Raw genomic sequence first — 230,686 nt, forward strand, 5'->3', positions numbered from 1 at the left:
CCGGGCGGTCGCTGTGTCCCACGTCACCATGACTCCTCCGTCATCGCCTGTCCATGTCGCTGCTCGCTCGGTCGGGTCACTCGCCGCGCCAGACGGGCGGGCGCTTCTCGGCGAAGGCGGTCGCGCCCTCGCGGGCATCGGCGGAGGCGAACACCGGCTGCATGATGCCGTCCTGGCGGCTCCATCCCTCCTCCTCCGTCCAGTCCCGCGAACCGACCAGGATCTCCTTGGTCGCCGCGACCGCCAGCGGTCCGTTCGCCGCGATACGAGCGGCCAGCTCCCAAGCACCGGCCAGCGCTCCGCCTGCCTCGGTCACCTTGTTCACCAGGCCGTGGGCCTTGGCCTCGGCCGCGTCCAGGAAGTCGCCGGTCAGGGCCAGTTCCATGGCGACGGCGCGCGGAATGCGGTGCGGCAGCCGCAGCAGACCGCCGGCGCCGGCGACCAGGCCGCGCTTGACCTCCGGAATGCCGAACTTCGCGTTCTCGGCCGCCACCACCAGATCACAGGCCAGGACCACCTCGCAGCCGCCGGCCAGCGCGTACCCCTCGACCGCGGCGATCACCGGCTTGCGCGGGGGACGTCGCGTGATGCCGGCCAGGCCCCGTTCCGGATGCAGCACGTCCTCCCCGGCGAGGAACGCCTTCAGATCCATCCCGGAGCAGAAGGTGCCCCCGGCTCCCGTGACGATGGCGACGCTCACGTCCTTGCGCGCCTCGAACTCCTCGAATGCCGCGGCCATGGCCGCGCTCACGGCGCCGTTCACGGCGTTACGCGCCCGCGGTCGGTTGATGGTGACGACGGTCACGCCGTCGCGGCTCTCGACCAGCACCTCGTCGGACATGGATGGCGTTCCCTTCTGCGGAGACGACGGCACAGCACAGGGGCTAATTAGTACATCTATTAAACTACATAAGCGCGACGGTCGCCATCAGCCGGCCGCAGGACCGGGCTTCCGCTCCGGGAACACCGGCGGACGGCGCTGCACGCGGGCGGCCAGCGCCTCCGCCAGGTCCGGCCCGTCGAAGGAGGCGTCCATCAGGGCGAGCGTGTCGCGCAGCGCCGCACCGCGCCCACGCTCCTGGTCCGCGTAGACCTGCGCCTTGATGGCCGCCATGGAGGCGGGCGAGCAGTTCGCGGCGAGTTCGCGGGCGTACTCCAGGGCACGGTCAAGGGTCTCGCCGGGTTCGGTCACGTGGTGGACGAGTCCGAGGCGGACCGCCTCCTCGGCGTCCACCGTGCGCCCCGAGAGCAGGAGTTCCAGGGCCCAGGGCATCCCGACGATCCGGGGAAGCAGCCAGGAGAGGCCGTACTCGGCGACCAGACCGAGGCGGGCGAAGGTCGTGGAGATCCGGGCGTCACGTGCGGCAAAACGGATGTCGCTGCCCAGCATGTAGGCGAAACCGATGCCCGCGACCGGCCCGTTGACCGCGGCCACGACCGGCGTGCCGAGTCTCAGCGCGAGGTCGGGCAGGTCCTCGGCGGGCGGCACGAAGGCTCTGATGGCCTCGGGTCCCTGCGCGAGCATCGACAGGTCGGCGCCTGCGCAGAAGCCCCGGCCCGCTCCGGTGACGACGATCGCCCGCACCGCGGGGTCGGCGTCAGCGGTCCGCAGGGCGTCGGCGTAGGCAGCGGCCATCTCGGCGGTCATGGCGTTCAGCACCTGCGGACGGTTGAGGGTGACCACGGCCACCGGGCCCTCGTACCGCATCAGTACAGGCCGTTCGCCGGCCTCCCGCTCGGCCGGCGTCCCTGCCGTGCTCGCCTTCTCCTCGGACATGGCTCTCTCCCAGCCCGATACACCGGTACCGGCTCGATGTTCAGTGCGTTTGCCCCGTACTGCCCCGGTGATCCGGCCCACGGACCGCCGGGGCCCCTGCGGAGGGCGTCCACCACCGCGCCCACCACCGTGTCCGGGTCCGCGTCCGGGTCCTCGGCAGACCCGGCGCGGACCCCGTGGCCGCCGACGGCGGATGGCTCTGCCGTCGGCGGCCACGGGAGATCGCTATGCGGTCACTGCACCACGGACTGGACCTTGAGCTCGACGATCCGGTCCCAGTCGAGGCCCAGCTCGTCCTGCAGGATCTCGTCCGTGTGCTCCCCCGCGTCCGGGGCACGGGTGAGGTCGGGCGGGGTCTCGTCGAACTGCACCGGATTGGCGACCAGGGTGTAGGACCCCGAGCCGTCGGCGGTCCGCACCGGCCGGAGGTAGCCATTGGCCAGCACCTGCGGGTCCTGGTGCAGTTCCCCCGGCGTCTGGACGGCGGCCCAGGCGCCCTCCAGGCTCTGCATGCGCTCCTTCCACTCGGCCAGCGGGCGCGCCTGGAACGCCTTGCGGAGCTCGCCGATGCACTCGACACGGTTCTGGAACCGGACAGCGGCGTCCTTGAACCTGGGGTCGTCGAGAAGGTCGGGGCGCTCGATGAGCGCGCACACCTCCGGCCAGAAGCGGTCGCCCTGCAGCATCATCAGCTGCACAAAGCGCCCGTCCGCCGTCGGGTAGTAGTTGACCAGCGGGTTGGGCATGTCGTCGGTCGTGAACCGGGGCAGATTCTCCTCACCGAGCAGCCCTGCGGCGACGACATCCGGGGCGATCTGCCAGGCCGCCAGCCCCAGCAGCGAGACGTCCACGACGGACGGCTCACCCGTGCGCTCCCGCTTGAAGAGGGCCCCCGCAATACCGGACGCGAGGGCGAAACCTCCGACGATGTCACCGAATCCGGGGCGCTGCATGGGCGGCCAGGGAGCCTCCGGCTCCTTGATCATGTGAGCCACGCCGCCACGGGAGAAGTACGAGGACCCGTCGAAGCCCGCCTTGTCGGCGTCGGGTCCGCGCACCCCCTGGCCGGTCCCCCGCGCATAGATGATCTTCGGGTTCACCGCGCGAAGGTCCTCGACCGTGATCCCCAGCCGCTTCAACCGGTGGGGCAGCAGATTGGTGACGAAGACATCGCACTTGGCCGCCAGTTGGAGCAGCAGCTCACGACCTTCGGGGGAGCCGATGTTGAGTCCGATGCTCCGCTTGCCCCGGTTGGGCTGCTCGATGATGAAGCTGACACCGCCGACGCCCTTGGCGCCGACATTGCCGACGGACAGTCCGCGCTGCGGGTCGCCGGACTCCGGATCCTCGACCTTGATGACGTCCGCACCCCAGTCCGACAGGACCGCCCCTGCGGAGGGGACGAACGTCCACGACGCTACTTCCATCACCTTGACGCCCTGCATCACGTTCGTCACTGTGGTCGCCTTCCTGCCAGGAACCCGCGTGTAGCCGATATCGATCTATTATCTATCTAATTACATGCATAGCAAGCTTCCGGCCGTGCCAAGTTCCTACGCGCTCACCCGGAAGCGGCCACCAGGGTGCGCTCAGGGCTGACCGGGGCGAAGGGCGATGAACAGGCCCTCCGCGTCGGCGGTGACATGGTCCCCGTCGTAGAGAGCGGCGGTGAGGACCCGCTTGCGGCCCTCGTCGCGCTCGAACGCGGCCTCCAGACGCAGTTCCACACCGACCGGCGTGATCCGGCGGAAGTTGACATGCAGATACGCCGTACGGCAGATGGTGCGCCCGCTGCTGGCCAGGCGGCCGAGGACCTCGTCGAACAGCAGCGGAATGGCACCGCCGTGGACCGCGCCGTTGCCGCCGAGGTAGTGGCGGCCGAAGGTGACCCGCCCGCTGACCCGGGAATCGTCCCACTCGACCGGGAGGAAGGCAGGCACCAGGGCCTGCCCGCGTCCCGGCAGGTCCATGCGGTGGCCGACGACCTGTTCCCGTTCCGGGACCGTGTGGGACGCCAGGACGGCCGACAGGTCGCGCAGGGTGCGCGTCGTCTCCTCGACGATCTCCGGTGGCGGCGCGGCCCCGGTGACCGTGTCCTGCAGTACCCGCAGGGCCTCGATCATGTCGCCGAACCCGGGCCCGCCGGGAGCCGAGCCGGGGTCGGCGTCCCGGGGCGCCTTCCAGGTGCCGCCCTGCTGGATCTTGCCGGCCAATGGGTGTCCTGTCACCGCGTTCCTTCCGTTCTTGCGCACCCGGCCCATCGGGTCGCGCGGACTCCACCGGCCCGGTGCGGATGGGGGCTCGGTGGAGTCCTTCGTCCCTGCTGGTCGCGGTGACTTGGCGCTGCTCGCAGGACGGGCGCAGCGGTAGGTGCCGATCGGCTCGCACGCCACGAGACCGGTCGGGCTGTCAGTCCTTCGCGAGCAGTTCGACGATGGTCGCGTTGGCCAGACCGCCGCCCTCGCACATCGTCTGGAGGCCGTAGCGGATGCCGTTGTCCCGCATGTGGTGGACGAGCGTGGTCATCAGCCGTGCACCGGAGCAGCCCAGCGGGTGGCCGATGGCGATGGCCCCGCCGTTGGGGTTGAGGCGCCCGGGGTCGGCTCCGGTCTCCACGAGCCACGCCATGGGAACGGGCGCGAAGGCCTCGTTGACCTCGAAGACGCCGATGTCGTCGATGGACAGGCCAGAGCGCTTGAGCGCCTTGGCCGTAGCGGGGATCGGTGCGCCCAGCATCATCACCGGGTCGTCGCCGGCGAGGACGGCCGTGTGGATGCGCGCGATGGGGGTCAGGCCTAGCTCGGCCGCCTTCTGCGAGGTCATCATCAGCAGCGCCGCGGCGCCGTCGCTGACCTGGGAGGAGTTCCCGGCGTGAATGGAGCCGTCCGCCGTGAAGGCGGGCTTGAGCCCGGCCAGCTTCTCCACGCTCGTACCGCGCCTGAGGCCCTCGTCCGCGGCGAGGACGGTGCCGTCGGCGAGGGTGACCGGGGCGAGCTGGCCCTCGAAGCGGCCCGCATCGGTCGCGTCCGCGAGCTTGGCGTGCGAGACGGCGGCGAACTCGTCCAGTGCGGTGCGGCTGAAGCCCCACTTGTCGACCATCATCTCGGCGCCGACGCCCTGGTTGAAGCGGACTCCGTAGCGCTCTGCCACCAGCGGACCGCCGGACTCGCCCAGCGTCGGATCCTTCACCGAGGACCCGATGGGCACCGCGCTCATCAGCTCCACGCCGCCGGCGACGGCCACGTCGTACTGCCCGGAGATCAGGCCCGCCGCGGCGAAGTGCACGGACTGCTGCGAGGAACCGCACTGGCGGTCGATGGTGGTCGCGGGTACCGACTCGGGCCAGCCGGCCGCGAGCACGCCCATGCGCCCCACGTTGTTGGCCTGCTGCCCGACCTGCTGGACACAGCCCCAGATGACGTCGTCGATCAGGGCGGGGTCGATCCCCTTGCGCTCGACCAGCGCCTTGAGCACATGCGCCGACAGATCCGCGGCGTGACGGTCCGCGAGGGATCCGTTCCGCTTGCCGACCGGGGTTCGTACCGCGTCGACGATGACAGCGTCGCGAGTGGACATAGAACGGCCTCCTTCGGGACTATACAGTTAGAGAATAACACTAGGTCATCTACCACAGCCAGACCCGCGTGCGGGTACGGCGACGGGCCGGACATGCCGCCGGGCCGGGTGCACATCACAGCTCGCCGACCTGTACCCACTCGTCGGGCGAGTAAGGGTTATAAGTCAGCTAAATTAACTTCTGTATCAGGCTCCTACCCAGAGGAGAGTTGACGTGAGCTTGAGGATCGTTGTCACCGTGAAGTACGTGCCCGACGCCACTGGCGACCGGCACTTCGCCGATGACCTGACCGTGGACCGGGACGATGTGGACGGTCTGCTCTCCGAGCTGGACGAGTACGCGGTCGAACAGGCGCTGCGGATCGCCGAAGACCGTCGGGACCATGGGGTCGATGCCGAGGTCACCGTGCTGACGGTGGGCCCGGAGGACGCCAGGGACGCGCTGCGCAAGGCCCTGTCGATGGGTGCCGACAAGGCGGTCCACATCGAGGACGAGGAGCTGCACGGCACGGACGCGATCGGCACCTCGCTGGTCCTGGCCAAGGCGGTCGAGAAGGCCGGCTACGACCTGGTGATCTCCGGTATGGCCTCCACCGACGGCACCATGGGCGTCGTACCCGCCCTGCTGGCCGAGCGCCTGGGCGTCCCGCAGGTCACCCTGCTGTCCGAGGTCTCGGTCGAGGACGGGGCCGTCACGGGGCGCCGCGACGGCGACGCCGCCTCCGAGCAGCTTCAGGCGCCGCTGCCTGCGGTCGTGTCGGTGACCGACCGCTCGGGCGAGGCGCGCTATCCGTCCTTCAAGGGCATCATGGCGGCCAAGAAGAAGCCGGTCGAGTCCTGGGACCTGTCGGACCTGGGCATCGACGCGGACGAGGTCGGTCTGGCCAACGCCTACACCAGCGTCGAGTCCGCCGCAGAGCGTCCGGCCCGCACTGCGGGCACCATCGTCAAGGACGAGGGCGAGGGCGGCAGGCAGCTCGCCGGGTTCCTCGCGAGCCAGAAGTTCGTCTGAGCCCGCCTCCGCCGACCGCCCCCGCACCCTTTGCAAGCAGGAGAGTAGAAGTCCCATGGCTGAAGTCCTCGTCTACGTCGACCACGTGGGCGGCGCCGTCCGCAAGCCCACCCTGGAGCTGCTGACCCTGGCCCGCCGCATCGGCGAGCCGGTCGCCGTCGCGCTTGGAACCGGCGCCGCCGACACCGCGCCCGCGCTGGCCGAGCATGGCGCGGTGAAGGTGCTGACCCATGACGCCCCCGAGTACGCCGAGTATCTGGTCGTGCCCAAGGTGGACGCCCTCCAGGCCGCCTACGGGGCCGTGTCCCCGGCCGCCGTTCTCGTCCCCTCCTCCGCTGAGGGCAAGGAGATCGCCGCCCGGCTGGCGCTGCGCATCGGCTCCGGCATCATCACGGACGCCATCGACCTGGAGGCCGGCGACTCCGGTCCGGTGGCCACCCAGTCGGTGTTCGCCGCCGCCTACAGCACCAGGTCCCGTGTCTCCCGGGGGACTCCGGTCATCACGGTCAAGCCGAACTCGGCCGCCGTGGAACCGGCCCCGGCCGCGGGTGCGGTCGAGCCGCTGTCCGTGTCGTTCTCCGCTCAGGCGACCGGTACGAAGATCACCGGCCGTACGCCGCGTGAGTCGAGCGGGCGTCCGGAGCTGACGGAGGCCGCGATCGTGGTCTCCGGCGGCCGTGGTGTGGGCGGCGCGGAGAACTTCGCGGTCGTCGAGGCGCTGGCCGACTCCCTCGGGGCGGCCGTGGGTGCCTCGCGTGCCGCGGTGGACGCGGGCTGGTACCCGCACACCAACCAGGTCGGCCAGACCGGCAAGCACGTCTCCCCGCAGCTCTACATCGCCAACGGCATCTCCGGCGCCATCCAGCACCGCGCCGGTATGCAGACCTCGAAGACGATCGTGGCGGTCAACAAGGACCCGGAGGCCCCGATCTTCGACCTGGTCGACTACGGCGTGGTCGGCGACCTGTTCGACGTCGTCCCGCAGCTCACCGAGGAGATCAGGACCCGCAAGGGCTGACCCCCCGCCCACGCGCAGCCGAGGCCCCGTGGCCCTCCCCCTTCGGGCGGGCCACGGGGCCTCGGCATGCCTCCCCTCGGTCGGGTCGGGAGACTCTGCCGGGCTCAGAAGTGGTGCCGTGTGATGCTCTCCGCGACACAGGCCGGCCGCTCGACGCCTTCGATCTCGATCGTCGTCCGCCACACGGACTGGACGGAGCCGTCCGCGGCGACCTCCGCCTTCAGCAGTTCGCTCCGGGCCCGGACCCGCGAACCGACCCGTACCGGGGTGATGAACCGTACCTTGTCGAGACCGTAGTTGATGCCCAGCCGCGCCCCCTCGACCCGGTAGTTCCGCGCCGCCAGAGTGGGCACGAGGGACAGGGTGAGGTAGCCGTGTGCGATGGTCGCGCCGAACGGGCCGTCCTTGGCGCGTTCGACATCGACATGGATCCACTGATGGTCGCCGGTGGCGTCGGCGAACCGGTCGATCCGGTCCTGTTCGATCAGCAGCCAATCGCCTGTCCCCAGGTTGCTCCCACTCGCCGCGACGAGCTCGTCGGCACCCTTGAACACCCGCATGAACGCTACACCTCGCTTGACTGGACATCTAAAACATTAGATTTATATATCTAATTATGCCTGGCGTCGCGAACTCCGCCACATCGACATGTGCACCAGGGGTGATCGTCGCGGCCGGCATCCCCTGCGGCCGGCTCCGCATACGTCAGGCGCGCGGGGCAGCGGACCCGCAGGGGGTGCGCAACCGCTGGACTCCCCTGATCATCGGGCTCGCATCACCGCGAACGCGGGGGCGGACAGAGCACCATCCTGGACGCGCCGACGGCACCCACCGGGCCCGGCTCCGCGAACGCCGCCCCGCGGACCCAGTCCATCGGAATGGGCGGCTGCGGCACCGGCTCACCCTCGCACACGGCGGCCCCGTACAGACGGGCGTACCGCACGACCCACTCCAGGTTGTCCGTGACCGACCAGTACTCGTAGCCGCGGATGTCCATCCCGTCCGCCAGGACATCCGCCAGCCACGAGAGCCGGGAACCGAACAGGGCGCGGCGCTTGCGCTCGACCTCCGGGAGCGGACCGGGAGTGTCCATGTCTCCCATGCCCACATCCGTGATGTGGAGCGGCGGCAGCAAGTCGCCGTAGATGTCGTGCACGGCACTCAGGACGTCCGCCAGCCCTTCGGGCATGATCGGCCAGCCGTACGCCGTGGTCGCCACCTCGTCGAAGGGGGTCAGGGCGAAGCCGAGCCTGACCAGCAGCCGGTTCACGTCGTTCAGTGCCCAGAAGCTGCTGCGCGGGGGCAGGACCACGGGGAGGTTCTCGGGAGTCGTGACACGACACGGCGCGAACCAGGACAGACCGAGGACGTCCTGAGGTGTCGCGATGATCTCCATGTCGCCGGGCCGCACGCAGCCGGTGGCGTCCACCGGCGAGACCCCGTCCTCCGGCACCATGTGCCTGCCGAGCAGCAGCGGATCGAGGAACAGCCGGTTGGTCCAGGACTCGAAGCGCTCCAGGGCTATCCGGTCCCACGGGTCCCCGGTGGCCGCGTATCCACCCATCAGCGGCAGCCCGCCGCCCACCTCACCGCGCACTCCCGCACCGCGCAGTGCCCGCAGGGCCAGCCCGTGCCCCAGCAGCATATGGTGCAGGGCCGGCAGCCCCGCCGCACCGAGCCCGCGGCCCGGAGGGCACATCCCCGCCACATAGTCGCTCACGGACACCGCGGCCATGTCGGCCACGGTGACCCACCGGGTCACCCGGTCGCCGAACCGCCGCCCCATCTCGTCCGCGAAATCAGCGAAACGGAACGCGGTGTCCCGGGCCAGCCATCCCCCCGCGTCCTCGATCCAGGACGGCAGATCCAGATGGACCAGGGACAGGGACGGACGCAGGCCCGCCGCGAGCACCGCGTCCAGCCACCGGTCGCAGCGGTCCAGGGCGGCGGCGTCCCAGGTGCCCGGACCCTCGGGCTGCACATGGGGCCACCCCAGGACGGCCCGGCGACCGGTGGGCGCCACGCCCACGACGGCACGCACATCACGACTCCACCGGTCGGCATACGCGGAGGGTTCGACCCCGCCGACCACCGCACCCATCCGCTCTCCGCCGGTCGGCGGCGCCGCGATGCTCGCAGCCACGGCGATTCCCCACTGCGCACGGCTCAGGCGGTGGGGCCGTTCGGACCCGCTCATCCTCACCATCCGAGGTCACGATATGCCGGACACCTGACGCAATGGCCCGGTCAGGTGATGTCCCGGACGCTAACACCGTCGTGAATTCCCCACAATGTTGCGTGCCTGCATCTCTCCGACCCGCCACACGGTCGGCCGAGCACGCGCGATCACCACTCCATTGCCATGGCTCCGTCCGCGATCTAGGGTGTGGGCACCGCCCGACGAGGCAAGATCCGCGAGTCCCGAACCGCTGGACGAACAGCCGTCGGAGCATGGCCAGGGGAAGGTTCCCGACATGTCTGAGGTAATCCGGCTTTCCCCTCGGGAGATCGCCGAGCTGTACGCGTCCGGCCTCGACACCGATGTGGTCACGGTGCCCGCCGCGACCGAGACCCCACGTGCCGCGGACGTGCTGACGATCGTGGATCTGGACGGTCCGCTGACCGCCCCGGAGCAGGTGGCGACCGCGCTGCGGAACTCCGCCCGCGTCCTGATCGGCATCGCCCGGCATCCTCTCCCTCCCGCCTGCGCCCCCGTCTGCGAGGCCCTGACGCTGACCGTGAGCGCCGTCCCGCAGCCGGGCCGCGCCCATGTCCTCGTGGACGATCCCGAGGCCGAACTCGACCGGCTGATCGCCGCGGTCGATGCCGCCCCGCGCGCCGCCCTCGCTCTGGCGGGACTGCTGCGTCTGACCGCCACGGCGTCCGTGCGCGACGGGTTGGTGGCCGAGTCACTGGCGTACTCGGCGCTGCTGGGCGGGCCGGAGTTCGCCGCGTGGCGGGCCGCGCGCCCTGCCCGCCGTGTGCCGCCGGTCCCGTCCGACGTCGTACTGCTGGAGCGTGCGGACGATGTGCTGCGGATGACGTTGAACCGCCCCGACCGGCGCAACGCGCTGGGGCACGGACTGCGCGACGGCCTCATCCGGGCTCTGGAACTCGTGCTCGCCGACACCTCCCTGAAAGTCGCGGAACTCCGAGGTGAAGGGGCGTCGTTCTGCAGCGGCGGCGATCTGGACGAGTTCGGCAGCGCCGTGGATCCCGCGTCCGCCCACGTGGTACGGCTGTCCCGCAGCGCGGGATGGCTGGTCCACCGCTGCGCGGACCGGGTACGGCCGTATCTGCACGGCGCCTGTGTCGGTGCGGGCATGGAGGTTCCCGCGTTCGCCGACATCGTGGTGGCCGATCCCGGCGCATGGTTCATGCTGCCGGAGCGGAGCCTCGGCCTGGTGCCGGGCGCGGGCGGGACGGTCAGCGTGACCCGGCGGATCGGTCCCTGGCGCACCGCGTGGATGACGCTGACCGGGGACAGGGTGACAGCCCGGCGGGCGCTGGAGTGGGGCCTGGTGGACCGGGTCGAGCCCTGTGTCCCATAGGCAGGGCTCCCCGGCCCCGGGACTGCCGCTTCCGCTCGCCGGCCTGCGGGTGAGCGCCCCGGAGGCGGTGGACGCGGCCGCGGCACCTGCCGTACGGCTGCTGACCGCGCTGGGTGCGGCCGGTCCCCTGGGCGCGGCCGGGTCCGGCGGCACCGGGACCCCGCAGGTGAGGGCATGCGGAGGGCGCGCGGAGGGCGCGCGCCCGGATTTCCCTGACGGCGACGACACCGGGCCCGGGGTGGCCGACGCCCTGGTGGTGTCCGGCCCGGCCGGGCAGACCTCCGGCACCGTTCCGATCCCCCGGTTCCACCCCGACGACGACTGGGCGGCGTGCGGGGCGATGGAGTTGACGGGAAGGGCCGGCGGGCCGCCGCTGCGGGCCCCCGGCGCACCGGCGTCCGCAGCCCGGGGAGCCCTGCTGGCGTACGAGCTGTTGCTGCGGCTCGCGGGTCGGCCCGCCACCGGGCTGCCCGGTGCCGGGATCCTCGCCGAGCGGGCCGCCCTCACGGGCATGCGCCGGCGGGGCCCGGTCTCGGTCGGGGGGTCGTTGCGGCTGCTGCCTCACCGCCGCCGCCCTGGACGCGGGCGGTACGCCGCCCCGTGGCGCCCCGCCCGCCGCGCCCGCCGCCCGCACCCCGTCCACGCCGGCCCCCACGTCGGGCGCCGACACCGACCGGGTGCTCGCGGAGTACGGGATCCGGTACGGAACGCGCTGATCGCTCCGGCGCCGTCGGCAACGCTGCCCGGCAGCGGGCGAAAGGGGACGGGCACAGGCGCGGAACTGAGTGGCAGTCAGACAGGCGTCCATGTCGAACCTGCTAAACTATTTGCCTCAAGTATTGGATCTGCCTGATCACAAATACCATGATGCATCGGGCTATGCGCCTCCCGGGTATCCACTCGGACCGGGGGCACCAGACGTAGGGAGAGTTTCGATGGCTCAGGCAGCCCGGGACGTCAGCACCGGAATGCTCATGCCACAGGCGGAGCGCATGCGCGTAGGCCGCCAGGTCCGCGTGCCCAAGACCGCTGAGCTCATCGCCGCTGCCCTGCGTCGCCAGATCGTCCACCGGGAGCTGGAGCCTGGAGACGCGCTGCCGTCCGAATCCTCCCTGATGGAGCAGTTCGGCGTCTCCCGGCCGACACTGCGGGAGGCCTACCGGGTCCTGGAGTCCGAGGGCCTGATCAACGTCAGGCGTGGAGCGCACGGCGGCGCACGGGTGACCGCGCCCGATGCCGAGGTCGCCGCCAGGTACGCCGGATTGATCCTGGAATACCGCGAGGCCACCCTGGCGGACGTCTACCGCGCCAGCGCCGTCCTGGAGCCGCCGTGCGCCCGGTCCCTGGCCAACAAGCACACGGCCACCGCCCTCAACCGGCTCCGTGCCGCGGTCGAGGCCGAGAAGGCCGTGCTGGACGACCCCATGGCACTGGTCGCCGCCCAGGACGCCTTTCACGCCCTGCTCGTCGAACTCGCCGGGAACCAGACGCTCAACCTGCTGAGCAGCATGCTGCGCTACATCGTTGACCGTGCCAATGCCGCTCACCTGGCCGACGCCCTCGATTCCGAGGTCCACAAGAGCCAGAGCCGCAAGGCGCACCGCACCCACGTCAAGCTCGTGGATCTCATCGCGGCGGGCAAGGCCGACGAAGCCGAGAAGCTCTGGGCACGCCACATCACCGCCGCGGACGACGCGGTCAACGCGGCGGGGTCCAAGACGCTGCTGGACCTCCTCAACTGACCCTTCCGCCGTACCGGCGCTCAGCCACGACCTGCCGCCCGTCGTTCACCGGACGCCGGGGCCGAGGTCGGCGCCCGCCGGTGCGGTGGAGCACACCGGCCACGGTGGCTTCCGGTCGGCGTCGGCGCCTACGCCTCGGCGTCGCGTCGTACGCCACCGCGCCACGGCGACGCGGTCCGGGTCGTCCAGCCCCAGCAGAGCGGCACCGGCACTGTTGAGGATCCACAGCGCTCCGCTGCGGTGCTGCACCCGCACCGGCCGATGGGCCACCAGGGCGTCGAGCCGGTCGCGGTCCAGCGGCCCGGCGACTGACTCGTGGTAGCCGACACCACGGACCCAGGTGCCGGGTGCGACGGCCGAGGCGCGCCCGGTGCCCTCGGCCCTCCGGTCACCGGCGGCTCCCTCCCATCCCCTCCCCCATCCCACCCATCGACAGGAACCTCGGCAAGGCCGGCCCTGCGCTGTCATCACCCTCGGTGCGGCAGGGTGACGACAGCGCAGGGAAGGGAAGCAGCATCGGCGCGCGGTGCGGGCATCACGGGCAGCGCGACGGCACCACCGGACGCGGCTCAGCCGACCGGGGCGAACCGCGTCAGCAACTGCGACTTGGCGACCTTCATCAACCCGGTGCGCGGCAGCACGTCCACGACCTCGACCTGCTCCGGGAGCTTCTGCCGCATCAGGCCGGCCTCCGTCAGCCACGCCCCGAGATCCGCGACGGCGGGTGCCGTGCGTCCGGGCCTCATCACCACGACCGCGCAGACCCGTTCGCCGCGGTCGGCGTCGGGCAGGCCGATGACGGCGGCCTCGGCCAGGTCGGGATGGTTCGCCAGCAGGGCCTCGATCTCCTGCGGGGCGATGTTCTCGCCCTTGCGGATGATGAGGTCCTTGAGCCGGCCCACGACCTCCAGGTGCCCGGTGTCGCGCAGGAGGCCGAGGTCCCCGGTGCGGAACCAGCCGTCCTGGGTGAACGCCGCCGCCGTCGCCTCCGGATCGGTGTAGCCGTGGCACACCCCGGGACCCTTGATCTGCACCTCACCCGCGGTTCCGGCCGCGCACTCCGCACCGTCCGCATCGACCAGCCGCAGGTGGTTGCCCGGCAACGGCCGCCCGTCAGTGGCGGCGAGGATTTCGGGGGCATCCGACGGGGACGCCACCGCGATCATCGGCACCTCGGTCATGCCGTAGTCGTGCGCGAGCACCGCACCAAGCGTGTCCGCGACCTCCCCCACCAGGTGGGGAGGACAGGGCGCCCCGCCGCCCTTCAAGGTACGCAGCGTCGGGATCAGCCGTGTCTCCGGGGCGCTGCGGGCCAGTTCGACGAGCGCCGTGTAGAACGGCGGCGCACCGCCGGTCGTGGTCACGCCGTGTCTGCGGAACAGACCCACCGCCTCGCTGGGATTGAACGCCTCCAGCAGCAGGACGGGATACCCGCCGGCCAGCGCCGCGGTCAGGTACTGGACACCGCCGACGTGTGCGATCGGAAACCCCATGGCGCCGAACTCGCCGGCCTCCTTGCCCAGTTCACCGAACCCGGCGAACGAGAGGCCCGGGACAAGCAGTGAGGTGTCGGTGTGCCGGGCGCCCTTCGGGGCGCCGGTGGCCCCCGAAGTGAAGTGGATCCACGCGACCTCGTCCGGGTCCGGGACGGGGAACGCCGCCGTGTCGGGGCCCGTGGCCGTCGCGTCTCCCGAGGCGGTCGCGTCGTCGAGTTCGGGAGCGTGGTGCCCGATGTCCAGCACCCGAGGCGGGGTTCGTCCGGCGGCGGACAGGGTCTTCGCGACGGTGCCGGCGAGGGCCACGTAGTCGACACCCCGCCAGATGCCCGGAACGAGGAGGCACTCGGCCTCCGAGGTCGCGAGCGCGGCAGTGAGCTCACGCTCCCGGTACAACGGGATCACCGGTGCTTGGACCGCACCGAGACGCCGCAGGGCCGCCATCACCAACGCCGTACTGATCCGGGTGGGCAGCTGCCATGCCACGCGCGTGCCGGGCCCGATGCCCCGGGCCGCCAGGGCTCGGGCCACCCCGGAGGTCCGGCGGTCGAAGTCGGCCCAGGTCAGCGAGACCCCCTCGGCGTCGATGAGCATCATGGCGTCCGGCGTGACGCTCGCCCTGCGCCGGACGAGCCCGTCGAACGTCGGTGCCGTCAACAACCACGGCCATCGCTGGGCCGCCGCCGCGATGGCGGGGGTGGCCTCCATCGACTCGCGCATCATCATGTAACTCCAAACACTTGGCCTGGCTCAGTCAGGTCCGGAGAGGTGGTTGGTCCGACTCTGCCAGAAGTATCTGTTTCTGCACTAGGCCTCAGGGAAGTGTAATCAGTTTAATTATTCTTTAGGTTGACCTGAAGCGTTCCCGGGGCAGCCGTCCGCCGCCCCGCCGGGAGCGGTGCGTCAGCGCGGAGCCATGCGCAGGCCGCCGTCCATCCGGATGACCTCGCCGTTGAGGTAGTCGTGGTCAATGATCGAGAGGGCCAGTTGCGCGTACTCCTCCGGTCGCGCCAGACGCCGCGGGAACGGCACACCTGCGCCGAGTGAGGCGCGGAACTCCTCGGAGACGGTCGCCAGCATCGGGGTCTCCACGATTCCGGGGGCGATGGCGCACACGCGGATGCCGTACTGGGCCAGGTCCCGGGCGGCCGGCAGGGTCAGGCCGACGATGCCCCCCTTGGAGGAGGAGTACGCGGCCTGGCCGATCTGCCCCTCGAACGCGGCGACCGACGCGGTGTTGACGATGACGCCGCGCTGCCCGTTGGCATCCGGCTCGGTCTCGGCGATGGCCTCCGAGGCGAGCGCCAGGACGTTGAAGGAGCCGATCAGGTTGATCTGGACGACCTTGGCGTACAGGTCGAGGTCGTGCACGCCCTTCTTGCCGAGGATCCGCATGGACGGGCCGATGCCGGCGCAGTTGACCACCGTGCGCAGCGGTGCGCCGCTGCCCGCAGCGGTCGCGACTGCGGCACGGACCTGCTCGGCGTCGGTGACATCCGCACCGACGTAGGTGACGCCTTCGACGTCCGGGGCCTTGTCGAGGCCGGCCGGGAGGTCGAGGGCGAAGACGGCCGCGCCCCGGGCGGCCAGGGCCTGCGCGGTCGCCGCGCCGAGGCCGGAGGCACCTCCGGTGACCAGGGCGGCAGTATTGTCGAGCAGCATCAGTTCTCCTGTTTCAGTGGGTTTTCAGCACGGTGACGGTGCCCTTCGCGGGCTCGTTCAGCGCGCGGCTGATGACCATGCGCTGAATCTGGTTGGTCCCCTCGAAGATCTGCATGACCTTGGCTTCGCGCATGTACCGCTCGACGGGGAAGTCACGGGTGTATCCGTACCCGCCGAGCACCTGCACGGCATCCGTGGTGACCTTCATGGCGTTGTCCGTGGCGACGAGCTTGGCGATCGACGCCTCCCGGGTGAAGGGCTGGCCGCAGTCCTTGAGCCGGGCGGCGGACAGGGTGGTGGCGCGGGCGGACTCGATCGCGGCGCCCATGTCGGCCAGTACGAACGCCAGCCCCTGGTGCTCGATGATCGGCTTGCCGAAGGTCTCCCGCTCCTGGGCGTAGCGCACCGCGTGATCGAAGGCGCCCTGGGACAGGCCGACGGCGACGGCCGCGATGCCGAGCCGGCCGGAGTCCAGAGCGGTGAGCGCGATCCGCAGCCCCTGGCCCTCCTCGCCGATGCGGCGATGGACGGGGACCCGCACGTCCTCGAAGCGCACGGTGGCGGTGGCCGAACCGGTCAGTCCCATCTTCCGCTCGGGCACGTCGGCGATCAGGCCGGGAGTGTCCGCGGGGACCAGGAAGCAGGAGATGCCCCGGGAGCGGTCTTCCGAGGTGCGCGCCATGACCGTGTAGAAGTCCGCGTGGCCGCCGTGTGTGGTCCATGCCTTGGTGCCATTGAGCACGTAGTGGTCGCCGTCCCTGACGGCCCGGGTGCGCATGGCCGCGGGATCCGATCCGGCGTGCGGCTCGGACAGGCAGTACGCGCCGAGGAGTTCGCCGCCGAGCATGTCCGGGAGCCACTCCTTCCGCTGCTCCTCGGTGCCGAAGGCGGCGAGGCCGAAGCAGGAGAGCGCGTGCACCGACACGCCGACGGCGACGCTGGACCACACGGCCGCGATCTCCTCCAGCACCTGGAGGTAGACCTCGTACGGCTGACCACCGCCGCCGTACTTCTCGGGATAGGGCAGCCCGAGCAGTCCGGCACGGCCGAGCGTCCGGAAGGCCTCGCGAGGGAACCTCGCCTCCGCCTCCGCCTCGGCCGCTTGGGGGGCGAGTTCCTTCACCGCGAGCGTACGGGTGAGCTCGATGAGGGCGGCGGCTTCGTCAGTCGCCAGGAATCGAGTGGCGGGCATCAGGGCTCCTCCACAAAATGATACTGATAGGAGTACGACAGTATCATTCAACGTACACCCTGAGGAGTCGTCACAGCCATCCACCGCTCTGGGCAGGTCAGCAGGAACGGAAAGGAGACCGGGGCCGGCCGGGCCGTCGGGTCAGGAAGAGACGGCGTGGACGATCAGCGACGCCAGCTCGGCGTACGCCTCGGAGTCGCTGAGACCGGTGCGCGCCGCCACCTCGCCCCGCTGGATCTGCTGCATGGTGGCCGCGGCGACCTCGCCCACGAATGCGGCGTGCACATTCCTGAAGGCTCCCGCTGCCACACCCTCGGTGATCAGCTGCCGGACCCGGTCGGCCGCGTGCCTCGTATTGGCCTCGTACACCTCGCGGGCGGGCCGGAAGTGCGCCATGTCGTCCAGGAACCGCCGGGAGAGCGGCCTGAGCTGCTCGGCCACGGTGTTCAGATAGACCTGTACGCGGTCGGACGGCGCCGTGGTCTCCGCCACCCGCTTCTCGACGGCCTCGGCGGCGGAGCGGAAGTAGTGCCTGACCGCTTCCCCGACCAGGTCCTGCTTGCTTCCGGCGAGCTGGTACAGCGTCGTCTTCGAACAGTGCAGCCGCTCGGCCAGGCCGTCGAGCGTGAACGAGGCGAACCCCTCCGCCGTCAGCAGAGCGACCAGACGCTCCAGCAGGTCGTTCTGGCGGGAGGTGCGGCGGGCGGACGGCATGATCCCAGCATATCCGCGCGCAGCGCCCCGTCGGGCGTCCTCTCCCCGCCCCCGGCCGCCCCGGCCCCTGCTCCGGGGCCCCGCCGCACCGCCGACGCAAGCCGAGGCCGGACCGACTACACCTCCGTGGTCCGCTCGCGGTGCAGGTCCTGGAGCTCCCGGCGGAGCAGCTTTCCGGCTCCCGAGTGAGGCAAGGACGCTTCCACGTACCAGTACTCCGGTACCTTGAAGCCCGCCAGCCGCTCGCGCACGTACCGGCGCAACTCCCCCGCGTCCGGCGGCCGGTCCGCACGGGCCGGAACGACGAAGGCTGCGACCGTCTGGCCCAGCCTCCGGTCCGGGACCCCGACCACTCCGGCGGCGGCAACCGCGTGGTGGCTTTCGAGCACCTGCTCCACCTCAAGGGGGAAGATGTTCTCGCCACCGCGGACGATACGGTCGTGCGTTCGTCCCACCAGGTAGACGTACCCGTCTTTGGTCCGGTGGCCGATGTCACCGGTGCGCAGCCAGCCGTCGGACCCGGTCAGGCTCAGGTGAGGGGCCTGTGCCAGCAGCTCGCCCGCACCCGCCGCGTCCGGGTTGTCGATGCGCAGTCGCAGACCCGGCACCGGACGCCCCACCGAGGTGAGCAGCTCCGGCCGCCCCTGCGCCGCCTCCAGATGGTCCTCCGGCGTGAGGCAGGTGAGCGGACTGCCCTCCGTCTGGCCGAACAGGTTCAGCAGGCGTGTCTCCGGCAGGACGGCCAGGACGCGGCGGAGCGTGTCCGGGTGGATGGGGGAGGCTCCGTAGATCAGCGTGCGCAGGGGCAGGGCGTGCAGGGCCTCGGCGGCGAGCAGCATCTCGATCATGCTCGGCACCAGCAGCGTGTGTGTCACGTTGGCGGGTCCCAGGCTCCGCCACCAGTCGAGGCTGAACGACCGGGTGGCCACAGCGGTCGCGCCGACCGACAGTGCGACCAGCAGCGTGCCCAGGCCGCCGATGTGGTGCACCGGTGAGCCGGTGGCGTAGACGGCCCCCGGGCCGAGGCCGGTCAGCCCGGCGAGCAGTCGGCGGCGCTCCCACAGCACGCCCTGGGTGATCGGCACCCTCTTGGGCAGGCCGGTGGTGCCGGCGGTGTGCAGGTTCACGCACACCGACTCCGGGTCGGTCACCGCCAGGCGTTCGACGCCCCCGCCCTCCGGCCAGGGGGTGATCGGCACGGGCCGGATTCCGGCCGTCCGGGCGATCTCGGCGGCCGTCGCGGCAAAGGCCGGTTCGTACAGCAGGACATCGCTGCCGAGTGCCCGCACGGGGTGGCCGAGTTCGGCCGCGGTGAGCCGCGGGCCGAGCGGTGAGAGCGGGTGGCCGGTGGCCGCACCGGCAAGCAGCAACGCGACCGTGTCGATGTTGGTGGTCACCAACGCGGGCAGCGGTGCTTCCGGTGGCAGTCCGAGGGACTCGATCCAGGACACCGCTCCTGCGGCGGCGGCCAGCAACCGTGCGCCGTCGATCGCACGGTCACCGTCGATCACCGCGAGCCGGCCGGAACCCCGGAGCACGGCGACCATCTCACTGGACCACGTGCGCATGGGCCACTCCTTCTGACGTATCGGCGCGCGGTGCGGCTTTGACCACCTCGTACGCATCCTCTCGCCGAAGCGCACTTCGTGGCCCTCTTCAGTTATATAAGTTGAATAACTATAGGGTTACTTGACGCCGGCCGGAGGCCGGTCCGTGCGCGGAGTCAGGCCCCGATCAGCTCGCGGGCCTCGTTCAGCAGCACCGGAAGGGCTGGGGCCATCCGCGCCATCTCCGGGACGAGCCGGCCCGACTTGCGACCACGCTTGATGAGCAGTGCGGTCGCTCCCGCCTCCTTGTAGCGGGTCAGCGCGTCGAACCAAGCGAGGTCGGGCAGGTCCGGACCGCCCGCGTCCGTGTAGGCGTCGAGCAGTTCCCGGGCGGTGGGCATCCCGGACGGCCCGTTGCCGGGTGCGCCGGGGTGGTGGGCCTCGTCGGTGAAGAAGGTCAGCCACGTGACATCGATGCGCGGATCACCGACCGACCAGATCTCCCAGTCGATGACCGACGTCACGCGGCCGTCCCGGCACAGGGTGTTGCCGAGCCGGTAGTCGCCGTGGTTGACCGTAGGCGCCATCGCCGACGGCATCGTGGCGAGCAGGGCTCGTGCGCATTCCTCGTAGTCGCCCTGGAGGTCGGCGGGGACGGTGGTGAACGCCCGGGTCCACCGGTCGATCTCGTCCTTCAGTCCCACGACCGGCTCGTCCCCCAGGCCGGCCCGCGCCGGGTCCACCCGGTGCAGAGCGGCGAGCACGGCGGCCGCGTCCAGCGCACGGGACCGGATCGCCGGAAACGCCGCCGGGTCACGCTCCTCGATCAGCATGGGCTCGACGCAGTCGCCGGGGACGAAGCCCATCGCGAGAAAAGGCGGTACGTCCGGCGGGTCGCCCGCGTCCTCGAAGAACACGGGGGGCACGGGAACACCGGGCTGATCGTGCAACGCCCGCATGAGCCGGGCCTGGCGCAGCACATCCCGGTTGCGTACCGGTGCCAGTCCCGGAGGGGCGACCTTGAGCACCACCTTGCGCTGCTCCTCCGGTACTCCGCGCAGCTCGGCGGTGAAGGTGAGGCTGGAGGAACCGCCCGTCAGGGGCTCGACACGGGTCACCTCGGCTCCGGGGTGCCAGGCCTGCGCCGCTCCGGTCGCCCGGCCTCGCAGGGTCTCCGCGAGTGCGGAGGTGTCTCCGGTGCTGTCCGTCGTCGCCATCAGTAGAGTCCTCCGTCCACCCGCAGCAGCGCACCGGTGGTGTAGCTGGAGGCCGGGCTCGCCAGGTACAGCGCGCTGGTGACGATCTCCTCCGGCCGCCCCGGGTGGCCGATCGCACTGCGGGTGCTGGTCCGGACCTCCTCGGGCCACGCCTGTGAGATGTCCGTCAGGAACGGCCCGGCCGACAGCGTGTTGACCCTGACCTTGGGCGCGTACTCCAGGGCCAGCACCTGGGTCAGCACGTTGAGAGCGGCCTTGGCGCCGGCGTAGGGACCGAACTTCGGTTGCGGCATCAGCGCGCCCGACGACGAGACGTTGATGATGGATCCGCCCTCGCCGTCGGCCATGCGCCGGCCGACCAGGGCGCCGAGCCGGAAGGGGCCTTTGAAGTTGACGCCGACGACCTTGTCGAACAGCTCCTCGGACGTCTCCTCCGAGGACGGTGCCAGTGGCGACATCCCGGCATTGTTGACCAAGATGTCGATCGTGCCGAAGCGCTGGTACGCGGTGTCCACCAGGTCGTCTATGTCGCTCCACCGCCCGACATGGCAGGCATGGGCGAGCGCCTGGCGGCCCAGGGCCTCGACCTCGGCCGCCACTGTCCGGCAGGTGTCCACCTTGCGGCTGGCGACGACGACGTCCGCGCCGGCCCGCGCGAAGGCGAGCACCATCTCCCGGCCGAGGCCACGGCTGCCCCCGGTCACCAGGGCCACCTTGCCGGTGAGGTCGAAGAGTTCAGTGGTCTTCACAGGCCGTACTCCTTCAGGACGTCGGCGTAACGGCGGCGGGCCGCCTCACGCTTCGGCGGAATGTGCTCGCTCGGGAAGAGGCCCGGAGCGGGCTCGACACCACGCAGCAGTTGCTTGGCCACCGTGGTCCTGTGCACCTCGGTCGGCCCATCGGCCAGGGCGAGAGAGGGCACGCTCATCCACATCTCCGCCAAGGGCATCTCATGGGTGGTGCCGAGTGAGCCGTGCAGGTGCAGCGCACGCCGGACGATGTCGTGGTGGACCTTCGCCATCGCCACCTTGCACATGGCGATCTGGGTGCGAGCCGCCCCGTGCGGCTGGGTGTCGATGACCCAGGCGGTGTGGAGCACCAGCAGGCGGTACTGCTGGAGCTCGATCCAGGAGTCGGCGATCATGGCTTGGACGGCCTGCTTGTCGGCCAGCCGCTCCCCCTGCGTACGGCGGGACACCGCGCGCTCCAGCATCATCTCCATGGCACGGGCGCACTGGCCGACGATGCGCATGGCGTGATGGACCCGGCCGCCGCCGAGGCGGGCCTGGGCCACCTTGAAGCCCTCGCCGGGGCCACCGAGCATGGCGTCGGCGGGAAGGCGCACATGGTCGTAGCGGATGTAGCCATGGATGCCCTCGTCCAGTTCGTCGCGCTCGGCCATGGTGGCGACATTGCGCTTGATCGTGACGCCGGGCGTCTGCGCGGGCACGATGAACATCGACATCCGCTCGTGCGGCCTGGCTTCGGAGTCGGTCACGGCCATGACGATGAGGAACGCCGCGTAGCGGGCGTTGGAGGAGAACCACTTCTCGCCGTCGATCACCCATGTGTCCCCCTCCTGCCAGGCGCGGCAGGTGAACTCCTTGGGGTCCGCGCCGGCCTGCGGTTCGGTCATGGAGAAGGTGGAGACGATGTCCCCGTCGAGCAGTGGTCGCAGATAGCGCTTCCGCTGCTCCTCGGTCCCGAACATCGCCAGGATCTCGGCGTTGCCGGTGTCGGGGGCGGCGGTGCCGAAGACGGTGGGCGCCCAGGAGGAGCGGCCGAGGATCTCGTTCATCAGGGCGAGCTTGAGCTGGCCGTAGCCCTGGCCGCCGAGCTCGGGGCCGAGGTGGCAGGCCCACAGGCCCTGCTCACGCACCTGCTGCTGCAGCGGCCGCAGGATGGCGCGAGCCGCCTCGTTGCCGGTGTCGTACGGGTCGCCGCCGGAGGGGAAGAGGAGGTCGAGCGGCTCCACCTCCTCGCGCACAAAGCGGTTCATCCAGTCCAGCTTCTGCTGGAACTCGGGGTCGGTGGAGAAGTCCCACATGGCTGACCTCCAGTGTCGGCGGTGGTGTTCACCGCGGTTCGGGGCCCGCGCCGCGGTCCGGGGTACGGCCGGCGCCCTCTGCTTCGAGCCGGGTCCGCAGGGTGCGGAGTGTCTCCGTGGCGGCAACGAGGTCGCCCGGGTCCATCCCCTCGGTGACCCGGTCCGCCCACACGCGACTGCGGTCCTGGACGTCCTCGTCCACGGCACGTCCGCGCTCGGTGGGCACCAGTCGGCGGGCCCGCTTGTGATCGGGATTGTCGACGAACTCGATCAGCCCCCGCTGCGCCAGTGCGTCGGCGGTCCGCTGCACGGCCTGCCGGGTGTGCCCGAGGCTACGTCCGATCTGAGGGACCGTCGGGGGCTGTACGGCACGGATGACGGCCGCGAGGACAAGACTCTGGGATCCGGTGAGACCTTCTTCCGCACCCAGCGCCGGGGTGGCGGTGACCAGCCGGCCGCGGGTACGCAGAATCTCGTCGATGAGCACGGACAGGGGATGCAGATCACCAGCAGACATGACGCGAGATTTCCACAATGACACCTTGTTGTCAATCACTGGACCGCGACGACCTGCCCCGGTCCGCCTCCTCGCCAGGTCCTCACCCGGGCGCACGCACGGGCCGGACCGGGACACTCGGGACACTCTGCGTGTCCGCGCCGCCGATGAGGCGTTCTCCCTGGGCGGGTTCGACAGCGGAACGCCCTGGTGGCACGGGCCCTCGGTGCGCCCGGGGGCCTGGCCCACGGCCGCCAGGCCCCCGGGGGTGGGGGTCGGGGGTGTCGAGAGCGGCCATGGGAGTGCGGTTGATGGCGGGGCTGTTCCAGGTTCAGTGAACGGCGTGCGAGGCCAGTCGTACGCGAACCTCCGGAACGTCGTCGGAAGACGTGCCGGGCAGGTCGGCGGGATGACTGTCGGGGAAGTCCAGCTCGCCGCGGTCGGCGAGGTGGCGGATGTGCGCCTCGGTCTCCGAGAGGGCGCCGATGCGCATCTGCCCGACCTCCGCCCAGGGCCTGGACCAGCTCAGCTGCTCGGCGACCTGCCACACGGTGGGCGAGCCCAGCCCGGCGATGACGGTGACCAGTTCGCGGCAGCGCTGCTCATGGTGGTCGCGCAACTGCCGGGTCCGGGCGGCCAGTCCTCGGAAGCGGTACTCGTGGGCGGGCAGCGCGTCGTGGTCGTCGAAGGCCGCGGTGCGCTCCAGCGACTCCAGGAACCGAGTCAGCGGGGCGTCGCCGTTCACACGGTTCAGGCCGATGTTGGGCGTGATACGAGGCAGCACGTGATCGCCGGTCAGGAGCAGTCCGGCGTCGGGTTCCTGGAGGCACAGGTGCCCGGGGGTGTGCCCGGGGGTCCACACCGCGCGCAGCCGCCGGCCGGGCAGCGGCACGGTATCGCCGTCCTCCAGCAGCACGTCGGGTTCCGCCATGGTGAACACGAAACGATCCGCTGAGCGCTCGCCGAAGGGGCGCAGCAGGTCCTTGATGTGCTCCTCGGGCGCGCCCCAGCGCCGCAGGCCGCGCCTGAGGAACTCCCTGCGCGCGCCGGGATGGGTCAGTGCGGTGCGCTGCGGGAGGGTGTCACGCTCGGCCGGGTGCATGGCGATCCAGGCGCCGGAGTGCTCCCGCAGCCGGCCGGAGAGGCCGTGGTGGTCGGGATGGACGTGCGTGGCGACGATGCCGGTGACGTCGGAGACTGCCGCGCCCGCCGCCCCCAGGCCCGCGAGCAGCGCCTCCCAGCCCTCGTCGGTGCCCCAGCCCGGATCCACCACGACCAGACCGCGATCGCCTGCTATCAGGTAACACAGGGTGTACCGCAGCGGATTGTCCGGGATCGGCACCGGGACGGACCACACGCCGCCGCTGAGGCGTTCCACCGGGGGCAGGGTGCGGTCCTGCCACGCGGCGTGTTGGGCGGTACCGAGGATGCTGATGCCCGTACCGCCACGACCTGTCGTCCCGACCGTCATGTGCCACCGTCTTCCGTTGTCCTGTGCTGTCGGCGCGTGTCCTGTGGTGCCGGCGCGGCCCGCTCCGGCTCCGGCTGTCCCCGGGCCGAGCAGGCCGTTTACTGACGAGAAGCGTTCAGTAAATGCAGCATAGGCCGTTCGTGTCCTCCGGCCGACAGCGGTCGGCCAGGCGGACCGTGGAGGGCGGACCGGCGCCCTCGACGGGGACGCCGGCGGCCTCGCCGGCCGTGCGGGGCAGGGTCCGCAGACCCGAGCCGGAAGTGATCGGCGCCGAGAAGCCCCACCTCACCACGAAGCCGTGGAGGAACATGGGCGTATGACGACCACGCCCCCCAGGGCGGCCCCCGGACGCCCACGCGACCAGCAGGTGGACCGCCGCGTCGCCGACGCCGCCGTCGAAGTGTTCGGCGAGCATGGCTGGACAGGCTTCACGATCGATGCGGTGGCCCGCCGCGCGGGGGTCGGCAAGGCCTCGGTCTACCTGCGCTGGAGCAGCAAGGAGGACCTGCTCACGGAGGCCCTCACCCTGCGGCTCTGCCCCGTCCGCGATGTCGACACCGGTACGGTGCGCGGCGACCTGGTCCAGCTCGTCGAGCAGATGGTCGGCCTCTATTCCGGCGAGCACGGCAGCGCGGCCCTGCGCCTGGGCCTGGAGGCACGGTTCATCCCGCAGCTCACCGCACGCTACGAGGAGATGACGAGCGCCCAGATACGGACCGCCCGCGACATGGTCCGCCGCGGCATCCACCGCGGTGAACTGCCCGAGACCATCTCGGTGACCTTCCTCCTGGAGGCGCTGTGCGGCGGGGCCATGAATCGCGCGCTGACGGCTCGGGCCTCAGGGCGTACGTCCCGGCCCCGGACGGACGCCGACTTCGCCAAGCGGTTCGTCGACTTCGTCCTGACCCCGGTACTGGTGGATCCGCGGGCGGACTGAATCCCGAGGCCCGCAGCCCGGACCGCAGCGGCATGGGGAAGCTCTGCGGCCACCGAAGTCACGCCCGGCCGCGCGGACCACGGCCCAGCCGGACAGCCGGCACCGCCGGTACGAGCGTCCACGGCCCGAGTCGGCCGGCGAGCCACTCCCGTGGCCGGCTCGGGCGGCGTCCGCTTCGCCCGGTCGGTGATCGCCACCGACGACGGCACCTACCGCCGCGCCAGCCGCCAGCTCCCGCGAACAGCGCGAACCACCGCGACCAGCGGGGACGAAGGCCTCCACCGTGCCCTCAGCCGCACCCGTAGCGCGGCCTGGACGACACCACGCGACAGCCGGAACGAACACCAAACCCCTCTACCTCCCAAAGAGAAAACTTAATAAGCTATGTCGCTATGCTGAGTCCCGACACCGGAGTGGTCTGCTCATCACGCCGGGTGGAGGCGGTGCAGAACGGCGAAGTCGTCTTCGAGCCCGCCGCCTCCTTCCAGCGGAGCCTCGACCACTCGGTCCGGTTCCATGTGCCGCACCGCCCCGACGACTGGTCTGCCGCACGAGCAGGAGGGCACCTGGGCGGCAGCGGACCTCCTACGGCACCACTCGGTGATCCACCCTTCCGATCGTTCCTTCAGGAGAGTCCATGACCGACAACGGCACTGCCCCCGTCCCCGAGCCCGCGGCCGACCGGGGCGCTGCGACAGGTCCCCTTGCCGGTATCCGCGTCGTGGAGCTCGCCGGGCTCGGCCCCGGGCCGATGGCCTCGATGATGCTCGCCGAAATGGGTGCGGATGTGGTGCGCGTCGACCGGCCGACACCCCCGGCCATCGCCGACGTACTCGACCGCGGCCGACGCTCGATCGTCGTCGACCTCAAACATCCGAGCGGCCCGGAGACGGTGCTGCGGCTCGCGGAGCGGGCGGACATCCTCCTGGAGGGCTACCGCCCTGGTGTCGCCGAGCGACTCGGCCTCGGCCCCGCCGAGGTGCGCCGGCGCAACCCGGCCCTGGTCTACGGCCGGATGACCGGCTGGGGTCAGCAGGGGCCGAGGGCGCACACGGCCGGCCACGACATCAACTACATCTCCCTCACCGGCTCCCTCGGCGCGATCGGCCGCGCCGGTGGCCCCCCGCAGATCCCGCTCAACCTGCTGGGCGACTTCGGCGGTGGTGCGCTGTACCTGGTGGTGGGCGTGCTGGCCGCGCTGCATCACGCGCGCGCCACCGGTCAGGGCCAGGTGGTCGATGCGGCCATCGTCGATGGTGTCAGCCACCTGTCGGCCATGATCTGGGCCGAGCGCCGCTACAAGGGCTGGACCGACGACCGCGGCAGCAATCTGCTGGACGGCGGGACGCCCTACTACGACGTCTACGAGACGGCAGACGGCGGCTGGTTCGCCGTGGGAGCCCTGGAGCCGCAGTTCTACGCTCGCCTGGTCGGACTGCTCGGTCTACCGGAGTGGGCGGACGCCCAGGACGACCGGTCGCGCTGGCCGCAGATGCGCGAGGCGTTCCGCTCAGTGTTCGCCTCGCGTACCCGGGCGGAGTGGGAGGAGGTCTTCGACGGCACCGACGCCTGTGCGTCGCCGGTGCTGTCCTGGTCGGAGGCGGTGCGCGACCCCCATCTGGCCGCGCGCGGGGTGCACACCGTCGTAGACGGTGGGGAGGCACCGGCTCCGGCGCCTCGGTTCTCCCTCACGCCTGGTCGGATCGCAGAGCCGCAGGGGGACATCGGCAGCCGCAGCAGGGAGGTGCTCGCCGACTGGGGAGTCGAGCGCTTCGACGAACTGCTGTCCGAAGGAGCGGTCGTCCAGCGGGGCACTCCGGCGGCGCGGTGACGCCCGCGCGAGGGCTGCGGCGCCCCTGGCCCGGCGGACTCCCGAGCTCCTTGGACCGCCCAGGGACCACCTGGTCCGAGGCCCCGGGGGAAGGTCGTCCCGTGTCCCCTCCCCCGCCCCACGCCGCTGCCCAGAACGGGGCCGGGGGCGGTTCCAGCGACCACCCGCCCGTCGTCGGCCACCGGCCGGCTGCCACGGCGAACAGGGCGACCAGGGCGAATGCCTCGGTGGTCTCCCACCGGTCCACCGGTCCCCGGGCCGGGCGCATCACGGGTACGTCGGGAGGCGCCCGCCTGTCGCGCGTGCCTCCCGACGCGCCCGTTCGCCGGCTCTTCGCCACCCGCCGAGCGAGGCGGACGGCTCTCGGGCGAGGGGCGGCGGTACTGCCCTCGCGGACGTCGCCGGAGCCGTACAGCGGTTCCGCCATCACCGCCGGCCCGTCGCACCATCCGGCTCTGCCGGCCGCGCAGAGCGCCCCGGCCCGGACCGCTCGCCCGATCACCCCGGATTCCGCATCCTCAAACCGGCAGATCGGTGATCCGCACACCGGCGTGGCACTTGTAACGGCGGTTCACCGCGATCAGGTTGGCGGTCAGCGCCTCTATCTGTGCGGCGTTGCGCAGACGGCCGCCGTACACACCGCGGACTCCCGGAATGGTCTCCGCCAGTGCCTGGACCGCGTCGGTCGCCGACCGGTCATCGCCCAGGACCAGGACGTCACTGTCGATCGACGCCACCTCCAGGTCACCGAGCAGCACCGCCGACAGGTGGTGGAAGGCCGCGGTCACCGTGGAGTCGGGCAGCAGCTCCCTGGCCTGCTCCGCGGCACTGCCCTCGGCCACCTTCAGCGGGTAAGGGCCCTGCTTGTCGAAGCCCAGGGGGTTCACACAGTCCACCACGACCTTTCCCGCGAGGGCCTCACCGAGCGAGGTGAGAAGGTCGGCATGCCCCTCGAACGGCACGACGACCAGCACGATGTCGGACCGCTGCGCGCACTCCTCGTTCGAGGCGCCCGTCACCCGTGACGAGCCGGCGACACGGGCGATGTCCGCGGCGGCCTCCTCCGCACGGTCGGCCTTGCGCGAGCCGATCACCACGGGCAGCCCGGCGGCGGCGAACCGGACCCCGAGCCCGCGCCCCTGTGGTCCACTGCCGCCGAGAATGCCGATGACCTGCTCCGGGGCAGGGGTCTGGACGTCCGCCGTCATCATCTCTCCCTCATCAACATAGGTGACCAAGTTAATCAATTAACCATATCAAGCAATCGGTGACAAGCCGGAGACCTGACCATGCCCGCAAGGTATCCTTGTGCAGGAAGTAAGCCAGGTTGACGCCGCACTCGAGTACGTGCGGCCGCGCGGCGAAGGAGCGGGTCGATGGCGCAGTCGGGTGTCCGAAAGCTTGGGGACTCCCTACAGTCCAGGACCCAGGGCGGAGGAGCCCCCGAGGCGGAAGCCGTACGGCCACCCAAGACCGGTGAGCTCGTCGCCCGACGCCTGCGCCGGATGATCGTCGAGGGCACGCTCAAGGACGGCGACTTCCTGCCACGCGAGGCCGAACTGCTGGAGCACTTCGGAGTCTCCCGGCCGACCCTGCGGGAGGCAGTGCGCGTGATGGAGTCCGAGGGCCTGGTGGAACTGCGCCGCGGCTCACGCACCGGCGCCCGGATCACCGTCCCGGGGCCGGAAGCCGTCGCCCGCCCCGCGGCACTCCAGCTCCAGCTCGGCGGCGCCACCCTCGCCGACGTCTACACCGCCCGCAGCGCCATCGAACCACCCGCCGCCCGTCTGCTCGCTCTCAGCGGCGACGAACAGCGCTACGCCGCCCTTGAGGAGGCCATCGAGGAGGAACGCTCCAACCTGGGCCATCCCGACCGCTTCGCAGTCGGCGCCGCCCAGCTCCACCTGCGACTGGTCGAACTCTCCGGCAACCAGACCCTCGCGATCATGGCCGGCCTGGTCCACGAGATCATCCTGCGGCAGACACGGAGCGCCGTGCACGCCCGCCACGAAGCCTCACCGGCGAGCAGCCACGAGGAGCACGAGCGGGCCCTGCGCGCCTACCAGAAGCTGCTGACGCTGGTCCGCTCGGGCCGCGGGGACGCCGCCGAGATCTACTGGCGCGAGCATCTCGACATCGCCGACAAGATGGTTCTCGCCGACCGCCAGACGGCCCGGATCATCGACATCCTGGACTGAGACATCCTGGACTGAGACATCCTGGACTGACCGTCCGCAGGACGCGCACCATCCGGAACCGCGCACCCTGCTCATCAGGTCGGCCGTTCACCACGGCTCCCGTGCCCGTGCGCCGGGGGAAAGCCGGGTCAGTCGCCTGCCCCGGAGACCAGACGGGCCACCACGTTACGGCGCAGCAGCTTCCCGGTGACGGTCCTGGGCAGTTCCTCCCAGTGCTCGATGCGGTCCGGGGTCTTGCTCCCGCGCAGCGCACCGCGGACGAATGCGCGCAGTTCCTCGGACTCGACACCGGCACCGGACCGCGTGACCACCGCGGCTTCGATCCGCTGTCCCCACTCCTCGTCCGGGACGCCCACCACCGCCGCGTCCAGGACTGCGGGATGGCGCAGCAGCACGTCTTCTATCTCGGCGGGCGCGATGTTCTCGGCCCCCCGGATGATCGTGTCGTCCACCCTGCCGCCGATGAAGAGGTAGCCCTCCTCGTCCAGGTAGCCCTGGTCCCGGGTGTCGAAGTACCCCTTCTCGTCCACGGCCCTGCCGACACCGGCGTACTCGGCCGCCACCTGTTCGCCCCGGACGCAGATGCGCCCCGTGACCCCCGGATCGACGGGCCGGTCCTCCATGTCGCGGATCTCCACCTCGACCGTGGGCAGCACCCGGCCGACCGAGCCCAGGCGGGCGCGCACTGCGGTATCGTCGCTGGCCAGCGCCGCCCGGTGATCCTCCGGTCCGAGCACCGCGATGGTGGAACTGGTCTCGGTGAGCCCGTAGGCGTTGACGAAGCCCACGTCGGGCCATGTCCTCAGCGCCCGCTCGATGACGGCCGTCGGCATCGGCGCGCCCCCGTAGGCGAGGGTGCGCAGGGTCGGCAGGGACTTGTCCGCGTCGGCCTCGTTGATCCGGGCGAGCATCGTGGGGACGACCATGGCGTTGGTGATGCCCTGGTCACGGACGAGTTGCAGCCACTCCGCGGGGGTGAATCGTTCCAGCACGACCGAGCGGCGGCCGGCATAGAGGTTGGTGAGGACATTCGCCACCGCTGCGATGTGGTACGGCGGGACGCTGACCAGCGCGGCGTCGTCCGCGTCGGCACCGGCGAACTCCACGGAGCCGAGGACGTAGGACACCAGGTTGTGGTGGCGCAGCAGCACGCCCTTCGGGGCGGAGGTGGTGCCGCTGGTGTAGATGACCACGGCCGGCACCTCGTCGTCTCCCGGCGGCAGGTCGTCCGGCACCTGCCCGTCGCAAGCGGCGTTCAGCCACGCCTCCGACGTCAGAGAGGAGATCCCGGCCCGGCGCAGCGCATCGGACTGGTCGTCGGGTGCGGCGATACCGAACGCCTTGGGGTGGTTGGCGAGCAGGGCGTCGAGTTGCTCGCTGCCGAGCCGGTAGTTCACCGGGACGAGGGGGACGCCGGCGCGGGCAGCCGCGAACAGTGCCACGGGGAAGGCGGGACCGTTGACGTCGAGGTAGACCACGGCGTCCGCGCCCGCCTCCCGGATGGCGGCCGCGCCCACGGCCGCGGCGTCGCGGAGCCGGGCGGCGGTCAGGCCGTCCTCCCGGCGGCCGATGGCCACACGGTCCCCGAAACCGTCGGCCGCCATGTCGAGCAGCATCGTCACATTCATGGGTGCAGTTCCTGTCCGGCGGCGGGTTCAGTCGGAGGCGGGCAGGGGCTTGGCCCCCTTGATCGGCAGCGGGCGGCCCTCGACCGCGAGCGTGCCCTGTCCGGCCTTGGTGCAGAGCAGCTCGATGCCGAGGTCGTCATCGGCGTAGCGCTTGCCGAGCTGGGTGCCGTCCATCTGGGCGGGGTCCGCCGTGCCGGGTGTGACCGGGCCGGCCTTGGAGTCCACCATGTCGGCACCGCCGCAGGTGATCGACACGTCTGTTTCGGGCGCACGCACCACGATCACGGCCGTCACATCGACGGTGCTGGCGAGGGTCTGTCCGACGCGTGGCTTCATCGGCGAGCTCCTTTGCTCTTTTCGCGGTGTCGGTCTCTGGGTTGTCGGCTCATGTGCGAGTTGGCTGCCAGCTGACTGCCGGTTCGTGGCCGGTCCCGTCCGCCGCCGTCGCGGCTGCCCGGTCCGAGGGAGGCTCCGTCCGGCACCCGGCCGAGTCCTCGCGCGACCGAGCGCTCGGCAGCCCGGCAAGGCGACTGGGAGCCCCATGGGCCACCTCCGGTCCTCAATGGAGAAAAGATTAAACTTAACGACCTGGGAGGTGACAACGGGTGATCCCGGTTCCGCCATGCGGGACCCGGATCACCCCTGGAGCGACACCGCCGGGAGTCCGGCCGCGCACCTGGCAGTGACGGTCATCCATGGAAGCTGAGTTAAAACAGTAATATGATAACACTCATAGCGGGAGAGAGGGAGAGCTCATGCGTATCGGGATGCCGATGAAGTACAGCGGAGGGTTCACCGAGACGGTGGACGAGCTGGCCGACTACGAACAGGCCGGACTGGACGTCGTGCACGTCCCCGAGGCATACAGCTTCGACTCCGTCAGCCAGCTGGGGTACCTGGCCGCCCGGACCACCAGGCTGGAGATCGCCGCAGGTATCCTCAACATCTACTCACGCACGCCATCCCTGCTCGCCATGACGGCCGCGGGGCTGGACTACGTCTCCGGCGGACGCTTCGTCCTCGGTCTGGGAGCCTCCGGTCCGCAGGTCGTGGAGGGCTTCCACGGACTGCCGTACCACGCCCCGCTGGCGCGTACCCGCGAGGTCGCGGAGATCTGCCGCAAGGTCTGGCGCCGCGAGCCGGTCGTCCACGAGGGCACGCACTACCGGCTGCCGCTGGACCGGGAGCACGGCGGCTCGGGCGTCGGCAAGCCCCTCAAGCTCATCAACCACCCGGTGCGCGAGCGCATCCCGATGATCCTCGCGGCGCTCGGCCCGAAGAACGTCTCCCTGGCCGCCGAGCTGTTCGAGGGCTGGGAGCCGATCTTCTACTTCCCCGAGAGGGCGCGCGCCTCCTTCGGCGAGGCGCTCGACGCGGGCCTGGCCCGCCGGGACGCGGCCCTCGGTCCCTTGCAGATCGTCGCCGACACCCATGTGGCGGTCGTGGACGACGACGAGGCGAAGGAGGAGGCGATGCAGCAGGTCCGCAACCACCTCGCCCTGTACGTCGGGGGGATGGGCGCGCGGGGGAAGAACTTCTACAACGACCTCGCCCGCCGGTACGGGTTCGAGGAGGCGGCCACGAGCATCCAGGACCACTTCCTGGCCGGCCGCAGGGCCGAGGCCGCCGCCGCGGTACCCGACGCGCTGGTGCACGGCGTATCCCTCATCGGTTCGGTGGACTGGATCAAGGAGCGGGTCGCCGCCTTCGCCGAGACCGGTGTGACCACGCTCAACGCGACGCCGCTGGCCGCCACCCACGAACAGCGCGTCCGTGACATCGCGACCCTCAAGGAAGCAGTCTCGTGACCGCACAGATCCCCCTCCCCCACACCCCGCCGCCCGACCCGGACGAACGCTCCATGGACCCGCTGCTCGACATGCTCGACCTGGAGCAGATCGACACGGACCTCTACCGGGGCACGTTCGTCTTCGCCGAGCCGTACTCGCTGTACGGCGGCCAGGTGGCGGCCCAGGCACTGCGCGCCGCAGGTCTGACCATCCCTGCGGACCGTCTGCCGCACTCGCTGCACGGCTACTTCCTGCGTCCCGGGGACGCTTCCCGCCCGACCGTGTTCCGTGTCGACCGGGACCGCGACGGCGGGTCCTTCTCCGCCCGCCGAGTGGTCGCCATCCAGAACGGCGCCGTCATCTTCAACATGTCAACGTCCTTCCACACCGCGAAGAGCGGTCAGGACAGACAGGTGACGGACCCGCCCCCCGCCCCTCGGCCCGAGGAGTGCCAGCCGTTCACCCTGCCCCGAGTGTTCTCCTTGGAGGGCCGGCGGCCGGAAGGTCCGGGACCGGACGAGTACTGCCCCATCCGGTTCTGGGCCCGCAGCACCCCTCAACTGGGTGAGGACCCGCTGCTGCACGCGTGCGTACTGACCTACCTGTCGGACATCACCTCCGGCCTGTTCGCCCTGGAGGACGGTCACAACCGGGCGGGGGCCAGCCTCGACCATGCGGTCTGGTTCCACCGGCCCGTACGGATGGACGACTGGGTGCTGATGGACAACACCCCGCACAGCGTCGCCGCAGGACGCGGCTGGTACACCGGCTCGGTCTTCGACGGGTCGGGCCGACTGGCGGCCAGCTTCGCCCAGGAGGCGCTCTTCCGGCCGATGCGGTGAACGTCCCGCCGGGTGACGACCGTCCGTCCGGGCCGGGCTCGGACGCTCCTCCGGCCGGGGCGGCCCGGTCTGCCGTCCGGTCGGTGCGGCGTCCGCGGCGGTGGGTCCGCCGTGGTCCCTTCCTCTCGGGGGAAGGCCGGGACCACGGCGGCCCGTCTCCCCTGCCACGCGCGGCGCGCGGACACCCGGCCCGCCGTCCGCTGGGCGTGCGGTGACGCGGCGATACCGCCCTGGCCGGCAGCCACACCACCACCAACGAGCAGGCGCCCGCTGCCGAACACCTACCCGACGCATCACTCCTGCTCAGCAGCAGTGCCAGCACTCCCATGTCCGGTAAAGCCGACGTCGACCACTTGTGCGCCTGAGCCGGATCGGCCCGCACGGTCGCCCCGTACGCAGGTACCCGTGCCAGGCAGTCGGCGGAGCACGGGATTCCGGCGAAGAGGGCACGGGTGGAGCGCGACACAGGGCGCTGCGGCGGTGGGAACCGACGGGACATTCCTGTGGGCACCTGCGGTGCTGTGCCCGCGCTTGTCTGCACCGGTCTCGGACCGCCCACCGGCGTCCGACCTTGCCAGGGGGCAACTGGCTGAGCCGTCCGTTCTCCCGCCGCGGATCGCAGACGGTGACGAGCAGGACCTGCCTCAGCAAACAGGTCGAGCACGGTCCCGGACGTCGTCGGGCGGTCCAGCGCCGCCATGAATTCGCGCAGGAACTGCGCTACGTCGCCTCGCAGACTGCCGGTGTCAGGAGAGCCCGTGGTCATCGCCTGCTTGGAAAGGCCAGCGTCGGTACAGGCGGCCCGGATCGGCATATCGCCATGGCGGTGGCGTCGATGCGACCGGACGGCCGAATGCCGGGTGGCGGCGCAGAAGGGCCTTCGTAGGCTTGGTGGCGTCGGCCTACGGGCCTCCTGTCGGGGGCTCGCCCTGTGGTGTGTTCAAAGGAGAGACGGGATGACGGCTTCCTCTGCCCCTGGGGGCTCCCGGCGTTCGCAGAGCGACATCGCGGGGTTCAGGGCGTCGCCGCAGCTCACCCAGGCCTTGCAGCAGATCGTGGTGGACCTGATCGAACTGCACTTGCAGGGGAAGCAGGCCCACTGGAATGTGGTCGGCCACAACTTCCGGGACCTGCACCTGCAACTGGACGAGGTCGTAGACGAGGCCAGGGAGGCGGCTGACACCATCGCCGAGCGGATGCGGGCTCTTGCCGCCTGCCCGGACGGCCGTTCCGACACCGTGACGGCAACCACTACGCTCCCGAGGTTCCCCGAGGGCGAGCAGAGTGTGGGCGCGGTTGTCGACCTGATCACCGCGCGTCTGCGTGCCACCGTCGATACGGTGCGCACTCACCATGACCAGGTCGACAGCGAGGACCCCTCCACCGCCGACCTGCTGCACGCGATCATCGACTCCCTGGAGAAGTACGCCTGGATGGTCAGCGCGGAGAACCGGACCGTCTGACGCGGGTTCCCTGGTGTGATCCGTGTGATCCGTGTGATCCCGCCACGGCTGAACGGCGGCAGGCCACCCTCGTCGCACCGGGTCTGTACGGGGGTGGCTCGCCGACGCAGCAGATGTGCGTGCCAGGTCGGCGGGCGCGGCACTACCGGGGTTGGCCGACCATCGCGGCCGGGTTGACGATGCGGTCGAACTCTTCGGCGTCGATGTAGCCGGAGGCCAGTGCGGCCTCGCGCAGGGTGGTGCCATCGTCGTCGGCTCTGTGCGCGATGGCGGAGGCCTTGTCGTAGCCGATCACCGGGGACAGCGCGGTGACCAGCATGAGTGACCGGTCGACGTAGGCGTCGAGTTGGTCGCGGTTGAGGTGGGTGCCCTCGATGCAGTACCGGCGCAGCTTGGCGCAGGCGTCGCCGAGGATGGTCGCGGCGTGCAGGAAGTTGTTGATGATGATCGGCCGCATGGCGTTGAGCTCGAAGTTGCCCTGTGAGCCGGCGAAGGCGATGGCCGCGTCCTCGGACAGCACCTGGATGCAGACCATGACCATCGCCTCGCACTGGGTGGGATTGACCTTGCCGGGCATGATCGAGGATCCGGGTTCGTTCGCCGGGAGGATCAGCTCACCGAGGCCGCAGCGGGGTCCTGAGGCCAGCCACCGGATGTCGTTGGCGATCTTCATCAGCGGCACGGCCAGCGCCCGGAGCCCTGCCGAGGCGCCGACCATCGCGTCCAGGCCGCCTTGGGCAGCGAACGTGTTGGCAGCGGCGGTGAACGGGTAGCCGGTCTCCTTGGCGATCTCAGCGGCGACCTGTTCGCCGAAGTCGGGTGGGGCGTTCAATCCCGTGCCGACCGCGGTGCCGCCCGCGGCGAGTTCGTACAGGCCCTGCGTGGCGGCGGTGACCCGGTCGATGGCCTGGGTCAGTTGGTGGGCGTAGCCGGACCATTCCTGACCGACGGTGAGCGGGACCGCGTCCTCAAGGTGGGTGCGGCCGATCTTCACCACGTCGCGCCACTGCTTCGCCTTGGCCTCGATGGCCTGCTGCAGATCCCGCACGCTGGGCAGCACCCGCTCGTGGATCGCCTTGACCGCGGCGAGGTGCATGGCGGTGGGGAAGGTGTCGTTCGAGGACTGCCCCATGTTGACGTCGTCGTTGGGGTGGATGGGCGACTTGCTGCCCAGTTCGCCGCCGACCAGTTGGATCGCGCGGTTGCTGATCACCTCGTTGGTGTTCATGTTGGACTGCGTCCCGGATCCGGTCTGCCACACGTACAGCGGGAAGTGCTCGTCGAGCTTGCCCGCGATGACCTCGTCGGCCACCTTCCGGATCAGGTCGGCCTTCCAGGCCGGCAGCCGTCCGGCCCGCCCATTGACGATCGCGGCGGCCTTCTTGACGTGGCCGTACGCGTGGTAGACCGCCTTGGGCATCCGGTCGTCCCCGATGGAGAAGTGGATCAGGGACCGCTGCGTCTGCGCGGCCCAGTACCGGTCCGCCGGGACGTCGATGGCACCCATCGAGTCGGTCTCCCGCCGAGTGCCGGTCGCGTGCAGACCGATGGGCACATCGAGGATCTTCGGGGCTTCGTCCCCGGCCGCGCCCGGTCTTCTCGCCGTCATGACGCCACTCCGTCGGCGTACACGGGGTTCCACATGGCCTGGCGGACGGCCTGACCGGGATCGGCTGGTTTGCTGGTGGCGACGCTCTCGCTGACCGCCGCGTCGACCACGGCAGCCGCGGTGATCGCCGACGACTCCCTAAGGTTCTCCACCGGCGGCAGCAAGGAGGCTCCCGGCGTGGAGACGTCGACCTGGTCTGCCACCGCCTGCGCGGCCGCCAGCAGCATCCCCGTGGTCACCCGCGACGCCCCGGAGACGATCGTGCCCAGACCCAGCCCCGGGTACAGCAGCGCGTTGTTGGCCTGCCCGATGTGATACGTCACGCCGCCGAAGTCGACGGGTGGGACGGGGATGCCGACGGCGACCAGCGCCTTCCCCTTCGACCAGACGATGACGTCGGCGGGCATGGCCTCGATCCGCGAGGTCGGGTTGGAGATCGGGAAGATGATCGGCCGCTCGGTGCCGGCGGCCATGGCCTCGACGACCTCGCGGGTGAACGCCCCGTGCACGGTGGAGGTGCCCAGGAGGATCGTCGGAGCGACCCGGCGCACGGTCTCCGGCAGCGAGATCCCGCCGTCATCGGCCGCCCAGTCGGCGACCTCCGCCGGGTCGCGCGCGTAGTGCTTCTGGAAGTCCCGCAGATCGGTCATGTCACGGGTGAGCAGTCCCTGCTTGTCGATCAGCCAGACCTGCTCCGTGGCCTGCTCGGGCCTCGCACCGTCGCGGACCATCGCATCGCGCAGCTGGTCGGCGATACCGACCCCGGCGGTACCGGCGCCGAAGATGACGAGCTTCTGCTCGCGCATCGGCACACCGCTCACCTTGACCGCCGCCAGCGCCGCGGCCAGGATGATCGCCCCGGTGCCCTGCATGTCGTCGTTGAAGATCCGGTACGTGCCGGCGTACTTCTCCAGGATCCGCCGGGCGTTGCTCGGGCCGAAGTCCTCGAAGTGCAGCAGCGCCTTCGGGAACATCGATGAGGCGGTCTGGAGGTATTTCTCGATGAACGCGTCGTACTCCGCCCCGCGGACCCGGGGATGCCGGTTGCCCAGGTAGAGCGGGTCCTCCAGCAGTGACTCACGGTCGGTGCCCACGTCCAGCGACACGGGCACCACGCGGCGCGGGTCGATGCCGGCAGCCGCCGTGTACACCGCCAGCTTCCCGACCGAGATCTGGATCCCGCCCACACCCCAGTCACCGATGCCCAGGATCTGCTCCGCGTCGGTGCACACGATCAGGTCGACGTCCTCCGGCCCCAGCTTGAGCGTGGCGAAGGCCTTCTCCATGTCGTCCGGCCGGTCGATGGACAGGTAGATGCCGCGTGGGCGGCGGTACTCGTGGGAGTACTTCTCGATCGCTTCGCCGACCGTGGGGTCGTAGACGATCGGCAGCAGTTCCACCAGGTGCTCGGTGAGCACCCTGTGGTACAGGGTCTCGTTGCGGTCGTGCAGTTGCTCCAGGTAGACGTTCTTGGCCAGGTCGCTGCCCTGGTCCTGCAACTGCCGGTACGCGCGCTGGGCCTGCCGCTCCAGCGTCAGCACCCCGGACGGCAGGCGACCGGTCAGGCCCAGCGCATCCCGCTCCGCCTGTGTGAACGACACCCCCCGGTTGAGAAGCGGGTCCACCAGGGCGTTCGGAGTGGCAGGGGTTCGCGCGCTGCCCTCGGCCATGATGCTCTCCCCTTGTGTGTATGGATGTACGAATGCCGCGCCCACCCGCCCCTGCTTCTACCGTGCGCCCACGGCCCCACCCCCGCTCGTTGATCTTGTGGTCCGGAGGCAGGGCGGATCGGTGCGGGGGCTGCGAGGACATGGCGTACGGGTTGGGCGGAGTCGGGCGCGGGTGGGGCGGGGAGAGTGCCCGCACAGGTCGGCCGAGGCGCCCGGCGTGATCACGCGGGATCGAAAGCTCGCCATGGTCAGGAGCACCTGCGGTCGCCTATGCTCCAGGACATGGTCATGCTCGTCAGCCGCCGCCATGTGGATCTGCTCCGCGTTGCCAGCGCCTCCTGTAGCCACGGAGTCTGACGACCGCCGCCGCTTGCCGAGCGGATACCCCCTCCCCCTAGGACACGGTCCCGTGGTGCGGCACCATCCGCAGCCACGGTGCGCCCGGCCACCGCCGGACACCGCCGCGTCCCCGGACACCGTTGGATACCACCATGCCCGAGCAGTCCCACCTGTCCGCCCTGCCCGTCATCGATCTCTCCGCTGCGGACCGCGGCCCGCGACACCGAGAGCGTCTGCACGAGGACTTGCACACCGCCGCCCACGAGGTCGGCTTCTTCCATCTGGTGGGCCATGGCGTCGACCCGGCCGAGACTGGCGCGCTGATGCGGGCCGTCCGAGCGTTCTTCGCCCTCCCTGAGGCGGACCGGCTCTCCATCGCCAACCTCCGGTCCCCGCATTTCCGCGGCTACACCCGGACCGGCGACGAGCGCACGGCCGGCCGGCGCGACTGGCGCGATCAGCTCGACATCGGCGCGGAGCGCCCCAGCCGCGCCCCGCAGCCCGGCGAACCGCCGTACTGGTGGCTGGAAGGTCCCAACCAGTGGCCCGCCGCCCTGCCGGAGCTGCGCACCGCGGCCCTGGGCTGGATCGACCGGCTGGCCGGTGTGGCCGGGCGGCTGCTGCACGAGCTGCTGGCGGCCATCGGCGCACCGTCCGACTTCTACGCCCCGATCTTCGCCGAACGGCCCCATCTGCATCTGAAGATGGTCCGCTATCCGGGGCGCGCTCCCGACGGCGCCGACCAGGGGGTGGGCGTCCACAAGGACTACGGCTTCCTCACTCTGCTGCTCCAGGACGAGGTGGGCGGTCTGCAGGTACAGCAGCCGGACGGCACCTTCCTTGACGTGCCGCCGATGCCCGGAGCGTTCGTCGTCAACCTGGGGGAACTGCTCGAAGTCGCCACCAACGGCTACCTCAAGGCCACCGAGCACAGGGTGGTGAGCCCGCCCGGCAGCCGCGAGCGCTTCTCCGTCCCGTTCTTCTACAACCCCCGCCTGGACGCGCGGATCGACCCGCTGCTCTTCGCGCACACCGACCGGGCTCCCGGCGTCACCCAGGATCCCGCGAACCCCTTGTTCACGGAGTACGGCCTCAACGAGCTCAAGGGCTGGCTCCGCGGGCACCCCGAGGTCGCCCGGCGGCACCATCCCGGACTGGTGGCTTCGGACCGGGCCTGAGGTCACCGCCGAGACCCTCCGGACGCGGGCATGAATCGTGCCGGTCTGGGCGGAGGTGGCCGGCGTCGGGTTGCCCCGGTCGGCCACCTCGGCGGGGGGCGCTTTCTGCGGGAACGCGTGGACGGGCCGGGGGTTGCACCCCGGCCGGGGCGGGCGCGGACTGTGGAGGACGAGCGGGTCGCCGAGGGTGATGGCGGCCGCTCCACCTGGTCACTCCGGCGGCTGCCTCCGGGTCGCGGGGATGCTCCGGGCGGGTTTGCCTGGGAGAGGCCGGAGGGGGCCCGGGAAGCCGCGAGACAGGGAACGACATGACGACCACCACCGCGCGTTCGACCATGACCATCGGCGACTTCCTGCTGCGCCGCCTGCGGGAGGCGGGCATCTCGCACCTGTTCGGGGTGGCCGGCGACTACAACCTCGAGTTCCTCCTGCAGATGGAGGACCGCGACGAGTTCACCTGGGTCGGCAACTGCAACGAGCTGAACGCCTCCTACGCGGCCGACGGGTACGCGCGGCTCAACGGCATCTCGGGACTGGTGGTGACCCACGGCGTCGGCGCCTGGAGCGCCATCAACGGTGTCGCCGGGGCCTACAGCGAGCACGTCCCCGTCGTCTGCGTCTGCGGGTCGCTTCCGCTGAAGGCGCTGGACCGGAAGCTGCTGATGCACCACACCTCGGGCGGCACCGAGTACGACGACGTCATGCGCGGCTACGCCCAGGTCACGGTGGCACAGGCCAGGCTGACGCCGCAGAACGCCGTGACGGAGATCGACCGGCTCATCCTCACCGCCTGGCAGCGCAAGCTCCCGGTCTACATGGAACTGCCCTCCGACATCGCCTACCTGGATGTCGAGGTACCGCCGGAGCCGCTGGAGCTCGCCATGCCGCCGAGCGATCCCGAACGGCTGAGCACATGCGCCGACGCGATCGTCGCCCGGCTCAGCAGCGCGCGCTCACCCGTGATCCTGGTCGACATCGACGCGGACCGCTTCGATGTGACCGGCGAGCTGATGGAGCTGGCGGGCAGGATGCAGCTGCCGATCGCCGCCGTCAACACCGTGAAGGGGCTCATCGACGAGACCAGCCCGTACTTCCTCGGCCTCTACGCGGGAGCGGGAAGCAAGCCCGAGATCCGCGAGATGGTGGAGAACAGCGACTGCCTGCTGGCGATCGGGGTACGGCGGGTGGACACGACGTCCGGAGGTTTCAGCGACGCGCTTCCCGCCGGACGGATCGATGCCCGCGGTGACGCCGTGGACATCGGCTCGGACAACTACCAGGCCGTCTATCTGAAGGAACTGCTCCGCCGGGTCGTCGACAAGGCCCCCGCCAGGACCTCGGGATACTCCCGGCGGGCCGAGATGCCGCAGGAGCCGAGCGCGGCCGTGATGTCCGGCCCGCTCACCCAGGCGGCGTACTGGAGCATGGTCCAGGACTTCATCCGCGAGGGCGACGTGCTCATCGCCGAGGACGGCACCTCCGAGGCGGGCTGCTGGGGGCTGCAGCTGCCGCCGAAGTGCTCCATCGTCACCCAGGCCGTCTGGGGCTCGATCGGCTACAGCGTGGGATCGGTCCTCGGCACGCTCCTGGCCGCGCCGAAGCGGCGGCATCTGCTCTTCGTGGGCGATGGGGCCTTCCAGCTCACGGCGCAGGAGGTGTCGACGGTCCTCCGGCATGACCTCAAGCCCGTCATCTTCCTGATCAACAACGGCGGCTACACGGTCGAGCGCACCATCTGCGGCAAGCAGGGGCACTTCAACGACATCGCCAACTGGGCCTACGCCGAGCTGCCGAAGGTCCTGCACCCGGGGACGACCGCCCGGACGTTCGTGGTGAGGACGCCTGCCGAACTGAAGGAGGCGCTGGCTGCCCCGCACGACAGCATGATCTTCATCGAGGCGGTCATGGACAAGTACGACGCCCCGCAGCTCATCATCGACTCCGGCCACGGAATGGCGGAGGTCGACTACGGCCCCCGCGGCCCACAGCACCGCCCCGGCGTCCAGCTCTGAGCGTCGCGAGGCCCGCTGCCCGCACCTCCTGGCCGCCGTGGGCTCCGCCGCATTCCGGTGAGTGCGGCAGAGCCCCTGGGCATGGGGGTCAGACCTCGTCGCCACTCGAATCGGAACGCCGTTCGACAATCCAGGCAATGGCGAGCATCAGTGCCGAGCACCCGAGGACGGGTGCCGCCTGGTATCTGCCGAGGAGGGCGCTGAGAAGTGCGCCGCCGACCAGGGCGACGAGTCCGAGCAGGAAGAAGGTGGAAGAGGTCTTCTTATCGCGGGTCATATATCCACTCATCTGACCTAGATTGCGGTTTGCGGTATTGCTGTGGTCGTGTCCGGCGGTTCACTGCCTCCGCCGGACACGACCACACTACTGCAACCGGGTGCCGCACGATCTCGCTACAGGTTCTCCCATCGATTCCGTGCGGCTATCCCGGAATACTTCCGAGAGTGCGCCGGGTTACGGCTTCCTGTGGCGGGTGGGCGTCTTCTTCGCATGCTTTGCAGCAGAGGGCAGGATTTTCTTGGCGGCAGCCGTCAGGCCCTTTTTGAGTGCGGCTCGGCCGAGACCTCCGATGATCACACCTCCGCCGCCGTATCCGAACATTCCCTTGACACCCGCGGTGGCGATATCGCGGCGGGATGCCTTGCGGTTCCCCGCCCACTTGGCGGCAGCACCGGCGACTCCGCCGGCGATGAACCCGCAGGCAGCCACCCCGAGACCGGCGGTACTGCTGATGACCAGGCCGCAGCCCACACCGGCACCGACGGACGCGATGATGACGCGGTTCTTCTTGACGAAACGCTTGGTGCTCTTCCAGGCGCAGCTCCAGCACCTCTTGCCGTCGAGGTCGTACTGGTTCAGGGGGTCGGCCTGGACGTACTCGTAGGCGTTGGCGTTGCCGCCGGGGACGGGGTCGATGGAGAGGAAGCGTCCGGTGGTGGGGTTGTAGAGGCGGACGCCCATGAGGCTGAGGCCGGTGAGCGTCTCACCGGAGCGCTGCTTGCCGCCGAGCCAGGCATAGCGGGCGTTCGGCTGGTCGGTGCGGGGATTTCCGTACTCGTCGTAGTCGAGGACGGTGGGGGCGATGGCGGTGTCGGCGGGGAGTTGCAGGGCGACGTCGCCGTGGAGGTTGGTGAGCTGGAGGACGGTGCCGCCGGTCTTGGTGGTGGTGGCGGCGAGGTTGCCGTCGATGCCGTCGACGTTGCGGGTGAGGGTGCCGGCGGCGGTGTCCTCGACGATCCAGCGCGGGTTGTCGGATTCGGCGTCGTAGTGGTTGAGCTTGGAGGCGGTCTGGGTCCAGGTGCCGGCGTTGCTCGTCTCGGTGGTGAAGCCCCGGAAGCGCAGGGCGGAGTCGAGGGTCCAGGTCTGGCGCTGGGTGCCGGCGGTCTGCTGGCGGACCAGGTCGTTGGTGTAGTAGGCGAGGGTGGTGCCCGGCAGGGCGGTGGTGCGGCCGAAGGCGTCGTAGGTGTAGCCGGTGTTCACCAGCCGGTCGGCGGAGTCGTAGGTGCTGGTGGTCGTGGTGGCGCCTGCGGTGGTGCAGTCCAGGCCGACCTGCGCGGTGGCGGTGGCGACGGTCTTGCGGTTGGTGTTCTTGTCGAAGGTGTAGGTGCGGGTGGTGCAGACCGCGTCGGGGGTGGTGTCCTGGGCCTGGGTCAGGCGGCCGGTCTTGTCATAGGTGTACGTCTGGGAGGCGGTGACACCGGGGGTGCCGGTGTGGGTGGCCCACTGGCCGTGCACGGTGGTGGTGATGCTGTCGGAGACCAGCACGGTGCCGTCGGAGGTGCGGGTGTAGGTGCGGCTGGTGGTGGTTCCGGCGGGGTTCTGCTGGTCGGTCATGGTGTAGCCGCCGGGCAGCGTCTGGGTGGTGAGGGTCCCGTCGGCGTCGTAGCGGGCGGTGAAGGTACCGGCGACCGAGTCGGTGATCGAGGTGCTCAGGCCGCGCGGGTCGATGGCGGTGTCGTAGGTGTAGGTGGTGGTGGAGGGGACGGTGTCGGTGGCCTTGGTGGGCCGGCCCAGCGTGTCGTACTGGGTGGTGGTGACCCCGCCGTCGGCGTCGGTGTAGGAGATCAGGCGGCCGAGCTTGTCGTACGCCTTGGTGATGGTGCCGCCGGCGGTGGAGGTCAGCTTGACCGCCTGGCCGTTGGCCGGGTCGTAGGAGGTGGTGACGGCGGGTACGGCGGTGCCGGTGCCGCCGCTGACGGTGACGGTGGTCAGGCGTCCCGCGCCGTCAAAGGCGTTGGTGGTGGTGCGGGTGGTGCTGTTGGCGGTCTCGGTGACCGTCGCGTCATTGCCCCACAGGTCGTACTGGGTCGTGGTGGTGGGCAGCTGGGTGGGGTTGGAGCCACCGCCGGTGATGGCTGCGGCCGGTCCGGTCTGGCAGATCATGTCGGCCCATTCGGGCCGTTGGGCGCAGGTGCCGGTGCCGTCACCGGTGTAGTAGGTGGTGAGGGTGGTTCCGGCGTCGGTGCCGGTGGAGGCGGGCAGGCTGGTCTTGGTGACCCGGCCCTGGCTGTCGTACGCGGTGGTGGTGGTCAGCGCCAGACCGCCGCTGTCCTTGACGGTCTTGGTCGGCATGCCCAGTACCCAGTCGAAGACGGTCTGGTTCTGGCGGGTCTCCACCAGCAGGTCCGGCCAGGAGCGCGGCTGGGCGCCCTCGGTGACCTGGGTGACCTGGTTCTTGACGGTGGCGGTGCCGTCGGTGGGACGGCCCTCGTCGTACTTCTTGACGGTGTGCTGACGGGCCATCACCTGGGTGCCGGCCACGGCCAGCGTGGTGGAGCCGGACTTCACTGCGGCTTCCAGGGTGATCTCGTGCAGCGGGCCGTAGGTGTCGGTCTCCCGCAGGCCGTCGTCGCTGTAGACGCTGGTGGAGGAGAGCAGCTGTGCCCGCTCGCCGCTGGAGAGGGCGTTGATGCCCAGGGCGGTGAGCTGGTCCTTCTGCGCCTGGGTGGTACCCAGGGCCAGTTCACGGTTGGCGGCGGTCAGGGTGCGGACGGAGTTGCCGAACCGGTCGTACTCGATCACCGAGATGCGGTGTCCGGGGGTGGCGGTGTTGACCTCGCGGCCGGAGGCGTTGAGGTAGTGCAGGGTGGCGCGGGTGTAGCTCCCGGCGGTCAGAGCGGTGCCGGTGTTGGAGGCGGGGACCTGGTCGGCGGGGAAGACGGCGGTGGCGTCGGTGGGCAGGTCGGTCTGGCCCCAGCCGGCCGTCTTGGCCGCGCTGAGGTCCTCGGGGGCGGTGGAGCCGGTGAGCGGGACTCCGTAGACGACGGTCGTGGTGGCGGTGCCGTTGGTCTGGTCGGCGCTGCCGGGGGTGAGGGTGGGGCGGGACGCCTTGAGCAGCATGCCGTCGCCTGCGGCGGGGCTGGATCCGGCCTGGCCGTAGCTGAAGGTCCACGGCAGTTCCCCGGGCGGGGTCAGCGTGGTGACGCGGCCTGCGCTGTCGTAGGCGTAGGCGGTCTTCAGCGCGGGGCTGATCCGCGGGTCCCACTGCTCGCGGAGGCGGCCCTGGTCGTCGTAGGCGTACTGGGCGACGACGGCGGAGGTGGCGGCGCCGGCACCGGGGGCGGTGGCCCACAGCCTGATCTGGGAGACCTGGCCGGCGTAGTCGCCGAAGACGGTGGCGGTGCCGGTGGTGGCGGTCGGGTAGCTGAACTCCAGCACCCGGCAGCCCTTGGTGGACGGGGTGGCCTCGCAGGTGGCCAGGGTGGTGGCGCTGGTGGAGGCGATGATCCGCTTGGGGCGGGCCACCGTCTTGCCGGCGACGGTGACGGACTCGGAGACCACCTTGGTGGTGGAGTTCGTCAGGCCGTCCAGGAGCGAGCTGGACACGGTCCAGGTGGTCGCGGCGGAGCCGATCTTGGAGAAGGTCGTCACCGTGCCGTCGGTGTCGGAGAGGGTGAAGTCACCGGAGGTGAAGGACCCCTTGAGGGTGAGGTCCTCCGAGCCCGGCTCAGGGACCCAGCCGGTCTTGGCGGCGTTGGAGGTGAAGGTGATGGTGTCGCCGTCGACCGTGGCGATGTCCAGCGAGGTGGCCGAGGTCTTGCGGATCTCGGTGTAGTCCGAGTCGGTGGTCTCGGCGACCGTGCCGGAGGTCCACTCCTTGCCGAAGATCGGCGCCTGCCCCTCCTGCTTTGCTCCCGCGTCGGGCGTGCGGGAGGAGGCGGTGCGGGTGACGGACATCTCGAAGAACGAGGCGTCGGTCGAGGAGACGGCGAAGTCGCCGGTGAGCAGGTTGACCGAGCCGGGGCCGACGTTCTCGCTGGCGGCGCCGGAGGCGGTGCGGTCCACGACGACGCTGATCGGCTCGGAGGAGACGGCGGCGTTGCTCGGGCCGGTGAAGTCTGCGCGGAGTTGGACGGTGCCGTCGGGGTCGACGGTGGAGGTGGCGTTCCAGGCGAGGGCGGGGCTCTTGCCGGAGGTGAGGGTGAGGGGCCAGGCGGTCAGGGCCTGTCCGGCGTTGGTGACGTGGCCGGGTGGGATGGTGGTCCAGGTGTCGGCGTCGCCGCGTCGCCAGGAGAAGGAGACGGCGTTGTACTTGGCGCCGTCGGCCTCTGCGGCCAGCGGGACGCGGGCGGCGGTGCGGGTGCCGTCGTCGGGCAGGGTGATGCCGCCCGGACCCACATGGAAGGTGTAGGTGACCGGCTCGGACTTGTTCTCGGCCTTGTCGGTCGCCCGCACCTGGAGGGTGTTGGTCCCCGCCTTGGCCGGGGTGACGGTGAAGGTGACCGGGGTGGTCGTGCCACCGGTGGCGACCTTGGTCCAGGTGGTGCCGTCCAGGGACCACTCGATGCCGTTCTGGTCACCGCTGGGCGGGGTGGCGGTGAACTTGCCCGCCTGCCCGGCGCCCTTGACCCAGCTGGCGCTGGGGTAGTCGGTGGAGGTCACCGAGGTCGGCGCGGACGGCGCGGTGGTGTCGACGGTGAAGACCGCGTAGGGCGACCAGCCGGTGTTGTAGCTGGTGCCGTCGTACGGGCTGGTACGGAACTTGTACGTCTTGCCGTTGGTCAGCAGCCCGGACGGCACGGTCACCGACGCGGGCTGCCCGGAGGGCACGAAGGGGGAGACCAGGACATTGCCGACCTGGGTGCCGGTGGCGTTGTCGAAGATCTGGAAGGTGCCGTCGACCTTGTCGTTGTTGGCGTCGGTGAAGGTGTCCCGCAGGGTCGGGGTGGTGGTGTTGACGTACCAGGTGCCGTCGGTGCCCTTGAAGAACGGCGGTCCGGCCTGCTGGTCCGTCCCGGTCTTGGGCCGGTAGTTGTAGGTGACGGTGAGCTTGGGCGGGTTCTTCGCGTTGTCGGCGGAGTTCACCCGCTTCCAGGAGAGGCTGTCGGCCTCGCTGGTGGCGCGCAGGCCCATGTGCGAGGTGGCGTTCTTCGCCGATGCCCAGGTCTGGACGAGGGTGGTGACGTCGGCGTTGATCCATCCGGCGGGGGCCGAGGTGCAGGCGGAGTTGCCCCGGGTCTCCGTGGAGGTGGCGTACTTGGCGTTCCAGGCGGGCTGCTGGGCGGCGGGCCAGCGGGAGGCGGTGGAGGGCTTGCCGGAGTCCCAGACCTCCCAGGAGTAGAGCTTGCAGTCGGTGTTGCCGGAGTGGAAGTCCCACAGCGACAGCTTCGCGTCCATCACCAGCGCGTCCGAGACCGGTGCGGTGTTCCAGGTGATGAAGGAGCGGGCGGTGCGGGGGGTGCCGTCGGCGTTCTTGGTGCCGGGGTTGCCCAGGTCCAGCTCGGTGTCGGCCGACCAGTCGACCGTCTCGCCCTGCTGCACATAGGTGTCGAAGACATTGCCCAGCGCGGCGGTGGAGGGGTCGACCGTGACCGGGTAGACCGTCGTCGGGTCGGCCAGGAAGGCGGCGTCCGGGGTGAAGACCAGGTCGACGTCCGAGCCGCGCTGGACGACCTCCATGGCGACCCGCGCCCGGTGGGTGTGCTCACCGGAGACCGGATCCACCGTCGCATCCCACATCACCGGAGCCGGCATCACCGCCCGCCGCTTGCCGGTCTTCTTGTCGGTGAAGGCGACGCTGCCGTCGGCCTGCTGTTCGGCCTTCAGCCCCCGGGCCTTGAGCGGCATGGTGTAGGTGTAGCCGTCGGTGTCGGGGCGCTGCTTGACGGTGACGTACTGCTCGAAGCCGGACCGGGTGGCTTCGACCACGACATCAGCGCCGGGGACCGCGTCCTGGTAGGTCGCCCTCGGCCCGTCCAGCACCGGCGCGGGCAGACCGCCCTTCCACTGCAGGGCCACCTGCTCCTGGCCCTGGCCGAGGGTCACCAGGGTGCGGGCCGTGGCCTTGCGCGCCTCCGCCAGCGACTTCGGCCGGGCCCCGCCCGCACCGCCCAGGACCAGGCCCTCCGGATGCGCCCTGGGCGCCACCGAACCGTCCGCCTGCGCGGCCAGGTCCAGATCGACATCCGTCCACTGCCCGTCACGCTGGAACCGCACCGGCCCCGCCGACAACTCCGTCGTCAGCGAACCGTCGCCGTTGACCCAGGTGGTTGACGTCTCGGTGCGCTCCGACAGCGCCTCCACCCGCTTGCCGGACAGCCGCGCCGCGACCCGCGCCGACGCCAGATCGGCCGCCTGCGTCGCCGCCGGCTTCACCGCCTCCGACACCGCCTCGGGTGCCGCCCCGGGGGTGGTCCCGGTGGCCCAGGCAGGCTCGCTGCCCGCCAGCAAGGAGACCGTCAACGCCACCGCGAGCGAACCCGCAACTGGCGTGAGCCCCCGCTGAAGTCCTCGTCGCTTGCGCGGCAAGGGTAGGTGCTGATGCATGCTCAACCTCCCCATTGTCATGAGCAGGTGGAGCGTACACGGACACACCACGCAAGATCACGATCCGCAAACGACCATCAGAGGGTCATTTCCTCCACAACCTTTACTAAAGGAAGTGGATCGTGATCATATCGTGATCAGGTTTATTTATTATTGATAGGGATTTACTAAAGATCCGCTTTTGGCATGGTGCGGGCGTCCCCACCCCGGGGCACCGGCCAGGATCGGCTTGACCCTGACGTGCGGGTCAGGGGTTAGCGTCACCGCACCCGGGCGGCGGACGCACGCCGTGCCGCTGCCCCGGACCTGCCCAGGAGGCCGAGCATGACCGCAGCCCTGCCCCGTACCGCCCGTGAAGTCCGGCTCGCCGCCATCCCCGGAGGACTGCCCACGCGGGAACACTTCGCCGTCGTCGACACGCCGCTGCCCGAGCCCGGGACCGGCCAAGTCCTCGTCAGGAACCGGCACTTCCTGGTCTTCCCCGGCCTGCGCACCTTGATCGGCGGAGAGGTCGACGGCCTGCCGCTGCCCCTGCTGCGCAGCGGGGATGTGCTGTTCGGTCCCGCCGTCGGCGAGGTCGTGGCCGCGCCGTCCGACAGCCCGTTGCGCACCGGCGACACCGTCGCCCATATGCTCGGCTGGCGGGAGTACGCGCTGGTGGCAGCCACCGAGTGCACCCCCTTGGACGACACGCTCCCCGATCCGGTCGCCTACCTCTCCCCGGGATCGGCCGCCTACGGCGCGCTGACCCGCCTCGCCGACGTCCGCGCGGGGGACATCGTCCTCGTCACCGGAGCGGCGGGAGCGGTGGGCTCGCTGGCCGGGCAGATCGCCCGGCTGCTGGGCGCCGCGAGGGTGATCGGCAGCACCGGCTCGCGGGAGAAGGCCGAGCGGCTGGTCTCCGAACTCGGCTATGACGCGATCGTGCTGCGAGGAGCCGGGCCCATCGCCGCCCAACTCGCGGAGGCGGCGCCCGAGGGCATCGACGTCCTGGTGGACACCGTCGCCGGCGAGCAACTGGCCGCAGCACTCGGCGCGGCGCGGCAGGGCGCTCGGTTCGCCCTGGTCGGAACGCTGTCGGGGCAGATGTCGGCGCAACGATCCGGCGGCAGCGCCCCGGTGGAGGTCGACGCCTTCCGCCTCCTGGTCAAGGGCGTCTCGCTGCGCGGTTACAGCGGCGCGGACCACCCCGATGTGGAGAAGGAGTGGACCGGTCGCTTCGGCGGCTGGCTGCGCTCCGGTGCGATCAGCTTCCCCCATACCCGGATCGCGGGCATCGATCGCGCACCGCAGGCGTTGCAGGACATGATCGAGGGCAGGCACTTCGGGGCCGTGGTCGTGGAGCTGTAGTGCGGACCGAGGACCCGGAGCCACCACAGCCAAACGGAAACGAGCAACCCCATGGGCGCATCCGGCTGCCCCGGAAGCCGGGCTCCCCGCGCGGCACCGCCGTCCTAACCTCGTCCGACCACGTCGGTGGATGGGCTGAGGCGGTCGGCTTGCGTGCCGAGCCAGGTCGGAGTCCAGGTCCCGGTGGCGTCGTGGTCGGGCCGGAAGGAGCCGAGGTGGTGGCGGAGTGCGGTGAGGGCGGGGTGGGGGTTGTCGCTGCGCCAGATCAGCGAGTGCGGGTAGACCGGTGTCGGGTCGTGCACGGCGATGCGCCGTAGGCCGTAGTCGGCGGGCCATACGAGCCGGGTCTGCTCGCCGACGAAGGTCGCCAGTGCCGAGGAGTCGGCGATCACGTCCAGAAGGGCCTCGGTGCCGAAGTTGGGGCCGGTCGCCTCGATGGTGAGCCCGAACGCGGCGGCGAGTTCGTCGTAGTAGGCGGCCCACTCGGTACCGGTGGCGTTGCCGGGCATCCAGATCCTGTGGCCGGCAAGCTCGGCGGGCGTGACCGCGCGGGCTTCGGCGAACCCGTGGGCCGGTCCGGTGAGGAGCTGGATGGGCTCATCGAGGACCCGGACGGCCTCGATGCCGTCGGGGAGCTGCCGTGCGGGCCGGGTGACAGCGCGGAAGGTGGCGTCGATCGTGCCGGACCGGACGGCCGCAATGGCCGCGTCGGCGTCGAAGAGGGTCACCACGTCGAGTTCGGTCTCGGGATGCGCGCGGTGGAAGTCGCGCAGCATGCCTGCCGGTGCGATCCGCCGATTGATCACGTCGACGCGCAGCGCGCGGCGGCCGGGCCGCACCGAGGCGGCGGCCCGTTCCTCGGCCTTGAGGAGATCACGGGCGTGGGGCAGGAACGCCTGCCCGTCGATGGTGAGCCTGGCTCCGCGCGCCGTGCGGGTGAACAGCCGCACACCGAGGTCCTTCTCCAGCGCGGCGATGCGCTTGGAGACGCCCTGCTGGGTGATCGACAGGTCGGCGGCGGCCTGCTGGAACTGGCCCGCGTCCGTGACCGCGACAAAGGTGCGTACGGCATCGAGATCCACGCCGAGCCACCTTAGAGCACAACGCATGGTTGTGACTCGCCAGCAGAGCGGTTGTTTGCCGGGTCGATCTGCTGCGCGCTTTGATCTCGCTGGTCAATCCGAGGTTGCTCGGGACGAGACAGCGAGGGGTGCGCCGGACATGGCGGGTAGGAGATCGCTGGGGCGGCAGTTCGGGTGGCTCTGGGCGGCGTACGGGGTCAGCACGTTCGGCACCTGGCTCGCGTTGGACGCGTTCCCCTTGATCGCGACGCTCAAGCTGCACGCCGGGCCGGCCGAGGTGTCGGCGCTGGCGGCTGCCGGGCTGGCGGTGGGGGCGGCGGTGGCGGTGCCGCTCGGCCCCTGGGTGGAGTTCCGCCGCAAGCGGCCGGTGATGGTCGCGATGGACCTGACCCGGTGCGCAGCACTGATGAGCGTCCCCGCCGCCTTCGCGCTCGGCCGCCTCACCTTCGTCCAGCTCCTGGTCGTGTCGGCCGTCGTCGGCGCGGCCGACATCGCCTTCAAGGCTGCCAGCGGCGCATGCCTGAAAGCGCTCGTGCGGCCGGAGGACCTGCTCGTCGCCAACGGGCGGTTCGAGTCCACGACCTGGACCGCCACCATGCTCGGACCACCGCTCGGCGGGGCTGCGATCGGGCTGTTCGGCCTGGTGATGACGGTGCTGGCCAATGCGGTCAGCTTCCTGCTCTCGGCGGTCGGCATCCGTGCGATCGGCGGGAGTGAGCCGCGTCCCGCGAGAAGCCATGCGCCTCGGCTGCGGGTCGGCGACCTGTTCGACGGATGGCGGTACATCCTGGCCCATCCGGCGCTGCGCCCGCTCTTCTTCAACACGGTCCTGGTCAGCGGTCTGATCATGGCGACCTCGCCGCTGCTCGTCGTCCTCATGATCGGCCGCCTCGGGTTCGCACCATGGCAGTACGGCCTCGCCTTCGGAGCACCCTGCGTCGGCGGACTCCTCGGCTCACGGCTGGCCCGCCGACTCGTCACGCGGTTCGGGCGGCACAGGGTCATGCTCGTCTCCGGGGTACTGCGCGCCTGCTGGTCACTCGGGCTGGCATTCGTCCGCCCCGGCACTGCCGGGCTGGTGCTGGTCATCGCCGTCCAGCTCGGGCTGGTGACCTGCATGGGCGTGTTCAACCCGGTGTTCGCCACCTACCGGCTCGACCAGACCGAGACGGAACGGGTCGCCCGCACCCTGTCGGCGTGGTCGGTCACCAGCAACGTCACCATCGCGGCCCTGACCGCCCTGTGGGGTCTGCTGGCCGGAATCACCAGCCCGCGCACCGCCATCGTGATCGCCGGTCTCCTCATCCTGACGACCCCGCTGCTGCTCCCCCGACACGACCGCACGCCGCAGCACAAACGGGAACCGGCCCGGAGCCGCACCTGACACACCTCCACTCCCCCGAGGCAGAGGAGTCAGGTCGGCGCAGCTCTTGAGGTACGCGGTGAACGGCCTGCGGACCCGGTCAAGGGCATCGGAGCGGCGGGCGCCGCAGCCCTCTCACTCCCGGACGTCCCGTCCACCGCCCTCTCGGGCATGCCGTCCACTCCCCTCCCAGGGAGATCCGCCCCGGTGTCCGTTGAGGAGGCGACCGTGTGAGTCTCTGGCTCCCGCCATGGCGGGACCACGCCGGATTCACACCGGCTTCCTCGGACTTCCTCGGGCCGCCGTCGCCTTGTCGGCAGTCATCATCCCATTCACGATGTGGACCCCGGCATCCGGTCGCTGCTCCGCTCCCACCGGATGCGGGGCGGGGCCACGTACGTGCGCCGTACGGTCAGATGGTGCGTATCCACCGTCCTGGCTTTCTTCGACGCCCTCGGCGAGACGGTCGCCGCCCTGAGCGCCGGCACCGTCAGCACCGCCGTGCCGGACCGTGGTTCCGTCGGTCGTACGCGGGGCGTGTGCGGTGCCCGGGCGCTCGGAGCGGGGGTCGGCCCGCCGTCGTGAACCACGGCGGCCATCAGGCGCGTTACCGGGGCGAGGGGCCTGTTCCTGGGTAGGCAGCAGCCGGGCGCGGACGGATTCCGTACCACCCGCACACTGGCGGGCGGAGAGTGACAGGATGGGCGGCATGGCGACGACCTGGGCACTGCCACGCGCGGTGCGTGCCGTCGTCTTCTCCGTGCTGTGCGTCGCCCTGGCCGCCGCCGCCCATGTGTGCATGGCGCCGGTGACCCTGCCCGCCACGGTGCTGGCCACGGCGTTCGCCGCCACGGCCGGGCTCACCTGGCTGCTGGTAGGCAGCCGTTGGGGCCCCCTGGCGAGCTGCGGCTGGATGACGGGGGCTCAGCTCGGGCTGCACACGCTCTTCGAGTACGCCGCTCCGATGGGGCATCACGGTGCCACGGGTACGGGCTGCCCATCCGCGCTCGGCGCAGGCCGAGCGGAGCACGCGATGCACGCGATGCACGGCATGGGAGCCATGCAGGGGATGTCCCCCATGGCAGGCATGCCGGGGGTACCGACGGGAGTCATGGCGGGAACGGCGGCCTGTCCGCTCGGCGCCGGCGCCGACGGCCCGGTCGGCCACGCCGCGACGTCCGGCGGCATGTCAGGCGGCATGTTCGTGGCCCACCTGGTCGCGGCCCTGTGCTGCGCGCTGCTGCTGCACCGGGGCGAGGCCGCCCTGACCGCCGTCGTCGGACTCCTGCACGCCCTGGCACTCGCGTTCGTCCTGCTGCTGCTCACACCGCCGCCCCGGCCCCTGGCGCGGGCGGTCGGCGGCGGCCGCATGCCTCGGACGGCGCGGCGACCGCAGTTGCTGCTGCTGACCCATGCCGTGGTGCGGCGCGGCCCCCCGGTGGTGCGGACCGTCTGACGAGCCCGTCTGCCGCATCGACACGCGGCGCGGGGCCCGGCACGCCTGCGAACGCCGCCCGGCAGGGCGGACCCGCCCACGGCCGGCCCCGGGTTCGGCCGCGCGTCCGAGTCACCGCTCCCTGCGAGCGGCTGCCGACGACCCCGGGTCGACCCGCAGGCGGGCAGGTCGGTCCTGCGCGGAAGCCACGGCGGTCCGGCCGGGCTCCGGACAGGACCACGTCCGAGCCCTGACGCCCCGTGCCACCCGCCCCATGCGGACGCCGCTACCGGCTGCGCCCCGCGCGGGCCGGGCATGCCTGAGGCGCGCGGTGACACGGCGGCCCGGACCCGACGCCCTCGCGGCGCCCCCTCGCGGGGCCCGCCCCCTGCGCACCCCAGGAAGCCCATCGACATGACAGAGCAGAAACGGAAACCGCCCCGGGGGATGCCCACCTCCGCTCAGCCGCAACGGTCCACGGGCGGCGCCTCCGGGCCGAGTACCCCGGCCAACAGGGCCCGCGTCCACTCCGGAGACGGGCCCGGCGCCGACCGGGCAAGCTCCCGCAACCGCTGTGCCACGGCAAGCCAGTCCCGGCAGTCCGCGCAGCCCGCCAGGTGCCGCCCGGCCCCGGTCTCCTCGGCGGAGGTGTGGGACGGCTCGCCGTCCAGTCGGGCGGAGAGCGCGGCACGGCATGCGGAGCAGGTCATGGCGCCATCGTCCCGCACACCCAACCCGGCCGCCCAACCGCGCCCACGCCCGCGCCCGCGCCCGCTCCGGGGGTGTACCCGTGGACGATGACGAGCTGACCGCACTGGCGCTGTTCGCGCGGGCGGGCGGCCCCGCCGAGGTGGAGGCGTTCATCCGGGCGACGCAGCGCGACGTGTGGCGTTTCGTCGCGCATCTCACCGATGTGGAGTCGGCGGACGACCTCGCCCAGGAGACCTTTCTGCGGGCGCTGCGCAGCCTGCCCGCCTTCGAGGGCCGTTCGTCGGCCCGTACCTGGCTGCTGGCCATCGCCCGGCGCACGGTGGTGGACCGTTTCCGTCATGACGCGGCCCGCCCGCGCAGCGCGGCGGTCAGGGACTGGCCCGAGGCGCTGGAGCGGCAGTGCGGCGCCGCCCCGGGCTTCGAGGAGGGCGTCGTACTCGCCGACCTGCTGGCGTATGTGCCCGGCCAGCGCCGGGAGGCGTTCGTCCTCACCCAGATAGCCGGGCTGAGCTATGCGGAGACGGCCGAGCTGTGCGGCTGCCGGATCGGCACCGTACGCTCCCGGGTCTCCCGTGCCAGGGACCAGTTGATCGCCCTGCTGCGGGCCGCAGAGGCCGAGCGGTCGGTCAACGAGCGAGCGACGGAGGCGCCGGGCGTGGCGTTCCTGAACGTCTGACGGTTCTCGGGGTCTCCGCAGGGGACGGCTTCGCCGCCGCTCCGGCGGAGACCCCGAGGGACGGCGCGGGGGTTCTCCCCCCAGGACGGTCGTGGGCGAGCGGGGCGCCCGGAGGCCGGGTCGATCCTCGACCCCGCAGTCCGGCAACGCCTCCTCGGGGCAACGGCGCGTCGGGAAGAGAGGCCGACAGGCACCATGGAGCGCGCGTCGCCTGCTGCGGGGGTCACCCGAGAGGAACGGTGCCGGTCGCGAGGTGGCGGGGGCGACGGCGGGCGGCGCTGCTCGGGGAGGGCTGCCAGACACGCAGCCGCAGGCTGTTGCCGACGACGAGGACCGAGCTGACGGACATCGCAGCCGCCGCGAGCATGGGGTTGAGCAGCCCCAGGGCGGCCAGGGGGATGAGCACGATGTTGTAGCCGAAGGCCCACACCAGGTTGGTGCGGATGGTGGCCATGGTGCGCCGGGAGAGCCGGATCGCGTCCACGACGGCCTCGATGTCACCGCGCACCAGGGTCAGACCGGCCGCGCCGATGGCCGCGTCGGTGCCGTTGCCCATCGCGATGCCCAGGCCGGCCGAGGCCAGGGCGACCGCGTCGTTGACGCCGTCGCCGACCACCGCGGTGCTGCGACCGGCCTCGGCGAGCTCCGTGATGATCTCCGCTTTGCGCTGCGGGGAGGCGTCGGCGTGGATCTCGCTGATGCCCAGGTGCTCGGCGACCGCGCGGGCTGCGGCATGCCGGTCACCGGTCAGCAGCACCGTCTCCAGGCCCATCCCCCGAAGCCGGTGTACGGCCCGGTAGCTGCCGGGGCGCAGGGTGTCGCCGATGGTGTACAGCGCCGCCGCCGTGCCGTCGATCTCGGCCACTACCACGGAGTGGCCGGTGGCCTCCGCCCGGCCGAGGGCCTCCCGTAGGGCGGTGGGGAGTTCGCGGGTACGGCTGTCGGGGCGGACCGCCCGCACGTTCCGGCCTTCGACGAGCCCCTCCACCCCGATCCCGGGGAGGGAGGTGAAGCCGGCGACCGGGGGCAGCGGGTCGCCGCACTGCCGGCGGGCCGCTTTGGCCAGGGCCCGGCCGATGGGGTGTTCGGAGGGGTGTTCGACCGCGCCGACCAGTCGCAGGGCCTCGTCCGCCGAGGTGCCCGGCACGGTGACCGCCTCCACCAGTCCCATCCGACCGCTGGTCAGGGTGCCGGTCTTGTCCAGGACGACGGTGTCGATGCGGCGCAGCCGTTCCAGCACCTCCGGTCCGCGGACCAGGATGCCGAGCTCCGCACCGCGCCCGGTGGCCGCGATGAGTGCGGTGGGGGTGGCCAGGCCCAGGGCGCACGGGCAGGCCACCACCAGGACGGCTACCGCCGCGGTCATGGCAGCCTGCGGACCGGCGCCGGCACCGAGCCAGAAGCCGAGTACGGCGGTCGCGATGGCCAGGACGCAGGGGACGAACACCCCGGCGACCGTGTCGGCCAGCCGCTGGGCCCGGGCCTTTCCCGCCTGGGCATCGGTGACCAGCGCAGTGATCCTGGCCAGTTGGGTGTCGGCACCGACCGCGGTCGCACGCACCAGCAGGACGCCGCCCACATTGAGGGTGGCGCCCACCACCGGGTCTCCCGGTCCTGCCTCCACCGGTGCGCTCTCGCCGGTGAGCAGGCTGAGGTCCAGCGCCGAACTGCCTTCGACGATGACGCCGTCGGTGGCGACCTTCTCGCCGGGCCGGACCACGAAGGTCCGGCCCGGCAGCAACTGCTCGATGGGGATGCGGTGCTCCAGGCCGTCCTCGCGCACGCAGACGTCCTTGGCGCCCAGTTCGATCAGGGCGCGCAGCGCCGAGCCGGTGCGACGACGTGCGCGCCGTTCCAGGTAGCGGCCGAACAGGACGAAGAGCGGCACGCCGACCGCCGCCTCCAGGTAGATGTGCGGGTGCGTGCCCCCGGCTTCGGCGGTGAGCGAGAAGGGCATCCGCATGCCGGGCGTCCCCGCTCCGCCCAGGAACAGGGCGTGGATGGACCAGCCGTAGGACGCGATGACCCCCAGGCTCACCAAGGTGTCCATGGTGGCCGTGGAGTGACGCAGGTTCCGCCAGGCCCGCTCGTGGATCTCCGTGGCGCCCCAGACGACCACCGGCCCGGTCAGCATGAAGCACAGCCACTGCCAGTTGCGGAACTGGAGGGACGGCACCATCGACAGCACGATCACCGGCAGCGCCAGCGCTGCCACGATGAGCAGCCGCCGGCGCTCGGCGGTGTCCTCCTCGTCGTCCTCCTCACCGGGCAGGGCGGGCGTGGTGCCGGCGACCGGCTCAGCCGTGTACCCGGCCCGCTCGACGGCGGCCACCAGGTCGGCGACCGGCACGCCGGGCGGGTGGAGCACCCTGGCCCGCCCGGTCGCCAGGTTGACGCCCGCGCTGACGCCGGGAATGCGTGCGAGGCGCTTCTCCACCCGGGACACGCAGGCTGCGCAGGTCATTCCGCCGACGGCCAGGTCGGTGGTGACCGGCGCGACGCCTTCGGCCTCCTGGTCCACGGGCGGCGGGTTCATCGCCGCACCTGGCGGGCAGGGGCCGGGGCGGTCCCGGCGGCGGCGGACGAGCTGCGGAGCGGGCCGAGGCCGCTCATGGTCATGCCGGGCATGTCCTCCATGCCAGGCATGTCATGGTCCATGCCCGGCATGTCGTGCCGCATACCGGGCATGTCGTGGTCGCCACCGGAAGGGCCGGGGTCGGTCGGACGGATGCCCGGCTGCAACGGCCCCGAGGCACGGCCCACCGCGAAGGCAGAGCCGAAGAGCACAAGCAGCAGCACAGCGAAGCCGCAGAGGCGGATTCCGGGCAGCGCAGGCAGGCTCCGCGCTGCCCACGCGCGGCCCGAGGAAGCGCTTGGGGGATCGATGGGCGACGCGGTCATCGTGTCGGCTCCGGGTCTTGTCGAGGAGTTGACGGACACGCGCCGAACGGGATTGGTCCGCGTTCGTGTCCGCTGCTCGTAGCGGGTGGGAAGACGACCTCGACAGGTGGTCGGCGGAGGGGCCACCGAAGTTCCCGTCGATTTTCCACCCGGAAGAGCTGCGGGCAGCCGCAGTTGCAGTGGCCGCAGATCCGGATACGCGGGGAGACCGCCGACCGGGAACCGCAGGCGCCGCTGCTACGACTGACTGGGCCGGTACCTTGCACCGGGCCCGGTACCGGGGAGGGAGCAGCCGTGCGCACCGACCGCAGCACGCCCACGGGCAGCGGCAGGCAGGACCACACCACGGCGGTGCCGCCGTCCGGCGGGACGGCGGTGGTGGCGTTGCTGACCTGCGCGATGGCGTTTTCGATGGTGCAGCTGTTCCTGTTGGGAGCGCTGGGCCCGCGACTGGTCGATGACCTGGGCATCTCCCGTACCGTGCTGGGGCTGACCACCACCGCCGGGTTCGGCGCGGCCGCCCTGCTGTCGCCGTTGGCGGGGCGCGCGGTGGACCGCGTCGGGCCGCGGCGCTGCGTGGTCGCCCTGCTGCTGCTGGCCGCCGCCGCGCTGGGCCTGATCGGGGCCGCGCCGGGGGCGGGCCTGCTGCTGTGCGCGGTCGCGCTCGGCGGCGTACCGCAGGCGCTGGCCAATCCGGCGACCAACAAGATCATCCTGGTCGCCTTTCCACCCGAGCGGCGCGGGGCGGTCACCGGGCTCAAGCAGTCCGGGGTGCAGCTGGGTGCCTTTGCCGCCGGGCTTCCGCTGTCGCTGCTGGCCGCCGGGGTGGGCTGGCGCGGGGCCGTCTGGGCGGCTGCGGTCACGGCGGTGGCGGCGGCGGTGTGGGCGGCCCGCGCGCTGCCGCAGGACACGCCTGGGACCGGCGCCGTCGCTGCGCGCAGGGGGTCGGCCCGGCCGCGCGGCACTGTGGGGCGGCTTGCGGTCTTCTCCCTCCTGCTGGGCTGCGGCATCGCTTCGGTCAACACCTACCTCGCGCTGTTCGGCTCCCAGCGGCTGGGCCTGAACCCCACCGCCGCAGCCTGCCTGGTGGCCGTGCTGGGGGTGGCGGGCATCGCCGGCCGGGTCGGCTGGTCGCGCTCGGCGGGCCGGCCGGGCCGGGCCGGTGCGCTGCCTGCGCTGCTGGCCGCAGGCGCGGTGGCCGCGGCACTGCTGCTGGCCGCTGCGATCACCGTGGGGCCGCTGGTGTGGCCGGCCGCGGTGGCGGTGGGGGCGTTCGCGGTCTCGGCCAATGCGGTCTCCATGGTGCTGGTGCTCCAGCAGGCCGGGCCGGGCCGGGCGGGCCAGGACTCGGCACTGGTGTCGGCCGGGTTCTTCGCCGGGTTCGCTGTCGGGCCGCCGCTGTTCGGCGCGATGGTGTCGGCGGTCGGCTATGCGCCGGGCTGGCTGCTGGTGGCGGCCGAGTTCCTGGCCGCGTCGGTGGCCGCGCTGCCCCTGGCCCGCTGTTCGGCCACGGCGGCGGAGGCCGGGCGGTCATGACCGGGCAGGGCGCGGCCTGGGCGGAACGAGCCCTGGAGAGCGTGCTGGAGCGGACCCGGCGCACCGCCGCCGAGGTCGGCTCGCGCTTCCCGCTGTACGCCGAGCCGGACACCGGCCGGTGGACCACGACTGCGCGCGGTTCGTGGACGGGAGGTTTCTGGGCCGGACTGCTGTGGCTGCGGGCGCGGGCCACCGGCGATCCGGCCGACCGGGCGGCCGCGTGCGCCGCCACCCGCAGTCTGGAGTTCTGGACCGACCAGGACACCGCCACCCGGGGTCTGATCTTCTGGTACGGCACCGCGCCGGCCGACGACTGCCCGGCGGCGGCCGGGCTGCGCACTCGGGCGGCGCAGGCGTGCCTGTCCGCGTACGACTCCCGGCTGGGCCTGGTGCCCTGGGGCGGCGCGTTCGGCGGTCCCCGCCTGCTGGCTCGCGCGGACGGGGTACCGGGCCTGGTACCGCTGCTGGCGGGGGCCGGTGCGGACGGCAGGGCGGCGGCCCACCGCATGCTCGTCCGGCAGCTGGGGCTGTGCCTCGCCGAGGATCCCCCGCGCCCTGCCTGGCAGTCGCGGCCCGACGGCGGCTGGGCTGCCCACCCCGAGCCCGCGCCGGGCTGGAGCCGGACGGCGGCGTGGCTGCTGCTGGCTGCCTCCGACGGCCTGCACCGGGCCTCCGGCGACCGGCGGCTCGCCCTGGGGGCGCCGGTGGACAGGCTGGTGGCGCTGCGGCTCGGCGAGGCGGCCCGTCCGGTGCCCCGGGCCTGCGGGGAGGACCCGGCGGCACCGGTGGACACATCGGCGGCCGCCATCGAGGCAGTGGCCGCGCTCAAGCTCGCCGCCCTGGCGGACGCGGCGGGGCGGTACGAGGACGCCGCGCGCCTGGCCGGTCGGGGACGGCAGGTGCTCGGCGAACTGTGCGCGGCCCATCTGTCCGTGCCCGGCGACCGGGGCCGCCCGGCCGGCATGCTGCTGGACGGCTGCTATGACGCCGAACGGGGTCTGGCGGTGCGGCATGAACTGATCTGGGGGGACTTCTTCCTCGCCCTGGGGCTGGCGATCCTCACCGGCCTGGTGGGGCCGTTCGACTGCTGACGGCGTTTCCGGTGCTCATGGGCGCGGCCGCAGGACGCGGCGGGCCACTGCGGCGATGTGCAGTTCGTCCGGTCCGTCGAGCAGCCGGGCGGCGCGGCCGGCGCGGAACAGGGCCGGCAGCGGGGTGTCGGGGCCGAGGCCGGCGGCGCCGTGCACCTGGATCGCGGCGTCCGCGACCTGCTGGAGCATCCGGGCGGCGGCGACCTTGGCCAGTCCCGCCTCCAGCCGGACGTCCCGCCCGGCCGCGAGGCCCGCCACCGCCTCGTACACCAGCGGCCGGGTGGTCCGCAGCGCCAGCAGGGAGTCGAAGACGAGCTGCTGCACCAGCTGCCGGTCGGCCAGCGGGCCGCTGCTCCGCGCCCGCGACCGGGCCCGGTCGCACATCAGGTCGTACGCCCGCCGCGCCTGGCCGAGCCAGCGCAGGCAGCGCAGCAGCCGCCCCAGCACCAGCCGCTCCCCCGCGACGGCCAGGCCCTGCCCACGCGGGCCGACCAGGTGGTCCCCGTCGACCGTGACGCCGTCCAAGGCGATCTCCCACTGGCCGCCGGTGCCCAGCACCGGCAGCTCGCGGACGACCCGGAACCCCGGTGTGGAGGCGGGCACCAGCAGCAGCGACAGGCCGTCCCGCTGCGGCGCCGCCCCGTCGGTGCGGGCCAGCACGGTGACCAGGTCGGCGTGCCCGGCTCCGGTGACGAACCATTTGCGTCCCTGGAGCGTCCATCCGCCGTCGGCGGTGGGCACGGCGCGCGTCGTGGTCAGCACCGGGTCGCTGCCGGGCACGTCGGGCTCGGTCATCGCATAGCTGGTGCGCAGCTCACCGGCCACGATGCGGGGCAGATACCGCTGCCGCACGGCCTCGCCGGTGTGCCGGCCGAGCATCGCCACGTCCAGCAGGGGCGCCGAGCCGAGGGCCGCCGGGCCGTGGTCGCTCGCCCCCTCGACCTCGGCCAGATACGCGTAGTCGGCCAGCGGCAGCCCCTGGCCGCCGAGCTCGGCGGGCAGCGGCAGCGCCCACAGACCGGCCTCCCTGGCCTCCTGCTGAAGGCGGGCCAGTTCGGCGCGGGCCAGCGGGCCGCCCGCGTCAAGGACCGCCTCACACGGCATCACGCGCTCCCCGACGAAGGCTTCGACGCGACCGCGCACCCCGGCCACCTCGGGCGGGCATCCGGGCAGTCGCCGCTCCGCCGGGTCGTCCGGGGCCACGGCGGGGTCGGCGGCACCCGCATTGTCGACGATCACGGCTTTCCTCCCTCTTCGCCGGGAACCCGGCGATGCGCCAAGCCGACTGACTGGCCGGTGAGTTGGTCGGTTCGTACTACCGGCCAGTTCCCGTACTCATGTGCAGCCGGTGTGCGGCCACACCGCGGAGCAGAGGAGAGCCATGGGACATCCGACCACCGTCCGTACGATCCGCCCGCTCGACGGCGTCGAGTTCCACGCCGCCGGCCCGTCCGAACTCATCGCACCCGCAGCCGCCCATCTGAGCGCTCTCGGCGCCGCCCCGGCCGACGGCCCCGCGCCGGCCGACGGACCCGCGCCGTCCGGGGCGTCCCGCATCGCCGTCGGCGGCGCGCTCGGAGACGTCACCGCCCGCACCGCCTGGGCGGACCTGTGTGCCGCCGAGGACGCCGTCGACGAGGCGACGGTCCAGGCCGCCACGGGGGTGATGCACCTCCACGGCAGACGCGACGGCTCCCCGCGCGGCCTGGCCGCCGAGTACACCGCCACCTGCGCCTCCGTGCTGACCGCGCAGGGGCTCCTGGCCGCTCTGCTGGCACGCGCCCGCGGCGCCACCGCAAGCAGCGTCTCCACCGGAGCCGACCGCGCCGCGCTGCTGTCCGTCTCCCAGTACCTCGCCGCCGCCGGCGCGCCGGAGGCCGAGGCGGTGCCGATGGGCCCCGGCGGTCCGCCGTTCACCGCCGGGGACGGTGCCCGCTTCGAACTGGAGACCCTTGACGCGGGCAGCTGGGCCGCCTTCTGGCGGGCCCTGGACGCGCCCGCCGAGGCGGTGCGTGCCGGCTGGCCGCCCTTCCAGTTCCGGTACGCCACCGCCTGCGCCCCGCTGCCCGAGGCGCTGCACACCACCGCCCGCGCCTCCTCCTGGGAACGGCTCCGGCATGCCGCCGATGTCTCCGGCGCCCAGGTCTGTCCGCTGCACACCCTCGCCGAACGGGCCGGTGAACCGCACACCGGCGCCCCCTGGTCCCTGCACCCGGCGGACGCGGGCCGTACCGCCCCCACGGGCACGCCGGAGACGGCCCGCCCGCTGGCCGGACTGACCGTGCTGGAGGCCGGACGCCGCATTCAGGCGCCGCTGGCCGCCCATCTGCTCGGCCTGCTCGGCGCCCGGGTGGTCCGGATCGAACCGCCCGGCGGCGACCCGCTGCGCGGCATGCCGCCCTGCACCTCCGGCCTCTCCGCCCGCTGGCTCGCCCTCAACCGCGGCAAGGACGCGGTGCAGATCGACATCAAGAGCCCGGCGGGCCGGGCCGACCTGCGCGACCTCGCCGCCCGCGCCGATGTCTTCCTCCACAACTGGGCCCCCGGCAAGGCCGAACAGCTCGGCCTGGACGCCGACGGCCTCGGCGCCGTCAACCCCGGCCTGGTGTACGCCCACACCAGCGGCTGGGCCGGGCGGCTGCCCGACGCGCCGATGGGCACCGACTTCATGGTCCAGGCCCGCACCGGCGTCGGCGAGGCGGTCCGCCCCGCCGACGAGCCCGCCGCCCCCTCCCTGATGACCCTGCTCGATGTCCTCGGCGGGCTGCTCGGTGCCGAGGCGGTGCTGGCGGCGCTGGTGCTGCGGGAGCGTACGGGACGCGGCGTACGGGCGGAGTCCTCGCTGCTCGCCGCCGCCGAACTGCTCACCGCACCCGCCCTCGGCCGGGCCGCCTCCGGCCGCGCCCCCCGCCGCCCGGCGGGCTTCCGCCGCCCGCTGCGCACCGCTGACGGCTGGATCGCACCCGCCGACGCCGACGCCGCCGACGCCCGCTCCCACAGCGCCCGGCTGCGCGACCTGGGCACCGCCGAGGCCGTCGCCGAACTGCGCGGTCTCGGCCTCCACGCCACCGCCGTCAGCACCGACCTCGCGGCCCTGCCCGACGATCCCCGGCTGCGCGGCGCGCTGACCCGCGACGCCCACGGAGCCCTCGCCGTCCCCACCCCCTGGAGGCTGTCATGACGTCCCGCTTCCCCGACCTCGTCCCCGCCGCCCTGCGCCGCGCCTGGGCCGCCGACGGCAGTTACCCCGACCTGGACCTGTACTCCCTCTACCGGGCCCGCCGCACCGCAGACCCGCACCGCACCGCCGTGATCGACGCCACCGGCAAGGTCTGCTGGACCCGCCTGGATGTGCAGGCCCGATGTCTGGCCACCGGACTCGCCGAGGCCGGCATACGCCCCGGCGACGTGGTGGGTGTCCAACTCCCCAACAACCGCGACGCGGTGATGGCGGACCTGGCGCTGGCCGCCCTGGGCGCCGTCGCCCTGCCCTTCCCGGTGGGGCGCGGCACCCGGGAGGCGATGTCGCTGCTGGCCCGCGCCGAGGCCCGGGCGGTGATCGCGGCCGTCGAGTACCGCGGTCGGCAGCACGCCCGGGAGCTGGCCGAGGCGGCTCCGGAGCTGCCCGCCCTGCGCTCTGTGGTCGCGGCCGGGCGCGGGGAGGTCCCCCCGGGGTGCCTGTCCATGGCGGAGCTGCTGCGCAGCGACGGCAGCGCCTTCACCCCCGCCCGGCCCGATCCTGACGAGGCGGCACGGATCCTGGTCTCCTCCGGGTCCGAGACCGAACCCAAGATGGTGGCCTACTCGCACAACGCCCTGGCAGGCGGGCGCGGCAACTTCCTGGGGTCGCTGCTGGCCGGCGGCGAGCCGCCGCGCTGCCTGTTCCTGGTGCCGCTGGCCTCCGCCTTCGGCAGCAACGGCACCGCCGCCGTCCTCGCCCGCCATGGGGGGACCCTGGTGCTGCTGGACCGCTTCGATCCCGAGGCCGCACTCGATGCGATCCGCCGTCACCGTCCCACCCATGTGCTGGGTGTGCCGACCATGGTGCGCATGATGCTCCAGCAGTTGGAGAAGGAGGGCGCAGCGGAGGAGGGCGCAGCGGAGGAGGTCGGCAGCGGGCTCACCGCTCTGGTGCTGGGCGGCTCGCCGCTGGACGCGTCCACGGCGGCGGAGGCCCGCAGGGCCTTCGGCTGCCGCGTGGTCAACCTCTACGGCTCCGCAGACGGCGTCAACTGCCACACCGGCCACGGCGGTGAGGCCGCCACGGCAGACGGGCCCGGCATCGCGGTGGGCCGCCCCGACCCGGCCGTCGCCTCGATCCGCATCACCCCGTTCCAGGGCCCGGGGCCGGGCGCCGCCGCTTCCGACCCCGGGGCCGACGCGGCCCCCGGCGAGGTCGGCGAGATCCTTGCGCTCGGCCCGATGACCCCGATGTGCTACGTCGGCACGCCCGAGCTCAATGTGCGCTACCGCACCCGGGACGGCTGGGTCCGCACCGGCGACCTGGGCGTTCTCGACGCCGACGGCGGGCTGCGGGTGGTCGGGAGGCTCAAGGAGATCGTGATCCGCGGCGGCGCCAACATCAGCCCCGCCGAGGTCGAGGGCGAGCTGTCCACCCATCCCGACCTGCGGGACGTGATGTGCGTGGGCGTGCCGGACCCGCTGATGGGCGAGGTCCTGGCCGCCTGCGTGGTGCCCCGGCCCGGCCGTGTCCCCACGCTCCAGGACCTCTGCGCCCACCTGGAACGGCGTGGCCTGGACCGCTGCAAACACCCCGAGCGTCTGCTGGTCGTGACCGACCGGCTGCCGCTCACACCGGCGGGCAAGCCGGACCGCGCCGCGCTGCGTCGGCGGCTGGCCGCGGCCGACCCTGCGCAGCAGCCCGGCTGACGCCCGCGGCGCGCGTCGGCGGTGCGGGGAGAGGCCGGTCCTCCCTCCGCACCGCCGGCGGCACGCTCAGGAACCCGAGAACGCGTTCTTCAGCTGCTCGGCCGCCTTGGTGTAGACCGCGAGCAGGTCGAGGTCGTCACCCGGATAGTTGGCGATGTCCAACTGCTTGGCCCCGGAGTCGGGCAGCACCGTACCGGTGGACATGTTCTCGTTGTCGAGTACGAACGCGGGCTTCTTCGCCGACAGTTCGGACAGCTGGGCGGGGGTCACCTGCTCCCGGCCGTAGGTTCCGGCCGGCGTGATCCCTGCCAGGTCGGCGGCCCAGGTGGTGAACACCTGGGCGACCACCACCGGGGGCTGTCCACCGGGCCACGAGGCTTTGAGCTCCTGTTGCAGTTCCTCCCAGCGCTCGGAGAAGGACCGGTTCCACCTGGCGGCGTCCTGCTCGGTGCCGAACAGCTTGCCCAACCGGGTCACCTCGGCCGAAGCCGCGGTACGGCCGTTGTCGAGGGTGACCTCCACCAGCTTGGCCTTGGCGGACGCCGCCTCCTTCACCTTGCCCGCGAACGGCTCGAAGGACGCGTACAGCACATAGTCGGCGTTCGCGATAGCGATCAGGTCGGACGGCTTGAGCTCGTAGTCGGGGGCGTGCTTGATCGACGCCGGGACGATGGACTTCACATGGCGGGCTCCGGCCGCCTCGGCGAGCGCCGCCTCCCAGGTGGAGGTGGCCACCACGACCGGGCCCGGGGCCGCGGCGGGCGAGGCGGACTGGTCGGCCGTGTCCGTGGACGGGCCGGAGCTGCTGCCGCAGCCGCTGAGCAGCAGCGCCGCCGCACTCAGTGCGACGAGGGACCGGCAGAGGACGCGGAAGCGCGCCATGAGCTTGTTCTCCGTTCGGGTATCAGATGAACGGCGAGGGCGACCGCCCCCGCCGCGAGTACCAGGACCGGCCCGGGTGGCAGATCCCACGCCAGTGCCGCGAGAAAGCCGGCGGTGTTCACCGCGACGCCGATGACGACCGCCCACGTCGTGATCGACACCAGGGAGCGGCCGAGCCGCCGGGCGGCGAGTGCCGGAAGCAGCGTGAGCGCGTCCACCAGCAGCGCGCCGGTCAGCCGGATCGCCCCGGCGACCGCCACCGCGACCAGTACCAGCAGCAGGACGGTGAGCCGCTGGACGGGCACCCCCGAGCACAGCGCGAGCTCGCGGTCGTGCAGCAGCAGCGCCAGGTCCCTGCGGCGCCACCAGAACAGCCCGGGGACCGCCACCGCGAGGACGCCCAGCAGCAGCAGGTCGGTCGGGCGCACCGCCAGGATCGACCCCCAGAGCAGCGCGAACGCCCCGTTGGCGTTGACCCCCGACAGGGCGAGCAGCAGCAGGGCGGCAGCGATGGCCAGGCTCATCAGCAGCCCCATCGCCCCCGACAGGCCGTCAGGAGTGCGGGCGAGCGGTGCCACGCCCGCTCCCGCCGCCGCACAGGCGAGCAGCGCGCACACCACCGGGTCCAGCCCGATGAGCTGGCCCACCGCTATTCCGAGCAGGGCCACATGCATCATCGCGAAGCGCACCGGCATGATGTCCAGACCGACGATCACCACGCCCACCACCGGCAGCCCGGCGGCGGCCAGCAGCAGTCCCACCCCGGCCCGTTGTACGGGTACGAGGTGCAGCAGGTCGCCAACCTGCCCGAGGACGCTCACCGGACCTCCCGCAGCCGCCCCGCGGCCATCTCCAGCGTCCGGTCGCAGCGCGCCGCCATCGCCCGGTCGTGGGTCACCACCAGCAGGGTCACCGGGAGGCCCGTGAGGACCTCCGCAGCCTCCTCCTGACCGGCGAAGTCGAGTGCGGCCGTCGGCTCGTCGGCGAGCAGTACCCCCGCTCCCGCGGCCACACAGCCCACCGCCCGGGCCAGGTGCATGCGCTGCAGCTGGCCGCCGGAGAGGCTGCTCAGCGGCCGGTCCCCGAGCGCCCCCACGCCCAGGTGTTCGGCGGCGGCGTACGCCTCGCCCGCCGCGCCGCTGCTCGCCAGCAGCTCGCGCGCCAGCAGCGGGAACCGCCCCGCAGCGGGCCGCTGCGGGATCCACCCGCACGCCCTGCGCCGCCAGGCGCGCTCGGCCGCCGTGCGGTCGCCCCGACCCCCGACCAGGATCTCGCCCGACACCTGCCGGTGCAGTCCCAGGACGGCACGCAGCAGCGTGGTCTTCCCTGAGCCGTTGGTGCCGGTCAGTGCCACCCGCTCGCCGCAGGCCACGTCGAGTTCGACGCCGTGTACGGCCTCCAACCGGCCGTGACGGCACACCACGCCACGAAACCGCAGCTCAAGCCCGTTCCTGACGTCTCGGGAGTCCACTGCGGCGTGGCCCGCGTGCTCCAAGCTCTCTTCCACGTGACAGTAGTCGGGCCCGGCTGATGCGCAGTTCCCGCCATTCGCCGGACGTGGCCCGGGCCGGGCCCGGCGCTAGGGCCGGTGGTGCAGCGGTGAGGATGCTTCCTGCCGTCCGTCCCTACCGGGGGTGGGGCGTCACGCCGGCGCGGCCGGGGCGGCTCGTACCTTGCGCGCCGGTCCGCGCGGGGCAGGGGCGTGGGCGTCCGGAAAGCCTGGCCAGGAAGTCCGGGGGACTCGGGTTCGGTCTCTCTGTCGGGGCCGCGCGCGGGCTGTGGTGCGCCGCAGTCAGCTGCAGTCGGCGGTCACCACCATGTCCCTGATGTCGGTCAGCGGTATCACCACCGGATCGGCACGCCCCTCCGCAGACACCCGCAGCGTGCCGCCGTCGGCCGACAGCAGTGTCCCGCAGGTGGTGTCGGTGCCGTGGGTCACCCGTATGGATCCAGGCTGCTCGCTCGGCGCCCACCAGGTGAGCGCTGTGCCAATGAACAGGCTGGCCAGGGCCAGCGCCACGGTCCGGCGGGCGAGGGTGAGTCTGCGCGCGGCCCGTATCGCCGTGGCGACCTCGAAGGCGTCGACCGACCCGTGGTCGCGGTGGATATCGGCAAGGGTGACCGCAAGCGGGCTCGCCCCGGCCTGCGCGGCCAAGGCGTGCCAGAGTCCCACCACGGCGAGGGCCAGCCCCCCACCGACGAGGACCGTGACAGCCAGCCGCCACCCGATCGGGAGTTCGGCGGTGGTGGTCCGGCCCTTGACCACAATCGCCGCGCCGAGCAAGGTGATGAAGGCAGCCAGGCCGTTCCGCCAGACCTCCGCACTGGCCCGCACGCCCGGTAGCGACTCGCGCACCAGTGCCCGGAACCGGTCCCGCTCGGCCAAGTCCGTCTCGCTGGGCGGTCGCTGCGGTCGGCGGGGGCGAAGGTTCATTCAGCGGTCAATTCGATGCGGAAGCTGACCCCGCATCCGGTCACGCCGGTCGGCGCGTCCTGGTGCGCGGTGCCGCAGCCGCAGGTCACGTCCAGTACCACGGCTTCCTGGGGATCGCCGTTGGAGCCGCGACTCGCGCCGGCCATGCCGGTGAGGGCGACGGTGACCTGCCGGTCGACGAGGTGGTGGTCGCAGCGCGGGCACCGCCCGGACACGACGAAACACGGCGCGGTGTCCTCGTTGTGCGGCTTCACCGTGAGTTCCTGCGCCTCCAGGAGATCGTAGGCGCGGTCGGTCCATCTGTAGTCGGTGGTGACCACATAGGCGGGGAGGGGAGCTTCTGACATGGCCTCACTGTAGTGAGCGATCGTCTAGCCTGAGACCGGTTCCAACCAATTGTGCGACGAGGGGGCAACGCATGCCGGTTGGTGAAGACGAGGGGGAACGGGCATGGCAGTTTCTCCTCCAGGGTGTGGAACTGGAACGACATGGGCGCACGGTGGAGGCCGAGCAGGAATTCCTCAAAGCCGCAGCGCTCGGCGAGTTCAACGCCATGTACAACTGCGGATTGCTGGCGGAGCGCCGGGGACGCACCGCTGAAGCACATGACTGGTACGTCCGTGCGCACAACGCCGGACATCCGGAGGCGGCCAACAACCTCGGCGTACTGCTCCACAACGCGGGGGATCCGGACGCACTGCTCTGGTTTCAACTCGCCGCTGCGATGGGCCATCGGCAGGCCGCCGGCAATGCGAAGGCCCTTCTCGCTTCACGGTCCCGCTGGGCGAAAAGGCGAAAGGCTGGGCCGGAGGTGCTGCGTGCGGCGGCCGAATCGGCCTATCGGGAGTTCACCGCGACCGGCAACGACGCCCGCCTGGTACGAGCGGTCACCCTCAGCCGGGAGGCTGTGCGGTTGGCAGGCCGCCGCCACCGGTCACGCAGCAGAATGCTGGCTGACCTCCGCGATGTCCTTCGATACCGGTACGAGTTGCGTGGGGATGTCGCCGACCTCGAAGAGGCCGTCAGTGTGGCGCGTGAGGCGCTGGATGGTCTGGCGTCAGGGCACCCGGAGCGCCTGACCGCCGCACACGCCCTGATCGCGCTGCTGAATGCCCAATTCGAAGTCACCCTCATTGCCGGTCCGCTGCTCAAGGCTGTGGATGAGGTCGGCAGGCCGGCACTGAGGCAGCACCGTGGTACCGAGCAGGCTCGGGCGGCACTCGAATCGAGTCTCTGCGGGGCCCTGGTCGCACTGTTCCGCCACGCCGACGCGACTGTGGATCTGGACGAGGCGATCACGCTGGGCCGTGCGGCGGTCCGCCGGCTCCCCGGTGTCGCGGTCCCGCTGAGCAACCTCGGGGCAGCTCTGCTGCTGCGAGGAACGCAGCGCGGCTCACTGGACGATATCAACGAAGCAGTCGAGGTGCTTCGCGAGGCAACCGCTGCGGCAACCGCCGCACATGACACGCCGCAGCTCACGCGGTCCTCCGTCAATCTCATATCGGCGCTGCGTATTCGCGCGGATCTGACCGGACGAGCCGCGGACGACCACGAAGCCGAGGAGGCGGCAGAGCGGATGCGACATGCCGTGTCGGCGGAGCCGACGCACCATCCCCGGACATTGGTCAAAGCCGTGATCGCCACTGACGGCCCCACCAGCGCGGACGCGACCCGCCATGCGCTGTCCGTACTCCCGCCCATGCACACGGACCGGCCGTTCCTGCTGCTCCATTTGGCCAAGGCTCTGAGTGCCGACGGCAAGCGGGAGGAAGCCATCGCGGCGGCACGGGAGGCGGCTGCCCTCGCGGTGAGCAGCCAGGCCAAGGTGGATGCGCAGCGCATACTGGGCCGCCTGCTGCTGAGCGACGACGCAGACGACGCAGACGACACGGACGATGGCCGACGGCAGGCGGCGCTCGCCGAGGCGATAGAAGTCCTCACGGCGTCGGCCAATGCCTTGGAAAAGACCGAGGTCGTCTACGCCGAGGTCATGACGGGTCTGGCGACAGCACTGCTCGGCCGCTTTGTGCGGGATGGGCTCGAATCCGATCACGAAGCGGCGCTGGATGCGCTGCGAGCAGCGGCGAACGCCGCGGGATCGTCCGTCCAGGACCGGCTGTTCGCCGCTCGGTACTGGGCTGGTGTGGCGCTGGAGGCAGGCGACACCGGCGATGCCCTGGCGGCGTCGCGCGTCGCGGTGTCCCTGCTGTCGGAGTTCGGGTGGATCGGTCTCGACCGAGGCGACCAGGAACAGAGTCTGCGGGACGGCGCTGCGATGCCGAGGGACGCGGCGGCCCTGGCCATCGCCACCGGGCAGCCCAAGCTGGCCGTGGAGCTGCTGGAACAGGGGCGGTCGGTGCTGTGGCGCTCGACCCTGCACCTGCGCGAGGACCTGGCGGCCCTCGCCGCGAAGGACCCGGCCCTGGCGGCGGAGCTGGAGCAGGTCCGCGCAACGCTCAACGGCCACGCGGCACTCAGCCCCGAGTCCCGTATGCGGCTGGCAGACCAATGGACGCGGTTACTCGGCAAGGTACGGCAGCTGCGGGGATTCGAGACCTTTCTCGGCCCGCCTTCGTTCGAAGCGCTGGTCCCCGCAGCCGGGAAGGGCCCCGTCGTCATCGTCAACATCAGCACGATCCGCTGCGATGCGCTGCTTGTGATGCCCGACGGGCAGGTCGAGGTCGTGCCACTGCCCGACGTGGACGTCCCGGAGATGGACACGGTCTCCAACACCTATCGGGAGCACCTGGCGCTGGCGCAGGAACCCGGCGCCACCGGCCGGGCGAGGGAACGCGCACGGCACACCGTGCACGACACCCTGGAGTGGCTGTGGGAGCGCATTGCCCGCCCGGTGCTCGACCGGTTGGCGTTCTCGTACGCGTCCGAGACGCCACCCCGGCTGTGGTGGTGCCCCACGGCATCGCTGATGACCTTGCCGCTGCACGCGGCGGGCCGCTACCCGCGTACCAGCGCCGACCGCGCAGAGCCGGTCGGATCGCCGTTCGCCGTGGTCTCGTCGTACACCGCCACCCTGTCCGCACTCATCGACGCCCGGCGGCGGCCGGTCGCCGCCGGCGCGGGAGTGGTGGCCGTCGCGCTGACCGACACCGGACGCGGTCACGATCCGCTGCCCGGGGTCGCGACGGAACTCGGGATGCTCGAAGAGGTCTTCGGCCGGCAACGGCTGACCGTACTGGTCGACGACGCCGCTACCGTGGCGGCCGTACGGGAGCAGTTGCTGGACCACACATGGGCCCATTTCGCGTGCCATGGCAGCCTCGACATGGCCTCCCCCACCGACTCGGGCTTGGCCCTGCGGGACGGTGACATGAATGTGCTCGACTTCGCGGATCTCCCGCTGGAGACGGCGGATCTCGCGTTCCTGTCCGCCTGCCATACCGCTGTGGGCGGTGGGCGGCTCCCGGACGAGGCCATCCACACCGCTGCCGCTCTCCGTATGGCGGGATTCCGGCATGTCGTCGCCACCCAGTGGTCCGTCCATGACCAGGCCGCACCCATCCTGGCCGCCGCCTTCTACCGCCATCTCGGTGTCTCGGGCCCTATGGACTCCGCCGGGGCCGCCGTCGCCCTCCACCACGCCGTCGCCGAGCTTCGCGACGCGAACCTCACCGACCCGACTCTCTGGGTGCCTTTCATCCACGATGGCCCGTGAGCTGGAGCGGCGGCTGCATGGACAGCGGTCGAATGCTGCGGGGGACGTTCGGCGGGGATCGCTGCGTCCGTGGTGCTGAATCTGGCCCGGGTCGGCTGGGATGTGGCCTTCACCTACTGGACCCCTTATGACAGGACCTGGCTCATGGCTGCCTCCGGCCGGCGATGCCGGCTGCGTAGGCGCCGCCGGGTGCCTACTGTTCGCGGGCCGAGCGGTGGAAGGTGCGGTGCAGGCCGCGCAGGCGGTCGGCCAGGGCGGGGACCGGTCCTTGGACCGGCAGGCCGGGCACGATGTCCTGGATCGCGAGGCAGCGGACCGGCGGCGGTGCCACGCCCAGCTCGGCCAGCCAGTCCGCCAACTGGGCCGCCGAGTGGGCGTAGACGATGCGGCCGAGGCCGGCCCAGCCGTGTGCGGCCGAGCACATCGGGCAGTGCTCCCCCGAGGTGAAGACCGTGGCCGTGGCCCGCTGCTCCGGGGTGAGGTGGGTGGCGGCCCATCGGGCCAGGGCGAACTCCGGGTGCTGGGTGGGGTCGTCCAGGCTGTGCACCCGATTGCGGTCCTCCGCCAGTACCTGTCCGTCGGCGCCGACCAGGACCGAGCCGAACGGCTCGTCGCCGGTCCGCAGCGCCTCGGCCGCCAGGTGCACGGCGCGCTCCAGGTGGCCGAGTTCGATGGGGGTCAGGTCGGCGGCGGTCATCGTCACTCCTGGTCCTGAGGTCGCCGTGTGTGCGCCTCCCACCCTGCCCTGTCCGTGCCTTCGGCAGCCAGTCGCCGTCGCCCGTCAGCGGCCGAGGAAGGCGGCGAGCACCGTCGGTGGCAGCACGCCGCCGGCGGCGAACGGCCGTCGGCGGAGGAGGTCATCGGCGGTCTCCGGGGGAACGCCCGCCCCGCTCAGCACCTGGACGGCGTGGTCGGCGGGGAGCAGGTCGAGCCAGCGCAGTACGGCCGCGCGGTGGGCGTCGGCGGTCAGTTCGCCGTGGACCCGGAGCCTGGCCAGGCCGCCGTCGGGGAAGACGTCCAGCCGGAGGTGCGTGACCGGTGCGGCCGACACCGGCCGCAGGAAGTGCCGGGTGTCCGGCTGGAGCCGGGTCTTCGGAACCAGCTCGGTCCACTCCGCACCCTCGCCGGGCTCGCTGCCCTCGGCATCGGCTCCGCGCAGCGAGGCCCAGCCGGCCGCATTGCCGATGAAGTACGAGGTGTCGATCTCGACCCGGCGGACCCGGCCGCGCGCCGCCAGCCTGACCGTCACATGGTCGTTGCCGCCGTCGCGGCGGCGGGCGTTCTCCCAGCCGTCGCCCATGATCCGGGCCCTGCCGGGCAGCAGCAGCTGCACCGGCGAGGAGTAGAAGGTGTCCGAGCAGTCCACCACGTCGCCGCCGTGCTCCAGCGCGGCCAGGTCGATGGTGCCGTCCAGGAACCGGGGGTCGGGCACCGGCCTGCCGTGGACCCGGAAGCGGGCCACGCCGCCGTCGGGGTAGATGGTCAGCCGGACATGGGTCCAGCGGCGCGGGTCGGCCACCTCGAAGGGGTTCTCGGTGTCGCCCTTGATCGCGGTCTTCTCCACGATCGTCTCCCAGGTCGCCTGCTCCAGCTCCGCCGGGGACGGCGCCCCCTCCGCGCTGGTCGCCTCCACCGAGGCGTACGGCGGGTAGTTGCCCTTGAACCAGGCGGTGTCGATCACCACACCGTGCACCACGCCCGGTACGCCGAGCCGGACGATCGCGTAGTCGTGCCCGGGCTCGCGGCGGCGCCGGGTCTCCCAGCCGTCGTACACCTTGCCCTTGTGGCCGAAGTCCTCCGCCGAGAAGACCGACGGCTCGGGCTTGATCAGGTTCTCCCGCTCGGCGAACAGCTCGTTATTGGCGTACACCACGCTGCCGGCCAGCGAGCGCGAGGCCAGGTCGGGAAGCCGGGTGAAGTCCTTGGTGGTCATGCCCCTCCTCGGGTGAGCAGCCGGCCCTGCGGCGGGCTGTCGAGGTCGATCGGTACGCCGCGCAGCCAGGTGGTGCGGACCACGCCCGCGAGCGGGCGGCCGTGGTAGGGCGTCACCGGGTTGCGGTGGTGCAGTCGCTCCTGGTCGACCACGAAGACCTGGTCGGGTGCGAAGACGCAGAAGTCGGCCTGGCGGCCGAGCGCGATCCGGCCCCGGTCCGCCAACCCTGCCTGCTCCGCCGGGCGTTGGGCCATCCAGCGCACCACGTCGGTGAGCGCGTGGCCTCGGCGCCGGGCCTCGGTCCACACCGCCGGCAGGCCGAGCTGCAACGAGGCGATGCCGCCCCAGGCGGCGCCGAAGTCGCCGCTGTCGAACCGCTTGAGCTCCGGGGTGCAGGGTGAGTGGTCGGAGACCACGCAGTCGATGGTGCCGTCGGCGAGCCCCTGCCAGAGCAGTTCGCGGTTGGCCGCCTCGCGGATCGGCGGGCAGCACTTGAACTGGGTGGCGCCGTCCGCGATCTCCTCCGCGCTGAACGTCAGATAGTGCGGGCAGGTCTCCACGGTGAGCCGGACGCCGTCGCGCCGGGCCGAGCGGATCACCGGCAGCGCGTCCGCGCTGGACAGGTGCAGGAGGTGCACCCGGCAGCCGGTCCGCCGGGCCAGCTCGATCACCCGGGCGATGGCGAGGTTCTCCGCGAGGCGGGGGCGGGAGCGCAGGAAGTCGCGGTAGCGCGCGCCGCACGGGGCCGGTGCATGGGCGACGGTGTGCGCGTCCTCGGCGTGCACGGTCATCAGGGCGTCGAAGGACCCGATCTCCCGCAGCGCGGCCGCCAGTTCGTCCGGCTCCAGGGGCGGGAACTCGTCCACGCCGGAGTGCAGCAGGAAGCCCTTGAACCCGAACACGCCGGCGTCGTGCAGCCCGCGCAGGTCGCCGAGGTTGCCCGGTACGGCGCCGCCCCAGAAGCCGACGTCGACATACACCCGGCCCTCGGCGGTCCTGCGCTTGGTCCGGAGCGCCGCGATGTCGGTGGTCGGCGGGATGCTGTTCAGCGGCATGTCGACGACCGTGGTGACGCCGCCGGCCGCAGCCGCCCGGGTGGCACTCCCGAACCCCTCCCACGCGGTCCGGCCGGGGTCGTTCATATGCACATGGGTGTCCACCAGCCCGGGCAGCAGCACCTCGTCGGCGCCGAGTTCGACCACCTCGGCGGCGGTGAGGTCGGCGTCCAGCGGTTCGACGGCGGCCACCCGCCCGTCCCGTACGCCGATGCTGCGCGCCACCTCGCCGGCGGCGGTGACCACGCGGCGGGCCCGGAGCAGCACATCCAGCTCGGCCGTCACGCGGCACCTCCCGTCATTCCGCCAGGCGGCGGATCCGGTCGCGCACACCGACCGTCCATGCCTTGCGCCGGTCACCGGGTGAGGCTGCGCAGTGCGGGCGGGTCGATGCCGACCAGGGTGTGGACCTCGGCCGCGTCGATGGCGCCGCAGTCGAGCCCTCGGAGGAGGAAGCCGGCCATCGCCCGGGCGGTCGCGGGCTCGTCCAGGAAGCCGGAGTCGGCGCGTTCCCGATAGCTGCGCAGCCGGGCGGCCGCAGCGGGCAGCCCTTCGCGGAAGAAGGCGTACACGGCCGCGTACCGGCTCGGCAGCTGACCCGGATGCAGGTCCCAGCCCTGGTGGATGCCGCCCTCCAGGGAGCGCCGGACCAGGCGGGCGTGCAACCGCCAGGCGGCGTGGACCGCCTCGCTGCCGCCGACCGGGAGCACATTGGTCGAGCCGTCGCAGACGCGGACGCCGGTACCGGCGGCGGCGACCTGCATCACCGCCTTGGCGTGGTCCGCGACGGGATGCTCCAGGCTCTGGTGCGCCGCGGAGACGCCGAGCGCCGCCGAGTAGTCATAGGTGCCGTAGTGCAGACCGGTACAGCGCCCGGCCGACGCATGGACCATCCGGGCCACCGGCGCGGTGCCGTCGGCGCCCAGGATGGCCTGCGGCGTCTCCACCTGGATCTCGAACCGCAGGCTGCCGGGTTCCAGCCCGTACCACGGTTCCAGCCGCTCGGCGGTGAGCACCATCGCCTCGACCTGGTCCACGGAGGTCACCTTGGGCAGCGTGACGACGAAGCCGTCCGGCAGCGGGCCGAGGTGCTCCAGGAAGAGCGCCAGGGTACGCAGGCCGCGCCGCCGGGTCGGTGCCTCGAAGCCCTTGAACCGGAGGCCGCAGAACGGCGAGCCCCTGCCGTCGGCCGTCGCGGTGGCGAGTGCCTTCGCGGCGGCCTGGACGGCGGCGTCCTCCTCGGTGTCCGGGCGGTTGCCGTACCCGTCCTCGAAGTCGATCCTCAGGTCCTCGACGGGCTCGCGCTCCAGCTTGGCCCGGACCCGGTCGTACACCTCCACCGCCGTCCGGGGCGGCAGCCCGAGCGCGTCGGCCAGCTCGTGGGCGGTCCGGCCGTGCCCGGCCAGCACCGCCCGGGCCTCCCGGCCCCAGCTGGGCACCGTGTCCTCGGTGTAGCGATCGGCCGGGACATAGACGGTGTGCACCGGCTGCCGGCCCGATGGCTCGCCCGGGTACGCGGTGCTCAGCTGCCCGTCGGCTGCGGCCAGCCGGAGGTCGAGTTCGGCGGCGAGGCCGGTGACCCGGTCGGCGGTGGTCATGCGCCGGACTCGATGACGGCGTCATACGCGGGCAGGGTCAGGAAGTCGCGGTAGGAGTCGGCCAGCGCCACCTCGGAGAAGATCCGCCGGGCGTCCTCGAAGCGGCCGGAGCGGAAGGCGTCGGGGCCGACCGACTCCAGGGTCGCCGCCAGTTCCTCGGTGACGATCCGCTGCACCAGCTCGGTGGTGACCTGCTCACCGGTGCCGAGCCTGACCCGGTTGTGCACCCACTGCCAGATCTGGGAGCGGGAGATCTCCGCCGTGGCGGCGTCCTCCATCAGGTTGTCGATGGCGACCGCGCCCGTGCCGCGCAGCCACGCCTCCAGGTAGTGCAGCCCGACGTGCACATTGCTGCGCAGCCCGGCCTCGGTGACCTCGCCGGGGGTGGACCTGAGGTCGAGCAGCCGCTCGGCGGTGACGTCCATGCGGTCGCCGGGCCGGTCGAGCTGGTTCGGCCGCTCGCCGAGCGCCCGGTCGAAGACCTCCTGGCAGAGCGGCACCAGGTCCGGGTGGGCGACCCAGGAGCCGTCGAAGCCGTCGCCGGCCTCGCGCTCCTTGTCCTCGCGCACCTTGGCGAACGCGCGCTCATTGATCTCCGGGTTCCTGCGGCTCGGGATGAACGCCGCCATCCCGCCCATCGCGAACGCGCCGCGCCGGTGGCAGGTCTGCACCAGCAGCCGGGTGTATGCGCGCATGAACGGGGCGGTCATCGTCACCGCGTTGCGGTCCGGCAGCACAAAGTCGGGACCGGAGTCGCGGAAGAACTTGATCACGCTGAACAGGTAGTCCCAGCGGCCGGCGTTCAGCCCGGAGGCGTGCTCGCGCAGCTCGTAGAGGATCTCGTCCATCTCGAAGGCCGCCGGGATGGTCTCGATCAGCACGGTGGCGCGGACGCTGCCGTGCGGGATGCCCAGCCGCTCCTGGGCGAGGGTGAAGAGGTCGTTCCAGAGCCGCGACTCCCGATGGCTCTCCATCTTGGGCAGGTAGAAGTAGGGGCCGCTCCCCCGGGCCAGCAGCTCGGCGGCGTTGTGGAAGAAGTAGAGCCCGAAGTCCACCAGCGCGCCCACCGCAGGCACGCCGTCCACCAGCAGATGCCGCTCGTCGAGGTGCCAGCCGCGCGGCCGCATGACGATCGTCGCCAGGCGCCGGTCGGTCGCCAGGGTGTGCTCCTTGCCCTCCTCGGAGGTGAACGCGATGGTGCGGCGGACCGCGTCGTACAGGTTCACCTGCCCGCCGACCACGTTCCGCCAGTGCGGTGTGTTCGCGTCCTCCAGGTCGGCGAGCCAGACCCGGGCTCGGGAGTTCAGCGCATTGATCGTCATCTTCCGCTCGGTGGGCCCGGTGATCTCGACCCGGCGGTCCAGCAGGTCCTCCGGTGCGGGCGCCACGGTCCAGTCCGACTCGCGTACGCCGCGTGTCTCGGCCAGGAAGTCCAACCGCCCGGTGCGCGCCACCTCGGCGCGGCGCCGGGCCCGCGCTTCCAGCAGTTCACCGCGCCGGGCGGCGAACTCGCGGTGCAGCCCGGCCAGAAACGCCAGCGCCTCCGGCGTCAGGATCTCCTCGCCGCGCTCGACCGGACCGCCGAGCACCTCCACGTGCGCCATCTGTCGTCTCCTCTCACCGGTCGTTCACGCATCGCAGGGGGCGGGTGTCACCATCGCTGTTCACTTTCGGCTTCTGCTGAGTGGATAGTAGATTCCGAGATGCGAAAGTCAATCACCTTGGGCGCGGCTTCGGAGAAAGTATGCTTTCGCCATGCGGAACGCCCATACGACCGAGCAACCGTCACCTGCGCGATCGGGCGGAGGGGTCCAGTCGATCGAGCGCGCCTTCGACCTGCTCGAAGCGCTCGCCGACAGCGGCGGCTCCGTCGGCCTCTCCGGGTTGGCCCAGCGGTCCGGGCTGCCGCTGCCCACCATCCACCGGCTGATCCGGACCCTGGTGGACCTCGGCTATGTACGCCAGGAGCAGTCCCGGCAGTACGTCCTCGGCCCACGGCTGATCCGGCTCGGCGAGAGCGCCGGCCGACTGCTCTCCACCTGGGCGATGCCGCACCTGGCCGGGCTGGTCGAGCAGCTCGGCGAGACCGCCAACCTGGCGATGCTCGACGGCGACCAGGTCGTCTATGTCGCGCAGGTGCCCGGGCGCCATGCGATGCGGATGTTCACCGAGGTCGGCCGCCGGGTGTCGCCGCACTGCACCGCCGTCGGCAAGGCGCTGCTCGCCGACGCCCCTGAGGCCGAGGTCCTGGCACTGCTGAAGCGCACCGGCATGGCGCAGCACACCGAGCACACCATCACCGACCCGCAGACCTTCCTCGGGCAGCTCGGCCGGGTCCGCGAGCACGGCTACGCCCTTGACGACGGCGAGCATGAGATCGGCGTCCGCTGCGTCGCCGCGAGGGTCCCGGATGCGCCGTCCACGATCGCGTTCTCGATCTCCGGGCCCGCGCCCCGGATGACCCAGGAGCTGATCGACCGCGCCGTCCCGCTGCTGTCCGGCGCCGCCGAAGCCCTCTCCGCCGCGCTCCGTGCGGACCAGCCCGACCAGTCCGGGGCCACCGGCCGCTGAAGGAGGTACCGCCGCCTCGGGGCGCCTCACAGATACAGGGTGGAGCCCTTGGGGCGTGCGTTCTCGGGCAGTTCGGCGGGGGTGCCGAGGGCGACCGGGATCAGGCTCCGCTCGCCGTGGTCGGCGAGGTCGGCGGGGTCGAACCAGACGACCGCCGGATCGCCCGCGCGTGGCAGCCGGGTCGGGTCGAAGCGCCCTTCCCTGGTGACCCAGCGGTCGGTGCCGAGGTGGTCGGTGAACTTCACGGTGAACCGGATGAGCGGCGCGTTGTCGATCTCCACGCCGGTGGAGCCCACCTCCGTGACCTCGGCGGACACCCGCCGCCCGGTGGTGGTGACCGCCTCCGTCCGGGCCGCGCGCTCCAGGTGCCTGCGGTGGTCCCGTACGGCGCCGACCGCCCGGACCGCCACCAGCAGCGCGATCAGCGCGGGCAGCCAGTACGGCGACGTCCAGGCGATCCAGGGGCCGACGCCCCAGGAGTCGCCGGGGCGTCCCGCCGCATCCGCGAGGAATCCGGGGTGCGGTGGGGTCACCCAGGAGGCGGTGGCGCCGAGCCGGATGCCGATGGCGATGCCGGACCAGGCGACGATGGACGGGACGCCCAGCGCCGACCCGAGGCCCAGCCGCCGCCGCACGGTCGTCCCCAGGTAGGAGCCCGCGAACCAGCCGCCGAAGACGCCCACGAAGAGCGCCCACAGCAGCGTCGGCGTGGAGTTGGCCGGGTACGCCTCGCCCCAGGGCACCGGTCTCGTCGGGGTGCCGGGGAACCCCCGCCGTCGGACCCGGGCGACGGCCCCTGCGGCTCTGCCGGTCAGCGGGCCGTCTGGGGGTGCGGCTGCTTGGCGTTCAGGGTGCTGTACAGGGTGTCGGTGGCCAGGTGGCGGGCGACATTGGTGGCGCGGCAGTGGCGGAGGCTGTCGAGCATCAGGAAGTCGTGGACCACGCCGAGCACCCGGACGGCGGTGACGTTCACCCCGGCCTCGCGTAGCTTGGCGGCGTATGCCTCGCCCTCGTCGCGGAGCACATCGGCCTCGTCGGTGATGACCAGGGTGGTGGGCAGACCGCGCAGCTGGTCCACCGACGCCCGGAGGGGTGAGGCATAGACCTCCCGGCGCTGTCCCTGGTCGGTCGTGTACTGGTCCCAGAACCACTGCATGCCGTCGCGGGTGAGGTAGTAGCCCTCGGCGAACTGCTGGTAGGAGGGGGTGTCAAAGCTTGCGTCGGTCACCGGGTACAGCAGCACCTGGGCGCTGAGCCGGACACCGCCGCGCTCCTTGGCCATCAGCGCGAAGACGGCGGCCATGTTGCCGCCGACCGAGTCGCCGCACACCGCGAGGCGGGAGCCGTCCAGGCCGTGCCGGGCTCCTTCGGAGACGATCCACTGGCCCACCGCCCAGTTCTGCTCGATCTGGGTGGGGTACTTGGCCTCGGGGGCGCGGTCGAAGACGGGGAAGACCACCGCCGCCTCGGCGCCGACGGCGAGTTCGCGTACCAGCCGGTCGTAGACGTTCTCGTCGCCGAAGACCCAGCCGGCGCCATGGATGAAGAGCACCACCGGGAGGGCGCCGGTGGCGCCCTTGGGGCGGACGATGCGGGTGCGGACCCGGCCGTAGCGGCCCGCGTCAACGGTGATCCACTCCTCGTCCACCTCGGGCCGCTCCACGCCCTTCACGCTCTGGAGGTCGGCCAGGATGCCACGGCCCCGCTCGGGCGGCACTTCGTAGATGCGCGGGTGCGGAGCGGTCGCCCCGGCCAGCTCCCTGGCGGCGGGTTCGAGGACGGGGTCGGGGGGCGCGGGCAGCTGGGACATGCGGCGTTCCTTTTCCGTGGTGGGGGCGGAGAGGCGGCTCTGCGGAGAAGCGGCTCGCGCGGCGAGGCGCCCCTTCAAGCCTCACCGCACGGGGGCGATCCGCAACCGCGGTACTCCGGTCGCGCGGGCACCCAACGCCGCACCGCACGCCCAACGCCGTGCCCCGCCCCGCGCCAACGCCGGACCCCGCGCCGTACCCAGGCACCACCCCACGCCGCACCGTGCGCAGCACCCCGCTCCACAGCAGGCGCCGCAGAGGTGTTGACAGTGATCAGCCACTGCACCCACACTCGCCGGGAGAGCGCTCTCCCGCTTATGCAACCAGTTCGGAGCAGCCCGCGCCACCGTGAGCCGCCGGCCGGCCGAACAGCGGCCGCGGTCCTGAGGCATGACCCCCCTCAAGGAGATGCAGATGAGCCTCCTGTCCCTCTTCCTGCGGAGCATCAGGCAACGCAGACCAGTGGTCGCCGCAGCGGCCGCACTGGCGCTACTGATGGGCGCTGCCGTCGGTTTCTCGACCGGCACCGCGCAGGCCGCCTCCACCCTGCTGTCCCAGGGCAGGCCGGCCACGGCCTCGTCCACCGAGAACGCCGGAACCCCGGCCTCGGCCGCCGTCGACGGGGACGCGGGCACCCGCTGGTCCAGCGCCGCCGCCGACCCGCAGTGGCTGCAGGTCGACCTCGGCGCCAAGGCCACCGTCAACCAGGTCGTCCTCAACTGGGAGACGGCGTACGCCACGGCGTTCCAGATCCAGGTCTCGGACGACGCCAAGACCTGGACCCCCGTCTACTCCACCACCACCGGCACCGGCGGCGCCCAGACCCTCGCCGTCACCGGCAGCGGCCGCTACGTCCGGATGTACGGCACCGCCCGGGCCACCGGCTACGGCTACTCCCTCTGGGAGTTCCAGGTCTACGGCTCGACCGACCCCACCGGCCCGACCGGCTGCGGCAGCACCAACGCGGCGCTGGGCCACCCGGCGACGGCCTCGTCCACCGAGGGCGCCGGGACCCCGGCCTCGGCCGCCGTGGACGGCGACGCCGGCACCCGCTGGTCCAGCGCCACGGCCGACCCGCAGTGGCTGCAGGTCGACCTGGGGGCGTCCGTATCGCTCTGCAAGGTGGTCCTCAGCTGGGAGACGGCGTACGCCTCGGCGTTCCAGATCCAGGTCTCGGACGACGCCAAGACCTGGACCCCCGTCTACTCCACCACCACCGGCACCGGCGGCACCCAGACCCTCGCCGTCACCGGCAGCGGCCGCTACGTCCGGATGTACGGCACCGCCCGGGGCACCGGCTACGGCTACTCCCTCTGGGAGTTCGCGGTCTACACCGGCACCGGCGGGAGCAACGGCGGCACCACGGGCGGCACCACCGGCGGTGGCAACGGCGGCGACCCCGGTGACTTCTCCGGTTCGGTCATCTCCGCGTACAAGCAGGTGTCGGCCTCGTCCTGGGAGGGCGACAACGCCCCCGCCGCAGCGCTGGACGGCCGGACCAACACCCGCTGGTCCAGCCTGCCCACCGACAACCAGTGGTTGCAGGTGGACCTCGGCGGCAACGCCACGATCAGCGGCGTCGTGCTGAACTGGGAGTCCGCGTACGGCACCGGCTACCACCTCGACGTCTCCAACGACGCCGCCAACTGGACCACCCTCTACACCACCACCTCCGGCAAGGGCGGCGTGGAGAAGCTCGCGGTCACCGGCAAGGGCCGCTATGTGCGGCTGTACGGCACCGCCCGGGCCACCGGCTACGGCTACTCGCTGTGGGAGTTCCAGGTGTACGGCACGGTCGACACCTCCGCCGCCACCGCGCCGCTGCTCTCCGGGCCCACCAAGGCGCCGGCCACCCTCAACCAGTTCGCCCTGTCCGCGCCCGCGGACAAGGCCCTGATCACCAACACCCGCCGGCCGGCGCTCTCCTGGGCGGCCGTCTCCGGCGCCGCCCGCTACGAGGTCTGGCTCAACGTCAGCCGTACCGACTACGACTTCACCGCCTCGGGCAACCTGCTGGACCTCTACACCAAGGTCGCCGAGGTCACCGGCACCGGCTACACCCCGACCTGGGACATCACCGACCGGTGGACCTACAGGTGGTACGTGGTCGCGGTGAGCGGGTCGGGTGCCAGGACCACCTCCAACATCCGCACCTTCGGCGTCTACCTCCCGGACATCGCCAAGGCCAACGACGGCATCTCCATCGTCAACGGCGCCCGGGACCTCAACAAGAACGGGACCATCGAGCCCTATGAGGACTGGCGCCAGCCGGTCGAGACCCGCGTCGCCGACCTCCTCGGCAGGATGACCCTGGAGGAGAAGGCGTACCAGATGTTCTACAACGTCCAGTCGTACCCCATGTCCGGCTGGCACTTCGGACCGGCGCAGCCGGCCGACCTCAACAACGTCCTGGTCTCCACGGCGGCCACCAGGCTGGGCATCCCGCCGGTCTCCGCAGGCGACACCACGGCCGGCTACCAGACCACCTACCCGTTGCAGTCCACGCTGGCGGCGGCCAAGGACTACGCGCTCGACTACAAGCTGGCCGACATGCAGCGCAAGGAGGAGCTGGAGGTCGGCGCGCGCGGCACCCTCTCGCCGATCGCCGAGGTGGGCACCAAGGTGCTCTACCCCCGTATCCAGGAGGGCAACGGCGAGAACGCCGACGTCGCGGCGGCGCAGCTGCGGGCGCTGGTCGCCGGGCTCCAGGGCGGGCCGGAGCTCAACCCCGGCTCCGTGCTGGCGACCGTCAAGCACTGGCCCGGTGAGGGCGCCGGCGGTGAGGCGGGCATCACCTACGACGGGGTGACCATCAAGTACCACATGATCCCGTTCCGGGCCGCGATGGAGGCCGGGGCGGTCAACATCATGCCGGGCTACGCGGGCAGCTCCTACCTCGACCCGGGCGGCCCGGGGGCCGGTGACAGCGCCAAGATCCTCGCCTATCTGCGGCAGAATCTCGGCTACACCGGCCTGATCACCACCGACTGGCTGCCCTCCACCTCCTGGGTGGGCGCGGCCAACGCCGGCTCCGATGTGATGGGCGGGGCCGATCCGGGCGCGGTCGGGTTCGCCATGGCCGACTTCGAGTCCAAGGTGCCGCTCTCCCGGATCAATGACGCGGTGACCCGCATCCTCCGGCTGAAGTTCCAGCTGGGCATCTTCGACCACCCGTACGGCGACCCGGTGAACGGTCCGTACCGCTTCCACCAGCCGAGCTATGTGGCGCTGACCAACCAGGCGTCGCGGGAGTCCAACACCCTGCTCAAGAACAACGGTGTGCTGCCGGTCAAGCTCAACTCCGGGGACAACATCGTGGTGGCCGGGCCGAGGGCCACCGACGGCGCCTCCTGCTGCATCTGGTCCAGCTACTTCCACCCCGACTACGGCTCGCTGACCACCCTGGACGCCATCAAGGCCAGGGCCGCCAAGGCGGGGGTCAATGTCTTCCAGGACACCGGCCCGTCGCCCAAGTTGGCCGTCGTGGCGGTGGGAGAGCCCTCCTACACCCATGCCACCGCATGGCCCAACACCCAGCCCTACCTGCCGGCCGACCAACTGGCCCTGATCCAGAACTTCAAGAAGCAGGGCATCCCGGTGGTGGTGGTGCTGACCCTGCCCAGGCCGATCGTGATCAGCGACTGGAACGACCTGGCGGACGCCATCGTGGTGACCTACCGGGGCGGTGAGGAAGTGGGGCCGGCCACGGCTTCCCTGCTCTTCGGCGACTACACGCCCAGTGGGAAGCTGCCCTGGCAGCTGCCCCGGAGCCTCGACCAGGTCCTCAAGCCGGGCGGCGGCGACAACCTGGCCGACGCCAACGAGGACTGGAACCTGCCGTACGACCTCGGGGCCACCGCCGCCGAGCGCGCCGACATCCGGGCGAAGATCGACGCCGGACAGCCGGTCCCGACCACCTACGGCAATCCGCTCTACCCGTATGGAGCGGGCCTGACCGGCTGGAAGTGACGGCCAGGGGGCCCGGGGACCGTACGCGGTCCCCGGGCCTCCGGCGTGATGCCCGGACGCGAGGCGCCGGGCGGTGCCTCAGGGCGCGGGGTCGGCGCGGAGGTGGTCGAGGGTGCGGTCCAGGTTGCGGCGGGTCGCCGCGACGGCGGCGTCCGGGTCGCCGGCCACGATCGCCTGGACCAGGTCCCGGTGGGCGTCGTCGATGCGGCGGCCGTGCTCGGGCGGGTGCAGCTCGGCATCGGCGAGCAGCTGGGTGGCCGCCTGCCGCAGGGCGCCCTGGAAGGTGTCGAAGAGGTGGCTGAGCACCGGGTTGTGCGCGGCCGTCACCACGCAGCGGTGCAGGGCCACATCGGCCTCCACGAGTTCTGCCCGGTCGGCGGCCCGGTCGCGGGCGCCGAGGGCGGCCCGCAGGGCTTCGATGTCGTCGGGGGTGCGTCTGGCGGCTGCCAGGCGGCCCGCCTCGACCTCCAGGGCCACCCGCACCTCGTAGACGTCGGAGACGGCGGCACGGAGCAGCCGCCGGTCGAGTTCGGAGACCGGTGTGGTGGAGGAGACATAGGTCCCCGAGCCGTGCTGGGCGCGGAGTTGGCCGTCGGCGATCAGCGCGCGGACGGCCTCCCGGGAGGTGGACCGGCCGACTCCCAGCTGCCGGCTCAGTTCCACCTCGCCGGGCAGCTTGGTGCCGACCGGCCATTCGCCTTCGCCGATCAGCCTGCGCAGTTCGGCCACGGCCTGTTCGACCAGTGAGCTGTGGTGGATCGGTCGGACGGTCATGCGGCGACGATACCGGTCCTCAGAGGACTCGGCTCTCGACGGGTTCCCGCTCCGCCGCCGGGGGCGCGGTCAGGACCCGGTCGCGCAGCCGTACGGCGAAGACCAGCCCGGCCAGCAGCACCGCCAGCACCGTACCCAGCACCACCCGCAGTCCGTGCGCGTCGGCGATCCAGCCCAGCAGCGGGGAGGCCAGCCCGCCCACCGACATGGCCAGGCCCAGGGTCAGCCCGCTGGCGGTACCCGGCCGGTTGGGCAGGTAGTCCTGGGCCAGGGTCACCTGCGGTGCGAACGGCAGGAACATGGCCAGGCCGTACACCACGGTGGCGACCTCGGCGACGGCGAAGTTCGGCGCGAACGCCACCCCGGCGAGCGCCGGTACGGCCAGCAGATATCCGGCCCGGACCGGGAACAGCCGTCCCTGGCGGTCCCCCAGCCAGCCGCCGAGCAGGGTGCCCGCCGCGCCCGCGAGCGTGAAGGAGGTGAGCGCCGCCGCGCCCGCCGCCTGGGAGGCGTGCAGATCGCGCTGGACGTGCAGGGAGAGCATCGAGGTGACCGTGACATAGGGGATGGACCAGCCGACCGTGACCGCGACCAGCCGGCCGAAGGCCCCCCAGTCGTCCCGGTGCCCGGTCGCCGCTCTGCCGCCCGACACCAGCGGTACGGCGGGGGTGTGCCCACGGCGGCGCATCCAGGGTCCCTGCACCGCCCACAGCCCGGCCATCACCAGCGCCGGGATGGCCAGCAGCCCGGTGCCGGACAGTCCCAGCGAGCCGACGACCAGGGTGACCAGCGCCGGGGCCAGGGAGGCGCCGATGGTGCCGCCGACCGAGAAGAGGCTCATCGCCTGCTGGGACTGGCCGCCGGCCGCGCGAGCCTGGTTGGTCGCGGGCGGGTGGTAGGCGGCCATGCCGATCCCGGCGAGGGCCACGCAGAGCCAGGTGAGCGGATAGCTGTCCGCCAGCCCGGCGGCGGTGAGGCCGCCTGCTGCGGCGAGGAAGCCCGCAGGGATCAGCCAGCCTCGGTGGTTGCGGTCGACCAGCATGCCGAAGACCGGCTGGACCACGCTCGACAGTCCGGTGGCGGCCAGCGCGATCCCGGAGACGGCGGCATAGCTGTAGTGCCGCTCGGACATCAGGAACGGCAGAAGCGCGGGCACCGCACCCTGGTACATGTCATTGACGACGTGGGTTCCGGTGAGGAAGCCCAGCTGTCCCTTCTTCACCGTGCCGCCCTCTCCATGACCGTCGTGGGTTCGAGTTTCGACATACTGCCCTCCCGAGTCCTCAGCTCCTCTGAGGACTTTAGCGTAAGCGCCACCTGACCGCCGAAGCAAAGTCCTGCTGTCCGCCTGGGGGCAGCGACCCGCCCGCCGAGCGCACTGCTGCGCTGCGGCGGGCGGGTCAGGGGGTGTCAGCCCATGTGGGGGTAGCGGTAGTCGGTCGGCGGGACGAAGGTCTCCTTGATGGAGCGGGTGGAGGTCCAGCGGAGCAGGTTCTGCGCGGCGCCGGCCTTGTCGTTGGTGCCGGAGGCGCGGCCGCCGCCGAAGGGCTGCTGGCCGACGACGGCGCCGGTGGGCTTGTCGTTGATGTAGAAGTTGCCCGCGGCGAACCGCAGCCGCTCCATGGTGTGGGCGACGGCCGCGCGGTCCTGGGCGATCACGGCGCCGGTCAGCGCGTACGGGGAGGCGGACTCCATCTGGTCCAGCATCTCCTCGTAGCGCTCGTCCTCGTAGACGTGCACGGCCAGGATCGGGCCGAAGTACTCCTCGCGGAAGTACTCGGCGCCCGGGTCGGTGCCCACCAGCACCGTCGGCCGCACAAAGTACCCGACGCTGTCGTCGCAGGTGCCGCCCGCCAGGACCTCCACGGTCGGGTCGGCGTGGGCGCGGTCGAGGGCGGCCTTGTTCCGGGCGAAGGAGCGGGCGTCGATGACCGCGCCCATGAAGTGCGACAGGTCGGTCACATCGCCCATCGTCAGCCCCTCCACCTCCTGCCGCAGCTCCTCCCTGATCCGCTCCCACAGCGAGGCGGGCACATAGGCGCGGGAGGCGGCCGAGCACTTCTGGCCCTGGAACTCGAACGCACCCCGGACCATCGCCGTCCTCAGCACCGCCGGATCGGCCGAAGGATGCGCCACGATGAAGTCCTTGCCCCCGGTCTCCCCCACCAGCCGCGGATAGGACCGGTACCCGGCGATGTTCTCCCCCACCGTCCGCCACAGGTGCTGGAAGGTCGCCGTGGACCCGGTGAAGTGGATCCCGGCCAGCTCCGGATGGGCCAAGGCCACCTCGGAGACCGCCAGACCGTCACCCGTCACCATATTGACCACACCCGCCGGCAGCCCCGCCTCCTCCAGCAGCCCCATCAGCAGATGCGCAGCCAACTGCTGCGTCGGCGACGGCTTCCAGACCACCACATTGCCCATCAGCGCCGGAGCGGTCGGCAGGTTCCCCGCGATCGCCGTGAAGTTGAACGGCGTGACCGCATAGACGAAACCCTCCAGCGGCCGGTGGTCACTGCGGTTCCACACCCCCGGCGAGGACACCGGCTGCTCCGCCAACACCTGCCGCGCGAAGTGCACATTGAAACGCCAGAAGTCCACCAGCTCGCACGGACTGTCGATCTCCGCCTGCTGCGCGGTCTTGGACTGCCCCAGCATCGTCGCCGCCGCGATCGTCTCCCGCCACGGACCGGCCAGCAGGTCCGCCGCCCGCAGGAAGACCGCCGCCCGGTCGTCGAACGACAGCGCCCGCCACGCCGGAGCCGCCGCCAGCGCCGCATCCACCGCAGCCCGCGCATCCTCCCGGGTCGCATTGCGCATCGTGCCCAGCCGCGCTGCATGCCGATGCGGCTGCACCACCTCGATCGGCTCACCGCCGCCCAGCCGCCGCTGCCCGCCGATGGCCATGGTCAGCTCGACCGGCTCCGCCGCGAGCCGCTTCAGCTCCGCCTCCAACCGGGCCCGCTCCGGACTGCCGGGGGCGTAGCTGTGGACCGGCTCGTTCACCGGTGCGGGGACCTGGGTCACAGCGTCCATGCGCACGCTCTCCTTGATGTACTCGGCCGCGTGGCCGTAGGTGCTGAGGGTGTGGGTGATCCTGGCGGCGGCGGCGAGGGCGCCGCGCCGACCGGGAAAGGGGTGGTGGTGACAGGGCCGTCCGGCCCGGGTGCTACAGCGCGACCAGCCAGCCGCCGTCGACCGTCAGCGTGTGGCCGGTGACATAGGCCGAAGCCTGCGAGGCCAGGAAGAGGACGGCGCCGCTGAGGTCGCCCGGCTCGCCGACCCTGCCGAGCGGGATGTGGTCGCGTACGATCCGCTCCTCGACCTCCCGGCTGGGCAGCAGGTCGGAGGTCATGGCGGTCCTCATGTATCCGGGGGCGATGGAGTTCACCCGGATCCCGTGCCTGCCCCACTCATAGGCCATATTGCGGGTCACCTGGACGACGGCGGCCTTGGATGCGTCGTACACGGAGGAGCGCTCGCCGTCCACCGCGAGGCCGCCGATGGAGGAGATGTTGACGATGCGCCCGCCGCCGCGCCTGCTCATGGTGCGGGCGGCGCGCTGCGCGGTGAAGTAGGTGCCGCGCAGATTGACGGTGAGGGTGAGGTCGAACTCGTCCTCGGTCGCCTCCAGTGCGCTGTTGCGCAGCGAGACGCCCGCGTTGTTGACCAGGATGTCCGGGCTGTCGCCCCGGGCGTCCAGGGCGTCGAATGCCTCGTTGACGCTGTGTGTCGAAGTGACGTCGAGTTCCAGCGGGACGCAGTCGACTCCCTGCTCCGCGAGGTGGTCGCAGGCTTGCTGCGCGGCCTCGGGGTCGAGGTCGGAGACGATCACTCGGGCGCCGGCCGCGCCCAGCGCCAGGCACTGGGCGCGGCCCAGCCCTCCCGAGGCACCGGTGACCAGGGCGGTCTGCCCACTCAGGCTGAAGAGGCCAGTCAGGCTGAAGAGGCCGGGTAGGGTCGGTTCCTTGCTCTGCATGCGGGGGCTCCTCGGGGCGGCCGGGTGGGAGAGCCGGCCGCAGGTCTAGAGGCCGTAGTCGGTGAGTATCTTGACGACCTGCTGGGAGTCATGCCGGACGTGCTCGCGGATGTGCTCGCCTGCGACGTCCACGTCTCCGGCGGCGATGGCCGCCGCCAGCGGGCGGTGGTCCACTCCGGTCCAGTCGGGGGTCTTCACCGCCTTCGAGCAGAAGTACCACTGGCGCAGGGCGAGGTTGAAGTGGATCTCTGACGTGGTGATCAGATAGTCGTTGCGGGTCATCCGGTACACACTGCGGTGGAAGGCGGCGTCCAGGTCGATGCACTCCTGGAGGTTCTCGGTCGCGAACTGCCGCTCGGCCAGCGCGACCAGGTTCTCCTTCTCCGCCTTGGATCCACGGCTGCACGCCAGGGCTGCGCTGAGACCTTCGAGTTCAAGCCGCAGCTCCATCACGGACCGGGAGTCCTTGAGCCCGATGTCGGTGACATAGGTGCCGCTGCGCGGGTAGATCACCACGAGCTTCTCGAACTCCAGCCGCCGGATCGCCTCGCGCACCGGCGACGCTCCGACTCCCAGGCTGCTGCGGAGCTCGGCTTCACTGAGCCGCTCGCCCGGCATGATCTCGCACCGCACCAGGCGCGAACAGAGGGCGGAGTGCGCCGATTCACTGAGCAGGTTCGCAGTCCCGGCCTCGCCACTGGCCGTTCGCTTGCCGGCGACGTATGCAGAACGCACTGTGTCCCAACCTCCCTGCGGGTGGCATCGTCCGGGCTGTCCGGCGGTGCCTCCGGTGGATGACTCTGAGCAGACTAGGGGTTACCGAGCACCTAGCTCGCCGACTCCTGGCGACCGTCCGCCAGCAGGTCGTCGACCACCGTGGAGATGCCGTTCTCGACCGTGCAGCCGTAGTCGCCGACGGAGTACTCCCCGCCCAGGACCTCCACCAGCTTGAGGTCCACGCCGTTGACCGAGAGCACCGAGGTCAGCTGGACCTCGGCCGGGCCGAAGCACTTCCGCTTGAGGACGAAGTCCTTGGAGGTGTCGCGGGAGACGATCTCGAACGCCTTGAAACTCGGCCCATTGGCCTCGGGCAGCGCATGGACCTGGAGGTGCGGGTAGAGGGCCATGTCGGCCCACGCCTCGTTGGAGTAGCCCTCCTCCGGCACCATCGAGATGTCGAAGATCAGCTCACCGGCCCGCTGGACGGTGCCCCGGACGCCGGCCTCGCCGTCCGTCAGCCGGATCTCACCGAAGTGCTTCGGGTAGCCCCACACCTCACGGCCGAAGGCCACGCTCCACGGCTGGTCCTCGTACTCGAAGTAGTAGTTGACCCCCACATGGTCCTTGTAGCGGACCGGGATGACGACGCCGGAGTCATAGAAGGGTCCGGGGGTCGCGTTGCCGAAATCGGCGATCTGCACCACGAACCGGTCGTCGGCCAGCTCGAACGGGGTGGGCTCCAGCAGCGCCTGGAGGTTGGCGGCGTCGCCCCGGCAGTAGACCGAGAGGGTGCGGAGGTCCTCGGACCAGTAGGGCTGGTCGCCACTCGGGTATCCCAGGTACTTGAAGAAGTCCTTGACATCGTAGTTCTGCTTCATCGCCAACTCCCTTGGATGGTTTCGTCGTTGCGTGCCGCCGACGGACGTCAGTCGCGGCCGGCCTCGTGGATCCTGCGCAGGAACGCCTTCAGCTCCGGCGTGCCGGGCGAGTCGAAGATCTGCTCCGGGGGTCCCTGCTCCAGCACGGTGCCCCGGTGCAGGAAGCAGATCCTGGAGGAGATCTCGCGGGCGAAGGGCATCTCATGCGTCGTCATCATCATCGTGATGCCGTCGGCCGCCAGTTCGCGGACCAGGTTCAGCACCTCGATCACCAGCTCAGGGTCGAGCGCCGAGGTGATCTCGTCGAGCAGCAGCACCTCCGGGCGCATCAGCATGGCGCGGGCGATGGCCACGCGCTGCTGCTGCCCTCCCGAGAGCTGGTCGGGGTAGGCGTCGGCCTTGTCCTTCAGGCCCACCCGCTCCAGCATGACGCGCGCGTCGGCCTCCGCCTGGGCCTTGGTGGCGACCCCGGCCCGCACGGGGGTGAGGGTGCAGTTCCTCAGCACCGTCATATGCGGGAAGAGGTTGTAGCTCTGGAAGACGATCCCGACCCGGCGGCGCAGCCTGACCAGGTCGACCCCCTCGCCGGAGATGACGTCGCCATTGAGCGAGATCCTGCCGCCCTGGACCGCTTCGAGTCCGTTGACACAGCGCAGCAGGGTCGACTTCCCCGATCCCGAGGCGCCGATGAGGGTGACCACCTCGTGCCGGGCGACGGCGAGGTCCACCTGGTCGAGGACGGTGTTCTCCCCGTACTTCTTCGTCACCCGGTCGAGTTCCACGAATGCAGTCGTCATTGCTCAGACCTTCTTCAGCTTTGTGCCGGAGCGAGCCAGCAGGTAGTCGACGAAGCGGGTCTGCGGGATGGTGATGAGGACGAACACAAAGCACACGGCGGTCACCGCAGAGAGGTTGAAGTCATTCGCCGAGTAGATCTTCGCCTGGCTGAACGCGTCGATGATGCCGACGACGATCACCAGTGCGGTGTCCTTCTGGAGGCCGATGAACTGACTCAGCATCGGGGCGGCGATGTTCCGCGACATCTGCGGCAGGATGACGAATCTGAGCACGTCCGCCTGGGAGAGTCCCATGGAGAGCGCCGCCGAGGTCTGGCCCTTGTTGATGGACTCGATTCCGGCCCGGTACAGCTCGGCGTTGTACGCGCTGTAGGTGAGGGCCAGCGCCACGATCGCATAGACGACGGGGTCGCCCTTGCTGAGGACCGGGACATCGGTGAGCGGGAGTCCGAAGCACACCAGGTAGATCAGGACCACGGACGGAATGCCGCGGAAGATGTCGATGTAGGCGATGGAGAGGGCCCGGACCGGCCAGAACCCCTTGTCGGGCAGCAGCCTTCCGATGGCGAGGAGGAGTCCGAAGGCCATCGCCAGGATCTGTGCGCCGACGGCGATCTCGACATTGACGACCAGCGCCTTGAAGATGTCGACGAGGCTGCCGGTCATGAAGTCGACGTTGAAGAACGTCTTCTGCACCGCGCCGTCATTGGTGAAGACCAGCAGTCCGACCAGTGCGACGACGGCCACGAATCCGGTCAGGCCGAGCGAGGAGATCGATGCGTTCCTGGACCGGGCGGCGGAGACCCGCGCCTCGGTGTAGCGGCGCTCGTCCCATTCCCGGTCCGACAGCTTGCTCCGGCGGTAGGCGGCCAGCAGCGGGCCGCCCAGGAGCAGGACCGGGAGGACGATGCCCAGGAGGAGGTGCAGCGGTCCGGCCGGGGTGAGTGCGGTGCCGACGAACTGGTAGCAGAGCACCACCGCCAGCAGGGCCAGCACGGCCGCGCTGCCGAGGTACTTGGCGGTGGAGAGCGGCCGGGCCGGGGAGGGCTCCTGGGCGTCGGGGAGTTCCGCTACGGCGGGTTCTCTTCGGGAGGTCCTGGTGTCCGCCATCAGGAGCTCCAGTCGGGGAGCTTGGTGGGGTCACCGCCGAGGATCGGGTTGAGCCACTTGTCCATGATGGCCTTGAGGGTTCCGTCCTTCTTCATGTCGGCGAGGATCAGATCGACCGCCTCGACCTTGGACGAGCCCTTGGGGAAGAGGGCGGCGACATCGCCGCCGACCGGGTACTTGCCGAGCACTTCGAGCTTGCCGCCCGACTTCGCGGCCCTCGGCATGACGGTCGCGGTGTCGTTCAGCGCCGCGTCGATCTGGCCAGCGAGCAGGGCGTTGAAGAGGTCGTCGTTGGAGTTGAAGACCCGTACCTTCCGGGGCTTCAAGGTGTCGTCGACGAACTTCAGCTGCACCGACCCGGCCAGCACGCCCACGGTCGCGTTCTTGATGGAGTCCTGGGTGAGCTTCGATCCCGTCTTGACCAGGACGCCCGTCTCATAGGTGTTGTACGGGGTCGAGAAATCCACGACCTTGCGGCGCTCCGGGGTGTTGTAGATGTCCCAGACCGCGAAGTCGAAGTTCGATGCCTTGGCTGTCACCAGGGCTTCGAAGGAGGCGTTGACCAGGTGGATCTTCTTGAGACCGGCCCGGTTCGCTATCTCCGCGTCAAGGCAGTACATATAGCCGCCGTCGACGGAGTCGAGCGTGTTGCCCCGGTAACCGGCCGGGTAGGGCAGCGATGCGGCGACGGTGAGCGCACCGCTCTGAATGGTGTCCATCTTGTGGATCGGCGGGTTGTCGGTGACCGTGCAGTCCCCGAACGACCCCTTTCCCGGTGCGGCCTCCGAGGGATGGCCTGAGCAACCCGTGAGCGCGAGCAGTCCGGCGACCGCAGCGGCAATGCCGGACCAGAGCGACTTCTTCACCTAGCACCTCGTCTCGTAGGACCTTTTCGGCGTCGGCCAGTCGGCGCCAAGTCCCCCGACATCAGTGGTATTCCACTGACATTTCAGTGATGTGGCCGTCACGCTACACGACGGCCGGTGGGCTGCCTAGAGCTGATTTCGACCGTGATCAATCGGAGACCAAGCGCCCCGGCCGCCCCCTGACGCTGCCGCAGCGTGACCTGACGGCAACTGATCAAGCCCTGGCGCAGCCTCCTGTCATCTGCTCCTATATGACATGCACTGCACATCCGTATGTGTGTACTGATCCAGGGAGGATCCTCACCGTGGTGTTTCGTCACAGGTCCCGGCTGATCGGCCTGGTCCTGGGCCCAGCCGTCGCCGGTGCGACCGTCTTCGCCGGGGCGATACCCGCCCAGGCCGCCGCACCCGTTGACCGGGAGCAGGTCATCACCGGCTCCGACCAGAGCGGACCCGGCGCCGACAGCGCCGCGTTCACCGACGGCCTGTACATCGTCCAGTTGGACGACGCCCCCGTCGCCTCCTACGAAGGCGAGATCAGCGGCCTGGCCGCCACCCGCCCGGAGCCCGGGGAGAAGGTCGACCCCGACTCCGCAGCGACCAAGTCCTACCGCGCCCACCTCGACAAGCAGCGCCGCGAGGCGCTGGCCGGGGTGCCCGGCGTGCAGCCGCTCTACACCTACGACTACGCCTTCAACGGCTTCGCCGCGAACCTGACCGCCAAGCAGGCGGCCAAGCTCGCGGCCGAGGACGGGGTGGCGGCCCTGGAGAAGAACCAGCTGCTCACGCTGGACACCGTCTCCACCGCCGACTTCCTCGGTCTGGCCGGCCAGGGCGGCGCCTGGGAGCGGCAGTTCCGCGGCGATGCGCACGCCGGCGAGGGCGTCGTGATCGGCATGGTCGACTCCGGCTACTCACCGGACAACCCGCTCTTCGCGCCGCTGCCCGAGCCCCGGCCGGACGCCAAGCTCATCAAGCGCAAGTGGAAGGGCAGCTGCGACAGCGGCACCTCCTCGAAGATCACCTGCAACAACAAGGTGATCGGTGCCCACTACTACCGGCAGGGCGTCAAGGCGATACCGGAGGAGTACGACTCGCCGCGCGACTACGGCGGCCACGGCACCCACACCGCCTCCACCGCCGCCGGCGACCACGGCGTGCCGGCGTCGATCAACGGCGGCTCGGTCGGCGAGGCCACCGGTATGGCACCGGCCGCCCGGCTCGCCGTCTACAAGGTCTGCTGGAGCATCGACTACGCGGGGGGCAACTCCTGCGCCAGCGTGGACACGGTGGCCGCCATCAACCAGGCGGTCGCGGATGGTGTGGATGTCATCAACTACTCCATCTCCGGCTCCACCACCTCTGCGGTGAACTCCGTCGAGTCGGCCTTCTTCAATGCCGCGCGGGCGGGCGTGTTCGTCTCCGCCTCGGCCGGCAACGACGGGGACAAGGGCGCCAGCACGGTCGCCCACAACGCCCCGTGGGAGATGACCGTCGCCGCGTCCACCCATGACCGCGGCTACCGCACCACCCTGACGCTGGGCGACGGCCGCACCTTCACCGGTGTCGGCGTCGGCGCCGCCGTGCCCTCCGCCCCGCTGGTGAACTCCTCGGCGGTGGGCAAGGCCGGTGCCGACCCGAGCGAGGTCGAGCTCTGCTTCTCCGGCACCCTCGACCCGGTCAAGACGGCCGGCAGGATCGTGGTGTGCAAGCGCGGCACCAACGACCGCGTCGACAAGTCGCGCGCGGTCCAGCAGGCCGGCGGTGCCGGGCTGGTGCTGTGGAACCCCTCGGCCAACTCCCTCAACGCCGACTTCCACTATGTGCCGACGGTGCACGTCGACCACCTGGCCGGACCGCAGATCGCGGCCTACGCGGCCTCCTCCGGCGCCACCGCCTCGCTCTCGGCCTCGGAGGTCTACAAGGCCCCGGCGCCGCAGATGGCCGGGTTCTCCTCCTACGGCCCGGCGCTGGCCGGCAACGGCGACCTGCTCAAGCCGGACATCACCGCACCCGGGGTGGATGTCATCGCGGGTGTCGCCCCGGTGTCCTCCGAGGGCAACCAGTTCGGCGTGATGTCGGGCACCTCGATGTCCAGCCCGCACATCGCCGGCATCGCCGCCCTGCTGATCTCCAAGAACCCCAAGTGGTCGCCGGCCGAGGTGAAGTCCGCGCTGATGACCACGGCGTACCAGAGCGACAACCAGGGCGCCCCGATCAAGGACGCCGCAGGCTCCAACGCCACCCCGCTCAACTTCGGCGCCGGCCACGTGGACCCGCCGAAGGCGTTCGACCCGGGCCTGGTCTACGACTCCGGCTGGAAGGACTGGCAGAAGTACATCTGCGCCATCGGCCAGCAGCTGCCCGCCGACACCAAGGCCAAGAGCTGCGACAAGGTCAAGAAGACCGACCCGAGCGACCTCAACTACCCGTCCATCGCGATCGGCGCCCTGGCCGGTTCGCAGACGGTGTACCGCGAGGTGACCAACGTGGCGGCCGACAAGTCCACCTATGACGTCAGGGTCTCGGCTCCGGCCGGGTTCACCGCCAAGGTCAGCCCGAGCACCCTCACGCTCAAGCCGGGTGCGTCCAAGGAGTTCAAGGTCACCCTGACCCGCACCACCGCGCCGCTGGGCAGCTACGCCTTCGGCTCGCTCACCCTGACCGACGGCCGGCATGTGGTCCGCAGCCCGATCGCGGTCAAGGCGGTGGCCATCGCCGCCCCGGCCGCCGTGAACGTCGCCCAGGCCAAGGCGTCGGGCAAGGTCACGCTGGAGGCGCAGGCCGGCTACGCCGGCACGATGAACGCCAAGGTCCGGGGGCTGAAGGCCGCCGACGTCACCACGTACGCGCTGAAGAACGCCAACGGCGGCGGCTTCACCTCCAGCCGCCCGGCGGCCTCGGACCAGGTCGCCGCGCAGACCGTCACGGTGCCCGCCGGGACCAAGGCGCTGCGGCTCGCCACCTTCGCGTCGGACTACCCGGCCGACACCGACGTGGACCTGTACCTCTACAAGCAGTCGGCCACCGGGGCGCTCACCCTGACCGCCACCAGCGCCAACGACGGCTCGGACGAGGCGATCCAGGTGTCCGACCCGAGCGCCGGGGACTGGGTGCTCTTCGCCCACCTCTACTCCGCCCCGTCGACCGGAGGTGCGGCCAAGGTGGCCGTCAACTCCTGGGTGCTGGGGGACGGTTCGGCGATCGGCACCACCCTGAGCCCGGCCACGGCCAAGGTGAAGATCGGCGGCACCGCCTCCTTCACGCTGGCCTGGTCCGGCCTGGCGACCGGTAAGCGCTACCTCGGCACGGTCTCCTACGACGACGGCTCGGCGCTGCTGGGCAGCACCACCGTCCAGGTGGCCACCGGCTGACACAACACCGGCTGACAGAAGTACCAGGGAGGGCGGGGTCCACAGCGGCCCCGCCCTCTGCCATTCCCCGAGGTCCCGTCAGCCGGAGGCGGCGGGAGGCTCGGGTGGGCGGCGCTGCTCGGGAGGGAGCAGCAGGACCTCCAGTCCGGCGGCGGCGCCCCGCGCCATGGCGAGGAACCACGGGATGCGCTCATCGGTGATCACCGAGGGGGTGGCCCGCAGCGCGAGCGCGCTGTGCACCTGCCCGGAGGCGTCCAGGATCGGGACCGCGAGGGTGCGCACCCCGGCGGCGGACTCGCCGTCGTTGAGCGCATGGCCGGCGGCCCGCACCCGTTCCAGTTCGGCCCGCAGCTCGCCGAGGTCCACGATGGTGCGGCCGGTGTGCGCCTGGAGCGGCCCCAGCGCCTCCAGGTCGTCCTCTCCTGGGCGGGCCCAGGCCAGCAGCACCTTGCCGAGCGCGGTGGAGTGCAGCGGGCGGGCCAGTCCCGCGCTGGAGTCGGCGGGTACGGAGCCACCTGCCACGATGACGGCGTGCCGGCCGTTGCGGATGGCCAGGTCGGCGGTGGTCGAGGTGCGTTCGGCCAGCACCTCCAGTTCGCGGTCGGCCAGGTGCAGACCGCGCTGGTAGTAGGAGAGCCGGCCCAGTTCGGTGACGGCGGGGCCGAGCCGGTAGCGGGAGCTGCGGGGGCCCTGTTCCAGGAAGCCGGCGCTGACCAGGGTGCGGGCCAGGCGGTGGGTGGTGGAGACCGACAGGTGGAGCCGCCGTGCCAGGTGGGAGGCGCTCAACTCCGGGCCGTCGTCGCGGAAGCAGGCCAGCACGCCCAGGGCTCGGTGGACGGCCTGGGCGCCGGAGGGGCGCTGCTCGGGTGCTGCTGATCCATCCATAGGGGCAGTGTGCCAGCTCCGCCGGGACGCCAGGGTTTTCACAATGTGGCAATACTGACGTGAGAGCATCATCGGCGAGGAGCCATTCGGGACCACTGGTTCCCACCATGTGGAGAGGAGGAGCCGCAGATGCCGTACCGGCTGCCGCATGCCCTCCCCCACCGGCCGGCCGCGCCGCTGCTCACCGTGCGGCGCCATATCGACCTGGTCCGCGTCGCCGCCACCGGCTGTCGCTGACCCCTCGCCGCAGGCCGGGCCTCCGCCCCGTGCCTTCTGCCCCGCCGCCGCGCCCTGCCGCCGCGTCCCGCCCCTGTCGAGCCCCGCCCTGCCGCGCCCCGTCGCGCCCCGGCCGAGGGTTCGCTCCGCCCTGCCGTACGGAGTTGCCGCATGCCCACCCCCACCCCCGCCGCCACGCCCGCCACCCCGGCCAGGCTCGGCGAGCTGTGGTTCACCCGCTGCCCGGTGCCCACCGCCACCGGGATCGCCGCCGAACTCGGCCTGCTGACCGCCGAGTTCGCCCCCGAGGGGATCACCGTGCGATCCCTTCAGGACGCCCCGGCCGAGGTCGCCCGGGATCACCACTACACCCATGCGCTGCCCGGGCTGCTCCGCGAGGGCGGCAACGTCCCCGCGCTGTGGGCCCGTTCACGCGGCGAGGCCACCCGGCTGCTCGGCCTCAGCTGGATCGAGGAGCGGCAGGTGGTGCTGGTCCGCCCCGACTCCGGCCTCGGGTCGGCCGAGCAGCTGCGCGGCCGGCGCCTGGCGGTGCCCCGCCACCGCCTCGCCATCGACTTCTGGCGTGCCATGGCGCTGGCAGGCTTCACGGGGGCGCTCGCCTCGGCCGGCCTGACCCTCGCCGACGCCCACCCGGTGGAGGTGCTGGCCGACGCCGGGCAGGGCCAGTGGGAGTCCGAACTGCGGGCGCTGCTGGCCGGCGAGGTCGACGCGGTGTACGCCAAGGGCGCCCTCGCCGCCGAGGCGGCCACCCGGCATGGCGCCGTGGTCGCGGTCGACCTGGACGACCTGCCCGACCGCCGGGCCCGGGTCAACAACGGCACCCCGCGCCCGCTGACGGTGCACCAGGACCTGCTGGACCGCCACCCCGAGCTGGTGGCGCGCTTTCTGGCCGTCCTGGTGGAGGCGGCCGACTGGGCTGCGGAGAACCCGGCGGGTACCGCGCGCATCCTCGGTGCCGAGACCGGCGCGGGACCGAGCGGCGTCGCCGCCGCCTACCGGGCGGGCGGCCACCGCACCCTCCACCTCGACCTCTCCGAGGAGCGCCTGGAGCTGCTGGCCCGGCAGGAGCGGTTCCTGCACGGCCAGGGGTTCCTGGACGCCCCCGTCGACGTCCGGGCCTGGTCCGACCCGGAGCCGCTGCGCCGCGCCCGGGAGACCGCCGCCGCCCGCCGTCACGCCGGATGACCCCGCCCCCGCACCGACACCCGAGAAGGACACCCCCATGACCGCCCGCACCCTCCGCACCACCGCCGCCCTGCTTTCGGCGGCAGCGCTGCTGGCCACCGCCGCCTGCGGCTCCTCCGACCCGCAGGTCTCCGCCGCCGGGGCGGGGTCCGCAGCGGAGCAGGTCACCCTGCGCGTTCCCGACCCGGGCAACTCCGGCCCCCTGGCGCTCGGCAAGAAGGACGGCAGCCTCGCCGCCGCCCTGGCCACGGTGCACGCCAAGGTCGCCTGGACCGGCAGCGCCGGGCCCTTCGCCCCCGCCGCACAGGAGCTGAACGCCGGTCAGCTCGATGTCGCCCAGGGCTCCATCACCTCCGCGATCACCGCACTCTCCCAGAAGCCCGGCTTCAAGCTCTTCGCGGCCACCGCGCCCGACAAGGCGGGCGAGGGCATCCTGGTCAAGGACGGCTCCGGCATCCGCACCGTCAAGGACCTGGTGGGCCGGAAGGTCGCCGTCAGCCAGGGCGGCACCAGCGAGTACCTGCTGCTCAAGGCCCTCCAGCAGGAGAACATCCCGGTGGACCGCGTCAAGCGGGTCTACCTGGTCGCCAACCAGGCCGCCCCGGTCTTCAACTCGGGCCAGGTGGACGCCTGGGCGACCTGGGCGACCTTCTCGGTCACCGCCCTGTCCGGCGGCGCCCACTTCCTGGCCGACGGCGCCGCCGTGAAGTCCGACAACTACGCGGTCTGGGCGGTCCGCACCGCCTTCGCCGAGCAGCATCCCGAGGTGGTCCGGGCCTTCTACCGGTATCTGCACGACGCCGGCGCCGCCGAGCTGAAGTCACCGGAGAAGTACCTCAATGTCTTCACCGACGCCGGGCCGGAGGCCGTCAGCGGACGCAGGCGCGAGATCACCCTGGACATCACACGTCAGGGCGCCACCGTCGAGCCCATCAGGGAGCCCGAGATCGAACGGTTCGACACCGTCGCCCGGTTCTTCCTCGACCAGCGGGTCATCCCCGCCCCCATCGACGTGCGGCCCCACCTGATCGCCGCCGACCAGGTCACCGGGGGCGGATCGTGACCGCCCTGCTCGCCACCCCGGTCTCCGGCCGGTCGCCGGAGGAGCCGCCGCCCGGCCTGGTGCCGCCGCTGCCACCCCGTAGGCACACCGCCGCCCGGGGCAGACTCGCCGCCGCCCTGCGCGCGGTCGGCCCGCTGGCCCTGCTGGCCGGCTGGTGGACGGCCTCCGCCACCGGGGTGCTCACCCCGGACGTACTGGCCTCGCCTCCGGACGTGGTCCGCGCGGTCGGCGAACTGTGGGGCAACGGCCAACTCGCCGACGCCCTGCGGGTCTCCCTCACCCGCTCCGGCCTCGGGCTGCTGCTCGGCGCCGGCACAGGGCTGCTGCTGGGCATCGTCACCGGCCTGAGCAGGCTCGGCGACCAGCTGCTGGACTCCGCCGTACAGGTGCTGCGCACCCTGCCCTTCCTCGCGCTGGCGCCCCTCTTCATGGTCTGGTTCGGCATCGACGAGGCGTCCAAGGTGATCCTCATCGCGGTCGCCACCACCTTCCCCATGTACGTCAACACCGCCAGCGGGGTGCGCACCACCGACCCCAGGCTGCTGGAGGCCATGCGGACCTTCGGCCTGCACGGCATCGCCCTGGTCCGGCAGGTCGTGGTGCCCGCTGCACTGCCTTCGGTCCTGGCCGGCCTGCGGCTCTCCATGACGCTCTCCGTGATCGCCCTGGTCGCCGCCGAGGAGATCAACTCCACTGCCGGGATCGGCTATCTGATGGCCCAGGCGCAGAACTACGCCCGTACGGACATCCTCGCCCTGTGCGTGATCATCTACGGCGTGCTGGGCCTGGCCGCCGACGGGATCGTCCGCACCCTGGAGCGGCTGCTGGCACCCTGGCGCCGGGCGGGGGCCGCCCGATGAGCCCCGCCGACGCCGCCGACGCCGCCGACGCCGCCACCGGGACCGCCGAGACCGCCGGTACCGCCGTCCGGCTGCGCCGTCTGCGCCGGGTCTTCGGGGGCCGCGCCGTCCTGGACGGTATCGACCTCGACCTGGGGCGCGGCGAGTTCACCGCGCTGCTCGGTGCCAGCGGCACCGGCAAGACCACCCTGCTGCGCATCCTGGCCGGTCTGGACGCCGCCGACGAGGGCACCGTGCTGGTCCCCCCGTCCCGCACCGTGGTCTTCCAGGAACCCCGGCTGGTGCCCTCCAAACGGGTCCTCGGCAATGTCACCGTCGGCCTGCCGTCCGGCGCCCGCACCCGGGAGCGGGGCATCGCCGCCCTCGCCGAAGTCGGCCTGGAGCGCCACCGCGACGCCTGGCCCGGCACCCTGTCCGGCGGCGAGTCGCAGCGTGTCGCCTTGGCCCGCGCCCTGCTCCGCGAGCCCGAACTGCTGCTGCTGGACGAGCCGTTCGCCGCCCTGGACGCCCTCACCCGGCTGCGGATGCAGGACCTGGTCGGCGAGCTGTGCCGCCGCCACCGCCCCGCCGTCCTGCTGGTCACCCATGACGTCGACGAGGCGGTCCGGCTCGCCGACCGGGTGCTGGTGCTGCGCGACGGCCGACTCATCACCGACGTACGGACCGACCTGCCCGGCCCCCGTGACAGCGCCGACCCGGCCTTCGCCGTACTGCGCCGCCGTCTGCTCGCCGACCTCGGCGTCACCTCCACCCCGATCCCCGCCACCACTCCCGACAGGACGTGATCCCATGGCCCTCACCCTCGGCGTGCATGCCTCCAACCCCTCCCTCTACCACCTCTCGCGCCTCCCCCACCTGCTCGACCAGGAGCTCGCGCCGCTCGGCGAGACCGGCGTCTGGCACCGCTACACCGACGGCACCCGCACCGGGGCGCTGCTCGCCGACGGCACCCTGGACTTCGGCGGCACCGGCTCCACCCCGCCGGTGACCGCTCAGGCCGACGGGCATGACATCGTCTACACCGCCGTCTCCGCGCCCCGCCCCGGCCATGGCGCGCTGCTGGTCGCCGCCGCCGGGCCGGTGCACCGGGTCGCCGACCTCAAGGGGACCACCGTCGTGCTCGGCATCGGCTCCTGGCAGACCCATCTGCTGGCCAAGGCCCTGGACCGGGCCGGACTCTCCTACCGCGACGACATCACCGCCCAGCGCCCCAACGACTCCGCGCGGCACCCGGCCGAGCGGCTGCGCTCCGGCGAGATCGGCGGCTGGATCGCGCAGGAGGCGGACCTGGCCGCCGCCCTGCGGTCCGGGGACTTCAGGGTGCTGCTGCCGACCGCCGAGGTGATCACTGACCGCTCCGTCTTCTTCGCCCGCCGCGACCTGGCCGAGCAGCGGCCCGAGGTCGTCGCCGCGATCGCCGCGGCCCTCCAGCGGGCCGACGACTGGGCGGCGGCCCACCCCCGGGAGGCCGCCGAGGCGGTCGCGGCGGACCTGGGCGGCAGCGCAGACGACTGGGAGACGGCGCATCGGCTGCTGCCCTGGCGGCTGGAGCCCGTCTCCGACGCCTTCCTGGCCGAGCAGCAGGAGGCCGCCGACATCCTGCACGCGGTCGGCTTCACCGCCCGGCCGATCCGCACCGCCGATGCCTCGGTGGACGCCCTGCGGGCGCCCGTGGCGGCGGCCCTGGAGCGCGTCGCCGCCTCCCGTACCGGCCGGGAGGGCTGACCTGCGATGGCCACCGAAGTCCTCTGGTATGTCATCCCCCGCGAAGGCGGCTACCCCTGGGAGCCGGCCGGCCGCCGCCCCGTCGATCTGCGCTATCTCCAGCGGCTGGCCGGGGCGGTGGAGAGCCTCGGCTTCACCGGCGCGCTGCTGGCCACCGACCTGTACGACGTGTGGGCCCTGGGCAGCGCCCTCTCCGCCGCCACCAGCACCCGGTTCAAACCGCTGCTGGCCGTCCACCCCGGGCTGATCTCGCCGACCCTGCTGGCCAAGCAGGCCCTCACCTTCGAGCATCTCTTCGGCGGGCGGCTGCGCTTCAATGTGGTCAACGGCTCCACCCGGCACCTCGCCCAGTACGGCCTCCACCTGGAGGGCGACGAGCGGTATGCGCTCAGCACGGAGTACTGGTCGCTGGTCAAGCGGCTCACCGCAGGCGAGGTCTTCGACCACAAGGGCCGCTTCTACGAGCTCAGGGACGCCGGCGCCGACCTGCGGGAGGTGCCTCCGGTGCAGCGGCCGCACATCCCGCTCTGGTTCGGCGGCTCCTCGGCGGCGGGCATCGAGATGGCGGCCGAGCAGGTGGACGTCTACCTCACCTGGGGCGAGCCCGTACCGCAGCTCAAGGAGAAGCTGGACCGGGTCCGCGCACGGGCCGCCGCGTACGGCCGCACCCTGCGCATCGGGCTGCGGCTGCACCTGATCGTCCGCGACACCGAGGACGCGGCGTGGGCGGCGGCCGACCGGCTGCTGGACGTCACCAGCGAGGCCACCTACGCCGCCCGCCTGGGCGAGGCCCGGGATGCCGACGGGGTGGGCTGGCAGCGGCAGTTCCGCCAGCACGGCGGCCGGGTCCCGGCCCACGCCCGCGAGCTGGAGACCTACCCCAACCTGTGGCCCGGGATGAGCCTCTTCCGGCCCGGGCCCGGCACCGCCGTGGTCGGTTCCACCGCCCAGGTGGTGGAGCGGCTCCAGGAGTTCGAGTCGCTGGGCGTGGACACCTTCATTCTCTCCGGCAACCCGCTGCTCGAAGAGGCCTACCGGGTGGGCGAGACGGTGCTGCCCGCCCTGGGCGTCACCGGCTGACCGCCCCCGCGCGGTGCGGCCCGGCCCGACCGGGTCCGGCCGCACCGCGCCCCACCGCTGCGGTCAGTCGCGCTCGCGCCGCAGCCGGGCCGCGAGCAGCAGCAGGGCGACCGCCGCCCCGGCCCCGTCGACCGCAGTAGCGCCCCGCCCGGTCAGTAGGCGTTCAGCGACCGGCGGTGGCGGGCTGCGGCTGCTGCCCGTCCGCTGCGGCCCGGGCCGCGAGGATCTCCAGGGCCGTGGCGCGGGTGTTGGCCACATGGCGCCGGGCGAGGTGCGCGGCGGTCTCCGGGTCGCCCGCGCGCACGGCGTGGAACAGCTCCTCGTGCTCACCGCACATCAGCGGCCCGTCCCCCGGCTCCGCCGTGAGCCGGAAGAGCCGGCGCAGCCGCCCGTCCAGCGGCTGCATGAGGTCCTGGAGCAGCGGGTTCCCGGACAGGACGACGATCTGGCGGTGGAAGTCGGCGTTGAGCGCGGCGACGTCGCGGGCCCGTCCGCGCTCGGCGGCCCGCCGGGCGCGGGCGAGCAACTGCTCCAGCCGGCGCAGGCCCGCCGGGTCGGCATGCCGTGCGGCCAGGTCTGCGGCGAGCGCCTCAAGGTGTTCGCGGACGTCGAAGAAGTGCGCGGTGTCCTCCACCCCGACCTGGGACACGATGGTGCCGCGCCGGGGCAGGGTGGTGAGGAACGCCTCCGCCTCCAGCCGCTGCATGGCCTCGCGGACCGGAATGCGGGAGACCTCGAACTCCTCGGCCAGGTTGCGTTCGACCACCCGCTGGCCGGGTGCGAGCTGCCCCTCGATGATCAGCTCGCGGAGCGCCTCGTAGACCTGGTCGCGCAGGGACCTGTCCCCGGCCCCGATGCTCCTGCCCCACCCGGTCTGCGCCATCTCGCACCTTTCGCTGCCGACGTTCTGCCGTTCCCCGGTTCATCCTAGTCCCCGCCAGCCGAAAGAACCTCTTGCTTGGTATTCGGTATACCAAGTAGCTTGTGCCTGGCCATCCGGCCGTACCCTCACGCGTTCGGAAAGTCCTGATGCACAGCACCCCCTCACACCCCACCGTGTTGGCCGATGTCACCCTGCCGGACGGCCGACGCGCGGACGTGTCCCTGCGCGACGGTCTCGTCGCAGCCGTCCATGAGCGCCCCTCGCCCACCGAGGCGGCCACCGCAAGGGCCGAAGAGGCCGACGGGGCAGACGGGGCAGACGGCCGCCGGCTGTACCTGGCCGGTGCGCTTCTGCTCCCGGCGCTGGTGGACGGCCACACCCACCTGGACAAGACGTTCCTCGGAGCGCCCTGGCAGCCGCATCAGGCCGGCGGCACGATCCGTGAGCGGGTCACCGCCGAGCTCGACATCAGGCGCCGCCTCACCGTGCCGGTCGCCGAGCGCGCCCTGGCACTGGTCCACCGGATGGTGGGCCACGGTACGGGGCACACCCGGTCGCATGTCGACATCGACCCGCAGTCCGGCCTGGCGGGCCTGCACGCGCTGCTGGAGGTCCGCGAGCGCGTCCGCGAGCTGATGACGGTGCAGATCGTCGCCTTCCCGCAGAGCGGGGTGGTCACCGCACCCGGCGTCCCCGCCCTGCTGGACGCGGCACTGCGCGACGGCGCCGACCTGGTCGGCGGCCTGGACCCGCACGGCTTCGACGGCGACATCGACGGACAGCTCGACATCGTCTTCGGGCTCGCCGAGCGGCATGGCGTCGGCGTCGACCTCCATCTGCACGACCCCCGCGAGGTCGGGGCCGCGCAGCTGCGTGACATCGCGGCCCGCACTGCCGCGCTGGGCCTGGGGGGCCGGGTGACGGTCAGCCATGCCTACTGCCTCGGCGACATCGACGACGCCACCTTCGCCCGCACGGCCTCGGCGCTGGCGGAGGCCGGGGTGTCCATCCTCACCAACGGCCCGGCCGGGCCCATGCCGCCCGTACTGCGGCTGCGCGAGGCGGGCGTCCGTGTCTTCGCAGGCTCCGACAACATCCGCGACGCCTGGTGGCCCTACGGCACCGGCGACATGCTGGAGCGAGCGACCGTCATCGGCCTGCGCTCCGAGCTGATGACCGACGACGAGCTGCACCTGGCGGCCTCGCTGGTCACCACGGAGGCCGCCGCCGCGCTGGGCCTGGACCGCTATGGACTCCGGCCGGGCGACCGCGCCGACCTGGTCGCCGTCGCGGCCGGCAGCGTCGCCGAGGCGGTCGCCGCCCATCCCCGGCGGCTGCTGGTGATGCACGCCGGCCGCGTGGTGGCGACCGACGGCTGCCCGGTGCCCGGCCTGCCGACCCCCGAACCGGGCATCGAGCGCGCCTGGTAGCGCACCGCCCGGGCGCCGCTCCGCCCCTCACCCTCCCCCTCCCCCAGCCCAGCAAGGAGTCCCATGGCCACCACCGGTTCCGACGCCCCCACGGCGCCGCCAAGCGCACCCGCCCCCCACGGTCCGCGCGCCGCCAAGCCGCCCTCCCCCGGCGACACCGCCCTGACCAGCTCCGCCATCGGCGTGTCCGACCTGGTCTTCTTCGTGGTGGCCGCCGCAGCCCCGCTGACCGCCGTCGCGGGCGTCGCCCCGGCCGCCATGGCGATGGGCGGACTCGCCACCCCGCTCGGCTACATCCTCTCCGGCGGGCTGCTGGCGCTCTTCGCCGCCGGCTTCACCGCGATGAGCCTCTACGTCCGCAACGCCGGCGCCTTCTACGCCTATGTGGCGCGCGGCCTGGGCAAGGCGACCGGCGTCGGGACGGCCTATGTGGCGGTCCTCTCCTACAACCTGGTGGAGATCGGGCTCGTCGCCTGCTTCGGCTTCTTCGCCTCGGGCGGCGTCAGGGACCTCACCGGCTTCTCCTCGCCCTGGTGGCTCTGGTCGGCGATCTGCATCGCCGGTGTCGGCGCCCTCGGCTGGCTCCGGGTCACCCTCAGTGCCAAGGTGCTGGGGCTCGCGCTGGTCCTGGAGGTCGTGGTCCTGCTGATCCTTGAGGGCGGCGTGCTGGGCCACCGGGGCACTGCGGCGCTGGACTTCACGGCGCTCAACCCGACCTCGCTGGGCGGTGCGGGCGTGGCCGGCATGTTCGTGCTGGCGATCGGCGCCTTCACCGGGTTCGAGGCGACCGCGATCTACGCCGAGGAGGCCCGCGACCCCCGGCGCACCGTGCCCCGGGCCACCTTTGTCGCCGTCGGCTTCCTCGCCGTCTTCTACGCCTTCGCCGTCTGGGTGGTGATGGGGGCCTACGGTGCCAAGGACGCGGTGCGGGTCGCCCAGGGCAGCGACGGGTCCGACCTGGTCTTCAACGCGGCGGGCCGCTTCGTCGGCTCATGGCTCTCCGACAGCATGCACGTACTGATCATCACCAGCGCCTTCGCCGCCACCCTCGCCTTCCACAACGCCGCCGCCCGCTATCTGTACGCCCTCGGCCGCGAGGGGCTGCTGCCCCGCCGACTGGGCCGGGTCTCCCCCCGCAGCGGCTCCCCCGGCACCGCCGTGGCGATGCAGAGCCTGGTCGCGGCGGCCGTGATCGCCGTCGGGGCCCTCAGCGGCGCCGACCCGTACGCGGTGGTCTTCCTCTGGCCGAACGGCACCGGCGTCCTGGGCATCATGGCCATGCAGGCCCTCGCCGCCCTGGCGGTGTTCGGCTTCTTCCGCCGGGACCGCCGAGGGGTCTCCGCGTTCCGGGCCGTCTGGGCGCCCCTGCTCTCCTGCCTGGGCATCAGCGTGCTCACCGTTCTCGCGGCCATCCGGTTCGACCTGCTCACCGGGGCGTCCGGCGCGATCAACCTCGGGCTGGTGGCCCCGATTCCCGTGGTGTTCTGCCTCGGCCTCGCCGTCGCACGGCACATCCGCCGCACCGACCCGCAGCGGTACGCGCAGTTGACCACCGTGGACGTGGAACGCGACTGACCCCGGGAGCGGACCCCCGAGGGTTCACCGGGCCCGTATCCGGCTGCCTGTGCCCGAGCGCAGCCGGATACGGGGGTGGGACCGAGGCGGTGTCACCTGACGGTGAAGTAGTTGTTCCAGGCGTCCACCAGCGCCTGCCTGACCGCCTGCGGAGCGTGCTGCGCCGCCTGGTTGAACGTCCCGGTGACGCCGTAGTAGTAGTACTCGCCGTTGTTGGTCGCCACGTGGTCCTGACCGGGGTTGTCAACGTGCCGGCTGAGGTGCAGGTTGGCGAACGCCGCGATCCCCGAGCACACGTAGTAGACCCAATTCCCGGTGAGGTTCTCCAACTGGCCGGTGATCTTCCAGTCCGACATGGACATCCGCAGCCCCCTGGCTACTCTCGCAGGTACCTCGGGTCAACGCTCGTGGATGGTGATGTCACCGGTGCTGCTGACGGTCATGCCGAAGTCCTGTGGACTGCGGCGGACGTTCGCCAGGATGAACTCACCGCCCCCGTCGTCCCACTCCGCCTTGATCTTCCAGTTGTCGTCCCAGATCACGCACCTGCCCCGCCCCGTCTGGACGCTCAGCGGCCGCTCCTTGTGCTGGGAGATCCAGGCATAGACGTCCCCGTAGGACCTCGGGTTGACGGTCTGGCTGTCCCCCGCGTGCTCCTGGTTGACGAACGACACGTAGGAGTTGGACTGGTTGTCACATCCCTTGATTCCTGTGGTCACCTCAAGTCCCATCTGTGGTCGCTCGGAGTGCGTGCGTCCCGCCCTCCTGGAACGACTATGGCGACTTGAACGGGACAGACTGGGCCAGATGGGCTTCAATCCACCGTGAAGAGTGAAAACCCGCATAACTCCCTTGCCCGCTGCGGTAGTCAGGGCTCCGACAGCAGCAGGCGGAGGGCGAGGACGGTGATCAGGGTGCTGGAGGCCATGGCGGTGATGAACCGCCCGCGACCGCCGGTCAGGGCCCGTCCCAGCAGTGCGCCGCCGCCGGCGAGGAGCAGTTGCCAACTGGCGGAAGCGGCGAAGGCGGCGAGGACGAAGACGCCCTGCTCCAGCCGGTCCGGCGCCGTCGCGGTCCGGCTGCCGAGGACAAGGGCCGCGAAGTAGACCACGGTGGTGGGGTTGAGCATGGTGATCCCCCACAGCCCCGCATAGGCACGGGCGGGGCTGATCGGCACCCCTTTGCCCTCCCGGGTGGCCTCCTCGCTTCTGCGGTACCGGCCGATGGCCGCAGCGCCGCTCCGGACCGCCAGCGCGATCAGCACCAGGCCCGAGGCCCAGCGCAGCGGCAGCATGACCGGCTGGAGCGCATGGGCGAGGGAGGAGCCCCCCACCGTCGCGATCAGCGCATAGACGCCGTCTGCGGTGGCGACGCCCAGGGCGGCACAGGCGCCGGTCTTCGGAGACGTCCGGGCGGTGAGGGCCACCAGATAGGTCGCGACCGCTCCCACGGGCATGGCGATGCCATAGCCGGCGAGGAGCCCCGCGACCAGGGCGGCGGTCACGACCGCGCGGAGGTCGGCCTTCGCGGTCGGCCGGGCTGCTGCCGGACCCGCGCCGGTCGGGCGGTACGGGTCGGCGGCAGGAAGGCAGTGGTCGTGGTCATGGGCAGATCCTGCGGTCGGCGGAGCCGCCCGGGCAACTCCATTGACGCTCGCCCCCGGAGACCGCCGGGCCGAAGGGCAGCCGGGAAGCCGAGGGAGTCCGGGCAGAAGCCGAGGGAGTACGGGCATACGACAGCCCCCGGCGCTCCCCCCGGGACCCTGAGTCCCAGTCGTCGCTGGGATCTCCGGTACCGGGGTTACCCCACCGGGGGCCTGGCCAGAGCCAAGATTCGGGTCACTCGGTCCGATGGACGTCTCCGTCGGCGGTGCGGCTCGCTCCGGTTGTCTGGTGTACTGACCAGTCTGCTCCCTGTATGGCAGCAGTCAAGAGGTATTTTCCGATGTACCCGAAAGGTCAGGACCGGTGCTCCAGGACGCCCCGGAGCAGGGCCGCCTGCCCGATGTGCTGGAGGTCGTCGCCGACGACGCTGACCAGGCGGACCCCCAGCGTCACCGGAGGGTCCCAGGACTCGTCGACGACGCGGTCGAGCGCCGCGTCATCGAGGGTTCCGAGGAAGGCGAGGGTCTGCTCATGGACGGCCTCGTGGTAGCCGAGCAGCAGGTCGGGGGAGTCCACCCGGACGGCCGCGACCTGCCGGCCGCTGTGGCCGTAGCCGGTGGAGTGCGAGGGCAGGGGCAGGTCGAGGCAGGCGGCCCAGCCCTTCGCCGTCCAGACCTGCTCCAGCCCGGAGGCGTCGGCGATGTGGTCGTCCTGGATCCGGGTCAGGTGCCAGACCAGCCAGGTGATCGAGTTGGTGGTCCCGTCCAACCGCTCGTTGAGCTCGTCGGCCGACAGGCCGCCCACCACCTCCCGCACCGTCTCCCGGATCCGCCCGAAGGCGTCGGCCAGTACGTCCGTGCCGTTCATCTCGCTCCCTCACCACAGCTCTGACCACCGCCCGGCGGACGGTGCGCGTCTTCCACGATGAGTCCCCGCCGCCCGGGAGGCGGGCAGCAACACCCGGGGCTGCGCCGTGTTGCGACGGCGGCGGCGGCGTGGCACCGCCGCCCGGCGCAGGAGCTGCGGCCGGGCGGCGGGCGCTGGGTGGGGGGTCAGCCGGCGAAGGCGGTGGTGCCGTTCGGCGTGCCGAGGCCGGTCGGGCCGTCGTAGCCGGGGCCTGCGGTGCAGAGGTAGGCCGGGGAGCAGCTGCCGTTGCTGCCGGTGGTCACGTCGTTGAGCGCGGTGGTGTGGGCGTAGGGGAAGGACGCGGGGGTGGAGCCGCTCGACGGGGGGCCGGCCAGCGCGTAGACGGCGGCGATGATCGGCGAGGAGGCGCTGGTACCGCCGAAGACCATCCAGCCCGGGTCGCCTCCGTAGGTGTCGTAGACGGCGACGCCGGTGGCGGGGTCGGCGACGGCGGAGACGTCGGAGATGGTGCGCTTGGTGCAGCCGGTGTCGGTCTGCCAGGACGGCTTGGCGTCGTACTTGGAGCAGCCGGAGCCGGTGCCCTCGGTGGAGTTGGTCTTCCACACCTTCTCGGTCCAGCCTCTGCTGGAGCTGTCCCTGGTGAGCGCGGTGCCGCCGACTGCGGTGACATACCGGGACGCGGCCGGGTACTCGGCGCCGTAGGCGGAGTCGCCGGCGCTCACCGTGATGGCGACGCCCGGGTGGTTGAAGTAGCTGCTGTCATAGCTGGTGTCGGAGGAGGACTCCGAGCCGCCGTAGCTGTTGGAGACGTACTTGGCGCCGAGGGTGACGGCCTCGTTGACTGCGGTGCCGAGGTTCGCCATGGAGGCGCTCTTCGCCTCGACCAGCAGGATCTTGCAGTTCGGGCAGATGGCGCTGGCCATGTCGAGGTCGAGCGAGATCTCCTCGGCCCAGCCGGCGTCGGCGGAGGGCAGCGAGGTGGTGCTGCCGGTCTGGCTGACCTTCTTGAAGCAGCCGTTGGCGGTGGTGCAGGCCGGCAGTCCGTACTGGGCGCGGTAGGTCGCCAGGTTGGACTCGGCGCTGGGGTCGTCGTAGGCGTCCACGATGGCGATGGTCTGGCCGGTCCCCTTGGAGGCGGCGGCCGTGGCCAGGCCGTAGGCGGCCTGGAGGTCCGAGGGGCCGTAGCCCGAGGGGGTCGCGGCGGTGGCGTGCGGGGCGGTGCCGGTGGCTGCGGCCTGTGCGGCCATGAAGGCGGTGGTGCCGCCGGTGACCCGGAGGGCCTTGCAGGCTTCGATGCCGGGGGTGGTCGCCTGGGCGCAGGAGCGGGACCAGGTGACCGAGGGGGTGAGGCCGCCGGCGGTGGTGCGGGCGTCGGCCGGGGCGGCTGCGGCGAGGCCGGAGACGGCCAGGCCGAGCGCCGCGGTGGCGGTGAGGGCGGTGCGGCGGCGGGCCGCGCTGGGGATGGTGCGCACGGTGGGACCTCCTGGGGCGGTGACCTTGGAGAGGCGGCAGGGAAGGCCGTTGCGGGCGTGGTGAGCCCACGGCCTGGCGGAGCACAGGTCATGCGGGGTGGTGTGGTGCTGCCGACGAGCGCGGCGGTGGTCAACCTAGGAGGCATGTCCATGACGAACAAGGGCGCGGACGGAAGCTCTACCCGTGCTTTACCGGGGCGGGGGTGGCCATGAGCAACCGTTTGCATGGACATGGCCGTCCGCATGCCGGACGGCGTGGCGACTCTCTGCCAGTGGCGGGAAAGGGCAGGCCGGAAGCGGTGTCAAGGGTCCGTCAAGAGCCGGAGCAGCGCTGTATGGGAACCATCAAGGGCGCTCCTGACGGCCCCTGGGAAGCGGTTCCCTACAGGGGTCGGTCTTCGATCGGCACCGGTTCCGCCCCTTCGCAGGGGGCGTGCCCGGTCACGCCGCAACCTCTTCCGGGTGATCTCATGCTCGACGTCGTCTTCATCGGCGTCACGGTCCTGGTCTTCGTCGTCCTCGCGGTGGTCGCGCGGGGGGTGGAGCGCCTGTGAGCGCGCCGGCCGGCTCCGTGCCGCAGCTGCCACCGCCCGCCCGCCGTCCCGAGGTGGAGCAATGAGTGTGGAGAACATCGTCGGTCTGATCGTCGCCGTCCTGCTGGTCGGCTACCTGGTACTGGCCCTGATCCACCCGGAGAAGTTCTGAGATGAACGCCACTCTCGCGGGCTGGCTCCAGGCCGGCCTCCTGGTGAGCGCCCTGGCCGCCTGCTACCGCCCGCTGGGCGACTACCTGGCCCACCTGTTCACCTCTCCCCGACACCTCGGAGCCGAGCGCGTCCTCTACCGGCTGGTGGGCGTGGACGCCGACGCGGACCAGCGCTGGCCGGTCTATCTGCGCAGCGTCCTGGCGTTCTCCGCCGTGTCGGTGCTCTTCCTGTACGGCTTCCAGCGGTTGCAGAGCCATCTGCTGCTCAGCCTGGGCTTCCCGGCCGTCAGGGCGGACACCGCCTTCAACACCGCCGTCTCCTTTGTCACCAACACCAACTGGCAGTCGTACGCGGGCGAGTCGACCATGGGCCACCTGGTGCAGATGGCCGGGCTTGCGGTGCAGAACTTCGTCTCGGCGGCGGTGGGCATCGCCGTGGCGGCCGCGCTGCTCCGGGGGTTCACCCGGCGCCGCACCGACCGCCTCGGCAACTTCTGGGTGGACCTGACCCGGGTCACCTTCCGGCTGCTGCTGCCGCTGGCGGTCGTCTTCGCCCTGGTGCTGGTGGCCTCGGGCGCCGTACAGAACTTCCACGGCCTGACCGAGGTGCATACGCTGACCGGTGGCACCCAGCCGATCACCGGTGGCCCGGTGGCCTCCCAGGAGGCCATCAAGGAGCTGGGCACCAACGGCGGCGGCTTCTACAACGCCAACTCCGCCCATCCCTTCGAGAACCCCAACCCGTTCAGCAACCTGCTGGAGATCTTCCTCATCCTGCTGATCCCGGTGGCGCTGCCGCGCACCTTCGGCCGGATGGTGAGGGACCACCGCCAGGGCTACGCGATCCTCTCCGTGATGGCGCTCTTCTGGGTGGCGTCCACGGTGCTGATCACCTTCTTCGAGTCCCGCCACGGCGGCTCGGTCGGCCGGCTCGCCGGTGCCGCGATGGAGGGCAAGGAGCAGCGGTTCGGGATCGCCGGGTCGTCGCTCTTCGCGGCGTCCACCACCCTGACCTCCACCGGCGCGGTGAACTCCTTCCATGACTCGTACACGCCGTTCGGCGGCGGTCTGACGCTCTTCGACATGATGCTGGGCGAGATCGCCCCCGGCGGGGTCGGCTCCGGCCTGTACGGGATGCTGGTGCTCGCGGTCGTGGCGGTCTTCGTCGCCGGGCTGATGGTGGGCCGCACCCCGGAGTACCTGGGCCGGAAGCTGGGCGCGCGGGAGATGAAGTTCGCCTCCCTCTACGTCCTCACCACACCCGCGATCGTGCTGGTCGGCACCGGCCTGGCGATGGCGCTGCCCGGCGAGCGGGCGGCGATGCTGAACGCCGGGCCGCACGGCTTCTCCGAGGTGCTGTACGCCTTCACCTCGGCCGCCAACAACAATGGCTCCGCCTTCGCCGGGCTCAGCGTGGACACCCCCTGGTGGAACACCGCGCTGGCGCTGGCGATGCTCTTCGGGCGCTTTCTGCCGATGGTCTTCGTGCTGGCGCTGGCCGGTTCGCTGGCCGGGCAGCAGCCCGTACCGGCCACCGACGGCACCCTGCCCACGCACCGGCCGCTCTTCGTCGGCCTGCTGTCCGGGGTCGTGCTGATCGTGGTGGGCCTCACCTACTTCCCGGCGCTCGCGCTGGGTCCGATCGCGGAGGGCCTGTAGTCCATGTCGTCTCTCTCCACTCGTGAACGGACCCCCCGGCCGACCAGGTCGCCCGCGGGGGACGGGGGCGAGCCGCACCGGGTCTCCGGCGGGCTGCTGGAGCCCAGGCTGCTCATCGCCTCCCTGCCCGGCGCGGTGCGGAAGCTCGACCCCCGGGTGATGGCCAGGAACCCGGTGATGTTCGTGGTCGAGGTCGGGGCCGTGGTCACCGCCTTCTCCGCGCTCAGGAACCCCGGTGTCTTCGCCTGGGTGATCACCGTCTGGCTCTGGCTCACCGTGGTCTTCGCCAACCTGGCCGAGGCCGTCGCCGAGGGCCGGGGCAAGGCGCAGGCCGACACCCTGCGCCGCAGCCGGACCGGCACCGTCGCCCGGCGGCTGACCGACTGGCAGCCCGGACGGTCCGGCGCCCCGGAGGAGGAGGTCTCCGCCGCCGCGCTGCGGCCCGGCGACCACGTCCTGGTGGAGGCCGGCGGGACCATACCCGGCGACGGGGACGTGGTCGAGGGCGTGGCCAGCGTGGACGAGTCGGCGATCACCGGCGAGTCCGCCCCCGTCATCCGCGAGTCCGGCGGCGACCGGTCGGCCGTCACCGGCGGCACCAGGGTGCTCTCCGACCGCATCGTCGTGAAGATCACCTCCGAGCCCGGCAGGACCTTCATCGACCGGATGATCGCCCTGGTCGAGGGCGCCGCCCGGCAGAAGACCCCCAATGAGACCGCCCTCAACATCCTGCTGGCGTCCCTCACCATCGTCTTCCTGCTGGCCGTCGTCACCCTCCAGCCGATGGCCTCCTACGCGGGCGCCCCGCAGACCCTGATCGTGCTGACCGCCCTGGTGGTCGCCCTGATCCCCACCACCATCGGGGCGCTGCTCTCGGCGATCGGCATCGCCGGCATGGACCGCCTGGTGCAGCGCAATGTGCTCGCCATGTCCGGCCGCGCCGTCGAGGCCGCCGGCGATGTCGGCACCCTGCTGCTGGACAAGACCGGCACCATCACCCTCGGCAACCGCCAGGCCGCCGCCTTCCTCACCGCCGGCGGCGTCGACGCCGCCGAACTGGCCGACGCCGCCCAGCTCTCCTCGCTCGCCGACGAGACCCCCGAGGGCCGCTCGGTGGTCGTCCTCGCCAAGGAGGAGTACGGTCTGCGGGCCCGCACCTCCGGCGAACTCGGCCACGCCGACTGGGTGCCCTTCACCGCCCGCACCCGGATGTCGGGCGTGGACCTCACCGAGGACGGCACCACCCGCCGGATCCGCAAGGGCGCGGCGGGCGCGGTCGCCGACTGGGTCACCGAGCACGGCGGCACCGTCGGCGCCGAGGTCACCGCGCTGGTGGAGCAGATCTCCGCGTCCGGCGGCACTCCGCTGGTCGTCGCCTCCCAGGAGGGGGCCGTACCCCGGGTGCTCGGCGTGATCCACCTCAAGGACATGGTCAAGCACGGCATCCGGGAGCGGTTCGCGGAGCTGCGCCGGATGGGCATCAGAACCGTCATGATCACCGGCGACAACCCGCTGACCGCCCGGGCCATCGCCGAGGAGGCGGGCGTCGACGACTTCCTCGCCGAGGCCACCCCCGAGGACAAGCTGGCCCTGATCAGAAGGGAGCAGGCCGGCGGCACGCTGGTGGCGATGACCGGCGACGGGACCAATGACGCCCCGGCGCTGGCCCAGGCCGACGTGGGGGTGGCCATGAACACCGGCACCACCGCGGCCAAGGAGGCCGGCAACATGGTGGACCTGGACTCCGACCCCACCAAGCTGATCGAGATCGTCGAGATCGGCAAGCAGCTGCTGATCACCCGGGGCGCGCTGACCACCTTCTCCATCGCCAATGACGTCGCCAAGTACTTCGCGATCATCCCGGCCATGTTCGCCGCCGCGTATCCCGGCCTGGACCGGCTCAACCTCATGCGGCTGCACAGCCCGCAGTCCGCAATCACCTCGGCGATCGTCTTCAACGCCCTGATCATCGTGGTGCTGATCCCGCTGGCCCTGCGCGGTGTGCGCTACCGGCCGTCCTCGGCCTCCGCGCTGCTCCGGCGCAACCTCTGGGTCTACGGCCTGGGCGGACTGCTGCTGCCGTTCGCCGGTATCAAACTCATCGACCTCCTTGTCCAGTTCGTCCCCGGGCTCCGCTGACCCGGCCCGGAGAGAACGGAGACACCCTCATGTCCAAGCCCCTCCCCACCGCCCTGCGCTCCCACCTCACGGCGCTGCGGATGCTGCTGGTGATGACCGTGCTGCTCGGCCTCGCCTACCCGCTGCTGATCACCGGCGCCGCGCAGGCGGTCTTCACCCACCAGGCCAACGGCTCGCTGGTGCAGGCCGACGGGCGGACCGTCGGCTCCAGCCTCATCGGCCAGCGCTTCGACCTGCCCGGCACCTCGGGGCGGCCGGACCCCCGGTGGTTCCAGCCCCGCCCCTCCGCCGCCGGCTACAACCCCACGGCCAGCGGCGCCTCCAACCTCGGCCCCAACAGCGCGGACCTCGCCAGGACGGTCCGGGCGCGCAGGGACGCCGTCGCCGCCTTCGACGGCGTCACCCCCTCCCGGGTCCCCGCCGACGCCGTCACCGCCTCCGGCTCCGGCCTGGACCCGGACATCTCCCCGGCGTACGCCCGCGAGCAGGTGAACCGGGTCGCCCGGGCCCGCGCGCTGGCCCCGGCGGCCGTCGCCCGGCTGGTCGAGGAGCACATCCGGAACCGGCCGCTCGGCTTCCTCGGCAATGAGCGGGTGAACGTCCTGGAACTCAACCGGGCGCTGGCGGCACTGCGGTGACACAGCGGAGGTAGCGGACGCCGCCCGGTGCCGGTCAGGGAGTGACCCGCACCGGGCGGCCGACGCAGCAGACACCGGCTACGGCATGGCGGTCCGGTACTGCTCGACCTCCGTCCAGGCGGCCGGCACGGCCGCGAGGCACCGGTCGAAGACCTCGGCCTGGCGCAGATAGGCGGCGCGGTCGGGTCCGGGGCGTACGCAGAGGTCGTCCGCGTCGTCCACCGACCACGGCCGGGCGTCCTGGGAGAGGGCTGCGGGCAGCAGCGAGGCGACCCCCCGGGCGCCGAGTTCGCTGGTGAGCTGGCGGCGGACCGGGCGGCCCAGCACATCGGCGAAGATCTGCGCCCAGACCTCGGAGCGGGCGCCGCCGCCGGCGATCCGCCAGGGGCGGTCCCCCACCTCGGCCCCGCTCACCACGACCCGGTCGAGCTGCACCCGGTGGTACTGGGCGACCCCCTCGATGACCGCCCGGGTGAGATGGCCGCGCCGATGCAGGCCGGAGATGCCGAGGAAGGTCCCGGAAGCGGCGGGGTGCTCGGGGGCGCCGTTGACAAAGGGCAGGAAGAGCAGGCCCTCCGCGCCCGGTGGCACGGTGGCCGCCTCCCGCAGCAGCTCCACCGGGGACACGCCGCCGACCCGGCCGTGCGGTACCGAGGCGGAGGCCAGCCACTCCAGGTTGGCGGCCGAGGTCGGGGCGACCTCCATGGCGAGCATCCGGGTGGGGTCGGGCAGCAGGGCGCTGAGGGTGACCCGGGGCGCGGGAGTACCGGCCGGCACCACCACGCCGTTGATCGCCCAGGTGCCCACGATGACCGTGACATCGCCGAGTTCGCGACCGCCCGCGCCCAGGGTCGCCGCCACGCAGTCCATGGCGCCCGCGACGACCGGCAGCCCCTCGGGCAGTCCGGTACGGGCGGCCACCTGCGCGGTCAGCCCGGCGACCACCTCGCCGGAGGACCGCAGGGCGGGGAAGCGGCGCAGGTCGTCGGCGGGCAGGCCGACCAGGTCCAGCGCCGTGGCGGTGTAGCGGCGGGTGTCCAGCGCGACCATGCCGAAGGCGCTGGCATCGCTGTAGTCGGCGCTGGCGACCCCGGTGAGCTGGGAGGTCACCCAGTCCTTGCAGGAGAGCGCCCACCGGGTGGCCCGGTAGGTCTCCGGCTCGTGGTCGCGCAGCCACCGCAGCAGCACGCTGGGCTGGGCGGCCCAGGGGATGGAGCCGGTCTCCGCCGCCAGCCGGGCCGCCGCCTCGGGGGCGATGGCCTCCACGATCCGCTGCGCCCTGCTGTCGGAGGAGGCGATGGCGGCGCCGACGGGCCGCAGTTCCGCGTCGACCGGGTAGAGGCCGTTGCCGTGGCCCGCGACGCCGATACCGGCCGGGACGTAGCCGTCGGCGGCCAGCTTGGCGGCCAGCTCCTCCAGCAGCGTCAGCACGGTGTCGGCCAGGACCGCCATGTCCACCTCGTGGCGGTGCGCCGTGACGCAGGTGCGCGGCGTCCTGGCCGTGACGATGTGCAGCTCGCGGCCGTCCGCGTCGAAGGCCGCCGCCTTGGTGGCGGTCAGACCGACGTCGACGCCGAGGTAGCAGGTGGTCACAGCGCCCTCCTGTCGCTGGTGGCGGTGGCCGCCGGGTCCTGCATCGTACGGGGTCGGAAGCGTCGGAGCTCCCGGTCGTAGCCGGCGAGCTCGTCCTGGATGCGGTCCTCGTCCCAGCCCAGGTGCGGGGCGGCGATGCGGGCGCAGCGGGGGGCGGCGGCGCGGCCCATGTCGCCGCCGAGTCCGATGAGGGTGCGGCGCAGCAGGATGTCGCCCAGGGTGGCGGCGCCCTCCTCGCGGACCGCGAGGACCACCTCGGCGCCGATCGCGCCCGACTCCTGGTCGACGGTGTCCAGCAGGTCCGGGTCGGCCTCGGCGAGGGCGAGCACCTGCCGGGCCCGTACGCCGTAGAGGTCGAGCAGCCGGCGGCGCTGGGCGGGGGTGAGGACCGGGGAGTCGAGGAAGTCCTGGCGGAAGGCGGGCCAGTGCGAGGTGTCGGCGCCGGGCAGCGGGCGGGTGCGGGTGGTGCACGGCCGGGGCGCGCGGCCCAGGACCTTGAGTGCCTGGTCGGTGACGTCCTCGGCGAGCGCCCGATGGGTGGTCAGCTTGCCGCCGATGACGGAGAGCAGGCCCGGGTGGGCGGGGGCGTGGTCGAGCACGGTGTGGCCGCGGCTGATGGCGGCGTTGTCGGTGACGTCGGCCGTGTACGGCAGGGGGCGGATGCCGGCCACGCTGTAGAGCACGTCGCCGGGGGTGAGCCCGGCGCTGGGGAAGATCCGGTTGGTCTCGCTGAGCAGGTAGTCGATCTCGGCGTCGTCGGCGATGACCTCGTCCAGGTCGCCGTCGTAGCTGAGGTCGGTGCTGCCCAGCAGGTAGCGGCCTTCCCAGGGGAAGACGAAGATCGGCCGCTGGTCGGACGCGGCCTCGAAGAAGATGCAGGTCTCGGGGGCGCCGGGGAAGGGGTCCACGATGACGTGGCTGCCCTTGGTGCCGCCGTTGAGCCGCCGGGAGCTGATCTGGCCGTCAAGGACCTGGTCGATCCAGGGGCCGGCGGCGTTCACGGTGAGGCGGGCCCGGACCTCGCGCTCGTGGCCGGTCCGGTTGTCCCGGGTGCGCAGGCCGGACACCCGGTCGCCGTCGCGGATCAGCCCGGTGACGGTGGTGTGGGTCAGGATCTGCGCGCCGAGGCGGCGGGCGTCCAGCAGCAGTTCCACGCAGAGCCGCTCCGCCCAGGGCACCTGCGCGTCGTGGAAGAGCGCGGCGCCCCGGAGGCCCTTGGTCGACAGGTGCGGCCACTGCCGGGCCACCCGGCGGGTGGAGACGCTGCGGCTGCGGCCCCGGCCACGGCCCACCGCCATGGCGTCGAACGCGGCGAGGCCGAGCCGGATGAGCGCGCCCGGCCTGCTGTTGCCCGCGTAGAAGGGGATGAGCATGGGGTAGTCGCGGACCAGGTGCGGGGCGTTGCGGAAGAGCAGGTGCCGTTCCCGGATGGACTCGTGGACCAGCGTGAAGTCATAGCGTTCGAGGTATTTCAGGCCGCCGTGGATCAGTCGGCTGGAGGTGCTGGAGGTGCCGGACCCGGCGTCGGCGCGGTCCACCACCACGACGCGCAGGCCGCGCGCGGCGGCGTCGCGGGCGATGGCCAGCCCGTTGATCCCGGCTCCGACGACGGCGAGGTCGGCGATGTCCTGGCCGTCGGAGTGGTGTTGCGACATGGGAGCTCCCGGAGGTGAGGGGTGCCGGTCCCGGTGGCCCGCACCGGGACCGGCACCCGCGCAGAGGTCAGGCGGAGGCGGAGTCGGCTGCGAGCCCCCGGAACAGCTCGTACGCCTCCTCGGGCTTGACCTGGTCGTGCACGACGGCGCGGACGGCGGCGAGCATCGCGGCCGGGTGCTCGCTCTGGAAGATGTTGCGGCCCATGTCCACTCCGGCGGCGCCCTCCTGGATCGAGCGGTAGGCCATGGTCAGGGCGTCCAGTTCGGGCAGCTTCTTGCCGCCCGCCACGATGATCGGCACCGGGCAGCCGGCGGTGACCGTCTCGAAGCCCTGCTCGACGTAGTAGGTCTTGACGACATGTGCGCCCATCTCGGCGCTGATCCGGGTGGCCAGCCGGAAGTAGCGGGCGTCGCGGACCATGTCCTTGCCGACGGCCGTGACGCCCAGGACGGCGATGCCGTGCCGCTGTCCGGCGTCCACCAGGGCGGCGAGGTTGCGTACCGAGCGCGACTCGTGCTCCGCGCCGATGAAGACCTGGATGGCCAGGGCGGCGGCGTTCAGCCGGACGGCGTCCTCGATGTCCAGGGCGAGGTGCTCGTCCGAGAGGTCGCGCAGCACGCTGGGGCCGCCGCTGGCGCGCAGCACGATGCCCGCTTCGCTGTGCGGGGGGATGCTGGTGCGCAGCGCGCCTCGGGTCATCATGATCGCGTCCGCGTCGGGGACCAGCGGGGCGATGGTGGCGTCCAGGCGCTCCAGGCCCGCCATCGGGCCGAGGAAGTAGCCGTGGTCGAACGCCAGCATGACGGTGCGTCCGGTGTCCCGGCGGAAGATGCGGGAGAGCCGGTTCTGGAGGCCCCAGTCCTGGGCCTGGGCGCCCTTGACGTGGAAGCCGCCGGCGGTGGTGGTCCGGGGGCCGGCGAAGTCGCGGGCCTCACGCAGGTCGTCGGTGTCAGCCATGGGTCTGTCCTTCTGTAGTGGCGGTGCTTGTCGGGGTGGTGCTTGTCGGGGTGGTGCTTGTCGGAAAGGTGTGGGGCGGCGGACCGCTGGGCGGCCGGTGCCTGGTACGGGAGGGTGCGGGGCCGGGGCGGCGGCTGCCGCCGCCTGCCAGGAAGAGGACGAAGAGGACGAGGCAGCCCTTGAGCAGGTTCTGCGCTGCGGTGCTCCAGCCGACCAGGTTGACCAGGCCGTCCAGCAGGATGAAGAAGAGCGCTCCGCCCCAGACGCCGACCGGCACGGCCCGGCCGCCGGAGATGAGCGTCCCGCCGATGACGACCACCGCGATCGAGTCGAGCAGATAGCGGGTCCCCAGGTCGGGGGTGGGCGCGATGTAGGTGGCCAGCAGGGCGCCGGTGAGTCCGGCCAGTGCGCCGCTGGCCAGGTAGGTCGCGGCGACGACCCGGGTGACGGGGACTCCGGCCCGCTCGGCGGCGCGGGCGTTCTGGCCGACGGCGGTCAGCGACCGCCCGTAGGTGGTGCCGCGCAGCAGCAGGACGGTCAGCACGGTCAGCGCCGCGACGGCGACGGCCGGCAGCGGGATTCCCGCCGGGCGCAGATTGAGCAGTCGGCGCAGTCCCGGGTCGGGCAGCGCGGTGAAGCCCTCGGCCAGGGCGAGCGTGCAGGAGGAGGCCACCAGGCCGGACGCCAGCGTGGCGATGATCGGGGGGACGGACAGCCCGAGGATCGCGACCGAGCTGACTGCCGCCACCGCGAGGCCCGCCGCGATCCCGGCGAGGATGCCGAGGACGACCGAGCCGGTGGAGGCGGTGGCCCCGACGGAGACAAACCCGGCCAGCGAGATCACCGGCCCCACGGAGACGTCGATATTGCCCGGTCCGGCGGTGACGACCAGCATCTGGCCGATGCCGACGACGATCAGGTACGGGGCCAGGGAGAGCGCCAGGGAGACCGTCTGGCCGCCGCCCTGGCCGGAGACCGCCAGGATGACCAGCCAGACCAGCAGGGCCGCGAGGAATCCCCAGATCCAGGGGCGGGTGAGCAGGGTACGGGGGTTCATCGCAGCACCTTCCCGATCAGCACCCGGCCGGCGAGGACGGCCAGCACGATGGCGCCCTGGACGGCGGACTGCATGGTGGACGGCACGTCCAGCAGGCTGAGCGTCACGCTGACCAGGCCGAGGGTCACCCCGCCGATGGCCACGCCCCACGGGACGGCGCTGCCGCCTCGGAAGCTGCCGCCGCCGAGGATCACGGCGGCCACGGTGATCAGGGTGTAGCTGGAGGCCGACGAGACATCGCCGCCGCCGGTCTGCGAGGCCAGCAGCAGCCCGGACAGCACCCCGAGGGCGCCTGCGGCGGCGTAGGCGACCACCCGCGAGGTCAGCGGGCGCAGCCCGGCGCGTTCCAGGGCGGTGGCATTGCTGCCCAGGGCGCGGATGCGGACGCCCAGGGCGCTGCGGGCGGCCAACAGGTGGACCAGTGCGGCGACCGCGAGGATCGGCAGCAGCGGCGCCGGGAACCCGGCCGGCTGCCAGGCGCCGAACGACGCCAGCCAGTCCGGGGTGGTCCCTCCCGGGGTGGGCAGCACGGACAGTCCCAGGCCCAGCCAGACGAAGGACGCGCCCAGCGTCGCGATGAGGGCGGGCACCCGGCGCAGGTGGATGAGCGCGCCCAGGACGGCGTACCCGGCGACGAGCGCCAGCAGGATCAGGACGCCGGTCAGCGGGGAGGTGACCAGCCTGGTCGCGGCGATGACGGTGACCAGGCCGACGAAGGCGCCGATGCCGAGGTCGATGTCGCCGACCGACATGAGCATCATCTGGGCCTGGGCCGCGAAGACGAGGGGCACGGCGGCGGAGAGGACGAGCGCGAACCCCGGAACAGTCAGGACCCCCGACTGGAGGGAGGCGCAGACCGCGACCATGGCGGCCAGGGCGATTGCGCTGACCGCTGCCGGCGCGGCTCTGCGCACCCCGGCTCTGGTCGGCAGCGCCGACGTGAGGACATCAGTCATGGCGGTGTGCTCCGGCTGGGTTGGCGGCGGCCCGCGAGGGGGCGGCCGGGCGCTGGTCGGACTCGGCGAAGGAGACGGCGATGATCCGCTCCTCGGATATCTCCGGGCCGGTCAGCTCGGCGACGACCTGCCCGGCCCGGAAGACATAGACCCGGTCGCAGTGCGCCATCTCGGCGTTCTCGCTGGAGTACCAGACGACGCTGCGGCCCTGGGCGGCCTCGGCCCGGATGAGTCCGTACAGATCGGTCTTGGTGTGCACGTCGACGCCCCGGAAGGGGTCGTCGAGCAGCACCAGGTCCGCCGCCGAGGCGAAGGCGCGGGCCACGATCACCTTCTGCTGGTTGCCTCCGCTGAGCTCGGTCATCGCGGCGTCGGCGCCGCCCCGGATCGCCAGCCGCCCGACCCAGTCCAGGACGACGGCGCGCTCCTCGGCGGTCCGGCGGACCCCGTACCGGGCGAGGGTGCGCATGCCCGAGACGATGAGGTTCTCCGCGACCGTCCAGAGCGGCAGCACCCCGGAGCGCTGCCGGTCGCCCGGGACGAAGGCCCGGGTGCCGTGGACGGTGGTGTCCCGGCGCACCGGACGCCAGAGGCGTTCCAGCACCTGCTGCTGGCCCTGTCCGGCCAGCCCGGCCAGGCCCACCACCTCGCCCTTGGCGACGCGCAGGCTGACGCCGCGCAGGCCGGGGCCGGTGGCGTCGCGCAGTTCGGCGGCCGGGGAGGCGTCGGCTGCGGGCGCGGGGGCGGTCCGCCCGGGTGCGCTGCGCAGCGCCACCTCGGCGCCCATCAGGCGCAGCACGTCGTCCTCGCCGAGCCCGGCCGCCCGGCGGTCCTCGGCGACGGCGCCGTCGCGCATCACCGCGACCCGGTCGGCCACCGAGAGGACCTCGCGGATGCGGTGCGAGATGAGCAGGACCGCGGTGCCCCGGGCGGTGAGGGTGCGGACATAGGCGTACAGGGAGTGCGCCGCGTCCGGTCCGAGCGACTCGGTCGGCTCGTCGAGGATCAGCAGGTCCAGTGGCTCGGCGAGGCTCGCACGGGTGATCTCGACCATCTGCCGCTGGGCGAGCGTCAGGTCCTCGACCCGGTCGCGGGGCGAGACGCCGTGGCCGGGGAAGATCTCGTCCAGCCGCCGCCGCACCGCCTCGCCTGCGGCCCGCCGCCAGCGCGCCCGGGGCAGGCAGCGGCGGGAGGAGAGCCAGATGTTCTCCGCGACGGTGAGGTCGGGGCAGAGCGAGGTCTCCTGGTACGCCATGCGTACGGTGCGGAAGTCCTGCTCCCGGGGCCGGGCTCCGCCGGGGACCTCGTGTCCCAGCACGGTGACCGCGCCCTGGTCGCACCCCTCCAGACCGGCGAGGACGCGCATCAGGGTGCTCTTGCCGGCGCCGTTGTGGCCGACCAGGCCGAGCACCTCGCCGGCGCGGACCTCAAGGTCCACTCCGCTGAGGGCGCGGGTCGGGCCGTAGGTCTTGGTCACGCCGCGGGCGGCGACCACGGTCCGTACGGCGGAGGGGTCTCGGCCCTCCCCCGGCGGGACCGCGAGCGGTCCCGCCGGCAGCTTGTCGACGTGCATGCCTCGCTCCTGGTGTGGTGGTCCGGCCTGGTGTGGTCGTCCGGTCAGCCGGCAGCCGTCGGGACCGGGGGCTGGACCGGGGCGCCGCCGCTCTTGGCCGCCTCGACCTGCTGCCGGAACAGGTCGCGGGTCCACGGCCAGGCGGCGTACTGGTCGGGCTTGAGGACGGCGGCCCAGGCGTCCCGGTCCTTCTGCTCCACCAGGACGATGGGCAGGGTCATGTGCTGGGGGACGTCCTTGCCGTCGAGCAGGTCGAGCGCCTCCCAGAGGGCGGCCACCGACTGGCCCGGGTCGGACATCACGGCGACCGACCCGTTGTCGATCCGGTTGTCCTTCCAGTAGTTCAGGGCGCGGCCGTTGGTCTCGAAGGTGACCGCGGGGACGGGCTTGCCTGCGGTGGTGAACGCCTGGGCCACGCCGTAGCCGTCGCCGCAGCCGATGACGCCGTCCACCTTCGGCACGCTGGAGAGCACGCCGAGCACGGCCTTCTGCGCGGTGGCGCCGTCGCACATGCCGGTCACCGTCGCGGCGGTCTTCACGCCCGGGTAGGTGGCGAGGATGTCCTGGGTGGTCTTGTACATCTCGGCCTCCGGCTGGGAGCCGACGACGCCCCGGCTGACGATGACATTGCCCTTGCCGCCGATGCCGTCGAGCAGCGGCTTGGCGGCGTCGGTGGCCCAGTCGGTGAAGCTGTTCTGGATCACATGGGCGCAGGGGGCGTCGATCGCGGAGTCGAAGACGACCACCTTGACGCCGGCGGTACACGCCTGCTGGATGACCGGCTTGAGGGCGGTGGGCGAGGACGGGTCGATGAGCAGCGCGTCGGGCTTCTGCAGCAGCAGGCTCTTGATCTGGGCGATCTGCTCGGTCGCCGAGTTGTCGCCCGGCGCGTTGACGGCCTTGTACTTGCCGATCAGACCGTCCTGCTGGGCCTGCTTCGCGGCGGCCTCGAACGAGGCGACCATGGTCTGGCGCCATCCGTTGCCGATGAAGCCGTTGCTCAGGGCGATGAACGGCTTGCCCGCGTTCTTGCCGGACGATCCGGCATCGCCGCCGGCCGCTCCGGCGCCCGCGCCGGAACCGCAGGCCGAGACCAGTACCGCCACGGCGGCGGCGAGCGTGGCCGCGGTCACAGCGCGACGGCGTCTCGGGGTCGAAGGGATGCGCATGATGCCTCCTGGGAAGCGAGCCGCTGGGATTGAGTAGTCATTACAGACCTGTAATGACAGGTTCACCAGAGGGCCAGTCGGAATGTGTCCGAGGTCACACTCTCGGCGTTTTGGCCAGGGCATCACCGGGAAGGGCAACCTGGCCGTAATGGTCCTGTCATGACAGCCCCTTGGGCGTGGCATGATCGGGGGGACAGCTTCAGAGGGTCGGAGCCGTACTGCCGCAGAGCCGTACTACCGCCGAGGGGAATGGTCAGACGATGGCGCATGAGCGGTTGAGCCGCGATGCCAGCGAGCCGCTGTGGATGCAGCTGATGACGGCGCTGCGCACCCAGATCGAGGGCGGCCTACTCGCCGCGGACCAGCCCCTGCCCTCCGAGGCGGAGCTGACCGACCTCTACGGCGTCTCCCGGACCGTGGTGCGGGAGGCGCTGCGCGAGCTGGTGCAGCAGCGGCTGATCTACAAGGTCAAGGGGCGCGGCGCCTTTGTGGCCCCCCGCAAGACCGAGCTGCGGTTCGTCGGCTCCGTCTCCGGCTCCGCCGACGACCTGCGCGAGTCGGGACGCCGGGTCACCACCCAGACCCTCCGTCAGGAGCTGGCCGAGGCCGATGAGCGGGAGGCCGCGCTGCTGCGCATCCCCACCGGGGAGCAGGTGGTGAGGATGCGCCGGCTGCGGCGGGTGGACGGCCAGCCCTGGCTGCTGGTGGACACCGCCCTGCCCGCCCGGCTGGTCCCCGGCCTGGAGAAGGCCGTCCTGGAGAACCAGTCGCTCTACGACGTGCTGCGCCGCCGCTATGGACTCGAACCCGACGGCGCCGACCGCTGGATCGAGGCCGTCTTCCCCGACGAGCAGGACGCCGCCGTCCTGGAGGTCACCACCTCCACACCGCTGCTCGGCATCGAGTCCGTGTCCTGGCTGCCCGACAGGACCCGCTTCGAGGCGTACCACGCGCTCCACCGCAGCGACCAGACCCGCTTCTACGTCGGCATCCGCTGACGGAGAGTGACCGCAACGACTTACATCCGGCACGCAAAAACTTAAGATGCTCGATGCAGATCGTCGGCAAGGCTGCGGAAATACCACGCAGGGACCTTGTGGGGCGGAGTGCGGTGGTCCTAATGTCACCTCACCCTCACCACGTCCGCTCCCCTGTGCGCCTGCCGAGAGAATCGAGCATCCGATGCCACGGCCCATCACCGGAACCGGAACCGGTACGAGACGGTCCAGAGGACCGCTGCGAAGAGTCGCGACGGCGGTCGCGACGGCGGCCACCGTCGCCCTCGGCCTCCTGCCCGGCGGCACGGCCCTTGCCACCACCGGCGCGAAGGGAGGAGCGTCGGCAACCCCCGTGGTGACGCGCGCCGCGCTCGCCCCGTCACTCGTCGCGGGCCGTGGCGCCTCCCTCGGCATGGCCGAGCAGGAGGCGGAGAACGCCGCGACCAACGGGACGGTCATCGGCCCGGACCGCACCGCGTACACCCTGCCGGCCGAGGCGTCCGGCCGTAAGGCGGTCAGGCTGACGCCCGGTCAGTACGTCGAGTTCACGCTGCCGAGCACGGCCAATGCGATCACCGTGCGGTACAGCATCCCGGACGCCCCCCACGGCGGCGGCATCACCGCGCCACTCGACGTCACGGTGAACGGCGCGAACCGCTCCACCATGACCCTCACCTCGCAGTACGCCTGGCTCTACAACCAGTACCCGTTCTCCAACGACCCGGGCGCCGGCCTGCTGCACCCCGACTGGTGGATCACCGAGTGCTCCTGCGTGCCCGCCGCCACCACACCGGCTCCGGCGGTCCCCACGCCGTTCCGCCCCAACCACTTCTACGACGAGCAGCGCCTGCTGCTCGGCCGGACGTACCACGCGGGTGACAAGGTGCGGCTCACGGTGCCCGCCGGGAGCAGGGCCGCGTCGACCGTCATCGACCTGCTGGACTCGGAGTTGGTCGGCGCACCGCATATCGACGTCGTCGCGGCCAATGTGCTGGCGTTCGGCGCCGACCCCTCCGGTCGGCGCGACTCCGCCGACGCGTTCGACAAGGCCATCGCCTTTGCCAAGCGCGCCCGCCTCAAGGTCTACATCCCGGCCGGCACCTACCAGGTCAACCGCCACATCATCGTCGACCAGGTGACGATCGAGGGCGCCGGCAGCTGGTACACGGTCATCAAGGGCCACCAGGTGGACCTCCGCTCCCCCGCCCCCGACGGCTCGGTGCACACCGGCGTCGGCTTCTACGGCAAGGACGCCTCGGCCGGCGGCAGCAGCGATGTCCACCTGTCCGGCTTCGCGATCGAGGGCGACGTCCGCGAGCGCATCGACACCGACCAGGTGAACGGCATCGGCGGCGCGATGAGCGACTCGACCATCGACGGCCTCTACATCCACCACACCAAGGTGGGCATGTGGTTCGACGGGCCGATGACCAATCTGAAGATCACCGACAATGTCATCACCGACCAGATCGCCGACGGCATCAACTTCCACACCGGCGTCACCCGCTCGGTGGTGTCGAACAACTTCCTCCGCAACACGGGTGACGACGCCCTCGCCATGTGGTCCGAGAAGACCGGGAACGCCCGCAACACCTTCGACCACAACACCGTGCAGACGCCGGTGCTCGCCAATGGCATCGCCCTCTACGGCGGCACGGACAACACGGTCTCCAACAACCTCGTCGCCGATCCGATCCGGGAGGGCAGCGGCATCCAGGTCGGGTCCCGCTTCGGCGCCGAGGCGTTCACCGGGCACCTGTGGATCACCGGCAACACCACGGTCCGGGCCGGCACCTATGAGATGAACTGGAACATCGGCCTGGGAGCCATCTGGTTCTACGCGCTGGAGAAGGACATCGACGCGGACATCCAGGTGGTCGGGGACACCTTCCTCGACAACACCTACAACGCCGTCATGCTGGTCGCCGACTTCCCGGTGAAGGACCTGTACTCGATCACCAATGTCCACTTCAAGGACATCAGGGTCGATGGCACGGGCACCTCGGTGGTCAGCGCCCGGGCGGCCGGCTCCGCCTCCTTCGAGAACGTGGACGCCCGCCATGTCGGCGCGGTCGGCGTCAACAACTGCGGGTCGTTCAACTTCACCCCGGCCGGCTCGGAGTTCTCCCTGATCGACCTCGGCGGCAACGACGGCGGCGGCACCACCGGCGCCTGGCTCGCCCCCTGGGAGCTGCCGAACACCATCACCTGCGACGACCGCCCGCCGGTCGTCACGCCCCCGGCACCGTCCCCGTGGTGATCCCGCGCCGGGCGCGCGCTCTCCTGGAGCGGGCTGCCCTCAGCGGGTGACCAGGCCACCGGAGAGTGCCTCTGCCCGACGGGCGGAGGCACTCTCCCTGTCAGCCGAAGCGCCCGTTGACATAGTCGGCGGTCCGCTGGTCCTGGGGCCGGTTGAACACCGCCTCGGTCGGCCCGTGCTCCACGATGACGCCGGGGGTGCCCTGCTCGGCGAGGAAGAAGGCGCAGCGGTCGGAGACCCGGGCGGCCTGCTGCATATTGTGGGTGACGATGACGACGGTCACCTCGCCGGCGAGTTCCTGGATGGTCTCCTCGACCCGGCGGGTGGAGGTGGGGTCGAGGGCGGAGCAGGGCTCGTCCATCAGCAGCACACGGGGGCGTACGGCCAGGGAGCGCGCGATGCAGAGCCGCTGCTGCTGGCCGCCGGAGAGCGCGCCGCCGGGCTGCCGCAGCCGGTCGCGGACCTCCTTCCACAGCCCGGCCCGGGTCAGGCACTCCTCGACCAGGCGGTCCTTGGTGGAGCGGGAGGCACGGACGCCGGTGAGCTTCAGCCCGGCGACGACATTGTCGTAGATGGACATCGCGGGAAAGGGGTTGGGCTTCTGGAAGACCATGCCGATGTCGCGGCGGGCCTCGGTGAGCCTGCGCCCGGGGGCGTAGACGTCCTCGCCGTCCAGCAGCACCTCACCGGCCAGGGCGGCGCCGGGGATCAGCTCGTGCATCCGGTTGAGGGTGCGCAGAAAGGTGGACTTGCCGCAGCCGGAGGGACCGATCAGGGCGGTGACCCGCCCGGCGGGCATGGTGAGCGAGACCCGGTCGAGGACCTTGCGGCTGCCGAACCAGGCCGAGACGGCGCTGGCCTCCAGCTCGGCGGGGCCGGTCCCCGGCAGGAGGGGTCCGGCCGGGACGGCGGGGAGTACGGCGGTGGTCTCGGCCGCGGTCTGGATCACGGTGTCGGTCACGGTGGGCACCTCTGGTGTGCGGAGTGGTCAGAGCAGGTTGGGCAGCAGGCGGGTGACCTGGTCGGCCACCGGGAAGCCGACGGCCGCCGTGACCGGGAGGAAGACGATCCAGGTCTGCCGGCGGCCCCAGCGGTGCCAGGCCCAGACCGCCGCCACCGAGGCGGCGGCCAGTGCCTGGATCCAGAGCACCAGCTGCCCGAGCGAGCCGGTGGAGCCGGACATGGGCTGCTCGTCGGCGGGGATCGAGCCGGGCCGGATGGCGGCGGGCGGGGTGTCCGCGGTCCGGGACACCAGGTCGGCGTCGATCCGCAGGACGCCCTCGGGCAGGTACGGGGTGCCGTGCGCGGTGACCAGCACCAGCCGCCCACGGCCGGCGGCCGGCGCGGGCGGGGAGGGGTCGCCGGCCCTGCGGAGCCCGAGCACCCGGTACTCGTGGCGGCCCTGGCCGGTGGTCAGCACCAGCCGGTCACCGGGGGCGAGCCGGGCCAGGCCGCCGAACGGGCCGCCGTACGCCGCCTGGCGTCCCATCAGCACGCTGGTGCCGACCTGGCCGGGCAGCGGGGTGTCACGGCGGTGCCCGGGGCCCCGGGTCAGCACATCGGAGGTGGTGCCCTCGAAGACGACCTGGCGCAGTCCGAGGGCGGGGATCTGGAGCAGGGCCACGGGGGTCCCGGGGGCGAGCAGCCGCCCCTGCGGGTCGGTCTGGGCGACGGGCGCGGTGCCCTCGGCGAGGTCGGCCCGCAGCCGGTCGTACCCGGTCTGCTGGGCGGAGCGGTGCTCCAGACCGCTGAGCAGCACCAGGTGGGCGGTGAGGCCGAGCAGCAGCACGGCGAGGCCGAGCAGCGCGCCTCGGGCGAGGTACCGGGCGGCGGTGCGCGGCGGTCGCGCGGCAGGCGGCACCGGCGGGGTGGCGGGGGCCTGCGCCGGGTGCGGCGGGGTCTGTACGGCGACCGTCACAGCGGCCGGCCTCCTCTTCGGTACGGGCGGGTGCGAGGGTGCGGGCGCCCGGCCGCCACGGGGATGCCGTGGCGGCCGGGGCCCGCAGAGGCGGTCAGAGGGAGCGGACGGTGGTGTTGCGGCCGCTGACCGGGGCCACGGTCGAGGAGCCGGTGTAGACGGCGTGCAGGACGTGCTTGCCCTTCTTGAGCTTGGGCAGGGTCACCGTGACCTTGCCGCCCCGGAGCACACCGGTGGCGATGACCTTGCGGCCCTCCAGGATCTGCACCTTGCCGCCGGGGACGGTGCCCTGGGCGGTGACGGTCACCGCGACCTTGGCCCGGGCGGTGTGCCGGACGGAGGCCGGGGCCTTGGCGGAGACGCTCGCGGAGGCCCGGTTGATGCCGAGCCGGGCAGCCCCGGAGGAGCCGTTGAACCGGCTGTCGCCGTCGTAGGCGACGGTCAGGTTGTGCCAGCCGGGCGTGAGCCGGCTGGAGAGCGCCACCGACACCTGGCCGGCCTTGTTCAGGGTGCCGGTGCCCAGCGTGGCCTTGCCCTCGCGGACGGTGACCTTGCCGGTCGGGACGGCGGTGGGGGTGCCGGTCACGGTGACGGCGATGTGCGGCACCTTGCCGTAGGCGACCTTGTCCGGGGCGGCCTTGGCGGTCACCTTGGAGGCCGACTTCGGTATCGCGGGAACGGAGGCGCTGATCGAGGTGGAGACCCCCGCGCCATTGAGGCTGTTCGCGTACACCTCGACGCCGTACCGGCCGGCGGGCAGGCCGGTGAGGCTCAGCGAGGTGGTGGCGGCCAGCAGGTCCTTGCTCGCGACCAGGCTGCCGTCGGCCCTGGTGACCAGCACCCGGTAGTCGGTGACGGGGAGGTCGCTGGCGGCCGGGGCGGTCCAGGAGGCCTTGAGGGAGCCGGCGCCGGTGGTCGCGGTGAGCGACCGGACGGCGGTGGGCAGGCCCTGCGCGGCGCCGCTCTCCAGGGCGCCGAGCTTGGCGTGCTGGGCCGGGTTCACCGAGCCGTTGTACGACTCGTTGAGGAAGCCGAAGTCGGCGATGACCTTCTTGGCGTCGTCGGAGGCCAGGGCGGCCTTGTGGGCGCCGTTGGTGACGAAGACGTCGTACAGCGCCTTGTCGAAGAAGGCTCCGGTCGGGTCGATGGCCCGGCTCGGCACCACGTTGTAGACGTCGCGGCCGAAGGTGGCGTTGTCGAAGTAGTCGGTGTTGGGCGCCAGCCCGCCCGCCGCAGCGGCGACCGGGCTGGTGGCGGTGGTGCCGGACAGGGCCACCGAGCCGATGAAGGCGCCGCCCTTGGCCGCGGTGGTGCTGCGGTCGGGGGCGATGCCGTTGGTCTGGGCGATCCAGCTGGCGGCGGAGAAGGGGATCAGGTCGCCGTCGTTGAGGATGACGCCGTCGGCGCGGTTCTCCTCGATCAGCTTGCCGCCGACGGAGTCGTGCACATTGCTGCCGAGCGGGCTGCTGCCGATCCCGATGGCGCTGAGGAAGAACTTGCGGGTGCCGGAGCTGCTCTGCGGGATCAGCGGGTTGACGGGGTGGCCGCCCAGCTCGGTGAGGCTGCCGCTGTAGATCTCCTTGAGCTGGTCGGGGGTGAGGTTCTTCAGGAAGTCGCCCTTGGCGACATAGCCGACGGCGTCCCGGGCGAAGGGGATGAAGGTGAGCGCGGTGCCGGTGGCCGAGGGGCCGCCGGAGGAGCGGGCGAAGTCGACCTGGCCGCCGATGGCCGAGGCGCTGGAGAGGAACGTGCTGCCGACCAGCGAGGCGCTGAGTGCCTGGCGCCCCTCCCCCGAGCCGTTGGGCCTCGGGAGGAGCGGGCCGTTCTGCCGGGTGCGGATGTCGCCGTGCGCGGCACCGGTGACCGGGTCCAGCGCGTCGTAGGAGGCCAGGCCCGCGCCCTCCGCCGTGACGGCGGTGGCCGCGTAGTTCTTGCCGTTGACGATGTCTCCGGCGAGCGCGTTGAGGACGTCCTGGGTGGTGTCGGAGCCGACACCGACCAGCTTGCGGTAGGTGCCTGCGGGGGTCGGGTCGGCGGTGGCCGGAGTCGCCAGGGCGAGGCTGCCGACCGCTACCGCGGCGGTCAGGACCGCGGCGAGCGCGGCCGTGGGGCGCGTGGTGCCCATAGGTGTTCTGTCTCCTGCTCGGGGACGGTGGTGCACGACGGAGGGAGAAGCTGCCCGCGTCGGCCGGCGCCGGGGCGCCCGGTCTGGCGGGTTGGTGCTCGCCGTCGGCCCCGGCTGTCTTTCGGGGCAGGCGGCGGGTCTGGGGTTGCGGCCGTGGGGTTCAGGCCGTGGGGTTCAGGCCATGGGGTTCAGGCCGTCGGGTTGAGGCCGTCGGGTTCAGGCCGTCGGGGGCCGCCTGCCGGGGCGTCCGGGCAGCCGCAGCCGCCGGAGCCAGGTCGGGAGCGGGATGCGCGGCACCAGGGTCACGCTCCGGCCACCGGGCAGCGCCACCCGCAGCGGCAGCCTGACGGCCGTGGGCCGGGCGCCGCCGGCCAGCGGGGCGGCGAGGGCGGCGAGCAGCCCGACTGCGGCGCCGATCGGCACGGCGTAGCGCAGGGCGCCGCCGGGGTCGGCGGGGCTGATACCGGCCGCGACCGGAGCGGCGGCGGGTGCGCTGCCGGCGGTCGGCGGCACCGGCGAGGGAGAGCCGGGCCCGCCGCTGCCGGGAGCCCTGGTCGGGGGGCTGGTCGGGTCGGCCGCCGGGCCGCCTCCGGCCTCCCCACCGGGGGCGCCGCCGGTGGAGCCGCCGACCGTGGTGCCGACGGCGGGGCCGGTGGGTCCGGTGCCACTGGTGGGACCGGTGGGACCGGCGCTGCCCGGCGAGGGTGCGGGCCGCCAGTCCGCGAGCGCCGTCGCGGTCCGCAGGGCCTCGGCGCGCAGGGGCTGCGGCATCGGGGCGTAGCCGCGCGGCAGGTCGCCGGGCGCGTCGCCCGGCCGCTGGCCGGCTCCGGCGGCATACCGCAGCAGTGCCGCGTAGTCCCTGCGGGCGGCGGCGTCGAGTTCGGCGGGCCGGGCGGCGGCCTGCACGATCAGGGTGAGCGGGTAGCCGCCCGGGACCTTGGTGGCCGGGTCGGTGTGCAGCACGCCGTCCTGGCGGACGGCCTTGGCGGCGGAGGCCAGCAGGGTGGCGCGGGCCGGGGCGGTGAACTCCCCGGCGGCGTTGCGGAGCCGGGCCGTCTGAAGGCCGAACCGGGCGGCGGAGGCGGCGTCGGTGACGGTGAGCATAAACCGCCGACCGACCGTCTGCGGGCCGGGGCTCTTCCATGCGGGCGGGCTGGCCAGCGGGTCCCAGTTGGACTTCCACAGCTGGTCGGCGCGGCGGGTGTGCAGGGCGCCGGAGTGCAGGTCGTCGACGTAGGGGTGGAAGTCGGTCATGGACTGCTCGACCGTGGCGTCGGAGCTGCCCGGCGGGATGGTCTTCCAGGGGTCGCTCTTGGGGAAGTCGTCGCGGTCGTCGGCGAAGGCGGTGCCGGTGGGGTTGAGGTCCGGGTCGACGCTGAAGTACGGGTTGACCCGCATGCCCCACTCGTCGGGCTGCCCCTTGAGGAACTGCCTGGTCTGCCGGTCCGCGAAGAGCCACCGCCAGAGCTGCCGGGCGGCGTCGGTGTGCCCGAGGGCGGTGACCAGGTCGGTGTCGGTGCTGGGGTTCTCGGCGACGGTGAGGTGGGCGAACTCCGGGTTGTACCGGATGAACTCCGGGTCGCTGAGCAGACCGGGCGGGTTGCCGGCCGCCCAGGCGTAGCCCTTGGCCGCGACGCGCCCGGAGGTGCCGCCGGAGGTGGTGGTGCGGACGGCGCCCCAGGGGGAGTTGCCGTATGACTCGGTGAGCAGCTTGGCGACCAGGCGGGGGGTGAGGTCGAGGGAGTCCACGCGGGTACCGGCGGTCCCGCGCACCGCCGGGGGAGCGTCGGAGCGCGGCTGGCGTTCGATGGTGAAGCCGATGACCAGGCCGGTGAGCGCCACCGGCGCATAGGCGACCTTGTCGGGCGGCGGGGAGGTGCCGGTGGCGGTACCGAGGGCGCGGGAGGTGAAGACCAGGCTGTCGCCCTTCTCGGCGAGCCGGGAGCGGGCGTCGGCGTCGCCGAGCGTGGTGTAGCCGTAGACCGTGCCGGTGTCGCAGAGCTTGGACTGCCAGCTGCTCATGGCGTCGGAGACCAGCTCGCTGCCGGTGGTGTCGCGCTCCTTGGCGCCCAGTGCGCACGCCGCACCGACCGGGTTGAAGTCGAGCCTGACGGCGATGCGGTTGCGCCAGTTGGTGGAGGAGACCGGGGAGCCGGCGTTGACCTGGGTGCGGTCGGCATAGGGCTGCCCGTCCAGGTCGAGGTGGCCCTGGGGGACGATGACCAGCCAGCAGGGGCGGCCGGTGACCGTGCCGTCGGGGTGCCGGACGGGGGTGCCGCAGCCGAGCTGAGGCGCCTCGTTCCTGGTCTGGACCTCGAAGAACTCCCGGCCGGTGCCGTCGGCTCCGGTGTGGCCGAAGTCGATCTCGTTGGTGGTGTTGTAGCTGAAGAGCGGGTTGTTCTGGGTGCCGGTGGTGATGGTGGTGCCGTCGACGGCGCGGAACGGCACCTCGCCCTGGCCGAAGGGCCGCCCGGCGCCGTACCGGTCGTCCATGCCGTAGCTGGAGGGGTCGGCGCTGTAGGTGACGCTGCGGGTGTCGTCGTAGCCGTTGCCGGGCCAGCTGCCGCGGCTGGTGGTCGGGGAGGCGCCGAACTGGCACTGGGTGCGGGGCGGTCCGGGGTTGCCGGGCACGCTGCGGTCGTCATCGCCCCAGCACTGCATGATCTGGACGAAGTCGGTGTTGAACTGCGAGCCGGCGTAGGTGGTGGGAGTGCCGCCGGTCCAGGAGACCGTGACCGCCTGGCTGGAGAGGTTGCGGGTCTGGCTGACGGTGAATCGCATCTCCTTGAACTCGCCGCGGCCGGAGACCGTGGTCGCGCCGGACGAGGCGGCAGCGGACGAGGCGGCAGCGGAGGGCGTGGCGGCGTGGACGGCCGGGACGGCCAAGGCCAGCAGGGCGGAGGCCAGCGCTCCGGCGCAGCCGCCGGCGAGCAGGCGTACGGCGAGGCGGCGCAGCGCGCGGTCGCGGGTCACCGGGAGTCCCCCGGCGGCGGGTGAGGACCCGAGAGACAGCGGCCGGGGCCAGGATCAGGCCGAGGACGGTGGCGGCGACCAGCACCATCAGCGACTGCGGCCCTCCCCAGCCGTCCTGTCCGGCGACGGCGACCGGCTGGGCGAGGACGGCCGGGTCCAGGCCGCCGCCGGTGGTGCCGTCTGCCGGGCTGCCGTCTGCGGTGCCGACGGGCTGGCCGGTGTCGGGGTCGACTCCGCTGCCGGTGCCGCCCGCCGCGCCGCCGCCACTGGCGGAGCCGTGCGAGCCGGCCGCCGTGGTGGTGCCGGTGGTCCCTGTGGTCCCTGTGGTGCCGGTGGTGCCGGTGGTACCGCCCGAGCCGCCTGCCGCCGTGGTGCCCGTGGTACCGGTGGACCCGGCGGAGCCGGTGGAACCGCCCGAGGCCGAGCCACCCGAACCGGACCCGGTCCCTGAGCCGGAACCGCCGCCGCCCGTCTGGGCGCCGCCGCTGCCGGTGGTGCAGGGCGGGGCGCCCTGCCGGTCGCACTCCGGCGGGTTGGGCGCGTTCTTCGCCAGGGTGTTGGTGCCGTCGGGGGAGAAGGTCGGGTTGTGGCAGCCGCTGATGTTGATGGTCTGCGCCCGGACGCCGGGGATGCGGCGGATCTGGTCGAAGCCGGCCTTCACCAGGTTGATCGGCAGCGGGGAGTAGCCGAGGTCCGGCGCCTCCTGCTGGCCCTGGCACATGAAGTAGTAGGAGAAGGCGCCCAGGGTGCGGCCCTTGTCCTCGGTGAACTGCCCCTGCACCTTGAGCGGCAGGATCATGTACGAGTAGCTGGAGAGCGGGTAGTTGCGCCGGTCGGAGTCGGTGTAGACCCGGCTGAGATCCTGCGTGAGGTAGTCGGGTGAATGCTGGTCGGTGTTGATCCGGGCCTGGATCAGCGACACCGCGACATTGGCCGGGGTGGGCTCGGTGTAGTAGCCGGCGTGGTTGAGCACCTTGGCGACGGGGAAGTGCGCGTTCTTGGCATAGGAGTAGTTGACGTAGCCGATCGCGCCGTCGCCGTAGTCCTGGGCCACATAGCCGGCCACGCCCAGGTCGCCGGACTGGGCGATCATGCCGGGCAGCGTCGGGTAGTAGGAGGTGGAGCCGCAGGTGCCGGCGCGGCCGACCTTGGCGCAGTAGGAGTTCCAGAGCGCGGTGTGCTGCTTGGCCATCCAGAGGGTGAACTGCGCACTGGAGCCGGAGCCGTCGGAGCGGACCACCGGCACGATCTTCTTGGCGGGCAGTCGCAGCCCGGGGTTGTCGGCGGCGATGGCGGGGTCGGACCAGGAGGTGACGGCCCCCGTGAAGATCCTGGTGACGTTTTCGCCGGAGAGCCGCAGATTGGTCACCCGCTGCCCGTTGACCTTGAGGTTGTACATGAAGACGGTGCCACCGGCCACGATCGGCATATAGGCGTAGGAACCGGCCGCTGGGCGCTCGGGTGCGGAGCCGTCGGTGGGGTCGGTCTGGAACGGGATGTCGGAGACCGCGAAGTCCACCGTGCCGTTGAGGAACTGGCGGCGGCCGTCGGAGGACCCGTTGCCGGTGTACTGGATCTGCATGCCGTACTGCTTGACGTTCTTGCGCCACTGGTCGACGGCGTTGAACGCCCAGGTCGAACCGGCGCCGGAGACCGGCACATAGCTGTCCGCTGACGCGGCGGACACGCCCGGACCGAGCAGGGCCAGGACGAGCGCTGCCAGCAGCGCGGCGAGGGTGGGGGTGCGGCGGGGCATCAGGCGTTCTCTCCGGGCTGCGGGGTTGCTGGGGCGTCTGCGGCCGAGGCGGCCGAGGCGGTGGAGTCGCGGGCGGTCCTGCCGGTGAGCGGGGCGGACGGGGAAGCGTGCAGCTGGTCGAAGCGGGCGGCGTCGCGGCGGGATGCCCGCTCGGCCCGGCGGGTCTGACGCCTGGTCAGCTGGCCCGGTCCGCGTCCGCCGATCACCCGCGCGATGGTGAAGAGCACCAGCACCAGGGCCATCAGCACCGCCGCCGCACCGAACCCTCGGGCGATCATCGCGGGCTCGGGGGACTTGACGAAGGTGAAGACGGCCAGCGGCAGGGAGACCATCGGGCCATGCGAGGGGTCACCGTTGACGGCGGCGGTGAAGCCTGCCGTGAGCAGTACCGGCGAGGTCTCGCCGATGCCGCGCGCGGTGCCCAGGATGACGGCGGTGGCCAGGCCGGAGCGGGCGGTGGGCAGCACCACATGCCAGACGGTGCGGCGGCGGGGGGCTCCCAGCGCCTCGGCGGCCTCGGTGAGATTGCCCGGTACCAGCCGCAGCACGACGTCGGCGGCCCGGATGATGATCGGCAGCATCATCACGCTGATGGCGAGGCCGGCGGCCAGGCCGGACTTGGGGAAGTGCAGGATGAGGATCCAGGTGGCGTAGACGAACAGGCCGGCCACGATGGACGGCAGCGCGGTCATCGCCTCGACCACCGTGCGGACGAACCGGGCGAAGCGGCCGCGCACCTGGTTGAGGTAGACGGCGCAGCCGATGCCCAGCGGAACGGTGACGGCCAGTGCAATCGCGATCATCACCAGGCTGCCGAGCATCGCGTGGGCGATGCCGCCGACCGTGATCGGGTCCAGGGGTCCCGCGTCCTGCATGTCCTGGGTGAAGAAGTTGCGGTGCGGCAGGGCCTCACGGCCCCGCCAGAGGGTGAACCCCACCACGAAGGCCAACGCCCCGAAGAGCACCATCGCCGCCGACCACAGCACGGCGGTCATCACCCGGTCCCGTACCGCCGGGCCGTCGTCCTCCAGCCAGACCAGCAGCGCGTACACGGTGAGGAAGACCAGGTAGGCCACCACGGCGAAGCCCAGCGGACCCGAGAGCGGGGCCAGTCGGCCGAAGAGCAGTACGGCGGTGCAGAGGCCGGCCGCCATGGCGCCGAGCGGGTTCAGCAGCTCCGCGCGGCCGGCGCCGCCGAGGCGGCGCGGCTCCTCGGCCTCCGCCTCCCCCGGCCTGGGCGGCAGCACGGTGGTCGCGGCGGTGACGGCCGGCTTCTCCGAGAGAACGGTCATCGTCCTCACCCCTCGCTCTCTGCGCCGGAACGCGAGCGGGACACGATCCACGAAGCGCTGAAGTTGACCACCAGGGTCAGCAGGAAGAGCGCCAGTCCTGCCGCCATCAGCGCCGACATACCGAAGTCGGAGGCGTCGCCGTAGTGCAGCGCGATGAGGGAGGAGACCGAGTTGGCACCGGTCTGGAGGATGTGCGGCTGGATTTGGAAGACCGGGGAGATGATCAGGTAGACGGCGATGGTCTCCCCCAGGGCCCGGCCCAGGCCCAGCATGGTGCCGCCGATGATCCCGCCCAGGCCGTACGGGAGGACGACCGAGCGGATCATGCCCCATCGGGTCGAGCCCAGCGCGTACGCACCCTCCCGCTCCCCCGCCGGGGTCTGCGAGAAGACCTCGCGCATCACCGAGCACTGGATCGGCGCCACCATCAGCGCCACCACGACGCCGGCGATGAAGGTGGAGGCGGTGTAGACGCTGTCGGAGGCCAGCGGCTGGCCGGGTTCGGCGCCGTCGACCCGCAGGAACGGCACCCACGACAGCCAGGTGGACAGCCAGCGCGACAGCCCGATCATCCGGCCCTGGAGGAGGAACAGCCCCCAGAGGCCGTAGACCACCGACGGCACCGCGGCCATCAGGTCCACCAGGGCGATCAGCGTGCGACGCAGTCGGCGCGGGGCGATCTCGGAGATGAACAGCGCGGTGCCGACCGCCAGCGGAAGCGAGAAGGCGACGGCCACTCCGGCGATCAGCACCGTGCCGGTGAGTACGGCCGCGATGCCGAAGTTGTGGACGTCGGGCTGCCACTGCTCGGTGGTGACGAACGCCCAGCCCTGCACCCTGAGTGCCTGTCCCGCCCTCAGCAGCAGGAAGAGCCCCACCGCCGCCATCACGGCGAGTACGGCCACCCCCGCCAGCGTCAGCTGGCCCCGGAAGAGCCGGTCACCGACCCCGATGGCCGCGCTCGGACGGCGCGGCGCATCGCCCGCGTCCGGCCGAGACCTGCCGGATACCACTCCTGTGGCTGCCACGTGTCACTTCCCCATCTCGGATGGGGACGATTCAAGGAGTCGGCGGTATCCCTACGCCCCGAAACAGGTGATCGAACAGTGAACACTCCATGTTCAGATGGCGTGAGGGCCACATGGAGAGACGGTGAAAACCGGCGAAGCGTCATATTCTCTCCACGAACGACCGGCTGGCGCCGACACGGCGGCGGGTGACGGGTTTTCGACGTCAACAATTGCACTGCCCCTGTTTCCGACCGTGCTTGGAACGCTCCGAACCAGGCTGTTACGTTGGCGTTGCCCGCCCGGGAGATTCGGTTTCACCGAATCCTCCGGACGGTGGTGCGAGTCTCTCTCCGACTCGTTCCGCGAATGGATTCACGCGGCCCGTCCTGACAGACCCCGCGGACATCCATCGCCTCGCCGGAGAACTCCGGCAATGAGCGGGTGGAGAGCGACCCTCTTCACCCGCGCAGCTTCCCCGGGCGCGTCCCGTGCCCAGCGCCCCCTCCGCGAAGCGGCCGGGACGCGCCCGGGGTCGACTCCCGGCCCGCCGGTCGCGCCCGCCGTGCTGATGCCGGGCCATGGGTGACACTGAGTCACATGGCGGACACCTTTCGACACCAGGGCGGCAGCGGCGACGCACGGGATGCCGGTACCCCCGATCCCTCCGCCCTGCTGCCGGGGCTCGACGAGGAGCAGCTTCGGGTGCTGCGCCGGGTGGGCCGCGCATGGAAGCGGGTGTCGGGCGACCCCGGGGTCTGGCGTCGGGCGCTGCCCGTCGACCCCGACCTGGGCCGGTTCCCCTCCCCGGAGGAGATCGTCCCGGCCCGCTTCGACCGCCTGGTGCCCATCTCCGCTCTCGGCGGGCAGCCGCCTGCGGGCGAGACGACCGCCGGAGCCGAGGCGCCTACCTCCCGGCCAGGAGCCGTCGGCCACCGGGTACGGCGCGTGGTGCTCGGGGCTCCGCTGAAGAGCACCGCCATCGCACATGAGCGGATGCGCAAACTGGTGGCGCTGCCGGTGCTGTCCGCCGACGCGCTGTCATCCGTCGCCTACGGCCCCGAGGCCATGCTGGCCATCCTGGTCCTCGGCGGCACGGCGGGGCTGGGCTACTCGCTGCCGATCGCCGCGACGATCGCCTTTCTGATGCTGGCCGTCGGGGTCTCCTACCGCCAGACGATCCGCGCCTACCCGCACGGCGGGGGCTCCTACATCGTGGCCGGCGACAACCTGGGCCGGGTACCGGGCCTGATCGCCGCCGCCGGCCTGATGACGGACTACATCCTCACGGTGGCCGTGTCGATCGCCTCCGGGGTGGCGGCGATCACCTCGGCGGCTCCGTCGCTGGCCGCCGCCACCGTCCCGATCGGCGTCATCGTGGTGGCCGCGCTGCTCGCCGGGAACCTGCGCGGCATCCGGCAGGCGGGCTCGCTCTTCGCGGCACCGACCTACGCCTTCATCCTCGCGGTCTTCGCGCTGGTCGCCGTCGGCCTCTTCGACGCCGCCGGCCATGGCTTCCACCCGGCCGCACCCCCGCCGCTGCACGCCACGGAGGGCGTCGGCGTGCTGCTGGTGATGCGCGCCTTCGCCTCCGGTGCGACCGCGATGACCGGCATCGAGGCGATCTCCAATGCGGTACCGGCGTTCGAACCCGTCGCCTGGCGCAATGCCCGCACCACCCTGACCTGGATGGTCGGCCTGCTCATCGCGCTCTTCGCGGGCACGGTCGCGCTGGTCCATCTGGACGGTGTCGTACCCGGCGCCAGGGAGACCGTGCTGTCGCAGCTGGCCCATCGCAGCTTCGGCGCGGGGCCGATGTACATCTTCACGCAGGCGGCCACGGCGGCGGTGCTGCTGCTCGCGGCGAACACCGCCTACAACGACTTCCCCCGGGTGCTCTTCCTGCTGGCGCGCGACGACCACGCGCCTCGGATGTTCCTGCGGCTGGGCGACCGCCTCGCCTTCAGCAACGGGATCATCCTGCTGTCGGTCGCGGCGACGGTGGTCTATGTGGCCTTCAGCGGCGAGACCGCCTCGCTGATCCCGCTTTACGCCGTCGGCGTCTTCCTCGCCTTCACGCTGTCGCAGGCCGGAATGGTGGTCCACTGGTGGCGTCTGCGCGACCGCCACTGGCGCAAGAGCCTCTTCTTCAACGCCACCGGCGGCCTGCTGTCGGCCGTGGTCTTCATCACCGCCGGGATCACCAAGTTCACCTCGGGCGCCTGGGTCGCCGTCCTCGCGGTCGGCCTGTTCATCCTGGTGACGATGCGCATCCGGCACCACTACGACACCGTCGGCCGGGCGCTGCGGCTGCACCCCTGCGCCATCGAGCTGCCCATGCACACGATCCCCGCGCGGGGACCGGCCCTCCCCACCGCGCCCGGGAACGGGGCGGGGAAGTCGGCGGAGACCGAGGAGACGCCGGAGGAGATCCACCATCTGTCGGTCGTCCCGCTCGCCTCCCTGGACCTCGCCGGGATGCGGGCGCTGGCCTATGCGGCCTCGCTCCAGCAGCCCGTTCTCGCGCTCCACATCAGCCCCGGCGAGGACGAGGCCGAACGCTTCCGGGGCTACTGGTCGCAGTGGGGCGACCATCTGCCGCTGGAGGTCGTGGTCTCCCCCTACCGCGCGATCGTCGCCCCACTGGTCAACTACATCGAGGCACTGCACCGGCAGCGCCCGGATCTCACCTTGACGGTGATCCTGCCGGAGGTCGTCGCGCGGCACTGGTGGCACCGCGCGCTGCACAGCAGGATCGCCCCTCGGCTGCGGCGGACGCTCCGCCCTCTGCCGAAGATCGTCGTCACCTCCGTCCCCTTCCATGTGTAGGTCCATGTGCGGCCCCGCACCGGCGGGGGTCCGGGCTCGGTCGGGTCCGGGCTCGGTCGGGTCCGGGCTCGGTCGGGTCCGGGCTCGATCGGGTCCGGGCTCAGAGGTGCGCGGCGCTCCTGGCGACCTTCAGCCCGGCCGCCAGCCCCAGACGCAGCAGGAAGGACGCCCCGCTGGCCTCGGCGAGCGCCGGTACCGCGAACTCGGCCACGGGCAGCAGGACCCGCAGTGCGCTCTGCCGGTCGATGGTCAGGGGCAGACGCGGAAACGTGAGAGTGATGGTCATGGCGGGCCTCCCTCGGAGGAAGGCACCCCAGGCGACACCACCGGCCCGGAGCCGCGGGAATGCGGGGCGGCCGGCCGTCTGCCACGGCCTGCCGCACCACCGGCGGTCAGGCTCGGCGATACGCGTCGCGCGCAAGGGGTGCGACGGAACGGGACGGGGTACTGCAATCGCCGGTCATCCCGACGCTCACCTCCTTGCGCTCAGCGCCGTGGCGACCACGGCGTCATGGTCACGCCACACACGGACGCCGTGGAAACGGCGTGCACCCGGTGGCGGGCACCCCTCATGTCAGAGCTTCGGCACTGCACGGCGTGATCCCTTGCCGGGAAGCCGCCTGGGGTCACCCCTTAAGCCGGGGAGACCTGTCCTGACCCTGGGCGTCTCTCGACGTCGTGGGGTCAGCGGCCTGTGTCCATGCAGACGCCTCACCGAACGAGGTGCTGTCGCGCCCAGTGGAACTCTCGGACGCGCCCCCGTCAAGCGGTGTCCGCTGCCGGTGGTCTCCTGGGCCATGCGGGCGGGCTTCACGGCCTTCGCAGGCATGTACCGGCCGGAGACGGGAACGGAGACGGGAGCTCTGTATCGCCTCTACGGTCTCCCGTCCGGACGGAGAAGAACCATGCCGCTTCCCGTGGTGGTGGGCATCGACGGCTCGGTGTCCAGTCTCCGCGCCGTGGACTGGGCGGCGGACGAGGCCGCCCGCGACGGTGCGCGGCTGCGCCTGGTGCACGCCTCGCTCTGGGACAGCTACGAGCCCGATCCGACCGACAGCCCCGAGCTGGCGCGGGCGCGCAGGGACGTGGCCGAGCTGGTCGCCACCGCGACCGGACGGGCCTCGGGCCGCCGGCCGGGCATCGAGGTCCGGGCCGAGGTGCTGCCGGAGGCGCCGGTCGCGGCGCTGCTGGGGGCGGCGCCGGAGGCGTCGCTGCTGGTGCTCGGCTCCCGGGGGCTCGGCGGCTTCACCGGTCTGCTGCTGGGGTCGGTGAGCCTTCAGACCGCCGCCCGCGCGACCTGCCCGGTCGTGGTGGTGCGCGGCGAGGAGGACGCGGTGGAGCGGCGCCATGGCCGGATCGTCCTGGGCGTCGGCGATCCCGCCTCCTGCGGCCCGGCGGCGGCCTTCGCCTTCGACCGGGCCGAGGTGTGGGGGGCCAGGCTGGACGCCGTCCACGCCTGGCGTCCCACCCCCGACCCGCTGCTGCTGTACGGGCCGGCCATGAGCGCGGTCGTGGACGGTGCGTATCTGCGGGCCAAGCAGCTGCTGGAGGCTGCGGTGGCCGATGCCACCGCGGCCCATCCCGGGGTGCGGCTGGGGTTGGAGCCGCGCCAGGGCGCCCGCCACGCCGCCCTGCTGGAGGCCGCCGCCGATGCCGATCTGCTGGTGGTCGGCGCCCACCGCCGTGGGGGCCGCCCGGGACTCCAGCTCGGCCCGGTCAACCACGCCGTGCTGCACCATGCTCCGTGTCCGGTCGCGGTCGTCCCCCTGGACTGACCCGCCGCCCCCCCGGGGAGCAGGAAGGAGATCGGGCCATGGCGAAGAAGACCCGGCAGGCGCCGGACCGGCTGCCGCGCGCGGTCTACGAGCAGGAGCTGTACCGCCTCCAGGCCCAACTGGTGGAGCTCCAGGAGTGGGTGCGGGCCGAGGGCGCCAGGCTGGTGGTGGTCTTCGAGGGCCGCGACGCGGCCGGCAAGGGGAGCACCATCAAGCGGATCACCGAGTACCTCAACCCACGGGTCGCCCGGATCGTGGCGCTCCCCGTGCCGACCGACCGCGAGCGCACCCAGTGGTACTTCCAGCGCTATGCCGCCCAACTGCCGGCCGCAGGCGAGATCGTGCTGCTGGACCGCTCCTGGTACAACCGCGCCGGGGTGGAGCGCGTCATGGGCTTCTGCAGCAAGGAGGAGTACTGGCGCTTCCTCCAGCAGTGCCCGGTCTTCGAGCGGATGCTGGTGGAGGACGGCATCCTGCTGCGCAAGTACTGGTTCTCGGTGAGCGACGCCGTACAGGAGGAGCGGTTCCGCAGCCGGCTGGAGGACCCGATGCGGCGCTGGAAGCTCTCCGCGATGGACCTGGAGTCCCTGACCCGCTGGGAGTCCTATTCGCGGGCCAAGGACGAGATGTTCGCCCGGACCGACATCCCCGAGTCGCCCTGGTATGTGGTGGAGAGCGACGACAAGCGGCGGGCCCGGATCAATATGATCGCCCATCTGCTCTCCACGGTCCCGTACCGCGAGGTGGAGCGGCCGCCGCTGGAGCTGCCGCCGCGCCCGCCCGCCACCGGCTATGAGCGCCCGCCGCGTGACCTCCAGACCTATGTGCCCGATCATGCGGCGTCGCTGACCTGACCCTCGCTGCCCCGTGCTGGGCGACGAGCTGGTGCCCTACGCCCACCCCGGCGAGGACTCACCCAAGGTCCGGTACCTCCGCGTCGCCCTGGCCGCCCTGGCCGCCCTGGCCGCCCTGGGCGACCTCAAGCCGGAGACGGTCCGCCGGGCAGCGGCCCGCTACGGCCTGGACCCCTGATCCGCCGGGGTGGACCGGTATGACTTATTTGGGAGGAGTTTTCCCGGCGGCCGGGGAGAGCAGACCGGGTGGGCGAGGACATCCGCACGCACCCCAGGAGTTCGCCCATGGACAGCACCGATCGTCCCGACCCCGGCCCCGGTTCACTGCTCCGGCGCCACCTCGGCGAGTGGCGCCTCGCCCTGGTCGCCTGGCGGCTGCTGGTCCTCCAGACCTCGCATCCGGCCGTCGCCGCAGGGACTGCGGAGCACTCCACGTACCGCGCCCACCCCTGGCGCCGGGTGCAGCACACCATGGAGAGCGGACAGCGCCTGGTCTTCTCCGACCGGGACAGCCTGCGGCGGGAGGTCGCCCGGCTGAACCGGGCGCACAAGCGGATCACCGGCACCGACGAGCACGGCCGCGCCTACTCGGCGCAGGACCCGGCCACCCGGGCCTGGGTGCTGATCACCCTGTATGAGTCGGCCGTGGCGATGCGGGAGCTGTCCGGCGACCCGCTGACCCCCGAGGAGTCCGAGCAGCTCTACGCCGAATTCGCCCCGATCCTCGCCGCGTTCGAGCTGCCGCCGGAGGTGCTGCCGGGCAGCGCCGCCGAGGTGCCCGGCTATGTCGACGCGGTCGTCCGCGAGCAGTTGGAGTTCGGCCCGCAGGTGCGCTATCTGCTCTTCGACATGCTCCGGGAGGCCCCTCGGCCTCGGCGGCTGCGCTTCCTCGGCCCGGCCTGGCCGCTGCTGCGGTCGGTCATCGCCTCGGTGCTGACCTCGCTGACCCTCGCGGATCTGCCGCCCGCGTACCGGGAGCGGTTCGGGCTGGCCAGGACGCGGCGCGCGGCACTGCTCTCCCGGGTGCTGCACCGGGGAGCGGGCCGGCTGTCGACCCGGCTGCCGGACCGCTGGCGCTACCGGGTGCACGCGGTTCCAGGCCGCCCGGCGCCGTCCTCGGACCAGGTGCGCATTCCGGCCCCCCGGCACCCGGACCGGCCCGGGTGGCTGCGGCGCGATACGCGCAGGCCCAAGCTGGGACAGTTCTTCAGCCAGGTCCTCGACCAGACCGGCGACGGCTTCATCGACGCCCACGACCTCCGCTCGATGGCGCACAACGTCTGCTGGCAGCTGGAACTCACCGAGGGCGGGGAGGCGGAGGTCTATGCCGCCTTCGACGCCTGGTGGGAGCAGATCCGCGAGACCATGGACAGCGACGGCGACGGGCGGATCAGCAAGGCGGAGTTCGTGGCCGCCACCATCGCCGGCTGCGACCGCGACCCGGACTATCTGGAGCGGGGCCTGCATGGAGCGGTACGCGCCGTCTTCCGGGCGGCGGACACCGACGGCAGCGGCTTCCTGGACGCGGACGAGTACCGCACCGTCTTCGGCTCCCGGGTGCACCCGGCCGAACTGTCCCACGGCTTCCGCCAGTTGGACCGGGACGGGGACGGGCGGCTCACCGAGGAGGAGTTCGTCCACGGGTTCACCGAGTTCTTCACGGCGCGCAGCGGCCTGGCCGCCGGCAGCCAGCTGCTCGGCCGCCCCTGAGCCGTCCGATCCGCAGCGGAACCCCGGCCTACACGACAAGGAACCCTTCGCCGTCCAGATGGCCGACCCCGCCGGTGCGCAGCCAGCCGTCGGCGGTGAGCGCCGTGGTGTCGCGGGTCCGGTCGCCGTATCCCGCGAAGCGGCCCGGCCCCCGGGACTGGATCTCGCCCCGCTGCCCTTCGGGGAGTTCCGCTCCTTCGCGGTCGACGATGCGGATCTCGGTGTCCCGTACCGGCCGGCCGACCGTGCCGCAGCGCTTGGCCAGCGGGTCGGCCCAGGAGCCCGAGGCGATGGTGGGGTGCTCGGGCAGGCCGTAGGAGCGGAAGGCGGCGACGCCCGACCGCTCCGCGCGCTCCACCAGCGCGGTCGGCAGCACGGTCGTGTACGCCAGGAACTCGCGCAGCGAGCGGATGCGCGTGCCCGCCCGGTCGGCACCGTCCAGGAGCGCGGCCAGGGCAGCGGAGTCACCGGCGGCCGTGGTGACCCCATGGCGGCCGATCAGCTCCATCAGGGTGGCGGGGTCCTGACGCTCCGGCACCACGGTGGGCACACCGTGCACCAGGGCGCGCAGCAGTGCGTACACCGAAGCGGGCCGACCCGGCGGCAGCAGGTCCAGGTGCGCTCCGGCGACGGGGCGGCCGTACCGCAGGCCCCGCAGCGCATCGAGTGCGGCGAGCACCGCCCGGTGGGTGTGCCGGACGCCCCGGGGGCCGACCAGCAGGCATACGTCGTCCGGCCGCGCCGGGACCGGCTCGCGCAGCGGCCGGAAGGCCTCCAGCACGGCCCAGTCCACGGCGTCCGAGGGGACCCAGGAGGCCGACCAGATGCTGGTCACCGCGATCACCTGCTGGAGTTCCGGGAGGCCGTCCGGCAGGGCCCGGGCGCCCAGTATGTGGTGCGCCACGGGGGCCGGGGTGATCAGCGCCGCCACCGCGAACCTCCGCAGCAGGCGCCGCAGTTCGCCGGTGCCGGTGGCCGGGTCGACGGGGAGCAGGACGGCGCCGCTCAGCAGGACGGCCGCCTGGGCGACCGCGTTCTCGGCCCCGGCCGGGAGGTGGACCGCCACCACGCCGCCCGGCGCGACGCTCAGGGCGCGCAGCCCTGCGGCGACCCGCAGTGCCCGCTCGTGCAGTTCGCGGCCGCCGAGGGCCACGGTGCCGAAGGGGCCGGGGAAGACCACGGCTGCGCCGGGGTGTTCCCGCACTGCGGCCGAGAGGGCGGTGGCGAGCGTCGCGGGGCGCGCGCCGGAGGGTGCGGTGAGGCTCTGCGGTGACTTCATGTGTCCTCCGGTGCACAGGTCGGCGACACCTGGGAGAGGGCGTTGACGTACCGTCACGCTGGCTGCGGCGCCTGGGCCAGCAGTTCGCGGCGCAGGACCTTGCCGGTCGGGGTGTGCGGCAGTTCGTCGAGGAAGTGGACCGCGTCGGGGGTCTTGGACGAGCGCAGCCGCTGCCGGACGAAGGCGCGCATGCCGTCCTCGGTGGCGGAGGCGCCGGGCTTCAGCACGATGAAGGCGCCGATCCGCTGGCCCCACTCCTCGTCGGGTATCCCGACGACGGCGGCGTCGCGGACGTCCGGGTGGCGCTGGAGCACGGCCTCGATCTCGGCCGGGGCGATGTTCTCGCCGCCTCGGATGATGGTGTCGTCGGCGCGGCCCCGGACGAACAGGTACCCCTCCGCGTCGAGGTGGCCCTCGTCGCGGGTCGCGAACCAGCCGTCCGCGTCGGTGACCGGGCCGCTCTCCCGGTACTCCCCCGCGACCTGTGCACCCTTGACGTAGATCATGCCGATGGCTCCGGGCGGGCAGGGCTGTCCGGCCTCGTCGCGGATCTCGATGGCCACCGAGGGCAGCGGGCGTCCGACGGACCCGAGCCGTGCCCGAACGTCGGGGTCCTCGCTGTCCAGCGCCCGCCGGTGGTCCTCGGGCCCGAGGACGGCGACCGAGGAGGAGGTCTCGGTCAGGCCGTAGGCGTTGACGAAGCCGGTGCCGGGCAGCAGGGTGAGCGCGCGTTCCAGCACGGTGCTGGGGAGCCGGGCCCCGCCGTACGACAGTGAGCGCAGCGTCGTCGGCGCCGGGGTGTCGCCGCGCTCCAGCTCGTCCACGATGCGGGCCAGCATGGTCGGTACCAGCATGGCGTGGGTGACCCGTTCGGCGGCGACCGTCTCCAGCCATGCCGTGGCGGTGAAGGTCTCCAGGTAGACCACCCGCCGGCCGGAGTAGAGGTTGGACAGCAGGTTGGCCACGGCGGCGATGTGGTAGGGCGGCACGCTGACGATCACGGCCTCGTCGGCGTCGGCGCCGCCGAATTCGACGCTGCCCAGCACATAGGCCGCGAGGTGGCGGTGGCGGAGCACCGCGCTCTTGGGTGCCGCGGTGGTCCCGCTGGTCAGCAGGAGGACGGCCACCTCGTCCGGGTCCGGCTGGACCGGTGCCGTCGGGGTCGGCGGGTGTCCGGCGCAGAGCTCGGTCCAGTCCCGCAGCCCGATCGCCCGCACGACATTGCCGAGGCCGGCCAGTGCGGTGTCGTCGCTGATCAGCAGGGTGCGGCCCTGCCGGGCGACGGCGTCGTGGAGTTGTTCGCGCGCCAGGCGGTAGTTCAGCGGCAGCAGCGGCACACCGGCGGCAGCGGCGGCGAAGAGCGCCAGCGGGAAGGCCGGGCCGTTCTCGCCCATGAAGACGACGGTGTCGATGTCCTGCGCGGTCACCTGGGACGCGCCGGCGTAGGCCTGGTCGCGCAGCTGCTCGCCGGTGAGGCCGTTCTGCGCGGTCCCGAGGGCGAGGCGGTCGCCGTGGCCGGCGGCGACCATGTCGAGCAGAGTCAGGAGGTTCACAACACCCATCCCTCACTAGTCCGATGCGGGAAGCTGCTTGGCGGTCTTGACCGGAAGGGGTTCGCCGTCGACCGAGAGGCAGCCGGGGCCGGGCTTCACACAGAGCAGTTCCAGGCCGGAGGCCTCGTGGATGTACCGCTTGCCGAGGAGCGTCTGCGCCCCTGCCGCCTCCACCGCGCCGGGCGCCTCGGGCGCTGCCTCGCCCGGCCCCAGCAGGGGAGCCCCCGCGTGGAGGACGCGGAGGGGCTGGGACGGCCCTCGGACCACGATGACCTCGACCGGGCCGACGGCGCTGTGCAGATGCGTTCCCACTGCGAGTTCTGTCATCGTCGCTGCTCCCTGTGCTGGGTGGCCGCCCTGGACGGCGGCGCTGGCCACTAAGCTTATGGTATCAGATACCGTAAGCTTGTCTATATGGTCCTGCCGCCGGCTCAGCGGCCTCGGAACCGGGGCGCCCTGCGCTCCTTGAAGGCCTGCATGGCCTCCTGGGCGTCGTCCCCGATGCCCAGGCCCAGCAGGGTCACCTCGGTCTTGCAGACCTGGTCGAAGGAGCTGTCGTAGGCGTCGTTGAGCTGGCCCTTGATGTGCCCCAGGCCGATGGTCGGCCCTGCGGCCAGCCGGCGGGCGAAGTCACCGGCGACCTCGATCAGCCGGTCGTCGGGCACACAGCGGTTGGCCAGCCCCCACTCCTCGGCCTGAGCACCGGTCACCGGCTCGCCGAGCAGCGCGATCTCCTTGGCCCGCACCGGGCTCACCGACCGTGCGAGCAGATAGGCGCCAGCCCCCTCCAGAGGCAGTCCCCGGTTGACGAAGACCTCGGAGAAGCGGGCCGACTCGGCAGCGATCACCAGGTCGCACGCCAGCGCGAAGTTGCAGCCGAAGCCGTACGCCGGTCCGTTCACCGCCGCGACAAAGGGCTTCTCGTTCTCCCACAGATCGCGGATCAGCCGCCACCAGCCGAAGCGGCGGCCGTCCTCGCGGGCGATGTTGGCGGGTGAGCCGCGCCGCCCGTCGGGCCGGATCTCGATGTGGTCCGACTGGGAGAGATCGGCCCCCGAGCAGAAGGCGTTGCCGGCACCGGTGATGACCGCGGCGCGGATCTCGGGCTCGTCGCGCACCTCGGCGATGGCGGCGATCAGCGCGTTGCGCAGCGGGTGGTCCACGGCGTTGCGCAGCTGCGGCCGGTTCATGGTGAGCCAGGCGATGCCGTCCGCGACCTTGAAGTCGAGACCGACCGCGGAGAAGTCGTCAAGCATGGTGTCCACCTGTCCGTACGGAGGGATGTCGGGGCAGCGGTGAGTCAGGAGTCGGACAGCACCAGGGTTCCGGCGGCGCTGAACATGCCGCCGATGCCCTGGACCAGGCTGGTGCGCACGCCGTCGACCTGGACGGCGGCGTCACCGCGCAGCTGGCGCACCGCCTCCTGGATGGCGAACATGCCGTACATGCCGGTGTGCGTGTACAGCAGCCCGCCGCCGTTGGTGTTCATCGGCAGCGAGCCGCCCGGCAGGGTGGCCCCGCTCTCGATGAAGGGCACCGCCTCGCCACGGCCGACGAAGCCCAGGTCCTCCAGGCCGTACAGCGGGATGTGCGCATAGGCGTCGTAGACCATCAGGTGGTCGATGTCGGCGGTGGTCAGATCGGCCTCCCGGAGGGCGGCGGCCGCCGCCTCCCGGAAGCCGGCGAAGGTGGTGAGGTCCTCCATCGAGGAGGGCCCCGGGCCCTCGCTCGACTCCCCGGAGCCCCGTACGGTCACCGGCCGGTGGCGCATCGGCAGGTCGGCGGCCCGCTCGGCGGACATCAGCACCAGCGCGCCGCCGCCGTCGGTGAGCGGGCAGCACTCCAGCACATGGAACGGCCAGGCGATCAGCCGGGAGTTCAGCACCGCCTCGGTGTCCAGCAGCTTGTTGCGCAGCGCCCGGGGATTCTGCGAGGCCCATGCGGACTGGGCCACCGGCACGGCGGCAAGCGCCTCATGGCTCAGGCCGTACCGGTGCAGATAGGCCATGGCGGGGAGGGTGAACCAGGAGAAGGTGCCCGACACCCCGTACGGCTGCTCGAACTGGCCCACCGCGCTGGAGGGGTTCGGGCTCCAGCCGGGGGCGCCGACCCGGGACCGGCCGGATTCGCCGTGCGCGACCACGACCACGGAGGCGGCGCCGGACCGGATGGCGGCCACCGCATGCCGGACATGCAGCATGTAGGAGCAGCCGCCGACCATGGTGCCGTCCAGCCAGCGCGGCCGGATGCCGAGGTAGTGGGCGACGTCCACCGGGGGCAGGGTCGTCGCGATCCCGTCCACGTCGGCCGGGGTGAGGCCGCACTCGGCCAGTGCGGTGCGCACCGACTCGGCGGCCAGGCTGATCGCCGACTGGTCCGGCACGATGCCGATGCGGGCCGACTCGGCCGCTCCTGCGATGACCACCGTGGACGTCACGGGCGTGCTCCTTCCCCGACCCGGGGCCGGAACTGCGGCAGCGAGAGGTCGCCGCGCTTCTCGAAGGTGACTTCGACCGGCAGCCCGACGTGGATGTGGTCCGGGGTCTGCGGGATGCCGACGATGTTCGCCGTCAGCCGGGGCCCCTCGTCCAGTCGGACGAAGGCGATGGCATAGGGCGCGTCGTCCTCGTAGCCCGGCGCGGGCATGTGGTTGATGACAAACGACTCGACGGTCCCCCGGCCGGAGGCCCTGGTCCAGGTCACCTCGTCGGAGGCGCAGTGCGGGCAGCAGGCGCGCGGATAGAAGAAGACCTCGCCGCAGGCGCCGCACCTGGGCAGCCACAGCTCGCCCTCCGCGGCCTTGTCCCAGAAGGTCCGGGTCTCCGGTGTGGGCACCGGCACAAACCGCTTGCTCATCGGGCGCCCTCCGGCTCGACCACGGCACGTCCCTGCGAGAGCACCGAGGTGCCGTCCTGGGTGCGGGTGGCGAAGAGGACCTCGCCGTCCTCCAGCCAGAGCGCGGTGCTCAGCGTGTCACCGGGCAGCACCGGCGCGGAGAACCGGGCGCTCATCGAGCGGAAGCGGGCGGGATCGGACCCGGCGGCGGCGTGCAGGATCGCGCGGCCGACGAAGCCATAGGTGCACAGGCCGTGCAGGATCGGCCGGGGGAAGCCGCCGGCCACGGCGAACGCGGGGTCGGAGTGCAGCGGGTTGCGGTCGCCGGACAGCCGGTAGAGCAGGGCCTGCCAGGGAACCGTCCGCTGCTCGACCACCACATCGGGCTCGCGGTCCGGCGCCGCCCAGGTGGTGCTCGGCCCCCGGTCGCCGCCGAAGCCGCCCTCACCGCGCAGGAACGCCCCGCCCGACATCCGGGCCAGCGGCGAGCCGTCCGGGCCGGTCAGCAGCGACTCGGTGGTGATCAGCGCGCCGCTGCCCTTGTCGTGGATGCCGGTGACCGTGGAGGAGTAGAAGCCGCTCCCCTCGGGTGCCAGCGGTCCGGTGATCTCGACGGACTGGAACGCGTGGACCATCCTGGTCAGGTCGATGTCGCCGTAGGACAGGCGCGGCGCACCGTACCCGAGCACCACGGGGAAGGTCGGCAGGACGGACTGCGGGACGGACCGGGTGTTCTCGGTGGTGAACGCCAGTTCGTCGATGGACTCGTCGGTGCCCGCGCCGACGCCGACGGCGTAGAGCAGCGCCTGGTCGGAGGTCCAGGTGACCGGGTGCGGCTCGGTGGCGCTGCCGACGATGGAGAAGTCGAGCGCCATGTCAGCCTTCCTGCGGTCCGTACGGGTGGGAGTCGAAGACGCTGACGTTCCCGGCGGCCTTCTCGAAGACGGCCGGGAACCGCTCCTCGATGGCCTCGAACGTCAGCGGGCCGTCGACCTGCAAGGACGAGCCGATCCGCCAGCCTTCGGCCACCCCGACATAGCCGCCCACCACGCTGAACACCCGCCCGGTCACGCCGCCGGACCGCTCGCTGCCCAGCCAGACCACAAACGGCGAGACATGCTGGGGCGCCAGCGGGTCGAAGCCCTCCTCGATGTCGAGCGACATCCCGGCGGTCGCGGTCAGCCGGGTCTTGGCCACCGGAGCGATCGCATTGACCGTGACCCCGTAGCGGGCCAGCTCCATGGCGGCGATGATCGTGAAACTGGCGATCCCGCCCTTGGCCGCCCCGTAGTTGGACTGGCCGAAGTTGCCGAAGAGTCCGCTGCCCGAGGAGGTGTTCACCACCCGCCCGACCACCGGCTTGCCCGCCTTGGCCTGGTCGCGCCAGAAGCGGCCGGCGGCCCGGGTCATCGCGAAGGTGCCGCGGAGGTGGACCCTGACGACGCTGTCCCACTCCTCGAAGTCCATGTTGAGCAGCGTCTTGTCGCGCAGGATGCCCGCGTTGTTCACCAGCACATGCAGGCCGCCGAACTCCTCGACGGCCTGCTCGACAATGCGCGCCGAGCCCTGCTCGTCGGAGACGTCGTCGCTGTTGGCGACCGCCGCCCCGCCCTCGGAGCGGATGAGCTCGGCCACCTCCTGCGCGGGGCCGGAGGACGATCCCGTACCGTCGCCCGCTCCGCCCAGGTCGTTGACGACGACGGCGGCACCGGCGCGGGCGAACGCCAGGGCGTGCTCACGCCCGATTCCGCGCCCGCCCCCGGTGACGACGACCACCCGCCCGCTGAGCGGACCCTGTGCCTCAACCATGTTCCCGCATCCCTTCGATAGCCGCTGTGACAGGTCGTCAGCAGCGTCGTGAAAGCGTTGTCGACGGCGGTTACAGAACCGCCCCGGAGTCCTTGGCCACGGCGATCTCCGCCCAGCTGAGGCCGAATTCCAGCAGGATCTCCTCGGTGTGCTCACCGTGTTCGGGGGCCCGGGCCGGCGCGGGCGGTCGCTCGTCGAACTGCACCGGGCTGCCCGCCATCCGGTACTCGACGCCCGCTTCGTCGACATTGGCGATGAAGTAGTCGTTCGCCAGCGCCTGCGGATCGCTGAGCACCTCGCGGGGCGACGCGACCACCGCCCAGACGCCCTCCTCGTCGGCCAGCGCCTTGGTCCAGTGGTCGAGGTCGTGTTCGGCGAAGACGGCGTTGAGCTCGGCCGTCGCCGCCTCCGCGTTGGCGATGAGCCGGCTGGACGGGGTGAACCTCGGGTCGTCGGCCAGCTCGGGCCTGCCGATCCGGCGGACGAAGGCGTCCCAGTACCGGTCCGGTTGCAGGAACACCAGCTGGATCCACCGCCCGTCGCTGGTGCGGTACTTCTGCACCACCGGGTTGGGAGAGAGGCTGGAGTCGGTCATGGCCGTCCGTTCGACTCCGAAGAACTCGGCGGCCATGATGTCGGGGCTCATCGTCCACACGGCCTGGGAGAGCAGCGAGACGTCCACCACGCTCGGGGTGCCGGTGGCGAGCCGGCGGTAGAGCGCCGCCGCGATTCCTCCGGCCAGGGTCATCCCGCTCGGCAGGTCGCCGAAGGCGGGCGTCTGCGCGATGGGCCGGCCGTTCTCCGGCGGGGTCACCGCGAAGGCCACGCCGCCCCGGGCCATATAGCTGGCCGCGTCGAAGCCGCCCTGGTGGGCCTGCGGGCCCCGGGGGCCGTGCCCGGACCCCCGGGCGTAGATGATGTCCGGGTTGATGGCCCGGATGTCCTCCACATCGATCTTCAGGCGGCGACGCGCGTCGGGCAGCCAGTTGGTGAGGAAGACATCGGCCGACTTCACCAGCCGGGCCAGGATGTCGCGGCCCGTCTCGGTGCGCAGGTCGAGGCCGATGCTGCGCTTGCCCCGGTTGCCGATCTCCATCATGAAGTCGCGGTCCGCCTTGGCGTCGCCGCGCCGCAGACCGGAGATGACGAGGCTGCGGCCGGGGTCGCCCCCGCGCACGTCCTCGACCTTGATCACATCCGCACCCCAGTCGGCGAGCACCGCACCGGTCGACGGGACGAAGGTCCACGACGCGATCTCGACGACACGGACTCCCTGGAGGACGCCGGCCATGCTCCTCATCTCCCTCAGCTGAGCGGCTACCGCCCCGGACAGGTGGCGGCGCGACGGAGTCGCACGTTTCCAAAACCTCAAACGGTATGGCTTACGGTATAGAGATCAGTACTGTTCGGCAAGCCCCTGGGGCGACTCGTCGTCATACGTCCAGGCGCTCGACGACGGTGGCGTTGGCCAGGCCCCCGGCCTCGCACATGGTCTGGAGCCCAAAGCGGCCCCCGCCGGTTTCGAGCACATCCAGCAGGGTGCACAGCAGCCGTGCGCCCGACGCCCCGAGCGGGTGGCCGAGGGCAATCGCACCGCCGTGCACATTGACCCGCCGCGGATCCGCCGAGGTCTCGTCGAGCCACGCCAACGGCACACAGGCGAAGGCTTCGTTCACCTCGAAGGCGTCAATGGCGTCGATGGTGAGATTCGCCCTGCGCAGCGCCTTGGCGGTGGCCGGGACCACCGCCGTGAGCATCATGACCGGGTCGGCTCCGACGACGACCGACGTGTGGAAGCGGGCACGCGGGCGCAGGCCCAACCGGGCGGCCTTCTCCCGGCTGGCCAGCAGCACGGCGGATGCGCCGTCGCTGATCTGCGAGGAGTTCCCGGCCGTGACGCGCCAGTCGATCTGCGGGAACCGCCGGGCGTAGCCGTCGTCGGCGAAGGCGGGCCGCAGCGCCGCGAGCCGGGCGGCATCGGTGTCGGTGCGGATGCCGTTGTCGGCGGTCACCGGCGCGACCCCGTCGGCCGTGGTGATCGGCACGATGCTGCGGCCCAGGTGGCCGGCGGCGCGGGCCTCGGCGGCGCGGGTGTGGGAGCGGACGGCGTACTCGTCCAGCGCGGCCCGGCTGATCCCCCACCTGGCGGCGACCAGCTCCGCCGCGATGCCCTGGGGCACCAGGCCGCCGTCGTACCGCGCCGCGAGGGTCGGCCCATACGGGTCGGCACCGGCGGTGTTGCTGAACATCGGCACCCGGCTCATCGACTCCACACCGCAGGCGATGGCCAGGTCGTACGCGCCGGAGGCGATGCCCTGCGCGGCGAAGGCCACGGCCTGCTGGCTCGAACCGCACTGCCGGTCGACCGTGGTCGCCGGGACGCACTCCGGGAAGCCTGCGGCCAGCACGGCGCTGCGCGTGATGTTGGAGCTCTGCTCGCCGGTCTGGGTCACACAGCCGCCGATGACGTCGTCGACCTCGGCGGGATCGACGCCCACCGTGTCGACCAGGCCCCTGAGGACCTGGGCCAGCAGGTCGACCGGATGGAGCCCGGCGAAGGCCCCGTCGGCCCGGCCCCGGACCAGCGGGCTGCGGACGGCGCCGACGATGACCGCATCGTGTGCGGGGTGCGCCGTCATGCCGGCTCCAGCTCCAGCGTCCGGGCCAGCCTGGCCCGGTGCCGGGCGGCGTTGCCGTACATCATCTCCAGGGACTTGATGCGCCGCAGGTAGAGATGGGCCGGGTGCTCCCAGGTGAAGCCGATGCCGCCGAGTACCTGGATGAGGGTCTCGGCGACCCTGGGCGCCGCCTCCGAGCAGTAGCTCTTGACCACCGAGGCGATCTCGGCCCGTTCGGCGGGATCGCTCTCCGGCCCGGCGAACTCCGCTGCGGCGCCCACCGCCGCCCGCATCTGCTCCACGGCCGACAGGCAGTCGGCCAGCAGGTGTTTGACGGCCTGGAAGGTGCCGATCGGCCTGCCGAACTGCTCGCGTTCGAGCGCGTACGCCACCGCCAGCTCCAGGCATCTGCCCGCCGCGCCGAGGAGTTCCGCCGAGGCCAGGATCGCGGCGCCGTCCAGGGCCGCCTCCAGGCCCGCGCCGAAGTCGTCGTCGAGCAGCTGCGCGGGGGCGGCCGACAGGTCGACGCGGAACTGCTTGCGGGTGAGGTCCAGGACCGAGAGCCGGTGGACCTCGACCGCCTCCGTCCCGGTGCCGACGGCGAAGAGCCGGACCCTGCCGTCGGCGGTGACCGGGACGAGCAGCAGGTCGGCGATGTGCGCGTCCAGCACATGCGTCACCGCGCCGCTCAGCCGCCAGCCGCCGGGGGCCTCGGCGGCGGTCACGGCCCGGCCGGGGACCTGGTCCGAGGCAAGCGTCGCCAGGGTGCTGCCGGCGGCCAGTCCGGACAGGACCGGACCGGTCAGCGAGCGGTCCGCGCAGCGGAGCGCCAGGGTGGCGACGGCCGCGCTGCTGAAGGCGGGGGCGCACAGCAGCGAGCGCCCGGTCTCCTCCAGCACCACGGCCATCTCCACCGGGGTGAGCCCCTGGCCTCCGGCGCTCTCCGGGACCAGGAGGGCGGAGAGGCCCAGCTCCCCGGTCAGCCGCTGCCATGTCCCGCGGTCGTAGCCGACGGGGTCGGCCATCAGCCGCCTGACCTCGTCCTCGGTCGACGCCTGGGCGAGAAAGCCGCGGACAGCGCGGCGGAACTCCTCGCGTTCATCGGATGTGGTGGTCTGCATGGATCCCTCCGGGGCGGTTGCTGACTCGGGCTCAGCCGCGCGGCAGGCCCAGAACGCGTTCGGCGAGGATGGTGCGCACGATTTGCGAGGTGCCGGCGGCGATGGTGGCCGAGCGGGCGGTGAGGTACTCATGGCCGGGGTCGGTGCCCTGCTCGGCGGCGATGCTGTCGAGCCCGTCCAGCTCGAAGCCGGTCCCGGCGAGGCGCTGGAGGGCTTCGCTCCAGGCCAGCTTGATCACCGACTGCTCCGGGCCGGGGTCCTGCCCGGCCGCGAGGCGGGACATCATCTGCCGGCTGAGCATTCCGAGCACCCGGGCCTCGATGTAGTGGCCCACCAGCCGGTCGACCAGGGCAGGCGGCAGCGGCGGGCGGTCCCCGTCCGGCACATGGTCGGCGATCAGCTCACGCACCTGCTTCTCGAACCGGGCGGTGAAGATGGCGACGCCGGAGCGCTCATGGCCGAGCGTGGTCCGAGTGACCTGCCAGCCCGCGTTGAGCGGTCCGAGGAGGTTGCCGACCGGCACTCGGACGTCGGTGAAGAAGACCTCGGCGAACTCGGCCTCTCCATTGATCTGCCGGATCGGCCGGACCTCGATGCCGGGGGTGTCCATCTCCACGAGGAGCACGGAGATCCCCTGGTGCTTCGGCGCCTCGGGGTCCGTGCGGACCAGCAGCTCCATATGCGTGGCATACATGCCGTTGGAGGTCCAGATCTTCTGGCCGTTGACGACGAAGTCGTCCCCGTCCCGCACGGCCCGGCTGCGCAGCCCGGCCAGGTCGGATCCGGCCCCGGGTTCGCTGAACCCCTGGCACCACACCTCGTCGGTGGTCAGGATTCCCGCCAGGTGCCTCTTCTGCGCCTCGGTCCCCCACGCCGCGATCGTCGGGCCGACGTTCTTCAGCCCCAGCATGCCGGGCAGCGCGGGCATACCCGAGGCCGCCGTCGCCTCCTCGATCGCCAGCAGTTCGGCGACGCCCACGCCGCGGCCGCCGTGCTCCGGACTCCAGGCCGGTGCCGCCCACCCGCCTGCGGCCATGGTGCGCTGCCAGTCGCAGCGCGCCTCCCAGGAGTCGGCGCGGTCCTCCCACTTCTCGTGGAACCGGGGGGTCTCGGTCTCCAGGAAGGCTCTCAGCTCATGCAGCAGTCGGTCCATCGGTTCTCCCCTCACATCAGGCGGTCGGCGAGCGGTCCCGCGAACCGCAGGAAGCGCAGGACGTCGGAAAGGTGGGTGCAGCCCCGGGTTCCGGACAGGCGGGCTCGCACCGAGTCCTCGATGTCGTACAGGGACGTGCCGAGCAGCACCCCGACCTCGGCCGCCGCCAGCGGGCACTCCGGAAACGGCAGCGCCCGGGGCCGTACCGAGAGGGCCGACAGCGTCAGCGAGCCCTGGGTGGCCACCGCGTGCAGCTCGTACTCGTGCAGCGACCCCTCACGGCCCGCCGCGTCGAGGTGGCTGTCCCTGAAGTACTGGTAGATGTCGAGATCGCCCCCGTGCCGGGCCACCTCCAGGATGCGGCGGCGGCGCATGGAGCTGCGTTCCGGCGGCGTCTCGGGGTGGAGGTCGGCAGCGTGGGAGTCGGCGGCGTGGGAGTCGGCGGGGTGGAAGTCGTCGGGGTGGTCGAGCAGCGAGCGGAACGGCGGCGCAGCCGGGGCCCGGCCCAGAAGCCGCTCACCGGCCTGGGCGCGGCGGTCTGCGGTCCCCCCGGGAGCCCAGCCGGTGCAGATGCCCGGCAGGGGCGCGGCAGGCCGGCCGGGCTGCGGGCCCATCTCGATCAGCCGGCCGTAGCCGGAGATCAGCCGCACCGTCGGCAGGTCGTCCAGCAACGCCGCTGCCGGGGAGTCCGGATCCAGGGAGCCCTCCGGCAGTGCGCGGAGCCGGGCGCGGAAGCCGCCCGCTGCGGCGCTGCCGACAAGCGCGTCCGCCACGGCCCCGGGCAGGCCCGCTGCCAGGCCGGTCACCACCGACCTGTTGTCCAGGGTGAGGTGCAGCCGGGTGGTCTCGGACGCGGTCAGCGTGCCCCGGCCGTCGACCCGGGCGTCCCGTGCGGAGCCCCTGACCTCCAGGTCGCCGTCCCAGGCCGACTCCGGAACGACCTGGATGTCCGTGGTGCGGCGCACCGACGACGGACGGCGCGCGGGCAGCCGCCTGGCGACGTCGCGGACGGTGGACGAAGCCTTCTGCATGGTTCCTCACCGCCGTCCGGGGCGTGGTGCGCGCCCCCTCGAACCATTATGGACATTGATACCGAACACCTTTCGGTACGCTACACGGCAAGGCCGCCCCCGACAACCGGGCAGCCCCCTCTCGCCGCCGTACGACCGGTCACATGAGACGGCGCAGCGTCTCCACGGTCCGGACCGGATCGGCGCCGCCCACCACGGTGATGTCCAGGGTGGTGACCCCGGCCTCGGCGAAGGCCGCCAGGCGCTCGGCGACCCACCCCTCGGGGCCGACCAGATTGCCCAGCGCCAGCCAGTCCGACGGCACAGCGGCGGCGGCCTCGGCGCGCTTGCCGGCCAGGAAGAGGTCCTGCATCTCCCCGGCTTCCTTCTCCCAACCCATCCGGCGGGCCAGCGTGTTGTAGAAGTTCGACTGCCGCGAGCCCATGCCGCCCGCATAGAGCGCGATATGCGAGCGGGCGGGCCGGAGCAGCGCCTCCGTGTCAAGGCCCTCCCCGATGGCCACATGGACCGAGGCCACCACATCGAGTCGGCCGAGCGCCGAATCCCTGAGCCGGGTTCCCCGTCCGAGCGCCTCGCCGAAGGCCTGCCCGGCGCGCTCGGGTACGAAGAAGAACGGCAGCCAGCCGTCCGCCACCTCGGCTGCGGCCGCCACCGACAGATCCCCGAGGGCGGCCCAGTACACCGGGATGTCCGGCCGGGCGGGCCGGTTGACGAGCTTCAGCGGTCGGCCCTGCCCCGTCCCCTGGTCGGGTGGCAGCGGGACCACGACGCTGCGGCCCTCGTACCGCAGGGGTTCACGGCGCCACACCATCCGGCAGACGTCGATCGTCTCGCGGATTCTGGCCGTCGGGCGGCGGTACTCCACGCCGTGGAAGCCCTCGACCACCTGAGGGCCGGAGGCGCCCAGCCCCAGCGCGAACCGGCCGCCGCTGAGGTGGTCGCAGCCGGCGGCGGTCATGGCGAGCAGCGCGGGGCTGCGGCTGTAGACGTTCAGGATCGCGGTCCCGAGCCGGATGCGCTCGGTGTGCGCGGCGAGGAAGCCGATCGCCGAGACGGCGTCGAAGCTGTAGCCCTCCTGCACCCACAGGGCGTCGACGCCTGCGGTCTCCAGGTCGCGCAGTTCGGGCAGCCGGGCGGTGACGTCCTGGGTGTAGTCCAGGGTCATGGACAGGTCCATCGGGCGGTTCACTCCTCCGTCGCTTCGGATGTGGCGGCGACCGGTGCCGACGGCAGGGCTGTCTCCACCGGACTGCTCTCGGCCGCACCGCCCTCGGTGGGTCGGGCAACGACGAAGAGGCGCAGCAGCACCAGGCCCAGCAGCGAGCAGGCGGCGCATGCCGCGAAGGCGGACCGGTAGCCGCCCACGGCGACGATGCCGCCGACGAAGAGCCCGCCGATCCCTGTGGCCAGGTCGAAGAACATCGTGAAGGTGGAGACGGCCCTCGGCCGCTCCTCCTCCGACACCCGGTTGACCGTGAGCGCCAGCAGCCCCGGGTACTGGAGGGCGATCCCGGTCCCCAGCGGGATCAGGCTCAGATAGATGCCCAGGACCGACGGCGTCACCGCGAAGCCGACCATGCCCAGGCTGATCAGCGAGGTGGAGAGCCACCCGGTCCTGGCCGGGCCCAGGGTGTCCGGGATCCGGCCGCCCACGACCCTCACCAGGAGCACCACCGCGGCATAGGCGAGGAAGATCCACTGAGTGCCGGACGCGCCCAGGTCGGAGACGAAGAGCGGCATGAAGGCGCTCATGGCGATGGCCCCCACCATGCCCAGGGCGAGCACGGTGCCCGGCCAGAGTGCGACCTTGTGGAAGATCGGCTGGCGTGGCGCACCGGCCGGGCGCGGCACCCGCACATTGGGGACGAAGAGGATCGGGATCGCCCCGGCGAGGCCGATCACACCGGCGATGGCGAAGGCCGGGCGGAATCCGAGGTGTTCGAAGAGCGTCTGACCGAGCACCGGTCCGATGCCGATGCCCAGGTACGGGGCCACCGAGAAGTAGCTGATGGCCTGGCCGCGCCGGTCCGGCGGCGCATGCGAGGTCACCATGGTGATCGCGGCTATCAGCAGGGTCGCCTGCGCGGCCCCGGTCACCAGGCGCAGCCCGGAGAGCTGCACATTGTCGGCGGCCAATCCGTACCCGGCGAACGCCCCGGCTCCGACGAGTCCGGAGACCAGGACCAGGCGCGGGCAGCCCCAGGAGGAGGTCCGGGGGGCGACCAGCGGCCGGATGACGATGGACGACACGGCCATCATCCCGACCACGACGCCCACGATGAGGTCCGTCCCGTGCAGGCGTTCCTTCACAAACGGGGGCAGGATCGGGACGGTCATGCCATAGGCGAAAAAGAAGCACAGGGCCGCCATGAAAAGCCCGAGAAAGCTCGGCGTGACCAGGCGCACAGGATTGTCTTTGTCCGTCGCTGTCATGTCTCCACGCTTCTGTCGCCCGCGCGGTGTGCGCGCCAGGCGATGCAGCAGACAGTACCGTAAGTAGTACGGTATGGTATTTCATGGATGGTGGCAGCCGCCCGGGCCAAAGTCAACGACCCCTCGTGGACCCCCTCCTGGGGGCTCCGGTGCCCCGATCACCCGCGCTCACCAGGAGGACACCATGACGCCGTCCACCGATCCGCCCGAGATCACTGTCACCGGGAAGCTCCAGCACCAGGCGTGGCAGGACCGGCTGCTGCCGCCGGTGGAGCAGGTGCGGCCGGGCCTCTGGTCGGTGCCCACCCCCTTCCCCGACAACCCGCTGCGCTATGTGCTCTCCTACGTCTACGAGTTGCGCGACGGCGTGGCGGTCATCGACACCGGCTGGCCGACCGAGCTCGGCTGGGACGGCCTGGTGACCGGACTGCGCCGGACCGGCTGGGACGTGGCGGACGTCCGGGCCATCCTGGTCACCCACGGCCATGCCGACCACTTCGGACTGGCCCGCCGGTTGCGCGAGGCCTCCGGCGCCTGGATCGGCATGCACGAGGCCGACGCCCGGCTGACCGGCTCCTACACCGACCCCGGCAGCTTCCTCCGGGCGGACGCCGCCTGGCTGCGCCGCCGGGGCGGCGGACCGGAGGACCAGCCGCAGATCGGCGTGGCGCCCCCCGGCGACGATCTGCTGCCCGAGCGGCTGCCGGTACCGGACGTCCTCATCGAGGACCGCAGCCGCCCGTTCCAGGGCATCGACCTGACGGCCGTCTGGACCCCCGGCCACACCCCGGGCCATCTGTGCTTCTACGACGGCGAGCGCAGGGTCATGCTGACGGGGGACCATGTGCTGCCCCGCATCACCCCCAACATCAGCCCGGCGCCGTCGGTGGGGAGCGACACGCTCGGCGAGTACCTCGCCTCGCTGGAACTGCTCACCGCCTTCGACGTCGAGGAGGTACTGCCCGCGCACGAGTACCGGTTCGCCGGCCTGGGCGAGCGGGTACGGCAGCTCCGGCTGCACCACGCGGCCCGGCTGCGCGAGGTGCTAGGCGTGCTGGACGACCGGGCCGGGGCCACCACCGTGGAGGTCGCGCGGCAGCTGAGCTGGAGCCGTCCGTGGTCGCAGACGCGCGGCATCATACGGCGCTCCGCGATCGGCGAGGCCTATGCGCACCTGCTCCACCTCCAGCACCTCGGTGCGATCACCAACCGGGGCGGCGAGGTGGACGGCTGGTACGTCCTCGCCGACGCCCCTCTTCAGCCCCTCCGACCCTGAGGACGGCGTCGATGAACGATGAGTCCACCTCCGTGGCCCCTGTCATCCGGCCGGGGTACTTCCACCGCCTGGCCATCGCCTGCGGTGCCGGGCAGCAGATGGACAGCTGGCTCCGGAACGTGCTGGGAGCCCGCCCGCTGACCTCGCGGATCCGCCAGGTCCACGGCCTGCCGATGCATCAGCCGGGCGCCGGTGCCTCGGATGAGTCCGGCGCCGTCTCCGAGATGCTCTGGCTGGGCGGCATCCCCGTCGCCCTGCTCACCGCCACCGACGGCGACGGTCCGCTCGGCCGGTATGTGGCCCGCTACGGGACCGGACTGCACTCGGTGGCCTGGACGGTCGAGGACCTGTGGGCGGCGGAGACGCTGCTGCGTCGGCGCGGAGTGCGCATCACCGGGGTCGATGTGCCGGGACGGCACTTCTTCATGCATCCGGCCGACACCTCGGGCCTGCTGGTCGAATGGTCGGACACCGACTTCGCCGACGACCCCCGCGACGGCGGGGCCCTCCCGGAGGTCCCGGCACCGCTGGTGGACGTCCGCTCCGTCGCCTGGCTCACCGTGACCGTCCGCGACGCACGCGCCGCCGCCGAACTGCTCGCCTCCCTGATGGAGGCAACGGCCGTACGGGGCAACCCCGTCGGCGACCCGGAGCACGAGGACACCGTCGACCTCCGCATCGGAGACGTGGTGGTCCGACTGGTCTCGCCGCGCAGCACGCGGAGCCGCTACGCCGCCGCCGTCGAGCAGCACGGTGAGCGGCTGCACGCGATGTGCCTGCGGGTCGACGACCTCGACGGCACCCTGGCGACCCTGGAGCGCGAGGGCCTGCATGTCACCGCGCGCGAGGGCTGCCGCGCCTGGACCGACCCGGCGGCCACCCTGGGGATGCCGCTGGAGTGGACCGGCCGGCGCGGCCGGGGCTGAGGCCCCTCCGGAGCGAGGTGCGGCCGGTCAGCCGCCGACCGGCCGCACCTCGTCCACCAGGCCCCACGCCAGAGCCGACCGCGCGTCGACCACCGCTCCGGTCAACGCCAGGTACGCGGTACGCCAGCGGCCGATCCGGCGGGTGATGCCGACCGTGCCGCCCGCGCCGGGGATGAGCCCCATCGCGATCTCCGGCAGCCGGATGGCGACATCGGGGGCGGCGGTCACCCGTGAGGCGAAGGACGGCAGCTCGATCCCGGCTCCGACGCAGTGGCCGTGCAGCCGGACATGGGTGCGCGCGGACAGCCCGGCCAGCAGCGCGGCGGCGGAACGGCCGGTCCGGATGAGGTGCCCGCTGACCGGATCGGGCGCGGTCCCGAACTCGGCCAGGTCGCCCCCGCTGCAGAAGGCCGGGCCGTTGCCGCGCAGTTCGACCTCGCGGACGGAGGGGTCCAGGACGGCCACGTCGAGCGCGTCGACCAGCGCGTCCCGGACCGCAGCCGAGTAGGCGTTGCGCCGACCGGGATGGTTGAGCGTGATCCGCAGCGCCTCCCCGCTGCGCTCGACCAGGACGCATCGCTCGGGCACCACGGGGGTGGCGCGCGGGCCGCGCCGGTCGAGCCAGGCGGCGAACTCCGGGCCCGCCAGCAGCGTCGAGTACGCGAAAGACTCCAGCCGGAGCGCATCGGCGACCGGCAGCCCCGCGACACCGCGCAGGACCTGGTCCAGCACCGCGCTCGCGGCCGGGTTCCGGTCGGCGGACCGCCGGAGGGTTTCCAGGTCCTGCGCAACGTCCGCCGAGGCGACCGTCCTGCGGTCGTCCGCCGCTCCCCTCGGCGCCAGGGTCAGGGTGACCGCGTCGAGCAGTGCATCCGGAACACGGTCCGGCCGCTCCGCCACGCCCACCACGACACCCGGGCCCGCAGCGATCCGGCGGGCCACCTCGGCGGTCTGCGCCGTGGTCGCGCCGGGCGCGGTGTCGAGGTCCACCACGGTCAGCCGGTGCCGTACGCGACCGGCGTCGTCCAAGCCGATGGATCCCGTCCTGCCGGACAGGTCCTCGGCCACCTGCCCCACGGTGAGCAGCATGACGGTGCCTCAGCCGTCCACCGGCGGCGACTCGGGCTTCGGTCGCCAGCTGGTGGCGAGCAGCAGCGCGGTACCGCCCAGACCGGCGCCGACGGCGATGGCGCATCCCAGGCCGCCACGGACCAGGATGTCCAGCGCGTGGTCCAGGGACACCCGGCCGGGGCCGGTCAGGGAAACGGCCGCCCCCACCACGGCGATCATGAGCACATACTCATAGCCGTCGCGGAAGACGAAGAAGCCGTTGCGGCGGTGGGCGACCACCCCGGCGACGGCCATGGTCCCGATCACGGCCGCGCAGGCGAACGGCGTCAGCAGGCCGAGGACCAGGCCCGCCCCCGCGGCCACCTCGGCAGCCACGCTGGACCATGCGTGCACCCGCCCCGGCCGGAGCCCCAGCCCCTCGAACCAGCCCGCCGTGCCGTCGATCCGGCCGCCGCCGAACCAGTGGTTCCAGGCGTGCAGCAGCATGGTGACCCCCAGCACCAGGCGGATCAGCAGCAGCCCGACGTCGACGGCCGTCATCGGCCGTCACCCGAGGCCGGCGCCCCGCCCGCGCGCTCGCGGTCCTGCACTCTCGACATGGTGCCTCTCCCTACGCCAAGGCTCCTGCCGTCGTCCACACGACGACGGCAGGAGCCAGATCGGAACGGATGTGGGTGCGTTCAGCCGGCGGCCGGTTCGGTGCGCGGGAAGTTGTAGAGCTTGCGCGCGTTCCACTCCACCATCTTGTGCGCTTCCTCGTCCGGGACCTCGGCGAGCGCGCTCTCCAGGATCTTCCGGGTGTGCGGCCAGTTGCTGTCCGAGTGCGGGTAGTCGCTCTCGAACATGATGTTGTCGACGCCGATCAGATGACGGCTGTGGATGCCCGCGTTGTCGGAGATGAAGCAGCCGAACAGGTGGTCGCGGAACAGCTCCGAGGGCCGCACATCACGGTTGACCTGGTTGTACCAGCGGTGCCGCTCCCAGACGTAGTCGATCCGCTCGATCATGTACGGCATCCAGCCGATGCCGCCCTCGGACAGCGCGATCTTCAGGTCGGGGAACTTGTGGAACACCGGTGAGAGCAGCAGTTCCGCCGTCGCGCTCATCGAGTTGAGGCCGAAGAGGGAGATGGCGACGGTGAAGTTGCTGCTCTGGGCCTCGGGCGAGGCCTGCGGCGAACCACCGGAGCCGAAGTGCAGCGAGAGCGGCAGACCGGCCTCGGTGACGGCGGCCAGGACCGGATCCCAGTGGTCGCTGTGCCAGGAGGGCAGTCCCAGCCGGTCCGGCAGTTCGGGGAAGGTGAAGGACTTGGCGCCCTTGGCCGCCGTCCGCCGGACCTCGGCCACCGTCGCCTCGACGTCCCAGTACGGCGTCATCATCAGCGGGATCTGACGCTCGGGCGCGCTGGCGCACCACTCGTCGAGGATGAAGTCGTTGTATGCCTTGACGCACTCATTGGCCAGCGCCTTGTCCTTGGACCTGGCGAAGACGCTGCCCGCGAAGCCTCCCATGTTGGGGAAGCAGAGCTGGGCCCAGACACCTTCGGTGTCCATGTCCTTGAGCCGCTCCTGGATGTCATGGCAGCCCGGCAGCATGTCGTCGTAGCTTCGCGGGTCCAGGCCGTAGTCCTTGGGGCTCTTCCCCACGACGGCGTTGAGTGCGAAGTTGCCGGCGACCTCGCCCTCGTAGATCCAGGCGTCATTGCCGTCCGGGAGCCGGGTGATACGGGGAGCGACCTCCGCGTACTTGCTGGGTAGCCGGTCCAGCCAGACACGGGGGTGCTCTATGACGTGATCGTCGACCGAGATGATCTGCGCGTCTTTGGGGAGCATGGGCCTCCTCCGAACGGATCCTGCCGAGCAGCGTCTATCGCAAGGTCTGCGGTAGTGCTTACCGTAGACACCACTGCGATAAATGTCACCAGCCCGGACAAGATTCTTTCGGCCCCGCTCCGGACTGGTGACGGCCTATAGACTTTTTTACCGTAAGCAGTACCGTGTTGGAATCGATAGCGCCGTGCCACCGGTGCTCGGACCGCCCCCACCACGGAGTCACACATGGGCAAACCCGTCCCCATCCCGGACCAGTTCAGCGCCTTCCACTGGGAAGGAGCCGCCCGAGGAGAACTCCTCGTCCAGCGCTGCGACAGCTGCCGGCGCTTCCAGTACCCGCCGTCGGCCGTCTGCGAGAGCTGCCAGTGCCGGGTGCTGACGCCGGCGAAGGTGAGCGGCCGGGGGTCGCTCTACGCCCGCACCGTCCTGCACCAGGCGTTCCACCCGGACTTCGCCGACTCGGTCCCCTACACCGTGGCTCTGGTCGACCTGGACGACGCCCCGGGAGTACGGATCCTGACCAACATCGTCGACGCGGACCCGGGCGAGCTGCGCCCGGGCCAGCCGCTGGAGGTCACCTTCGAGAAGCGCGGCGACGGCGCCATCCCCCAGTTCCGACCCGTCTCACCGGTCCAAGGAGGAGCAGCATGAGGACGGCACGCACCGCGACCGTGGTCGGCGTCGGCTATTCGAGCGTGCACCGCGCGCTGGGCGTGGACACCCGGCCGCTGGCGGTGGACGCATGCCTGGGCGCGCTGGACGACGCGGGGCTGGCCACCTCGGACATCGACGCCATCTTCGAGTACCCGGGAGTGGGCACCCAGAACGCCACCCTGGTCCAGCGGCTGCTCGGCATCGGCGACCTCAAGGCCTACGCGGACATCGGGGGTACCGGGCCGTCCGGCCTGGCAGCCGCGCTGAGCGCGGTCGCCGCCGTGGAGTCGGGCATCTGCGAGGTCGCCCTGGTGTACCGGTCGGTGGACCGCGAGTGGGGCCAGCAGTCCGGGACCGTGGTCGCGCCCCCGGCCAACGGACCGGCCCAGTTCCAGACCCCGTACGGGGACTTCGGCGGCATCATCCCGGCGATCGGCATGAAGAAGTTCCGCAGGCTGGCGGAGCTGGGCGGCAGCGAGGAGGACTACGGCTGGATCGCCGTCAATGCCCGCCGATGGGCCGCCCTCAACGAACGCGCGGTGCTCAGGACGCCGGTCACCATGGACGACTACCTGGAGTCGCGCTTCGTCGCCGAGCCGCTCCGCCTGCTGGACTGCGACTACCCCGTCACCGGCGTCTGCGCCACCGTCATCACCACCGCCGAGCGGGCGCGCGACCTGGCCGCCATCCCGGTGACCGTCGACTCCAGCGCCTTCGGCACCGGCTCACGCCCCGACTGGACCTTCACCGACGACTTCATCTTCGGCGGCACCATCGGCTGCGCGCAGCGCCTCTGGGAGAACGCGTCCGTGAGCGTCGGCGACGTCGATGTCGCCGAGCTGTACGACGGGTTCACCCACATCACCCTGTCCTGGGTCGAAGCGCTGGGCTTCTGCGGCATCGGCGAGTTCGGCGACTGGGTGGACTCCGGCAAGCGCATCGCCCCGGGCGGCGATCTGCCGCTCAACACCAACGGCGGGCAGTTGGCCGCCGGACGCCTGCACGGCCTGGCCTTCCTCAACGAGGCCGTCGAGCAGCTGCGGGGCGACTGCGGCGAGCGCCAGGTCCCGGACGCGCGGGTCGCCGTGGTGGCCAACGCCCACGGGCCGCAGTGCGGCGCCATGGTCCTCACCCGATGACCGGCGCAGAAATGCGACCACTCACCGGAATCCGTGTCCTGGACCTGACCCTCTGGGCGTTCTGCCCGTCCGCCGGCGCGATCCTGGCCGGCTGGGGAGCAGACGTCATCCACATCGAGAACCCCGCGTCGCCCGACCCGATGCGGCTCTTCTCCGGCGGTTCGCTGGAGCAGGGCGGCGCCCACTGGATGTTCAAGCACTACAACCGGGGCAAGCGCGCCATCGCGCTGAACCTGGCCGGTGACGACGGGCGCGAGATCCTGTACCGCCTGGTCGAGCAGGCCGATGTCTTTCTCACCAGCTTCCTCCCGGCCACCCGGCAGAAGCTGGGCTTCGACGTCGACCGGATCCGGCAGGTCAACCCGGACATCGTCTACGCCAAGGGCACCGGAGCCGGACCGCGCGGCCCGGAGTCCCACCGAGGCGGCTACGACGGGGCGACCTGGTGGGGCCGGGGCTCGCTCTCCGCCACGGCGATGGGGGTCACCGGGGTGGACCGGCCGCCCGGGATGGTGGGCCACGGCGACGGCATGTCCGGACTGGTCCTGGCGGGCGGCATCGCCGCCGCCCTGCTGCAACGCGAGCGTACGGGCACCGCGCCGGTGGTGGACTCCTCACTGCTGGGCACGGCGCTCTGGTTCAACGGTCCGGCGGTCATCAGCAGCGCATTCCCACCCGGGCAGCAGATGTTCACCGGCAAGCCGCCGCGGGAGGAGATCCACTGGACCGGCAACACCTACCGGACCCAGGACGGGCGCTTCCTCTGCCTCTCGCTGCTCGGCGACCACCAGAACGAGTGGGTCGACTTCTGCCGGCACACCGACCGGCTCGACCTGATCGACGACCCCCGCTTCGGGACCCCGGCCTCCCGCGCCGAGCACAGCGCGGCGCTTGTCGCGATCCTCGACCAGGTCTTCGCGAGCCGGACATACGAGGAGTGGGGCAGGATCCTGCTGACCCTGCGGGGTGTGTGGGCGCCCATCCAGACGCCCCGCGAGCTGCATGACGACCCCCAGGTCGTGGCGAACGGCCTGATCGCGGACGTCGAGTATCCGGACGGCCCGCTCTCCCTGGTGACTCCCCCGGTGATGTTCGACGAGGTGGCCGACGCACCGGAGCGGGCGCCGGACTTCGGCGAGCACACCTCCGAGGTGCTCACCGCCGCCGGGTACGACGCCGCAGCGATCGAGCGGTACCGGGCAGCCGGTGTGGTCGCCTGAGCCGACGGACGCCGCAGCCGCCGCGAGGAGAGGCCCCCGCCCGGTCACCGAACCCGGGCGGGGGCCTCTCCTCGACTGCGGTCATCACGCCTGCGGCGCGAGGTCGTTCCCCAGGTAGCCGTGCACGATGTGGTCGGCGGCGCCGTCGGCAGCGCCCGTCCACAGCACCCGTCCGCGCCGGAGCACCAGGGCGCGGTCGGCGAAGTCCAGCGCCTTCTCCACATACTGCTCGATGACGATCATCGTGAGACCGGTCGACCGGACCGAGGCCCAGGCCTCGTAGATGGCGTCGATGACCATCGGTGCGAGACCGAGGCTGACCTCATCGGCGACCAGCAGCTTCGGCTTGGTCATCAGCGCCCGCGCCACGGCCAGCATCTGCTGCTCACCACCGGACATCGTCGCCGCCGTCTGCTTCCTGCGCCGGCCGAGGACCGGGAAGAGCTCATAGGCCTGTGCCTCGGCGGCGGCCCGTTCGCCCGACGGCAGCACCCGCATGCCCAGCGCCACATTCTCCGCGACGGTGAGGCCCGGGAAGATCCCGCGCCCCTCGGGCAGATAGGCGATACGGCTGCGGGCGATCTGGTCCGGTCGGCGGTCGGCGAGGTCCGTCCCGTCGACCACCAGCGAGCCCCCGGCGGGCTTGACGAGCCCCGCGAACGCCTTGGCGACGCTGCTCTTCCCCGCACCGTTCGGCCCCAGGATCGCCAGGCATTCGCCCTGGTCGAGGTCGAACGAGATCCCGTCGACGGCGACGGCGTCGCCGTAGGCGATGGTCAGGCCGTCCACCGCCACGAATGGTGTCGTCATGCCCCCTCCTTCACGGTGCCCAGATAGGCGTCCCGGACGCGCTGGTCCTTGGTGACGTCCTCGGTGGCGCCGCTGGCGATCAGCTCACCGAAGTCGAGGACGAAGAGCTGTTCGCTGATCTCCAGCACCAAATCCATGTCGTGCTCCACCAGCAGGACCGCGATCCCGCGCTCCGCCGAGAGGCGCGAGACGATGGCGGCGAAGGCCTGGGTCTCCACCCGGTTGAGCCCCGCCGAGGGCTCGTCGAGCAGCAGGATGCGCGGATCCGTCGCGATGCACTGGGCCACCTCGACCAGGCGCCGCAGGCCGAGCGGAAGCTCCATGGGGCTGCGGCGGGCCACCTCGCTCAGGCCGAGTTCGGCCAGCAGACGCTCCGCCCGGTCCAGTTCACTCCGGGTGATCCCGCGGACCAGCGCACCCGCCTTGGCGTTCCAGCCCTGCGATCGGAACGACCGCAGGCCGAGCAGGATGTGCTGACGGACGTCGATCTCGGGTACCAGCTGGGGCGCCTGGAACGTCCTGGACATCCGGGCGCGTGCGAAGCGCTGCGGCCTCGCCCCGGTCAGGTCCTCGGTGTCGACGAGAATCCGGCCCGTGTCCACCGGCTGAAGCCCGGAGGCGACGGCCAGCAGCGTGCTCTTGCCGGCGCCGTTGGGGCCGATGAGTCCGGAGACACTGCCCTTGGGAACGTCGATCGACACATGGTCGAGGGCGCACACACCGCCGAAGCGGACGGTGATGTCGCGCAGCGAGAGCGCCATGTCCTCGCCGGGCTCGGCACGTTCGGTCATCGCTGTGTCCTCCCTTCCTGGGTGTGGCGGATCACTGCGCTCCTCCTGACGTACTCGGCTGCTCGCTGGGGACGGGTGCCATCGCCGGTGCGGGGCCGTCGGCCGCCGGCAAGGTCGGGCTCGGGGTCGGGGTCGGGGTCGGGGCCGGCGAGAGCTTGATCGCCAGTGCCCGGAAGGCCGACCGGAGCTGCGGGTTGATACCGATCGGGTTGGCGACCACCTGAATGGCCATCAGGCCGAAGAGCACGGCGGGAAGGTCTCCCAACCGGGTGGGCACATAGGTGGTGAACAGCGCCGGGGCCACGGCCAGCGACACTCCGGCCGCCGCCGCACCCCCCATCGACCAGGAGCCCTGGGCCATCGCCAGGGCGAACCAGGTCAGTCCGATGGTGGCGTTGTACGCCCCCGGAAAGGCGATCAGCTGGAAGCTGCCCAGCAGCGCGCCACCGAGCCCCGCCACCGCCGCTCCCAGCGCGAAGAGCGCGATCCGCGAGCGGTAGATCGGCAGGCCGAGCGTCGAGGCGCGGTTGCGGCTGGCCCGGATGGTGGCGAACTTCAGACCGAGGTTGGAGCGCCGCAGCAGCCAGAGCCCGGCGGCGAGGAGGAGGAACACCGCCATCGCGAACTGGAAGTAGCCGGCGTTGGTGTCGAAGAGCCGTCCGCCGATCACCGGCCGGGCCAGTGAGACTCCGGAGTCGTACTGGGAGAACGCCTCGCGGGTGAAGATCGCCTGGTCGGCCAGGAGGGCGAAGGCAAAGGTGACGATGGCGGCGTAGAGCTGCCCCAGGGGCAGCGCCACCACCCCCACGACCGCACCGCACACCAGGGAGATCACGGCGCCGATCAGCATGGACGGGACCACCGGAAGCCCATGCACCGTGGCGAGTTGCGCCGTCGCCACGGCCCCGATCCCGACAAAGGTGATCTGGCAGAGTCCGATGATGCCGGCCTCACCGGTGACCAGCCGGAACGACAGCAGGGCCACCGCGTAGCAGACGCCCAGGGTGATCACGCCGACCCAGTAGTCGGAGAAGACCGACGGCACCACCGAGACCACCACGGCCAGCACCGCGAAGCCGACCCAGCGGTCCCACCGGCCGCGCTGCGAGCGCAGCAGCGCCAGGACGCGGGCCTGGTTGCGGTCGGCCGTGCTGGTGAGGGACGCGACCTCCCGGGTCTGCGTGTCGTCGCTGACCCCGCGCCGGATGACCGCCTGGACCACGATGGCCAGCACCATGATGGCGAAGGGCAGGCTCGGTCGGAGCGAGGTCGCCAGGAACCCGTCGTCCGGCAGCCAGGGGATCACCACGGACTGGGCCACGCCGACGAAGAGCGAGCCGAAGAACGCCCACCACAGGTTGGTCAGCCGCCCGATCACCACCCCCGCGAACGAGGCGGCGACCGCCGTGGAGTAGCCGCCCGCGTTGAGGCCCACCTGAGGGGTGATCATGATGCCCGCGAGCCCGGCCACCGCGACGCCGACCATCCAGGTCCCCGCGACGACCATATTGGCGTTGGTCCCGGTCAGGGAGGTCATCAGGGGCGAGTCCACGGTGCCACGGGTGATGAGCCCCGCCGTCGTCCGCTTGAGGACCAGATAGGCCAGCAGGGAGAGCAGGGCGGCCGCGCCCAGGATGGTCAGCTGCTCATTGCTGACCGCGACGCCGCCGAGGGTGAAGGCGCGTTCGGCGGTCCCCACGATGCCCTTCGGCTGGAGCACCTGCTTGTTGCCGAAGATCAGCGTCGTCCCGGAGGCGAGTGCGACGGCCAGACCGATGGTGGCGGCCATCCGCACCATCGGCGTCGCCGAGCTGAGGCGTCCCAGCAGCGCGGCCCAGAGCAGCAGCCCCAGGGCCGGGGCGATGACGAGCAGTGAGATGGCCAGCGCGAGCACGACCGGCAGGCCCTGCTCGGTGCGCAGCCAGTAGAAGCAGTAGGCGATGAAGAACGCCATACCACCCTGGGCGAAGTTGAACACGCGTGAGGCGTTGTAGGTCAGGACGAGGCCCAGGGAAGAGATCGCATAGATCGCGCCTGTGACGAGTCCGGCCACGAGATAACTGAACACAGCAACCTTCCGTGGTCTTCTGGGGGATCGGGTTCTCTGCTTCGTTGTCCTGGTACGAGCCCGGGCACCAGCCGAGGAGCCGAGAGGCTGGTGCCCGGTCCCGGGCGGAACGGTCGCGTGTCAGTCGAACTTGTAGAGCTCGCCGCAGGTGGCCTCGGCGTCCGGCACCCACGCGGTGCCCTTGTAGACGGCGTACCACGCGCACTTGACGTACGGGGTGCCGTTCGGCAGCTCGGCCGGCGCGAAGACGGCGGGCGTCACCAGCAGGCCGGCTCCGTCGTAGTCCTTCACCTTGCGGAGGCTGTCGATGAAGTTGCTGCGCGACACACAGGACCCGGCGGCCTCCAGCCCACGGATGAAGAGGTCGGCCGAGACATAGCCGGGGCCGGCGAACCCGACGTTCGGCGGGGTGTCGGGGGCGTACTTCGCCATGGTGTCCACGTACTTCTTGGTGGCGGGGGTGCCGAGTTCCGTGGGCACGGTGCCGACCGGGGTGACGATCGCTCCCTGGAGGAGGTCCGAGATCTGGCTGGAGACCTTGGGATCGTAGACGCCGGCCACGAGGACGCTCTTGAGCTTGACGCCCTGCGCCCGCAGCGCCTTGAGGATGGAGACGCTGGAGTCGGTCAGCAGCTGGGCGGAGAGCGCGTCGACCCCCGCCCGCTTCATCTTGATCGCGACGGCGGTGGCGTCGAAGGAGCCCAGCGGGATGTCCCACTGCTTCATGCCGACCTTCAGGCCCACCTTCTCGGCGGCGAAGTCGATGCCCTTGGCGGAGTTGATGGCGCCGGCCGAGTTGTGGGCGAGGTTGGCGAGGTTGGTCGCTCCCCCTTCCTTCATCCGCAGCATCTGGGCTGTCGAGACGTAGCCGGTGGCGGAGGCGCCGGCGAAACCGAACGCGTTCTTGTTGGCCGCATAGGCGGGCTGACCGGGATATCCCAACACCGGTACGTTCTGCTGCTTCAGGTAGTCGTACATGGTGTCGACGCGCGATGCCGACAGCACGCCGAAGACCTGCTGGGACTGGACGGCGTTGCGCGCGGCGGCGACCTGCTGCGCGCCGTCGCCCATGTCGTCGCCCGACACCACGGTGATCTTGCGGCCGTTGACCCCGCCCTCGTCGTTCTGGAGCGCGAAGCGGGCCTTCGCCGCCTGGAGGAAACCGTCGAAGGTCGTCGCCGACGGGCCGGTCTGGGGGTCGATGACCGCGACCTTGACCTCCTGTGAGGTCACGCCGGGGGACGTACAGCCGGAGGACGACGAAGAGGTGCTCGCTCCGCACGCGGCCAGGCCGGTTGCGGAGAGCGCCATCGCCGCCGTCACCGCCAGCACACCTCTGCGGGACGGTCTGGCCGCCGGGGAATCGGATGAGGGTATGCCCATGGAACTCTCCTCCACACGAACGTGGTCGATTGGCTGCTGCAAGAACGGTGCGCAGTTACCGGGTCGGACGCCGTCCGGGAATGAATGAAGGAGTGCCCAGGAACACTGCCGACACCCGTACCGTAATGCAAACGGTAAGCGCACCGTAGTGGCCTGCATCACAGCTGTCAACAGCTCGTTTCATCACGGTTTCGCGGCGTGTCCACGGCCCTGGAACAGGGGTCGGCGCGGTCCGACGAGAGCTATTGACGGTTGAACGGTAACCGTTACGGTATAGACATCCGAAGCGGCGTCAACCCATCGGACAACAACGGCGTCACAAGCCAGGAGGCCACCCCATGGCACTCGCCATCAATGATGATCACCGCGCCCTGGCGGAGGTGGTGAAGTCCTTCGCGGCGGCGGAGAAGGTGCGCGCGTCGTCCCGCTCGGCCCTGCAGCAGCCGACGGCAGCGCTGCCCGGTTGCTGGAAGCACCTCTCCGACCTGGGCTGGCTCGGGCTCCATGTGCCGGAGGCCCACGGGGGGTCCGGGTACGGCCTGCCGGAGCTGGCCGTCGTCGCGGACGAGCTCGGCTGGTCCGTCTCCCCCGGCCCTTTCCTGGCCTCCGCCGCTGCGGCGGCGATCCTCGCCCAGTGCGGCACGGACGCCCAACGGGAGCGGTACCTCAGGGAGGTGGTCGACGGGTCGCTGATCGTCGGGCTGGCCCTGACGCCGGGGCTGACGGCCCAGAGCGGTGCCGGGGCCGACGGCGACGCCGGTGCCGTGCTCGCGGGCCGCTGGGCCAAGCTGCTGATGGTGCGTATCGACGACGACATCGTCCTGGTGGACTCCGACCACGCCGGGGTGCACCTCGAACAGGTCAACGGCCTGGATCCGTCGCTGGGACTGTCCAGGCTGACCGTGCGCGGTCTGGTCCCCCCGGAGGGGGCCACCCTGACCGCGGCCGCGCCGACGGCTCTGCGGATCCTCCGCACGCTGGCGGCGGCCGAGGCCGCCGGCGGGGCCCGCGCATGCCTGGACATGGCCGTGGACTATGCCAAGGTGCGGGAGCAGTTCGGCCGTACGATCGGCACCTTCCAGGCGGTCAAACACCACCTGGCGAACATGCTGGTCCGCACGGAACTCGCGACAGCCGTCAGCTGGGACGCCGCCCGGGCGGCCACCGGGACTCCGCAGGGCGCCCTGGCCGCCGACGCTGCCGCCGCCCTGGCCCTGCGCGCCTACCAGGAGAACGCCCAGCAGAACATCCAGATCCTCGGCGGCATCGGCTTCACCTGGGAGCATGACGCGCATCTGTATCTGCGGCGCGCGGTCGCCCTGCGGAACCTCGTCCACGCCCTGGGCAGCGCCGAGGACGACCTCTACGAGCTGAGCCGCGCGGGGGTGCGTCGGCAGTACGACGTGGACCTGCCGGAAGAGGCCGCCCGGTACCGAAGCGAGACCCGGGAGTTCCTGGCCCGCTACCACGCGGCACCCCCCACGGCGCACCGGCGGCTACTCGCGGAGTCCGGCTATCTGGTGCCGCACTGGCCCCGCCCGTACGGCAGGGCAGCCGGGCCCGTCGAGCAGCTGGTCATCGAGGACGAGTTCTCCGGCGTGGAGGTCCCCGTCCTCGGCATCGGCGGCTGGGTCCTGCTCACCCTCCTCCAGACGGCTGCGCCCGAGCAGGTCGAACGCTGGATCCCGCCCAGCCTGGCCGGGCAGCTGACGTGGTGCCAGCTCTTCAGCGAGCCCGACGCGGGCTCCGACGCCGCGTCCGTGCAGACGAAGGGCATCCGGGTCGAGGGAGGGTGGCGGGTCACCGGCCAGAAGGTGTGGACAAGCGGGGCCCAGCACAGCGACCGAGGGTTGGCGACCGTCCGGACCGAGCCGTCGGCGCCCAAGCACAAGGGCATCACGGCCATGGTCGTCGACCTGCGGGCGCCGGGGGTGGAGGTCCGCCCGCTGCGCGAGATCACCGGCGAGGCACTGTTCAACGAGGTCTTCCTGAACGATGTCTTCGTCCCCGACGCCGATGTGGTCGGCGAGGTCAACGAGGGCTGGAAGGTGGCACGCACGACCCTCGGCAATGAGCGGGTGACCATCGGCGGCGGGTCCCGGGAGGGAGTTCCCGCCTCCGCGCTGATCGACCTCGCCGAGCGCCATGCGCAGGACACCGGCCAGGAGCTGCGGCGACGGATCGCCGGGCTGATCGCCGAGGAGCACGCCATGCGCCTGGTCAACCTGCGTCAGGCCGCCCGGGCGGTCACCGGCTCCGGACCCGGTCCGGAAGGAAATGTGACCAAGCTGCTCTCCGCCGAGCACGCACAGCGGGTGACCGAGCTCGCCGTGGAGATCGCCGGTCCCGCCGCACTCATCGGGCAGGAGGAGCGCGTCACCTTCGAGTACCTCTTCGACCGCTGCCTGAGCATCGCCGGGGGTACGTCGGAGATCACCCGCAATGTGATCGCCGAGCGAATCCTCGGGCTTCCGCGCGACCCGCTGATCCGCTGATCCGCCGACCTGCTGACCCCCCCCCGGCCCGAACGCCCTGAGGGCGCCGCCCCCGCCCTGTCACTTGGAGGCGGCGCCCGCCTTGGCAGCCTTGCGGTCGGCGGCGAGCAGTGCGCGCAGGCCTCGGAGGTTGTTCTCGACACCGAAGGCGAAGTCGTCGTCGCTCACCATGTTCCACGAGTGGCGTTCGACCTCGCGGGACATGATCGGCATCTTGCTGGCGAGGTGGGCCCTCGGACTCGACGTCCCCTCGGCGAGGCCGTGGGCGCGCATCATCCGCTCCACCATGAGCGAACCCCGGGTGTAGACGGAGAGCGTGAAGTAGGCGTAGCTCGCGGACTCCTCACTGAAGCCGGCGCCGACCAGCACTTCAAGGATCTCCTCGATACGCGACCAGGTCAGCGTGATGGTGTCGTCCGAGTAGCTGGCGCCGCGCATGATGCTGAGATCGCAGAGCACGTCGTCGGTGCGCAGAATGGAGCGGAAGTTGGTGAAGAACTCCCGCAGGACTTCCTCCCAGGTACGCCCTTCCAGCGGAGGCATCTGCCCGTACAGCCTCTTGAACGCCTCCTCGGTGAGGGCGTCCAGCAAGTCCTCCTTGCTCTTGAAGTACCAGTAGATACTCGTCACGCCGACATCGAGGTGCTGGGCGAGCCGGGGCATGCTCAGCCCGTCGACCCCATCCGCCTCGCAGAGCGTGAACGCGCCTCGGAGGATCTCTTCCGAGGTGATCGATCCCCGGGCTCGCCTGCGGCGCGGTGAAGCGGTGCGCTTCGCCTGGGCAGCCATGGACTTCTCCCGTCACCAGCCATTACGGTATGCCTATCGATAGTACCGCAGGCACCGGCTCGGCATGGCCGCTTCAGGAGCCCGGGGGGTCACAGCAGCAGCGCGCCGGTTGCCGCGCCCAGCGCCGCCCCGGCCACGGTCTGCGCGGCGCTGTGGTAGCCGAGGGCGACCCGGGACCAGCAGACGGCCGCCGTCAACGCGTGGGCGAGCAGCCACCAGGGCGAGTGGACGACGGCGAGCAGGGTGACGACCGCCGACGCGACGGCCGCGTCCACGGAGATCTTCCACAGGGCGTTGACCGCCAGCAGCAGGACCGTCATCGCCCAGAGGGCGACCATCGCGGTCAGCAGGTCGGCCGGCGCATCCAACCAGGCTCCACCATTCAAGGACGAAGGCCCGGGCCGCGTTGCGGCCGGGCCTTCGGGGTGGGGTGGGTCAGGTCGTCGGGGTGGCGACCAGGTGGTCGCCGGGGATACCCGCCTTGTCGGGGCTGTAGTACTCCTTGATGCCGGTGATCCAGGTTGTGGCCGCGATCCGATCCGCGTCCGTGGGTTCGAAGGCGTCGAAGAGTGCGTCGATATTCGCGGGGGCGAAGCCGATGGCCCTCATCAGGGCGGTGAAGGCGGGCCGCCCGATGAATCCGTCGCCGTCCAGATGACCCATGCCGACGAGTGACTCGGCGAATTCGCTGATTGCCTCGCTGAAGCGCTCCGGAGCGAGCACGCAGGCCACGTACTCGTCGAAGCTGATTCTGTTGTCGTGGTTGGCGTCCAGCTCGCGGACCAGCGTCGTCCAGTATTTCCGGAAACCGGCCAGCATCGCGCTTTTTGCTGCTTCGTCGGCTTCGGGAACCGCCTGGATGACGCGCTCCGCCATGAGCTCGAAATCGTCGGCCTCAAGGTAGCGGTTGCCGTCGGCGTCGAACAGAGAGAACACCAGCTTGACTCGGTCGAGTGCTTCCGTCCGCATTGTGTCCCACCTTTCCCAGGGCCATGAGCCGGAGAAGTTGCGTTGCATTTTCACTATGCAGGACGGGGTTCAGAAATTCCCCGAGATGATGGGCATTCAGCAGAAAGAGTGAACATTCTCGGACAGGAGCGTGCCTGGTCGGGCGGCGGGGCTAGCGTGGCTTGCGCATCCCGGCCGGACCGCGACCCGTCGCCTGGCAGCCTTGGGGAGCTTGGTATGGCAGACCGCAGGACGCCCACCCGGCTGCGCGTGCGGTACTGGTTCGACAACCTGGTGGCCCGGGGCACCCCCACACTCATCGGCCTGCTGACCCTGGCCTGCCTGGTGGTCGTGGTCCCGGCGAGCGCCGGGCTGGTGTGGGCCGACCGGAACACGCCGAGCACGCACTCCGCCCGGCTCGCGGCGGTCTGGAAGACCGTCGGCGAAACCCTCAGGCTCGGGGGCGCGGTCGGCACTCCCCCCTATGTGGTGCTGTCGGTGCTGCTGGCCCTGGTGGCGCTGTTCTTCGTCTCCACCCTCGTCAGCCTGATCACCAGCGGGATCAACGAGAAGATCATGGCGCTGCGGCTGGGCCACTCCACCGTCCTGGAGGAGCGGCACACCGTGCTGCTGGGCTGGTCCGACCAGGTCTTCCCGGTCGTCTCCGAGCTGGTCGCGGCCAACGCCAACCAGCGCAAGGCCGTGGTCGCCATCCTCTCCCCCAAGGACAAGGCGGAGATGGAGGACGAGATCAACGCCAAGGTGGGCCGCACCGGCATCACCCGGGTCATCTGCCGCAATGGCTCGGTCACCGACCCGGCCGTCCTCGCCCGGGTCAGCCCGCAGACCGCCGACGCCGTGCTGGTGCTGTCCCACGGCGACGACGGCGACGACGCCCTGGTGGTGAAGACGCTGCTCGCCCTCAACGCGGCCGTGCCCGACCGGGGTCGGACCGTGGTGGTGGCCGCGGTACGCGACGCCCGCCACCACCTGGCCGCCTCGCTGGCCGCCGGGCCGGGCGGCCAGGTACTCAACATCGACGACATCACCGCCCGGCTCATCGTGCAGACCTCGCGCCAGCCCGGCCTCTCCCGCGTCTACCAGGAGCTGCTGGACTTCGACGGCGACGAGTTCTACATGGTCGCCGAACCGGCGCTCACCGGCCGCACCTTCGGCGAGGCCCTGCTCCGCTACGCCACCTCGTCGGTGGTCGGCCTGCTGCACGCCGACGGGGCCGTCGACCTCAACCCCCCACCCGCGACCACGATCGGCGCCGACGACCGCATCATCGTCATCACCCAGGACGACGACACGGCGGTCCTGGCGGACCAGGCCCTGTCCGTCGACGAGCGTGTGATCACCGCCTCCGAACCGCGCCCGCCGTCCACCAAGCGCCTGCTGCTGCTCGGCTGGAACCGCCGCGCCCCGATGATCGTCGACCAGCTCGACCGCTATGTGGACCACGGCTCCGGCCTGGACATCGTGGCCCACGGCGACCCCGGCATCGTCCGCGCCGCAGAGGCGGCCGGCGCGGCGGCGAACCGCCTGGACGTGACCTTCTACAGCGGCGACATCGCGGAGCCGCGCACGCTGGGCCACCTGGACGTGCCGTCGTACGACGGGGTGATCGTCCTCGGCTACGACAGGTCCGGGGGCGATGCCGGGGACGAGGCCGACACCGACGACCAGACGCTGATCACCCTGCTGCACCTACGGGCCCTTGAGGCAGCCGCCGGGCGGGAACTGCCCGTCGTCACCGAGATGTCCGACGACCGCAACCGGCTGCTCGCCCCGGCCAGGGAGGGCGCCGACTTCATCGTCAGCGGCAGGCTGATCAGCCTGCTGATGACCCAGATCTCGCAGAACCGGCACCTCGCCGACCTGTTCGACCGGCTCTTCACGGCGGACGGCAGCGAGATCCACCTCAGGCCCGCCACGGACTACGTCCTGCCCGACCAGGAGACCAGCTACGCCACCGTGGTGGAGTCCGCCCGCCGGCAGCACCACTGCGCCATCGGCTACCGCCTGCACGCGCATGCCGCGACCGGCCCGTTCTACGGTGTCCGGATCAATCCGGACAAGCGGACGACCGTCCGTCTCGGCGCCAGGGACTGGGTGATCGTGGTGGCGGAGGACTGATCCATGCCCTCCCCCGGGCGCCGTGGGTGGGCGTCACTCCAAGCTGGCGGCGGCCTCGCCTGGGGTGTAGGTGGCTCCGGCCCTTGTAGAGGCGGGACAGGGTGTTGGAGCCCATGCCCCAGCCCCGGTGGTGGTGGACGAGGCTCTGCGGGCCGCCGATGAGGTCGAGGTCGCGGTCGACGTCGGGCTGCCGGTCGCCGGGGGGTCAGCTCGGCCCAGGGGCCGACCTCGTGCCCGGCCTCGGCGTTGCGGGCGGGCAGTTCGCGCGCCGTCATGTCTCGGCCCCCGCGAGGACGTCCGGCCGGGGCGCGGCACCGAGGGTGGGCACTGCGGCGAGCAGCGTCCGGGTGTACGGGTCCTCGGGAGCCGAGCAGACCCGGTCGGCGTCACCCGTCTCCACGACGCGGCCCCGGTGCATCACCGCGATGCGGTGGCTGACCTGCCGTACCACGGCCAGGTCGTGGGCGATGAAGAGCAGCGCCAGGCCGAGGTCGCGTTGCAGGTCCATCAGCAGGTTGACGACCTGGGCCTGTACCGAGACGTCCAGCGCGGAGACCGGCTCGTCGCAGATGAGCACGGACGGCTCCGGGGCGAGCGCGCGGGCGATGCCGACGCGCTGCCGCTGCCCGCCGGAGAAGGCGCGCGGGCTGCGCCCGGCGACGGCGGGGTCGAGGCCGACCTGCTCCAGCAGCGCGGCGACCCGCCGGGCGCGCTCGGCCCGGTCGCCGACGCCGTGGGCGATGAGCGGTTCGGCGACGATGTCGCCGACCGTCATCCGGGGGTTGAGCGAGGAGTAGGGGTCCTGGAAGACCAGTTGCACCTCGCGGCGGAGCGTGCGCAGGGCCTCGCCACGGGCACGGCCGACCTCCCGGCCCCGGAAGCGCACGCTGCCGGAGGTCGCGGGGTGCACCTGGACGAGGGTGCGGGCCAGGGTGGACTTGCCCGATCCGGACTCGCCGACGATGCCCAGCGTCTCCCCCGCGCGCAGGCTCAGCGAGACCCCGTCCAGCGCGACCACCGGGCTGCGGCGGCCGATCCGGCCGCCGCCGGGGAAGGTCTTGCGCAGGTCGCGGACGTCCAGCAGGGTCTCGGGCGCCTCCGGCCCCGGCTGCGGCAGCCGGGCGGCGGGGGCAGCGGCCGGAACGGGCGGGGTTCCGGTGCCGATCCTGGCGTCGCCGGCCGACCAGCAGGCGGTGCGATGGCCGTCGGCGCCGGGCAGCAGCGGCGGTGCCTGGGTACGGCAGCGGTCCTCGGCCAGCGGGCAGCGGGCGGCGAAGGCGCAGCCCGGCAGTGCCAGGGCGAGGTCGGGCGGGCTGCCCGGGATGCCGTGCAACCGGGTGCCGGAGGGGGTGTCCAGCCGGGGTACGGCGGAGAGCAGCCCGGCGGTGTACGGGTGGCGGGGCGCGGCGAGCACCTCGGCGGTGGGGCCGTCCTCCACGATCCTGCCCCCGTACATCACCATGGTGCGGCGGCAGGAGCGGGCGACCACGCCCAGGTTGTGGGTGATCAGGACGACGGCGGTGCCGGTCTCCCGGTTGAGCCGGTCCAGCAGCCGGAGGATCTGGTCCTGGACGGTGGCGTCCAGGGCGGTGGTGGGCTCGTCGGCGAGGAGTACGGCGGGCTCGTTGGCCAGCGCCAGGGCGATCATGACGCGCTGCCGCATACCGCCGGAGAACTGGTGCGGATGGTCCTTGAGGCGGCGGGCCGGGTCGGGGATGCCGACCAGGTCGAGCAGTTCCGCGGCCCGCGCCCGGCGGGAGCGGCGGTCGCCCCGGCCGTGGGCGCGCATGGCCTCGTCCAGGTGCTGCTCGACGGAGAGCACCGGGTTGAGGGCGGCCAGCGGGTCCTGGAAGACCATGCCGATCCGGTTGCCGCGTACCGCGCGCAGCTCCTCGGGTGAAGCGGCGGTCAGCTCGGTGCCCTCCAGCAGGACGGAGCCGGCGGTGATGCGGCCGGGTGCCGGGAGCATGCCCATCAGCGCAAGCGCGGTGGTGGACTTGCCGGAGCCGGACTCGCCGACGATGCCCAGGGTCTCGCCGGGGGCGAGCGAGAAGGTGAGGCCGTCGACGGCGCGGACGGTGCGGTCGGCGGTGGTGAAGGCGGCGCTGAGGCCGCGCACCTCCAGTACAGGTGGTACGGGCAGTACGGGCGCGACGGGGCCGGTCATCGGCGGATCCCCCTGTTCAGCGACTCGGCGACAAAGGTGAAGCCGAGAACGAGCCCGGTCACGGCGACCAGCGGGACGGCGGCCTGTACCGGGTCCTGCTCCAGATAGGGCATGGCCTGGCTGAGGATGCTGCCCAGCGAGGGGTCCGGGGGCCGGACGCCGACCCCGAGGAAGCTCATCCCGCCCTCGATGAAGACGGCGAGCGGCAGCGAGACGGCCAGCTGCACCACCAGCGGGTCGGCGGCGTTGGGCAGCACATGGCGGACCAGGACGCGCAGCCGGGAGGCGCCGCCGACCCTGGCGGCGATGGCGTACTCGCGTTCGCGCTGGACGAGGATGCCGCTGCGCAGCAGCCGCCCGAAGCCGGGGATCTCGGCGAGCGCGATCACGATGACCACCGGGGCGGTGCCCGCACCCATGATGGCGGTGATGGCCAGCGCCAGGATCAGCCCGGGGAAGGCGAGGATCAGGTCGAAGGTGCGCTGCACCACGACGTCGGCGGCCCGGGAGGAGGCGGCGGCCAGGGCGAGTAGGCAGCCGCCCAGCGCGCCCAGCGGGACCGCCGCGAGGGCGATCAGCAGGTCGGTCCGGATGCCGTACAGGACCCGGCCGAGGAGGTCCCGGCCGAGGTCGTCGGTGCCCAGCGGGTGGGCGCCGCCGGGCCCGGCCAGCGCGTCCGGGCCCTGGGCGAGCGGGTCGGCGCCGGTCAGCAGCGGGGCGAGCAGCCCGGCCAGGGCGATACCGCCGACCAGCAGCAGGCCGATGACGCCCCGGGGGGTGAGCAGCCCGTCCAGGTAGGCGTGGCGGGCGCACAGGGCCCGGATGCGGCCGGGGGTGCTCCTCGCGGGCGCTGCGGCTGCGGACATATCGGGGGTGAAGGTCTCTGAGGTCACGGGGTCACGGGGTCACGGGGGTCACGGGGGTCACGGGGGTCACGGGGTCACTCCCACCTGATCCGGGGGTCCAGCCAGGCGTGGACGATGTCGGTGAGCAGCTGCACGGCGACGAAGACGGCCACCAGGAGCAGCAGCAGGTCCTGGACCACCGGGTAGTCACGGCGCAGCACACCCTGCTGGGCGAGCTGCCCGAGGCCGGGCCAGGCGAAGATGGCCTCCACCAGGACGGCGCCGCCCAGCAGTTGCCCGACCTGCATGCCGAGGACGGTGACGACCGGCGGCAGCGCATTGGGCAGGGCGTGCCGCCACAGGATGCGCCGCCGGGTGACGCCGAGCGCGGTGGCGGTGCGCACATGGTCCTGGGTGAAGGTGCGTTCCAGGCCGTCGCGCAGATAGCGGCCGAGCACGGCGGCGCTGGGCAGTGCCAGGCAGAGCGCGGGCATGGCGAGGTACTGCACGGCCAGGTCGGGCGCGTCGGTCAGCGGCCGGTAGCCGCCGGCGGGCAGCACCCCCAGGCCCACCGCCAGCAGCAGCACCAGCACCACCCCGGTGACAAAGGGCGGCACCGCGAGGGCTCCGGTGGTGAAGAGCCGGAGCAGCGTCCGCACGGCGCGGTTGCGGGAGGTGGCGCCGAGCATTCCGGCGGCCGACCCCAGCAGGACCACCAGCAGCAGGGCGCCGCCGGTCAGTTCGAGGGTGGCTCCGAGCCCGTTGCCGATCAGGTCGGAGACCTGGCCGCCGATGGCGTACGAGGGGCCGAGGTCGGCCGTGACCAGCGCGCCCAGCCAGGAGGCGTACTGGACGAGGAGCGGGCGGTCCAGCCCGAGCCGGGCCCGGATGGCGTGCACGGCGGCGGGGGTGGCGTCGGGTCCGGCCAGGCTGGTGGCGGGGTCGCCGGGGATGAGGCGCAGGATCAGGAAGACGGCGAAGGAGGCGAGGAGCAGGACCAGGAGGGCGGAGGGTATCCGCTTGAGGAGGTAGGAGCGCATCGTCAGGCCAGGTAGGCGTCGTCGAGGTTGAGGTAGCTGAACTTGTTGAGGGTGGGTCCGTGCACCGTGGTGGACGCGACCTCCAGCGACGCCTGGACGGCGAGGTCGATGATGAACGCCTCGTCCAGCAGGATGTCGGAGATCCGCCGGTAGAGGGCGCGGGCCTGGGCGCTGTCGGCGTCGGTGCGCTGCCAGGCCCGCTGGACGGCGTCGGTGTACTCGGCGGAGTGGAACTTCGAGGTGTTCTTGGCCTCGTTGAACGGATAGGCGCTGACGGCCAGGGTGGACGGGTGGACCTGGGCGAAGCCGTGGCTGGTGGTCCAGAGGGCCGGCATGGTCTGGGAGATCAGCCGCTTCTGGGCGGTCGCGGGGTCGGTGGGCTGAAGGGTGGTGCGCACCCCCACCTGCTGGAGGTCGTACTGGACCATCTGGGCCACGGCGGCGCCGCCCGGCGAGGACGAGAAGAGCAGTGGCAGGTCGAGCCCGGTGGCTCCGGCGGACTTCAGCAGTTGCCGCGCCTTCGCCGGGTCGTGGGTGTAGTGCCTGGCGTGGGCCTCGGTGTAGGCGGGCGAGGAGGTCGGCCAGGGCGCCGCGCTGGGCAGGCCGTAGCCGCCGAGGGCCTGCTTCACGATGCGTTCCCGGTCGACCGCCCAGGCCAGGGCCTGCCGTACGACCTTGTTGCGGACCGGGTCGGCGGTGACATTGACGCCCAGGTAGATGGCGCCGGAGCCGGAGGGGTACTCCTTGATGCGGAACTGCGGGTTGCTCCGCAGCGTGGCGACGTCCTTGCCGGACAGGCCGTAGGTGAGCTGGGTCTGGCCGGTCCGCAGCGAGGAGAGCAGCGAGTCGGACTGCGGGATGATGCGGATGTCGACCGCGTCCAGATACGGGCGGTCGGGCTGCCAGTACTTCTCATTGCGGGCGAATCCGATGAGCGATCCGGGTTTCCACTCGGTCAGGGCGAAGGCGCCGGTGCCGATCAGCTTCCGGCCCGCGACGGCGTCCTCGACGCTCTCCCGATCCGCGATGATCATGAATTCAAAGAGGTCGAAGAGGTTGGACACCGGGTGCGCCAGCTTGAGGACGATCTCATGGTCGCCCTTCTTCTCGAAGCCGGTGACGGCCGCCGCCGTGGCTCTCAACTGGGCTGCCCGCAGCGGATTCTGGAGGTTCTTCACCGCGAAGACAACATCGTCGGCGGTGAACGGGCGGCCGTTGTGGAAGGTGACGCCCTCCCGCAGCCGGAGGGTGATCGCCCGGCCGTCGGGGGCCACCTGCCAGCTGGTGGCCAGTTCGGGCTGCGGCCGGAGGCGGTCGTCGTAGCGGGTGAGGGTGTTGAAGACCAGCCGCTGCGGCAGCGACATGCTGCTCTGCGCGAAGAGCAGGCTGGGGGTGAAGTCGACCGACGAGGCCAGCGTGAGGGTGCCGCCGCGCCGGGGGGCGGGCGTGCCGGACGACGGTGCCTGGGCGCCCTCGGCGGACCCGTCCCCGTCCACCGCCGCCCGGCAGGCGGACAGCGCCAGCAGGGCGGACCCTGCCCCGGCGGCGCGGAGCACGGTGCGGCGCGGCACGCCGGAGGTCTGCGGGAGGGCGAGCTGGTCCATGGGTTCCTACCTCGGATGAGGGCACGGCCGGGTGGCAGACCGGCGCCGTGCGCGGGGTCGTGGACGTGCGGGAGTGCCGGACGGGCATGCCCGGACGGGAGGAGCGGGGGGAAGGGTGGGGGCACGAGGCCGCGCGCGAGCGTCCTGACGTTACGTCAGGACAGCACTCACCTAAGGGATGCGGCCGATCGGAGAGCCCACGGCGGGGCAGCCGCCGCCGTCAAGGGCGGGGGCTCAGCGAGCCGTACGGCTGCGCGGTGCGGAGTGGACGGCACAGACCGCGCTGGCCTGCCGACGGAGGTCGACATGCCTGCGGGAGACGAGCAGTGCGTCCTGATTCACACGGCCAGAATGGCAGTCCGGGCGTAACCGGTCAACGCTGGTCGGAACTGATCAGCCGTCAGCCTGGCCCCGTCCTTCCGGCCGCGTGGTCGGCGGTCTGTTGCGGCCATATGAAATGGTGGACGCCTCCCTGACGGGCCGTCGGACCCGCTCCGCGTACCGGTCGCCGCCCCCGCTGGGACACCCCGAGCCGCTATGAAAGCGCAGGTCGGAGCGGTGGTTCCGGAGGAGTCGGGGAGTCGCGGGGTGGTCCCGGCCGTGGTCGCTCGGACCCTGCGGTGGCGGTGGGTGGCGGTGTTGACGGCCTCTCAGCGGCGCTGGCAGCATCCAGGGCATGCCAGCGACGAGTGCTCTCAGCTCGCGGCTCCACATCGACCTGGGCCGCATCACGTCGGCCGCGTGTCGCCCCGGCACCGCGCCGACCGCCTGACCGCTGCCGCCCTCGGTCCGCGTACACCCTCGCTCCACGTACCCCTCGCTTCGCCGCGCCCCACTGCCGCCGTATGCCCGGTGGCGGCAGCGCCCGGCCGCTGCGCGATGCCCTGCCCCACTGCGAGCCGGCCCGTCCCGGCCACCGGTGAGGCCGCGACCAGTCCACTGACCCACCCCACACCTGAGGACCGCACCCATGACCATCGCTCCCGAGATCACCCCCGCCGCCACCACCACCGACCCGGAATCCGGCATCCGGATCACCCGGGTCAACGGCCGGATCGGCGCCGTCATCTCCGGTGTCCGCCTCGGCGGGGACCTGGACCCGCAGACCGTCACCGCCATCCGCGACGCGATCATCGCCCACAAGGTCGTCTTCTTCCGCGGCCAGGACCACCTGGACGAGGAGCGGCACGAGGCGTTCGGCCGCCTCCTCGGTACGCCGATCGCGCACCCCACCGTGCCGTCCGCCGACGGCCGGTACTCGCTGGCCATCGACTCCGACCACGGCGCCCGCGCCAACCAGTGGCACACCGACGTCACCTTTGTGCCCGCCTACCCGGCGTTCTCCATCCTGCGCGCCGCCGTCCTCCCGCCGTACGGCGGCAACACCCTCTGGTCCAACACCGCCGCCGCGTACGCGGAACTGCCCGAGCCGCTGCGCATCCTCGCCGACAGCCTGCGGGCCGTCCACTCCAATGCGTACGACTACCTGGCGGTACGGCCGGAGGCGACCAGCGCGGCGCTGGAGCAGTACCACCAGGTCTTCACCTCGACCAAGTTCCTCACCGAGCACCCGGTGGTGCGGGTCCACCCGGAGAGCGGCGAGCGCACCCTGCTGCTCGGCAACTTCGTCCAGCGCATCGCCGACGTCCCGGCCCAGGACTCGCGGCTGCTGATCGAGCTGTTCCAGCGGCACATCGAGCGCCCGGAGAACACCGTCCGCTGGCAGTGGCAGGTCGGGGACGTCGCGATCTGGGACAACCGGGCCACCCAGCACTACGGCGTGGACGACTCCGACGACCACGACCGCAAGCTGCGCCGGGTCACCATCGACGGCGATGTCCCGGTGGGCGTCGACGGCCGGTCCAGCACCCTGCTGCACCCCTCCGAGGTGCCCGCCCCGGCCTTCGGACCCGCCTCCGGCGCCTCGACGGCGGCGGCCGCACCGAGCGCCGGCTGACCCTGCCGCTCACCCTCCCCAGCCTCCCCAGCCTCCCCGGGCCCGCGCACCAGGCGGCGCGGGCCCGGGGAACCGGTCGTACGGGTCGACCGCCTCTCATGGACGGCCGGGGAGCGCCTTCGCCATGGCCGCCTCGATCCCGTCGAGCAGGACCGCGAGCCCGGCTGTGAAGGTCGCGTCGGCCTCCTGCTCCAGGTGCGGCGCGGACTCGCCCTCGCGGGGTGCCGCCCCTTCCTGCTCTTGTCCCTGTTCCTGTCCGAGGAGCGCCGACAGCGGAAACCGCTCGGCGAAGTCCGGCGCGACCCTCGCCAGCAGGGCCGACCGGGTGGACCACCACTCCTGGTCGGACATACCGGTCGCGGTCTCGGCGAGCCGCGCCTCGGCGACCGTCTGCGCCATCCCGCGCACAAAGTGGAAGAGCGCCGCCACGATGCTCCGCAGCGCCCCGCCGGGCAGCCCGGTGCCCTGGAGGATGCGCACCAGCGCCTCCAGGACGGCCTGCTCATGGGGGCCCAGCACGGGGCGCGCATACGACACCTGCGGCACCCAGGGATGCCGCAGGTAGAACGCCCGGAGCTGCCGCGACCACGCCGTCACCGCCGCCCGCCAACCCGCGCTCAGGTCCTGGTCGGGGGGCAGTTCGGCGTGCGCCCGGTCGTACATCAGGTCCAGCAGCTCGCTCTTGCCGGGCACATAGGTGTAGAGGGCCATGGACGAGCAGCCGAGCCGCTCGGCCACCGCGCGCATGGAGAGTCCCGCCAGGGTGTCCGCGTCGGCCACCGCGATGGCCGCCGCCACGATGGCCTCCACGCTCAGCCCGGGCTTGGGCCCCGGAGCCGCGCGGGTGGCGCCGGGCTGCGGCGCACCCCAGAGCAGGGCCATCGAGCGGGCCGCGTCGCCCTGTCCGGCGAAGACGCTCACGACAACTCCTTACCCCATAAGCTATTGTCTCCCGGCTATCACCTTACAGCCTAAGGAGTTGCCCCATGCCCGTGGCGGAACTGCACGACGGACAGACCATCGAGGTGGAGGTCCACGGCACCGGCCCCGCCCTGCTGCTGCCCGTCAATCCGCGACCCGCCGAAGGACCGCAGGCCGACGCCCTGCGGAAGTGGGGTGTGGACCCGGCGCTGGGGCGTTCCCTCATCGACGGCCTCAGCGACGCGTTCCGGGTGGTCGCGTTCGACTACGAGGGCCATGTCATGAGCGCACCCAAGCCGGACACCCTGACACCCGCCGCCATCGCCGGTGACCTGCTTGCCGTGGCCGACGCCGCAGGCGCCGACCGGTTCGCCTATTACGGGTACTCCTGGCTGGCGCTGAGCGGGCTACAACTCGCGATCCGGACCACGCGCCTCTCGGCGCTCGCCATGGGCGGCTTCCCGCCGGTCGGCGGGCCGTACGCGGAGATGCTGCGGGTCACCATGGCCACCCATGGGATGTCGACCTCGGCCCCGAGCGCCCCCGAGACCCCTCAGCCCCCGGGCGCGTCGGATGACGCCGACTGGTCATCCGTGACCGAAGTGTCACTGACGGAGGCTCAGACCCGGCAGTTCGTCACGCTGTACCAGGCGTTGCAGGGGTTCGACGACCGGGCGGTCCAGCCAAGGATCAGCTGCCCCCGCCTCTGCTTCGTGGGCGCGGCGGACGAGATCTCGTACGGCGAGAGCTGGGGCGGGGTGCAGGTGTCCATGGCGGGTCCGATCGTGGACCGGCGGGCGGAACTGGAGGCGCTCGGCTGGGACGTGCGGGTGCTGGACGGGCTGGACCACACCCACGCCATGCAGCCCGGCCACGTCCTGCCCGTACTGCGGCCGTGGCTCGCCTCCCGGCTGGGCGCTTCGCAACGGTAGGCGGCGGCCCGGCGGTGGCTCTGCGGCGGACTCTCCTCAGGCGGGGAGGGCGCGGATGAGGACCAGCGATCCATGCAGATACGGTCGGCGGCGGAGGTCGCCGTGGCGCGCGTCCCAGGCCCCGGAGGCGAGGTCGCGCCGAAGCAGCTCGGTGTACTGCTCGGACACGGCGGGCTCGACAAAGCTCCACGCCGAGCACGCCTGGCGGGCCCCGGGGTCGAGCAGGCGCTCCGGGCGGGCGTAGTACGCCTCGTTGAAGCCGTCGGTGCAGTCGGCGGGGATCGGCACCGGCTGCACCGTGGTCCGACCGCCGAGCGCTTCGGTGATGTCCTGGATCGCCGGATAGCGCCGCGCCTCGGTGTCGAGCACCAGCGGGGCGTACTCATAGAGCCAGAAGTCCCGCACCAGCGCCGGATCGCAGGTCAGGACGGCGACCGGGCCGCGCGCCACCCGCCGCATCTCGATCAGCCCCGCCTTGAGGTCGCTCCACTGGTGCACGCTGAAGGTGGTCATCGCGGCGTCGAACTCGTCGTCGCGGAACGGCAGGTTCTCCGCCACCGCATCGACGGCGGGCGGCAGATGGGCGGGCCGCTGGGCGCGCATCGACGCCGACGGCTCCACCGCCGTGACCTCCGGCGCCACGGACTCGTACGACCCGGCGCCGGCGCCGACGTTGACCACCGTGCGGGCCCCGTCCAGCGCCTCGGAGAGAAGCGCCGCGATGCGCTGATCGGGCTTCCGGTAGTCCGTGTAGCCGGTGCCGATCGTGCCGTAGTCCGCGTCCCCCGCGCTGCCGTCCACCCTGCGTTCGCTCATGATCCCGAACCTACTGGAGCTGTCAACCGAGTCGGGCGTCCCACCCCGGCCTGGGCACGACGCAGGGCATGGAGAGCGGACTGATGTCGATCGGCGAGGTCGCGTCGCGCCGCGGGGTGGCGGTCTCGACCACTCCGCCCGGAACCAGGTTGAGCATCCACGCTCCTGGCAGTGGCGGACCTGCGCCGGCACCCTCCAGCGCAGCCCTGACCGGACGGCGTGAGGGGCGGGACGGGGAGGTCCCCGTCCCGCCCCCGCACACGCCGAGCCGGACTAGACCGCCCGGATGTTCTCCGCCTGCGGGCCCTTCTGGCCCTGGGTGATGTCGAACTGGACCGCCTGGCCCTCGGACAGCTCCCGGTAGCCGGTGCCAGCGATGTTGGAGTAGTGGGCGAAGACGTCGGGGCCCCCGCCGTCCTGGGCGATGAAGCCGAAGCCCTTCTCGGAGTTGAACCACTTCACGGTGCCGCTGGCCATACGCGTCCTTCGGGTCACAGGGAGCCGACACCGCGCGGAGCGGCCTCGGCCATGAATCGATCCGGCGGCCTGACGACCCCCGGGCGCTTGCAAGCTACCCGCACCCGCCCGCGTCTACTCCCCTTCACCCGATGCGGCATACCGCCATTCGGCGGGATGCCGGGTCGAAAGTGCCGGATGTTGAGGTCGAGGCCCCTGTGAGCGGCGCGGGTGAAGGGGTGAGCGGCGCGGGTGAAGGGGTGGGCACCCCGGGGTGGCGGGCTCGCCGCCGAGGGGTACGGCACCGCTGCGCCGCGCCGCCCGTGCAGCGGAAATGACTTGCCGTCACCTTCCGGTTCCGGGAGCCTCTAAGGGCCGACGCGGCCGGTGAGGCCCGCGCGGCGGCGGAGGGGAGCACCGTGCGAGGCAGTCCGGACACGGCCGGGGGCATCATCGCCCGGGGCCTGACCAAGACCTTCCGTACCGCGGTGCGCAGACCCGGCTTCGGCGGGGCGCTGCGCTCGCTGGTCGACCCGCTGCGGGTCGAGAAGACCGCCGTGCAGGACGTGTCCTTCAGCGTGGGCCCCGGGCAGCTGCTGGCCCTGCTGGGGCCCAACGGGGCGGGCAAGTCCACCACCATCAAGATGCTCACCGGGATCCTGACGCCCAGCTCCGGCGAGGCCCGGGTGGCCGGAGTGGTGCCCTACCGGGAGCGGGAGCGCAACGCCCACAACATCGGCGCGGTGTTCGGCCAGCGCACCCAGCTGTGGTGGGACCTTCCGGCACGGGAGTCCTTCACCATCCTGAGGGACATCTACGGAGTCCCCGAGACGGAGCACCGGGCGCGGCTGCGGGAGTTCGACGGGCTGCTGGAGCTGTCGGAGTTCTGGGACACCCGGGTGCGCCACCTCTCCCTGGGGCAGCGGGTCCGCTGCGACCTCGCCGGGGCGTTGCTGCACGACCCGGCCATCGTCTTCCTGGACGAGCCGACGATCGGCATGGACGTGGTGGTCAAGGAGCAGGTGCGGGGCTTTCTGCGGCACCAGGTGGAGCAGCGCGGGCGCACGGTGCTGCTCACCACGCACGACATGACCGAGGTGGGCCGGCTGGCGGAGCGGGTGGTGCTGATCAACCACGGCCGGATCGTGCTGGACGGGCCGCTGGAGGAGATCCGGCGCCGCTTCGGGGGCACCTGGCAGATCCATGTGACGCTCACCGACCCGGCCGCCGCCCCGGGCGCGGACGGCGCTCCGCTGCCGCCCGGCGTCACGGTGCTGCGCAGGGAGGGTCCCCGGGTGGTCTTCGGCCCGGACGGCGGCGCCGAGCTCACCGTCCACGAGGCGCTCAAGCGGATCGTGGAACGCTACCGGATCGCCGACCTCGCCCTGGAGGAGAACGACCTGGAGGACGTGATGCGCGCCGCCTATCTGCGCCGGGAGAGCGAGGACGCCGACACCGCGCCGGGCTCCGAGCGGGACGGCACCGCCCCCGCCGCCCGGGCCCGCTGATGGCGGCGGCAGCGGCGACCGCACCCGCCCGGTCCTCGCGCCCGGCCTGGCGGACCGCCTGGATCACCCCGCGCGGCGAACTGCTGGCCCCGCCCCGGATGACCGCCACCGCGCTGCGGCTGGCCGTCCAGGTGTTCCTGGTCAGCTGCCTGTGGCGCGGGCTGTACGCGCACGCCGGTACCACCGCCGGGCTCGACCGGGAGCAGGCGGTCGGGTATGCGGTGCTGGCCGTCCTCGCCACCCGCATCCGGGGCCTGGACCGGCAGGCCGGCCGGGACACGGTCCTCCAGCACCTGCACTTCGGCACCATCGTCTACTGGTTCCTGCGGCCCGTGCCGCCCCGCCGCTACTACGCGCTGCGCGCGCTGGGCGACCAGCTCTACGGCTTCGCCTGGGTGCTGGCCGGCTATCTGGTCTGCCGGGTCACCGGGGTGCTGCCCGGTCCGGCCTCCGCATCGGCCGCCGCCGCGTTCGCCGCCGCTCTGCTGCTGGGCCAGCTGGTCCTCTACTACCTGATGCTGCTGATCGACCTGCTCTGCTTCTGGACGCTGCGCAACGGCTCCGCGCTGCGCATCCTCCAGTTCGCGCAGAACCTGCTCTCCGGTGCCTATGCGCCGCTCTGGTTCTTCCCCGGCTGGTTCATCACCATGAGTGCCTTCCTGCCGTTCCAGGCCACGCTCAACACCCCGCTGTCGCTCTACATCGGACGTATCCCGGTCGCCGACGCGCCCCGGGAGCTGCTGGTGCAGGCGCTCTGGGCGGCCGGGCTCGCCGTGCTCACCCGTTGGCTGTGGCAGCGCGCCGCCCATCGGGTCGTCTCCCAGGGAGGGTGACCGACTGTGGTCCTCGCTGCCGAGCAGCACACCGGTGGTACCGGCCCGTCCGCGTCCGGCAGCCGGATCCGCCGGACGGCCCACGCCTGGCAGGTGGTCTGGCGGATCACCCTGCTGAACTTCCGCGCCCAGCTGGAGTACCGGGCCGAGTTCCTGATGATGATCGCGGTCGGCGTGGTCTGGCAGATGTCCATCATCGTCTTCGCCTCGGTGCTGCTCACCCGGTTTCCCGGTCTGGGCGGCTGGAGCAGCGCGGAGGTGTTGCTGATCGTGGGCATGCGGATGTTCAGCCATGCGCTGTACGTCCTCTTCCTCGGCCGGGTCTACAACCTCTCCTTCCTGGTGCAGGAGGGGGTCATCGACGCCTGCCTGCTGCGGCCGATGCCGGTCTACCGGCAGGTGCAGCTCTCCGTCTTCCCCACCAACGGGTTCGGTGACCTGGCGGTCGCGGCTGCCCTCTTCGCCACCGCCGTCCAGCGCAGCACGGTGGAGTGGACGCCGGGGCGGGCCGCCTTCCTGGCCGCCGGGGTGGTGGGCGGGATGTTTGTCGAGGGCGCCGTGGGGACGGCGCTCTCCAGCGCCTCACTGCACTTCCCGGGCACCTACTACTGGAGCAACTGGGTGGAGGAGATGATGGCGACCTTCGGCAGCTACCCGCTGAACATCCTGCCCAGGGCGGTCGGCGGGGTCTTCACCTTTCTGCTGCCGCTGGCCTTCATCGCGTACTTCCCGGCCGGCGTGCTGACGGGGCACGGCTCCTCGCTGGGCGCCCCGCTGTGGCTGGCGGGCGCCTCCCCGCTGGTGGGCCTGGCGGCCTTCGCGGCCGCCCGGCGGCTGTGGGACTGGAGCCTGAAGCACTACACCGGCGTCAACGGCTGACGGCGGCGGCTGCGGCTCCGGCTGCTGCGGCTGTTGCGGCTGCGGTGCGGGGGGCCACCCGGCTGATGCTCCGGAGCCGGGTGGCGTGGCGCCTGGATCCGCTGCGGAGGGGCCGGTACCTCCTGGTGCTGACGGCCCGTCCACGGCCGGTCCGGCGCCGCGCGACGGCTCCCCATCGGAGGCCAGGTATGACTGACATTCCCAGCGACCTCAGGTACAGCAAGGACCACGAGTGGGTCCGGTGCACGGAGAGCGGGCGGTTGCGGATCGGCATCACGGACTACGCCCAGCGGCAGCTCGGTGACATCGTCTTCGTCGAACTGCCCAAGGCGGGCGACCGGTTGGAGGCGGAGGAGCCGTTCGGCAGCCTGGAGTCGGTCAAGGCGGTCTCCGAGGTGTACATGCCGGTGGCGGGCAAGGTGGTCGCGGTGAACGACTCCCTGGGCGACGCCGCGGAGCAGATCAACGAGGAACCGTACGGCGACGGGTGGCTGATCGAGGTCGAGGCGTCCGATCCGGCGACGGTGGACGGCCTGCTGACCGCCGCGCAGTACCAGGACTTCCTCACGGCCGAGGAGTAGCCCGGGGCCCCACGGCTTCGGGGCCTCGGCTCGGGGGCGTCGGCGGGCGGCGGGCGAAGGCGGGGGCGTGCTCGGGCAGTACACCGATCGCGATCACATGGGCCAGCGCGGCCCGCAGCCGCCGGAACCGCTGGAGCAGCAGCGCCGGTTTCGGCGGCGTGTCCCGCTCGGCGGCGTCCGCCGCGCCCGTCAGCCCGTGCTTGACCAGCGTCTGGTGCATCACCCACTGGAGCGACTGGGTGACCACCGTGGGCAGCCAGCGTCTCAGCTGGACCCGGGCGAGGTCCCGCCCGCCGACCCGGCCCGCGAGCAGCGGCGCGGCCAGCAGCCGGGCGGTGGCGACGGCGTCCTGGATCGCCAGGTTGATGCCCACCCCGCCGATCGGGGACATCGCGTGCGCCGCATCGCCGATGCAGAGCAGGCCCGGGGTGAACCAGCGCTGCATGCGGTCCAGCCGGACGTTCAGCAGCTTGACCTCGTCCCAGGAGCGCACGGCGGCGGCCCGGTCGGGCATCCGGGGCAGCAGGGCCGCCAGGCGCGTGCGAAAGGCGTCGATGCCCTCGGCGCGCATCCGGGCGTCGCTGCCCTTGCGGATCAGATAGCCGACCTGGAAGTACTCGCCCCGGTCGATCAGGACCAGAGCGCCACCCCGGCCCGCTCGGGCGGCCAGCCCCTCCGGATCGCCCGGGTGGCGCGGCAGCCGGAACCACCAGACGTCCAGCGGCACGCCGAAGTCCCGGTGGCGCAGGCCGCTCGCGGCGCGCACGGTGGAGGTCCGTCCGTCGCAGGCGACCGTCAGCGTGGCGTGCAGTTCGCCGCACTGTCCGTCCTGGGTGCGGTACCGGACCCCGGTCACCGCGTCCCCCTCCCGCAGCAGCCCCGTGACCTCGGTGGCCATCCGCAGGGTGAACGTCGGCTCCTGCCCGGCCGCGCGGGCGAGCAGGCCCAGCAGGTCCCACTGCGGGACCATCGCGATGTGCTTGTGCGGGCCCGGCAGCAGGTCCAGGTCCACCGTGACCGGCCGGGGTCCGCTCAGCGGGAGCAGGGCCTGGGCCAGCAGCCGGTGCGGGATCGCCCAGAAGCTCTCCCCCAGCCCGAGTTCGTCGAGCAGGGTCAGGGTGGAGGCATGCACGGTGTCGCCCCGGAAGTCGCGCAGGAAGTCGCCATGCTTCTCCAGCACCTGCACCCGGACCCCGGCCCGGGCCAGCAGCAGCCCCAGCATCATTCCGGCGGGGCCACCGCCGACGATGCAGCATGCCGTCTCCTCGCGGGCCATACGTCCAGCATGCACCCGGGCCCGGGCCCCGCACCCCGGCGGACCGGGCTCCGGCAGACCAGGCTTCGGGGGGCGACACTTGACTTGCCGCGGTTCACGTCTTAGGCAGGCTGTAGCGGACCTTCTCTCCAACCTCTACAGGTCGTGGGCCTGAGGAAGCGGCGCACGCGGATCGATCGCGTGGAGACCTGAGGAAGAAGAACGGACATGGCACGTTCGGTCGGAATCGACCTCGGCACGACCAACTCGGTCGTCTGCGTCCTGGAGGGCGGCGATCCCACCGTGATCGCCAACACGGAGGGGTCCAGGACCACTCCCTCGGTGGTGGCGTTCGGCAAGGGCGGCGAGGTGCTGGTCGGCGAGGTCGCCAAGCGCCAGGCGGTGACCAATGTGGAGCGCACCGCGCGGTCGGTCAAACGGCATGTGGGCGAGACGGCGTGGCGCTTCCCGGAGTCCGGCACGGTGGACGGCAAGCGCTACACGGCCCAGGAGATCTCCGCACGGGTGTTGCAGAAGCTGAAGCGCGACGCGGAGGCGTATCTGGGCGAGGACGTCACGGACGCCGTCATCACGGTTCCCGCGTACTTCAACGACACCCAGCGCACCGCCACCAAGGAGGCCGGCGAGATCGCGGGCCTGAGGGTGCTGCGGATCATCAATGAGCCGACGGCGGCGGCCCTGGCGTACGGCCTGGACAAGGAGGAGGACCAGACGATCCTGGTCTTCGACCTCGGCGGTGGCACCTTCGATGTGTCGCTGCTGGAGATCGGTGACGGCGTGGTCGAGGTCAAGGCCACCGCCGGCGACACCCATCTGGGCGGTGACGACTGGGACCAGCGGATCGTCGACCACCTGGTGAAGCAGTTCAAGAACGGCCATGGGGTGGACCTGTCCAAGGACAAGATCGCCGTGCAGCGGCTGCGCGAGGCGGCCGAGAAGGCCAAGATCGAACTCTCCGCGACAACCGAGACCACGGTCAATCTGCCCTACATCACGGCCTCCGCCGAGGGCCCGCTGCACCTGGACGAGAAGCTCACCCGGGCCCAGTTCCAGCAGCTGACCGCCGACCTGCTGGAGCGCTGCAAGGGCCCGTTCCACCAGGCCGTGAAGGACGCCAAGATCAACCTCTCCGATGTCGACCATGTGGTGCTGGTCGGCGGCTCCACCCGGATGCCCGCCGTGACCGACCTGGTCAAGCAGCTCACCGGCAAGGAGCCGCACAAGGGCGTCAACCCGGACGAGGTCGTCGCCATCGGCGCCTCCCTCCAGGCCGGTGTGCTCAAGGGCGAGGTCAAGGACGTGCTGCTGCTGGACGTCACCCCGCTCTCGCTGGGCATCGAGACCAAGGGCGGCATCATGACCAAGCTGATCGAGCGCAACACCACGATCCCGACCAAGCGGTCCGAGATCTTCACCACGGCCGAGGACAACCAGCCGTCGGTGCAGATCCAGGTCTACCAGGGCGAGCGCGAGATCGCGGCGTACAACAAGAAGCTCGGCATGTTCGACCTCAGCGGGCTTCCCCCCGCCCCGCGCGGCCTTCCGCAGATCGAGGTCACCTTCGACATCGACGCCAACGGCATCATGCATGTCACCGCGAAGGACCTCGGCACCGGCAAGGAGCAGAAGATGACCGTCACCGGCGGCTCCGCGCTGCCCAAGGACGACATCGCCCGGATGATGCGCGAGGCCGAGCAGTACGCGGACGAGGACCACAGGCGCCGCGAGGCCGCCGAGACCCGCAACCAGGCCGAGCAGCTGGTCTACACCACCGAGACGTTCCTCAGGGACAACCAGGACAAGGTGCCGGCCGACGTCAGGTCCGAGGTCGAGACCGCCGTCGGCGACCTCAAGGAGAAGCTGAAGGGCGAGGACACCGCGGCGATCCGCGAGGCCACCGAGAAGGTCTCCACCACCGCGCAGCGGCTCGGCCAGGCAATGTACGCGCAGGCCCAGGCCCAGGCGCAGGGCGGCGCCACCGGTGGTGGGGCGTACGCGGCCGATGCGGGCGGCGCAGCCCAGGACGGCGGCGAGCAGGAGGTCGTCGACGCGGAGATCGTCGACGAGGAGAAGCGGCAGGGAGGCACCGGATGAGCCGGGGCGGTCGGCCGCCCTTGGCGGTCCGCGACGAGGGACGCGGCTCCCCGCCCGTCCTGCAACCCGGGCCGACCGGCCGCCGCGAGCTCCCCGGGCCGCCGGGCCCCGAACCCCGTACGGCGGCGTCGGACGACACCCGGCCCGAGCCCGAACCCGGGCCCGATCGCTCCGGAGCGGGGCGGCTGCGGGAGGAGCTGGCCGAGCGGACCGCCGACCTGCAACGGGTCAAGGCCGAGTACGACAACTACCGCAAGCGGGTGCAGCGCGACCGGTTGGCGGTTCGCGAGATCGCCGTGGTCAATGTGCTCGGCGGGTTGCTGCCGGTCCTTGACGCCATCGGCCGGGCCCGCGAGCACGGCGAGCTGACGGGCGGCTCCGGGTCGGTGGCCGAAGCGCTGGAGGCCCATCTGGCCTCCCTCGGCCTCCGCTCCTTCGGCGAGGCGGGCGAACCCTTCGACCCGGCGTGCCACGAGGCGCTGCTGCACGCGTACTCGGCCGAGGTCGACCGCGCCACCTGCGCCCAGGTCCTGCGGCCCGGCTACCGGGTCGGCGAGCACCTGCTGCGTCCGGCCCAGGTGTCGGTCACCGAACCGTCCGGCCCCCCTGGCACCGGCTGACCGGGCCCGGCCAGCCGCCGGGCAGCAGCGTGCGGTCGGGGCAGACGCCCGGGTGGTCCGGCGGGCGGGCGGGGTGTCGTCTTGGGTCACCGAGGGTGCACGGGAGCTGGCGGCCTTGGCCTGGACAGCCCGGTCCGGGTGCCGGTGGTGGCGCGGGCAACCCAGGACAGCAGGTGCACCCAGGCGACGCGGCACCGCCGAACCCCGCCGACCACCAGACGCCGGACCCGACCTCGCACCGGATACGCGCTGCCGCAGCACAGACCGACAGCCCGTCGATGCGGAGCACCCGCAACGGCCGACCCAGGACAGCAGGTACACCCAGGCGACGCGGCACCGCCGAACCCCGCCGACCACCAGACGCCGGGCCCGACCTCGCACCGGATACGCGCTGCCGCAGCACAGACCGACAGCCCGTCGATGTCGGGCACCCGCAACGGCCGACCCAGGACAGCAGGTACACCCAGGCGACGCGGCACCGCCGAACCCCGCCGACCACCAGACGCCGGGCCTGACCTCGCACCGACGGCCCGGGTGGCGGGGTTGGGTCCCGCCTGCTGCCGGGTCAGGAGGTGGGGGCCGGTGCCTGGTGGGGCAGGACGCCGGAGTGGTGGAGTCCTGCTCGGGCGTGGGCGACGGCCTCGGGGGTGGTGGCGAAGACCCGGCCCTGTACGTGGAGTTGCCGCAGCACGCCCAGTGCCTCCAGCGGCCTGAGGTGGTCGGGGCGGATGCCGGAGACCAGGACCACGGTGCCGCGCCGGGTGAGCCGTTCGACCGCTTCGCCCAGCGCCAGGGCGCCCGTGGCGTCGATGGCACTCACCCGGGACATCCGCAGGATGACCACCGCGACCTGGGCCTGCTCGATGAGTTCCGGCAGCAGGCGGTGGGCGGCCGCGAACAGCAGCGGGCCGTCGATGCGGTAGGCGGCGATGTGCTCCGCCGGCAGGATCGGCTCGTCCTGGTGGTGGTCGGCGTGGAGCGGGACCCGCTTGAGACCGGCGCTCCTGGCGACGGCGCGCAGCGCCAGGACACCGGTCGCCGCCAGGCCCGCGACCACGGCGGTGACCAGGTCGAAGGCGAGCGTGGCGACGGCGGTGAGCAGCAGTACGGCGGCCTCGCCGCGTCCGGCGCGGGCCAGCGCCCGTACCGAGGCCACCTCCACCATCCGCACGGCGGTGGCGATCAGCACCCCGGCCAGCGCCGCCATCGGGATGCCGGACACCAGGGGGGCTGCGGCCAGGACGATGACCGCGAGTACGGCGGCGTGGATGAGCGCCGCCAGCCGGGAGGCGGCGCCGGAGCGGACGTTGACGGCCGTACGGGCGATGGCGCCGGTGGCGGCGACCCCGCCGAACAGCGGTGCCACCAGGTTGGCCAGGCCCTGGCCGAAGAGCTCCCGGTCGCTGTCATGGCGTTCGCCGCCGGTCATCGCATCGGCGGCGGTGGCGGACATCAGCGACTCCAGGGCGGCCAGCGCGGCGACCGCGACCGCCGGGGCGAGCAGCCCCGGCAGGGCGCCGGGGTGGAGGAAGGAGAGCGAGGGGGCCGGGATACCGGCGGGGATGTGCCCGATCCGGGCGACCGGCAGGTCGGCCAGGGCGGTGACGGCGGTGGCGGCCACCACGGCGGGCAGCGAGAACGGCACGGTGGGCCGCAGCCGGGCGCCCAGCAGCATCACGGCCGCCACCCCGGCGGCCAGCGCCAGGGACGCCCAGTGCGGTGTGGTGGCGAAGCGGACCGCCGCCCGGGCGGCGACCACGGCCACATTGTCCCCGGCGGGCTTGGGCACTCCGAGCGCGGCGGGGATCTGCTGGAGGGCGATCACTCCGGCGATGCCGACGGTGAACCCCTCCACCACCGGCGCGGGGACGTAGGCCATCCAGCGGCCCGCGCGGGCCAGGGCCAGCGCCACCAGCAGCACCCCGGCGAGCATCCCCACGGTGAGCACCCCGGAGGGGCCGTAGCGGTGGACGATGGGCACCAGGACCACCGTCATCGCGCCGGTGGGGCCGGACACCTGGAGGCTGGAGCCGCCGAACAGGGCGGCCAGCGCGCCCGCCACCACGGCGGTGACCAGCCCCGCCTGGGCTCCCAGGCCGGAGGCGATGCCGAACCCCAGCGCCAGGGGCAGTGCCACGACGGCGACGGTCAGCCCGGCGAGCAGGTCCCGGCGCGGGGAGCGGCGCATGGTGGCGAGGACGGCCCGGTCGGGGAGCACGGCCCGCACCCGGGCGGACGCCGCCCGGATCGGCCGGACGGAAGTGCGCGCCTTGCTCATCAGGACACGGCTCATACGGGCACGGCTCGGGGGCAGACCCGGTGGGGCGGGACAGGCACGGTCGGCGCTCTCCTTCGCGGTCCGTCGGCGGGGTGGCCTCGCGGCATGCGCCCAAGAATCCATGAATATGCAGAATTCTTCAAATCCTCATGTCTTCGGCCGCCCGCAGTGCATCCGGAGCGGTCCGGCGCCGCATGCCGAAGGTCCCTGCCGTCGCGGCCATGGGTCCCGCCGGGGCCCCGCGCACGGAGCCGGCCGCCGGGACCTTCAGCACCGGTCCGAGCCTTCGCCACGCGAGATATTGACGGTGCAACAAACGCAGCATCACACCGGGACCGGGACCTACGGAGGCCGCCATGGCAGTACAGCAGCACGCAGACCGGTCCATCGACCCGGCGCGGGCACTCGCCGCGCTGCGCGTGGTCACCGGGTTCGTCTTCCTCTGGGCGTTCTTCGACAAGGCCTTCGGCTGGGGCTACGCCACCCCGGCGAACAGCGCGTGGGTGAACGGCGGCTCCCCGACCCGGGGCTTCCTCAGCCATGTGGCGGTCGGCCCGCTGGAGTCCGTCTTCCACGACTGGGCGGGCGCCTGGTGGGCCGACTGGCTCTTCATGCTGGGACTGCTGGGCATCGGCCTGGCGCTGGTGGCCGGGGTGGCCCTGTGGATCACGGCGGCGGCCGGCACCCTGATGCTCGCCCTGATGTGGGCGGCCGAGTGGCCGCCCGCCCGCCATCTGTCGGACGGCACCGCCAGCGGGTCGTCCAACCCGTTCGTGGACTACCACGTGGTGTACGCGGTGCTGCTGGTCGCGCTGGCCGCCGTCGGCGCGGGCACCACCTGGGGGCTGGGCCGCCGGTGGGCCGCGCTGCCGTGGGTCCGCGACCGCTCCTGGCTCCGCTGACTCCGCCGCCTGCCGCGTCCCCGGCGGGGAGGGTGAGCCGACAGGCCCATCGTCCCCGCCGGGGACGCGCCCTGCTCGGGGCGGACGGCGGATGACATCATGCCTCTTCCGGTGCGGGGGTTCGCCACGCCCGGCGGACCGGAGGGGTGAGGCGGGCATGGGCAGCGAGACCGTGAAGCAGCGGAGGTTCTCCGGCGGCTGGCGGCCGGCGGCGACGGTGGCGATGATCGGCGGGTTCTACGTCCTGCTGCCGGCGCTGCCGGCGGCGGGGGTGGCGCTGGTGTGGACGGCGCATGTGCACGGCTGGCCGGTGCAGCTCGCCCTCGCGCTGGCGGCGGGGCCGGTATGGGCCGTGGTCGGTACGCTGCGCGCGCTGTTCTCGTCCGATCCCCCGGAAGCCGGGCTCCGGCTGGAGCGCGACCGGGCCCCCGAGCTGTGGCGGATGGTCGACGAGCTGGCGGCGGCTGCGGAGACCCGGGCGCCCGACGAGATCCTGCTGGTCCCCGAGGTCAATGCGGGCGTCACCGAGCAGGGCAACTGGCTCGGCCTGCGACCGGGGGTGCGACGCCTCTACCTGGGCGCCCCGCTGCTGGCCTGCCTGACCGCCGGGGAGCTGCGCGCCACGCTGGGGCACGAGCTGGGCCACTTCAGCGGCCGCCATACGGCGTGGAGCGCGGCCGGCTACCGGACGGTGGCCGGGATGGAGGCCGCCGGGTCGACCGGCGGGCCGGCCGGGCTGCTGCTGCGCGGCTGGCTGTGGCTCTATCTGAAGGTCGCCATGCCGCTGTCGCGGCAGTGGGAGCTGGAGGCCGACGCGGTCTCCCTGGACGCGGCGGGACGTACGGCAGCCGTGTCGGCGCTGCGCAGGGAGGCGGCACTGCGCCACCTGGAGGACGACTACGCCCACGCCTGGTTCCCCCTGGCGATACTGGCCCGGCGCACCCCCGATCTCATCGGCGGTCTGCACGCCTACCTCGGCGCTCCCGGGCGGGCGGCGGAGGTCGCGGCCCTGGCCGCCCAGGACACCCTCGGGGCGCTGGAACCGGAGACCGGCGCCTGGTACTCCACCCATCCGCCGCTGGACGAGCGGATCGCCCTGTTGCAGCGGCTGCCCGCCCCCGAGGTCGCCGCCGACGACCGCCCCGCCGCCGTGCTGCTGCCCGATCTGGCGGGCGCGGTGGCGGAGCTGGGCCGGTCGCTGGTCGAGGAGCTGTCGGCGGCGTCCGGGCCGGAGGAGCCGGTGGCGGACTGGGCGCAGATCGTGGAGCGGGCAGCTGCCGTACGCGTTCAGCTCTCGGCCGCCCGGCACACGCACCGCCTGGAGGAGAGCGGCGTCCTGGCGCGGGCCGACCTGGCGTCCGTACTGGCGGCCGTCGAGTCCGGGCGCGGTGCGGAGCTTGCCGCCCCCGAGCCGAGCTGGCAGGAGGACGACAACGCGTCAGCAGGCCGCCGCACCGGGTCGGCGGTGGTGCTGGCGGTGCTGGCCGAGGCGGCGGTGCTGGCCACCGGGCGCGGCGGCTACCGGCTCGACTGGTCCGGCCCGCCGGCGCTCCTGGTCGACGGCGTTCCCGCCGGGCTCGGCGAGGCTGCCGCCCGGGCGGCAGCCGATCCGGCGGCCGTGCCGGAGCTGCGGCGGCGGCTGGCCGAGCTGGGGGCGCCGCCGGACCACCGGCCGGACCGGGCGGCCTTTGACTTCCCCGACGAGATCCTGACGGTCTTCGGCAATGTGGCGCTGCGCCACCGGACCTATGACCTGGTGATCTGCACCCACGGCCTGCTGCTGCTCCGCAGGGGGGTGTTCCGGCTGGCGGTGGGCCAGCAGCGGCGCCTCGCCCGTCTCCAGGCCCGGGGGCGCACGGCGCTGCACGCCCGCCGGCACGCGCGCGCCATCCCGGTCGAGACGCTCTCGTCCATACGGCTGGTCGGCGCCGACTCCGCAAAGCTGGACCTGCGCCTCACCGACGGCAGCACCCTCCGCCTCCGCACCACCGCGGAGTCGGTCGGGGACGGGCCGGTGGACGTCCTGCGGGCCCTGGTGGCGGACCCGCCGGCGGTCGCCCTGCTCGGCGAGCCCGCCGCGCCCTGACCCCGGCTCCGCCGTCCGCACCGGCGGGCAGCGGCGGATGTCGTACGCCTCGCTCCGGGACGGCGCCCGCTCGGGGCGGTATTTTGACGAGATCGACTCATTGTCGTGCCCCGCGCGGCTGCTCCGCCCGAGAGCGCCGTGGAGGTCGGGCAGGGCGGGACTTCAGCAGGAGGGCGACTGGTGGCCGTGCGACCCCGACCGAGGCTGATCCTGTTGTGCGGGCTCCCCGGCTCCGGGAAGACCACGCTGGCCAAGCGGCTGGCCCAGGAGGTTCCCGCCGTGCGGCTCTGCCCGGACGAGTGGCTGGCGGGCCTCGGCATGGACCTCTACGACGAAGAGGTGCGCGACCGGCTGGAGCGGCAGTTCTGGGAGCACGCCGGGAATCTGCTGAGGCTGGGACAGAACGTGGTCCTGGAGTTCGGCTTCTGGTCGCGCTCCGAGCGGAACGACAAGCGCCTCGCCGCCCGTGCGCTCGGCGCGGTGGTCGAGCTGCGCTACCTCACGGCGCCGTTCGAGGAGCTGTGGCGCCGGGTCGAGGCCCGCAGCGCGGAGGCCGCCTGGGGCACGGTCCCGCTCTCCCGCGAGACGCTCGAAGCGTATGCGCGGCTCTTCGAGGCCCCGGACCGCGCCGAACTCGCCCTCTTCGACCGGCCCCCGGCGGGCCACGGCTGCTGAGCCGTGGCCCTGGCCGGGGCGGGGGGCCGGGGTGGCGGTGGGGATGGTCAGGGCTTGCGGGCGACGGCGCCGTACTGGGCCACCTGCGCCGGGGCGGTCCCGCTGCCGTCGGCCGGGTCCGGCCGCCACCGCGCACAGGACACCAGGCCCGGCTCCAGCAGTTCCAGGCCGTCCAGGAAGCGGGCGACCTCGGCGCCGCTGCGGGCGGTGATCGGCGGCTTGGCGTTCTGGTTCCAGAACTGCATCGCCTCGACGTTCCCCTCGCCGCCGAGTTCCAGCGTGGGGTGGGTGAGCACCAGGTAGCTGCCGGAGGGCACCGCGTCCATGAGCCGGCGCACGACCCGCTGCGCCTCCTCGGTGTCGAGCACGAAGTTCAGGACGCCCAGCAGCATGATCGCCACCGGTCGGCTGAAGTCCAGCGTCCGGCCGGCGGCCTCCAGGAGCCGGTCGGTGTCCCGGATGTCGGCGTCGACATAGTCGGTGGCGCCCTGCGGGCTGCTGGTGAGCAGGGCGCGGGCGTGCACCAGGACCAGGGCGTCATTGTCGGCGTAGACGATCCGCGACTCGGGCGCCACCCGCTGGGCGACCTCATGGGTGTTCTCGGCGGTGGGCAGGCCGGTGCCGATGTCCAGGAACTGCCGGATCCCCGCCTCATCGGCCAGGAACCGCACCGCGCGGCCCAGGAACTCCCGGTCCGCGCGGGCCACATGGACGATGTCCGGGAACATCCGGAAGACATGGTCGCCGGCTTCCCGGTCGGCGGCGTAGTGGTCCTTGCCGCCCAGCCAGTAGTTCCAGACCCGGGCGTTGTGCGCGATGGTCGGATCGAGCCGGTCGGCCGCATTGGACCGGCGCTCTGTACCCACACGTCCTCCTGATGTCCTGCGCAGGCACCCCACCCTGCGCGTGATCACCATCATGCCCGATGCGGCCGACCCCCGCAGTGGCAGGGCTCGGATACTCAACTCCCTTGCGGTGGTGCGCTGTTGGCCGATCCTGGGCGGGTGGGCTGGTGGGGCAGAGCCGGGGTGTCGGTGAGGAAGCCGAGACGGAGATGGACGATCCGGGCGAACTCGGCGACGGTGCCGTTGCTGCGCAGGAACTCCATCGGGGGGATGTCGAGGTCATAGCGCTGGTTGAGGGCCACCAGGACCTGAGCGGCCATCAGGGAGTCCATGCCGTAGGTGTCGAGACGGCGGTACGGGTCCAGCTGCTCAGGGTCCAGGTACAGGACGTCGGCCAGCAGCGCCGTGAGCTGGCCGGTGAGGTAGTCCAGCGCCTCCTCGCCGGTCATCCGGCCGAGGGCGCGCAGCAGTTCCTCGCGGGTGAGCTCGCCGCTCTGCGGGCGGGCGGGGACGAGGCCGCGCAGCCGGGCGGTGGCCAGCAGCGGCAGCAGTGCCGCCGTGCGGGACCAGGTGCAGCGGGAGATGCCCGCGACGTCCACCGCGCCGGGCCGGTCGGCCCGCAGCCCGCCGACCGGCAGCCCGTCGACCGGCAGCCCGCCGGCCAGCAGCCGTTCGGCGCGGGCGAAGGCATGGCGGGGGGCGAGCGGCTCGATGCCGAGGCCGAGCAGGCCGTCCAGCAGGTCGTTGCGGACGACATAGCCGGTCTCGCCGATGGCGCCCCAGGCGATGGCGAGGGCGGTCTCGCCGCGCTGCCGGCGCTGCCGGGCCAGGCCCTCCAGATAGAGGTTGGCGGCGGTGTAGGGGGCCTGCGTGAAGTTGCCGATCATGGCGGTGGTGGAGGAGTACAGCAGGAAGAGGTCGAGTTCCCGGCCCCGGGTGAGGTCGTCCAGGACGGCCGCCCCGCCCAGCTTGGGGGCCAGGACGGCGGCGATGCGCTCGGGGGTGAATTCGGCGAGCGGGGCGTCGTCCATGTGCATCGCGCAGTGCACCACGCCGCGCAGCGGGTGGCCGCCCGCGTCGACCTCCGCCAGGACGGCCCGCATGGCGGCCGGGTCCGCGACATCGGCGGCCCGTACGGTGGCCTGCACGCCGCGCTCGGTGAGCGCCGAGACGACCGAGGCGGCTTCCGGTGCCCGGCTGCCGCGCCGGCTGACCAGCACCAGGTGCCGGGCGCCGAGGTCGGCGAGCCAGACCGCCGTGGCGGCGCCGAATCCGCTGGTGCCACCGGTGACGAGGTAGGTGGCCTGCGGGTCCAGTCGGGGGGCACGGGGCAGCGGCTCGACGGAGACGGGTTCGTCGAGCGGGTCGAAGGTGACGACGACCTTGCCGAGGTGGCGTGAGTGCTGCATCAGGCGGAACGCCTCCTCGACCCGGGCGGCGGGGAAGACGCTGTGCGGCAGCGGATGGTGCTCGGGCAGCCGGGTGAACTGGTCGACCTCCTGGAGCAGCGGGCCGACCAGGCGCAGGTCGAGCAGGGCGGTGGACAGGTCCACGCCGTGGAAGGCGAGGTTGCGGCCGAAGGGCCGGAGCGGCAGCGGCTTGCCCTCGTACATGTCGCGCTTGCCGAGTTCGATGAACCGGCCGCCGGGGCGGAGCAGTTCCAGCCCGCGTGCGATGGCCTCTCCGGCGAGGGAGTTGAGCACGATGTCGACGCCCTCGCCGCCGGTGATCTCCCCGACCTGGACGGCGAAGTCCAGCGACCGCGAGTCCAGGACGTGTTCGACGCCGAGGCTGCGCAGGAAGTCGCGCTTGAGGTCGCTTCCCGCCGTGGCGATCACCCGGGCGCGGTGGGCGCGTGCGTACTGGAGGGCGGCCAGGCCCACACCGCCGGCCGCGCCGTGCACCAGCACCGTCTCGCCGGGCTGGAGGCGGGCCAGCCGCAGCAGGCTGTAGTGGACGGTGCAGAAGGCGACCGGGGCGGTGGCGGCCTCGATGAAGCCCAGGTGGTCGGGGATGCGCCTCAGGTCGGCGGCCCTGCTGACGGCGCGTGAGGCAAGGGAGTCGTGCATCATGCCGACGACCCGGTCGCCGGGCTTGAGGGTGGTCACTCCGGGGCCGCAGGCGGTGACGACACCGGCGCACTCCAGGCCCAGGCCCTCCTCGCGGGCGCCCCGGAGCACCTCGGCGGGCAGCAGTCCGACGGCCTGCATGATGTCGCGGTAGTTGAGCGCGGCAGCCCGGACGTCAAGGACCACCTGACCCGGTCCCGGGCAGAGGTCGGGGGTCTCCTCCCAGTCCAACCGGTAGGTGAGGCCGGGGTGGCGGACGCGCAGCGCGCAGGGGCCGGGTCGGCGGGTGGGCAGGGCGGTGGGGTGCGGTTGCTCGCGGGGGACGAAGCGGTCGCGGGCGGTGAGGACGATCTCGTCCTCCTCGCCGGGGGCGAGCAGTTCGCGGACCAGCCGTTCGGCGTCCTCGGCCGGGTCGGCTGTCCGTTGCAGGCAGATGCGGCGGCTGTCCAGCTCGGGCTGCTCATTGACCAGGCAGCGGGCCACGCCCCAGGCGGCGGAGTCGCCGGGGTGGCTGATCTCCACCGGGGTGGGCAGGGCGCCGCTGGGCCTGGTGACCAGCCACAGGGCGGTGCGGACGCCCGGGGGCAGCTCGCGGCAGGCCACGGCGAGGGCGCGCAGCACCTCGGCGTGCCGGGTGGCCTGGGTGACGGCCCCGCCGGGCGTGTCGGGTGGGCCGGAGCCGAGGACCAGGACGAGGGAGACCTGGTCGGCGGGGGTGCCGTGGTCGGCGAGGGCGGCCCGCCAGTCGGCGGGGTCGCGGCCGGCCTCGATCAGCCGGCAGCGGGTGGCCCCGAGGCCGGTGAGGGTGTCCACGACGGCCTGCGGCAGCGGGTCGGCCCCAGGGGCGTCGGTCGCGATGAGGAAGGCGGTGTCCTCGGGGGGAGCGGGCAGTTCGGGGCGTGCTGCGGCGGGGCCGTGCGGGGTGGCGGCGAGGAAGGCGGAGAAGTGGCTGCGGGCCGGCTCGGTGTCGTCGCCGGTCTGGACGGCTCCGGTGTAGCCGCAGCGGTCCAGCAGGGCGGGCCACCGGTCGCGGGGCAGCAGCACGGAGTCGGGGCGCAGGTCGGTGTCGGTGTTGCCGTGGAAGCTGCCCAGGGTGCCGAAGACCGGGGCGAGCATCTCCGCGTCATGGGACTCCACGCCCAGCAGGTGGCCGCCCGGTGCCAGCAGGGTGGCCACCCGGCGCAGGGCTCCTTCGAGGTCCTTGGCCGTGTGCAGGGAGTTGGCGGCGACCACCAGGTCGAAGCTGTGCGCGGGGTAGCCCTGCCCGGCCGGGTCGGCGTCCAGGTCAAGGGTGCGGTACTCGATGAAGTCATAGTCGCCGAAGCGGTTCTGGGCGCGGGTGAAGAAGACCGGTGAGACATCGGTGAAGCAGTAGCGGGTGCGGTCGGCGGGCAGCAGCGGGAGCAGCGCGGCGGCGGTGCCGCCGGTGCCCGCGCCGATCTCCAGGATGCGCAGGGCGCGGTCGGCGGGCCAGTGCCGGACCATCTCCTCCAGCAGCGCCTGGGCCAGGCGGTTGTGGAAGCGGCAGGGTGGCGCGGTGTCGTGGTACTGCTCCAGCAGCGTCGCGGCGGGCTCGGTGCTCAGCAGGCCCAGCGGCTCCTCGGCGCCGCGCAGCACGGCGTCCAGATGGTGCGCCTGGTGGGCGGCGAGGGCGAGTTCGGTGACATAGGCGGGCGCCTCGGCGGTCGCGTCCAGGATCGGCGGGACGGCGGCGGGGACGGGCTCGCTGAGCCGCCACCGGCCGTCGGGCAGCCGGACGAGGTGGCCGTGGCGCTCCATCAGCGGGGCCAGCAGGTCGATCAGGCGGCGGTGCCGGGCCTGCATGCCCGCCGCGACCAGGTCGTCGGGGGTGAACGGGGCGGTGGGGTCGGGCAGCAGGCGGGCGAGTGCCGCCGCCGTGCTCTCCGCCGTGAACTGCTTGTACAGCGCGGCGAACCGGTCGTAGCGCATCCCCCGCCAGGCGGCCTGGAGGTCGGCGATGCGGGCCTGGGCCGCCTGCGCGATCCGCTCGGGGGACGGCAGCGGCGAGGGGGCGCAGGGGAGGTCCGGGTGCGGGGCGGCGCGCAGCACGGTGCGGTGGGTGGAGACGGGGGTGCGGTGGGCGGCGGGGACGCGGCGCAGCCGGCAGCCGTCGAGCTGGGCGGTGACCGTACCGTCGTGGGCGGCGATGGTGATGTCCCAGCAGACCTCGCTGTCGGTGCGGGAGCGTTCGCGTACCCACATCACTCCGGTGGGGGCGGGGGTGTCCCAGACGCGGACGGCGGCGATGGCGGCGGGCAGGTGGGCGTGGCCGTCGAGCAGCCGCTCCAGCAGCAGCGCGACCCCGGCCTGGAGCGCGCCGTCGAGCAGGGCGGGGTGTGCGGTGTAGGGGGCGCCGGGGGCGTCGTGGCGGTAGTCGGCCAGCACGGCGGAGCGGCCCGCCCGGATCCGGTGCAGGATGCGGAAGGCGGGGCCGTAGCCGAGCCCGGCCGCCGCGCAGGAGGCGTAGTAGTCGGCGACCGCGACCTGGTCCGGGCAGGCGGCGCGCAGCGCGTCCAGGTCCAGGGGTTCGGGCCGGGGGCGCAGCAGTGACCTGACGCGGGCGCGGACGTGCGGGCGCGGCTCCTCGGCCTGCTCGTCGGTGCTGGTGACGGCCAGCGTCCCGTCGTCGGGGTTGAGCGAGACCTGGGTGCGTACGGCGGTGGCGTCCGCCCAGGGCACCACCAGGGCGTTGCTGATGTCCAGGTGCTCGACCTCCACCGGGCCGCCGAGCACGGCGCGGCCGGCGGCCAGGGCCATCTCCACGAAGCCGGTGGCGGGCATGACCACGGAACCGCTCAGCCGGTGGTCGGCCAGCCAGGGGACGAGTACGGGCTCGATGGCGCCCTCCCAGACGGGTACGGGGGCGGGCAGCCGCTCGCCGAGCAGGGGGTGCTGGAGCAGTCCGCTGCCGCTGGAGTTCACCCAGGACTGCGGGGTGCCGCTCCAGTGGCGCTCGCGCTGCCAGGGGTAGCCGGGCAGGTCGGTGACGCGTCCCGGCTGCGGGAAGTAGCGCTTCCAGTCGGTGTCGGCACCGGCCGCCAGGGCGGCGGCGACTGCGGTGGCGACGGCGTGCGGGCCGTCCGCTTCGCGGCGCAGGGTGGGCAGCACGGCCGCCGTGTGGCCGGGGCGGGTGGCGGCGATGCGGCGCAGATAGCTGCGGAGCACCGGGTGGGGGCCGACTTCGAGCAGGATGCCCGCCCCGTCCTCGACGGCCCGCTGGACCGCCGCGTGGAACCGCACGGGTCGGCGGACGTTCTGCCACCAGTAGTCGGCGTCCAGGTCGGTTCCCCGGGTGCGCTGGCCGGTGACGGTGGAGTAGAGGGGGACGGCGACGGGGGCGGGGTCCAGGTCGGCCAGGGCTGCGGTGAGTGTGCTCCGCTGGCCGTCCATGTGGCGGCTGTGGAAGGCGTAGTCGAGGCCGAGGTCCTGGAAGTACACGCCGCGTCCGCCCAGTTCGCGGCCGAGCTCGGCCAGGGCGGCGGCGTCGCCCGCGACGGTCACGTCCTGGGGGCTGTTGAGTCCGGCCAGCTCCAGGGTGCCGTGGTAGCGGGCCAGCACCTCCTCGGCCTGGTCGGGCGGGAGGCCGACTGCGGCCATCCGGCCGCTGCCGGCGGTGGCGCCCTGTGTCCGGCTGCGTTCGGCGATCACTGCCGCCGCCTGGCGCAGGGTGAGCGCTCCGCTGGTGTGGGCCGCCGCCACCTCGCCCACGCTGTGGCCGACCACCATCGCCGGTTCGATGCCCCGGGCGCGCAGCAGGGCGGTGAGGCCGACCTGCACCGCGAAGAGCAGGGGTTGTGCGACCTCGGTGGCCGCCAGCCGCCATGCGTCGGGCGGGGAGGCCAGGGTCTGCGCGACCGACCAGCCCAGACGGGGCGTCAGCACCGTGTCCACCTGCTCCACGGCCGCACGGAAGACGGCATCCCGGGCCAGCAGGTCACCTCCCATGCCCGCCCACTGCGACCCATTGCCGCAGTACACGAACGCCACCCGCCCGCTCGCGGCCACCCGCCCGGTGGCACCTGCGGCCACGTACGGCAGCTCTGCGGCGGCGGGTGGTGCGGCGGACGGCTGGTCGGCGGCCCATGAGGCGGACGACACGGCGGACGACTGGTCGGCGGGGGCGGAGGCGGGCGAATGGTCGGCGGGCGAGGAGGCCAACGCCACCTGGCCGCTTGCGTCCACCTGCGCGGTGACACCTGCGGCCACGGACGCCAGCTCTGCGGCGGCGGGTGGTGCAGCGGACGCCTGGTCGGCGGCCAATGAGGCGGACGACACGGCAGACGGCAGGTCAACGGGCGACAGGGCGGACGACTGGTCGGCGAGGGCGGCGGCGGGCGACTGGGCGGACGGCAGGTCAGCAGGCAAGATGACCAACGCCACCTGGCCGCTTGCGGCCGCCGGCGCGGTGGCCCCGGCGGCCACGGACGCCAGCGCTGCGGCGGCGGGTGGTGCGGCGGACGGCTGATCGGCGGCCAATGAGGCGGACGACACGGCAGACGGCAAGTCAACGGGCGACAGGGCGGACGACTGGTCGGCGAGGGCGGCGGCGGGCGACTGGGCGGACGGCAGGTCAGCAGGCAAGATGACCAACGCCACCTGGCCGCTTGCGGCCGCCTGCGCGGTGGCCCCGGCGGCGGGTGCTGCGGGGGCTGGTCGGGGGGTGTGGCGGTGGCCAGGGTGGCGGGGGCTGGTCGGCGGCGGGCGGGGTAGCTGGGGTGGTGGGGGTGAGGGCGGCGAGTTGTCGGGATGCCTCCAGTGGGGTGCGGGCCAGCACCACCGCGCGGTGTTCGTGCCTGCCACGGCGCAGGCAGGAGGTGTGGGCGAGGTCGTAGAAGTCCTCCGGTGCCGTGGTGGTGAGGTGGTCCGCGAGCCGGGCGGCGGCCTGCGCCAGCGCCTTCGCCGAGCGGGCGGAGACCAGGACCGGCAGCCCTTCCGGCGGCACCGGGCCGGGCACCACCGGCTGTGGCGCGGGCGGCGCGCAGGTGAGGACGGCATGGGCGTTGGCGCCGCCGAAGCCGAAGGAGTTCACCCCGACCACGGGGCGCCCCCCGGTCGGCAGGGCCCGGTTGCGGGTGGTCAGGCTCAGGCCCAGCCCGGCGAAGTCGATGTCCGGGTGCGGCGGATCGGCGTGCAGCGACGCCGGGGCGATGCCGTGCCTGAGCACCAGCAGCGCCTTGAACAGCCCCGCCATGCCGGAGGCCGGCTCCAGGTGGCCGAGGTTGGTCTTGACCGATCCGATCGGCAGTTCGCCGGTGATGCGGCGGATGCCCAGGGCGCGGCCGATGGCCTGGGCCTCCAGCGGGTCGCCCACCGGGGTCCCGGTGCCATGGGCCTCGAAGTACACCAGTTCGTCCGGGTGCACGCCGGCCCGCGCGTACACCTGGCGCAGCAGGTCCTCCTGGGCCTGGGGGTTGGGCAGCGACAGGCCCATCGTCCTGCCGTCGCTGTTGGCCCCGCTGCCGAGGATCACCCCGTGGACGCGGTCGCCGTCGGCGCAGGCGTCGGCCAGCCGCTTGAGGAGGACCACGCCGCCGCCCTCGGCCCGTACGAACCCGTCGGCCCGGGCGGAGAAGGACGCGCATCTGCCGCTGACCGAGAGCATCGACGCCTGCGAGAACCCGACGTAGTGGAACGGGCTGAGCAGCACATTGGCGCCGCCGCACACCACCGCGCGGCTGGTCCCCTCCGCCAGGGTGCGGCAGGCCCGGTCGAGCGCGACCAGTGAGGAGGAGCATGCGGTGTCGATGGCCATGCTGGGGCCGCGCAGGTCGAAGGCGTGCGAGATGCGGTTGGCCGCGATGGAGGAGGCGGCGCCCGCCATCGTGTAGGGGCTGACGGTGCGCAGCGACGCCATCTGCAAGCCGCCGTAGGAGGCGTCGGAGATGCCGATGTACACCGCCGTGTCGGACCCGGCCAGCAGGGCCGGATCGATGGCGGCGTCGTCCAGTGCGTCGGCGGTCAGCTCCAGCAGCAGCCGGTGCTGGGGGTCCATGTGGGCCGCCTCCTTGGGGGAGATCCCGAAGTAGGCGGCGTCGAAGGAGGCGACGTCGTCGAGGAAGCCGCCCGCCCCGGTGTAGCTCTTGCCCTTGCGCGGCCCCGAGGGGTCGACGAAGCGGTCGGCGTCGAAGCGGTCCGGCGGGACCTCCCCGACCAGGTCCCTGCCCTGCTCCAGCGCGCTCCACAGCCCGTCCAGGCTGCTGATGCCCCCCGGCAGGCGGCAGGCCACCCCCACGATCGCGATCGACCGGTCGATCGCGTCGGCCTGAGTTCGGTGCATGCGGTGGGCCTTCCTTGTGTCGCTGCGGCGCCTGTCACTGCGGCGCCTGCGGGGAGTGCGCCTGCCGCATCACCACGCCGGATAGCGACGCACAGTAGTCACGCGGGATGGGGGCGGCGGCCCGGATTCACTCCAACCGGCGGCCTGCGACCGGTTTTCACCCGGGGCGGTGACCTCACCGCCGCACGGCCGGGTCATCCTTTCGGGTTGTCGTGCGATGACACCGCGCCGTGTACGGGCGGGGCATGGACCGGACGCGGCGCATGGGCTCCGGCGCGGGCTCAGGCCGACGTGGTCTCCTCGGGACGCACCATCCCCCCACTCCGCCCTCATGCCTCACGTCAGGAGCCTGCCATGGCTGTGCTGTTCACCGGCGCGACCGGGTTTCTCGGGAGCCGCATCCTGCGCGAACTGCTCGCCGAGGATTCCGAGGAGACCATCACGGTCCTGGGTCGCGGCACCCCCCAGGAGCTGCGCGGCCGGGTCGAGGCCGCCGTCACCTGGCTGGGCGGTCCGCCGCCCGCCGGCGGCGGGTTCGGCCGCCTGCGGTACGTCACCGCGGACCTCACCAGGCACCGGCTGGGCCTGCGGGGGCGCGACCGCGCGGCCGTCACCGAGGGCTGCACCACGCTCTGGCACTGCGCGGCGCGGCTGGCCCTCCAGGGCGACCCGGCTCCCCTGTTCAAGGCCAATGTCGCCGGTACCCGCCGGATCCTGGAGTTGGCCGGGGAGGCACCGGGGGCGCGGGTGGTGCATATCAGTACCGCCTATGTCGCCGGCGGGCGCCGCACCGGGCACGTCCTGGAGAGCGACCTGACCGAGGAGTACGGGTTCCGGACCTCGTACGAGGAGACCAAGTACACGGCCGAGCGGCTGGTCCACGCCTGGGCGGCGCGCACCGGCCGCACCGCTACCGTGCTGCGGCCCAGCCTGCTGGTGGACGACCGGCGCATCCCCGACGGGCTGCCCGACCAGTCGCTCGGCGTGCTGGCCCGGCTGATCGGCGCGGCGCTGCGCCAGAAGGCCGCCGGCGACGAGACCCTGGCGCGTCTGCTGGGCGGCGGCGACGCCCATGGCAGCGGTATGCACTTCCGTATCCAGGGCGATCCCGGGGGCGGTATCAACATGGTGCCGGTGGACTACGCCGCCCGGGCCGCGGTCCGGGTCGCCGCCGCCCGTACGGGTCCCGGTGTACGGACCGTGCACATCACCCACCCGCAGAACACCGGCTTCGCGGCGGCCAAGTACGCGTTCGAGGCGCGCTACCCCGGGATCACCCTGACCATGGTGCCGACCGTCCCGGCTCCCGACCCCTATGAGGCCCTCTTCGCCCTGCACCTGGGGAGCCTGCTGGCCTTTCTGGCGCAGCGCCGGACCTATGACCGCGGCAACCTGCTGCGGGACGTCGGCGACCTGCCCGACCCGCAGCCCGTGGACGGCCCCTATCTCGCCCGGGCGCTGGGCTGCACGGCCGCTGTGGCGTCGGCGGTGCAGCCGGTACCTCTCCCGCGACCTCCGGCCGGTGCCCGCTCGGCATCGGCAGGGTGATCCACGGCGTTCCGTTGTCCCGGACATGCCCCGAAGGTCGGCGTCGGCTTCGGCTTCGGCGTCGGCTTCGGCATCCGGCGCCGCTGCCGGTGTCGCGAGCAGGGCCCACCGAGTCCGCGGTCGAGTGCCCGCAGGGGGACGGCATCCGGGTGTACCTGCCGCTGCTGGACGGCAGCGACGAGGTCGGGGTGATGGCCCTGACCCTTGACACCATGGGTGACGACGACCGCCGGCTGCTGCGGCGGCTCGCTGGTCTGGTCGCCGACATACCGACGGCCTGATCGAGGAGCACCTGACCGGCGGCGAGCAGTTCGGCGAGCAACGCCTGATCGACTCCATCGAGCGCGTCGGGCCCGCCACCGCTGGGGTGCAGCAGATGGTACGGGCCCTCTCGCATGCCCTGATGCGGGAGCGGGGCGGGACCACCAGCGACGACGCCAGCCTCTTCATGGTCGAGTGGCGCGGGGGCAGCGCCGACCACCTTGCCAGGCCGGAGTGGTGACCGGTCCGGGGCCGTCGCTCAGACGGCGGACTGGGAGGCGGCGGCCTGGGGGCGCAGGTCGGCCAGGGTCAGGCGGTGGGCGGGCGGGTGCGGCAGCACGATCCGGGTGGCGGGGTGCAGGCCGGGGCCGACGTGGAGGAGTTCACCCGGGCGCAGCAGCCGCCAGTCCGGGTGGTCGTCCAGCCGCTCGCTGGCGACCACGACGGCGGGGGCCCGCGCCAGGTCCTGGGAGTGGACCCGCAGCCGTCCTCCGGTGCCGCAGTGGTCCAGGTGCCGGTCTCCGTGCCGGCCGCCCGCCCCGCGCTCCAGCACATACAGCTCATGGGTGTCGGGGTAGCGCAGCGCCCACAGGTCGCCGGGGGTGATCAGGACCAGGTTGAGGGCGAAGACCGGCAGGTTCTCGGCGACCCAGCGGGCGGCGTGTTCGATGCCTGCGGCGACGTCGCCGCCGTGTTCCCGCGTCTCCCGGGTGATGAGCGCGAAGAAGCGCTCCGAGTCGGTCTCCCCGTGCACCAGGGAGAGGTCGTCGCCCAGATGGTCCTCCAGCCTGTCCAGGCCCTCGATGACGCCGTTGTGGGCGAAGAGCCGCCCCTGCTGGAGGAACGGGTGGGTGTTGCGGTCCTGGAGCCCTCCGGTGGAGGCGTACCGCACATGGGCGACGAAGGTGGCCGACTCCGCCTGCCTGGCGTCCTGGGCGAAGGCGCGGTCCCGGTAGGCGGCGATCGGTGCCTTGTGCACCTGCGGCTCGCCCGCCGGGTCGAAGAAGCCGAGCCCGGTGCCGTCGGGGTCCCGGCGGCTCTGCACGCTGAGGCTGTCCGGTGCCTCCAGCAGCCAGAAGGTGGCGTGCACCCGGAGCGGGGCGCTGCTCATGGCGAAGAGTCGGCACATGGCCCGCCGGTACCCGCCCGCCGGAGGAGTACACCTCAGCGGACGCCGCTCCTCTCCCCCAGGTCAGCGGGGGGTCGACCGGCGTACGGTGCTCCGCGCGAACCAGCGCACGGTGGTCACGCCGGGGGTGGCGGCCAGCGCGGTGGCGTCCATCGGCAGGCCGAGGGTGCCCCGCAGGAACTGCCCGACCAGGTCGGCGCCGGCCGCCAGGGAGAGCGGCAGCCCGCCGGAGGGGCGGGGGTTGACCTCGACCACCCGGGCCGGGCCGTCCTCGTCCAGGAAGCCCTGCACATTGCAGAGGGCGGTCAGCCCGAGCGCCGCCGCCACCTCCTTGACCAGCACGTCGATCCGGCCGTCGGCGAAGGTGGTGCCCCGGGTGGAGATCCCGGCCCGGGTCTGCTCGCGCCATCGGGGGACCGCGCCCAGTACGGTGCCGTCCCGCCCGATCAGGCAGTCCACGGTGAACTCCCGCCCCGGCAGCCTGGTCTGGACGAGCGGCTGCGGGACCCGGCGCAGCAGGGTGGGGAAGTCGGCCGGGTCGTCCACCGCGTGCACATCCCGGGAGCCGCGCCCATAGCGGGGTTTGACGATCCAGGGGCCCGGCAGGTCGCCGGGGCCGCCGAGGGCGGTGCGCGGCCCGGCGACGGCGGCCTGCTCGATCCGGCGGGCGAACGCCCACTTGTCCAGGCAGTCCGCGACGGTGCGGGGCGCGGGGAACCAGGCGGCGACGCCGCGCGCGGCGAAGTCCGCTTCGCGGCCGGCGGCCCGCAGCAGTTCCTCGGTCACGGTGACGATCACCGCGTCGCAGCCGGTGGCAACGGCCGCGTCCAGCAGCCGGTCGGGGTAGCCGGGGGCGTCGGCGGAGGGCAGCAGGCGGGTCGGGTGGCCCAGGTGGAGTCCGGCCGCGTACGGGTCGCAGTCGGCCGCCACCGGGACCGCGCCGAGCGCCGTCAGTTCGGTGAGGACGGCGATGCCGGCCGGTCCGCCGCAGCCGGTGACCAGCACGCGACGGCCGGCGAGCAGTGGTGACGGGGTGTCAGTCATGGTTCCATTCCTTGTTCTTGCGGTCCCTGCGGCGGTTCCCGGCGCGCGGCAGCCGTACCGCGATCAGCAGCAGCACCGCCGCGAGCAGCAGTGCGTAGGAGAAGACCGTGCCGCCCCAGTCATGGAAGGTGACCATGGCGGGGATGCCGGCGCCATGGCCGACCCAGACCACCGCCACCAGCCGCGCCAGGTTGCCCAGCGACAGCAGCAGGACGGCCAGCACCGCGCCGCCGATCCGCTGGCGCCCGGTGCCGCCCAGGATGAAGAGGGAGACCCCGGCGGCGGCGGCGCCCACCGTCAGCGCGGAGCAGGAGGGCGTGATCCGGATGAAGTACGGCTGGTAGCCGTGGAAGCCGTGGACCAGGTTGGTCCCGGGGAGTTCGCGGGTCATCTCCAGGCCGGTGCTGCGGGCGAGGAACGCGGTGGCCGCAGCCTCCGCGTGGGTCACCGGCGCGGCCGCCCACCAGCCGAGCCCGGTGGTGACGGCGACCACCAGCAGGACCCGGAGCAGCGGGGCCCCGGCGCGGATCCGCCGCCGCTGCCGCCGGTGCCGCTGCCGATGCCGCTGCCGGACCTGGGCGGCGGGCCGGGCGCCGCCGGTCGCAGCACCACCCGCCGTGCCGCCGCTCATCCGGCGTCCAGAGCGGTGTTGGGCGCGTGGGCCGTACGCTCGGTCTTCACCCAGGCGTAGCGGGTGCCCGCCCAGGCGTCGAGCAGGGCCTGGGTGCAGAGCAGCATGGAGACCGCGAAGAGCGCGGGGAAGAGCAGCAGCGGCAGTACGTCGCGGCGTCCGGCACCGGCCCGGATCAGGCCGCCGCCCACTTCGAGCACCGGGCCGACCATCATCAGCGGGGCGATCGGCCACAGCAGCCCGGCGGCGGGCAGCCCCGGGACCGCCACCTCGATCCCGGCCAGCAGCACCGCCAGGACGCAGAGCACCGGCACATGGAAGACATAGAGGAAGAGCGCGGCCTCGGCCTTCTCCGCGAGCCGCAGGTGGGGGCTGCGCAGCAGGGCGGCCCGGTAGTCGCGGCAGACCTGCTGGTGGCCCCGGGCCCAGCGGTAGCGCTGGCGGTAGTAGGCGCTCAGCCCGGTGACCGCGAGTTCGGTGTCCACGGCCTGCTCGGCATAGCCGATGCGGTGTCCGCTGAGCCAGATCCGCAGTGAGAGGTCGGTGTCCTCGGTGACCGAGGCGACGTTCCAGCCGCCCAGCTCGCGCAGCAGGCGGGTGCGTACGGCGCAGTTGGCGCCGCCGTAGGCGGGCAGGCCGTAGACCCGGTGGCGGCCCGCCATGTTCACCAGGTAGCCGCAGAGGTAGTCCACCGCGACCAGCCGGGCGACCATGCTGTCACGGGGGTTGCGGACCACGCAGCGGCCCTGGACGGCGGCGATCTGCGGGTCGGCGAACGGGCGCAGCAGTTCACGCAGGCAGCCGGGGGTCGGCTGGTGGTCGGCGTCGAAGACCACCACCACCTCGCCGTCGGCGAGGGCGAGGGCGTCGTTGAGCGCGGCGGACTTGCCGCCGGGGGCGTCGGCGGCCCGGCGCAGCACCTGCCAGCCGGGCCGGTCGGCCGCCGCCCGCTCCAGCAGGTCGCCGGTGCCGTCGGTGGAGCGGTCGTCCACGAAGACCACACGGAGGAGGTCCCGGGGGTGGTCGAGGGCGGCCAGCGCGGTGGTGAGGCCGTCGACCACCCTGGCCTCGTTGTGGCAGGGCACCAGTACGGTGACCCGGAGCGGCCGGTCCGGGGGGCTGTCCGGCGGGGGCGGCGGTGCGGCCGGGGCGGGGCGCAGCGCGGCGGCCAGGAAGACCAGGTGCCGCAGCAGATAGCAGGCGAAGACGGCGGTCAGTGCGAGGACGGCCACGCGGTGGACGCCGACCGGGCGCAGCACCAGGGCCGCGGCGAGCAGCGCGGCGACGGCGAGGCGGAGTGCCGTGGCGGGCCGCCCCGAGGGGCGCGGGCGCGGCTGCCAGGGCGGGGGGTCGGCGGGTATCCGGCGTCGCCGCCCGGTGCCGGGCCGCGCCTGCGGGCGGTGGGCGGGTCGGGTCACCGGTCCGCCCCCGCGCAGAGGTCGAGCAGCAGGTCCAGGGCCTCGGCGGGGTCGGCCGCCGTACGCCAGACCCCGGCGGGGTCGGGCCGGTCGCGGTACTCCCCCTGGCGCACCCGCAGGGCGCGGATGCCCAGGGCGGTGGCGCCTGCCATGTCCTTGTCGGGCCGGTCGCCGACCATCACCGCGTCCTGCGGTTCGCAGCCGAGCAGGGACAGTGCCCGGCGGAATCCGGAGGGGTGCGGTTTGCGGGAGCGGCGGCCCTGGTCCTCGTCGGTGCAGATGACGCCGCTCAGGGCGGCGCCGAGGCCGGTGGCGGCGAGTTTGGCCCGCTGCTGGGCCGGGTTGCCGTCGGTCAGCAGCACCAGCGGCACGGACTCGGCCAGCCGGGCCAGCCGTTCGGGGACGCCGGGGCAGGGGGTGAGCACGGTCGGCCGGAACGCGCGGAATGCGGCGACCAGGGCGGAGGCCAGGGCGGGGTCGGACAGTAGCTCGGCGAGTGCGGCGTCGATCAGTCCGCCCCGGTCGCTGCCGGCCGAGGCGGCCCGGTGCAGGGCGGCGCGCAGCGCGTCCCGGTCCAGCCCGAGGGCGGCACCGGTGTCGGCGACGTGGTCCCATGCCTGGTCCAGGAACTCGGCCTGGAGGTAGAGGGTGTCGTCCAGGTCGAGCAGGACGCCCCGTGGGGGCCGGGCCATCTCAGACCTCCGCGCCGATGCCGCCGATGCCACCGATGCCGCTGACGCCTGCGCTTTCGTCGGGGGCGGGCCGGTGGGTGGGGACGGTGACCGGCCGGTCGACCGGGCCGCCCGGGGAGGCGGGCGCGGCCAGGCCGAGCAGGGCCCGGGTGGCGGTGAACCCCTCCGCCTCGGTGACCCGGCCCTGGAAGCCCCGGAAGCGGGCCTGCGCGGAGAGCGCCTCCAGGTCGATCCGCCGACCGCCGATCACCTGGGAGAGGTGGTGGCGCAGCAGCCGCAGCTTCTCCGGCACCAGGCCGGTGATGTCGCCGAAGACGACGGGCTGGAAGTCCAGGGTGGAGGGGGTCTCGTAGTGCAGCACGGTGGCGAGGGTCCTGGCCGCCGCGACGGTGGCGGTGGCGGCGGCCCGGTGGTCCTGGTGGGAGTCGGCGGGGGCATGGGTGAACACCAGGTCGGGGCGGACCGCGTCCAGTACCTCCTCGATCCGGTTGACCAGCGCCGGCCGGTGGTCCAGCTCGCCGTCCCGGAAGCCGCCGCCGACCAGCTCGGCGCCCAGGAAGTCGGCGGCCTGCCGCTGCTCATGGGCGCGCAGCTCGGGGTCGCCGGGGCCGAGTCGGCCGTCGGTCAGCACCAGCAGGGTCACCGAGGCGCCCGCCCGGCGGGCCCGCAGCAGGGTCGCCCCGCAGCCCAGCTCGATGTCGTCGGGGTGGGCGCCGATCGCCAGGATCCTCATCGGGGGGCCTCCTCGGGGGTGCGGGGGCCGGGCTCGCGCAGCGGCAGTCGGCCGGTGGAGTGGTGGTCGGTGAGCAGCGCGGCGATGCGTTCGGCGGCATGGCCGTCGCCGTACGGGCAGGGCATCTCGGCGATCCGCAGCTGCGCTGCGGGGGCGAGCAGCGCGGTGGCGGCGGCCAGGGCCCGGTCCCGGTCGAGACCGGCCAGTACGGCCTGGCCCAGGGCCACGCCCTCGGGCCTCGGGGTGGTCTCGCGCAGCACCACGGCGGGTACGCCGAACCACCCGGCCTCCTCCTGGAGGCCGCCGGAGTCGGTGGCGACCAGGGCGGAGCCGGCGACCAGCTCCAGCATCCGGCGGTGCGGCTGCGGGGCGAGCAGGGTGATGCGGGGGTGGTCCAGCCGGGTGGCCAGGCCGGTGGCGGCCAGCCGGTCGGCGGTGCGCGGGTGCAGCGGGAAGGTCACCGGCGCCCGGGTGTCGGCGAGCGCGCGGACGATGCCGACCAGCGCGGCGAGCCGGTCGGGCGCGTCCACGGTGCCGGAGCGGTGGGCGGTGACCAGGATGCCGGTGCGGCGGGCGGGCGGCACGGGGGCGACGCCGGAGGTGCGCAGCACATCGCAGACGGTGTTGCCGACCAGGTGGACCGCGTGGTCCGGGATGCCCTCGCGCAGCAAATTGGCGCGGGCGCCCTCGGTGGGGGCAAGGTGCACGGTCGCCAGGTCGGCGGCGGCGGTGCGGTGGCACTCCTCGGGCGAGAGCGGGTTGCGGGAGCGCAGCCCGGCCTCGACATGGGCGACGGGTATGCCGTGGCGGCGGGCGGCCAGGGCGACCAGCGGCACCGTCCAGGTGTCGCCCTGGACCACGGCGACATCGGGGCGGTGGTCGGCGAAGTAGCGGAGCGCGCGGGTGAGCAGGGTGCCGACGCGGGCTGCCTCGTCGCCGTCCAGCGTCCAGCGCTGGGCCGGTGCCAGGCCGAGGTCGGCGAAGAACGCGCCGGCCATCCGGTGGTCGTGGTGCTGTCCGGTGGCGACCAGTTCGGTGTGCGCGCCGGCGGCGCTCAGTGCCCGGGCGACGGGGGCGAGTTTGACGATCTCGGGGCGGGTGCCGGCGAACAGCACCGCCCGGAGGGCCCGCCCGGGGAGGTTCCTCCCGGGCGGGCCTGCGGGGTGGCGTTCCATCAGGAGGCCGGGACCTCCAGGCCGCTGCGGTGCTTCTGCCAGGCGACATAGCCCGCGCCGGCGGCGAGGGCGGCGCCGGTGAGCGCGGCGGGCATGCCGAAGGCGGGGGTGTCCACGGTCGCGGTCTTGCGGGTGATGGTCAGCCGGTCCACCTCGGTACCGGCCTTGTCGCCCTCGACGGAGACGGCGCGGACGGTGAGGGTGGCGGTCTGCCCGGGGGCGGCGGGCTTGACGTCCACCGCGAGCAGGTTGTGGCCCCGGTAGCGGACCCGCGACCAGTCGACGGCCTCGGTGGCCTTGGCGCCCGAGGCGTTCCAGGCGTAGCCGGAGACCCCGGAGACGTCGCGCACATTGCCGGCGTAGCTCTCGGCGCCGTTGGCCGGCAGGCTGTAGAGGCTGGCGCCGCCGCCGCCCGCGACCACATAGGTGGTGCCGTCCTCCACCGGGCTGACGGTGTCGCCGACCGAGGCGGTCCGGGTGGCGCTGCCGTTGCGGATCGGGTCGGTCCGCTCGTACATGTGGTTGTGGCCGTTGACCACCAGGTCCACGGTGTACTTGTCGAACAGCGGCGTCCAGGCGGAGCGCACCCCGCCGTCCGAGGCGTGGTTGGTGGTGACCGCGTAGGCGCAGTGGTGGAAGAAGACCACAATGAAGTCGATCTTCGGGTCGGCGCGCAGCCCGGCCAGGGTCCGGTCCAGCCAGGCGGTCTGGCTGCCGCCGGAGTAGCCGCGGTTGGCCGGGATCTCATTGCTGACGTCGTTGGCGTCCAGCGAGAGCACCGCGACATTGCCGTAGGTGAAGGCGTAGACGCTCGGGCAGTTGGACGGGCCGTTGGTGGGCAGGTCCAGGCGCTGGGCGTGGCCGCCGTAGCCGTTGGGCGAGTACCAGGACTCCATGTCGTGGTTGCCGGTGGCGACCATCCACGGCACCGACTGGGCGACCGGCTCGATCTGGGTGAGGTAGTCGTCCCAGACCTTGGGCTTGTAGGAGTCGGTGAGCTTGCCGGAGCCGCTGGAGTCCGCGTAGCAGATGTCGCCCGCGAGCAGGTGGAAGACCGGGTTCTGCGCGGTGATCTGCGCGTTCTCCAGTGCGCCCTGGGCGCTGGCGCCCTGGTCGCCCATGGCGGTGAAGGTGAACGGCCGCAGTGCGCCGCCCTCGGCGTCCGGCGCGGTGGTGAAGCTCTTCACCGGGCCGCCGGCCGCCTCCAGGCCGTCATGGCCGATGGCGTAGTAGTAGGTGGTGCCGGGGGCGAGGCCGTCCAGCGCGGCGTGGCCGTAGTACTGGTCGAGCGGGGCGCTGGTGCCGTAGTCGCTGTGCAGGTTGCGCAGTTCGCCCTGGACGACCTGGCTGAGGTCGTCGGCGGAGGTGCCGAGCCGCAGGACGGGGTTCTTGACGGCGGCGGGGACCTGCCAGGCCACCCGCATCTGCTTCCTCGGGTCGTTGCCGAAGGCGAGGTGGCGGCCGAACGGGGTCACGGCCGAGCCGGGCGCCTCGGCGTAGGCGGCCTGGGAGAGCAGGGTCGGTCCCACGGCGAGTGCGGCGGCCCCTGCCGCACCGAACTGGAGGAAGCGGCGGCGGGGCAGGCTCTTCTTGACGTCCTGCCAGTACTCGTACTGCTCGGCGATGGTCATCTCGTCGCGGCGGCGGCGGGATACCCGGAAACCGGGAAGGTCCACGGACCTGCCTTTCTCGGTGGTTCGGGAAGCGGACGGACGCGTTCCGCTCTGCATGCAGAGGCTGCGGGGCCGTGGTGTCGGACAGGGTGGTGCGAGGTGAACCGATCGGGGTCGCACCGTGGAGATCAGGTGAAGACGCCCGGCCGGGCTCAGCCCAGGGCGCCGCCACGGACGGCGGCGCGGCCCTCGTCCCGTACCCGGGCGAGCAGCGCCGCCGGGGCGGGGTGGGCCTGGAGGGCGGGGAGCAGGAAGAGCCAGAGCCGGCCGAGGTGGTCGGTGATCCGCCGGCGCCCGTCCAGCGCGTCGGAGACGGTGTGCAGGCCGAAGAAGGCGCAGACCAGACCGTGCGCGGCGGCCTCGGGGTCGACATGGGGGGCGAGTTCGCCGCCGGACCGGGCCTGCCGGAGGAGGGCGGTGACGGTGTCGAGCCAGGCCACAAAGGGGGTGGGCAGGGGCGCGTCGATGGCTTTGCGCTCCGCCCAGAGCCGCGCCCCGGCGCGGACGACCACATCGTCGCGGAATGCCTCGGCCACGGCGTAGCTGAGCCGTACCAGCCGGTCCAGGGCGGGCTCGGAGCCGGTCGCATAGCGGTCGATCAGCTGCGGCCAGGTGGCGAAGTGCTCCTCGACCACGGCGAGCGCCAGGCTCTCCTTGCCGTTGTAGTGGAAGTAGATCGCGCCGCTGGTGCGCCCGGACAGCGCGCTGATGTCGCTGATGCTGGTACCGGCGTACCCGCGTTCCTCGAACAGGTGGGCCGCCGCTTCCAGTACGGACCTGCGCGTCGTCTCCGCCCGTTGCTGCACGTGTCCCTGCCCTTGTCCGGTACGCCCGCTGACGTCGGGGAATCTAGCCGGTGCCCGACCCCCGAAAGGGGCGCGGACATGCGATTCCCTAAAAAGTGGGATCTTCTGTGCATATGCACGGTTGGGATGGTCTCTGCCGTCCGGGGTCGCGCCGACCCCGCCCGCTGAGCTGGTCCCGCACCGTCCCCCGGGAGCTGGTGCACCGCACCTCGGTGGCGGAAGTCCTCCTCACGGACGTCCGACCGCAGGGGCCCGGACGCTTTCTGGCCGCCGCCCAGTGGCCGCGTTCGCACCCGACCTTCCCGCACGGCGGGGACGACCGCCACAGCCCGCTGATGATCGCCGAGACCCTGCGCCAGCTCGGCATCTACCTGCCGCTGCGGTACTACGGCGTCCCGCCCGACGCCCATCTGCTGATCACCGACCTGTCGTTCGACCTCGACCCCCGGGCGGAGCCCCGGGCCGGGCACGGCGCCACCGAGGTCACCTGCCTGATCGAGGTCGGCGGCGTCCGCCCGGCCGGGGGCGCGGGCACCCCCTCCGGCCTGCGGCTGCGGACCCGCCTGCTGGCCGGGGGAAGGCCGTTCGCCACCGCCGAGGGCGGGGCCCGCTTCCTGGACGCCGGGCAGTACACCGCCCTGCGCGCCGCGCGAGCCGACCGCCCGACCGGGCCGCCCGGCCGTACCCCGCCGGTCCGGCCGGAACCCGGGCGGCTGGCCGTGGCGTCGCCGCGCGATGTGGTGCTGGCACTGGCCGGGGACCAGCTGCTGGTGGACCCGGCCGACCCGCGCCACCCCTACTACTTCGACCATGACACCGACCATGTGCCCGGCATGGCCCTGCTGGAGGCGGCGCGTCAGGCCGCCGCCCTGCGCAGCGGAGGGCGGCTGCTGCGGCCGACCGGCTGCCGACTGAGGGCGCTGCGGATCACCGAGTTCCGGCCGCCCGCCCCGCTGGAGTGCACGGTGCACCACCGCAGCTGCGTCTTCCGGGTCAGGCAGGGCGGTGCGCCGACGGCGGTGGGCGTACTCCGCTATGCGCGCACTCGATAAGCAACTCTCCGCAATCGGTTGACTACGGTTGGTGGCCGGACGTAGCGTAGCGATCGTTATCTTCTCGGGTCGCCCCGCCCGTACCGGCGGCGCACCCTGCGGCTGCGCCCGGCCGAGTCGGCCCTCGGCGCCAGCCCCCGCGCGAGCGGCCGAAGCCCTCGGCGCATGTCCACCACCCCGTCCCCGCCCGGCCGCCCATGGGGCCCGCCGCCGGTACGGACTCCTCCCGATCGCCCCGCAACGCCCCCCCACGACCCTCGCCCCCTCGCACCCTCATGGAGGGCACATGAACACGGAACGCATCTACGCCTGGACGCCCGCAGCCGTCGTCTTCGACTGCGACGGCACCCTCATGAACACCGAGAACCACTGGCAGGAGGCCCGGGAGCTGGTGCTCCGCAGCTACGGGGTGGCGCCCGACGCCGCCTTCACCGCCCGCGCCAGGGGCGTCCACTACACCGAGTGCGGACGCCTGATGGCCGAGACCGCCGGGCAGCCCGGCCTGGCCCAGGAGATCACCGACCAGCTGCTGGAGAACTTCCGCAAGCTGGTCGCCGACAACCCGGCCACCCTGCCGGGGGCGGCCGAGCTGGTCCGCCTCACCGCCGCGTTCGCGCCGCTGGCCGTCGCCAGCAACTGCCCGCGCGATGTGGTGGAGTCCTCGCTCGGCCAGGCCGGGCTGCTGGACCACTTCGCGCATATCGTCGTCCCGGAGGACGGGACGCTCCCCAAACCGCACCCGGATGTGTACCTCACCGCCGCCCGC

General features: G+C 72.3%; 189 protein-coding genes, 2 pseudogenes and 1 riboswitch (1 of these 192 only partly in view). Of the genes and pseudogenes, 71 read left to right on the forward strand and 120 right to left on the reverse strand.

The genetic code is table 11. The features are described from left to right. Positions 1 to 76 precede the first annotated feature (76 nt). From C7M71_RS00520 to C7M71_RS00540, 5 genes are all read right to left on the reverse strand, one after another. Positions 77 to 841: a crotonase/enoyl-CoA hydratase family protein gene (locus tag C7M71_RS00520; protein WP_111490593.1), complete on the reverse strand. Its 765-nt coding sequence runs from the start codon at positions 839 to 841 to the stop codon at positions 77 to 79. A gap of 87 nt (positions 842 to 928) precedes the next feature. Next, complete coding sequence (locus C7M71_RS00525) at positions 929 to 1,777, reverse strand: enoyl-CoA hydratase-related protein (protein ID WP_229758438.1); 849 nt, start codon at positions 1,775 to 1,777, stop codon at positions 929 to 931. A gap of 233 nt (positions 1,778 to 2,010) precedes the next feature. Beyond that, the gene (locus C7M71_RS00530; RefSeq protein WP_111490592.1) at positions 2,011 to 3,234 is read right to left on the reverse strand and encodes a CaiB/BaiF CoA transferase family protein; all 1,224 of its coding nucleotides are present in this window, start codon (positions 3,232 to 3,234) and stop codon (positions 2,011 to 2,013) included. A gap of 132 nt (positions 3,235 to 3,366) precedes the next feature. Further along, positions 3,367 to 4,005, reverse strand: a complete 639-nt coding sequence (locus C7M71_RS00535) for a PaaI family thioesterase (protein WP_229758439.1) — start codon at positions 4,003 to 4,005, stop codon at positions 3,367 to 3,369. Positions 4,006 to 4,186: 181 nt separating this feature from the next. Next, positions 4,187 to 5,353 (reverse strand): thiolase family protein, encoded by a 1,167-nt coding sequence (locus C7M71_RS00540; protein ID WP_111490591.1) that lies wholly within the window; start codon positions 5,351 to 5,353, stop codon positions 4,187 to 4,189. Between the two features lie 214 nt (positions 5,354 to 5,567). Between C7M71_RS00540 and C7M71_RS00545 the strand changes: the two genes are divergently transcribed. Both C7M71_RS00545 and C7M71_RS00550 read left to right on the forward strand, forming a co-directional pair. After that, entirely contained in the window at positions 5,568 to 6,365 is a 798-nt protein-coding gene (locus C7M71_RS00545; protein WP_111490590.1) for an electron transfer flavoprotein subunit beta/FixA family protein, read from the forward strand. A 55-nt stretch (positions 6,366 to 6,420) separates the two neighbouring features. Beyond that, positions 6,421 to 7,383: an electron transfer flavoprotein subunit alpha/FixB family protein gene (locus tag C7M71_RS00550; RefSeq protein WP_111490589.1), complete on the forward strand. Its 963-nt coding sequence runs from the start codon at positions 6,421 to 6,423 to the stop codon at positions 7,381 to 7,383. A 104-nt stretch (positions 7,384 to 7,487) separates the two neighbouring features. On the opposite strand, the gene C7M71_RS00555 is transcribed toward C7M71_RS00550, so the two are convergent. Continuing rightward, the gene (locus C7M71_RS00555) at positions 7,488 to 7,943 is read right to left on the reverse strand and encodes a MaoC family dehydratase (RefSeq protein ID WP_111490588.1); all 456 of its coding nucleotides are present in this window, start codon (positions 7,941 to 7,943) and stop codon (positions 7,488 to 7,490) included. Between the two features lie 215 nt (positions 7,944 to 8,158). Next, a complete protein-coding gene (locus tag C7M71_RS00560; RefSeq protein WP_229758440.1) occupies positions 8,159 to 9,526 on the reverse strand; it encodes a glycoside hydrolase family 1 protein in 1,368 nt (455 codons plus the stop codon). Between the two features lie 331 nt (positions 9,527 to 9,857). On the opposite strand from C7M71_RS00560, the gene C7M71_RS00565 reads away from it, so the two are divergent. Both C7M71_RS00565 and C7M71_RS00570 read left to right on the forward strand, forming a co-directional pair. Then, on the forward strand, positions 9,858 to 10,934 hold the full coding sequence (locus C7M71_RS00565; RefSeq protein WP_111490586.1) for an enoyl-CoA hydratase/isomerase family protein: 1,077 nt from the start codon (positions 9,858 to 9,860) through the stop codon (positions 10,932 to 10,934). A gap of 992 nt (positions 10,935 to 11,926) precedes the next feature. Continuing rightward, positions 11,927 to 12,676 carry a FadR/GntR family transcriptional regulator gene (locus C7M71_RS00570; protein ID WP_229758441.1) on the forward strand — a complete coding sequence of 250 codons (750 nt, stop codon included), beginning with the start codon at positions 11,927 to 11,929 and terminating at the stop codon, positions 12,674 to 12,676. Positions 12,677 to 12,721: 45 nt separating this feature from the next. On the opposite strand, the gene C7M71_RS31215 is transcribed toward C7M71_RS00570, so the two are convergent. Together C7M71_RS31215 and C7M71_RS00580 are read right to left on the reverse strand one after the other, a co-directional pair. Beyond that, complete coding sequence (locus tag C7M71_RS31215; protein ID WP_229758442.1) at positions 12,722 to 13,102, reverse strand: hypothetical protein; 381 nt, start codon at positions 13,100 to 13,102, stop codon at positions 12,722 to 12,724. 143 nt (positions 13,103 to 13,245) lie between these two features. Beyond that, positions 13,246 to 14,769 carry a class I adenylate-forming enzyme family protein gene (locus C7M71_RS00580; protein ID WP_229758443.1) on the reverse strand — a complete coding sequence of 508 codons (1,524 nt, stop codon included), beginning with the start codon at positions 14,767 to 14,769 and terminating at the stop codon, positions 13,246 to 13,248. On the opposite strand from C7M71_RS00580, the gene C7M71_RS31220 reads away from it, so the two are divergent. After that, positions 14,759 to 14,902: a hypothetical protein gene (locus tag C7M71_RS31220; protein ID WP_229758444.1), complete on the forward strand. Its 144-nt coding sequence runs from the start codon at positions 14,759 to 14,761 to the stop codon at positions 14,900 to 14,902. The genes C7M71_RS00580 and C7M71_RS31220 overlap by 11 nt on opposite strands. A gap of 173 nt (positions 14,903 to 15,075) precedes the next feature. Here C7M71_RS31220 and C7M71_RS00585 read toward each other — a convergent pair whose 3' ends face one another. From C7M71_RS00585 to C7M71_RS00625, 9 genes are all read right to left on the reverse strand, one after another. After that, positions 15,076 to 15,834 (reverse strand): SDR family NAD(P)-dependent oxidoreductase, encoded by a 759-nt coding sequence (locus tag C7M71_RS00585; protein WP_111489570.1) that lies wholly within the window; start codon positions 15,832 to 15,834, stop codon positions 15,076 to 15,078. A gap of 13 nt (positions 15,835 to 15,847) precedes the next feature. Continuing rightward, on the reverse strand, positions 15,848 to 17,026 hold the full coding sequence (locus C7M71_RS00590) for an acyl-CoA dehydrogenase family protein (RefSeq protein ID WP_111489569.1): 1,179 nt from the start codon (positions 17,024 to 17,026) through the stop codon (positions 15,848 to 15,850). A gap of 141 nt (positions 17,027 to 17,167) precedes the next feature. Next, a complete protein-coding gene (locus C7M71_RS00595) occupies positions 17,168 to 17,740 on the reverse strand; it encodes a TetR/AcrR family transcriptional regulator (RefSeq protein ID WP_111489568.1) in 573 nt (190 codons plus the stop codon). Between the two features lie 116 nt (positions 17,741 to 17,856). Next, on the reverse strand, positions 17,857 to 19,308 hold the full coding sequence (locus C7M71_RS00600; RefSeq protein WP_111489567.1) for a class I adenylate-forming enzyme family protein: 1,452 nt from the start codon (positions 19,306 to 19,308) through the stop codon (positions 17,857 to 17,859). A gap of 155 nt (positions 19,309 to 19,463) precedes the next feature. Next, positions 19,464 to 20,504, reverse strand: a complete 1,041-nt coding sequence (locus C7M71_RS00605) for a phosphotransferase family protein (protein WP_111489566.1) — start codon at positions 20,502 to 20,504, stop codon at positions 19,464 to 19,466. After that, positions 20,504 to 21,253 (reverse strand): SDR family NAD(P)-dependent oxidoreductase, encoded by a 750-nt coding sequence (locus C7M71_RS00610; protein ID WP_111489565.1) that lies wholly within the window; start codon positions 21,251 to 21,253, stop codon positions 20,504 to 20,506. Before C7M71_RS00610 ends, C7M71_RS00605 begins: the two co-directional genes overlap by 1 nt. Further along, positions 21,250 to 22,551, reverse strand: coding sequence for an acyl-CoA dehydrogenase family protein (locus C7M71_RS00615; RefSeq protein ID WP_111489564.1), 1,302 nt, complete (start codon positions 22,549 to 22,551; stop codon positions 21,250 to 21,252). The genes C7M71_RS00610 and C7M71_RS00615 overlap by 4 nt, the downstream gene beginning before the upstream one ends. 28 nt (positions 22,552 to 22,579) lie before the next feature. Further along, positions 22,580 to 23,107 carry a MarR family winged helix-turn-helix transcriptional regulator gene (locus tag C7M71_RS00620; protein WP_162824088.1) on the reverse strand — a complete coding sequence of 176 codons (528 nt, stop codon included), beginning with the start codon at positions 23,105 to 23,107 and terminating at the stop codon, positions 22,580 to 22,582. Positions 23,108 to 23,378: 271 nt separating this feature from the next. After that, entirely contained in the window at positions 23,379 to 24,518 is a 1,140-nt protein-coding gene (locus C7M71_RS00625; protein WP_111489562.1) for an MBL fold metallo-hydrolase, read from the reverse strand. A gap of 316 nt (positions 24,519 to 24,834) precedes the next feature. Between C7M71_RS00625 and C7M71_RS00635 the strand changes: the two genes are divergently transcribed. Together C7M71_RS00635 and C7M71_RS00640 are read left to right on the forward strand one after the other, a co-directional pair. Beyond that, on the forward strand, positions 24,835 to 25,455 hold the full coding sequence (locus C7M71_RS00635) for a TetR/AcrR family transcriptional regulator (RefSeq protein ID WP_111489560.1): 621 nt from the start codon (positions 24,835 to 24,837) through the stop codon (positions 25,453 to 25,455). Positions 25,456 to 26,092: 637 nt separating this feature from the next. Next, a complete protein-coding gene (locus tag C7M71_RS00640) occupies positions 26,093 to 27,286 on the forward strand; it encodes a CaiB/BaiF CoA transferase family protein (protein ID WP_111489559.1) in 1,194 nt (397 codons plus the stop codon). 518 nt (positions 27,287 to 27,804) lie between these two features. Here the strand turns inward: C7M71_RS00640 and npdG are convergent. After that, positions 27,805 to 28,494, reverse strand: a complete 690-nt coding sequence (gene npdG, locus C7M71_RS00645) for an NADPH-dependent F420 reductase (protein WP_111489574.1) — start codon at positions 28,492 to 28,494, stop codon at positions 27,805 to 27,807. Positions 28,495 to 28,662: 168 nt separating this feature from the next. Between npdG and C7M71_RS00650 the strand changes: the two genes are divergently transcribed. Then, a complete protein-coding gene (locus tag C7M71_RS00650) occupies positions 28,663 to 29,484 on the forward strand; it encodes a FadR/GntR family transcriptional regulator (RefSeq protein WP_111489558.1) in 822 nt (273 codons plus the stop codon). Between the two features lie 128 nt (positions 29,485 to 29,612). Here the strand turns inward: C7M71_RS00650 and C7M71_RS00655 are convergent, their stop codons facing one another. Both C7M71_RS00655 and C7M71_RS00660 read right to left on the reverse strand, forming a co-directional pair. Next, complete coding sequence (locus C7M71_RS00655; protein WP_111489557.1) at positions 29,613 to 31,112, reverse strand: class I adenylate-forming enzyme family protein; 1,500 nt, start codon at positions 31,110 to 31,112, stop codon at positions 29,613 to 29,615. A 27-nt stretch (positions 31,113 to 31,139) separates the two neighbouring features. After that, entirely contained in the window at positions 31,140 to 31,448 is a 309-nt protein-coding gene (locus tag C7M71_RS00660) for a hypothetical protein (RefSeq protein WP_111489556.1), read from the reverse strand. 419 nt (positions 31,449 to 31,867) lie between these two features. Between C7M71_RS00660 and C7M71_RS00665 the strand changes: the two genes are divergently transcribed. The 3 genes from C7M71_RS00665 (at position 31,868) to C7M71_RS00675 (ending at position 35,207) form a co-directional block, all read left to right on the forward strand. After that, positions 31,868 to 32,920, forward strand: a complete 1,053-nt coding sequence (locus C7M71_RS00665) for an LLM class F420-dependent oxidoreductase (protein ID WP_111489555.1) — start codon at positions 31,868 to 31,870, stop codon at positions 32,918 to 32,920. Further along, entirely contained in the window at positions 32,917 to 33,744 is an 828-nt protein-coding gene (locus C7M71_RS00670; RefSeq protein ID WP_229758445.1) for an acyl-CoA thioesterase, read from the forward strand. The genes C7M71_RS00665 and C7M71_RS00670 overlap by 4 nt, the downstream gene beginning before the upstream one ends. 956 nt (positions 33,745 to 34,700) lie before the next feature. Then, positions 34,701 to 35,207, forward strand: a complete 507-nt coding sequence (locus C7M71_RS00675; protein WP_111489554.1) for a Dps family protein — start codon at positions 34,701 to 34,703, stop codon at positions 35,205 to 35,207. A 142-nt stretch (positions 35,208 to 35,349) separates the two neighbouring features. On the opposite strand, the gene fumC is transcribed toward C7M71_RS00675, so the two are convergent. After that, complete coding sequence (gene fumC / locus C7M71_RS00680) at positions 35,350 to 36,816, reverse strand: class II fumarate hydratase (RefSeq protein WP_111489553.1); 1,467 nt, start codon at positions 36,814 to 36,816, stop codon at positions 35,350 to 35,352. Then, entirely contained in the window at positions 36,813 to 38,486 is a 1,674-nt protein-coding gene (locus C7M71_RS00685) for an NAD-dependent malic enzyme (RefSeq protein WP_111489552.1), read from the reverse strand. Before C7M71_RS00685 ends, fumC begins: the two co-directional genes overlap by 4 nt. A 282-nt stretch (positions 38,487 to 38,768) precedes the next feature. Between C7M71_RS00685 and C7M71_RS33075 the strand changes: the two genes are divergently transcribed. The 3 genes from C7M71_RS33075 (at position 38,769) to C7M71_RS00695 (ending at position 42,015) form a co-directional block, all read left to right on the forward strand. Continuing rightward, a complete protein-coding gene (locus C7M71_RS33075) occupies positions 38,769 to 38,843 on the forward strand; it encodes a putative leader peptide (protein WP_407675965.1) in 75 nt (24 codons plus the stop codon). Positions 38,844 to 38,977: 134 nt separating this feature from the next. Continuing rightward, a complete protein-coding gene (locus tag C7M71_RS00690; protein ID WP_111489551.1) occupies positions 38,978 to 40,003 on the forward strand; it encodes an isopenicillin N synthase family dioxygenase in 1,026 nt (341 codons plus the stop codon). Between the two features lie 308 nt (positions 40,004 to 40,311). After that, positions 40,312 to 42,015 (forward strand): alpha-keto acid decarboxylase family protein, encoded by a 1,704-nt coding sequence (locus C7M71_RS00695; protein ID WP_111489550.1) that lies wholly within the window; start codon positions 40,312 to 40,314, stop codon positions 42,013 to 42,015. A gap of 88 nt (positions 42,016 to 42,103) precedes the next feature. Here C7M71_RS00695 and C7M71_RS00700 read toward each other — a convergent pair whose 3' ends face one another. Both C7M71_RS00700 and C7M71_RS00705 read right to left on the reverse strand, forming a co-directional pair. Then, positions 42,104 to 42,292: a hypothetical protein gene (locus tag C7M71_RS00700; RefSeq protein WP_111489549.1), complete on the reverse strand. Its 189-nt coding sequence runs from the start codon at positions 42,290 to 42,292 to the stop codon at positions 42,104 to 42,106. Between the two features lie 177 nt (positions 42,293 to 42,469). Then, positions 42,470 to 48,697 (reverse strand): RHS repeat-associated core domain-containing protein, encoded by a 6,228-nt coding sequence (locus tag C7M71_RS00705; protein WP_407675842.1) that lies wholly within the window; start codon positions 48,695 to 48,697, stop codon positions 42,470 to 42,472. A gap of 408 nt (positions 48,698 to 49,105) precedes the next feature. On the opposite strand from C7M71_RS00705, the gene C7M71_RS00710 reads away from it, so the two are divergent. Next, positions 49,106 to 50,131, forward strand: coding sequence for an MDR family NADP-dependent oxidoreductase (locus tag C7M71_RS00710; protein ID WP_111489547.1), 1,026 nt, complete (start codon positions 49,106 to 49,108; stop codon positions 50,129 to 50,131). Positions 50,132 to 50,235: 104 nt separating this feature from the next. Here C7M71_RS00710 and C7M71_RS00715 read toward each other — a convergent pair whose 3' ends face one another. Further along, the gene (locus C7M71_RS00715) at positions 50,236 to 51,213 is read right to left on the reverse strand and encodes a LysR family transcriptional regulator (RefSeq protein WP_111489546.1); all 978 of its coding nucleotides are present in this window, start codon (positions 51,211 to 51,213) and stop codon (positions 50,236 to 50,238) included. 139 nt (positions 51,214 to 51,352) lie between these two features. Here C7M71_RS00715 and C7M71_RS00720 point away from each other — a divergent pair, with 139 nt between their 5' ends. Next, a complete protein-coding gene (locus C7M71_RS00720) occupies positions 51,353 to 52,597 on the forward strand; it encodes an MFS transporter (protein ID WP_111489545.1) in 1,245 nt (414 codons plus the stop codon). A 688-nt stretch (positions 52,598 to 53,285) separates the two neighbouring features. Continuing rightward, positions 53,286 to 54,032 (forward strand): hypothetical protein, encoded by a 747-nt coding sequence (locus tag C7M71_RS00730; protein WP_162824089.1) that lies wholly within the window; start codon positions 53,286 to 53,288, stop codon positions 54,030 to 54,032. A 440-nt stretch (positions 54,033 to 54,472) separates the two neighbouring features. Here C7M71_RS00730 and C7M71_RS00740 read toward each other — a convergent pair whose 3' ends face one another. After that, entirely contained in the window at positions 54,473 to 54,721 is a 249-nt protein-coding gene (locus C7M71_RS00740; RefSeq protein ID WP_175607612.1) for a zf-HC2 domain-containing protein, read from the reverse strand. Positions 54,722 to 54,801: 80 nt separating this feature from the next. Here C7M71_RS00740 and C7M71_RS00745 point away from each other — a divergent pair, with 80 nt between their 5' ends. Further along, complete coding sequence (locus tag C7M71_RS00745) at positions 54,802 to 55,398, forward strand: sigma-70 family RNA polymerase sigma factor (protein WP_229758446.1); 597 nt, start codon at positions 54,802 to 54,804, stop codon at positions 55,396 to 55,398. 223 nt (positions 55,399 to 55,621) lie between these two features. Here C7M71_RS00745 and C7M71_RS00750 read toward each other — a convergent pair whose 3' ends face one another. Beyond that, positions 55,622 to 57,934: a heavy metal translocating P-type ATPase gene (locus C7M71_RS00750; protein ID WP_111489540.1), complete on the reverse strand. Its 2,313-nt coding sequence runs from the start codon at positions 57,932 to 57,934 to the stop codon at positions 55,622 to 55,624. Further along, positions 57,931 to 58,197 (reverse strand): hypothetical protein, encoded by a 267-nt coding sequence (locus tag C7M71_RS30930; protein ID WP_175607613.1) that lies wholly within the window; start codon positions 58,195 to 58,197, stop codon positions 57,931 to 57,933. Before C7M71_RS30930 ends, C7M71_RS00750 begins: the two co-directional genes overlap by 4 nt. Positions 58,198 to 58,593: 396 nt before the next feature. On the opposite strand from C7M71_RS30930, the gene C7M71_RS00760 reads away from it, so the two are divergent. Together C7M71_RS00760 and C7M71_RS00765 are read left to right on the forward strand one after the other, a co-directional pair. After that, complete coding sequence (locus tag C7M71_RS00760; protein ID WP_229758447.1) at positions 58,594 to 59,835, forward strand: MFS transporter; 1,242 nt, start codon at positions 58,594 to 58,596, stop codon at positions 59,833 to 59,835. Beyond that, a complete protein-coding gene (locus C7M71_RS00765) occupies positions 59,832 to 60,926 on the forward strand; it encodes a sugar ABC transporter permease (protein WP_114914115.1) in 1,095 nt (364 codons plus the stop codon). The genes C7M71_RS00760 and C7M71_RS00765 overlap by 4 nt, the downstream gene beginning before the upstream one ends. A 15-nt stretch (positions 60,927 to 60,941) precedes the next feature. On the opposite strand, the gene C7M71_RS00770 is transcribed toward C7M71_RS00765, so the two are convergent. Further along, the gene (locus C7M71_RS00770) at positions 60,942 to 62,030 is read right to left on the reverse strand and encodes an acyl-CoA dehydrogenase family protein (protein WP_407675966.1); all 1,089 of its coding nucleotides are present in this window, start codon (positions 62,028 to 62,030) and stop codon (positions 60,942 to 60,944) included. Between the two features lie 277 nt (positions 62,031 to 62,307). Here C7M71_RS00770 and C7M71_RS00775 point away from each other — a divergent pair, with 277 nt between their 5' ends. After that, entirely contained in the window at positions 62,308 to 64,107 is a 1,800-nt protein-coding gene (locus tag C7M71_RS00775) for a CoA transferase (protein ID WP_111490547.1), read from the forward strand. Further along, on the forward strand, positions 64,104 to 65,816 hold the full coding sequence (locus C7M71_RS00780; RefSeq protein WP_111490548.1) for a class I adenylate-forming enzyme family protein: 1,713 nt from the start codon (positions 64,104 to 64,106) through the stop codon (positions 65,814 to 65,816). The genes C7M71_RS00775 and C7M71_RS00780 overlap by 4 nt, the downstream gene beginning before the upstream one ends. Before the next feature lie 66 nt (positions 65,817 to 65,882). Here C7M71_RS00780 and C7M71_RS00785 read toward each other — a convergent pair whose 3' ends face one another. From C7M71_RS00785 to C7M71_RS00805, 5 genes are all read right to left on the reverse strand, one after another. Continuing rightward, positions 65,883 to 66,698 (reverse strand): TroA family protein, encoded by an 816-nt coding sequence (locus tag C7M71_RS00785; protein ID WP_111490549.1) that lies wholly within the window; start codon positions 66,696 to 66,698, stop codon positions 65,883 to 65,885. Continuing rightward, the gene (locus C7M71_RS00790) at positions 66,656 to 67,519 is read right to left on the reverse strand and encodes a metal ABC transporter permease (RefSeq protein ID WP_111490550.1); all 864 of its coding nucleotides are present in this window, start codon (positions 67,517 to 67,519) and stop codon (positions 66,656 to 66,658) included. The genes C7M71_RS00785 and C7M71_RS00790 overlap by 43 nt, the downstream gene beginning before the upstream one ends. Then, the gene (locus C7M71_RS00795) at positions 67,516 to 68,121 is read right to left on the reverse strand and encodes an ATP-binding cassette domain-containing protein (protein WP_175607765.1); all 606 of its coding nucleotides are present in this window, start codon (positions 68,119 to 68,121) and stop codon (positions 67,516 to 67,518) included. Before C7M71_RS00795 ends, C7M71_RS00790 begins: the two co-directional genes overlap by 4 nt. Positions 68,122 to 68,490: 369 nt before the next feature. Beyond that, on the reverse strand, positions 68,491 to 69,132 hold the full coding sequence (locus tag C7M71_RS00800) for a hypothetical protein (RefSeq protein ID WP_111490551.1): 642 nt from the start codon (positions 69,130 to 69,132) through the stop codon (positions 68,491 to 68,493). Further along, on the reverse strand, positions 69,129 to 69,452 hold the full coding sequence (locus tag C7M71_RS00805; RefSeq protein ID WP_111490552.1) for a hypothetical protein: 324 nt from the start codon (positions 69,450 to 69,452) through the stop codon (positions 69,129 to 69,131). Before C7M71_RS00805 ends, C7M71_RS00800 begins: the two co-directional genes overlap by 4 nt. 152 nt (positions 69,453 to 69,604) lie before the next feature. Between C7M71_RS00805 and C7M71_RS00810 the strand changes: the two genes are divergently transcribed. Next, a complete protein-coding gene (locus C7M71_RS00810) occupies positions 69,605 to 72,805 on the forward strand; it encodes a CHAT domain-containing protein (RefSeq protein ID WP_162824090.1) in 3,201 nt (1,066 codons plus the stop codon). A 42-nt stretch (positions 72,806 to 72,847) separates the two neighbouring features. After that, positions 72,848 to 72,940: pseudogene (locus C7M71_RS31225) on the forward strand (SDR family oxidoreductase); the annotation flags it as partial. Positions 72,941 to 72,998: 58 nt separating this feature from the next. Here the strand turns inward: C7M71_RS31225 and C7M71_RS00820 are convergent. The 5 genes from C7M71_RS00820 to aceB all read right to left on the reverse strand — a co-directional run bounded on the left by C7M71_RS00820 (position 72,999) and on the right by aceB (position 78,995). After that, positions 72,999 to 73,502 (reverse strand): nucleoside deaminase, encoded by a 504-nt coding sequence (locus tag C7M71_RS00820; protein ID WP_111490554.1) that lies wholly within the window; start codon positions 73,500 to 73,502, stop codon positions 72,999 to 73,001. Positions 73,503 to 73,586: 84 nt separating this feature from the next. After that, complete coding sequence (gene alc / locus C7M71_RS00825) at positions 73,587 to 74,738, reverse strand: allantoicase (protein WP_111490555.1); 1,152 nt, start codon at positions 74,736 to 74,738, stop codon at positions 73,587 to 73,589. Continuing rightward, a complete protein-coding gene (gene allB / locus C7M71_RS00830; RefSeq protein ID WP_229758448.1) occupies positions 74,735 to 76,078 on the reverse strand; it encodes an allantoinase AllB in 1,344 nt (447 codons plus the stop codon). Before allB ends, alc begins: the two co-directional genes overlap by 4 nt. A gap of 71 nt (positions 76,079 to 76,149) precedes the next feature. Beyond that, positions 76,150 to 77,391, reverse strand: coding sequence for a DUF6986 family protein (locus C7M71_RS00835; RefSeq protein ID WP_111490556.1), 1,242 nt, complete (start codon positions 77,389 to 77,391; stop codon positions 76,150 to 76,152). Next, positions 77,388 to 78,995, reverse strand: coding sequence for a malate synthase A (gene aceB, locus C7M71_RS00840; RefSeq protein ID WP_111490557.1), 1,608 nt, complete (start codon positions 78,993 to 78,995; stop codon positions 77,388 to 77,390). Before aceB ends, C7M71_RS00835 begins: the two co-directional genes overlap by 4 nt. A 151-nt stretch (positions 78,996 to 79,146) precedes the next feature. Here aceB and C7M71_RS00845 point away from each other — a divergent pair, with 151 nt between their 5' ends. Continuing rightward, positions 79,147 to 79,962, forward strand: a complete 816-nt coding sequence (locus C7M71_RS00845; protein ID WP_111490558.1) for an IclR family transcriptional regulator — start codon at positions 79,147 to 79,149, stop codon at positions 79,960 to 79,962. 26 nt (positions 79,963 to 79,988) lie between these two features. Here the strand turns inward: C7M71_RS00845 and C7M71_RS00850 are convergent, their stop codons facing one another. Both C7M71_RS00850 and C7M71_RS00855 read right to left on the reverse strand, forming a co-directional pair. Further along, the gene (locus C7M71_RS00850; protein ID WP_111490559.1) at positions 79,989 to 80,705 is read right to left on the reverse strand and encodes a DUF3592 domain-containing protein; all 717 of its coding nucleotides are present in this window, start codon (positions 80,703 to 80,705) and stop codon (positions 79,989 to 79,991) included. A 68-nt stretch (positions 80,706 to 80,773) separates the two neighbouring features. Further along, positions 80,774 to 81,772 (reverse strand): alpha/beta hydrolase, encoded by a 999-nt coding sequence (locus tag C7M71_RS00855; protein WP_111490560.1) that lies wholly within the window; start codon positions 81,770 to 81,772, stop codon positions 80,774 to 80,776. A 412-nt stretch (positions 81,773 to 82,184) separates the two neighbouring features. Between C7M71_RS00855 and C7M71_RS33080 the strand changes: the two genes are divergently transcribed. Continuing rightward, positions 82,185 to 85,739, forward strand: a complete 3,555-nt coding sequence (locus C7M71_RS33080) for a discoidin domain-containing protein (protein WP_111490561.1) — start codon at positions 82,185 to 82,187, stop codon at positions 85,737 to 85,739. A 78-nt stretch (positions 85,740 to 85,817) separates the two neighbouring features. Here C7M71_RS33080 and C7M71_RS00865 read toward each other — a convergent pair whose 3' ends face one another. From C7M71_RS00865 to C7M71_RS00905, 9 genes are all read right to left on the reverse strand, one after another. Beyond that, complete coding sequence (locus C7M71_RS00865) at positions 85,818 to 86,513, reverse strand: FadR/GntR family transcriptional regulator (RefSeq protein ID WP_111490562.1); 696 nt, start codon at positions 86,511 to 86,513, stop codon at positions 85,818 to 85,820. A 19-nt stretch (positions 86,514 to 86,532) separates the two neighbouring features. Continuing rightward, positions 86,533 to 87,735: an MFS transporter gene (locus C7M71_RS00870; protein ID WP_229758449.1), complete on the reverse strand. Its 1,203-nt coding sequence runs from the start codon at positions 87,733 to 87,735 to the stop codon at positions 86,533 to 86,535. 188 nt (positions 87,736 to 87,923) lie between these two features. Next, entirely contained in the window at positions 87,924 to 89,549 is a 1,626-nt protein-coding gene (pruA, locus tag C7M71_RS00875; protein ID WP_114914116.1) for an L-glutamate gamma-semialdehyde dehydrogenase, read from the reverse strand. A 133-nt stretch (positions 89,550 to 89,682) separates the two neighbouring features. After that, positions 89,683 to 90,492, reverse strand: coding sequence for an SDR family NAD(P)-dependent oxidoreductase (locus C7M71_RS00880; protein WP_111492290.1), 810 nt, complete (start codon positions 90,490 to 90,492; stop codon positions 89,683 to 89,685). A 45-nt stretch (positions 90,493 to 90,537) separates the two neighbouring features. Beyond that, positions 90,538 to 91,227 (reverse strand): GntR family transcriptional regulator, encoded by a 690-nt coding sequence (locus tag C7M71_RS00885; protein ID WP_111492291.1) that lies wholly within the window; start codon positions 91,225 to 91,227, stop codon positions 90,538 to 90,540. A gap of 92 nt (positions 91,228 to 91,319) precedes the next feature. Then, entirely contained in the window at positions 91,320 to 92,090 is a 771-nt protein-coding gene (locus C7M71_RS00890; RefSeq protein ID WP_111492292.1) for an acetoacetate decarboxylase family protein, read from the reverse strand. Positions 92,091 to 92,137: 47 nt separating this feature from the next. Next, a complete protein-coding gene (locus C7M71_RS00895) occupies positions 92,138 to 92,887 on the reverse strand; it encodes an amino acid ABC transporter ATP-binding protein (protein ID WP_111492293.1) in 750 nt (249 codons plus the stop codon). A gap of 3 nt (positions 92,888 to 92,890) precedes the next feature. Further along, entirely contained in the window at positions 92,891 to 93,997 is a 1,107-nt protein-coding gene (locus C7M71_RS00900) for an amino acid ABC transporter permease (RefSeq protein WP_111492294.1), read from the reverse strand. Further along, the gene (locus tag C7M71_RS00905; RefSeq protein ID WP_111492295.1) at positions 93,997 to 94,863 is read right to left on the reverse strand and encodes an ABC transporter substrate-binding protein; all 867 of its coding nucleotides are present in this window, start codon (positions 94,861 to 94,863) and stop codon (positions 93,997 to 93,999) included. Before C7M71_RS00905 ends, C7M71_RS00900 begins: the two co-directional genes overlap by 1 nt. 305 nt (positions 94,864 to 95,168) lie before the next feature. On the opposite strand from C7M71_RS00905, the gene C7M71_RS32835 reads away from it, so the two are divergent. After that, complete coding sequence (locus tag C7M71_RS32835; RefSeq protein WP_322975135.1) at positions 95,169 to 98,237, forward strand: S8 family serine peptidase; 3,069 nt, start codon at positions 95,169 to 95,171, stop codon at positions 98,235 to 98,237. Between the two features lie 78 nt (positions 98,238 to 98,315). Here C7M71_RS32835 and C7M71_RS00915 read toward each other — a convergent pair whose 3' ends face one another. Beyond that, positions 98,316 to 99,122 carry an IclR family transcriptional regulator gene (locus C7M71_RS00915; RefSeq protein WP_111492297.1) on the reverse strand — a complete coding sequence of 269 codons (807 nt, stop codon included), beginning with the start codon at positions 99,120 to 99,122 and terminating at the stop codon, positions 98,316 to 98,318. 129 nt (positions 99,123 to 99,251) lie between these two features. Here C7M71_RS00915 and C7M71_RS32840 point away from each other — a divergent pair, with 129 nt between their 5' ends. The 7 genes from C7M71_RS32840 to C7M71_RS00945 all read left to right on the forward strand — a co-directional run bounded on the left by C7M71_RS32840 (position 99,252) and on the right by C7M71_RS00945 (position 105,272). Next, the gene (locus tag C7M71_RS32840) at positions 99,252 to 99,359 is read left to right on the forward strand and encodes a putative leader peptide (RefSeq protein ID WP_322975136.1); all 108 of its coding nucleotides are present in this window, start codon (positions 99,252 to 99,254) and stop codon (positions 99,357 to 99,359) included. Between the two features lie 150 nt (positions 99,360 to 99,509). Continuing rightward, a complete protein-coding gene (locus C7M71_RS00920) occupies positions 99,510 to 100,544 on the forward strand; it encodes an ABC transporter substrate-binding protein (RefSeq protein WP_114914117.1) in 1,035 nt (344 codons plus the stop codon). A gap of 37 nt (positions 100,545 to 100,581) precedes the next feature. After that, positions 100,582 to 101,607: an NrtA/SsuA/CpmA family ABC transporter substrate-binding protein gene (locus tag C7M71_RS00925; RefSeq protein ID WP_111494461.1), complete on the forward strand. Its 1,026-nt coding sequence runs from the start codon at positions 100,582 to 100,584 to the stop codon at positions 101,605 to 101,607. Further along, complete coding sequence (locus C7M71_RS00930) at positions 101,604 to 102,467, forward strand: ABC transporter permease (RefSeq protein ID WP_229758451.1); 864 nt, start codon at positions 101,604 to 101,606, stop codon at positions 102,465 to 102,467. The genes C7M71_RS00925 and C7M71_RS00930 overlap by 4 nt, the downstream gene beginning before the upstream one ends. After that, the gene (locus tag C7M71_RS00935; protein ID WP_111494465.1) at positions 102,464 to 103,252 is read left to right on the forward strand and encodes an ABC transporter ATP-binding protein; all 789 of its coding nucleotides are present in this window, start codon (positions 102,464 to 102,466) and stop codon (positions 103,250 to 103,252) included. Before C7M71_RS00930 ends, C7M71_RS00935 begins: the two co-directional genes overlap by 4 nt. Before the next feature lie 4 nt (positions 103,253 to 103,256). After that, the gene (locus C7M71_RS00940; RefSeq protein WP_111494467.1) at positions 103,257 to 104,192 is read left to right on the forward strand and encodes an ABC transporter substrate-binding protein; all 936 of its coding nucleotides are present in this window, start codon (positions 103,257 to 103,259) and stop codon (positions 104,190 to 104,192) included. A gap of 6 nt (positions 104,193 to 104,198) precedes the next feature. Beyond that, a complete protein-coding gene (locus C7M71_RS00945; protein WP_111494469.1) occupies positions 104,199 to 105,272 on the forward strand; it encodes an LLM class flavin-dependent oxidoreductase in 1,074 nt (357 codons plus the stop codon). A gap of 163 nt (positions 105,273 to 105,435) precedes the next feature. Here the strand turns inward: C7M71_RS00945 and C7M71_RS00950 are convergent, their stop codons facing one another. Continuing rightward, a complete protein-coding gene (locus C7M71_RS00950) occupies positions 105,436 to 106,155 on the reverse strand; it encodes a GntR family transcriptional regulator (protein ID WP_114914118.1) in 720 nt (239 codons plus the stop codon). 146 nt (positions 106,156 to 106,301) lie between these two features. Between C7M71_RS00950 and C7M71_RS00955 the strand changes: the two genes are divergently transcribed. Together C7M71_RS00955 and C7M71_RS00960 are read left to right on the forward strand one after the other, a co-directional pair. Further along, positions 106,302 to 107,585 carry an amidohydrolase family protein gene (locus C7M71_RS00955; RefSeq protein ID WP_114914119.1) on the forward strand — a complete coding sequence of 428 codons (1,284 nt, stop codon included), beginning with the start codon at positions 106,302 to 106,304 and terminating at the stop codon, positions 107,583 to 107,585. A 63-nt stretch (positions 107,586 to 107,648) separates the two neighbouring features. Further along, positions 107,649 to 109,160 carry an APC family permease gene (locus C7M71_RS00960; RefSeq protein WP_111491327.1) on the forward strand — a complete coding sequence of 504 codons (1,512 nt, stop codon included), beginning with the start codon at positions 107,649 to 107,651 and terminating at the stop codon, positions 109,158 to 109,160. Between the two features lie 92 nt (positions 109,161 to 109,252). Here C7M71_RS00960 and C7M71_RS00965 read toward each other — a convergent pair whose 3' ends face one another. From C7M71_RS00965 to C7M71_RS00985, 5 genes are all read right to left on the reverse strand, one after another. Beyond that, complete coding sequence (locus C7M71_RS00965) at positions 109,253 to 109,522, reverse strand: hypothetical protein (RefSeq protein ID WP_162824092.1); 270 nt, start codon at positions 109,520 to 109,522, stop codon at positions 109,253 to 109,255. Positions 109,523 to 109,558: 36 nt separating this feature from the next. Further along, positions 109,559 to 109,879: a hypothetical protein gene (locus tag C7M71_RS00970; RefSeq protein WP_111491331.1), complete on the reverse strand. Its 321-nt coding sequence runs from the start codon at positions 109,877 to 109,879 to the stop codon at positions 109,559 to 109,561. Positions 109,880 to 110,028: 149 nt separating this feature from the next. Next, the gene (locus tag C7M71_RS00975; RefSeq protein ID WP_175607614.1) at positions 110,029 to 110,664 is read right to left on the reverse strand and encodes a LysE family transporter; all 636 of its coding nucleotides are present in this window, start codon (positions 110,662 to 110,664) and stop codon (positions 110,029 to 110,031) included. 454 nt (positions 110,665 to 111,118) lie between these two features. After that, positions 111,119 to 111,631, reverse strand: coding sequence for a mycothiol transferase (locus C7M71_RS00980; protein WP_111491325.1), 513 nt, complete (start codon positions 111,629 to 111,631; stop codon positions 111,119 to 111,121). Between the two features lie 185 nt (positions 111,632 to 111,816). After that, on the reverse strand, positions 111,817 to 113,103 hold the full coding sequence (locus tag C7M71_RS00985; protein ID WP_111491324.1) for a S53 family peptidase: 1,287 nt from the start codon (positions 113,101 to 113,103) through the stop codon (positions 111,817 to 111,819). A gap of 335 nt (positions 113,104 to 113,438) precedes the next feature. Here C7M71_RS00985 and C7M71_RS30435 point away from each other — a divergent pair, with 335 nt between their 5' ends. The 5 genes from C7M71_RS30435 to kdpC all read left to right on the forward strand — a co-directional run bounded on the left by C7M71_RS30435 (position 113,439) and on the right by kdpC (position 118,245). Beyond that, the gene (locus C7M71_RS30435) at positions 113,439 to 113,657 is read left to right on the forward strand and encodes a hypothetical protein (RefSeq protein ID WP_162824093.1); all 219 of its coding nucleotides are present in this window, start codon (positions 113,439 to 113,441) and stop codon (positions 113,655 to 113,657) included. Between the two features lie 61 nt (positions 113,658 to 113,718). Next, positions 113,719 to 113,808, forward strand: a complete 90-nt coding sequence (kdpF, locus tag C7M71_RS00990) for a K(+)-transporting ATPase subunit F (RefSeq protein WP_111491323.1) — start codon at positions 113,719 to 113,721, stop codon at positions 113,806 to 113,808. A 1-nt stretch (position 113,809) separates the two neighbouring features. Beyond that, positions 113,810 to 115,468, forward strand: a complete 1,659-nt coding sequence (gene kdpA / locus C7M71_RS00995; RefSeq protein ID WP_111491322.1) for a potassium-transporting ATPase subunit KdpA — start codon at positions 113,810 to 113,812, stop codon at positions 115,466 to 115,468. 3 nt (positions 115,469 to 115,471) lie between these two features. Beyond that, positions 115,472 to 117,607, forward strand: coding sequence for a potassium-transporting ATPase subunit KdpB (gene kdpB, locus C7M71_RS01000; RefSeq protein WP_111491321.1), 2,136 nt, complete (start codon positions 115,472 to 115,474; stop codon positions 117,605 to 117,607). 29 nt (positions 117,608 to 117,636) lie between these two features. Beyond that, positions 117,637 to 118,245 (forward strand): potassium-transporting ATPase subunit KdpC, encoded by a 609-nt coding sequence (gene kdpC / locus C7M71_RS01005; RefSeq protein WP_111491320.1) that lies wholly within the window; start codon positions 117,637 to 117,639, stop codon positions 118,243 to 118,245. A gap of 78 nt (positions 118,246 to 118,323) precedes the next feature. Here the strand turns inward: kdpC and C7M71_RS01010 are convergent, their stop codons facing one another. From C7M71_RS01010 to C7M71_RS01040, 7 genes are all read right to left on the reverse strand, one after another. Continuing rightward, positions 118,324 to 119,838 (reverse strand): FGGY-family carbohydrate kinase, encoded by a 1,515-nt coding sequence (locus tag C7M71_RS01010; protein WP_111491319.1) that lies wholly within the window; start codon positions 119,836 to 119,838, stop codon positions 118,324 to 118,326. Beyond that, positions 119,835 to 121,493 carry a glycerol-3-phosphate dehydrogenase/oxidase gene (locus C7M71_RS01015; RefSeq protein ID WP_111491318.1) on the reverse strand — a complete coding sequence of 553 codons (1,659 nt, stop codon included), beginning with the start codon at positions 121,491 to 121,493 and terminating at the stop codon, positions 119,835 to 119,837. Before C7M71_RS01015 ends, C7M71_RS01010 begins: the two co-directional genes overlap by 4 nt. Positions 121,494 to 121,560: 67 nt before the next feature. After that, the gene (lsrF, locus tag C7M71_RS01020) at positions 121,561 to 122,451 is read right to left on the reverse strand and encodes a 3-hydroxy-5-phosphonooxypentane-2,4-dione thiolase (RefSeq protein ID WP_111491317.1); all 891 of its coding nucleotides are present in this window, start codon (positions 122,449 to 122,451) and stop codon (positions 121,561 to 121,563) included. After that, positions 122,444 to 123,508 (reverse strand): ABC transporter permease, encoded by a 1,065-nt coding sequence (locus tag C7M71_RS01025; protein WP_111491316.1) that lies wholly within the window; start codon positions 123,506 to 123,508, stop codon positions 122,444 to 122,446. Before C7M71_RS01025 ends, lsrF begins: the two co-directional genes overlap by 8 nt. After that, entirely contained in the window at positions 123,505 to 124,464 is a 960-nt protein-coding gene (locus C7M71_RS01030) for an ABC transporter permease (protein WP_111491315.1), read from the reverse strand. The genes C7M71_RS01025 and C7M71_RS01030 overlap by 4 nt, the downstream gene beginning before the upstream one ends. Continuing rightward, positions 124,457 to 126,037: a sugar ABC transporter ATP-binding protein gene (locus C7M71_RS01035; RefSeq protein ID WP_114914120.1), complete on the reverse strand. Its 1,581-nt coding sequence runs from the start codon at positions 126,035 to 126,037 to the stop codon at positions 124,457 to 124,459. The genes C7M71_RS01030 and C7M71_RS01035 overlap by 8 nt, the downstream gene beginning before the upstream one ends. Positions 126,038 to 126,081: 44 nt before the next feature. After that, entirely contained in the window at positions 126,082 to 127,170 is a 1,089-nt protein-coding gene (locus C7M71_RS01040) for an ABC transporter substrate-binding protein (RefSeq protein ID WP_229758452.1), read from the reverse strand. Between the two features lie 296 nt (positions 127,171 to 127,466). Here C7M71_RS01040 and C7M71_RS01045 point away from each other — a divergent pair, with 296 nt between their 5' ends. Both C7M71_RS01045 and C7M71_RS01050 read left to right on the forward strand, forming a co-directional pair. After that, complete coding sequence (locus C7M71_RS01045; protein WP_111493985.1) at positions 127,467 to 128,204, forward strand: GntR family transcriptional regulator; 738 nt, start codon at positions 127,467 to 127,469, stop codon at positions 128,202 to 128,204. Positions 128,205 to 128,388: 184 nt separating this feature from the next. Beyond that, on the forward strand, positions 128,389 to 130,464 hold the full coding sequence (locus tag C7M71_RS01050; RefSeq protein WP_111493983.1) for a glycosyl hydrolase family 28-related protein: 2,076 nt from the start codon (positions 128,389 to 128,391) through the stop codon (positions 130,462 to 130,464). A gap of 100 nt (positions 130,465 to 130,564) precedes the next feature. Here the strand turns inward: C7M71_RS01050 and pstB are convergent, their stop codons facing one another. The 6 genes from pstB to pstC all read right to left on the reverse strand — a co-directional run bounded on the left by pstB (position 130,565) and on the right by pstC (position 141,556). Beyond that, positions 130,565 to 131,329 carry a phosphate ABC transporter ATP-binding protein PstB gene (gene pstB, locus C7M71_RS01055; protein WP_229759026.1) on the reverse strand — a complete coding sequence of 255 codons (765 nt, stop codon included), beginning with the start codon at positions 131,327 to 131,329 and terminating at the stop codon, positions 130,565 to 130,567. A 123-nt stretch (positions 131,330 to 131,452) separates the two neighbouring features. Further along, complete coding sequence (locus C7M71_RS01060) at positions 131,453 to 132,382, reverse strand: sortase (protein ID WP_229758453.1); 930 nt, start codon at positions 132,380 to 132,382, stop codon at positions 131,453 to 131,455. 94 nt (positions 132,383 to 132,476) lie between these two features. Beyond that, on the reverse strand, positions 132,477 to 134,507 hold the full coding sequence (locus tag C7M71_RS01065) for an Ig-like domain repeat protein (RefSeq protein WP_111495388.1): 2,031 nt from the start codon (positions 134,505 to 134,507) through the stop codon (positions 132,477 to 132,479). A gap of 2,641 nt (positions 134,508 to 137,148) precedes the next feature. Then, positions 137,149 to 139,236, reverse strand: coding sequence for a phosphate ABC transporter substrate-binding protein PstS (locus C7M71_RS01075; protein ID WP_229758454.1), 2,088 nt, complete (start codon positions 139,234 to 139,236; stop codon positions 137,149 to 137,151). After that, positions 139,236 to 140,528, reverse strand: coding sequence for a phosphate ABC transporter permease PstA (gene pstA, locus C7M71_RS01080; protein WP_111489154.1), 1,293 nt, complete (start codon positions 140,526 to 140,528; stop codon positions 139,236 to 139,238). The genes C7M71_RS01075 and pstA overlap by 1 nt, the downstream gene beginning before the upstream one ends. Before the next feature lie 5 nt (positions 140,529 to 140,533). Continuing rightward, positions 140,534 to 141,556 carry a phosphate ABC transporter permease subunit PstC gene (pstC, locus tag C7M71_RS01085; protein ID WP_229758455.1) on the reverse strand — a complete coding sequence of 341 codons (1,023 nt, stop codon included), beginning with the start codon at positions 141,554 to 141,556 and terminating at the stop codon, positions 140,534 to 140,536. A gap of 579 nt (positions 141,557 to 142,135) precedes the next feature. Between pstC and C7M71_RS01090 the strand changes: the two genes are divergently transcribed. After that, entirely contained in the window at positions 142,136 to 144,364 is a 2,229-nt protein-coding gene (locus tag C7M71_RS01090) for an APC family permease (protein ID WP_111489152.1), read from the forward strand. 100 nt (positions 144,365 to 144,464) lie between these two features. Here C7M71_RS01090 and C7M71_RS01095 read toward each other — a convergent pair whose 3' ends face one another. Further along, positions 144,465 to 144,650 (reverse strand): hypothetical protein, encoded by a 186-nt coding sequence (locus tag C7M71_RS01095; protein WP_111489151.1) that lies wholly within the window; start codon positions 144,648 to 144,650, stop codon positions 144,465 to 144,467. A 273-nt stretch (positions 144,651 to 144,923) separates the two neighbouring features. After that, a riboswitch (M-box (ykoK) riboswitch) is annotated at positions 144,924 to 145,094 on the reverse strand. A gap of 175 nt (positions 145,095 to 145,269) precedes the next feature. Here C7M71_RS01095 and C7M71_RS01100 point away from each other — a divergent pair. The 4 genes from C7M71_RS01100 to C7M71_RS01110 all read left to right on the forward strand — a co-directional run bounded on the left by C7M71_RS01100 (position 145,270) and on the right by C7M71_RS01110 (position 148,703). Beyond that, entirely contained in the window at positions 145,270 to 146,139 is an 870-nt protein-coding gene (locus tag C7M71_RS01100) for a universal stress protein (protein ID WP_111489150.1), read from the forward strand. 38 nt (positions 146,140 to 146,177) lie between these two features. Continuing rightward, positions 146,178 to 146,993, forward strand: a complete 816-nt coding sequence (ppk2, locus tag C7M71_RS01105) for a polyphosphate kinase 2 (protein WP_111489149.1) — start codon at positions 146,178 to 146,180, stop codon at positions 146,991 to 146,993. A 13-nt stretch (positions 146,994 to 147,006) separates the two neighbouring features. Continuing rightward, positions 147,007 to 147,171: a hypothetical protein gene (locus C7M71_RS30440; RefSeq protein ID WP_162824094.1), complete on the forward strand. Its 165-nt coding sequence runs from the start codon at positions 147,007 to 147,009 to the stop codon at positions 147,169 to 147,171. A gap of 107 nt (positions 147,172 to 147,278) precedes the next feature. Continuing rightward, entirely contained in the window at positions 147,279 to 148,703 is a 1,425-nt protein-coding gene (locus tag C7M71_RS01110; protein WP_111489148.1) for an EF-hand domain-containing protein, read from the forward strand. A gap of 28 nt (positions 148,704 to 148,731) precedes the next feature. On the opposite strand, the gene C7M71_RS01115 is transcribed toward C7M71_RS01110, so the two are convergent. From C7M71_RS01115 to C7M71_RS01185, 15 genes are all read right to left on the reverse strand, one after another. Further along, positions 148,732 to 149,982, reverse strand: a complete 1,251-nt coding sequence (locus tag C7M71_RS01115) for a class I adenylate-forming enzyme family protein (RefSeq protein ID WP_111489147.1) — start codon at positions 149,980 to 149,982, stop codon at positions 148,732 to 148,734. A gap of 53 nt (positions 149,983 to 150,035) precedes the next feature. Then, positions 150,036 to 151,535 carry a class I adenylate-forming enzyme family protein gene (locus C7M71_RS01120; protein WP_111489146.1) on the reverse strand — a complete coding sequence of 500 codons (1,500 nt, stop codon included), beginning with the start codon at positions 151,533 to 151,535 and terminating at the stop codon, positions 150,036 to 150,038. Between the two features lie 15 nt (positions 151,536 to 151,550). Next, on the reverse strand, positions 151,551 to 151,862 hold the full coding sequence (locus tag C7M71_RS01125) for a hypothetical protein (RefSeq protein WP_111489145.1): 312 nt from the start codon (positions 151,860 to 151,862) through the stop codon (positions 151,551 to 151,553). 104 nt (positions 151,863 to 151,966) lie between these two features. Then, the gene (locus C7M71_RS01130; RefSeq protein ID WP_114914122.1) at positions 151,967 to 152,791 is read right to left on the reverse strand and encodes an enoyl-CoA hydratase/isomerase family protein; all 825 of its coding nucleotides are present in this window, start codon (positions 152,789 to 152,791) and stop codon (positions 151,967 to 151,969) included. A 44-nt stretch (positions 152,792 to 152,835) separates the two neighbouring features. Next, positions 152,836 to 153,972 (reverse strand): thiolase C-terminal domain-containing protein, encoded by a 1,137-nt coding sequence (locus tag C7M71_RS01135; protein ID WP_111489143.1) that lies wholly within the window; start codon positions 153,970 to 153,972, stop codon positions 152,836 to 152,838. Next, a complete protein-coding gene (locus C7M71_RS01140; protein ID WP_111489142.1) occupies positions 153,969 to 154,391 on the reverse strand; it encodes a Zn-ribbon domain-containing OB-fold protein in 423 nt (140 codons plus the stop codon). The genes C7M71_RS01135 and C7M71_RS01140 overlap by 4 nt, the downstream gene beginning before the upstream one ends. After that, a complete protein-coding gene (locus tag C7M71_RS01145) occupies positions 154,388 to 155,245 on the reverse strand; it encodes a MaoC family dehydratase (RefSeq protein WP_111489141.1) in 858 nt (285 codons plus the stop codon). Before C7M71_RS01145 ends, C7M71_RS01140 begins: the two co-directional genes overlap by 4 nt. Before the next feature lies 1 nt (position 155,246). Further along, positions 155,247 to 156,179, reverse strand: a complete 933-nt coding sequence (locus C7M71_RS01150) for an SDR family oxidoreductase (RefSeq protein WP_111489140.1) — start codon at positions 156,177 to 156,179, stop codon at positions 155,247 to 155,249. 70 nt (positions 156,180 to 156,249) lie between these two features. Continuing rightward, positions 156,250 to 157,479 (reverse strand): CaiB/BaiF CoA transferase family protein, encoded by a 1,230-nt coding sequence (locus C7M71_RS01155; protein ID WP_229758456.1) that lies wholly within the window; start codon positions 157,477 to 157,479, stop codon positions 156,250 to 156,252. Positions 157,480 to 157,612: 133 nt separating this feature from the next. Then, positions 157,613 to 158,818, reverse strand: a complete 1,206-nt coding sequence (locus C7M71_RS01160) for a thiolase family protein (protein WP_111489138.1) — start codon at positions 158,816 to 158,818, stop codon at positions 157,613 to 157,615. After that, a complete protein-coding gene (locus C7M71_RS01165) occupies positions 158,815 to 159,918 on the reverse strand; it encodes an acyl-CoA dehydrogenase family protein (protein ID WP_111489137.1) in 1,104 nt (367 codons plus the stop codon). Before C7M71_RS01165 ends, C7M71_RS01160 begins: the two co-directional genes overlap by 4 nt. 31 nt (positions 159,919 to 159,949) lie before the next feature. Continuing rightward, a complete protein-coding gene (locus C7M71_RS01170; protein WP_111489136.1) occupies positions 159,950 to 161,071 on the reverse strand; it encodes an acyl-CoA dehydrogenase family protein in 1,122 nt (373 codons plus the stop codon). 11 nt (positions 161,072 to 161,082) lie between these two features. Then, positions 161,083 to 162,102, reverse strand: coding sequence for a DUF2889 domain-containing protein (locus C7M71_RS01175; protein ID WP_111489135.1), 1,020 nt, complete (start codon positions 162,100 to 162,102; stop codon positions 161,083 to 161,085). A gap of 139 nt (positions 162,103 to 162,241) precedes the next feature. Beyond that, a complete protein-coding gene (locus C7M71_RS01180) occupies positions 162,242 to 163,279 on the reverse strand; it encodes an LLM class F420-dependent oxidoreductase (protein ID WP_111489134.1) in 1,038 nt (345 codons plus the stop codon). A gap of 8 nt (positions 163,280 to 163,287) precedes the next feature. Continuing rightward, positions 163,288 to 164,535: an MFS transporter gene (locus tag C7M71_RS01185; RefSeq protein WP_111489133.1), complete on the reverse strand. Its 1,248-nt coding sequence runs from the start codon at positions 164,533 to 164,535 to the stop codon at positions 163,288 to 163,290. 184 nt (positions 164,536 to 164,719) lie between these two features. Here C7M71_RS01185 and C7M71_RS01190 point away from each other — a divergent pair, with 184 nt between their 5' ends. Further along, positions 164,720 to 165,811, forward strand: coding sequence for an MBL fold metallo-hydrolase (locus C7M71_RS01190; RefSeq protein WP_111489132.1), 1,092 nt, complete (start codon positions 164,720 to 164,722; stop codon positions 165,809 to 165,811). Positions 165,812 to 165,822: 11 nt separating this feature from the next. Then, the gene (locus tag C7M71_RS01195) at positions 165,823 to 166,737 is read left to right on the forward strand and encodes a VOC family protein (RefSeq protein ID WP_111489131.1); all 915 of its coding nucleotides are present in this window, start codon (positions 165,823 to 165,825) and stop codon (positions 166,735 to 166,737) included. 27 nt (positions 166,738 to 166,764) lie between these two features. Here the strand turns inward: C7M71_RS01195 and C7M71_RS01200 are convergent, their stop codons facing one another. The 3 genes from C7M71_RS01200 to C7M71_RS01210 all read right to left on the reverse strand — a co-directional run bounded on the left by C7M71_RS01200 (position 166,765) and on the right by C7M71_RS01210 (position 169,640). Continuing rightward, positions 166,765 to 167,826, reverse strand: a complete 1,062-nt coding sequence (locus C7M71_RS01200; protein WP_111489130.1) for an enoyl-CoA hydratase/isomerase family protein — start codon at positions 167,824 to 167,826, stop codon at positions 166,765 to 166,767. A 9-nt stretch (positions 167,827 to 167,835) separates the two neighbouring features. After that, on the reverse strand, positions 167,836 to 168,348 hold the full coding sequence (locus C7M71_RS01205) for a DoxX family protein (RefSeq protein ID WP_111489129.1): 513 nt from the start codon (positions 168,346 to 168,348) through the stop codon (positions 167,836 to 167,838). 140 nt (positions 168,349 to 168,488) lie between these two features. Then, entirely contained in the window at positions 168,489 to 169,640 is a 1,152-nt protein-coding gene (locus C7M71_RS01210; RefSeq protein ID WP_111489128.1) for an amidohydrolase family protein, read from the reverse strand. 225 nt (positions 169,641 to 169,865) lie between these two features. Here C7M71_RS01210 and C7M71_RS01215 point away from each other — a divergent pair, with 225 nt between their 5' ends. The 3 genes from C7M71_RS01215 to C7M71_RS01225 are packed head-to-tail and all read left to right on the forward strand — an operon-like array spanning position 169,866 to position 172,653. Next, entirely contained in the window at positions 169,866 to 170,291 is a 426-nt protein-coding gene (locus tag C7M71_RS01215) for a Zn-ribbon domain-containing OB-fold protein (protein WP_111489127.1), read from the forward strand. After that, positions 170,288 to 171,433, forward strand: coding sequence for a thiolase family protein (locus tag C7M71_RS01220; RefSeq protein ID WP_111489126.1), 1,146 nt, complete (start codon positions 170,288 to 170,290; stop codon positions 171,431 to 171,433). The genes C7M71_RS01215 and C7M71_RS01220 overlap by 4 nt, the downstream gene beginning before the upstream one ends. Next, positions 171,430 to 172,653: a CaiB/BaiF CoA transferase family protein gene (locus C7M71_RS01225; protein WP_111489125.1), complete on the forward strand. Its 1,224-nt coding sequence runs from the start codon at positions 171,430 to 171,432 to the stop codon at positions 172,651 to 172,653. Before C7M71_RS01220 ends, C7M71_RS01225 begins: the two co-directional genes overlap by 4 nt. 84 nt (positions 172,654 to 172,737) lie before the next feature. Here C7M71_RS01225 and C7M71_RS01230 read toward each other — a convergent pair whose 3' ends face one another. From C7M71_RS01230 to C7M71_RS01245, 4 genes are all read right to left on the reverse strand, one after another. Next, positions 172,738 to 173,463, reverse strand: a complete 726-nt coding sequence (locus tag C7M71_RS01230; protein WP_111489124.1) for an ABC transporter ATP-binding protein — start codon at positions 173,461 to 173,463, stop codon at positions 172,738 to 172,740. Next, entirely contained in the window at positions 173,460 to 174,254 is a 795-nt protein-coding gene (locus C7M71_RS01235) for an ABC transporter ATP-binding protein (protein ID WP_111489123.1), read from the reverse strand. Before C7M71_RS01235 ends, C7M71_RS01230 begins: the two co-directional genes overlap by 4 nt. A 31-nt stretch (positions 174,255 to 174,285) precedes the next feature. Further along, on the reverse strand, positions 174,286 to 176,322 hold the full coding sequence (locus C7M71_RS01240) for an ABC transporter permease (protein ID WP_111489122.1): 2,037 nt from the start codon (positions 176,320 to 176,322) through the stop codon (positions 174,286 to 174,288). Positions 176,323 to 176,442: 120 nt separating this feature from the next. Continuing rightward, on the reverse strand, positions 176,443 to 177,555 hold the full coding sequence (locus C7M71_RS01245; RefSeq protein WP_162824096.1) for an ABC transporter substrate-binding protein: 1,113 nt from the start codon (positions 177,553 to 177,555) through the stop codon (positions 176,443 to 176,445). 488 nt (positions 177,556 to 178,043) lie between these two features. On the opposite strand from C7M71_RS01245, the gene C7M71_RS01250 reads away from it, so the two are divergent. Then, positions 178,044 to 180,200 carry an acyl-CoA dehydrogenase gene (locus C7M71_RS01250; RefSeq protein ID WP_111489120.1) on the forward strand — a complete coding sequence of 719 codons (2,157 nt, stop codon included), beginning with the start codon at positions 178,044 to 178,046 and terminating at the stop codon, positions 180,198 to 180,200. 60 nt (positions 180,201 to 180,260) lie between these two features. Here C7M71_RS01250 and C7M71_RS01255 read toward each other — a convergent pair whose 3' ends face one another. The 3 genes and pseudogenes from C7M71_RS01255 to C7M71_RS01265 all read right to left on the reverse strand — a co-directional run bounded on the left by C7M71_RS01255 (position 180,261) and on the right by C7M71_RS01265 (position 181,958). Beyond that, a complete protein-coding gene (locus tag C7M71_RS01255) occupies positions 180,261 to 180,989 on the reverse strand; it encodes a TetR family transcriptional regulator (RefSeq protein ID WP_111489119.1) in 729 nt (242 codons plus the stop codon). 89 nt (positions 180,990 to 181,078) lie between these two features. Further along, positions 181,079 to 181,354 (reverse strand): annotated as a pseudogene (locus tag C7M71_RS01260) (hypothetical protein); the annotation flags it as partial. Positions 181,355 to 181,424: 70 nt separating this feature from the next. Next, a complete protein-coding gene (locus C7M71_RS01265; RefSeq protein WP_111489118.1) occupies positions 181,425 to 181,958 on the reverse strand; it encodes an EF-hand domain-containing protein in 534 nt (177 codons plus the stop codon). A gap of 216 nt (positions 181,959 to 182,174) precedes the next feature. On the opposite strand from C7M71_RS01265, the gene C7M71_RS01270 reads away from it, so the two are divergent. Then, positions 182,175 to 184,076, forward strand: coding sequence for a CASTOR/POLLUX-related putative ion channel (locus C7M71_RS01270; protein ID WP_111489117.1), 1,902 nt, complete (start codon positions 182,175 to 182,177; stop codon positions 184,074 to 184,076). Between the two features lie 271 nt (positions 184,077 to 184,347). Here the strand turns inward: C7M71_RS01270 and C7M71_RS01280 are convergent, their stop codons facing one another. The 5 genes from C7M71_RS01280 to C7M71_RS33085 form a co-directional block, all read right to left on the reverse strand. Next, positions 184,348 to 186,243 (reverse strand): dipeptide ABC transporter ATP-binding protein, encoded by a 1,896-nt coding sequence (locus tag C7M71_RS01280; protein WP_111489115.1) that lies wholly within the window; start codon positions 186,241 to 186,243, stop codon positions 184,348 to 184,350. Then, entirely contained in the window at positions 186,240 to 187,109 is an 870-nt protein-coding gene (locus C7M71_RS01285; RefSeq protein WP_111489114.1) for an ABC transporter permease, read from the reverse strand. Before C7M71_RS01285 ends, C7M71_RS01280 begins: the two co-directional genes overlap by 4 nt. A gap of 74 nt (positions 187,110 to 187,183) precedes the next feature. Next, positions 187,184 to 188,128, reverse strand: coding sequence for an ABC transporter permease (locus tag C7M71_RS01290; protein WP_111489113.1), 945 nt, complete (start codon positions 188,126 to 188,128; stop codon positions 187,184 to 187,186). Positions 188,129 to 188,130: 2 nt separating this feature from the next. Beyond that, the gene (locus tag C7M71_RS01295; RefSeq protein WP_111489112.1) at positions 188,131 to 189,732 is read right to left on the reverse strand and encodes an ABC transporter substrate-binding protein; all 1,602 of its coding nucleotides are present in this window, start codon (positions 189,730 to 189,732) and stop codon (positions 188,131 to 188,133) included. A 234-nt stretch (positions 189,733 to 189,966) separates the two neighbouring features. Next, on the reverse strand, positions 189,967 to 190,074 hold the full coding sequence (locus C7M71_RS33085; protein WP_407675843.1) for a putative leader peptide: 108 nt from the start codon (positions 190,072 to 190,074) through the stop codon (positions 189,967 to 189,969). A 628-nt stretch (positions 190,075 to 190,702) separates the two neighbouring features. On the opposite strand from C7M71_RS33085, the gene C7M71_RS01300 reads away from it, so the two are divergent. Then, positions 190,703 to 191,689, forward strand: coding sequence for a TauD/TfdA dioxygenase family protein (locus C7M71_RS01300; protein WP_111489111.1), 987 nt, complete (start codon positions 190,703 to 190,705; stop codon positions 191,687 to 191,689). A gap of 96 nt (positions 191,690 to 191,785) precedes the next feature. Here the strand turns inward: C7M71_RS01300 and C7M71_RS01305 are convergent, their stop codons facing one another. After that, the gene (locus C7M71_RS01305; RefSeq protein ID WP_111489110.1) at positions 191,786 to 192,610 is read right to left on the reverse strand and encodes a TetR/AcrR family transcriptional regulator C-terminal domain-containing protein; all 825 of its coding nucleotides are present in this window, start codon (positions 192,608 to 192,610) and stop codon (positions 191,786 to 191,788) included. Between the two features lie 65 nt (positions 192,611 to 192,675). Between C7M71_RS01305 and C7M71_RS01310 the strand changes: the two genes are divergently transcribed. Next, the gene (locus C7M71_RS01310) at positions 192,676 to 193,542 is read left to right on the forward strand and encodes an alpha/beta fold hydrolase (protein ID WP_111489109.1); all 867 of its coding nucleotides are present in this window, start codon (positions 192,676 to 192,678) and stop codon (positions 193,540 to 193,542) included. Between the two features lie 36 nt (positions 193,543 to 193,578). Here the strand turns inward: C7M71_RS01310 and C7M71_RS01315 are convergent, their stop codons facing one another. From C7M71_RS01315 to C7M71_RS01320, 3 genes are all read right to left on the reverse strand, one after another. Continuing rightward, on the reverse strand, positions 193,579 to 194,358 hold the full coding sequence (locus tag C7M71_RS01315) for a class I SAM-dependent methyltransferase (RefSeq protein ID WP_111489108.1): 780 nt from the start codon (positions 194,356 to 194,358) through the stop codon (positions 193,579 to 193,581). A gap of 22 nt (positions 194,359 to 194,380) precedes the next feature. Continuing rightward, positions 194,381 to 194,515, reverse strand: coding sequence for a hypothetical protein (locus tag C7M71_RS32420; RefSeq protein WP_265737634.1), 135 nt, complete (start codon positions 194,513 to 194,515; stop codon positions 194,381 to 194,383). Positions 194,516 to 194,631: 116 nt separating this feature from the next. Next, on the reverse strand, positions 194,632 to 194,835 hold the full coding sequence (locus tag C7M71_RS01320) for a cold-shock protein (RefSeq protein WP_111489107.1): 204 nt from the start codon (positions 194,833 to 194,835) through the stop codon (positions 194,632 to 194,634). A gap of 398 nt (positions 194,836 to 195,233) precedes the next feature. On the opposite strand from C7M71_RS01320, the gene C7M71_RS01325 reads away from it, so the two are divergent. From C7M71_RS01325 to gcvH, 4 genes are all read left to right on the forward strand, one after another. Beyond that, positions 195,234 to 196,322: an ABC transporter ATP-binding protein gene (locus tag C7M71_RS01325; RefSeq protein WP_229758458.1), complete on the forward strand. Its 1,089-nt coding sequence runs from the start codon at positions 195,234 to 195,236 to the stop codon at positions 196,320 to 196,322. Then, the gene (locus C7M71_RS01330; RefSeq protein WP_111489106.1) at positions 196,322 to 197,155 is read left to right on the forward strand and encodes an ABC transporter permease; all 834 of its coding nucleotides are present in this window, start codon (positions 196,322 to 196,324) and stop codon (positions 197,153 to 197,155) included. Before C7M71_RS01325 ends, C7M71_RS01330 begins: the two co-directional genes overlap by 1 nt. A 93-nt stretch (positions 197,156 to 197,248) precedes the next feature. Then, positions 197,249 to 198,034, forward strand: coding sequence for an ABC transporter permease (locus C7M71_RS01335; protein WP_111489157.1), 786 nt, complete (start codon positions 197,249 to 197,251; stop codon positions 198,032 to 198,034). Between the two features lie 188 nt (positions 198,035 to 198,222). Then, the gene (gene gcvH / locus C7M71_RS01340) at positions 198,223 to 198,615 is read left to right on the forward strand and encodes a glycine cleavage system protein GcvH (protein WP_111489105.1); all 393 of its coding nucleotides are present in this window, start codon (positions 198,223 to 198,225) and stop codon (positions 198,613 to 198,615) included. Here the strand turns inward: gcvH and C7M71_RS01345 are convergent. After that, a complete protein-coding gene (locus C7M71_RS01345) occupies positions 198,599 to 199,891 on the reverse strand; it encodes an FAD-dependent oxidoreductase (RefSeq protein ID WP_111489104.1) in 1,293 nt (430 codons plus the stop codon). The genes gcvH and C7M71_RS01345 overlap by 17 nt on opposite strands. A gap of 207 nt (positions 199,892 to 200,098) precedes the next feature. Between C7M71_RS01345 and dnaK the strand changes: the two genes are divergently transcribed. Together dnaK and grpE are read left to right on the forward strand one after the other, a co-directional pair. Further along, entirely contained in the window at positions 200,099 to 201,985 is a 1,887-nt protein-coding gene (gene dnaK / locus C7M71_RS01350) for a molecular chaperone DnaK (RefSeq protein WP_111489103.1), read from the forward strand. Then, a complete protein-coding gene (gene grpE, locus C7M71_RS01355; protein WP_111489102.1) occupies positions 201,982 to 202,605 on the forward strand; it encodes a nucleotide exchange factor GrpE in 624 nt (207 codons plus the stop codon). Before dnaK ends, grpE begins: the two co-directional genes overlap by 4 nt. 565 nt (positions 202,606 to 203,170) lie before the next feature. Here grpE and C7M71_RS01360 read toward each other — a convergent pair. After that, the gene (locus C7M71_RS01360) at positions 203,171 to 204,883 is read right to left on the reverse strand and encodes a SulP family inorganic anion transporter (RefSeq protein ID WP_111489101.1); all 1,713 of its coding nucleotides are present in this window, start codon (positions 204,881 to 204,883) and stop codon (positions 203,171 to 203,173) included. Positions 204,884 to 205,206: 323 nt separating this feature from the next. On the opposite strand from C7M71_RS01360, the gene C7M71_RS01365 reads away from it, so the two are divergent. From C7M71_RS01365 to C7M71_RS01375, 3 genes are all read left to right on the forward strand, one after another. Continuing rightward, on the forward strand, positions 205,207 to 205,785 hold the full coding sequence (locus C7M71_RS01365; RefSeq protein WP_407675967.1) for a hypothetical protein: 579 nt from the start codon (positions 205,207 to 205,209) through the stop codon (positions 205,783 to 205,785). Positions 205,786 to 205,942: 157 nt separating this feature from the next. Next, the gene (locus C7M71_RS01370) at positions 205,943 to 207,871 is read left to right on the forward strand and encodes a M48 family metallopeptidase (protein WP_162824097.1); all 1,929 of its coding nucleotides are present in this window, start codon (positions 205,943 to 205,945) and stop codon (positions 207,869 to 207,871) included. A gap of 180 nt (positions 207,872 to 208,051) precedes the next feature. Then, positions 208,052 to 208,546 carry an AAA family ATPase gene (locus tag C7M71_RS01375; protein ID WP_111493415.1) on the forward strand — a complete coding sequence of 165 codons (495 nt, stop codon included), beginning with the start codon at positions 208,052 to 208,054 and terminating at the stop codon, positions 208,544 to 208,546. Positions 208,547 to 208,593: 47 nt separating this feature from the next. Here the strand turns inward: C7M71_RS01375 and C7M71_RS01380 are convergent, their stop codons facing one another. The 3 genes from C7M71_RS01380 to C7M71_RS31270 form a co-directional block, all read right to left on the reverse strand. Then, positions 208,594 to 209,412, reverse strand: coding sequence for an SAM-dependent methyltransferase (locus tag C7M71_RS01380; protein ID WP_229758460.1), 819 nt, complete (start codon positions 209,410 to 209,412; stop codon positions 208,594 to 208,596). 95 nt (positions 209,413 to 209,507) lie between these two features. After that, positions 209,508 to 216,062, reverse strand: coding sequence for an SDR family NAD(P)-dependent oxidoreductase (locus C7M71_RS32425; protein WP_265737635.1), 6,555 nt, complete (start codon positions 216,060 to 216,062; stop codon positions 209,508 to 209,510). Next, a complete protein-coding gene (locus C7M71_RS31270; protein ID WP_114914125.1) occupies positions 216,052 to 217,758 on the reverse strand; it encodes a beta-ketoacyl synthase N-terminal-like domain-containing protein in 1,707 nt (568 codons plus the stop codon). The genes C7M71_RS32425 and C7M71_RS31270 overlap by 11 nt, the downstream gene beginning before the upstream one ends. Positions 217,759 to 218,112: 354 nt before the next feature. Between C7M71_RS31270 and C7M71_RS01395 the strand changes: the two genes are divergently transcribed. From C7M71_RS01395 to C7M71_RS01400, 3 genes are all read left to right on the forward strand, one after another. Further along, the gene (locus tag C7M71_RS01395) at positions 218,113 to 219,306 is read left to right on the forward strand and encodes an SDR family oxidoreductase (RefSeq protein ID WP_111493823.1); all 1,194 of its coding nucleotides are present in this window, start codon (positions 218,113 to 218,115) and stop codon (positions 219,304 to 219,306) included. 89 nt (positions 219,307 to 219,395) lie between these two features. Next, positions 219,396 to 219,587, forward strand: coding sequence for a hypothetical protein (locus C7M71_RS30445; protein WP_162824098.1), 192 nt, complete (start codon positions 219,396 to 219,398; stop codon positions 219,585 to 219,587). 44 nt (positions 219,588 to 219,631) lie between these two features. Further along, the gene (locus C7M71_RS01400) at positions 219,632 to 219,808 is read left to right on the forward strand and encodes a hypothetical protein (protein WP_229759028.1); all 177 of its coding nucleotides are present in this window, start codon (positions 219,632 to 219,634) and stop codon (positions 219,806 to 219,808) included. An 18-nt stretch (positions 219,809 to 219,826) separates the two neighbouring features. Here C7M71_RS01400 and C7M71_RS01405 read toward each other — a convergent pair whose 3' ends face one another. From C7M71_RS01405 to C7M71_RS01445, 9 genes are all read right to left on the reverse strand, one after another. Then, positions 219,827 to 220,696 carry a class II glutamine amidotransferase gene (locus C7M71_RS01405; protein WP_111493819.1) on the reverse strand — a complete coding sequence of 290 codons (870 nt, stop codon included), beginning with the start codon at positions 220,694 to 220,696 and terminating at the stop codon, positions 219,827 to 219,829. 63 nt (positions 220,697 to 220,759) lie between these two features. Continuing rightward, positions 220,760 to 221,740 carry an ATP-grasp domain-containing protein gene (locus C7M71_RS01410; RefSeq protein WP_111493817.1) on the reverse strand — a complete coding sequence of 327 codons (981 nt, stop codon included), beginning with the start codon at positions 221,738 to 221,740 and terminating at the stop codon, positions 220,760 to 220,762. After that, complete coding sequence (locus C7M71_RS01415; RefSeq protein ID WP_111493815.1) at positions 221,733 to 222,371, reverse strand: hypothetical protein; 639 nt, start codon at positions 222,369 to 222,371, stop codon at positions 221,733 to 221,735. The genes C7M71_RS01410 and C7M71_RS01415 overlap by 8 nt, the downstream gene beginning before the upstream one ends. Beyond that, a complete protein-coding gene (locus C7M71_RS01420) occupies positions 222,368 to 223,789 on the reverse strand; it encodes a glycosyltransferase (RefSeq protein ID WP_162824099.1) in 1,422 nt (473 codons plus the stop codon). The genes C7M71_RS01415 and C7M71_RS01420 overlap by 4 nt, the downstream gene beginning before the upstream one ends. Further along, positions 223,786 to 224,481 carry an HAD family hydrolase gene (locus C7M71_RS01425; protein ID WP_111493979.1) on the reverse strand — a complete coding sequence of 232 codons (696 nt, stop codon included), beginning with the start codon at positions 224,479 to 224,481 and terminating at the stop codon, positions 223,786 to 223,788. Before C7M71_RS01425 ends, C7M71_RS01420 begins: the two co-directional genes overlap by 4 nt. A gap of 1 nt (position 224,482) precedes the next feature. Next, positions 224,483 to 225,214 (reverse strand): PIG-L deacetylase family protein, encoded by a 732-nt coding sequence (locus tag C7M71_RS01430; RefSeq protein WP_111493977.1) that lies wholly within the window; start codon positions 225,212 to 225,214, stop codon positions 224,483 to 224,485. After that, positions 225,211 to 226,389, reverse strand: coding sequence for a non-hydrolyzing UDP-N-acetylglucosamine 2-epimerase (wecB, locus tag C7M71_RS01435; protein ID WP_111493975.1), 1,179 nt, complete (start codon positions 226,387 to 226,389; stop codon positions 225,211 to 225,213). Before wecB ends, C7M71_RS01430 begins: the two co-directional genes overlap by 4 nt. Beyond that, positions 226,389 to 228,065 (reverse strand): purple acid phosphatase family protein, encoded by a 1,677-nt coding sequence (locus C7M71_RS32430; protein ID WP_265737636.1) that lies wholly within the window; start codon positions 228,063 to 228,065, stop codon positions 226,389 to 226,391. Before C7M71_RS32430 ends, wecB begins: the two co-directional genes overlap by 1 nt. A 149-nt stretch (positions 228,066 to 228,214) precedes the next feature. Further along, positions 228,215 to 228,868 carry a ScbR family autoregulator-binding transcription factor gene (locus C7M71_RS01445; RefSeq protein ID WP_111493971.1) on the reverse strand — a complete coding sequence of 218 codons (654 nt, stop codon included), beginning with the start codon at positions 228,866 to 228,868 and terminating at the stop codon, positions 228,215 to 228,217. Positions 228,869 to 228,981: 113 nt separating this feature from the next. Between C7M71_RS01445 and C7M71_RS01450 the strand changes: the two genes are divergently transcribed. Further along, positions 228,982 to 229,920: a ScbA/BarX family gamma-butyrolactone biosynthesis protein gene (locus tag C7M71_RS01450; protein WP_111493969.1), complete on the forward strand. Its 939-nt coding sequence runs from the start codon at positions 228,982 to 228,984 to the stop codon at positions 229,918 to 229,920. Between the two features lie 286 nt (positions 229,921 to 230,206). Continuing rightward, positions 230,207 to 230,686, forward strand: partial view of an HAD family hydrolase gene (locus tag C7M71_RS01455; RefSeq protein WP_111493967.1) — the 5' portion only. The gene runs 213 nt beyond the window's last position; the window shows 480 of its 693 coding nt (coding positions 1-480); the start codon lies at positions 230,207 to 230,209; its stop codon lies beyond the right edge, outside the window.

Origin of the sequence: Peterkaempfera bronchialis (genome assembly GCF_003258605.2) — a bacterium.
Classification (GTDB): domain Bacteria; phylum Actinomycetota; class Actinomycetes; order Streptomycetales; family Streptomycetaceae; genus Peterkaempfera; species Peterkaempfera bronchialis.

Coding starts and splice junctions, on each gene's coding strand:
- C7M71_RS31270 (WP_114914125.1), bottom strand. CDS start 217,758: ATGCACCGAACTCAGGCCGACGCGATCGACCGGTCGATCGCGATCGTG.
- pruA (WP_114914116.1), bottom strand. CDS start 89,549: ATGGACGCTGTGACCCAGGTCCCCGCACCGGTGAACGAGCCGGTCCAC.
- C7M71_RS01200 (WP_111489130.1), bottom strand. CDS start 167,826: ATGCTGCTCACCGTGGGGCAGGTGGCCGAGGACCTGTCCGGCAGGACG.
- C7M71_RS01090 (WP_111489152.1), top strand. CDS start 142,136: ATGGCGGACACCTTTCGACACCAGGGCGGCAGCGGCGACGCACGGGAT.
- C7M71_RS01015 (WP_111491318.1), bottom strand. CDS start 121,493: ATGTCGCAACACCACTCCGACGGCCAGGACATCGCCGACCTCGCCGTC.
- kdpB (WP_111491321.1), top strand. CDS start 115,472: ATGTCGTCTCTCTCCACTCGTGAACGGACCCCCCGGCCGACCAGGTCG.
- C7M71_RS00660 (WP_111489556.1), bottom strand. CDS start 31,448: ATGAAGCCACGCGTCGGACAGACCCTCGCCAGCACCGTCGATGTGACG.
- C7M71_RS32840 (WP_322975136.1), top strand. CDS start 99,252: ATGCCGTACCGGCTGCCGCATGCCCTCCCCCACCGGCCGGCCGCGCCG.
- C7M71_RS00690 (WP_111489551.1), top strand. CDS start 38,978: ATGCCCGAGCAGTCCCACCTGTCCGCCCTGCCCGTCATCGATCTCTCC.
- C7M71_RS00960 (WP_111491327.1), top strand. CDS start 107,649: ATGGCCACCACCGGTTCCGACGCCCCCACGGCGCCGCCAAGCGCACCC.
- C7M71_RS00720 (WP_111489545.1), top strand. CDS start 51,353: ATGGCGGGTAGGAGATCGCTGGGGCGGCAGTTCGGGTGGCTCTGGGCG.
- C7M71_RS01195 (WP_111489131.1), top strand. CDS start 165,823: ATGAACGATGAGTCCACCTCCGTGGCCCCTGTCATCCGGCCGGGGTAC.
- C7M71_RS00625 (WP_111489562.1), bottom strand. CDS start 24,518: ATGACGGTCGGGACGACAGGTCGTGGCGGTACGGGCATCAGCATCCTC.
- C7M71_RS00640 (WP_111489559.1), top strand. CDS start 26,093: ATGACCGACAACGGCACTGCCCCCGTCCCCGAGCCCGCGGCCGACCGG.
- C7M71_RS00525 (WP_229758438.1), bottom strand. CDS start 1,777: ATGTCCGAGGAGAAGGCGAGCACGGCAGGGACGCCGGCCGAGCGGGAG.
- C7M71_RS01025 (WP_111491316.1), bottom strand. CDS start 123,508: ATGAACCCCCGTACCCTGCTCACCCGCCCCTGGATCTGGGGATTCCTC.
- C7M71_RS00740 (WP_175607612.1), bottom strand. CDS start 54,721: ATGACCTGCTCCGCATGCCGTGCCGCGCTCTCCGCCCGACTGGACGGC.
- C7M71_RS00685 (WP_111489552.1), bottom strand. CDS start 38,486: ATGGCCGAGGGCAGCGCGCGAACCCCTGCCACTCCGAACGCCCTGGTG.
- C7M71_RS00835 (WP_111490556.1), bottom strand. CDS start 77,391: ATGACCACCGCCGACCGGGTCACCGGCCTCGCCGCCGAACTCGACCTC.
- C7M71_RS00785 (WP_111490549.1), bottom strand. CDS start 66,698: ATGGCGCGCTTCCGCGTCCTCTGCCGGTCCCTCGTCGCACTGAGTGCG.
- C7M71_RS01345 (WP_111489104.1), bottom strand. CDS start 199,891: ATGGCCCGCGAGGAGACGGCATGCTGCATCGTCGGCGGTGGCCCCGCC.
- C7M71_RS01315 (WP_111489108.1), bottom strand. CDS start 194,358: ATGAGCGAACGCAGGGTGGACGGCAGCGCGGGGGACGCGGACTACGGC.
- C7M71_RS00920 (WP_114914117.1), top strand. CDS start 99,510: ATGCCCACCCCCACCCCCGCCGCCACGCCCGCCACCCCGGCCAGGCTC.
- C7M71_RS01045 (WP_111493985.1), top strand. CDS start 127,467: ATGGCGCATGAGCGGTTGAGCCGCGATGCCAGCGAGCCGCTGTGGATG.
- C7M71_RS00695 (WP_111489550.1), top strand. CDS start 40,312: ATGACGACCACCACCGCGCGTTCGACCATGACCATCGGCGACTTCCTG.
- C7M71_RS01175 (WP_111489135.1), bottom strand. CDS start 162,102: ATGCAGAAGGCTTCGTCCACCGTCCGCGACGTCGCCAGGCGGCTGCCC.
- C7M71_RS00585 (WP_111489570.1), bottom strand. CDS start 15,834: ATGCTGCTCGACAATACTGCCGCCCTGGTCACCGGAGGTGCCTCCGGC.
- C7M71_RS00925 (WP_111494461.1), top strand. CDS start 100,582: ATGACCGCCCGCACCCTCCGCACCACCGCCGCCCTGCTTTCGGCGGCA.
- C7M71_RS00900 (WP_111492294.1), bottom strand. CDS start 93,997: ATGGCGGACACCAGGACCTCCCGAAGAGAACCCGCCGTAGCGGAACTC.
- C7M71_RS30435 (WP_162824093.1), top strand. CDS start 113,439: ATGGGAACCATCAAGGGCGCTCCTGACGGCCCCTGGGAAGCGGTTCCC.
- C7M71_RS00855 (WP_111490560.1), bottom strand. CDS start 81,772: ATGTCCCAGCTGCCCGCGCCCCCCGACCCCGTCCTCGAACCCGCCGCC.
- C7M71_RS00750 (WP_111489540.1), bottom strand. CDS start 57,934: ATGAACCCGCCGCCCGTGGACCAGGAGGCCGAAGGCGTCGCGCCGGTC.
- fumC (WP_111489553.1), bottom strand. CDS start 36,816: ATGACGGCGAGAAGACCGGGCGCGGCCGGGGACGAAGCCCCGAAGATC.
- C7M71_RS00710 (WP_111489547.1), top strand. CDS start 49,106: ATGACCGCAGCCCTGCCCCGTACCGCCCGTGAAGTCCGGCTCGCCGCC.
- C7M71_RS00700 (WP_111489549.1), bottom strand. CDS start 42,292: ATGACCCGCGATAAGAAGACCTCTTCCACCTTCTTCCTGCTCGGACTC.
- C7M71_RS01235 (WP_111489123.1), bottom strand. CDS start 174,254: ATGACCGAACGTGCCGAGCCCGGCGAGGACATGGCGCTCTCGCTGCGC.
- C7M71_RS01290 (WP_111489113.1), bottom strand. CDS start 188,128: ATGCGCTCCTACCTCCTCAAGCGGATACCCTCCGCCCTCCTGGTCCTG.
- C7M71_RS01430 (WP_111493977.1), bottom strand. CDS start 225,214: ATGAGGATCCTGGCGATCGGCGCCCACCCCGACGACATCGAGCTGGGC.
- C7M71_RS00820 (WP_111490554.1), bottom strand. CDS start 73,502: ATGACCGCCGCCGACCTGACCCCCATCGAACTCGGCCACCTGGAGCGC.
- C7M71_RS01255 (WP_111489119.1), bottom strand. CDS start 180,989: ATGGCTGCCCAGGCGAAGCGCACCGCTTCACCGCGCCGCAGGCGAGCC.
- ppk2 (WP_111489149.1), top strand. CDS start 146,178: ATGGCGAAGAAGACCCGGCAGGCGCCGGACCGGCTGCCGCGCGCGGTC.
- C7M71_RS01185 (WP_111489133.1), bottom strand. CDS start 164,535: ATGACAGCGACGGACAAAGACAATCCTGTGCGCCTGGTCACGCCGAGC.
- dnaK (WP_111489103.1), top strand. CDS start 200,099: ATGGCACGTTCGGTCGGAATCGACCTCGGCACGACCAACTCGGTCGTC.
- C7M71_RS00565 (WP_111490586.1), top strand. CDS start 9,858: ATGTCTGAGGTAATCCGGCTTTCCCCTCGGGAGATCGCCGAGCTGTAC.
- C7M71_RS00895 (WP_111492293.1), bottom strand. CDS start 92,887: ATGACGACTGCATTCGTGGAACTCGACCGGGTGACGAAGAAGTACGGG.
- alc (WP_111490555.1), bottom strand. CDS start 74,738: ATGACCACCAAGGACTTCACCCGGCTTCCCGACCTGGCCTCGCGCTCG.
- C7M71_RS00550 (WP_111490589.1), top strand. CDS start 6,421: ATGGCTGAAGTCCTCGTCTACGTCGACCACGTGGGCGGCGCCGTCCGC.
- C7M71_RS00780 (WP_111490548.1), top strand. CDS start 64,104: ATGACGTCCCGCTTCCCCGACCTCGTCCCCGCCGCCCTGCGCCGCGCC.
- C7M71_RS01220 (WP_111489126.1), top strand. CDS start 170,288: ATGAGGACGGCACGCACCGCGACCGTGGTCGGCGTCGGCTATTCGAGC.
- C7M71_RS01250 (WP_111489120.1), top strand. CDS start 178,044: ATGGCACTCGCCATCAATGATGATCACCGCGCCCTGGCGGAGGTGGTG.
- C7M71_RS00935 (WP_111494465.1), top strand. CDS start 102,464: ATGAGCCCCGCCGACGCCGCCGACGCCGCCGACGCCGCCACCGGGACC.
- C7M71_RS00595 (WP_111489568.1), bottom strand. CDS start 17,740: ATGCCGTCCGCCCGCCGCACCTCCCGCCAGAACGACCTGCTGGAGCGT.
- C7M71_RS00635 (WP_111489560.1), top strand. CDS start 24,835: ATGACGACCACGCCCCCCAGGGCGGCCCCCGGACGCCCACGCGACCAG.
- C7M71_RS01320 (WP_111489107.1), bottom strand. CDS start 194,835: ATGGCCAGCGGCACCGTGAAGTGGTTCAACTCCGAGAAGGGCTTCGGC.
- C7M71_RS00955 (WP_114914119.1), top strand. CDS start 106,302: ATGCACAGCACCCCCTCACACCCCACCGTGTTGGCCGATGTCACCCTG.
- C7M71_RS00590 (WP_111489569.1), bottom strand. CDS start 17,026: ATGCCCGCCACTCGATTCCTGGCGACTGACGAAGCCGCCGCCCTCATC.
- C7M71_RS01165 (WP_111489137.1), bottom strand. CDS start 159,918: ATGCAGACCACCACATCCGATGAACGCGAGGAGTTCCGCCGCGCTGTC.
- C7M71_RS01210 (WP_111489128.1), bottom strand. CDS start 169,640: ATGCTCCCCAAAGACGCGCAGATCATCTCGGTCGACGATCACGTCATA.
- C7M71_RS00600 (WP_111489567.1), bottom strand. CDS start 19,308: ATGCGCACGTGGTCCAGTGAGATGGTCGCCGTGCTCCGGGGTTCCGGC.
- C7M71_RS01170 (WP_111489136.1), bottom strand. CDS start 161,071: ATGGACCGACTGCTGCATGAGCTGAGAGCCTTCCTGGAGACCGAGACC.
- C7M71_RS00890 (WP_111492292.1), bottom strand. CDS start 92,090: ATGAAGCAGAACTACGATGTCAAGGACTTCTTCAAGTACCTGGGATAC.
- C7M71_RS00655 (WP_111489557.1), bottom strand. CDS start 31,112: ATGAATGTGACGATGCTGCTCGACATGGCGGCCGACGGTTTCGGGGAC.
- C7M71_RS01425 (WP_111493979.1), bottom strand. CDS start 224,481: ATGGCCCGGCCCCCACGGGGCGTCCTGCTCGACCTGGACGACACCCTC.
- C7M71_RS01300 (WP_111489111.1), top strand. CDS start 190,703: ATGACCATCGCTCCCGAGATCACCCCCGCCGCCACCACCACCGACCCG.
- C7M71_RS01130 (WP_114914122.1), bottom strand. CDS start 152,791: ATGCTTGACGACTTCTCCGCGGTCGGTCTCGACTTCAAGGTCGCGGAC.
- C7M71_RS01410 (WP_111493817.1), bottom strand. CDS start 221,740: ATGACTGACACCCCGTCACCACTGCTCGCCGGCCGTCGCGTGCTGGTC.
- kdpA (WP_111491322.1), top strand. CDS start 113,810: ATGAACGCCACTCTCGCGGGCTGGCTCCAGGCCGGCCTCCTGGTGAGC.
- C7M71_RS00520 (WP_111490593.1), bottom strand. CDS start 841: ATGTCCGACGAGGTGCTGGTCGAGAGCCGCGACGGCGTGACCGTCGTC.
- C7M71_RS00570 (WP_229758441.1), top strand. CDS start 11,927: ATGCGCGTAGGCCGCCAGGTCCGCGTGCCCAAGACCGCTGAGCTCATC.
- C7M71_RS00765 (WP_114914115.1), top strand. CDS start 59,832: ATGACCGGGCAGGGCGCGGCCTGGGCGGAACGAGCCCTGGAGAGCGTG.
- grpE (WP_111489102.1), top strand. CDS start 201,982: ATGAGCCGGGGCGGTCGGCCGCCCTTGGCGGTCCGCGACGAGGGACGC.
- C7M71_RS01450 (WP_111493969.1), top strand. CDS start 228,982: ATGCACGGTTGGGATGGTCTCTGCCGTCCGGGGTCGCGCCGACCCCGC.
- C7M71_RS00940 (WP_111494467.1), top strand. CDS start 103,257: ATGGCCCTCACCCTCGGCGTGCATGCCTCCAACCCCTCCCTCTACCAC.
- C7M71_RS01270 (WP_111489117.1), top strand. CDS start 182,175: ATGGCAGACCGCAGGACGCCCACCCGGCTGCGCGTGCGGTACTGGTTC.
- C7M71_RS01285 (WP_111489114.1), bottom strand. CDS start 187,109: ATGTCCGCAGCCGCAGCGCCCGCGAGGAGCACCCCCGGCCGCATCCGG.
- C7M71_RS01415 (WP_111493815.1), bottom strand. CDS start 222,371: ATGAGCGGCGGCACGGCGGGTGGTGCTGCGACCGGCGGCGCCCGGCCC.
- C7M71_RS00665 (WP_111489555.1), top strand. CDS start 31,868: ATGCGTATCGGGATGCCGATGAAGTACAGCGGAGGGTTCACCGAGACG.
- C7M71_RS01310 (WP_111489109.1), top strand. CDS start 192,676: ATGCCCGTGGCGGAACTGCACGACGGACAGACCATCGAGGTGGAGGTC.
- wecB (WP_111493975.1), bottom strand. CDS start 226,389: ATGGAACGCCACCCCGCAGGCCCGCCCGGGAGGAACCTCCCCGGGCGG.
- npdG (WP_111489574.1), bottom strand. CDS start 28,494: ATGACGGCGGACGTCCAGACCCCTGCCCCGGAGCAGGTCATCGGCATT.
- C7M71_RS01395 (WP_111493823.1), top strand. CDS start 218,113: ATGGCTGTGCTGTTCACCGGCGCGACCGGGTTTCTCGGGAGCCGCATC.
- C7M71_RS01095 (WP_111489151.1), bottom strand. CDS start 144,650: ATGACCATCACTCTCACGTTTCCGCGTCTGCCCCTGACCATCGACCGG.
- kdpF (WP_111491323.1), top strand. CDS start 113,719: ATGAGTGTGGAGAACATCGTCGGTCTGATCGTCGCCGTCCTGCTGGTC.
- C7M71_RS00775 (WP_111490547.1), top strand. CDS start 62,308: ATGGGACATCCGACCACCGTCCGTACGATCCGCCCGCTCGACGGCGTC.
- pstA (WP_111489154.1), bottom strand. CDS start 140,528: ATGACCGTTCTCTCGGAGAAGCCGGCCGTCACCGCCGCGACCACCGTG.
- C7M71_RS01110 (WP_111489148.1), top strand. CDS start 147,279: ATGGACAGCACCGATCGTCCCGACCCCGGCCCCGGTTCACTGCTCCGG.
- C7M71_RS33080 (WP_111490561.1), top strand. CDS start 82,185: ATGAGCCTCCTGTCCCTCTTCCTGCGGAGCATCAGGCAACGCAGACCA.
- lsrF (WP_111491317.1), bottom strand. CDS start 122,451: ATGGCTGACACCGACGACCTGCGTGAGGCCCGCGACTTCGCCGGCCCC.
- C7M71_RS01160 (WP_111489138.1), bottom strand. CDS start 158,818: ATGACGGCGCACCCCGCACACGATGCGGTCATCGTCGGCGCCGTCCGC.
- C7M71_RS00845 (WP_111490558.1), top strand. CDS start 79,147: ATGCGGAACGCCCATACGACCGAGCAACCGTCACCTGCGCGATCGGGC.
- C7M71_RS01030 (WP_111491315.1), bottom strand. CDS start 124,464: ATGACTGATGTCCTCACGTCGGCGCTGCCGACCAGAGCCGGGGTGCGC.
- C7M71_RS00880 (WP_111492290.1), bottom strand. CDS start 90,492: ATGCAGAGCAAGGAACCGACCCTACCCGGCCTCTTCAGCCTGACTGGC.
- C7M71_RS01190 (WP_111489132.1), top strand. CDS start 164,720: ATGACGCCGTCCACCGATCCGCCCGAGATCACTGTCACCGGGAAGCTC.
- C7M71_RS01370 (WP_162824097.1), top strand. CDS start 205,943: ATGGGCAGCGAGACCGTGAAGCAGCGGAGGTTCTCCGGCGGCTGGCGG.
- C7M71_RS00950 (WP_114914118.1), bottom strand. CDS start 106,155: ATGGCGCAGACCGGGTGGGGCAGGAGCATCGGGGCCGGGGACAGGTCC.
- C7M71_RS01065 (WP_111495388.1), bottom strand. CDS start 134,507: ATGGGCACCACGCGCCCCACGGCCGCGCTCGCCGCGGTCCTGACCGCC.
- C7M71_RS01295 (WP_111489112.1), bottom strand. CDS start 189,732: ATGGACCAGCTCGCCCTCCCGCAGACCTCCGGCGTGCCGCGCCGCACC.
- C7M71_RS01280 (WP_111489115.1), bottom strand. CDS start 186,243: ATGACCGGCCCCGTCGCGCCCGTACTGCCCGTACCACCTGTACTGGAG.
- C7M71_RS01075 (WP_229758454.1), bottom strand. CDS start 139,236: ATGCCCCGCCGCACCCCCACCCTCGCCGCGCTGCTGGCAGCGCTCGTC.
- C7M71_RS00945 (WP_111494469.1), top strand. CDS start 104,199: ATGGCCACCGAAGTCCTCTGGTATGTCATCCCCCGCGAAGGCGGCTAC.
- C7M71_RS00965 (WP_162824092.1), bottom strand. CDS start 109,522: ATGTCCATGTCGGACTGGAAGATCACCGGCCAGTTGGAGAACCTCACC.
- C7M71_RS32420 (WP_265737634.1), bottom strand. CDS start 194,515: ATGCTCAACCTGGTTCCGGGCGGAGTGGTCGAGACCGCCACCCCGCGG.
- C7M71_RS01265 (WP_111489118.1), bottom strand. CDS start 181,958: ATGCGGACGGAAGCACTCGACCGAGTCAAGCTGGTGTTCTCTCTGTTC.
- C7M71_RS01035 (WP_114914120.1), bottom strand. CDS start 126,037: ATGCACGTCGACAAGCTGCCGGCGGGACCGCTCGCGGTCCCGCCGGGG.
- C7M71_RS00580 (WP_229758443.1), bottom strand. CDS start 14,769: ATGATGCTCATCGACGCCGAGGGGGTCTCGCTGACCTGGGCCGACTTC.
- C7M71_RS00730 (WP_162824089.1), top strand. CDS start 53,286: ATGGCGACGACCTGGGCACTGCCACGCGCGGTGCGTGCCGTCGTCTTC.
- C7M71_RS01205 (WP_111489129.1), bottom strand. CDS start 168,348: ATGACGGCCGTCGACGTCGGGCTGCTGCTGATCCGCCTGGTGCTGGGG.
- C7M71_RS01115 (WP_111489147.1), bottom strand. CDS start 149,982: ATGAAGTCACCGCAGAGCCTCACCGCACCCTCCGGCGCGCGCCCCGCG.
- C7M71_RS01215 (WP_111489127.1), top strand. CDS start 169,866: ATGGGCAAACCCGTCCCCATCCCGGACCAGTTCAGCGCCTTCCACTGG.
- C7M71_RS00650 (WP_111489558.1), top strand. CDS start 28,663: ATGGCGCAGTCGGGTGTCCGAAAGCTTGGGGACTCCCTACAGTCCAGG.
- C7M71_RS00800 (WP_111490551.1), bottom strand. CDS start 69,132: ATGAACCTTCGCCCCCGCCGACCGCAGCGACCGCCCAGCGAGACGGAC.
- C7M71_RS01125 (WP_111489145.1), bottom strand. CDS start 151,862: ATGACAGAACTCGCAGTGGGAACGCATCTGCACAGCGCCGTCGGCCCG.
- C7M71_RS01405 (WP_111493819.1), bottom strand. CDS start 220,696: ATGTGCCGACTCTTCGCCATGAGCAGCGCCCCGCTCCGGGTGCACGCC.
- C7M71_RS00915 (WP_111492297.1), bottom strand. CDS start 99,122: ATGGATGGATCAGCAGCACCCGAGCAGCGCCCCTCCGGCGCCCAGGCC.
- C7M71_RS31220 (WP_229758444.1), top strand. CDS start 14,759: ATGAGCATCATGGCGTCCGGCGTGACGCTCGCCCTGCGCCGGACGAGC.
- C7M71_RS00865 (WP_111490562.1), bottom strand. CDS start 86,513: ATGACCGTCCGACCGATCCACCACAGCTCACTGGTCGAACAGGCCGTG.
- C7M71_RS01330 (WP_111489106.1), top strand. CDS start 196,322: ATGGCGGCGGCAGCGGCGACCGCACCCGCCCGGTCCTCGCGCCCGGCC.
- gcvH (WP_111489105.1), top strand. CDS start 198,223: ATGACTGACATTCCCAGCGACCTCAGGTACAGCAAGGACCACGAGTGG.
- C7M71_RS00555 (WP_111490588.1), bottom strand. CDS start 7,943: ATGCGGGTGTTCAAGGGTGCCGACGAGCTCGTCGCGGCGAGTGGGAGC.
- aceB (WP_111490557.1), bottom strand. CDS start 78,995: ATGGCGCACGTGGAGGTGCTCGGCGGTCCGGTCGAGCGCGGCGAGGAG.
- C7M71_RS01180 (WP_111489134.1), bottom strand. CDS start 163,279: ATGGACCTGTCCATGACCCTGGACTACACCCAGGACGTCACCGCCCGG.
- C7M71_RS01150 (WP_111489140.1), bottom strand. CDS start 156,179: ATGGTTGAGGCACAGGGTCCGCTCAGCGGGCGGGTGGTCGTCGTCACC.
- C7M71_RS00770 (WP_407675966.1), bottom strand. CDS start 62,030: ATGCCGTGTGAGGCGGTCCTTGACGCGGGCGGCCCGCTGGCCCGCGCC.
- C7M71_RS01145 (WP_111489141.1), bottom strand. CDS start 155,245: ATGGCGCTCGACTTCTCCATCGTCGGCAGCGCCACCGAGCCGCACCCG.
- C7M71_RS00615 (WP_111489564.1), bottom strand. CDS start 22,551: ATGTGGGACTTCTCCACCGACCCCGAGTTCCAGCAGAAGCTGGACTGG.
- C7M71_RS00675 (WP_111489554.1), top strand. CDS start 34,701: ATGACGGCTTCCTCTGCCCCTGGGGGCTCCCGGCGTTCGCAGAGCGAC.
- C7M71_RS01050 (WP_111493983.1), top strand. CDS start 128,389: ATGCCACGGCCCATCACCGGAACCGGAACCGGTACGAGACGGTCCAGA.
- kdpC (WP_111491320.1), top strand. CDS start 117,637: ATGTCCAAGCCCCTCCCCACCGCCCTGCGCTCCCACCTCACGGCGCTG.
- C7M71_RS00540 (WP_111490591.1), bottom strand. CDS start 5,353: ATGTCCACTCGCGACGCTGTCATCGTCGACGCGGTACGAACCCCGGTC.
- C7M71_RS00980 (WP_111491325.1), bottom strand. CDS start 111,631: ATGAACGGCACGGACGTACTGGCCGACGCCTTCGGGCGGATCCGGGAG.
- C7M71_RS01155 (WP_229758456.1), bottom strand. CDS start 157,479: ATGAGGAGCATGGCCGGCGTCCTCCAGGGAGTCCGTGTCGTCGAGATC.
- C7M71_RS01360 (WP_111489101.1), bottom strand. CDS start 204,883: ATGAGCAAGGCGCGCACTTCCGTCCGGCCGATCCGGGCGGCGTCCGCC.
- C7M71_RS01100 (WP_111489150.1), top strand. CDS start 145,270: ATGCCGCTTCCCGTGGTGGTGGGCATCGACGGCTCGGTGTCCAGTCTC.
- C7M71_RS00605 (WP_111489566.1), bottom strand. CDS start 20,504: ATGGCGACGACGGACAGCACCGGAGACACCTCCGCACTCGCGGAGACC.
- C7M71_RS01140 (WP_111489142.1), bottom strand. CDS start 154,391: ATGAGCAAGCGGTTTGTGCCGGTGCCCACACCGGAGACCCGGACCTTC.
- C7M71_RS01230 (WP_111489124.1), bottom strand. CDS start 173,463: ATGACGACACCATTCGTGGCGGTGGACGGCCTGACCATCGCCTACGGC.
- C7M71_RS01225 (WP_111489125.1), top strand. CDS start 171,430: ATGACCGGCGCAGAAATGCGACCACTCACCGGAATCCGTGTCCTGGAC.